The organism is Pseudomonas solani, assembly GCF_026072635.1.
GTDB lineage: Bacteria > Pseudomonadota > Gammaproteobacteria > Pseudomonadales > Pseudomonadaceae > Metapseudomonas > Metapseudomonas solani.
The window spans coordinates 2,058,122-2,288,807 of sequence record NZ_AP023081.1 but is presented as its reverse complement, the minus strand read 5'-3'; the positions used below and the strand labels follow the sequence as shown (position 1 = coordinate 2,288,807).

General features: G+C 66.5%; 167 protein-coding genes, 2 tRNA genes, 3 rRNA genes and 3 pseudogenes (2 of these 175 cut by a window edge). 100 read left to right on the top strand and 75 right to left on the bottom strand.

Annotation, left to right across the window (positions count from 1 at the left end):
- Positions 1-1,238 carry the 5' portion of a TonB-dependent siderophore receptor gene (locus PSm6_RS10225; RefSeq protein WP_265170179.1) on the bottom strand. Its footprint begins 1,009 nt before the window's first position, so 1,238 of the gene's 2,247 nt are visible here — the first part of the coding sequence; the start codon lies at positions 1,236-1,238; its stop codon lies beyond the left edge, outside the window.
- A gap of 296 nt (positions 1,239-1,534) precedes the next feature.
- On the opposite strand from PSm6_RS10225, the gene PSm6_RS10220 reads away from it, so the two are divergent.
- From PSm6_RS10220 to PSm6_RS10195, 6 genes are all read left to right on the top strand, one after another.
- A complete protein-coding gene (locus tag PSm6_RS10220) occupies positions 1,535-2,035 on the top strand; it encodes a sigma-70 family RNA polymerase sigma factor (RefSeq protein ID WP_021219907.1) in 501 nt (166 codons plus the stop codon).
- Positions 2,032-2,994: a FecR domain-containing protein gene (locus PSm6_RS10215; protein ID WP_265170177.1), complete on the top strand. Its 963-nt coding sequence runs from the start codon at positions 2,032-2,034 to the stop codon at positions 2,992-2,994. Before PSm6_RS10220 ends, PSm6_RS10215 begins: the two co-directional genes overlap by 4 nt.
- A 126-nt stretch (positions 2,995-3,120) precedes the next feature.
- A complete protein-coding gene (locus tag PSm6_RS10210) occupies positions 3,121-5,538 on the top strand; it encodes a TonB-dependent siderophore receptor (protein ID WP_265170176.1) in 2,418 nt (805 codons plus the stop codon).
- Positions 5,539-5,690: 152 nt separating this feature from the next.
- A complete protein-coding gene (locus PSm6_RS10205; protein WP_265170175.1) occupies positions 5,691-6,209 on the top strand; it encodes a sigma-70 family RNA polymerase sigma factor in 519 nt (172 codons plus the stop codon).
- Complete coding sequence (locus PSm6_RS10200; protein WP_265170174.1) at positions 6,206-7,165, top strand: FecR domain-containing protein; 960 nt, start codon at positions 6,206-6,208, stop codon at positions 7,163-7,165. The genes PSm6_RS10205 and PSm6_RS10200 overlap by 4 nt, the downstream gene beginning before the upstream one ends.
- A gap of 100 nt (positions 7,166-7,265) precedes the next feature.
- A complete protein-coding gene (locus tag PSm6_RS10195) occupies positions 7,266-9,707 on the top strand; it encodes a TonB-dependent siderophore receptor (protein WP_265170173.1) in 2,442 nt (813 codons plus the stop codon).
- Between the two features lie 26 nt (positions 9,708-9,733).
- Here the strand turns inward: PSm6_RS10195 and PSm6_RS10190 are convergent, their stop codons facing one another.
- The gene (locus PSm6_RS10190; protein WP_021219913.1) at positions 9,734-10,627 is read right to left on the bottom strand and encodes a LysR family transcriptional regulator; all 894 of its coding nucleotides are present in this window, start codon (positions 10,625-10,627) and stop codon (positions 9,734-9,736) included.
- Positions 10,628-10,734: 107 nt separating this feature from the next.
- Here PSm6_RS10190 and trpB point away from each other — a divergent pair, with 107 nt between their 5' ends.
- Together trpB and trpA are read left to right on the top strand one after the other, a co-directional pair.
- Complete coding sequence (gene trpB, locus PSm6_RS10185; RefSeq protein WP_021219914.1) at positions 10,735-11,943, top strand: tryptophan synthase subunit beta; 1,209 nt, start codon at positions 10,735-10,737, stop codon at positions 11,941-11,943.
- Positions 11,940-12,749: a tryptophan synthase subunit alpha gene (gene trpA, locus PSm6_RS10180; protein WP_021219915.1), complete on the top strand. Its 810-nt coding sequence runs from the start codon at positions 11,940-11,942 to the stop codon at positions 12,747-12,749. Before trpB ends, trpA begins: the two co-directional genes overlap by 4 nt.
- Positions 12,750-12,909: 160 nt before the next feature.
- Here trpA and PSm6_RS10175 read toward each other — a convergent pair whose 3' ends face one another.
- On the bottom strand, positions 12,910-13,773 hold the full coding sequence (locus tag PSm6_RS10175; protein ID WP_043241880.1) for a carboxylate/amino acid/amine transporter: 864 nt from the start codon (positions 13,771-13,773) through the stop codon (positions 12,910-12,912).
- 105 nt (positions 13,774-13,878) lie between these two features.
- Between PSm6_RS10175 and PSm6_RS10170 the strand changes: the two genes are divergently transcribed.
- Both PSm6_RS10170 and PSm6_RS10165 read left to right on the top strand, forming a co-directional pair.
- The gene (locus PSm6_RS10170; RefSeq protein WP_265170172.1) at positions 13,879-14,559 is read left to right on the top strand and encodes a FadR/GntR family transcriptional regulator; all 681 of its coding nucleotides are present in this window, start codon (positions 13,879-13,881) and stop codon (positions 14,557-14,559) included.
- Positions 14,560-14,626: 67 nt separating this feature from the next.
- A complete protein-coding gene (locus tag PSm6_RS10165; protein ID WP_265170171.1) occupies positions 14,627-16,066 on the top strand; it encodes a flavin monoamine oxidase family protein in 1,440 nt (479 codons plus the stop codon).
- A 4-nt stretch (positions 16,067-16,070) separates the two neighbouring features.
- On the opposite strand, the gene PSm6_RS10160 is transcribed toward PSm6_RS10165, so the two are convergent.
- The 5 genes from PSm6_RS10160 to PSm6_RS10140 all read right to left on the bottom strand — a co-directional run bounded on the left by PSm6_RS10160 (position 16,071) and on the right by PSm6_RS10140 (position 20,418).
- Positions 16,071-16,439, bottom strand: a complete 369-nt coding sequence (locus tag PSm6_RS10160) for a DOPA 4,5-dioxygenase family protein (RefSeq protein ID WP_021219919.1) — start codon at positions 16,437-16,439, stop codon at positions 16,071-16,073.
- 56 nt (positions 16,440-16,495) lie between these two features.
- The gene (locus PSm6_RS10155) at positions 16,496-17,101 is read right to left on the bottom strand and encodes a hypothetical protein (RefSeq protein ID WP_265170169.1); all 606 of its coding nucleotides are present in this window, start codon (positions 17,099-17,101) and stop codon (positions 16,496-16,498) included.
- Positions 17,098-18,378 (bottom strand): peptidylprolyl isomerase, encoded by a 1,281-nt coding sequence (locus tag PSm6_RS10150; protein ID WP_265170168.1) that lies wholly within the window; start codon positions 18,376-18,378, stop codon positions 17,098-17,100. The genes PSm6_RS10155 and PSm6_RS10150 overlap by 4 nt, the downstream gene beginning before the upstream one ends.
- Positions 18,359-19,345, bottom strand: a complete 987-nt coding sequence (locus PSm6_RS10145; RefSeq protein WP_043241872.1) for a phospholipase C/P1 nuclease family protein — start codon at positions 19,343-19,345, stop codon at positions 18,359-18,361. Before PSm6_RS10145 ends, PSm6_RS10150 begins: the two co-directional genes overlap by 20 nt.
- A 122-nt stretch (positions 19,346-19,467) precedes the next feature.
- Positions 19,468-20,418, bottom strand: coding sequence for a choline sulfate utilization transcriptional regulator (locus PSm6_RS10140; RefSeq protein WP_021219922.1), 951 nt, complete (start codon positions 20,416-20,418; stop codon positions 19,468-19,470).
- Between the two features lie 111 nt (positions 20,419-20,529).
- On the opposite strand from PSm6_RS10140, the gene betC reads away from it, so the two are divergent.
- From betC to PSm6_RS10125, 3 genes are all read left to right on the top strand, one after another.
- Positions 20,530-22,035, top strand: a complete 1,506-nt coding sequence (gene betC, locus PSm6_RS10135) for a choline-sulfatase (RefSeq protein WP_265170167.1) — start codon at positions 20,530-20,532, stop codon at positions 22,033-22,035.
- 52 nt (positions 22,036-22,087) lie between these two features.
- Positions 22,088-23,014, top strand: coding sequence for a choline ABC transporter substrate-binding protein (gene choX / locus PSm6_RS10130; RefSeq protein ID WP_265170166.1), 927 nt, complete (start codon positions 22,088-22,090; stop codon positions 23,012-23,014).
- A gap of 120 nt (positions 23,015-23,134) precedes the next feature.
- The gene (locus PSm6_RS10125; RefSeq protein WP_265170165.1) at positions 23,135-24,694 is read left to right on the top strand and encodes a SulP family inorganic anion transporter; all 1,560 of its coding nucleotides are present in this window, start codon (positions 23,135-23,137) and stop codon (positions 24,692-24,694) included.
- A 15-nt stretch (positions 24,695-24,709) separates the two neighbouring features.
- Here the strand turns inward: PSm6_RS10125 and aroE are convergent, their stop codons facing one another.
- Both aroE and hemF read right to left on the bottom strand, forming a co-directional pair.
- The gene (gene aroE / locus PSm6_RS10120) at positions 24,710-25,534 is read right to left on the bottom strand and encodes a shikimate dehydrogenase (RefSeq protein WP_043241861.1); all 825 of its coding nucleotides are present in this window, start codon (positions 25,532-25,534) and stop codon (positions 24,710-24,712) included.
- Complete coding sequence (gene hemF / locus PSm6_RS10115) at positions 25,534-26,454, bottom strand: oxygen-dependent coproporphyrinogen oxidase (RefSeq protein ID WP_031287872.1); 921 nt, start codon at positions 26,452-26,454, stop codon at positions 25,534-25,536. Before hemF ends, aroE begins: the two co-directional genes overlap by 1 nt.
- A gap of 159 nt (positions 26,455-26,613) precedes the next feature.
- Here hemF and PSm6_RS10110 point away from each other — a divergent pair, with 159 nt between their 5' ends.
- Positions 26,614-27,591: a quinone oxidoreductase family protein gene (locus PSm6_RS10110; RefSeq protein WP_265170164.1), complete on the top strand. Its 978-nt coding sequence runs from the start codon at positions 26,614-26,616 to the stop codon at positions 27,589-27,591.
- Between the two features lies 1 nt (position 27,592).
- On the opposite strand, the gene tsaC is transcribed toward PSm6_RS10110, so the two are convergent.
- The 3 genes from tsaC to PSm6_RS10095 all read right to left on the bottom strand — a co-directional run bounded on the left by tsaC (position 27,593) and on the right by PSm6_RS10095 (position 30,386).
- Positions 27,593-28,150 (bottom strand): L-threonylcarbamoyladenylate synthase type 1 TsaC, encoded by a 558-nt coding sequence (gene tsaC, locus PSm6_RS10105; protein ID WP_265170162.1) that lies wholly within the window; start codon positions 28,148-28,150, stop codon positions 27,593-27,595.
- 40 nt (positions 28,151-28,190) lie between these two features.
- Positions 28,191-29,276, bottom strand: coding sequence for a DNA-processing protein DprA (gene dprA / locus PSm6_RS10100; protein WP_265170161.1), 1,086 nt, complete (start codon positions 29,274-29,276; stop codon positions 28,191-28,193).
- A gap of 84 nt (positions 29,277-29,360) precedes the next feature.
- On the bottom strand, positions 29,361-30,386 hold the full coding sequence (locus PSm6_RS10095; protein ID WP_265170160.1) for a LysM peptidoglycan-binding domain-containing protein: 1,026 nt from the start codon (positions 30,384-30,386) through the stop codon (positions 29,361-29,363).
- A 141-nt stretch (positions 30,387-30,527) separates the two neighbouring features.
- Here PSm6_RS10095 and def point away from each other — a divergent pair, with 141 nt between their 5' ends.
- From def to PSm6_RS10065, 6 genes are all read left to right on the top strand, one after another.
- The gene (gene def, locus PSm6_RS10090) at positions 30,528-31,034 is read left to right on the top strand and encodes a peptide deformylase (protein ID WP_043241851.1); all 507 of its coding nucleotides are present in this window, start codon (positions 30,528-30,530) and stop codon (positions 31,032-31,034) included.
- Positions 31,035-31,101: 67 nt separating this feature from the next.
- Entirely contained in the window at positions 31,102-32,046 is a 945-nt protein-coding gene (gene fmt, locus PSm6_RS10085; RefSeq protein WP_265170159.1) for a methionyl-tRNA formyltransferase, read from the top strand.
- The gene (gene rsmB, locus PSm6_RS10080; RefSeq protein ID WP_265170158.1) at positions 32,043-33,356 is read left to right on the top strand and encodes a 16S rRNA (cytosine(967)-C(5))-methyltransferase RsmB; all 1,314 of its coding nucleotides are present in this window, start codon (positions 32,043-32,045) and stop codon (positions 33,354-33,356) included. Before fmt ends, rsmB begins: the two co-directional genes overlap by 4 nt.
- Positions 33,357-33,367: 11 nt before the next feature.
- Positions 33,368-34,741 carry a Trk system potassium transporter TrkA gene (gene trkA / locus PSm6_RS10075; protein ID WP_043241845.1) on the top strand — a complete coding sequence of 458 codons (1,374 nt, stop codon included), beginning with the start codon at positions 33,368-33,370 and terminating at the stop codon, positions 34,739-34,741.
- 41 nt (positions 34,742-34,782) lie between these two features.
- Positions 34,783-35,103 carry a tetratricopeptide repeat protein gene (locus PSm6_RS10070; RefSeq protein WP_031287874.1) on the top strand — a complete coding sequence of 107 codons (321 nt, stop codon included), beginning with the start codon at positions 34,783-34,785 and terminating at the stop codon, positions 35,101-35,103.
- An 8-nt stretch (positions 35,104-35,111) separates the two neighbouring features.
- The gene (locus PSm6_RS10065; RefSeq protein WP_052351279.1) at positions 35,112-35,540 is read left to right on the top strand and encodes a hypothetical protein; all 429 of its coding nucleotides are present in this window, start codon (positions 35,112-35,114) and stop codon (positions 35,538-35,540) included.
- Between the two features lies 1 nt (position 35,541).
- Here the strand turns inward: PSm6_RS10065 and PSm6_RS10060 are convergent, their stop codons facing one another.
- The 3 genes from PSm6_RS10060 to PSm6_RS10050 form a co-directional block, all read right to left on the bottom strand.
- On the bottom strand, positions 35,542-35,805 hold the full coding sequence (locus PSm6_RS10060; protein WP_021219938.1) for a PilZ domain-containing protein: 264 nt from the start codon (positions 35,803-35,805) through the stop codon (positions 35,542-35,544).
- 83 nt (positions 35,806-35,888) lie between these two features.
- On the bottom strand, positions 35,889-36,776 hold the full coding sequence (locus tag PSm6_RS10055) for a lysophospholipid acyltransferase (protein WP_265170157.1): 888 nt from the start codon (positions 36,774-36,776) through the stop codon (positions 35,889-35,891).
- Positions 36,777-36,858: 82 nt separating this feature from the next.
- Positions 36,859-37,410, bottom strand: coding sequence for a DNA-3-methyladenine glycosylase I (locus tag PSm6_RS10050; protein WP_021219940.1), 552 nt, complete (start codon positions 37,408-37,410; stop codon positions 36,859-36,861).
- A gap of 208 nt (positions 37,411-37,618) precedes the next feature.
- Here PSm6_RS10050 and glyQ point away from each other — a divergent pair, with 208 nt between their 5' ends.
- The 4 genes from glyQ to PSm6_RS10030 all read left to right on the top strand — a co-directional run bounded on the left by glyQ (position 37,619) and on the right by PSm6_RS10030 (position 42,016).
- Positions 37,619-38,566 carry a glycine--tRNA ligase subunit alpha gene (gene glyQ / locus PSm6_RS10045; RefSeq protein ID WP_031287876.1) on the top strand — a complete coding sequence of 316 codons (948 nt, stop codon included), beginning with the start codon at positions 37,619-37,621 and terminating at the stop codon, positions 38,564-38,566.
- Positions 38,563-40,617: a glycine--tRNA ligase subunit beta gene (glyS, locus tag PSm6_RS10040; protein ID WP_265170156.1), complete on the top strand. Its 2,055-nt coding sequence runs from the start codon at positions 38,563-38,565 to the stop codon at positions 40,615-40,617. Before glyQ ends, glyS begins: the two co-directional genes overlap by 4 nt.
- Before the next feature lie 78 nt (positions 40,618-40,695).
- Positions 40,696-41,232 (top strand): D-glycero-beta-D-manno-heptose 1,7-bisphosphate 7-phosphatase, encoded by a 537-nt coding sequence (gene gmhB / locus PSm6_RS10035; RefSeq protein WP_265170154.1) that lies wholly within the window; start codon positions 40,696-40,698, stop codon positions 41,230-41,232.
- 13 nt (positions 41,233-41,245) lie between these two features.
- A complete protein-coding gene (locus PSm6_RS10030) occupies positions 41,246-42,016 on the top strand; it encodes a lysophospholipid acyltransferase family protein (protein ID WP_031287880.1) in 771 nt (256 codons plus the stop codon).
- A 129-nt stretch (positions 42,017-42,145) separates the two neighbouring features.
- On the opposite strand, the gene PSm6_RS10025 is transcribed toward PSm6_RS10030, so the two are convergent.
- The 5 genes from PSm6_RS10025 to dnaA form a co-directional block, all read right to left on the bottom strand.
- On the bottom strand, positions 42,146-42,334 hold the full coding sequence (locus tag PSm6_RS10025) for a hypothetical protein (protein WP_031287881.1): 189 nt from the start codon (positions 42,332-42,334) through the stop codon (positions 42,146-42,148).
- 65 nt (positions 42,335-42,399) lie between these two features.
- A complete protein-coding gene (gene gyrB / locus PSm6_RS10020; protein WP_265170153.1) occupies positions 42,400-44,820 on the bottom strand; it encodes a DNA topoisomerase (ATP-hydrolyzing) subunit B in 2,421 nt (806 codons plus the stop codon).
- The gene (gene recF, locus PSm6_RS10015) at positions 44,817-45,926 is read right to left on the bottom strand and encodes a DNA replication/repair protein RecF (protein ID WP_021217133.1); all 1,110 of its coding nucleotides are present in this window, start codon (positions 45,924-45,926) and stop codon (positions 44,817-44,819) included. Before recF ends, gyrB begins: the two co-directional genes overlap by 4 nt.
- Positions 45,927-45,933: 7 nt before the next feature.
- Positions 45,934-47,037, bottom strand: a complete 1,104-nt coding sequence (gene dnaN, locus PSm6_RS10010) for a DNA polymerase III subunit beta (protein ID WP_021217134.1) — start codon at positions 47,035-47,037, stop codon at positions 45,934-45,936.
- Positions 47,038-47,075: 38 nt separating this feature from the next.
- A complete protein-coding gene (dnaA, locus tag PSm6_RS10005; RefSeq protein ID WP_031286948.1) occupies positions 47,076-48,539 on the bottom strand; it encodes a chromosomal replication initiator protein DnaA in 1,464 nt (487 codons plus the stop codon).
- Between the two features lie 524 nt (positions 48,540-49,063).
- Between dnaA and rpmH the strand changes: the two genes are divergently transcribed.
- From rpmH to glmS, 21 genes are all read left to right on the top strand, one after another.
- Positions 49,064-49,198 carry a 50S ribosomal protein L34 gene (gene rpmH, locus PSm6_RS10000; RefSeq protein WP_021217136.1) on the top strand — a complete coding sequence of 45 codons (135 nt, stop codon included), beginning with the start codon at positions 49,064-49,066 and terminating at the stop codon, positions 49,196-49,198.
- A 14-nt stretch (positions 49,199-49,212) separates the two neighbouring features.
- Entirely contained in the window at positions 49,213-49,617 is a 405-nt protein-coding gene (gene rnpA / locus PSm6_RS09995; protein WP_043241807.1) for a ribonuclease P protein component, read from the top strand.
- Positions 49,610-49,855, top strand: coding sequence for a membrane protein insertion efficiency factor YidD (yidD, locus tag PSm6_RS09990; RefSeq protein ID WP_021217138.1), 246 nt, complete (start codon positions 49,610-49,612; stop codon positions 49,853-49,855). The genes rnpA and yidD overlap by 8 nt, the downstream gene beginning before the upstream one ends.
- A 2-nt stretch (positions 49,856-49,857) precedes the next feature.
- Positions 49,858-51,573: a membrane protein insertase YidC gene (gene yidC, locus PSm6_RS09985; RefSeq protein ID WP_021217139.1), complete on the top strand. Its 1,716-nt coding sequence runs from the start codon at positions 49,858-49,860 to the stop codon at positions 51,571-51,573.
- An 86-nt stretch (positions 51,574-51,659) separates the two neighbouring features.
- The gene (mnmE, locus tag PSm6_RS09980) at positions 51,660-53,027 is read left to right on the top strand and encodes a tRNA uridine-5-carboxymethylaminomethyl(34) synthesis GTPase MnmE (protein ID WP_265170152.1); all 1,368 of its coding nucleotides are present in this window, start codon (positions 51,660-51,662) and stop codon (positions 53,025-53,027) included.
- Positions 53,028-53,537: 510 nt separating this feature from the next.
- Complete coding sequence (mnmG, locus tag PSm6_RS09975) at positions 53,538-55,430, top strand: tRNA uridine-5-carboxymethylaminomethyl(34) synthesis enzyme MnmG (protein WP_031286950.1); 1,893 nt, start codon at positions 53,538-53,540, stop codon at positions 55,428-55,430.
- A complete protein-coding gene (gene rsmG / locus PSm6_RS09970) occupies positions 55,430-56,077 on the top strand; it encodes a 16S rRNA (guanine(527)-N(7))-methyltransferase RsmG (protein WP_021217142.1) in 648 nt (215 codons plus the stop codon). Before mnmG ends, rsmG begins: the two co-directional genes overlap by 1 nt.
- 14 nt (positions 56,078-56,091) lie before the next feature.
- Positions 56,092-56,880: a ParA family protein gene (locus PSm6_RS09965; protein WP_021217143.1), complete on the top strand. Its 789-nt coding sequence runs from the start codon at positions 56,092-56,094 to the stop codon at positions 56,878-56,880.
- Positions 56,881-56,889: 9 nt separating this feature from the next.
- Entirely contained in the window at positions 56,890-57,762 is an 873-nt protein-coding gene (locus PSm6_RS09960; RefSeq protein WP_265170151.1) for a ParB/RepB/Spo0J family partition protein, read from the top strand.
- A gap of 147 nt (positions 57,763-57,909) precedes the next feature.
- Positions 57,910-58,317: a F0F1 ATP synthase subunit I gene (locus PSm6_RS09955; RefSeq protein ID WP_043241800.1), complete on the top strand. Its 408-nt coding sequence runs from the start codon at positions 57,910-57,912 to the stop codon at positions 58,315-58,317.
- A 16-nt stretch (positions 58,318-58,333) separates the two neighbouring features.
- The gene (gene atpB, locus PSm6_RS09950; RefSeq protein ID WP_021217146.1) at positions 58,334-59,203 is read left to right on the top strand and encodes a F0F1 ATP synthase subunit A; all 870 of its coding nucleotides are present in this window, start codon (positions 58,334-58,336) and stop codon (positions 59,201-59,203) included.
- A 190-nt stretch (positions 59,204-59,393) separates the two neighbouring features.
- Positions 59,394-59,651, top strand: a complete 258-nt coding sequence (atpE, locus tag PSm6_RS09945; RefSeq protein ID WP_003457994.1) for a F0F1 ATP synthase subunit C — start codon at positions 59,394-59,396, stop codon at positions 59,649-59,651.
- Positions 59,652-59,699: 48 nt separating this feature from the next.
- Positions 59,700-60,170 carry a F0F1 ATP synthase subunit B gene (locus PSm6_RS09940; protein ID WP_021217147.1) on the top strand — a complete coding sequence of 157 codons (471 nt, stop codon included), beginning with the start codon at positions 59,700-59,702 and terminating at the stop codon, positions 60,168-60,170.
- A 12-nt stretch (positions 60,171-60,182) separates the two neighbouring features.
- Complete coding sequence (locus tag PSm6_RS09935; protein WP_021217148.1) at positions 60,183-60,719, top strand: F0F1 ATP synthase subunit delta; 537 nt, start codon at positions 60,183-60,185, stop codon at positions 60,717-60,719.
- Between the two features lie 21 nt (positions 60,720-60,740).
- Positions 60,741-62,285, top strand: coding sequence for a F0F1 ATP synthase subunit alpha (gene atpA, locus PSm6_RS09930; protein WP_021217149.1), 1,545 nt, complete (start codon positions 60,741-60,743; stop codon positions 62,283-62,285).
- A 50-nt stretch (positions 62,286-62,335) separates the two neighbouring features.
- Positions 62,336-63,196, top strand: a complete 861-nt coding sequence (gene atpG, locus PSm6_RS09925) for a F0F1 ATP synthase subunit gamma (protein WP_021217150.1) — start codon at positions 62,336-62,338, stop codon at positions 63,194-63,196.
- Between the two features lie 30 nt (positions 63,197-63,226).
- A complete protein-coding gene (gene atpD, locus PSm6_RS09920) occupies positions 63,227-64,603 on the top strand; it encodes a F0F1 ATP synthase subunit beta (protein ID WP_021217151.1) in 1,377 nt (458 codons plus the stop codon).
- A 43-nt stretch (positions 64,604-64,646) separates the two neighbouring features.
- Complete coding sequence (locus PSm6_RS09915) at positions 64,647-65,072, top strand: F0F1 ATP synthase subunit epsilon (protein ID WP_021217152.1); 426 nt, start codon at positions 64,647-64,649, stop codon at positions 65,070-65,072.
- Positions 65,073-65,171: 99 nt separating this feature from the next.
- Positions 65,172-66,536 carry a bifunctional UDP-N-acetylglucosamine diphosphorylase/glucosamine-1-phosphate N-acetyltransferase GlmU gene (glmU, locus tag PSm6_RS09910; RefSeq protein WP_265170148.1) on the top strand — a complete coding sequence of 455 codons (1,365 nt, stop codon included), beginning with the start codon at positions 65,172-65,174 and terminating at the stop codon, positions 66,534-66,536.
- 116 nt (positions 66,537-66,652) lie between these two features.
- A complete protein-coding gene (locus tag PSm6_RS09905) occupies positions 66,653-67,423 on the top strand; it encodes a DeoR/GlpR family DNA-binding transcription regulator (RefSeq protein ID WP_021217154.1) in 771 nt (256 codons plus the stop codon).
- A gap of 11 nt (positions 67,424-67,434) precedes the next feature.
- Positions 67,435-69,267, top strand: a complete 1,833-nt coding sequence (gene glmS / locus PSm6_RS09900; protein ID WP_265170147.1) for a glutamine--fructose-6-phosphate transaminase (isomerizing) — start codon at positions 67,435-67,437, stop codon at positions 69,265-69,267.
- A gap of 73 nt (positions 69,268-69,340) precedes the next feature.
- Here the strand turns inward: glmS and folE2 are convergent, their stop codons facing one another.
- The gene (gene folE2 / locus PSm6_RS09895; protein ID WP_265170146.1) at positions 69,341-70,261 is read right to left on the bottom strand and encodes a GTP cyclohydrolase FolE2; all 921 of its coding nucleotides are present in this window, start codon (positions 70,259-70,261) and stop codon (positions 69,341-69,343) included.
- A 69-nt stretch (positions 70,262-70,330) separates the two neighbouring features.
- On the opposite strand from folE2, the gene dksA reads away from it, so the two are divergent.
- The 3 genes from dksA to PSm6_RS09880 are packed head-to-tail and all read left to right on the top strand — an operon-like array spanning position 70,331 to position 72,650.
- On the top strand, positions 70,331-70,750 hold the full coding sequence (gene dksA, locus PSm6_RS09890; protein ID WP_265170145.1) for an RNA polymerase-binding protein DksA: 420 nt from the start codon (positions 70,331-70,333) through the stop codon (positions 70,748-70,750).
- Between the two features lie 50 nt (positions 70,751-70,800).
- Positions 70,801-72,006: a zinc metallochaperone GTPase ZigA gene (gene zigA / locus PSm6_RS09885; protein ID WP_265170144.1), complete on the top strand. Its 1,206-nt coding sequence runs from the start codon at positions 70,801-70,803 to the stop codon at positions 72,004-72,006.
- On the top strand, positions 72,006-72,650 hold the full coding sequence (locus PSm6_RS09880; protein WP_021217159.1) for a DUF1826 domain-containing protein: 645 nt from the start codon (positions 72,006-72,008) through the stop codon (positions 72,648-72,650). The genes zigA and PSm6_RS09880 overlap by 1 nt, the downstream gene beginning before the upstream one ends.
- A 97-nt stretch (positions 72,651-72,747) precedes the next feature.
- Here the strand turns inward: PSm6_RS09880 and PSm6_RS09875 are convergent, their stop codons facing one another.
- Complete coding sequence (locus PSm6_RS09875; RefSeq protein ID WP_265170143.1) at positions 72,748-73,134, bottom strand: NADH:ubiquinone oxidoreductase; 387 nt, start codon at positions 73,132-73,134, stop codon at positions 72,748-72,750.
- Between the two features lie 82 nt (positions 73,135-73,216).
- Between PSm6_RS09875 and PSm6_RS09870 the strand changes: the two genes are divergently transcribed.
- On the top strand, positions 73,217-74,182 hold the full coding sequence (locus tag PSm6_RS09870) for a CobW family GTP-binding protein (protein WP_265170142.1): 966 nt from the start codon (positions 73,217-73,219) through the stop codon (positions 74,180-74,182).
- 452 nt (positions 74,183-74,634) lie between these two features.
- On the opposite strand, the gene PSm6_RS09865 is transcribed toward PSm6_RS09870, so the two are convergent.
- From PSm6_RS09865 to PSm6_RS09850, 4 genes are all read right to left on the bottom strand, one after another.
- Positions 74,635-75,942 carry an MFS transporter gene (locus PSm6_RS09865; RefSeq protein ID WP_021217435.1) on the bottom strand — a complete coding sequence of 436 codons (1,308 nt, stop codon included), beginning with the start codon at positions 75,940-75,942 and terminating at the stop codon, positions 74,635-74,637.
- Positions 75,943-77,973: 2,031 nt separating this feature from the next.
- On the bottom strand, positions 77,974-79,314 hold the full coding sequence (mifR, locus tag PSm6_RS09860) for a two-component system response regulator MifR (RefSeq protein WP_265170141.1): 1,341 nt from the start codon (positions 79,312-79,314) through the stop codon (positions 77,974-77,976).
- Positions 79,311-81,071 (bottom strand): sensor histidine kinase, encoded by a 1,761-nt coding sequence (locus PSm6_RS09855; RefSeq protein WP_265170140.1) that lies wholly within the window; start codon positions 81,069-81,071, stop codon positions 79,311-79,313. Before PSm6_RS09855 ends, mifR begins: the two co-directional genes overlap by 4 nt.
- A gap of 71 nt (positions 81,072-81,142) precedes the next feature.
- Positions 81,143-81,979, bottom strand: a complete 837-nt coding sequence (locus PSm6_RS09850; protein WP_265170139.1) for an extracellular medium-chain-length polyhydroxyalkanoate depolymerase — start codon at positions 81,977-81,979, stop codon at positions 81,143-81,145.
- Between the two features lie 328 nt (positions 81,980-82,307).
- On the opposite strand from PSm6_RS09850, the gene PSm6_RS09845 reads away from it, so the two are divergent.
- Together PSm6_RS09845 and PSm6_RS09840 are read left to right on the top strand one after the other, a co-directional pair.
- Complete coding sequence (locus tag PSm6_RS09845) at positions 82,308-84,062, top strand: DUF1302 domain-containing protein (protein WP_184488130.1); 1,755 nt, start codon at positions 82,308-82,310, stop codon at positions 84,060-84,062.
- A 16-nt stretch (positions 84,063-84,078) separates the two neighbouring features.
- Positions 84,079-85,440 carry a DUF1329 domain-containing protein gene (locus PSm6_RS09840; protein ID WP_265170138.1) on the top strand — a complete coding sequence of 454 codons (1,362 nt, stop codon included), beginning with the start codon at positions 84,079-84,081 and terminating at the stop codon, positions 85,438-85,440.
- Here the strand turns inward: PSm6_RS09840 and PSm6_RS09835 are convergent.
- On the bottom strand, positions 85,403-86,050 hold the full coding sequence (locus tag PSm6_RS09835) for a TetR/AcrR family transcriptional regulator (RefSeq protein WP_265170137.1): 648 nt from the start codon (positions 86,048-86,050) through the stop codon (positions 85,403-85,405). The genes PSm6_RS09840 and PSm6_RS09835 overlap by 38 nt on opposite strands.
- Positions 86,051-86,234: 184 nt before the next feature.
- Here PSm6_RS09835 and PSm6_RS09830 point away from each other — a divergent pair, with 184 nt between their 5' ends.
- The 3 genes from PSm6_RS09830 to PSm6_RS09820 all read left to right on the top strand — a co-directional run bounded on the left by PSm6_RS09830 (position 86,235) and on the right by PSm6_RS09820 (position 88,331).
- On the top strand, positions 86,235-87,026 hold the full coding sequence (locus PSm6_RS09830; protein ID WP_021217442.1) for an alpha/beta fold hydrolase: 792 nt from the start codon (positions 86,235-86,237) through the stop codon (positions 87,024-87,026).
- Positions 87,027-87,093: 67 nt separating this feature from the next.
- Positions 87,094-87,969, top strand: coding sequence for an alpha/beta fold hydrolase (locus tag PSm6_RS09825; protein ID WP_265170136.1), 876 nt, complete (start codon positions 87,094-87,096; stop codon positions 87,967-87,969).
- On the top strand, positions 87,966-88,331 hold the full coding sequence (locus tag PSm6_RS09820) for a DUF7079 family protein (protein ID WP_265170135.1): 366 nt from the start codon (positions 87,966-87,968) through the stop codon (positions 88,329-88,331). The genes PSm6_RS09825 and PSm6_RS09820 overlap by 4 nt, the downstream gene beginning before the upstream one ends.
- 566 nt (positions 88,332-88,897) lie before the next feature.
- Here the strand turns inward: PSm6_RS09820 and PSm6_RS09815 are convergent.
- Together PSm6_RS09815 and PSm6_RS09810 are read right to left on the bottom strand one after the other, a co-directional pair.
- Positions 88,898-89,302 (bottom strand): DUF3301 domain-containing protein, encoded by a 405-nt coding sequence (locus tag PSm6_RS09815; RefSeq protein WP_021220995.1) that lies wholly within the window; start codon positions 89,300-89,302, stop codon positions 88,898-88,900.
- 47 nt (positions 89,303-89,349) lie between these two features.
- The gene (locus tag PSm6_RS09810) at positions 89,350-90,888 is read right to left on the bottom strand and encodes a sensor domain-containing diguanylate cyclase (protein ID WP_265170134.1); all 1,539 of its coding nucleotides are present in this window, start codon (positions 90,886-90,888) and stop codon (positions 89,350-89,352) included.
- Positions 90,889-90,992: 104 nt separating this feature from the next.
- Between PSm6_RS09810 and pdxY the strand changes: the two genes are divergently transcribed.
- From pdxY to PSm6_RS09790, 4 genes and pseudogenes are all read left to right on the top strand, one after another.
- The gene (pdxY, locus tag PSm6_RS09805) at positions 90,993-91,862 is read left to right on the top strand and encodes a pyridoxal kinase PdxY (RefSeq protein ID WP_043243084.1); all 870 of its coding nucleotides are present in this window, start codon (positions 90,993-90,995) and stop codon (positions 91,860-91,862) included.
- Between the two features lie 122 nt (positions 91,863-91,984).
- Complete coding sequence (locus PSm6_RS09800) at positions 91,985-92,368, top strand: DUF2946 domain-containing protein (protein ID WP_265170133.1); 384 nt, start codon at positions 91,985-91,987, stop codon at positions 92,366-92,368.
- 121 nt (positions 92,369-92,489) lie between these two features.
- Positions 92,490-93,868: pseudogene (locus tag PSm6_RS09795) on the top strand (PepSY-associated TM helix domain-containing protein).
- A gap of 71 nt (positions 93,869-93,939) precedes the next feature.
- Positions 93,940-94,452, top strand: a complete 513-nt coding sequence (locus PSm6_RS09790) for a copper chaperone PCu(A)C (protein ID WP_263403850.1) — start codon at positions 93,940-93,942, stop codon at positions 94,450-94,452.
- A gap of 18 nt (positions 94,453-94,470) precedes the next feature.
- Here PSm6_RS09790 and ybaL read toward each other — a convergent pair whose 3' ends face one another.
- From ybaL to PSm6_RS09770, 4 genes are all read right to left on the bottom strand, one after another.
- Complete coding sequence (gene ybaL, locus PSm6_RS09785; RefSeq protein WP_265170132.1) at positions 94,471-96,162, bottom strand: YbaL family putative K(+) efflux transporter; 1,692 nt, start codon at positions 96,160-96,162, stop codon at positions 94,471-94,473.
- 176 nt (positions 96,163-96,338) lie between these two features.
- Entirely contained in the window at positions 96,339-96,842 is a 504-nt protein-coding gene (locus PSm6_RS09780) for an acyl-CoA thioesterase (protein ID WP_021220988.1), read from the bottom strand.
- 288 nt (positions 96,843-97,130) lie between these two features.
- Positions 97,131-98,498, bottom strand: a complete 1,368-nt coding sequence (locus tag PSm6_RS09775) for a glutamine synthetase family protein (protein WP_265170131.1) — start codon at positions 98,496-98,498, stop codon at positions 97,131-97,133.
- Between the two features lie 14 nt (positions 98,499-98,512).
- Complete coding sequence (locus tag PSm6_RS09770) at positions 98,513-99,904, bottom strand: aspartate aminotransferase family protein (protein WP_043243078.1); 1,392 nt, start codon at positions 99,902-99,904, stop codon at positions 98,513-98,515.
- 282 nt (positions 99,905-100,186) lie between these two features.
- Here PSm6_RS09770 and PSm6_RS09765 point away from each other — a divergent pair, with 282 nt between their 5' ends.
- Positions 100,187-100,852, top strand: coding sequence for a GntR family transcriptional regulator (locus PSm6_RS09765; RefSeq protein WP_021220985.1), 666 nt, complete (start codon positions 100,187-100,189; stop codon positions 100,850-100,852).
- 180 nt (positions 100,853-101,032) lie between these two features.
- Positions 101,033-102,793: a cation:proton antiporter gene (locus PSm6_RS09760; protein WP_043243077.1), complete on the top strand. Its 1,761-nt coding sequence runs from the start codon at positions 101,033-101,035 to the stop codon at positions 102,791-102,793.
- A gap of 4 nt (positions 102,794-102,797) precedes the next feature.
- On the opposite strand, the gene PSm6_RS09755 is transcribed toward PSm6_RS09760, so the two are convergent.
- The gene (locus PSm6_RS09755; RefSeq protein ID WP_021220983.1) at positions 102,798-103,205 is read right to left on the bottom strand and encodes an SMI1/KNR4 family protein; all 408 of its coding nucleotides are present in this window, start codon (positions 103,203-103,205) and stop codon (positions 102,798-102,800) included.
- Between the two features lie 138 nt (positions 103,206-103,343).
- On the opposite strand from PSm6_RS09755, the gene PSm6_RS09750 reads away from it, so the two are divergent.
- The gene (locus tag PSm6_RS09750) at positions 103,344-103,802 is read left to right on the top strand and encodes a GNAT family N-acetyltransferase (protein ID WP_021220982.1); all 459 of its coding nucleotides are present in this window, start codon (positions 103,344-103,346) and stop codon (positions 103,800-103,802) included.
- A gap of 212 nt (positions 103,803-104,014) precedes the next feature.
- On the opposite strand, the gene PSm6_RS09745 is transcribed toward PSm6_RS09750, so the two are convergent.
- The 3 genes from PSm6_RS09745 to uvrD form a co-directional block, all read right to left on the bottom strand.
- Entirely contained in the window at positions 104,015-104,863 is an 849-nt protein-coding gene (locus PSm6_RS09745; protein ID WP_021220981.1) for a Tim44 domain-containing protein, read from the bottom strand.
- 238 nt (positions 104,864-105,101) lie between these two features.
- Positions 105,102-106,889, bottom strand: a complete 1,788-nt coding sequence (locus PSm6_RS09740) for a hypothetical protein (RefSeq protein WP_021220980.1) — start codon at positions 106,887-106,889, stop codon at positions 105,102-105,104.
- 109 nt (positions 106,890-106,998) lie between these two features.
- Entirely contained in the window at positions 106,999-109,182 is a 2,184-nt protein-coding gene (uvrD, locus tag PSm6_RS09735; RefSeq protein ID WP_021220979.1) for a DNA helicase II, read from the bottom strand.
- A gap of 199 nt (positions 109,183-109,381) precedes the next feature.
- On the opposite strand from uvrD, the gene PSm6_RS09730 reads away from it, so the two are divergent.
- Entirely contained in the window at positions 109,382-112,267 is a 2,886-nt protein-coding gene (locus tag PSm6_RS09730) for a putative bifunctional diguanylate cyclase/phosphodiesterase (protein ID WP_265170130.1), read from the top strand.
- Here the strand turns inward: PSm6_RS09730 and trhP are convergent.
- The gene (gene trhP / locus PSm6_RS09725) at positions 112,236-113,594 is read right to left on the bottom strand and encodes a prephenate-dependent tRNA uridine(34) hydroxylase TrhP (RefSeq protein ID WP_265170128.1); all 1,359 of its coding nucleotides are present in this window, start codon (positions 113,592-113,594) and stop codon (positions 112,236-112,238) included. The genes PSm6_RS09730 and trhP overlap by 32 nt on opposite strands.
- A 309-nt stretch (positions 113,595-113,903) precedes the next feature.
- Positions 113,904-115,325, bottom strand: coding sequence for a glucose-6-phosphate dehydrogenase (gene zwf / locus PSm6_RS09720; protein ID WP_021220976.1), 1,422 nt, complete (start codon positions 115,323-115,325; stop codon positions 113,904-113,906).
- Between the two features lie 173 nt (positions 115,326-115,498).
- Here zwf and hexR point away from each other — a divergent pair, with 173 nt between their 5' ends.
- The gene (gene hexR, locus PSm6_RS09715; RefSeq protein WP_021220975.1) at positions 115,499-116,365 is read left to right on the top strand and encodes a transcriptional regulator HexR; all 867 of its coding nucleotides are present in this window, start codon (positions 115,499-115,501) and stop codon (positions 116,363-116,365) included.
- Positions 116,366-116,398: 33 nt separating this feature from the next.
- On the opposite strand, the gene PSm6_RS09710 is transcribed toward hexR, so the two are convergent.
- Positions 116,399-117,175 carry an IclR family transcriptional regulator gene (locus tag PSm6_RS09710; protein WP_263403863.1) on the bottom strand — a complete coding sequence of 259 codons (777 nt, stop codon included), beginning with the start codon at positions 117,173-117,175 and terminating at the stop codon, positions 116,399-116,401.
- 173 nt (positions 117,176-117,348) lie between these two features.
- Between PSm6_RS09710 and PSm6_RS09705 the strand changes: the two genes are divergently transcribed.
- The 5 genes and pseudogenes from PSm6_RS09705 to PSm6_RS09685 all read left to right on the top strand — a co-directional run bounded on the left by PSm6_RS09705 (position 117,349) and on the right by PSm6_RS09685 (position 121,187).
- Positions 117,349-118,107, top strand: coding sequence for an ABC transporter substrate-binding protein (locus PSm6_RS09705; protein ID WP_265170126.1), 759 nt, complete (start codon positions 117,349-117,351; stop codon positions 118,105-118,107).
- 61 nt (positions 118,108-118,168) lie between these two features.
- Positions 118,169-118,825: an amino acid ABC transporter permease gene (locus tag PSm6_RS09700; protein WP_265170124.1), complete on the top strand. Its 657-nt coding sequence runs from the start codon at positions 118,169-118,171 to the stop codon at positions 118,823-118,825.
- The gene (locus tag PSm6_RS09695; RefSeq protein ID WP_265170123.1) at positions 118,822-119,565 is read left to right on the top strand and encodes an amino acid ABC transporter ATP-binding protein; all 744 of its coding nucleotides are present in this window, start codon (positions 118,822-118,824) and stop codon (positions 119,563-119,565) included. Before PSm6_RS09700 ends, PSm6_RS09695 begins: the two co-directional genes overlap by 4 nt.
- A pseudogene (locus tag PSm6_RS09690) lies at positions 119,562-120,850 on the top strand (NAD(P)/FAD-dependent oxidoreductase). The gene PSm6_RS09695 and the pseudogene PSm6_RS09690 overlap by 4 nt, the downstream one beginning before the upstream one ends.
- A gap of 112 nt (positions 120,851-120,962) precedes the next feature.
- Positions 120,963-121,187, top strand: coding sequence for a PA3496 family putative envelope integrity protein (locus PSm6_RS09685; protein ID WP_081672315.1), 225 nt, complete (start codon positions 120,963-120,965; stop codon positions 121,185-121,187).
- On the opposite strand, the gene PSm6_RS09680 is transcribed toward PSm6_RS09685, so the two are convergent.
- Positions 121,129-122,076: a LysR family transcriptional regulator gene (locus tag PSm6_RS09680; protein WP_031288296.1), complete on the bottom strand. Its 948-nt coding sequence runs from the start codon at positions 122,074-122,076 to the stop codon at positions 121,129-121,131. The two genes, PSm6_RS09685 and PSm6_RS09680, sit on opposite strands and share 59 nt — an antisense overlap.
- Positions 122,077-122,277: 201 nt before the next feature.
- On the opposite strand from PSm6_RS09680, the gene PSm6_RS09675 reads away from it, so the two are divergent.
- The 3 genes from PSm6_RS09675 (at position 122,278) to PSm6_RS09665 (ending at position 126,140) form a co-directional block, all read left to right on the top strand.
- Entirely contained in the window at positions 122,278-123,693 is a 1,416-nt protein-coding gene (locus tag PSm6_RS09675) for an acetyl-CoA carboxylase biotin carboxylase subunit (RefSeq protein ID WP_021220968.1), read from the top strand.
- Positions 123,694-123,709: 16 nt separating this feature from the next.
- Positions 123,710-125,530, top strand: a complete 1,821-nt coding sequence (gene oadA, locus PSm6_RS09670; protein ID WP_021220967.1) for a sodium-extruding oxaloacetate decarboxylase subunit alpha — start codon at positions 123,710-123,712, stop codon at positions 125,528-125,530.
- A 169-nt stretch (positions 125,531-125,699) separates the two neighbouring features.
- The gene (locus PSm6_RS09665; protein ID WP_265170122.1) at positions 125,700-126,140 is read left to right on the top strand and encodes a CBS domain-containing protein; all 441 of its coding nucleotides are present in this window, start codon (positions 125,700-125,702) and stop codon (positions 126,138-126,140) included.
- 24 nt (positions 126,141-126,164) lie between these two features.
- Here PSm6_RS09665 and PSm6_RS09660 read toward each other — a convergent pair whose 3' ends face one another.
- From PSm6_RS09660 to PSm6_RS09650, 3 genes are all read right to left on the bottom strand, one after another.
- Positions 126,165-126,365, bottom strand: a complete 201-nt coding sequence (locus tag PSm6_RS09660) for a DUF2191 domain-containing protein (RefSeq protein ID WP_021220965.1) — start codon at positions 126,363-126,365, stop codon at positions 126,165-126,167.
- Positions 126,366-126,531: 166 nt separating this feature from the next.
- The gene (locus PSm6_RS09655) at positions 126,532-127,521 is read right to left on the bottom strand and encodes an asparaginase (RefSeq protein ID WP_265170121.1); all 990 of its coding nucleotides are present in this window, start codon (positions 127,519-127,521) and stop codon (positions 126,532-126,534) included.
- Between the two features lie 159 nt (positions 127,522-127,680).
- Complete coding sequence (locus tag PSm6_RS09650) at positions 127,681-129,129, bottom strand: alanine/glycine:cation symporter family protein (RefSeq protein ID WP_021220963.1); 1,449 nt, start codon at positions 129,127-129,129, stop codon at positions 127,681-127,683.
- Between the two features lie 168 nt (positions 129,130-129,297).
- On the opposite strand from PSm6_RS09650, the gene PSm6_RS09645 reads away from it, so the two are divergent.
- Positions 129,298-130,116 carry a helix-turn-helix domain-containing protein gene (locus PSm6_RS09645; protein WP_043243067.1) on the top strand — a complete coding sequence of 273 codons (819 nt, stop codon included), beginning with the start codon at positions 129,298-129,300 and terminating at the stop codon, positions 130,114-130,116.
- Between the two features lie 58 nt (positions 130,117-130,174).
- Complete coding sequence (locus PSm6_RS09640) at positions 130,175-130,891, top strand: hypothetical protein (RefSeq protein WP_043243066.1); 717 nt, start codon at positions 130,175-130,177, stop codon at positions 130,889-130,891.
- A 383-nt stretch (positions 130,892-131,274) separates the two neighbouring features.
- Here the strand turns inward: PSm6_RS09640 and PSm6_RS09635 are convergent, their stop codons facing one another.
- The 4 genes from PSm6_RS09635 to PSm6_RS09620 all read right to left on the bottom strand — a co-directional run bounded on the left by PSm6_RS09635 (position 131,275) and on the right by PSm6_RS09620 (position 136,259).
- Complete coding sequence (locus PSm6_RS09635; RefSeq protein WP_265170119.1) at positions 131,275-134,178, bottom strand: autotransporter family protein; 2,904 nt, start codon at positions 134,176-134,178, stop codon at positions 131,275-131,277.
- 286 nt (positions 134,179-134,464) lie between these two features.
- Positions 134,465-135,148 carry a GNAT family N-acetyltransferase gene (locus PSm6_RS09630; RefSeq protein WP_265170117.1) on the bottom strand — a complete coding sequence of 228 codons (684 nt, stop codon included), beginning with the start codon at positions 135,146-135,148 and terminating at the stop codon, positions 134,465-134,467.
- 13 nt (positions 135,149-135,161) lie between these two features.
- The gene (locus PSm6_RS09625; protein ID WP_021220958.1) at positions 135,162-135,605 is read right to left on the bottom strand and encodes a GNAT family N-acetyltransferase; all 444 of its coding nucleotides are present in this window, start codon (positions 135,603-135,605) and stop codon (positions 135,162-135,164) included.
- A gap of 21 nt (positions 135,606-135,626) precedes the next feature.
- Positions 135,627-136,259 (bottom strand): FMN-binding negative transcriptional regulator, encoded by a 633-nt coding sequence (locus tag PSm6_RS09620; protein WP_021220957.1) that lies wholly within the window; start codon positions 136,257-136,259, stop codon positions 135,627-135,629.
- Positions 136,260-136,348: 89 nt separating this feature from the next.
- Here PSm6_RS09620 and pdxR point away from each other — a divergent pair, with 89 nt between their 5' ends.
- Positions 136,349-137,815: a MocR-like pyridoxine biosynthesis transcription factor PdxR gene (gene pdxR / locus PSm6_RS09615; protein ID WP_021220956.1), complete on the top strand. Its 1,467-nt coding sequence runs from the start codon at positions 136,349-136,351 to the stop codon at positions 137,813-137,815.
- 679 nt (positions 137,816-138,494) lie between these two features.
- Complete coding sequence (locus PSm6_RS09610) at positions 138,495-139,466, top strand: IS110 family RNA-guided transposase (RefSeq protein WP_043247430.1); 972 nt, start codon at positions 138,495-138,497, stop codon at positions 139,464-139,466.
- 148 nt (positions 139,467-139,614) lie between these two features.
- Here PSm6_RS09610 and PSm6_RS09605 read toward each other — a convergent pair whose 3' ends face one another.
- Entirely contained in the window at positions 139,615-141,039 is a 1,425-nt protein-coding gene (locus PSm6_RS09605) for an aspartate ammonia-lyase (protein ID WP_031288292.1), read from the bottom strand.
- A 175-nt stretch (positions 141,040-141,214) separates the two neighbouring features.
- On the opposite strand from PSm6_RS09605, the gene PSm6_RS09600 reads away from it, so the two are divergent.
- Entirely contained in the window at positions 141,215-142,135 is a 921-nt protein-coding gene (locus PSm6_RS09600; RefSeq protein ID WP_021220954.1) for a LysR substrate-binding domain-containing protein, read from the top strand.
- A gap of 20 nt (positions 142,136-142,155) precedes the next feature.
- On the opposite strand, the gene adhP is transcribed toward PSm6_RS09600, so the two are convergent.
- Entirely contained in the window at positions 142,156-143,178 is a 1,023-nt protein-coding gene (gene adhP, locus PSm6_RS09595; protein WP_021220953.1) for an alcohol dehydrogenase AdhP, read from the bottom strand.
- 233 nt (positions 143,179-143,411) lie between these two features.
- Between adhP and purE the strand changes: the two genes are divergently transcribed.
- From purE to PSm6_RS09575, 4 genes are all read left to right on the top strand, one after another.
- Positions 143,412-143,903: a 5-(carboxyamino)imidazole ribonucleotide mutase gene (gene purE, locus PSm6_RS09590; RefSeq protein WP_021220952.1), complete on the top strand. Its 492-nt coding sequence runs from the start codon at positions 143,412-143,414 to the stop codon at positions 143,901-143,903.
- Between the two features lie 3 nt (positions 143,904-143,906).
- Positions 143,907-144,989, top strand: coding sequence for a 5-(carboxyamino)imidazole ribonucleotide synthase (locus tag PSm6_RS09585; RefSeq protein WP_021220951.1), 1,083 nt, complete (start codon positions 143,907-143,909; stop codon positions 144,987-144,989).
- Positions 144,990-145,064: 75 nt separating this feature from the next.
- Positions 145,065-145,313: a GlsB/YeaQ/YmgE family stress response membrane protein gene (locus PSm6_RS09580; RefSeq protein WP_021220950.1), complete on the top strand. Its 249-nt coding sequence runs from the start codon at positions 145,065-145,067 to the stop codon at positions 145,311-145,313.
- A 224-nt stretch (positions 145,314-145,537) separates the two neighbouring features.
- Positions 145,538-146,083, top strand: a complete 546-nt coding sequence (locus PSm6_RS09575; protein WP_263403880.1) for a DUF3299 domain-containing protein — start codon at positions 145,538-145,540, stop codon at positions 146,081-146,083.
- A 158-nt stretch (positions 146,084-146,241) separates the two neighbouring features.
- Here the strand turns inward: PSm6_RS09575 and PSm6_RS09570 are convergent, their stop codons facing one another.
- A complete protein-coding gene (locus tag PSm6_RS09570) occupies positions 146,242-147,156 on the bottom strand; it encodes a D-hexose-6-phosphate mutarotase (RefSeq protein ID WP_265170116.1) in 915 nt (304 codons plus the stop codon).
- A 144-nt stretch (positions 147,157-147,300) separates the two neighbouring features.
- Positions 147,301-147,708, bottom strand: coding sequence for an acyl-CoA thioesterase (locus PSm6_RS09565; RefSeq protein WP_021222325.1), 408 nt, complete (start codon positions 147,706-147,708; stop codon positions 147,301-147,303).
- A gap of 289 nt (positions 147,709-147,997) precedes the next feature.
- On the opposite strand from PSm6_RS09565, the gene PSm6_RS09560 reads away from it, so the two are divergent.
- The gene (locus PSm6_RS09560; protein WP_021222324.1) at positions 147,998-149,284 is read left to right on the top strand and encodes an MFS transporter; all 1,287 of its coding nucleotides are present in this window, start codon (positions 147,998-148,000) and stop codon (positions 149,282-149,284) included.
- 73 nt (positions 149,285-149,357) lie between these two features.
- Here the strand turns inward: PSm6_RS09560 and PSm6_RS09555 are convergent, their stop codons facing one another.
- Positions 149,358-150,665: a PQQ-dependent sugar dehydrogenase gene (locus tag PSm6_RS09555; protein ID WP_265170115.1), complete on the bottom strand. Its 1,308-nt coding sequence runs from the start codon at positions 150,663-150,665 to the stop codon at positions 149,358-149,360.
- Between the two features lie 156 nt (positions 150,666-150,821).
- Between PSm6_RS09555 and PSm6_RS09550 the strand changes: the two genes are divergently transcribed.
- The 7 genes from PSm6_RS09550 (at position 150,822) to PSm6_RS09520 (ending at position 160,245) form a co-directional block, all read left to right on the top strand.
- Positions 150,822-151,793: a phosphate ABC transporter substrate-binding protein PstS gene (locus tag PSm6_RS09550; protein ID WP_021222322.1), complete on the top strand. Its 972-nt coding sequence runs from the start codon at positions 150,822-150,824 to the stop codon at positions 151,791-151,793.
- 169 nt (positions 151,794-151,962) lie between these two features.
- Positions 151,963-154,251, top strand: a complete 2,289-nt coding sequence (locus tag PSm6_RS09545) for an ABC transporter permease subunit (protein ID WP_031288860.1) — start codon at positions 151,963-151,965, stop codon at positions 154,249-154,251.
- A gap of 67 nt (positions 154,252-154,318) precedes the next feature.
- Positions 154,319-155,935 (top strand): phosphate ABC transporter permease PstA, encoded by a 1,617-nt coding sequence (gene pstA / locus PSm6_RS09540; protein ID WP_021222320.1) that lies wholly within the window; start codon positions 154,319-154,321, stop codon positions 155,933-155,935.
- An 81-nt stretch (positions 155,936-156,016) separates the two neighbouring features.
- On the top strand, positions 156,017-156,850 hold the full coding sequence (pstB, locus tag PSm6_RS09535; RefSeq protein WP_021222319.1) for a phosphate ABC transporter ATP-binding protein PstB: 834 nt from the start codon (positions 156,017-156,019) through the stop codon (positions 156,848-156,850).
- 113 nt (positions 156,851-156,963) lie between these two features.
- Entirely contained in the window at positions 156,964-157,713 is a 750-nt protein-coding gene (gene phoU, locus PSm6_RS09530; protein WP_021222318.1) for a phosphate signaling complex protein PhoU, read from the top strand.
- Positions 157,714-158,339: 626 nt separating this feature from the next.
- On the top strand, positions 158,340-159,242 hold the full coding sequence (locus PSm6_RS09525) for a response regulator (protein ID WP_021222317.1): 903 nt from the start codon (positions 158,340-158,342) through the stop codon (positions 159,240-159,242).
- 103 nt (positions 159,243-159,345) lie between these two features.
- Complete coding sequence (locus PSm6_RS09520) at positions 159,346-160,245, top strand: peptidoglycan DD-metalloendopeptidase family protein (protein ID WP_021222316.1); 900 nt, start codon at positions 159,346-159,348, stop codon at positions 160,243-160,245.
- Here PSm6_RS09520 and PSm6_RS09515 read toward each other — a convergent pair.
- Positions 160,242-161,015, bottom strand: coding sequence for an AraC family transcriptional regulator (locus PSm6_RS09515; protein WP_021222315.1), 774 nt, complete (start codon positions 161,013-161,015; stop codon positions 160,242-160,244). The genes PSm6_RS09520 and PSm6_RS09515 overlap by 4 nt on opposite strands.
- 92 nt (positions 161,016-161,107) lie before the next feature.
- Between PSm6_RS09515 and PSm6_RS09510 the strand changes: the two genes are divergently transcribed.
- The 3 genes from PSm6_RS09510 to prfH all read left to right on the top strand — a co-directional run bounded on the left by PSm6_RS09510 (position 161,108) and on the right by prfH (position 163,339).
- The gene (locus tag PSm6_RS09510) at positions 161,108-161,359 is read left to right on the top strand and encodes a hypothetical protein (RefSeq protein WP_021222314.1); all 252 of its coding nucleotides are present in this window, start codon (positions 161,108-161,110) and stop codon (positions 161,357-161,359) included.
- A 229-nt stretch (positions 161,360-161,588) separates the two neighbouring features.
- On the top strand, positions 161,589-162,725 hold the full coding sequence (locus PSm6_RS09505; protein WP_043243051.1) for an RNA ligase RtcB family protein: 1,137 nt from the start codon (positions 161,589-161,591) through the stop codon (positions 162,723-162,725).
- Complete coding sequence (gene prfH / locus PSm6_RS09500) at positions 162,725-163,339, top strand: peptide chain release factor H (RefSeq protein WP_021222312.1); 615 nt, start codon at positions 162,725-162,727, stop codon at positions 163,337-163,339. The genes PSm6_RS09505 and prfH overlap by 1 nt, the downstream gene beginning before the upstream one ends.
- A 76-nt stretch (positions 163,340-163,415) precedes the next feature.
- Here prfH and PSm6_RS09495 read toward each other — a convergent pair whose 3' ends face one another.
- The 4 genes from PSm6_RS09495 to PSm6_RS09480 form a co-directional block, all read right to left on the bottom strand.
- Positions 163,416-164,177 (bottom strand): TerC family protein, encoded by a 762-nt coding sequence (locus PSm6_RS09495; protein ID WP_021222311.1) that lies wholly within the window; start codon positions 164,175-164,177, stop codon positions 163,416-163,418.
- Positions 164,178-164,283: 106 nt separating this feature from the next.
- Positions 164,284-165,591 carry a CitMHS family transporter gene (locus tag PSm6_RS09490; RefSeq protein WP_265170114.1) on the bottom strand — a complete coding sequence of 436 codons (1,308 nt, stop codon included), beginning with the start codon at positions 165,589-165,591 and terminating at the stop codon, positions 164,284-164,286.
- Between the two features lie 269 nt (positions 165,592-165,860).
- Complete coding sequence (locus PSm6_RS09485) at positions 165,861-166,202, bottom strand: DUF2388 domain-containing protein (protein ID WP_265170113.1); 342 nt, start codon at positions 166,200-166,202, stop codon at positions 165,861-165,863.
- The gene (locus tag PSm6_RS09480; RefSeq protein ID WP_265170517.1) at positions 166,199-167,149 is read right to left on the bottom strand and encodes an AEC family transporter; all 951 of its coding nucleotides are present in this window, start codon (positions 167,147-167,149) and stop codon (positions 166,199-166,201) included. Before PSm6_RS09480 ends, PSm6_RS09485 begins: the two co-directional genes overlap by 4 nt.
- A gap of 90 nt (positions 167,150-167,239) precedes the next feature.
- Between PSm6_RS09480 and PSm6_RS09475 the strand changes: the two genes are divergently transcribed.
- Positions 167,240-167,641, top strand: a complete 402-nt coding sequence (locus PSm6_RS09475; RefSeq protein ID WP_021222307.1) for a GFA family protein — start codon at positions 167,240-167,242, stop codon at positions 167,639-167,641.
- 401 nt (positions 167,642-168,042) lie between these two features.
- Here the strand turns inward: PSm6_RS09475 and PSm6_RS09470 are convergent, their stop codons facing one another.
- The 13 genes from PSm6_RS09470 to PSm6_RS09410 form a co-directional block, all read right to left on the bottom strand.
- Positions 168,043-170,001, bottom strand: coding sequence for a DUF7844 domain-containing protein (locus PSm6_RS09470; RefSeq protein WP_031288853.1), 1,959 nt, complete (start codon positions 169,999-170,001; stop codon positions 168,043-168,045).
- A gap of 20 nt (positions 170,002-170,021) precedes the next feature.
- Positions 170,022-170,342: a DUF2388 domain-containing protein gene (locus PSm6_RS09465; RefSeq protein WP_021222305.1), complete on the bottom strand. Its 321-nt coding sequence runs from the start codon at positions 170,340-170,342 to the stop codon at positions 170,022-170,024.
- Between the two features lie 182 nt (positions 170,343-170,524).
- Complete coding sequence (locus PSm6_RS09460) at positions 170,525-170,842, bottom strand: DUF2388 domain-containing protein (protein ID WP_021222304.1); 318 nt, start codon at positions 170,840-170,842, stop codon at positions 170,525-170,527.
- Between the two features lie 125 nt (positions 170,843-170,967).
- Positions 170,968-171,177 (bottom strand): DUF1127 domain-containing protein, encoded by a 210-nt coding sequence (locus tag PSm6_RS09455; RefSeq protein ID WP_021222303.1) that lies wholly within the window; start codon positions 171,175-171,177, stop codon positions 170,968-170,970.
- Positions 171,178-171,429: 252 nt separating this feature from the next.
- Positions 171,430-171,642 (bottom strand): DUF1127 domain-containing protein, encoded by a 213-nt coding sequence (locus PSm6_RS09450; RefSeq protein WP_021222302.1) that lies wholly within the window; start codon positions 171,640-171,642, stop codon positions 171,430-171,432.
- 313 nt (positions 171,643-171,955) lie between these two features.
- On the bottom strand, positions 171,956-173,449 hold the full coding sequence (scpC, locus tag PSm6_RS09445) for a succinyl-CoA:acetate CoA-transferase ScpC (protein WP_265170111.1): 1,494 nt from the start codon (positions 173,447-173,449) through the stop codon (positions 171,956-171,958).
- A 265-nt stretch (positions 173,450-173,714) separates the two neighbouring features.
- The gene (locus PSm6_RS09440; protein ID WP_043243046.1) at positions 173,715-175,151 is read right to left on the bottom strand and encodes an NAD(P)(+) transhydrogenase (Re/Si-specific) subunit beta; all 1,437 of its coding nucleotides are present in this window, start codon (positions 175,149-175,151) and stop codon (positions 173,715-173,717) included.
- A gap of 2 nt (positions 175,152-175,153) precedes the next feature.
- Entirely contained in the window at positions 175,154-175,468 is a 315-nt protein-coding gene (locus tag PSm6_RS09435) for an NAD(P) transhydrogenase subunit alpha part 2 (protein ID WP_021217425.1), read from the bottom strand.
- A gap of 12 nt (positions 175,469-175,480) precedes the next feature.
- The gene (locus PSm6_RS09430; protein ID WP_021217424.1) at positions 175,481-176,602 is read right to left on the bottom strand and encodes a Re/Si-specific NAD(P)(+) transhydrogenase subunit alpha; all 1,122 of its coding nucleotides are present in this window, start codon (positions 176,600-176,602) and stop codon (positions 175,481-175,483) included.
- A 520-nt stretch (positions 176,603-177,122) separates the two neighbouring features.
- Positions 177,123-179,678, bottom strand: a complete 2,556-nt coding sequence (locus PSm6_RS09425) for a LuxR C-terminal-related transcriptional regulator (RefSeq protein ID WP_265170110.1) — start codon at positions 179,676-179,678, stop codon at positions 177,123-177,125.
- A 177-nt stretch (positions 179,679-179,855) separates the two neighbouring features.
- On the bottom strand, positions 179,856-181,226 hold the full coding sequence (locus PSm6_RS09420) for a DUF1329 domain-containing protein (protein ID WP_031287008.1): 1,371 nt from the start codon (positions 181,224-181,226) through the stop codon (positions 179,856-179,858).
- A 25-nt stretch (positions 181,227-181,251) separates the two neighbouring features.
- The gene (locus PSm6_RS09415; protein WP_265170109.1) at positions 181,252-183,018 is read right to left on the bottom strand and encodes a DUF1302 domain-containing protein; all 1,767 of its coding nucleotides are present in this window, start codon (positions 183,016-183,018) and stop codon (positions 181,252-181,254) included.
- 212 nt (positions 183,019-183,230) lie between these two features.
- Positions 183,231-184,139 (bottom strand): LysR family transcriptional regulator, encoded by a 909-nt coding sequence (locus PSm6_RS09410; RefSeq protein ID WP_021217420.1) that lies wholly within the window; start codon positions 184,137-184,139, stop codon positions 183,231-183,233.
- Positions 184,140-184,323: 184 nt separating this feature from the next.
- On the opposite strand from PSm6_RS09410, the gene PSm6_RS09405 reads away from it, so the two are divergent.
- From PSm6_RS09405 to rrf, 7 genes are all read left to right on the top strand, one after another.
- Positions 184,324-185,505: an acyl-CoA dehydrogenase gene (locus tag PSm6_RS09405; RefSeq protein ID WP_021217419.1), complete on the top strand. Its 1,182-nt coding sequence runs from the start codon at positions 184,324-184,326 to the stop codon at positions 185,503-185,505.
- A gap of 72 nt (positions 185,506-185,577) precedes the next feature.
- Positions 185,578-186,801, top strand: a complete 1,224-nt coding sequence (locus PSm6_RS09400) for a CaiB/BaiF CoA transferase family protein (RefSeq protein WP_265170108.1) — start codon at positions 185,578-185,580, stop codon at positions 186,799-186,801.
- 511 nt (positions 186,802-187,312) lie between these two features.
- Positions 187,313-188,849, top strand: a 16S ribosomal RNA gene (locus tag PSm6_RS09395).
- A gap of 95 nt (positions 188,850-188,944) precedes the next feature.
- A tRNA-Ile gene (locus PSm6_RS09390) sits at positions 188,945-189,021 on the top strand.
- Between the two features lie 27 nt (positions 189,022-189,048).
- Positions 189,049-189,124: transfer RNA gene (locus PSm6_RS09385), tRNA-Ala, on the top strand.
- Positions 189,125-189,359: 235 nt separating this feature from the next.
- Positions 189,360-192,251: ribosomal RNA gene (locus PSm6_RS09380) — 23S ribosomal RNA — on the top strand.
- 131 nt (positions 192,252-192,382) lie between these two features.
- Positions 192,383-192,498 (top strand): 5S ribosomal RNA (rrf, locus tag PSm6_RS09375).
- The 16S, 23S and 5S rRNA genes sit together here with 2 tRNA genes alongside, the layout of an rRNA operon.
- A 319-nt stretch (positions 192,499-192,817) precedes the next feature.
- On the opposite strand, the pseudogene PSm6_RS09370 reads toward rrf, so the two are convergent.
- The 3 genes and pseudogenes from PSm6_RS09370 to PSm6_RS09360 all read right to left on the bottom strand — a co-directional run.
- A pseudogene (locus tag PSm6_RS09370) lies at positions 192,818-192,961 on the bottom strand (6-pyruvoyl trahydropterin synthase family protein); the annotation flags it as partial.
- Positions 192,962-193,114: 153 nt separating this feature from the next.
- On the bottom strand, positions 193,115-195,052 hold the full coding sequence (gspD, locus tag PSm6_RS09365) for a type II secretion system secretin GspD (protein WP_158480972.1): 1,938 nt from the start codon (positions 195,050-195,052) through the stop codon (positions 193,115-193,117).
- 13 nt (positions 195,053-195,065) lie between these two features.
- Positions 195,066-195,737, bottom strand: a complete 672-nt coding sequence (locus PSm6_RS09360; protein WP_265170107.1) for a type II secretion system protein N — start codon at positions 195,735-195,737, stop codon at positions 195,066-195,068.
- Positions 195,738-196,022: 285 nt separating this feature from the next.
- Between PSm6_RS09360 and PSm6_RS09355 the strand changes: the two genes are divergently transcribed.
- Positions 196,023-230,686, top strand: partial view of an Ig-like domain-containing protein gene (locus PSm6_RS09355; RefSeq protein WP_265170106.1) — the 5' portion only. It continues 8,227 nt past the right edge of the window; the window shows 34,664 of its 42,891 coding nt (coding positions 1-34,664); it begins with the start codon at positions 196,023-196,025; its stop codon lies beyond the right edge, outside the window.

The following is a 230,686-nucleotide window of genomic DNA, read 5'->3' as shown; positions in this document are numbered from 1 at the left end:
ATGTCGGTGTAACCCGGGGGTGTCGGGCCGGGAATGGTGTAGGGCGACCAGTCGCGGCGCTCGGCTTCGCCATAGCCCAGCATCAGTTCGTGATCGCGCCCCAGCAGGCTGTAGGAGCCCGCCAGGTTGACGTCATACACGCGCATTTTCTGCGTGCCGATCATGTGGCTGGTCCAGGCGCTCATGCCCGAGCGGTCGGCCTCCGGGATACCACCACCGCCGTAGTAGACCTTGCCGTCGCTCTCGCTGTCGCGGTGGGTGTAGGCCGCCTTGAGGTGCCAGTCGCCACCCAGCTGCTGGTCGAGGGTCGCGAAGCTTGTCTTGTCCTGAAGCGGCCAGGAACTCCAGTGCGCCGCCATGTTGGTGGAGCGCGGCAGGTTGGCCTTGTCACCCGAGGCATTCCAGTAGGGCAACGTGCCCCAGGAGGTGCCCTGGACCTGCTTGTCCTGGTAGTCGAAGCCCAGGGCCAGGGTGGTGCTTTCGGTCAGGTCGGCCTCGAGGATGCCGTAGCCCACCTCCCGTTGCTGCGCGTAGTGATCACGGAACGACTGGCTGTCGCGATAGGCCAGCACCGCGCGCCCGCGCAGGCGCCCCTCGAACGCCAGGGGGCCGCCGACATCCACATAGCTGTAGTAGTTGTCGTAGCTGCCACCGCTGGCGCCGGCCCTGGCCGCCCATTCGCGGGTGGGGCGCTTGCGCACCATGTTGACGGTGGCCGAGGGATCACCCGCGCCCGTGGTCAGGCCGGTGGCGCCGCGCACCACCTCGATGCGGTCATAGATGATGGTGTCCGAGTCGGACTTCATGCGGCTGAAGGTGTTGAGCATGCCGTCGACCTGGAAGTTGTCGATGCCATAGCCCCGTGACGAATAGATCGCCCGGTCGGAGTCCAGGTGCTGCACCACCACCCCGGTGGTTTGCCCCAGTACCTCGGTCAGGGTGTCGAGCTTGAAGTCATCCATCTGCTGGCGGGTCACCACCGACACCGACTGCGGGGTTTCCTTGATCGACAGGTTCAAGCGCGTGGCGGTGTTCATGCTGCCGGTGGTGTACGACCCGGTGTTCTCGGTGGTCGCCCCGAGGCCCTCGGCGGTGACGCTGGTGGCCTCCAGCTCCAGGGGCGTAGCGTGCGGATCGGGGCTCCGGGCAGGCTCGGTTTCGGCCAGCAGGGCGGGGCTGAGCGCCGCGCCACAGAGGCCCAATGTGATCGTCATGAAACGGGTGAATGGCACGAACATCGCTGCCGACTCCTTGTCGTCGAGTGAAAAATTCCGTTGCACTGGAGACGAAGAGGGGGCGGCTTATTTAGCCTTTACGAGAATAATTATCATCTGAAAGGTCAGGAAAATGCCCTTGATGAGGCGCCGAGGGCAGGCATGACGAGGGCTGCGGCAGCCCTGCAGAAGGCGGCGTATCGGTGCGCCGGACGCTTGGCCCCCGGCCCGCTGCATCGGGCCCGCAACGGTTCAGGTGGACCTGCACGGGCATTTGTATAAGATACGACGCATTCTCATTTGTATCCGGTTCCCCTCCCGTGTCCGCGTCCAGCAAACTGGGTTTCTTCTTCAGCGACCACCACCGCTGGCTGCTGCAGCATGTGCAGCGGCAGCTGCGCAACCGCGCGGACGCCGAAGACACGGCGGCCGAAACCTTCTGCCAGCTGCTGGTCGCCCAGGTCGACCCGGCCACCATCGAGCAGCCCCGCGCCTACCTCTCCACCATCGCCCGGCGGCTGATCTTCGACCGCCACCGGCGTCGGCGCCTGGAGCAGGCCTACCTGGAGCGGCTGATGCTGCTGCCGGAGGAGCTGGCCCCCTCGCCGGAAGAGATCCACCTGCTGCTGGAGGCCCTGCACGCCGTCGACCGCAGCCTCGCCGGCCTGCCCCAAGCGGTGAAGAAGGCCTTCCTCATGAGCCAGCTCGACGGCCTCGGCTACGCCGAGATCGGCCGGCGCCTGGACGTCTCCGAGCGCACCGTCGGCCGCTACATGACCCAGGCCCTGCGCCAGTGCTACCTCACCGGGGTGCAGCCATGAGCCAGGCCCCTATCGACCGCGCCGGCGAAGAAGCCATCGCCTGGATGGTGCGGCTGCGCGCCGGCACGCCCGACGCCCGCCAGCAGGCCCGTTTCGAAACCTGGCTGAACAGCGACAGCAGCCACCAGGACGCCTGGGCCCGCCTGCAAGGCGGCCTCGGCGGCCACTACGACACCCTGCGCAGCTTCGAGCGGCGCGCCCCGGGCCTGGCCCGCGAAGCCCTGCTGCAACCGGAACTGTCGCGACGCAACCTGCTGCGTGGCCTGGCCGGCCTCGGCCTGCTGGGTGGCGGCCTCTGGCTCGGCGCCAGCAGCCAGGCCGGGCAGGCGTTGATGGCCGACCTGCGCACCGGCACCGGCGAGCGACGCCGCTTCACCCTGGCCGATGGCAGCCTGCTGGAGCTCAACGCCGACAGCGCCGTCGACCTCGACGTCTCCACCAACGCCCACTTGTTGCACCTGCGCCAGGGCGCGCTGGTGATCCGTGCGGCCCAGGGCAGCACCCAGCCCCTGGTGGTGCGTACCCGCCAGGGCGACGTGCGCACCCTGGGCGGGCGCCTGCTGGTGGAACAGCTCGCGGAAAGCACCCGCGCGGTGGCGCTGGAGCGCGGCGCCCAGGCGTCGCAGTTGCTGGGCGGCTCCCTCGGCCTCGGCGAAGGGCAGGCGGCGCTGCTGCATGCCCGCCACATCGAACTGCTCAGCGGCGACCAGCGCAACCGCGCGGGCTGGCTGCAAGGCCGCCTCAATGTGCTGGACGAGCCCCTGGAGGCGGTGATCGACGCCCTGCGCCCCTACCGACGCGGGCTGATCCGGGTCAGCCCCGAGGTCCGCCAGATCAAGGTCCAGGGCGTGTTCCCCCTGGACGACCCCGACCGCGCGCTCACCGCCCTGGGCGAAACCCTGCCGATCCGCGTCGACACCTACGGCCCCTGGCTGACCTTGATCAGCGCGGCCGTTTGAATGCCGCGAAGCCCATGGATAGCGGCCTGCACAGGCAGCGAATGAAAATTCATCTCATTCGTGTCCGGTTTTTTGCGTTCGTCCCACCTATCTCCTGACAACGCCCACACATTCAGGAGAATCTCCGTGCGCAAACCCTGGCCCCGCGCCATTGCCATCGCCGTCGCGCTCGCCGCCACCGGCCCGCTCGGCTACGTCTACAGCCAGCCCGCCAGCCAGCAACAGGTGCTGGCCTTCGACCTGCCCGCCGCCAGCCTGGCGGAAACGCTCAATGCCATCGCCAGCCAGAGCGGCCAGGTGGTGTCCCTGGAGCCGGTACTGGTCAAGGGCAAGCTGGCGCCGGCCGTCAGGGGCTCGATGACCGCCACCCAGGCCATGCAGCGCGCCCTCGAAGGCAGCGGCCTGGAACTGCGGGTCACCGAAAGCGGCAACTACAGCGTGCAGCCCAAGGCCGACAGCACCGGCGCCATGGAGCTGGGCGCCACCACCGTCAACGCCGCCGGCCTCAGCGCCACCAGCGAAGGCAGCGGCTCCTATGCCGCCCGCGCCATCAGCATCGGCAAGGGTGACCGGACGCTGAAGGAAATCCCCCAGTCGGTCACCGTCATCACCCGCAAGCAGCTCGACGACCAGGGCATCACCGACCTGCGCGAAGCGGTCAACCGCACCACCGGCCTGGTGGGCGCCCAGGGCATCGGCCCAGGCATGGTCATCTCCTCGCGCGGCTTCCAGATCGACGACTGGCAGTACGACGGCGTGCCGGTGCCGCGCAACTTCTACGTGCTGGGCAACTGGGCGACCCAGGACCTGGTGTTCTTCGACCGCGTGGAAATCCTCCGTGGCGCCGCCGCCCTGCTGCAAGGCGCCGGCAGCCCAGGCGGCGCGGTGAACCTGGTGCGCAAGCGCGGCCAGTACGCCCCCACCCTCGCCATCACCGGCAAGGCCGGCACTTGGGACCACTACGGCCTGCAGCTCGACGCCGGCGGCCCGCTCAACCCGGAAGGCACCCTGCGCGGCCGCGTGGTGGTGGACGAAGACCGCAGCCACTCCTTCACCGACTACGTCTGGGACGAGACCCGCTCGTTCTACGCCGCCCTCGACTACGACTTCACCCCCGACACCACCGTCGGCTTCGGCGTCAGCAACACCGACGGCGAATCGCGGCCGATGATGCGCGGCCTGCCGCGCTACCCGGACGGCAGCGACATCGGCTTCTCGCGCTCCACCTACAGCGGTGCCACCTGGAACCACCTCGACACCGACCAGACCACCGTCTACCTCGATCTCGAACACCGCTTCGACGACAACTGGAGGTTCAAGTCCTCGCTGCTGCGCATGCAGGAACACAGCGACTCGATCCACCAGCGCATGCACGGCGATGTCGCCGCCGACGGCAGCGGCCTGAACTTCGCCGACTGGATCACCAACTTCCAGTCCACCAAGATCGGCATGGACAACTACCTCACCGGGCGCTTCAACGCGCTGTCGCTGGAACACGAAGTCACCCTGGGCGGCAACTACTCCAAGTACACCTCGGACGACTTCTACGCCCGGCGCTTCGTCCCCGGCGGCAACATCTTCGCCATCGACCACCACCGCCCGAAACCCTCCGTCGCCGACATCCTCGCCTCGCCGGGCGGCCGCGCCTACAACGCCGGCTACGACGTCCGCCAGAAGGGCCTCTACGGTAGCTGGCGGGTCAAGCTGGCCGAGCCGCTGACCCTGGTGATGGGGTCCCGCGTGAGCTGGTACGACTACGAGTACAACGTCACCGGCGGCACCCCGAGCCGCACCACCGCCACCGGCGAAGTCACCCCCTACCTGGGGCTGATCTACGACCTCAGCGAGCAGTGGGCGGTCTATGCCAGCTACACCGACGTGTTCGAGCCGCAGACCGAGCGCTCCGCCGATCAGAAGATCCTCGAGCCGATCGTCGGCACCAACTACGAGGTCGGCCTCAAGGGCGAACTGCTCGACGGCCGCCTCAACACCTCCCTGGCGGTGTTCCGCTACAACCAGAAGAACCGCGCCACCCAGGACCTCGACTCCGGCTTCGAATGCGACGGCTGGTACTGCTCCCGGGCATCGGGCCAGGTGCGCAGCCAGGGCATCGAGGCGGAGATCAGCGGCGAGCTGCTGACCGACCTGCAGGTGTTCGCCGGCTACACCTACAACACCACCAAGTTCCTCGAAGACCCGGACAACAAAGGCAGCATCTACAGCCAGTGGACGCCCAAGCACATGCTGCGCGTGTGGACCGACTACCGCCTGCCGGGCAACCTGCGTCGCTTCAGCGTCGGTGGCGGCTTCAACACCCAGAGCCACACCGTCAGCTTCGCCCGTGATTTCGAAGTACCCGGCTTCACCGTGTGGAACGCGCGGTTGGGCTACGAGCTGAGCTCGGAGGTCGACCTGGCGCTCAACGCCAACAACCTCTTCGACAAGCGCTACTACCAGCCCGGCTTCGCCGCCGGCGACGGCGCCAACAACTTCGGCGACCCGCGCAACCTCATGCTCACGGTCAAGTACACCCCGGAGTTCTGATCCCGCGTCATCACTGCAGGATGGGTGCCGCCACAAGGCCGCCCATCCTGCGGCCCCGCCCCCGCGCCAAATGGCGTATTCCCAAGCGCTATCCGCTCCACTTAGAATTGCGATCAATTCTTATCCGCACTTAGGCATCACGGGAGCATCGGGTGTCCACTGTCATCCCCGAGCCATCGCTGCAACAGGATGTGCACCGTCTCTACAAGGACCATCACGGCTGGCTGCAAGGCTGGCTGCGGCGGCGCCTGGGCGACCGTGAGCGGGCGGCCGACATCGCCCAGGACACCTTTCTCCGCCTGCTGGTGACCCGGCGCCTACCCGGTAGCGGCGAGGGCCGCAGCTACCTGGCGCAGATCGCCCGCAACCTGGTCATCGACCAATGGCGGCGCCAGCGCATCGAACAGGCCTACCTCGACAGCCTGGCCATGCTGCCGGAGCCGGAAACCCCCTCCCTGGAGACCCGCGCCATGGTCATCGAGACCCTGCTGCAGATCGACGCCATGCTCGACTCGATGCCGGCTAAGGTGCGCGAAGCCTTCATGCTCTCGCAGTTCGAGGGCCTGACTTATCCACAGATCGCCGAGCGCCTGCGGGTCAGCGTCAGCTCGGTGCAGAAGTACATGATCCGCGCCATCCAGGCCTGCTACCAGGTGCTCTACGCCGAATGACAGCCCATCGCGACGCCCCCATCGCCCCCGCCATCGTCGAGCAGGCCAGTCACTGGCTGATGCTGCAATGGGGTGGCGAACTGGACGGTGAGCAACAGCGCCGCTTCGTCGCCTGGCAGGACGCCGACCCCGAGCACCAGCGCGCCTGGCAGCGCCTGCAACAGCTGCAGGGCACCCTCGCCGGCGTACCCGGCGACACCGCCCGCGCGGTGCTGCGCGACATGCCCGACGCCCGTCGCCGGCAGACCCTCAAGCTGCTCGGCCTGCTGCTGGTGGCCGGCGGCAGCGGCTACGCGGCCCAGTCGCACCTGCCCTGGCGCGAAGCCATGGCCGACCTGCGCAGCGGCACCGGCGAACGCCTCGAACGCACCCTGGAGGACGGCAGCCAGCTGCTGCTCAACAGCGGCAGCGCGGTGGACATTCTCTTCAACGACGCCGAGCGGCGCATCCGCCTGCTGGCCGGCGAACTGCTGCTGGACAGCGGCCAGGACCCGGCCGGGCGACCGCTGATCGTGGAAACCGCCGCCGGGGAGATCCAGGCCCTGGGCACGCGCTTCTCGGTCTACGAGCAGGACGGCGGCAGCCGCGTCCAGCTCTACGAAGGCCAGTTGGAACTGCGCCCGCGCCACGCAGCCGCTACGCGCCTGCAGGCCGGCCAGAGCCTGTGGTTCTCCGCCGGGCGGCTCGGCGAGCTCGGCAGCGCCGATGCCAATGCCATCGCCTGGAGCCAGGGCCGCCTGGTCGCCGAGCGCATGGCCCTGGGCGAGTTCATCGGCCAGCTGTCGCGCCACCGCCCCGGCGTGCTGCGCTGCGACCCCGAGGTGGCGGGCCTGGTCCTCACCGGCGTCTTCCCCCTGGCCGACACCGACCGCGTGCTGGCCGCCCTGCAGCAATCGCTGCCCGTAGAGGTGCACAGCCTGACCCGCTACTGGGTCACCGTCCGCGCCCGCGTCTGAGCCCTGAAAAAAAACTTCACCCGGCGTTGTCGGTTTCCCCGGCTCGCTCGGGATACCTCTTGAAATCAATCAAGAAGCATTCTCAAGAGGACGTTCCAGAATGCCGTATCTGCCCGCTTCCCATCGCTCCCGCCTCAGCGCCGCCATCCGCCATGCCCTGTTCGCCAGCCTGCTGGTCGCCGGCCCGGCACTGGTCGCCACCGCCCCCCTGGCGCAGGCCGCCAGCGAACAGACCCGCGCCTACGCCATCCCCGCCGGCAACCTCGACCAGGCGCTGAACCGCTTCGCCAGCGAAGCCGGCATCCTCCTCTCGGTGGACGCGAAGCTCACCGCCGGCAAGCGCAGCCCCGGGCTGAACGGCAACTATGGGGTGAACGAAGGGCTGGCCCGGCTGCTGGCCGGCACCGGCCTGCGCGCGCTCAATAGCGGCGGCAACTACGCCCTGGAAGTGGCGACGGGCAGCGGCGACGCCCTCGAACTGGGTGCAACCAACATCAACAGCACTCTGCTGGGTGAAACCACCGAAGGCAGCGGCTCCTACACCACCGGCGCCGTGACCATCGGCAAGAGCGCCCAATCGCTGCGGCGCACGCCGCAGTCGGTGACCGTGGTCACCCGCAAGCTGATGGACGACAAGAACCTCGTCTCCCTCGACCAGGTGATGGCCCAGACCCCGGGCATCACCCGCGCCAACCGTGGCTACGGCAACCACCACTTCAGCTCCCGCGGCTTCGACCTCACCGACGAGAGCTACATGGTCGACGGCGTGCCCGGGCAGGCCTTCGCCTACACCGGCTGGATGACCCCGGACATGGCCATGTTCGACCGCGTCGAAGTGCTGCGCGGCGCCTCCGGGCTGCTGGTGGGCGCGGGCAATCCGGGTGGCGCGGCGAACCTGGTGCGCAAGCGCCCCACGGTGGACCCGCGCTTCTCCATCACCACCCGCGCCGGCTCCTGGGACAACTACCGCCTCGACCTGGACGCTAGCGGCAAGCTCAACGACGAAGGCACCCTGCGCGGCCGCATGGTCGCCTCCTATGAGGATCGCGGGTACTTCATCGACGTCACCGAATCCAAGCGCCCGCTGCTCTACGGCATCGTCGAAGCCGACCTCAACGACGCCACCACGGTCGCCCTCGGCCTGCGCCGGCAGACCTCGCGCATCGACGGCTACAGCGTGCTGGGCCTGCCGATAAACCCCGACGGCAGCAACCCGCACCTCAAGCGCTCGACCTTCCTCGGCCAGGACTGGGCCAAGCTGCAGAGCCGCACCGACGAAGTGTTCGCCGACCTCAGCCACCGCTTCGACGACAACTGGACCGGCAAGCTGGCGCTGTCCCACTCCGAGAGCAGCTACAACCGCAGCGCCATCGAATGGGGCGCAGGCGACACCCTGGACTACGGCAGCCCCACCGGCCCCATGGTCAACGACATCAGCTACCACAAGTTCGACGCCACCTCGAACGCCGTGGACGGCCACCTGGACGGCGAGTTCGAGGCCTTCGGCCTGTCCCACCAGGTGACCCTCGGCGCCAACTGGTCCAGGCGCAAGATGAACGACAAGGACGCCACCGTCGCGCTGCCCAGCCCCATTCCCCTCGACGTGTTCAACCCCAACCACGGCAACGTGCCCCAGCTGGCGCGCCAGGGCTGGGACGCCAAGGACGACACCATCGAAACCCGCTACGGCACCTACCTCAGCACCCGCCTGCACATGACCGAGGACCTGAGCCTGGTCCTCGGCGGCCGCCTGAGCTGGTACAAGACCGACTCCTGGAGCGGCGACCTGCTGTCGACCAACGAGCAGAAGCACGAATTCACGCCCTTCGCCGGCGCCATCTACGACCTCGACGACGCCTGGTCGCTGTACGCCAGCTACGCCGACATCTTCATGCCCCAGGCCGGCTACCGCACCGCGGGCGGCAGCATGCTCGACCCGGCCATCGGCTCCAACTACGAGACCGGCATCAAGGGCGAGCTGTTCGACAAGCGCCTGAACCTGTCCTTCGCGCTGTTCTACATCGAGCAGGAAGACGTCGCCGCCCGCGACTACGCCAACGACGGCAACTGCCCGCAGGACGTCGCCAACCGCTGCTACGTGAACAGCGACGGCATCAGCCGCAGCAAGGGCTTCGAGGCGGAAGCCAGCGGCGAGGTGCTGCCGGGGCTGCAGGTGGCGGCCGGCTACACCTTCAACACCACCCGCTCGGAAAACGGCGGCCCCATCTCCGCGCAGACCCCCAAGCACCTGCTGCGCCTCAACACCCACTACAGCCTGCCGGGGGAGTGGAACCGCCTCAGCATCGGCGCCGGCGTATCGGCGCAGTCGGGCTACGAGGATGCCTACAACGAGACCGCCAACAGCGGCCGGGCGATCTACGACGCGCGCGCCGCCTACAAGCTCGACCCGAACTGGACCGTCGGCGTGGACGTCGAAAACCTCTTCGACCGCACCTACTTCGACTCCACCGGCTACTGGACCCGTGGCACCACCTACGGCACTCCACGTAGCTACATGCTCACCCTGCGCGGCGACTTCTAGCGCAGGCAGGCGGGTTCCGCCCCGCCTCAGCCAGGCTGGGAAAAAGCCTGGCGCAGCCATTGCGCCAGGCGTTCGGCGCGCGAGCCCTGGCGCCCGGCCGGCACCCACAGGGCCAGCCGCGCCGGGGTCTCGACGAAGCCCCAGGGCGCCACCAGACGGCCGGCGGCCAGGTCATCGGCCACCAGCTGCTGCGGGGCGATGGCCACGCCAAGGCCGGCCACCGCCGCCTCCAGCAGGTAGTACAGGTGCTCGAAGCCCTGGCCCAGCTGCAACCCTTCCGCGTCCAGTCCCTCCGCCCGGGCCCATTGCGGCCAGGCCTGGGGGCGCGACGCCGTGTGCAGCAGCGGGCGCCGCAACAGGCGCTCGGGCGGCGCCTGCTCCAGCTCGGTGAAACCGGCGTAGCGCGGGCTCAACACCGGGCCGATGCGTTCCTCGGCCAGCTCGAACACCTGCATGTCCGCCGGCCAGGGCGGCGCGGCGAACAGCAGGGTGGCGTCCAGCTGCGGGCTGCGCGGGTCCAGCTCGCCCTGGCTGCTGGAGAGCTGCAGGCGCAGCTCCGGCAGCTCACGGTTGAGGCGGTCCAGGCGCGGGATAAACCAGCGCGCCAGCAGGCTGCCGGGGCAGCCGAGGACGAAGGGGCGGTCCTCCTCCTGGCGACGCAGGTCCGCGCAGACGCCACGCAGGCGCTCGAAGGCATCCCCAGCCGCCTCAGCCAGACGCTGGCCGGCATCCGTGAGTTTTATGCCGCGCCCATCCTTGGCCAGCAGCGCCACGCCCAGCTGTTCCTCCAGCGCCCGCACCTGGCGGCTCACCGCGCCGTGGGTGACGTGCAGCTCTTCTGCCGCTCGGCTTACGCTGAGCAGGCGGGCGGCGCTTTCGAAGGCCTTCAGGGCATTGAGGGGAGGGAGGTCGCGGCTCATGGTTATCTGTGAGTTTTACTGACATGTCAGCGCAATCTAATCGCTTTTCCCGGCACCGGCCAGCGGTAGAATGGCTGCCATCGGATACCACTCCCAGGAGTTCCACCATGACTTCACTGCGCACCGGCCCAGACGCCAAGGGCCTGTTCGGTTCCTTCGGCGGCCAATACGTCGCCGAAACCCTGATGCCGCTGATCCACGACCTGGCCCGCGAGTACGAAGCCGCCAAGGAAGACCCGGAATTCATCAAGGAGCTGGCCTACTTCCAGCGTGACTACATCGGCCGCCCGAGCCCGCTGTACTTCGCCGAGCGCCTGACCGAGCACTGTGGCGGCGCGAAGATCTACCTCAAGCGCGAAGAGCTGAACCACACCGGCGCGCACAAGATCAACAACTGCATCGGCCAGATCCTCCTGGCCAAGCGCATGGGCAAGAAACGCATCATCGCCGAGACCGGCGCCGGCATGCACGGCGTGGCCACCGCCACCGTAGCCGCGCGTTTCGGCATGGAATGCGTGATCTTCATGGGCACCACCGACATCGACCGCCAGCAGGCCAACGTCTTCCGCATGAAGCTGCTGGGCGCCACCGTGATCCCGGTCACCGCCGGCACCGGCACCCTCAAGGACGCGATGAACGAAGCCCTGCGCGACTGGGTGACCAATGTCCACAACACCTTCTACCTGATCGGCACCGTGGCCGGCCCGCACCCGTACCCGGCCATGGTCCGCGACTTCCAGGCCGTCATCGGCAAGGAGACCCGCGAGCAGCTGGCCGAGAAGGAAGGGCGCCTGCCCGACTCGCTGGTCGCCTGCATCGGCGGCGGCTCCAACGCCATGGGCCTGTTCCACCCCTTCCTCGATGACACCGGCGTGGCGATCATCGGCGTCGAGGCGGCCGGCCACGGCATCGAGACCGGCAAGCATGCCGCCAGCCTCAACGGTGGCGTACCCGGTGTACTGCACGGCAACCGCACCTTCCTGCTGCAGGACGAAGACGGCCAGATCATCGACGCCCACTCCATCTCCGCCGGCCTCGACTACCCCGGCATCGGCCCGGAACACGCGTGGCTGCATGACATCGGTCGCGTCGAATACACCTCCATCACCGACGACGAAGCCCTGGACGCCTTCCACCAGTGCTGCCGCCTCGAAGGCATCATCCCGGCCCTGGAGAGCTCCCACGCCCTGGCCGAAGTGTTCAAGCGCGCACCCGGCCTGCCGAAGGACCACATCATGGTGGTCAACCTCTCCGGCCGTGGCGACAAGGACATGCAGACCGTGATGCACCACATGCAACAGGAGCCCAAGGCATGAGCCGCTTGCAGACCCGCTTTGCCGAACTGAAACAGCAGAACCGCGCCGCCCTGGTGACCTTCCTCACCGCCGGCGACCCGGGCTACGACGCCTCCCTGGCGATCCTCAAGGGCCTGCCGGAAGCCGGCGCCGACGTGATCGAACTGGGCATGCCCTTCACCGACCCGATGGCCGACGGCCCGTCGATCCAGCTGGCCAACATCCGTGCCCTGGCGGCCAAGCAGAACCTGGCCAAGACCCTGCAGCTGGTTCGCGAGTTCCGTGAAGGCAACCAGAACACCCCGGTGGTGCTGATGGGCTACTTCAACCCCATCCACTACTACGGCGTCGAGCGCTTCATCGGTGACGCCAAGGAAGCCGGCGTGGACGGCCTGATCGTCGTCGACCTTCCGCCGGAACATAACGAAGACCTGTGCCACCCGGCCCAGGCCGCCGGCATCGACTTCATCCGCCTGACCACCCCGACCACCGACGACAAGCGCCTGCCCGTGGTGCTCGATGGCAGCTCCGGCTTCGTCTATTACGTCTCGGTGGCCGGCGTCACCGGTGCCGGCTCCGCCACCCTGGAGCACGTGCAGGAAGCCGTGGCCCGCCTGCGCCGCCACACCGACCTGCCGGTGGCCATCGGCTTCGGCATCCGCACCGCCGAACACGCCGCCAACATCGCCCGCCTCGCCGACGGCGTGGTGGTGGGCTCCGCCCTGGTGGACCAGATCGCCAAGGCCGAAACCGCCGAACAGGCCATCGACGGCGTCCTCACCCTCTGCAAATCCCTGGCCGAAGGCGTGCGCAGCGCCCGCGCCTGACCGCCACACGGCCATAAAAAAGCCGCTGCCCCTTTCGGGACAGCGGCTTTTTTCATTTCAGGGAACGAGCCGCACTATCGGATGGGCGGCGTTCCGCGAGCCCATGAACGCCATCGACTCCGGAGCCCTCCAGCATGGGTTTCGCTGTGCTCTACCCATCCTACGCAAGAGCGGCCCTGCGACGGCCCAGGCGACTTATCCACAGGGAAGCGAGGATGACCGCGCCGCCCAGGGCGAGGCGGGGGAGGTCGGCGTCGCGGTTCCAGATAAGCAGGTTGACCACCAGGCCGGCGGGGACGTGAAGCTCGTTCATCACCGCCAGGGTGCCGGCGCTGACGGCGGTGCTGCCCTTGACCCACCAGAACATGCCCAGGGCCGTGGCGAACAGGCCCATCCACACCAGCACGCCCCATTGCACCGACGTTTGCGGCAAGCGCTCGGGGTTGCCGAAGAGCAGGAAGGAGGGCAGCGCCAGCAGCAATGCGCCGAGGAAGAAGTGGCCGAAGAAGCGGTGCAGCGGCTGCTCCACCGGGTAGCGCACCAGCAGGCGACGGCAGAGCACCTGGCCGGCGGCGAAGGTGGCGTTGGCCACCTGCAGCAGGATGAAGCCCAGCAGGTAGTCGCCCTCCAGGCGGTCGAAGCGGATGATCACCCCGCCGCCCACCGCCACCAGGGCCGCCAGCAGCGCCCAGGGGCTGAAGCGGCGGGACAGGGCGTCGTCCAGCAGGGTCACGTAGATGGGCGTGAGCACGGTGAACAGCAGCACCTCCGGCACCGTGAGCACGGCGAAGCTGCGGTACAGGCACAGGTAGGTGATGCCGAACTGCAGCGCCCCGGCCAGCCAGAACCCCGCCAGCAGCCTTGTCGGCAGCCCACGCCAGCGGGTGAAGGGCAGGAACACCAGCGCCGCGATCAGCACCCGCGCCAGCACGGCGAAATCGCTGTCCACCCGCCCGGCCAGGTACTCGCCTATGAGGCTGAAGGAAAAAGCCCAGAGCAGGGTGACGACGAGCAGGTAGCGCATGGCGGGTCTCCGAAAACAGGCGGCGGATCATAGGCCGTGGCTCAGCGCGCGTCGATTCGCCACGGGGCCTTGACTTAACTTGGTAACCAAGTAAATTTTCCCGCCATGGACGAATCGATCACACCCGCCCCCAGGGGGCATGCCGCCGACGCCGCGCTGGAAGGCCTGTTCATCGAGATACTCGATGGCCAGCTGGCGCCCGGCGAATCGCTGCCAGCCGAGCGCCTGCTGGCCGAGCGCTACGGCGTCTCGCGCATCACCGTGCGCCAGGCCGTGCACAAGTTGAAGGACGTCGGCCTGGTGGAGGTCCGCCAGGGCGGTGCCAGCCGCGTGCTGGACCCGGCCCGAGCCGATGCACGGGTCTTCGAGCTGCTGCTGCGCTGTGCCGATCGGCTGCAATCCGACGCCGCCACCCGCCTGCTGCGGGACCTGGCCGAGTACCAGCAGCTCTATGCCATCGGCCTGCTGGAGGCGGCCTCGCGCCATGCCACGGATGCCGAGCGGGAACACCTGCTGCAACAGGTGGACACCTGCCCGGCCACGCTCGATGCCGCCGACGCGCAGCGCCTGGAAGACGCCTTCTGGCGACGCATCACCGCCATCGGCCGCAACCGCATCCTGCAGATGGAAATGGCCCTCTGGCAGCGCTGGACCGACGACCAGGACGCCATCGACGGCGATCCCGCCGAGCTGCGCTGGTTCTACCTGACCCTGGCCCGCCAGCTCCTGGCCCGCCAGGACCCCGTGCCCTTCTACCTGGCCTCGGTGCGCACCACCTCGGCCTGAACCCGACGACCGCGGGAAGCGGTCGATTTTTTGCCTCCGACAACTTGGTTACCAAGTGGAGAACACCATGCGCTACCGACTGCTCGAACCCCTCTCACTCACCCGTCGGCACCTGCTGTGCTTCAGCGGCGCCGCCCTGCTCGCCGCGATCACCCGCAGCGGGCGCGCGGCGGACTCCGAACCCGCAGCGCTGGAACTGGATGTCGCGATCATCGGTGCCGGCCTCTCCGGCCTGGTGGCGGCGCGGCGCCTGGCCGGCAGCGGCCTGCGCGTGGCGGTGCTGGAGGCCCGCGAGCGGGTGGGCGGGCGCACCGTCAACCAGCCCATGGGCAACGGCCTGGAAGTGGACGGCGGTGGCCAGTGGGTGGGCGGCGACCAGCCGATGGTGATGGAACTGGCCAGCGACCTGGGCATTCCCCTGGTGCCGCAGTACCGCGGCGGGCAGATGGCCTCCCTGCTGGGTGGCGAGCGCTACACCTTCGATGCCGACGAGCCGCCAGGGGACGCCGTGCGCGCACTGCAGGCACGGCTGGAGGCCATGGCCGGGCAGGTGCCCCTGGACGCGCCCTGGAGCGCGGCCCGCGCCGATGAGTGGGACCGCTGGAGCCTCGCCGCGTGGCTGAAGGCCGAGCACGCCGATGCCGAGGCCGTCGAGGCGGTGTCCACCACGGTCGCCACCACCCTGAACAGCGCGCCGGACCGGGTCTCGCTGCTGTGGTTTCTCTTCTACCTGCACTCTGCCGGCGGCTTCGCCGCGCTGGACGACCAGGCCCAGCAGTTCCGCCTGCAGGGCGGCGCGCAGCGGCTGTCCCTGAACCTGGCGCAGCAGCTCGGCCCTTCGGTGCTGCTGGGCGCGCCGGTGCGACGCATCGAGGGCTGGGACCAGGAGGCGGTCACCCTGGATTGCGCCCTGGGCCGCCTGCGTGCCCGCCGGGTGATCGTGGCGATGATGCCCGCCGACATGGCCCGCATCGGCTTCTCACCGGCACTGCCCAAGGGGCGCGCCGCCCTGCAGAAGGGCTGGACCGGCGGCAGCGGTATGAAGGTGCACTTGAGCTATGCGCGGCCGTTCTGGAAAGAATCGGGGCTCTCCGGTGCCGGCTTCATCGACAGCGCTCTGGTGCAGATGACCTTCGACAGCAGCCCCGCTCATCAGGGCCTGGGCGTGTTGCTGGCCTTCCTTGATCCCGCACGGGCAGGGAACGATGCCCGCAAGCGCCAGGCACGGGTGCTGAAAGAGCTGGTGCGGCTGTTCGGCGAGGAAGCGGGCCGACCGCTGGCCTACGTGGAGCAGGACTGGAACCACGAGCCCTGGACCGCCGGCTGCGTATCGCCGCTGCCGCCGGGCCTGCTAAGCCGCCACGGCCGCCACCTGCGCGCGCCCCTGGGCAACCTGCACTGGGCCGGCAGCGAAACGTCGTCTGTCTGGTGCGGCTACCTGGAAGGCGCGGTCCGCGCCGGCCGGCGCGCGGCGGACGAAGTCCTGGCAGCCCTGCGCCCGGCCTGAGTCGCTAGAGGTCGTACTCGATGGCGCCGTCGCTGAGGTCGGAGAGGTCCAGCGGCCGCACGGCGCCCATCCACATCGGGTAGTCGCGGTGGTCGCGCAGGTCGCTGCCGGTGATGGGGTGGACCAGCACATTGAGGCCGGCGCGGTTGAGGGCGAGCCAGGGGATGAGTTCACCGAACAGCTCGGGGCGGAAGGCCAGCTGGCAGCTCCAGTCCGGATGGGGGCCGACGGGCTGGCGGTGCAGGCGGCCCATCTTCAGGGGGAAGCGGCGCGCGGCCTCTTCGCAGAGTTCGCGGGCCTGCTCGAAGCTGTCCGCGTCGTAGTAGATGTGGGCGTGGAAGCCCTTGATGCGGGGTAGGGGGGCAGCCTGCATGTTCACCTCTCTCGGGTACCGACGCGCCATGGTACCCGCAACCCGCCCAGCCTGGCTCAGGGTTTGGGCGGTGTCGGCACAGTGCCGCCGGGCAGCAGCTGCGGCGCCTGGCGTTCCAGCTTGCTCTGCAGGGCTTCCAGTTGCTGCAGGGCGGCGCGGGCTTCGTCCAGCTCGGCGGCCGTGCGCTCGCCGCTCTGGGCTGCCGCCTCGATACGCGCGCGGATCTCGGGGATCTGCTGCACGCCGCTGGTGTAGGCCTGCACCAGTTCGCGGGCCTGCCGGTCTTCCAGCGCGGCATACTGGCGCGGGTCGGCGAGCTCGGCGGCAGTGGCACCCTGCCGAGGCTTGAGGCCGCCCAGCTCGGGGCGGCGCGGGTCGCCTTCCTGCTCCATCATCTGCATGAAGAGAATGGCGTCCTGCTGGTCCAGGGGGCGTTCCTCCGGCACCGCGGCGGCCACCTGGGCCACGGCAGGGCGGGGCGCAGGTGTCGGAACGGGGCTGAGCACCGGCTCACGGGGCGCCGGTACGACCGCCACCTTGGGGCGTACCACCGGCGCCGCTTTGGCGGCGGCCATGGGCGTCGGCTCCAGGGTCACCATGATTCCTGCCACAGCCACGGCACCCGCGCTGCAGACCAGGGCGGCGGCGATCCAGTCCTTCACAGGCCTTCCACCTTGGCGCTGGCCAGCAGGGCACCGAGCTGCGCGTCCACCTGGGCGGCGAGCTTTTCCCGCGCCACGGCCTGGTTCACTTCGAAGCGCACGCTGCGGTCGTCCAGGGGCAGTTGGCGGTCCTCGCGGCTGCGCACCCGGACGATCTCGAAAGCGCCGTCGATGTGCATGGGCTGGGACAGGCTGTCGGCCTTCTGGATCAGCGCGGTCTTGCGCAGCAAGTCAAGGTCCGCGTCAGCGGGGCGGATCAAGCCCAGGTCGCCTGGCGGCGTACGCGTCTTGTCCTCGGCCTGGGAGTAGCGACGCACCGCTTCGTCGAAATCCAGGCCCTTCTGCAGTTCCTCGTAGACGCGGTCGGCACCGGCCTGGTCGGCCAGGCGGATGTGCGCGGCCTGCACCTGGGCGACGTTGCGGTACTGCGCCAGGTTGCGCTGGTAGTAGGCCTGGGCCTCGGCATCGGTGACCTGGGCGGCGAGGGCGCGCAGGGCGTCGGACTCGTGGTGGAAGTCGCTGTAGAGGCCGATCTGGTGCAGGTAGCGGTGGCGCACCAGGCGGTCCCGCACCAGGGCTTTGACGCCCGCGCGCTCGGCCGGGGTGAAGCCGTCGCGGCCCAGGCGATACCAAAGGTGATCACGCTGCACCCGGCCCTGCACCTGGCGCGCCAGGTATTCGAGGTTGCCCTTCTGCAGCTCCACCTGGCCCTGGACGTTGTCGCCACGGTAGAGGTCCAGCAGGTCGAGGCTGTGCTCGGGCTCGCCGGGGAACTGCCAGCGGATCAGCTCCACCTTGGCCGCCGCCTGTTCCTGGACCGGGCCGAGCACCAGGCTGTTGGCCACCAGCACGCTGCTGGACGGTGCCAGTACCTCGCGCAGGCGCCGCGAATCCAGGGGCTGCGGCTGGCGCAGGAAGGGGCGCATGTCCTGGCGGGCGTCGCGGCCGTAGTACTGCTCCAGCAAGTTGCCGGCCTCGATCTCCACCGTGGCGTCCAGGTCGGCGCGGCTCTGGGCATTGAGCTGGCCCTCCACGTCGCGGGCCAGCAGGTGGTTCTCCACCAGGCCCCGGCGCAGCTGCGCCGGGTCGGTGTTGAACTTCACCCGCGACAGCACCTGCTGCAACAGGGCGATGCTGCGCCCAGGCAGCAGCTCGCCGTCGATGCGCAGGTCCTTGGCGGTGGGCATGGCCTGGGCCGCGCCCAGGTACAGCCCCAGCACCAGGCCGGCCAGCAGCCGGACCCGGCGCCGGGTTCCTTCAGAGTGCCTTGGGTGCATTGAAGCTGTTGGCTCCCTTGGTCAGGACGCTGACGGTGAGCGCGATGGATTCGGGGATCAGCTCCTTGGCCACGCGCAGGCGGGTTGCATAGCTGGTGTCGTAGAGCGGCTCGGGGTGCGCGTAGGCGACGCGGCCGGTCTGCAGCATCAGGTCGCTGACGCTGCGGCTGGCGTCGTAGCGGCCGATGAGGTTGGCCACCGCGGCCTGGTCGTTGAGGCGCTCGCTAGCGTAGTGGTCGTCGACCCAGCCTTCCCAGCTGGAGTGGCCGTTGGCCGAGGTGATCCACACGTGGTGGGGCTGGGCCACGTCGCCCGTGGCGTGCAGCGCGTAGCCGATGGTCTGCAATGAGGGCGCAGCGCGGAACTGATCGAACCAGTAGCTGGCGAGGTTATCCACAGGCTGGAAGGCGGCGTTCTGGAAGTCGCCGTAGTGCTCCTGCCAGTCGGAGCGGCTGCCACGCCGGTAGTGGGCTTCGGTGGTGTCGAAGTCGGCCCGCTTCAGCTCGCGGTTGTAGAGGTAGACCATGGCGTACCAGTCGACATCGGAGATGCCGCCGTCGACCTTGTGGTAGCGGTAGTCGTAGCCGCCGTGACGGTTGCCGTGGGCGTCGCCCTCGCGGGTGAGGTTGAGGAAGTGCCAGTAGGAGGTGTAGTTGACGATGCCGGACGCGGCGCCCCACAGCGGCGCGTGCTCGTAGCCGACCCACCAGCCACCCAGGCGCGTGTCCTTGAAATCATCCACGTCATAGGCGGCCTGGCCGAGGGTTTCGCCTGCCTTGGCTTCGCTGCCGGCCGCGCTGACGTAGAAGCTGTAGGCCCGGCGCATCTCCTCCGTGGCGTAGGGGGAGTTCATGTAGGCCAGTGCATCCTTGACGATGTTCTTGTGGGTGGGCTGGGACCAGGCGTTGGCCTGGCCGGCCATGGCGCAGATGCAGAGACCTGCAGCCAGGTGGACGAGGGGTTTCATCGGCAGCGCTCGGGGAAGTGAATGACCCCAGAAGTGATAGCCGCGCTTTGTGCAACCCGAATGACAGCTCGCGCCCTTTATGGGACTGGCGTCTCAAAATCCTGCAAACCCAACTCCGCCCGTCAGACGGCGATGCCCTCGCGGTTGCGGATACGCTGCACCGGGTCTTCGTCCGCCAGCTCGCGCTGCAGCCAGTCGACGAAGCAGGCCACCACCCGCGCCCGGCGCTTGCGCTCGGGCAGCACCACGTAATAGCCGAAGTCGGAGGTGAGGCTGCCTTCGATCACCCGTGCCAGCAGGCCCTGCTCGATGAGGTCGTCCACCAGGTAGCGCCAGCCGATGGCCACGCCCTGCCCGGCGATGGCGGCCTGCACCAGCAGCGTGTAGTTGTCGAAACGCAGGGAGCCGGAGCCCGGCGGGCGGTCGATACCCAGCTCGCGGAACAGCGCCTCCCAGTCGAACCAGCGGGTGCGCACCTCGGGCTTGAGGTGCAACAGCGGCAACTGGGCGAGGGCGGCGGCGGGCAGGGGGGCGGCCTGGTCCTTGAGCAGGCGCGGGCTGCAGATGGGGAACACCTCCTCGCGGAACAGCAGCAGCGCGTCACCGTGCTTGAAGCGGCCGTCACCGAAGGCGATGGCGACGTCGATCTCCGAGCGCAGCATGTTCATGGTGCGGTCGCTGGTCACCAGGCTGACGTCGATTTCCGGGTGGGCTTCGTGGAAGCGGTGCAGGCGCGGCATCAGCCAGTAGGCGGCGAAGGCGAAGTCGGTGGCCACCTGCAGCACCTCGTGCTGGGCTCGCGCGCCCACCGCCTCCAGGCCGAGGTTGATGGCGCGCAGGCCGTCCTGCACATGAACGAAGAGCAGGCGCCCGCTGTCAGTCAGTTCGATGCCGCGGTAGACGCGGTCGAACAGCCGCGTCGCCAACTGCTTCTCCAGGCGCTGGATCTGCTGGCTCACCGCCGGCTGGGTGGTGCCCAGCTCCACCGCCGCGGCGGTGAAGCTCAGGTGGCGCGCCGCCGCTTCGAATACGCGCAGCAGGTCGAGGGAGAGTTCGGGTTGCAGGTCTGCCATAACGATTACTTATCCGAGGCATGTCCGCCCATGCGGTTTACCGAAAGGTGTGGCGATTCCATGATCGACGCCAGCACTCTCGCATAAACCGATCATATGGATGAAGGCCCCATGAACCGCCCCAACATCCTCTTCATCATGGCCGACCAGATGGCCGCGCCGCTGATGCCCTTCCACGGTGGCCTGCCCCTGCACATGCCCAATCTTTCGCGCTTGGCGGAACGTGCCGTGGTGTTCGACTCGGCCTACTGCAACAGCCCGCTCTGCGCGCCCTCGCGCTTCACCCTGGTGAGCGGCCAGCTGCCGTCGAAGATCGGCGCCTACGACAACGCCGCCGACTTCCCCGCCGACGTGCCCACCTACGCCCATCACCTGCGCCGCCTGGGCTACCGCACCGCGCTGTCCGGCAAGATGCACTTCTGCGGTCCGGACCAGCTGCACGGCTACGAGGAACGCCTGACCAGCGACATCTACCCCGCCGACTACGGCTGGGCGGTGAACTGGGACGAGCCGGACGTGCGCCCGAGCTGGTACCACAACATGTCCTCGGTGCTGCAGGCCGGGCCTTGCGTGCGCACCAACCAGCTGGATTTCGACGACGAGGTGGTGTTCAAGGCGCGCCAGTACCTCTACGACCACGTGCGCGAACAGGCCGGGCGGCCCTTCTGCCTGACGGTGTCGATGACCCACCCCCACGACCCCTACACCATTCCCCGCGAGTACTGGGACCTGTACCGCGAGGAGGACATCCCGCTGCCCTCGGTGCAGCTGGCCCAGCATGAGCAGGACCCGCACGCCCAGCGCCTGCTCAAGGTCATCGACCTGTGGGACAAGCCGCTGCCCGAGCAGAAGATCATCGACGCCCGCCGCGCCTACTTCGGCGCCTGCAGCTACGTCGACGCGCAGATCGGCACCCTGCTCAAGACCCTGGAGGACTGTGGCCTGGCCGAGGACACCATCCTGGTGTTCTCTGGCGACCACGGCGACATGCTTGGCGAGCGCGGCCTCTGGTACAAGATGCACTGGTTCGAAATGGCCGCGCGGGTGCCGATGCTGGTGCATGCACCGCAGCGTTTCGCGCCGCGCCGGGTCAAGGCCTCGGTCTCGACCATGGACCTGCTGCCGACCCTGGTGGAACTGGCCGGCGGCAACCTGGACCCACAGTTGCCGCTGGACGGCCGCTCGCTGCTGCCGCACCTGGCGGGCGAGGGCGGACATGACGAGGTGTTCGGCGAATACATGGCCGAAGGCACCACCAGCCCGTTGATGATGATCCGCCGTGGCCCGTGGAAGTTCGTCTATTCGGAGCAGGACCCGCTGCTGCTCTTCAACCTGGAAGGCGACCCTCGCGAACTGGAGAACCTGGCCGCATCCGCGAGCCACCGCGAGGTGCTCGAGGCCTTCCTCGCCGAAGCCCGGGCGCGCTGGGACATCCCCGCGATCCACCAGGCGACGCTCGCCAGCCAGCGCCGCCGCCGCTTCGTCGCCGGCGCGCTGGAGCAGGGCCGGCTCACCAGCTGGGACCACCAGCCCTGGGTGGACGCCAGCCAGCAATACATGCGCAACCACATCGATCTCGACGACCTGGAGCGCCGCGCACGTTATCCACAGCCCTGACCAGAGGGGACGAACCCACGGCCGGCCACACCTTCACTCACAAGGAAAAGGCATGAAGACCATCACCACCCTGTTCGCCGGCGCGCTGCTTTCCAGCGCCCTGATCACCACCGCCCAGGCCGAGGACGCCCGTTGCGCCACCGTGAAGCTGGGCGACCCGGGCTGGAGCGACATCGCCGTCACCAACGGCGTCGCCCGCCTGCTGCTGGACGGCCTGGGCTACAAGGCCGAGACCCAGACCCTGGCAGTGCCGATCATCTTCGCCGGACTGCAGAAGGGCCAGGTGGACGTCTTCCTCGGCAACTGGATGCCGGCCCAGCAGAGCAACTACGACAAGTTCGTCGCCGCCGGCGAGGTGGACAAGGTGGCGCAGAACCTCGGCGGCACCGAGTACACCTTGGCGGTGCCCACCTACGCCTATGACGCGGGGGTGAAGACCTTCGCCGACCTGGACAAGCACGCCGACAGGTTCAAGCACACCCTCTACGGCATCGCCGCCGGCTCGCCGGCCAACATCTCCATCCAGGACATGATCAAGGGCGATGAATTCGGCCTGGGCGACTGGAAGCTGGTGGAGTCCAGCGAGCAGGCGATGCTGGTGCAGGTGGGCCGCGCGGTGAAGCGCAAGGACTTCGTGGTGTTCCTCGGCTGGACCCCGCACCCGATGAACGTGCAGTACGACATGAAGTACCTCAAGGGCGGCGAGAAGTACTTCGGCGCGAGCGGCACGGTGAACACCCTGGCGCGCAAGGGCTACGCCCAGCAGTGCCCCAACGTCGGCAAGCTGCTGGCCAACCTGGCGTTCACCCAGGAGATGGAGAACGCGGTGATGAACGAGGTATTGAGCAAGAACGCCAGCAACGACGAGGCGGTGAAGGCCTGGCTCAAGGCCAACCCGCAGGTGGTCGAGGGCTGGCTGCAGGGCGTGACCACCCGCGAGGGCGGCGATGCACTGGCGGCGGTGAAGGCGAAGCTGTGATTCGCGGGGGCCGTGAAACGGCCCCAATTCGCCCGAGGTGGCGTATGGTCGCTGCCCATCGCGAGTGAAAGTTCGCACCACGTTTCCCACGCCTGCCGATGAGGCCCTGCCCGTCACACGATGAAGCCTTCCACCCTCTTCCCCTTCCTCGACTGGCTGCCCCGGACCACCGGGCGCAGCCTCGGGCGTGACGCGCTGGTGGGCCTCACCGGCGCCATCCTCGCCCTGCCGCAATCCATCGCCTATGCGCTGATCGCCGGCCTGCCGGCCGAATACGGCCTCTATGCCGCCGTGGTGCCGGTGATCATCGCCTGCCTCTGGGGCTCGTCCTGGCACCTGATCGGCGGCCCGACGGCGGCCATCTCCGTGGTGCTGTTCGCCAGCGTCAGCCCCCTGGCTTTGCCGGGCAGCGGCGACTACATCGCCCTGGTGCTGCTGCTGACCTTCCTCGCCGGGCTGTTCCAGTGGCTGCTCGGTGTCTTGCGCTTCGGCGCCCTGGCCAATTTCGTCTCGCAGTCGGTGGTGATCGGCTTCACCTGCGGCGCGGCGCTGGTCATCGCCTTAGGGCAGATCCCCAACCTGCTCGGCCTGCCCAGCCTGGAAGGCCGCGCGACGGCATTGCAGGGCGCGCTGGAACTGGCGGGGCACGTGCGCGAGGTGCACCTGCCTTCGGTGCTGGTGGCGCTGACGACCCTGGTGGTGACGCTGCTGCTGCGGCTCTTCGCCCCGCGCCTGCCGGCCCTGTTGCTGGGCCTGGTGGCCGGCAGCCTGCTGGTAATGGCGTTCCCCGCCAGCATGGCCGGCGTGCCACGGGTGCCACCTTTCGAGGGCCGCCTGCCGCCGTTCACGGCCTTGCGCTTCGACCTCGACGACATCCTGCGCCTGCTGCCGTCGGCCGTGGCCTGCGGCCTGCTCGGCCTGGTCATGAGCCTGTCCATCGCCCGTGCCCTGGCCGCGCAGTCGCAGCAGGTGCTGGACGCCAACCGCGAGACCCGCGGCCAGGGCCTGTCCAACCTGATCGGGGCCTGGTTCTCCGGCTACCTCTCCAGCGGCTCCTTCACCCGCTCGGCGCTGAACCTGCAGGCCGGCGCCCGCTCGCCCCTGGCAGGGGTGTGCTCGGCGCTATGGGTGGCGCTGTTCGCCCTGGTGGGCGCGCGGCTGATCGCGCATATCCCGTTGCCGGCGATGGCGGCGAGCATCCTGCTGATCTGCTGGAACCTGATCGACCTGCCGGGCATGCGCCAGCTATGGCGGGTGAGCCGGGCGGAGTTCGTGGTGATGGCCCTGACGGCCTTGGCCACCCTGGTGCTGGAACTGCAGACGGCGATCTACGCGGGGGTGCTGGCGTCGCTGTTCTTCTACCTCAAGCGCACCTCGCAGCCGCGCGTGCTGCATTCCGGCGACGCCGAGGAGGAGGTGCTGCGCATCGAGGGCTCGATCTTCTTTGGTGCCTGCCCCTATGTGCAGCGGCTGATCCAGCGCAGCCGGGGCAAGCGCCTGGTGCTGGACGGGCACCACATCAACTTCATCGATTTCGCCGGGGTGAGCCTGCTGCACAACGAGGCCCGTCGGCTGCACGGGCAGGGCCGCACCCTGGTGCTGCGTCGCGCCCGGCCCCATGTGGAGCGCGAGCTGCGCAAGCTGGAAGACGAGCACAGCCGGCTGGTGATCGAGCCGTAGCCCGGGGCGACCGAATCAGCCCTGGGCGAGCAGCCGACGCAGTTCGGCGAGGACCGGCGCCGTTTCCGGGCGCACGCCGCGCCAGAGCAGGAAGGCCTCGGCCGCCTGCTCCACCAGCATGCCCAGGCCGTCGAGGGTGCGCGCGGCGCCCTGCTCCTGGGCCCAGCGGTTGAAGGCAGTGATCTGCGCGCCGTACATCATGTCGTAGCAGACGGTGTGGCCGGCCTCGATCAGGCTCGGCGAGATGGGCGGCAGCTCGCCGGCAAGGCTGGCGGAGGTGCCGTTGACGATCAGGTCCACCGGCTCTTCCAGCCAATCGAAACCACTGGCCAGCACCGGGCCCAGGTCGGCGAACTCACGGGCCAGCTGCTCGGCCTTCTCCACCGTGCGGTTGGCGATCACCACCGCAGCCGGGCGCTGGGCCAGCAGGGGTTCGAGCACACCGCGCACGGCACCACCGGCACCGAGCAGGAGGATGCGCTTGCCGGCGAGTTCGAGCCCGGCATTGCGCATCAGGTCGCCCACCAGGCCGGCGCCGTCGGTGTTGTCGCCCAGCAGGCTGCCGTCATCCAGGCGCTTGAGGGTGTTCACCGCACCGGCGCGGCGGGCGCGCTCGCTGAGGCTGTCGGCCATCTGGAAGGCCTGTTCCTTGAAGGGCACGGTGACGTTGCCACCCAGGCCCTGCGCAAAGAAGGCGCGGGCGAAGCCGGTGAAGTCGTCCAGGGGCGCCAGCAACGCCTCGTACTCCAGGGCCTGGCCGGTCTGCGCGGCGAACAGGCGGTGGATCAGCGGCGACTTGCTGTGGCCGATGGGGTTGCCGAAGACGGCGTAGCGATCCATCAGAGCCCCGCCTCCTCGAGCCAGTTACGGTCCTGGAGGAAGTATTCCGTCAGGCGCGCTTCCTCGCTGCCCGGCTCGGGCTTCCAGTCGTAGCCCCAGCGCACCTGGGGCGGCAGGGACATGAGGATGGATTCGGTGCGCCCACCCGATTGCAGGCCGAACAGGGTGCCGCGGTCGAACACCAGGTTGAACTCCACGTAGCGACCACGGCGGAAGGCCTGGAACTCGCGCTGCTGCTCGGTGAAGGGGGTGTGGCGGCGCTTGCGCACGATGGGCAGGTAGGCCTGGATGTAGGCGTCGCCGATGGCACGCATGAAGGCGAAGCTGGTGTCGAAGTCCCACTGGTTCAGGTCGTCGAAGAACAGGCCGCCGATGCCACGCGGTTCGTTGCGGTGCTTGAGGTGGAAGTAGCGGTCGCACCATTCCTTGTAGCGCGGGTAGACGTCCGCGCCGAAGGGTGCGCAGGCGTCACGGGCCACCTGGTGCCAGAGCACGCAGTCTTCCTCGTGGGCGTAGTAGGGGGTGAGGTCGAAGCCGCCGCCGAACCACCAGACCGGCTCTTCACCTTCCTTTTCGGCGATGAAGAAGCGCACGTTGGCGTGGGAGGTGGGGATGTGCGGGTTCTCCGGGTGGATCACCAGGGACACACCCAGGGCCTGGAAGCCACGGCCGGCCAGTTCCGGGCGATGGGCGCTGGCCGACGGCGGCAGGCTGCTGCCGAACACATGGGAGAAGTTGACCCCGCCCTTTTCGATCAGCTTGCCGTTCTCCAGCACGCGGGTGCGGCCGCCACCGCCGGCAGGGCGCTCCCAGGCCTCTTCGAAGAAGCCGGCGCCGCCGTCCTCGGTTGCCAGTTCGGCACAGATACGGTCTTGCAGATCGAGCAGGTAGGCCTTCACGGCCTCAATGTGTTTACTCACGTCGAATGCACCTTGAATCGGCTTGCGAGCGCCAGCTGGCGGGGCTTGCAGGGGAAAAAGAGGGCGCAAGCATACCACCGCAGGGGCCGTGCAGTGGCTTGACGCCGATCAAGCGGAAGGCTTGGATTGGGGCTTTCCCCAGATGAAGGAGAGTCGGCCATGGCCAGACGCGTGCAGTTTTCCCAGTACGGCGGTCCCGAGGTGCTCGAACTGGTGGAGGCGCCCATCGCCGAACCGGGACCGGGCCAGGTGCGGGTGCGCAACCACGCCATCGGCCTCAACTTCATCGAGACCTATTTCCGCAGCGGCCTGTACCCGGCTGCGTCCCTGCCTTCCGGGCTGGGCAACGAGGGTGCCGGCGAGGTGGATGCCGTGGGCACGGGCGTCGAGCACCTGAAGGGGGGCGACCGGGTCGGCTACGGTACCGGGCCCCTGGGCGCCTATGGCGAGTACCACGTGCTGCCGGCGGCCAACCTGGTGAAGCTGCCGGACGCCATCAGCTACGAGCAGGCGGCAGCGGTGATGCTCAAGGGCCTGACGGTGCAGTACCTGTTGCGCCAGACCCACGCGCTGAAAGCCGGCGAGACGGTGCTGTTCCATGCCGCCGCCGGCGGGGTCGGCTCCATCGCCTGCCAGTGGGCCAAGGCCCTCGGTGCACGCCTGATCGGGGTTGCGGGTTCGGCCGAGAAGGCCGAGCGAGCCAAGGCCCTGGGTGCCTGGGCGTGCATCGACAGCAGCCGCGAGAACGTGGTGCAACGGGTGCTGGAGCTGACCGAGGGGCGCAAATGCCCGGTGGTCTACGACTCGGTGGGCAAGGACACCTGGGAAACCTCGCTGGATTGCGTGGCCCCGCGCGGCCTGCTGGTGAGCTTCGGCAACGCCTCGGGCGCGGTGAGCGGGGTCAACCTTGGGGTGCTGGCGCAGAAGGGTTCGATCTACGTCACCCGGCCGACGCTGGGCAGCTATGCCGACACGCCGGCGAACCTGCAGGCCATGGCCGACGAGCTGTTCGGGATGATCGCCAGCGGCGCGCTGAAGGTGGAGATCGGCCAGCGCTATGCCCTGGCCGACATCGCCCGCGCCCATGCCGACCTGGCAGGCCGGCGCACCAGCGGTTCGAGTGTGCTGCTGCCCTGATTCAGGACGCGCGCACGACCTGCCCGGTGACCAGGTCGCGGATGGTGCTCGGGTTGCGGCGCCCACCCAGGGCGCCCACCAGCACGGCATCCAGCTCGCCGGGGAAGTACTGCTGCACACGCAGGCGCGATACGGCGGAAGGCCGTCCAGCGGGGTTGGCGGAGGTGGAGACCAGCGGCCCGACCTGGGCGCACAGGGCGCGCACCACCGGGTGGTCGCTGACGCGCAGGGCGACGCTGTCGTGCTGCCCGGTGATCCATTCCGGCAGCAGGTTCTGGTGCGGCACCAGCCAGGTGTTGGGGCCGGGCCAGGAGGCGGCCAGCGTGTCTTTCCATTCATCGGGCAGGTCGTCGAGGAGGAAGTCGAACTGCTCGATCGCATCGGCCACCAGGATCAGCCCCTTCTCCACCGGCCGCGCCTTGAGCGCCAGCAGGCGGTAGACGGCCTCCTCGTTCCAGGGGTCGCAGCCGAGCCCCCAGACGGCCTCCGTCGGATAGGCGATCACACCGCCGCCCCGTACCACCCGCGCCACTTGCCGAACCTGCCAGTTGCTGACCATTGCCCACTCCCGGAAAAACGATGGCGCGAGTGTACAGGCCTCAACCGCGCCGATGAACCCAGAGCCCGGCGTCACGGGCGATGCAGCCATCGAGCTCCAGGTCGGTGAGCGCGGCCAGTACGCGGGGCAGCTCCCAGCCACTGGCGCTGGCCAGGGCCTCGCTGCTGTAGGGCGCGGCGCGCAGCAGGTCGAGCAGCGGGTGGTCCAGCAGCGCAGCACGGGGTTCCGGCGCGACCACCTGCCAGCCACGCAGGGCTTCGAGCACATGCCCGACCGTCTCCACCAGCACGGCGCCGTCGCGGATCAACTGGTGGCAACCGCGCGCACCGGGATGGTGGATGGAGCCGGGGATGGCGTAGACCTCACGGCCCTGCTCGACAGCCAGGCGCGCGGTGATCAGCGAGCCGCTGGACGGGCTCGCCTCCACCACCAGCACACCCAGCGAGAGCCCGCTGATGATGCGGTTGCGCCGGGGGAAGTTGCTGGCCTGGGGCGCGCAGTCCAGCGGCAGCTCGGAAACCAGGGCCCCGCCGCTTTCGACTATCGCCGTCGCGAGCGCCTGGTGCCGGCTCGGGTAGATGCGCTCCAGCCCGGTGCCGAGCACGGCGACCGTGTGCCCGCCGGCATCCAGCGCGCCCCGGTGGGCGGCACCGTCGATGCCCAGGGCCAGGCCGCTGGTGATGCAGAAGCCCCCGGCGGCCAGGCTGCGGGCAAAGGCGTGGGCGGTATCCAGCCCGGCACGGGAGGCACGGCGGCTGCCGACCATGGCCAGTTGCGGGCGTTCGAGCAGGGCCGGGGCACCGCGCACGAACAGCAGCGGCGGGGCATCGTTGAGCTGGGCGAGCAGGGCGGGGTAGCGGGGGTCGTCCCACATCAGCAGGTGGTTGCCTTCCTGTTCCAGCCAGGCCAGTGACCGGGCGGCGCAGTTGCGCACCTCTTCACTGCGACGGGGGCCGGCGCAGGCCTCGGGCAGGCGCAGCGAGCGCCAGGCGGCGGCCGGGGCACTGAGGGCAGCAGAGGCGCTGCCAAAGGCGTCGATCAATACGCGGAAACGCTGGGGACCGAGTTCGGGAAGACTGTGAAGACGCAGGCGGGCTTCGATTTCAGCGGGAGAGGCGGGCGGCACGGGGATCGTCCTTGACCATCGCCGCGCAGGGCGGCTGGCCACCCTGTATACAACAAGCCCCCGTAGGACGGGGGCTTGGTTTGCTTAGGGATTGTGCACCTTGTCCATCACCGCCAGCTGTCGGCTGGCCGCCAGGATCAGGCCGTAGCTGAGCTTGTCGTAGGTGCGGAACACCATCAGCAGGCCGGCACGCTCGTCGGGGATCTTCACCGATTCACCGGTGACGCGGTCACGCACGATCTCGCCGGTCTTGTAGACCGCCAGTACGTTGCCTTCCACCAGGCCGTCGCGCTTGCCCTTGTTGATGGTCACCACATCGAACTGGCCGATCTGGTTCACGCCACGGGGCACGTCGAGGATCACACCCTTGATGTCGGTGCTCGGAGCACTGGGCATGAAGGTGGAGTTCACCGAGCGCTGTTCGGTCGGGAACAGGCGATCACCCAGACGGACTTCCTGGGTCGAACGGGTGAGGGTCATGGTCGCCACGTCGCCTTCCTGGGCCACCAGGTCACCGCCACCGATGTCGTCGGCGTTGATGCCGAGGAATTCCTTGGTCTCGGGGTCGATGTAGGTCTTGCCCTGACGGAAGATGCCGTAGGTGGGGTTCTGCTCGTCGAAGCTGCCGCGTGCATAGACGCGATCACCGGCGCCGCTGACCACGCGCTCGGCGTTGCCGGCGACGATATAGGGCGCGCCGTTGAACTGGTCGGGCGTGTCGACGATGCGGTTGCTCAGCAGGAAGCTGTTGATGGCTTCCAGCGGGATGGTCGGAATGGCTTCGGCCATCGGCGTGCTGCGCACCTGGGGCGACAGCTTGATGGTGCCACGGGATGCGCCGCGATCCAGCATCAGGCGAGGCTGGCCATCGACATAGACGAGGCTCAGGCTGTCGCCCGGGTAGATCAGGTGCGGGTTCTCGATCTGCGGGTTGGCGTGCCAGATTTCCGGCCACTTCCAGGGTTCGCGCAGGAACTTGCCCGAGATATCCCAGAGGGTATCCCCACGCACTACCGTGTAGTGCTCCGGGTGGCCTTCCTTGAGTTCCACCGCAGCCTGTGCCAGCCCACTGGCAGCAAGGAGCAGCAGGGCGAGTAGTGATTTCCTCATGCGGTGAATCCCTTTATTATGTGCGTTCACGCGAAACGGCCTGAAAGCCGCCCCAACCGGGCTTTGCAGGCGTTTTTCAATGCTGCTCATCATCTTAGCAGCGGATTTTGACTTTATTCTACAAGTGCATCACAAACGCATATGGCGATCCTGAACATCCTCGAATTTCCCGATCCACGCCTGCGTACCATCGCCAAACCGGTGGACGTGGTGGACGACGCTGTGCGCCAGTTGATCGACGACATGTTCGAAACCATGTACGACGCACCGGGTATCGGCCTCGCCGCGACCCAGGTCAACGTGCACAAGCGCGTGGTGGTGATGGACCTGTCCGAAGACAAGTCCGAGCCCATGGTCTTCATCAACCCCGAGTTCGAATCCCTGACCGACGAGATGGACCAGTACCAGGAAGGCTGCCTGTCAGTCCCGGGCTTCTACGAGAACGTCGACCGTCCGCAGAAGGTGCGCATCAAGGCCCTGGACCGCGACGGCAAGCCCTACGAACTGATCGCCGAGGGGCTGCTCGCGGTGTGCATCCAGCACGAGTGCGACCACCTCAACGGCAAGCTGTTCGTCGATTACCTGTCGACGCTCAAGCGTGACCGGATCAAGAAGAAGCTGGAAAAGCAGCACCGCCAGCAGGCTTGATCGCCGAACCCCAAAGGCTTGCTCCGGCAAGCCTTTTTCTTTTTCAGAGTGACCAAGTGAGCCCCGCATGACCCAAGCACTGCGCCTCGTCTTCGCCGGCACCCCGGAGTTCGCCGCCGAGCACCTCAAGGCCCTGCTCGACACGCCGCACAGTATCGTCGCCGTCTACACCCAGCCGGATCGCCCGGCAGGCCGTGGCCAGAAGCTGATGCCGAGCCCGGTCAAGCAACTCGCCCTGCAGCACGGCATCCCCGTGATGCAGCCGCCGACCCTGCGTGACGCCGATGCCCAGGCCGAGCTCAAGGCCCTCGGTGCCGACCTGATGGTGGTGGTCGCCTACGGCCTGATCCTGCCCCAGGTGGTGCTCGACACCCCGCGCCTCGGCTGCATCAACAGCCATGCCTCGCTGCTGCCGCGCTGGCGTGGCGCCGCGCCGATCCAGCGTGCGGTGCAGGCCGGCGATGCCGAGAGCGGCGTCACCGTGATGCAGATGGAAGCGGGCCTGGACACCGGGCCGATGCTGCTCAAGGTGGTCACCCCGATCACCGCCGACGACACCGGCGGCAGCCTCCACGACCGCCTCGCCGCCCTCGGCCCGCAAGCCGTGGTGCAGGCCATCGGGCAACTCGCCGCCGGCACCCTGGTGGGCGAGGTGCAGGACGATGCCCTGGCCACCTACGCACACAAGCTCAACAAGGACGAAGCCCGCATCGACTGGAGCCGCCCGGCCGATGAGCTGGAGCGCCTGGTGCGCGCCTTCAACCCCTGGCCGATCTGCCACAGCACCCTCGGCGGCGAGCCGCTGAAGGTACTGGCGGCCCAGCTCGGCGAAGGCCAGGGCCAGCCGGGGCAGATCCTCGCCGCCAGCAAGGACGGCCTGACCGTGGCCTGCGGCAGTGGTGCCCTGCGCTTGACCCGCCTGCAACTGCCCGGCGGCAAGCCACTGAGTTTCGCCGACCTGTTCAACAGCCGCCGCGAGCAGTTCGCCGCCGGCCTGGTGCTCGGCGCATGAATCCGCGTCTCGCCGCCGCCCGCGCGCTGACCGCCGTCCTCTCCGGCAAGGCCTCGCTGGGCGGCAGCCTGCCCGCACAGCTGGACAAGGTCGACCCGCGCGACCGTGGCCTTGCCCAGGACCTCGCCTTCGGCGCCGCCCGTTGGCAGCCCCGCCTCTCGGCCCTGGCCGAGCGCCTGCTGCAGAAGCCGTTCAAGAGCGCCGACAAGGATGTGGAGGCGTTGCTGCTGGTCGGCCTCTACCAGCTGTTCTACAGCCGCATCCCCGCCCACGCCGCCATCGGTGAAACCGTGGGTGCCGCCGAGAAGTTGAAGAAGCCCTGGGCCAAGGGCCTGCTCAATGCCGTGCTGCGTAATGCCCAACGTGACGGCGAGGCGATCTTCGCCGAGCTGGAGCGCGACCCCATGGTGCGCACCGCCCACCCACGCTGGCTGCAGAAGGCGCTCAAGGCGGCCTGGCCCGAACACTGGGAAGCGATCTGCGCCGCCAACAACGCGCACCCGCCGCTGATCCTGCGGGTCAACCGCCGTCACGGCGAGCGCGACGCCTACCTCGCCGAACTGCGCCAGGCCGGCATCGAGGCCGAGCCCTGCGCGTTCAGCCGCGACGGCATCCGCCTGCTCGAAGCCCGTGACGTGAAGACCCTGCCCGGCTTCGCCGACGGCCGCGTCAGCGTGCAGGACGAAGCCGCGCAGCTGGCCGCCGACCTGCTCGAACTCGCCCCCGGCCAGCGCGTGCTCGACGCCTGCTGCGCCCCTGGCGGCAAGACCTGTCACCTGCTGGAGGCCGAGCCCGGCCTGGCCGACGTGGTGGCCGTGGACCTGGAAGAGAGCCGCCTGGTGCGGGTGCGCGAAAACCTCCAGCGCCTCGGCCTGCACGCCACGCTGATCGCTGCCGATGGTCGCGATATCGCTGCCTGGTGGGACGGCAAGCCGTTCCAGCGCATCCTCCTGGACGCGCCCTGCTCGGCCACCGGCGTGATCCGCCGCCACCCAGACATCAAGCTGACCCGCCAGGCCGAGGACATCCCCGCCCTGGCGCAGCTGCAGGGCGAGTTGCTCGACGCCCTGTGGCCCACACTCGAAGTGGGCGGCGTGCTCGTGTACGCCACCTGCTCCACGCTGCCGATGGAAAACAGCGATAACATCGCCACCTTCCTCGCCCGCACCCCTGGCGCGCGCGAACTGGACATCGCCGGCAGCTTCGGCCTCAAGCAGCCCCACGGGCGCCAACTGCTGGCCCAGGAAGACGGCCACGACGGCTTCTACTATGCCAAGCTGATAAAGATCGCCGCCTCACCGCGCGGCTAACGGAGCGATCAGTGAAGATCATCATCCTCGGTGCGGGACAGGTCGGCGGCACCCTCGCCGAGCACCTCTCCGGCGAAGCCAACGACATCACGGTGGTGGACACCGACGCTGAGCGCCTGCGCGACCTCGGCGACCGCCTCGACATCCGCACCGTGCAGGGGCGCGGCTCCTTCCCCACCGTGCTGCGCCAGGCCGGTGCCGACGACGCCGACATGCTGGTGGCAGTGACCAACAGCGACGAGGTCAACATGGTGGCCTGCCAGGTCGCCTACACCCTGTTCCATACCCCGACCAAGATCGCCCGCGTGCGCGAAGCGGCCTACCTGACCCGCGCCGGCCTGTTCGACAACGAAGCCATTCCGGTGGACGTGCTGATCAGCCCCGAGCAGGTGGTGACCAACTACATCAAGCGCCTGATCGAATACCCCGGCGCGCTGCAGGTGATCGACTTCGCCGAGGGCAAGGCCCAACTGGTGGGCGTCAAGGCCTACTACGGCGGCCCGCTGGTAGGCCAGGAGCTGCGCCAGCTGCGCCAGCACATGCCCAACGTCGACACCCGCGTTGCCGCGATCTTCCGCCGCAACCGGCCGATCACGCCCCAGGGCGATACGGTGATCGAGGCCGACGACGAGGTCTTCTTCATCGCCGCCAAGGCGCACATCCGCGCCGTGATGAGCGAGATGCGCCGCCTCGAGGACAGCTACAAGCGGGTGGTCATCGCCGGTGGCGGCCACATCGGCGAGCGCCTGGCGGAGGCCATCGAGAGCCGCTACCAGGTGAAGATCATCGAGATGAACCCGGCCCGCTGCCGCTACCTCTCCGACACCCTCGACAGCACCGTGGTGCTGCAGGGCAGCGCCTCCGACCGCGACCTGCTGGTGGAAGAGAACATTAACGATGCCGACATCTTCCTGGCGCTGACCAACGACGACGAGGCCAACATCATGTCCTCGCTGCTGGCCAAGCGCCTGGGCGCGCGCAAGGTGATGACCATCATCAACAACCCCGCCTACGTCGACCTGGTGCAGGGCGGCGATATCGACATCGCCATCAGCCCGCAGCTGGCCACCATCGGCACCCTGCTGACCCACGTGCGCCGCGGCGACATCGTCAGCGTGCACTCCCTGCGCCGGGGCGCGGCGGAAGCCATCGAGGCCATCGCCCACGGCGACGCCAAGTCGAGCAAGGTGGTGGGCCGCATGATCGAGGACATCGCCCTGCCGCCGGGCACCACCATCGGCGCCATCATCCGCAACGACGAGGTGCTGATCGCCCACGACGACACGGTGATCGAGTCCGGCGACCACGTGATCCTGTTCCTCGTCGACAAGAAGTACATCCGTGATGCCGAGCGCCTGTTCCAGGTCGGGCTGACGTTCTTCTAAAGGCGCACAGAAAAAGCCGCACGAACAAGGGAGGAGGCGCAATGCTCGAAGGACTGGAGAGGATGCTCGCCAAGGGCAACGACAATTCGCTGCTGCGCTTCGGCCTCGGCAAGGGCTACCTCGACCAGGGCGACGCTGCCCGGGCCGCCGAGCACCTGAAGGCCTGCGTGGCCTTCGACGCCAAGTACTCGGCGGCCTGGAAGCTGCTCGGCAAGGCCCTGCAACAGGCAGGGGACGACGAGGGGGCACGTCAGGCCTGGACCCAGGGACTGCAAGCGGCCCAGGCCCAGGGCGACAAGCAGGCGGAGAAGGAGATGACGGTGTTCCTCAAGCGTCTCGACCGCCAGGCAGCGCCCCGTTGAGCGCCGCCATGAGCCGCCTCGTGCCCTTCGCGCTGGCCACGACCCTGGCGCTGCCGGCCGGCGCCGCCGAGCCCAATGGGCCCTATACCCTGCTCGAAGCCTCGCGCCCGCTGTTCGAAGGCGTGACCAACACCGACAGGGCCACGGCCGAAGCCTGCGCGGGCTGGTCGATGTCGAAGGCCCAGGTCGAGCGTTTCTTCACCCTTGGCGAGCTGCTCGATGGCGTGGTCCTGCATCACCAGTTCGCCTGGCTGCCCTGCAGCATCGAGGGCCGGGTGCATGACGGGCGTGGCCAGGTGTGGAACTTCCGCATCAACGCGGCGGCCACGGCCACCACCTGGCGCGGTGACGGGCCGACCCGGGAGGAATACCGCTGGGGTTGTCGCCGTGAAGGCTGCGAATCCCTGGTGCTGATGGGCGCCGAGGGCGACGGCTGAGTCAGCGATCGATGAAGCGCAGGCCGACGCCTTCGACATCCGCGCGCATGATCTCCATCTGCAAGACCGGCGCCTCGAAGGGCAGGTCCTGGACCTGGCCGGTGACGATGGTGCCCAGGGGCAGGGCGACGAGATCGGGGTGGCGCACGTAGACACCACCATCGGAGAGGTCGCGGGTCTGGGCGAGTATTTCGCCGAAGCTTTCGTGACTGATCTTGATCCGGCACTTCATCGGAGTGCGCGGGTACTGCCGCTGGTTCGACATCGTCTGTTCGCCATCCTCAGCCTTGGTGTGCCGTTAATAGCCTAAATCACAGCGGCGACGGAAAAAAGGCGCCATAAGGCGCCTCAATACCAGCGTTTCTCCCCTTCGGGGCGCTTCTTGAAGCGCTTCATGCTCCACATGTACTGGGTCGGGTAGGTGCGCACGTAGCGCTCGACCACAGCGCTCATCGCGGCGACCGAGGTCTCGACGTCCTCGCTGTACATGGCCTCGGGCGCGGCCTCGAGGATCACCTTGAAGCCGGAGCCATCGGGCAGGCGCAGCGCATGCAGGAACACCCCGCGGGCCTTGCCGCCGGAAAGCATGCCGTGGACGAACTTGCTGGTCAGCGCGGTGGTGCCCAGGAAGGGAACGAACAGGCCGCTGGAAAGGCTCGGCTCGGGGTCGGCCGGAATGCCCACGGCACCGCCCTTGCGCACTTCCTTGATGACACTGAGGATGCCTTCACGGGTGGAAGGGGCCACACGGTTGCCCAGCTGCACGCGCTGCTTGCGCAGCAGCTCGTCCACCGCCTTCAGCTTCGGCGGGCGGTAGAAGATGATCGGTTTGCACTGGTCGCAATAGAAGTGGTTGAGCACTTCCCAGTTGCCAAGGTGGCTGGTGATGCCCACCACGCCCTTGCCGCTGGCCAGCGCCTCCTGCAGCACGTCCAGGCCCTCCACCTCGCGCACCAGGCCGATGGATTTCTGCGCCGGCCAGATCCAGGCGCAGGCGCTCTCGGTCAGGGTGCGGCCGATGTCCATCAGGCTCAGGCGGGTGCGCTCGTTCAGCTCGGCCGCGTTCAACTCGGGGAAGCACTTGGACAGGTTGATGCGCACCACCTCGCGCGAGCGGTTGGGCAGGCGCCACATCAGCCAGCCGATGGCGGCGCCCAGGCGCTGGACCACGCCCCAGGGCAGGAGAGCGAAGAGCCGCAGGAATCCCACGACCAGCGCGCCTTTGAACTTCTCCACGGGCAACTCCAGCAATCGACGAGGCGCGTATTCTAACCAGCCGCGCGCCAGCGTCGATGACCAATTGGTCTCGACGGAGACTTCAGCCCTTCAGCGCCGAGTAGCGATCGCAGTCGGTGGTGTGGTCCATGACCATGCCGCAGGCCTGCATGAAGGCATAGCAGATGGTCGGGCCGACGAAGGTGAAGCCGGCCTTCTTGAGCGCCTTGCTCATGGCTTCGGCCTCGGGCGTGACCGCCGGCACCTCGCCACGCCCGACGAAGTGATTGATGCGCGGCACCCCGCCGACGAAGGACCAGAGCAGCTTCACCGGGTCTTCCAGGCGCAGCCAGGCCTGGGCGTTCTGCCGCGCGGCCTTTAGCTTGGCGAGGTTGCGGATGATGCCCGGGTCCTGCATGCGTTCCTCGATCTCCTCGTCGCTCATGCGCGCCAGGCGCTGGGCGTCGAAGCCGAACATCACCTCGCGGTAGCGCTCGCGCTTCCTCAGCACGGTGATCCACGACAGCCCGGCCTGGAAGCCTTCCAGCAGCAGCATCTCGAAGAGCCCCTGCGGGTCACGCTGGGGCACGCCCCATTCGGTGTCGTGGTAGTCGATGTAGAGCGGGTCGTCGTTGCACCAGAAGCAGCGGGGCATGGGGGGTCCTTCCTGGAACGGGAAAAGACGCACTATACGCATCGAGCTGTATAAAAAACCAGTAACGGGATGGCCGTAAACCGACCGCCGGAAGGAGAGGCGGGCCGCCTCTGGGGAAATCAGCGAGACGCCTGTGGCTGCTGGGTTCGGCGGGATTCGATCGGGTATACTCCCCGGCTTTGTCGCAGCCTCAGCACAGGTAAATTTCGTGAGCCAGACTACGCCTGCCGTGCGCACCTTCCAAGACCTGATCCTCGTCCTCCAGCAGTACTGGGCGGAGCAGGGTTGCGTGGTGCTGCAGCCCTACGATATGGAAGTTGGCGCCGGCACCTTCCACACCGCTACCTTCCTGCGGGCCATCGGCCCGGAAACCTGGAACGCTGCCTATGTGCAGCCCAGCCGTCGCCCCACTGACGGTCGCTACGGCGAGAACCCCAACCGCCTGCAGCACTACTACCAGTTCCAGGTGGTCCTCAAGCCCAACCCGGAGAACTTCCAGGAGCTGTACCTGGGTTCGCTCAAGCGCATCGGCATCGATCCGCTGGTTCACGACATCCGCTTCGTCGAGGACAACTGGGAATCCCCAACGCTCGGCGCCTGGGGCCTGGGCTGGGAAATCTGGCTGAACGGCATGGAAGTGACTCAGTTCACCTACTTCCAGCAGGTCGGCGGCATCGAGTGCTACCCGGTGACCGGCGAGATCACCTACGGCCTGGAACGCCTGGCCATGTACCTGCAGGGCGTGGACTCGGTCTATGACCTGGTGTGGACCGACGGCCCCTTCGGCGTGGTCACCTATGGCGATGTGTTCCACCAGAACGAGGTGGAGCAGTCGACCTTCAACTTCGAGCACGCCAACGTGCCGAAGCTGTTCGAGCTGTTCGACTTCTACGAGAGCGAGGCCAACCGCCTGATCGAGCTGCAGCTGCCGCTGCCGACCTACGAGATGGTCCTCAAGGCCTCCCACACCTTCAACCTGCTGGATGCCCGCCGCGCCATCTCGGTGACCGAGCGCCAGCGTTACATCCTGCGTGTGCGCACCCTGGCCCGCGCCGTGGCCCAGAGCTACCTGCAGGCGCGCGCGCGCCTGGGCTTCCCCATGGCCACCCCCGAACTGCGTGACGAAGTACTGGCCAAGCTGGAGGCGGCAGAATGAGTGCACAAGATTTCCTCGTCGAACTGGGCACCGAAGAGCTGCCACCCAAGGCCCTCAAAACCCTCGGTGACGCCTTCCTCGCCGGCATCCTCGGCGGCCTCAAGAACGCCGGCCTGAGCCACGGCGCCGCCCGCGTCTACGCCGCCCCGCGTCGCCTGGCGGTGCAGATCGAGCAGCTGGCCACCCAGCAGCCCGACCGCAGCGTCAACCTCGACGGCCCGCCGCTGCAGGCCGCCTTCGATGCCGCCGGCAACCCGACCCAGGCCGCCCTCGGCTTCGCCAAGAAGTGCGGCGTCGACCTCGAGCAGATCGACAAGAGCGGCCCCAAGCTGAAGTTCAGCCAGACCATCCCCGGCCAGGCCGCCGCCGGCCTGCTGGCCGGCATCGTCGAAGCCTCCCTGGCCGCCCTGCCGATTCCCAAGCGCATGCGCTGGGCGGCACGTCGTGAAGAGTTCGTGCGCCCCACCCAGTGGCTGGTGATGCTCTTCGGCGACGAGGTGGTCGACTGCGAGATCCTCGCCCAGAAGTCCGGCCGCGAAACCCGTGGCCATCGCTTCCACCACCCTGAACACGTCCGCATCGGCAGCCCCGCCAGCTACCTGGACGACCTGCGCGCCGCCCACGTGCTGGCCGACTTCGCCGAGCGCCGCGAGATCATCTCCCGCCGCGTCGCCGAGCTGGCCGCCGAGCAGAAGGGCAGTGCCGTGGTGCCTGCCGACCTGCTGGACGAAGTCACCGCGCTGGTGGAGTGGCCGGTACCCCTGGTGTGCTCCTTCGAGGAACGCTTCCTCGAGGTGCCGCAGGAAGCGCTGATCACCACCATGCAGGACAACCAGAAGTACTTCTGCCTGCTGGATGCCAACGGCAAGCTGCTGCCGCGCTTCATCACCGTGGCCAACGTCGAGAGCAAGGACCCGGTGCAGATCGTCTCGGGCAACGAGAAAGTGGTACGCCCGCGCCTCACCGACGCCGAATTCTTCTTCAAGCAGGACAAGAAGCAGAAGCTGGAAACCTTCAACGAGCGCCTGAAGAACGTGGTGTTCCAGGCCCAGCTCGGCACCGTGTTCGAGAAGGCCGAGCGCATTTCCGCCCTGGCCGCCTACGTCGCCGAGCAGGTTGGCGCCGACCCGGTGAAAGCCGCCCGCGCCGGCATCCTCGCCAAGTGCGACCTGGCCACCGAGATGGTCGGCGAGTTCCCGGAGATGCAAGGCATCGCCGGCTACTACTACGCCAAGAACGACGGTGAAGCGGAAGACGTCGCCCAGGCCCTGAACGAGCAGTACATGCCGCGCGGTGCCGGCGCCGAACTGCCGCAGACCCTGACCGGTGCAGCCGTGGCAGTGGCTGACAAGCTGGATACCCTCGTGGGGATCTTCGGCATCGGCATGCTGCCCACCGGCAGCAAGGACCCCTTCGCCCTGCGTCGCCAGGCACTGGGCGTGCTGCGCATCCTCATCGAGAAGCAACTCGACCTGGACCTCGCCGGTGCCGTGGACTTCGCCATCGCCCAGTACGGCGCCAAGGTGAAGGCCGAAGGCCTGTCCGCACAGGTGCAGGACTTCATCTTCGACCGCCTGCGCGCGCGCTATGAAGACGAAGGCGTGGACGTTGCCGTGTACCTCTCGGTGCGTGCACTGCAGCCCACCTCGGCCCTGGACTTCGACCAGCGTGTGCAGGCTGTGCAGGCCTTCCGCAAGCTGCCGGAAGCCGCCGCCCTGGCCGCTGCCAACAAGCGGGTTTCCAACCTGCTGGGCAAGGCCGAAAGCGCCGTGCCGGAGAGCGTCGATGCGACCCTGCTGCAGGAAGCCGCCGAGAAGGCCCTTGCCGAGGCCGTAGCGGCCGCCGAGCGCGCGGTACAGCCCATGGCCGCCGCACGCTGCTACAGCGAAGCCCTGGCCCATCTGGCAAGCCTGCGCGAGCCGGTCGACGCCTTCTTCGAAGCGGTGCTGGTCAACGCCGAAGACGCTGCCGTCCGCGCCAACCGCTACGCCCTGCTGGCGAAGCTGCGCGGCCTGTTCCTTGGCGTCGCCGATATCTCGGTATTGGGCTAAGCAGTTGCAAGCCACAAGCAGCAAGCGGCAAGACCTGGTCTTGAGCACGCTTGCAGCTTGTGGCTTGGCGCTTGAGACTTGTTAATGAAACTACTCATCCTCGATCGCGACGGTGTCATCAACCAAGACTCCGACGCGTACATCAAGTCCGTTGACGAATGGATCCCCATCCCGGGCTCGATCGAAGCCATCGCGCAGCTGTCCCGCGCAGGCTGGACCGTGGCCGTGGCCACCAACCAGTCCGGCGTCGCCCGCGGCTACTACCCCCTGGAAACCCTCGATGCCATGCATGCGCGCCTGCGCGAGCTGGTGGCGGAGCAGGGCGGGGAAGTGGGGCTGATCGTGCATTGCCCCCACGGCCCGAATGACGGCTGCGATTGCCGCAAACCGAAGCCCGGCATGCTGAAGCAGATCGCCGCGCACTACGGCGTACCTCTGGTCGGCGTGTGGTTCGTTGGCGACAGCAGTGGTGACCTGGAAGCGGCTCAGGCCGTCGATTGTCAGCCCGTTCTGGTTAGGACCGGCAAGGGCGAGATCACCCTGGCGAAGGGTTTGCCCGGGAATACGCTTTTATTCGACGATCTGGCGGCCATCGCCGCGCACCTTCTCAACTAAGGCCAAGGACACCATGACGACAGTGCAGGCAATCAGAACCTTCTTCTTCTACCTGCTGCTGTCGTCCAGCGCCTTCGTCTGGGGCACGCTGAGCTTCTTCATCGCCCCCTTCCTGCCGTTCCGCGCCCGCTACCGCTTCGTCGTCTGGCGTTGGTGCCGCTTCGCCACCTGGCTGGCGAAGACGGTGGCCGGTGTGCGCTATGAAGTGCACGGGCTGGATAACATCCCTGCAGAGCCCTGCGTGATCCTGGCCAAGCACCAGAGCACCTGGGAGACCTTCTTCCTCTCCGGCTTCTTCGAGCCCCTGAGCCAGGTGGTGAAGCGCGAGCTGCTGTTCGTACCCTTCTTCGGCTGGGCCATGGCGCTGCTCAAGCCCATCGCCATCGACCGCAACAACCCCAAGGCGGCCCTCAAGCAGCTGGCCAAGCAGGGCGACGAGCGCCTCAAGCAGGGCGCCTGGGTGCTGGTCTTCCCCGAGGGCACCCGCGTGCCGGTGGGGCAGATGGGCAAGTTCTCCCGGGGTGGCACGGCGCTGGCGGTGAACGCCGGGATGCCGGTGCTGCCCATCGCCCACAACGCGGGGAGCTTCTGGCCCAAGGAAGGCTGGAGCAAGCGCCCCGGCACCATCCAGGTGGTCATCGGCCCGCTGATGTTCGCCGAGGGCAGCGGCCCCCGCGCCATCGCCGAACTCAACGACCGCGCCCACGCCTGGGTCGAGCAAACCCAGCGCGAAATCGAAGGCCTGCAGCAGCCGCTGCAAGAGCCCATTTCCAGCCAAGCCTGAATCTGTGGATAAGCTGTGCATGAAATGCCGGCTTTGTGCCATTGGAAGCGCTGGAGACCTTGATCTGAGAGGCTTTCAGCCAGGCTGGGGAAAACTGGAAAAAAGTGCATAAGCTTCTTTCCGTTGGTGCTATCCCTTGAGGTATTTGGAGTCCAGGGCATTGAAGCAGCGGATGATCCTGTCCCTGCCCGCCGTGGGAAATTCCTTCTCCGTCTGCACCACCAGCACCGTCGCCTTGACCCTTCCGGAGCGCACCAGGCGCATCATGTAGGCGGAGATTTCCTCGTCGCTCGGCGCTCGTTTTTCTTCGTCACTCATCACGTTCTCCATTCCAATAAAAAGCCCCGGCATGCCGGGGCTTTTCCTTGCGATCCGTCCTCGACTCAAACGTCGAGGTTGGATACCGCCAGGGCATTGCTTTCGATGAAGTCACGGCGGGGTTCGACCGCATCACCCATCAGGGTGTTGAAGATCTGGTCGGCGCCGATGGCGTCCTCGATGGTGACCTTGAGCATGCGGCGCACGTTCGGGTCCATGGTGGTTTCCCACAGCTGCTCCGGGTTCATCTCACCCAGCCCTTTGTATCGCTGGATGGTGTGGCGCTTGGTGCTTTCGGTCATCAGCCAGCTCAGGGCTTCCTTGAAGCTGGTGATGGCCTTGCGGCGCTCGCCACGCTGCACGAAGGCATCTTCTTCCAGCAGGTTGTTCAGCTGGTCGCCCAGGGCGGTTACCAGCTTGTAGTCGTTGCTGGCGAAGAAGTCGCGGTTGAAGGTGATGTAGTGGGACAGGCCATGGGCGACCTGCTCCACCTCGGGCAGCCAGAGGTGACGCTCGCGGTCTTCACGCAGGCTGGCGGAGTAGGTCAGCCCGGACTTCTCGGACGCGCTCAGGCGCGCCTGGAAGCCTTCCAGCCAGCTCTGCATGGCGGCCTGGTCGGCCAGCTGCTCCACGCTGACGCGGGGCAGGTAGACCATGTGCTCGGTGAGCTCCTGCGGGTACAGGCGCGACAGACGCTTGAGGGTGCGCATCACTGCACGGTACTCGTTGACCAGGCGCTCCAGGGCCTCGCCAGAGAGGCCAGGGGCGCTCTCGTTGACGTGCACACTGGCGTCTTCCAGGGCCGACTGGGTCATGTATTCATCCATGGCCTCATCGTCCTTGATGTACTGCTCCTGCTTGCCACGCTTCACCTTGTAGAGCGGCGGCTGGGCGATGTAGATGTAGCCGCGCTCGATCAGCTCGGGCATCTGGCGGAAGAAGAAGGTCAGCAGCAGGGTACGGATGTGCGAGCCGTCGACGTCGGCGTCGGTCATGATGATGATGTTGTGATAACGCAGTTTGTCGATGTTGTATTCCTCACGCCCGATACCGCAACCGAGCGCGGTGATCAGGGTGCCGACTTCCTGCGACGACAGCATCTTGTCGAAGCGAGCCTTCTCAACGTTGAGGATCTTGCCCTTGAGCGGCAGGATCGCCTGGGTCCTGCGGTTACGGCCCTGCTTGGCAGAACCGCCCGCGGAGTCACCCTCCACTATGTAGAGTTCGGAGAGGGCAGGGTCCTTCTCCTGGCAGTCGGCAAGCTTGCCGGGCAGGCCGGCGATGTCCAGGGCGCCTTTACGGCGGGTCATCTCACGGGCCTTGCGCGCGGCTTCACGGGCACGGGCGGCGTCGATCATCTTGCCAACGACGGCCTTGGCTTCGTTGGGGTTCTCCAGCAGGAAGTCGGCGAAGTACTTGCCCATCTCCTGCTCGACCGCGGTTTTGACTTCGCTGGAGACCAGCTTGTCCTTGGTCTGGGAGCTGAATTTCGGGTCCGGAACCTTGACCGAGATGATGGCGGTGAGGCCTTCACGGGCATCGTCACCGGTGGTGGCGATTTTGAATTTCTTCGCCAGGCCTTCCTGCTCGATGTAGTTGTTCAGGTTACGCGTCAGCGCCGAGCGGAAGCCGGCAAGGTGGGTGCCGCCGTCGCGCTGGGGAATGTTGTTGGTGAAGCAGAGGATGTGCTCGTTGAAGCTGTCGTTCCACTGCAGGGCCACTTCCACGCCCACGCCGTCTTCTTCGCGCTGCATGTTGAAGTGGAAAATCTGGTTCACCACGGTCTTGTTGGTGTTCAGATAATCGACGAACGCCTTCAGGCCACCCTCGTACTTGAACAGCTCTTCCTTGCCGGAGCGCTCGTCACGCAGGACGATGCCCACGCCGGAGTTGAGGAAGGAGAGCTCACGCAGGCGCTTGGCCAGGATGTCCCAGCTGAAATGGATGTTGTTGAAGGTCTGGCCGGAAGCCTTGAAGTGCACTTCGGTGCCGGTGCCATCGGTCTCGCCGACCGGGCGCAGGGGGAACTGCGGCACGCCGTGGTGGTAGATCTGTTCCCAGACCTGGCCCGCGCGGCGAATGGTAAGGCGCAGTTCCTCGGAGAGGGCGTTGACCACCGACACACCCACACCGTGCAGACCGCCGGAAACCTTGTAGGTGTTGTCGTCGAACTTACCGCCGGCGTGAAGCACAGTCATGATGACTTCGGCAGCGGAGACGCCTTCTTCCTTGTGGATGTCCACCGGAATGCCACGGCCGTTGTCGCGAACGGTGATGGACTCATCGGTGTGGATGGTGATGCTGATCTCGGAGCAATAGCCCGCCAGCGCTTCGTCGATGGAGTTATCGACGACCTCGAACACCATGTGGTGCAGACCGGTACCATCATCGGTATCGCCGATGTACATGCCGGGGCGCTTGCGTACGGCGTCCAGTCCCTTCAGCACCTTAATGCTGGAAGAGTCGTACGTATTGTTCTCGCTCATGCTTCACTCCGATGATCAAAGGTCTGGGTGATACCACCATGTTCCACGTGGAACATGGCTACCGGCGTATCCGTTCGCCAGCCGTCCCTCATTAGTTCGTGATCGACACAGGTGATGAACACCTGGCAATCCAAATCGTCCAGCAAGCGGCACAGTGCGCGCCGATGCTGCTCATCCAGTTCAGACGGTAGGTCGTCCACCAGATAGATACATTGGCCGTGCTTGGCCTGGTTCAACAGGTGCCCCTGCGCAATTCGTAGCGCACAGACGACCAGCTTCTGCTGACCACGCGAAAGGATATCGGCCGCGTTATGCGCTCCAAGGCGCAGTCGCAAATCGGCTCGTTGGGGGCCAGCTTGGGTGTGTCCCATTTGCTGGTCCCGGAGGAGGGAAGAGGCGAGTACTTCGGAAAGCTGGCGATCTTTATCCCAGCCTCGGTAGTAGCTCAGGCTGAGCGCATCGAGTTCGACCAACTCACCCAGGGTGCGTTCGAAAACAGGCTTCAGGGCCTGAATATAGGCCCGTCGATAACCGTCGATTTCATCGCTGGCCAAGCACAGTTCCCGGTCCCAAGCCGCTTGCGAAACGGCGTCAAGTGTACCATGCCGGAGCCACGAGTTCCGCTGTCTCAGGGCCTTCTGCAGGCGCTGCCAAGCAGGCAGGAATCGAGGTTCCACGTGGAACACTCCCCAATCGAGGAACTGTCTCCTTATCTTCGGGGCGCCTTCGAGCAAACGGAAACTGTCCGGGTTGATTACCTGCAGCGGCAGCGTTTCGGCGAGCTGCGCAGCACTGCGTGCGTTCTGCCCATCGATACGGATCTGGAACTCGCCTTGGCGATCGCGTGAAATCCCCAGGCTGCTGCTACGCCCTTCGAGCAACTCGACCTGACCGAATACCGTGCAGGCAGGCTGCTCGTACTGAATGACCGGTTGCAGCTTGGCACTGCGGAAGGAGCGGGCGAGGCCGAGGAGATAGATGGCCTCTAGCACGCTGGTTTTACCGCTGCCGTTGGCGCCGTGGATGATGTTGATGCGGGGGGAGGGGGAGAGTGTCACCGGGTGCAGATTTCGCACCGCGGTGACAGTGACGCGGCTGAGGGACATCGAGTGGTTACAGGCGCATCGGCATAACGACGTAGGCAGAGTCGTCGTTGTCCGCTTCCTGGAGCAGGGCGCTGCTGTTGGAATCGGAAAGGATCAGGCGCACTTGATCAGTGGTCATCACGCCCAGCACGTCCAGCAGATAGCTGACGTTGAAACCGATTTCCAGGTTGCTGCCGTTGTACTCGACGGCCACTTCTTCCTCGGCTTCTTCCTGCTCCGGGTTGTTGGCCTGGATTTTCAGCAGGCTGGCAGCCAGTTGCAGACGGATACCACGGTACTTCTCGTTGGAAAGAATCGCGGTGCGGCTGAAGGCTTCACGCAAGGCCTGACGATCACCGACCACCAGCTTGTCGCCACCACGGGGCAGAACGCGCTCGTAATCCGGGAACTTGCCGTCCACCAGCTTGGAGGTGAAGGTGAATTCGCCGGTGGTGGCACGGATGTGGTGCTGGCCGAGGACAATGCTCACTTCGCCGTCCTGCTCGGTGAGCAGACGGGCCAACTCGAGAATGCCTTTGCGCGGCACGATCACCTGGTGACGATCGGCCTGCTCGATACCGGATTCCATGGAGCACATGGCCAGGCGGTGGCCATCGGTAGCGACGGCACGCAGCAGGTTGGCGCTGACTTCCAGCAGCATGCCGTTCAGGTAATAGCGGACATCCTGCTGGGCCATGGCGAAGCTGGTGCGCTCGATGAGACGACGCAGCTTGCTCTGCACCAGGCTGAAGGTCAGCGAACCCGGGCCTTCCTCGACGGTGGGGAAGTCATTGGCAGGCAGCGTCGACAGGGTGAACTTGCTGCGGCCGGCCTTGATCAGCAGCTTCTGCTCATCCACGCGGATGTCGATCAGCGCATCGCTCGGCAGGCTCTTGCAGATGTCCATCAGCTTGCGTGCCGGAACGGTGATCTCGCCAGGCTCGGCGGTCTCTTCCAGGGCCACGCGGCCAACCAGTTCGACCTCGAGGTCGGTGCCGGTCAGCGACAGCTGCTGGCCTTCGACGACCAGGAGCACGTTGGACAGAACCGGCAAGGTCTGGCGGCGCTCGACGACGCCGGCGACCAGTTGCAGGGGTTTCAACAGGGCTTCGCGTTGAATGGTGAAATGCATGGTCTAGTCCCTTGCCTCAATGGGCTGCGCTTGAGCTATCAAGTGGTGAGCGTACGCAGCAGGTTCTTGTAGTCCTCGCGGATATCCGCGTCGGATTCCCTGAGTTCCGCAATCTTACGACAGGCGTGCAGAACTGTGGTGTGGTCTCGTCCGCCAAAGGCGTCGCCGATCTCCGGAAGGCTGTGGTTGGTCAGCTCCTTGGACAGAGCCATGGCCACCTGGCGCGGACGCGCTACCGAGCGCGAGCGGCGCTTGGAGAGCATGTCGGAGATCTTGATCTTGTAGTACTCGACCACGGTGCGCTGAATATTATCGATGCTGACCAGCTTGTCCTGCAGGGCCAGCAGGTCCTTCAGCGACTCACGGATAAGCTCGATGGTGATATCGCGCCCCATGAAGTGGGCGTGGGCAATCACCCGCTTCAGCGCGCCTTCCAGCTCACGCACGTTGGAGCGAATGCGCTGGGCGATGAAGAACGCGGCATCGTGGGGCAGGTCGACCTTCGCCTGCTCGGCCTTCTTCATCAGAATGGCGACACGGGTCTCCAGCTCGGGCGGTTCCACGGCAACGGTCAGGCCCCAGCCGAAGCGGGACTTGAGGCGCTCTTCCAGGCCCTCGATCTCTTTCGGGTAACGGTCGCTGGTGAGGATCACCTGCTGGCCGCCTTCAAGAAGGGCGTTGAAGGTGTGGAAGAACTCTTCCTGGGAGCGTTCCTTGCGCGCGAAGAACTGGATGTCGTCGATGAGCAGGGCGTCCACCGAGCGATAGAAGCGCTTGAACTCGTTGATCGCGTTCAGCTGCAACGCCTTGACCATGTCTGCCACGAAACGCTCGGAGTGGAGGTAGACGATCTTGGCGTTGGGGTTCTTCTTCAGCAGGTGGTTGCCCACCGCATGCATCAGGTGGGTTTTACCCAGGCCCACACCGCCATAGAGAAACAGCGGGTTATAGCCATGCTTGGGGTTGTCCGCCACCTGCCAGGCAGCCGCGCGGGCCAGCTGGTTGGACTTGCCCTCGACGAAGTTCTCGAAGGTGAAGGTGCGGTTCAGGTAACTGGTGTGTTTGAGCGCACCTTCGACCTGGACCGAACGCTCGGTGCGCACAGCCTGTGGCGCCGACACCGACGCGAGGGGATCGAAGCCGCCCCGGGAGTCCTGCACCGTTTCCACGCGCTGCGCAGCGACGGGTGCAACCGGAGGGGCCGTCATCACAGGCGGAGCCGTAATGGGCAGCGGCGCGACACGCGGCGGCATGCTGCGTTTGCTGCCTATTAATAAGGAAAGGGCTGGGGCGAGTCCGTTGCCACGCTCGCCGAGCAGTTCGAGAAGGCGGCCCATGTACTTTTCATTGACCCAATCCAGCACGAAACGGTTGGGCGCGTAGACACGGAGCTCGTCTCCCTCGGCCTCGACCTGCAGCGGGCGGATCCAGGTGTTGAATTGCTGGGCGGGCAGCTCGTCACGCAATAGCTCGACGCACTGCTGCCAAAGTTCCACTGACACGGATATCCCCCAAACGGAAAGGAGTACGACGCGAAAAAACAGGCGTCATTGTAGCTGCCGTGGACAAAGTTATCCACATGAAGAACGGCGTTTCACCAAGGAAAATCAAGATGTTATTGGATATCTCCAATCCAGGAGCAACGCGCCGGAAGTTTGTGGATAACCACACAATAACCCTCTGGACAACCCCACCCGGAACACGGTGGACAACCGCCCTGTGGGCAACTCGTACTTTAATCCCCAGCTTGCCCCCAGACCGCGCACAGCCAGGGCACCGCTTTCGGACAGGCTTATCCTTTGGTCAAGCCTTCGCCTACCGCAGCTCAGAGGCAGTTTTCCACAGGACTGGGTGCCACCAAGAGTTATAAACAAAACAAGCCTTTCTTAAGTACTTCTTCCTTTCTTATTCTTTTGATCGGAACAGGTTGGTTGGAAATTGACCTGCACGCGCCATTTCTCTAGAATCGCCGGTCTCTTTAAACGGGGGCCACGTCGGCCCGTTGTGATCACCCAGGTAAAGCATCATGAAACGCACTTTCCAACCCAGCACCATCAAGCGCGCTCGTGTTCACGGTTTCCGTGCCCGCATGGCTACCAAGAACGGCCGTGCAGTCCTGTCGCGTCGTCGCGCCAAGGGCCGCAAGCGTCTGACTGTCTGATTCACCCGGAACAGGTGGTGAGTCGAGGCTTCGGCCGGGAGAAGCGTCTGCTGGTCCCCCGGCAATTCAAGGCAGTCTTCGACTCCCCAACCGGCAAGGTTCCCGGCAAGAACGTCCTGCTGCTCGCGCGCGACAACGCTCTGGATCATCCCCGCCTCGGCTTGGTGATCGGCAAGAAGAGCGTCAAGCTTTCAGTCGAACGCAACCGCCTCAAACGCCAGATCAGAGAAACCTTCCGCCACAACCTCGAGTTGCTGGCCGGCTGGGACATTGTGATCGTGGCGAAAAAAGGCCTGGGTGATCTGGAGAACGCAGAACTGAAGCATCAGTTCGAAAAGCTCTGGAAGCGTCTAGCCCGCAGCCGGCCTCGCCCTGAATCCCCGACCGAATCAGGGGTGGCCGACAGTCCCCATGCGTAAACTGGCCCTCGTACCGATCCAGTTCTACCGCTATGCCATCAGCCCGCTGATGGCCAGTCACTGTCGCTTCTATCCCAGCTGTTCCTGCTACGCGCTGGAGGCCATCGAAAACCATGGTCTCCTGCGCGGTGGCTGGCTGACTGCGCGTCGGCTCGGCCGCTGTCATCCCTGGAATCCCGGCGGCTACGACCCGGTTCCGCCCGTAAAAACCTCCCAATCCTCTTCGATGGCCGAGTAATCATGGATATTCAACGCTCGATCCTGATCGTCGCCCTGGCAATCGTGTCCTACCTGATGGTTCTCCAATGGAACCAGGACTACGGCCAGGCCGCCTTGCCGACCGCCAGTGCACCCGCCGCCAACACCGCGACGCTGCCTGACTCCGCGACTCCGACTCAGCAAGCCGCCAATGACGACGTCCCGACCGCCGACAATACCGAGCACAGCGCACCTGCCGCTGCTCAGGTAGCGCCGAGCAACGAGCTGATCCGCGTCGAAACCGACGTGCTCAACCTGGCCATCGACCCCAACGGCGGTGACATCGTTCAGCTGACCCTGCCGAAGTACCCCCGTCGCCAGGATCGCCCGGATGTCCCCTTCCAGCTGTTCGACAACGGTAACGAGCGTCTGTACCAGGCCCAGAGCGGCCTGATCGGCACCAACGGTCCCGATGCGCGCCCCACCGGCCGCCCGCTCTACAGTGCCACTCAGCGCCAGTACAAGCTGGAAGACGGCCAGGACCAGCTGGTGGTCGAGCTGACCTTCAGCGAAAACGGCGTCAACTACATCAAGCGCTTCACCCTGACCCGCGGCAAGTACGACCTGCAGGTCGCCTACCGCATCGATAACCAGAGCGCCCAGGCCTGGAACGGCAGCATGTACGCGCAGCTCAAGCGCGACGGCAGCGCCGACCCGTCCTCCAGCACCGCGACTGGCGTTTCGACCTACCTCGGCGCCGCTGTCTGGACCCCCAGCGAGCCCTACAAAAAGATTTCCACCAAGGACATCGACAAGCAGGACGAGAAGCGCCGCGAAGGCAATCCTGACGCCTGGTTCAAGGAAAGCGTGAGCGGTGGCTGGGTAGCCTGGCTGCAGCACTACTTCGTCACCGCCTGGGTCGCCGACAAGGGCCAGACCAACGTCATTCAGACCCGCAAGGATCCGAAAGGCAACTACATCGTCGGCTTCGTCGGCTCCAGCCTGGCAGTACCTGCCGGTGCCCAGGCGGAAACCTCGGCAACCCTGTATGCCGGTCCGAAGGTCCAGGATCACCTGAAGGAACTCTCCCCGGGCCTGGAACTGACCGTCGACTACGGCTTCCTGTGGTTCATCGCCCAGCCGATCTTCTGGCTGCTGCAACATATCCACAGCATCCTCGGCAACTGGGGCTGGTCGATCATCGCCCTGACCGTGCTGATCAAGCTCGCCTTCTTCCCCCTCTCGGCCGCCAGCTACAAGTCCATGGCCCGCATGCGCGCCGTGTCGCCGAAACTGCAGGCGCTGAAGGAACAGTTCGGTGACGATCGCCAGAAGATGTCCCAGGCGATGATGGAGCTGTACAAGAAGGAGAAGATCAACCCGCTCGGTGGCTGCCTGCCGATCCTGGTGCAGATGCCGGTCTTCCTCGCCCTCTACTGGGTACTCCTGGAAAGCGTCGAGATGCGCCAGGCCCCGTGGATGTTCTGGATCACCGACCTGTCGATCAAGGATCCGTTCTTCATCCTGCCGATCATCATGGGCGCCACCATGTTCATCCAGCAGCAGCTGAACCCGACGCCGCCGGATCCCATGCAGGCCAAGGTGCTGAAGCTGATGCCGATCATCTTCACCTTCTTCTTCCTCTGGTTCCCTGCCGGCCTGGTGGTTTACTGGGTGGTCAACAACTGCTTGTCCATCGCCCAGCAGTGGTACATTACCCGCAAGATCGAAGCAGCGACGAAGAAAGCAGCGGCCTGATAATCACGCTGTAATCCGTTGAACAAGACGCCCCCTCAGTGGGGCGTCTTGCTATCCGCCATTCAGTGACCTTCCGGGAGCCAGCCATGAACGCTGTGCGTGAAACCATCGCCGCCGTCGCCACCGCCCAGGGCCGTGGTGGCGTCGGCATCGTCCGGGTCTCCGGCCCCCAGGCAGCGCGTATTGCCCAGGCCATCGCCGGTCGCCAGCTCAAACCCCGCCATGCCCATTACGGCCCCTTCCGAGATGCTGCCGGCGACACCCTGGACGAAGGCCTGGCGCTTTACTTCCCCGGCCCCAACTCATTCACAGGCGAGGACGTGCTCGAGCTGCAAGGCCATGGCGGCCCCGTGGTCCTCGACCTGCTGCTGCGCCGCTGCCTGGAGCTGGGCGCGCGCCAGGCCCGCCCGGGCGAGTTCAGCGAACGTGCCTTCCTCAACGACAAGCTCGACCTGGCCCAGGCGGAAGCCATCGCCGACCTGATCGAGGCCAGCTCCGAGCAGGCCGCGCGCAACGCCCTGCGCTCCCTGCAGGGTGAATTCTCCCGCCGCGTACAAGGGCTCACGGAAAAACTCATCCAGCTGCGCATCTATGTAGAAGCCGCCATCGACTTCCCGGAAGAGGAAATCGACTTCCTCGCCGATGGCCATGTCCTCGGGCTGCTGGATGGGGTTCGGGAAAACTTATCCACAGTCTTGCGTGAGGCCGGCCAGGGCGCGCTGCTGCGTGAAGGCATGACGGTGGTCATCGCCGGGCGGCCCAATGCCGGCAAATCCAGCCTGCTCAACGCCCTGGCAGGCCGTGAAGCCGCCATCGTCACCGAGATCGCGGGCACCACACGGGACGTACTGCGCGAACATATCCACATCGACGGCATGCCGCTGCACGTTGTGGATACTGCTGGCCTGCGGGATACCGATGACCATGTGGAAAAGATCGGCGTGGAGCGCGCCCTCAAGGCCATCGAGGAAGCGGACCGCGTCCTCCTGGTGGTCGACGCCACGGCAGCGGAAAGCGCCGACCCCTTCGCCCTCTGGCCCGAATTCCTCGACAGCCGTCCCGACCCGGCCAAGGTCACCCTGATCCGCAACAAGGCGGACCTGTCAGGCGACGCCGTCGACCTGCAGACCAGCGCCGATGGCCACGTCACGCTCAATCTCTCCGCCCGTTCGGGAGAGGGCCTCGAACTGCTGCGCGAGCACCTCAAGGCCTGCATGGGCTACGAGCAGACCGCCGAGAGCAGCTTCAGCGCGCGCCGGCGCCACCTGGAAGCCCTGCGCCAGGCCAGTAGCCATCTGGAACACGGCCGCTCGCAGCTCACCCTGGCTGGAGCCGGTGAACTGCTGGCGGAGGACCTGCGCCATGCTCAACAGGCGCTGGGGGAGATAACCGGTGCCTTCAGTTCGGACGACCTGCTGGGTCGTATCTTCTCCAGCTTCTGCATCGGCAAGTAGCGGCTTTCCGCTGATGAAACGAGCCACCTTCGGGTGGCTTTTTTATGCCCGCAGACTTATCCAGAGGCAAATAAACCCTGTTGATAACTAGCCCTGAACCCCGTCCATAAGCCTGAGGATAACCGGGGGCATAACCGTCCTGTGTATAACTACCTATTCCATCCACAGGGGGTGCACGGCTTACCCGGAGGAAACCGCCAGGTTCAGCACAGGCTTATCATTCCCCGCAGCCAGCGGCCTTTATGGTCTTGAGGCACTTATCCACAAAAAAGCCGCTCACCATTCATATAAACAATGAACAAGCTCTATAAGAATTCTTTCTCTCTTCTTATCTATTAGCCCCGAAGCCCGGGAAGCCAAAGCCGGTCGAACAGGATGTGAACAGGCGAAAGGGGAGTACACCGAACGGTTGGCTATTTTTTGTGCAAAAGGCTTCATTCACAGGGGGGAAGTCCCTATACTTGCCGCCTTCCCTATTTCCCCATTTACAGAACAGGCACGAGGTGCGTGGTGGATTTCCCTTCCCGTTTTGACGTGATCGTTATCGGCGGCGGCCATGCCGGCACCGAGGCGGCATTGGCAGCTGCGCGCATGGGGGTGAAAACCCTGCTGCTGACGCACAACGTCGAAACGCTCGGCCAAATGAGCTGCAACCCCGCTATCGGCGGCATCGGCAAAAGCCACCTGGTCAAGGAAATCGACGCCCTCGGCGGCGCGATGGCGACTGCCACCGACCTCGGCGGCATTCAGTTCCGCGTGCTCAACAGCCGCAAGGGCCCGGCCGTGCGCGCCACCCGCGCCCAGGCCGACCGCGTGCTGTACAAGGCAGCCATCCGCGAGATCCTCGAGAACCAACCCAACCTGTGGATATTCCAGCAGGCCTGCGATGACCTGATTGTGGAAAACGATCAGGTGAAAGGCGTTGTGACCCAGATGGGCCTTCGCTTCCACGCGGATTCCGTGGTGCTGACCACCGGTACCTTCCTCGGCGGACTTATCCACATCGGGCTGCAGAATTATTCAGGTGGCCGTGCCGGCGACCCGCCGTCCAACGCCCTGGCCAAGCGCATGCGCGAACTGCCCCTGCGTGTCGGCCGACTGAAGACCGGTACCCCGCCGCGCATCGATGGTCGTTCGGTGGACTTTTCGGTGATGACCGAACAGCCCGGTGATACGCCGATCCCGGTGATGTCCTTCCTTGGCAACAAGGAACAGCACCCGCGCCAGGTCAGCTGCTGGATCACCCACACCAATGCGCGCACCCACGAGATCATCGCCAGCAACCTCGATCGCTCGCCGATGTACTCCGGTGTGATCGAAGGCGTCGGCCCGCGCTACTGCCCGTCCATCGAAGACAAGATCCACCGCTTCGCCGACAAGGACAGTCACCAGGTGTTCCTCGAGCCGGAAGGCCTGACCACCCACGAGCTGTACCCCAACGGCATCTCCACCTCGCTGCCCTTCGATGTGCAGCTGGACATCGTCCGCTCCATCCGCGGCATGGAGAACGCCCACATCGTGCGTCCGGGCTACGCCATCGAGTACGACTACTTCGACCCGCGCGACCTCAAGTACAGCCTGGAGACCAAGGTCATCGGCGGGCTGTTCTTCGCCGGCCAGATCAACGGCACCACCGGTTATGAAGAAGCCGGTGCCCAGGGCCTGCTCGCCGGCGCCAACGCTGCGCTGCGCGCCCAGGGCAAGGAAGCCTGGTGTCCGCGTCGCGATGAGGCCTATATCGGCGTACTGGTCGACGACCTGATCACCCTGGGCACCCAGGAGCCGTACCGCATGTTCACCTCGCGTGCCGAGTACCGCCTGATCCTGCGGGAAGACAACGCCGATCTGCGCCTGACTGAGAAAGGCCGCGAGCTCGGCCTGGTGGATGATCGCCGCTGGGCGGCGTTCGAAGCCAAGCGCGAAGGCATCGCCCTGGAAGAACAACGCCTGAAAAGCACCTGGGTGCGTCCCGGTACGCCCCAGGGCGATGCCATCGCCGAGCGCTTCGGCACGCCGCTGACCCATGAATACAACCTGCTCAACCTGCTCAGCCGCCCGGAGATCGACTATGTCGGCCTGGTGGAAGTGACCGGCCACGGCGCCGAAGACCCGCAGGTCGCCGAACAGGTGGAGATCAAAACCAAGTACGCCGGCTACATCGACCGCCAGCAGGATGAGATCGCTCGCCTGCGCGCCAGCGAAGACACGCGCCTGCCGGCCGACCTCGACTACGCGACCATCTCCGGCTTGTCCAAGGAGATCCAGCACAAGCTCGGCCAGAGCCGCCCGGAAACCCTCGGTCAGGCTTCGCGCATCCCTGGCGTTACGCCGGCGGCCATTTCGCTGCTGCTGATCCACCTGAAGAAACGCGGCGCCGGTCGCCAGCTGGAGCAGAGCGCCTGATGTCGCACGTCACCTCCCGCCACGCCGACGAACTGTCCCGTGGCGCCCAGCAGCTCGCCGTCGAACTTTCCCCCCGGCAGCACGAGCTACTGCTCGGCTACCTGGCATTGCTGATCAAGTGGAACAAGGCCTATAACCTGACCGCGGTGCGTGACCCAGACGAAATGGTTTCGCGCCACCTGCTCGACAGCCTCAGCGTGGTGCCATATGTGGCCGCACTGGGCGACAGCTGGCTCGATGTCGGCAGCGGTGGCGGCATGCCCGGCATTCCCCTGGCGATCCTGTTCCCCGAACGCCGTTTCACCCTGCTCGACTCCAACGGCAAGAAGACCCGCTTCCTCACCCAGGTGAAGCTGGAGCTCAAGCTGGACAACCTCGAAGTTATCCACAGCCGGGTCGAAGCCGTGCAGCCCGAGCGCCCGTTCGCCGGCATCATTTCCCGTGCCTTCAGCTCGCTGGAGGATTTCGCCAACTGGACCCGTCACCTGGGCGATGGCGAAACCCACTGGCTGGCGATGAAGGGCCTGCACCCCACCGATGAGCTGGTTGCACTGCCTGCGGACTTCCGCCTTGACGCGGAGCACGCCCTGGCGGTTCCCGGTTGCCAAGGTCAACGCCATCTGCTGATACTGCGCCGCACGGAATAAGGGGAAAGGCAGCCATGGCTAAGGTATTCGCGATCGCCAACCAGAAAGGTGGAGTGGGCAAGACCACCACCTGCATCAACCTGGCGGCATCGCTGGTTGCGACCAAGCGCCGCGTGCTGCTGATCGACCTCGATCCCCAGGGCAACGCCACCATGGGCAGCGGCATAGACAAGCACGCCCTGGAAAACTCCATCTACGACGTACTGATCGGTGAATGCGACCTGGCCGAGGCCATGCAATTCTCCGAGCACGGCGGCTACCAGCTGCTGCCGGCCAACCGCGACCTCACCGCCGCGGAAGTCGCCCTGCTGGAAATGAAGATGAAGGAAAGCCGCCTGCGCTATGCGCTGGCGCCGATCCGCGAGAACTACGACTACATCCTCATCGACTGCCCGCCGTCGCTGAACATGCTGACCATCAACGCCCTGGTCGCCGCCGATGGCGTGATCATCCCCATGCAGTGCGAGTACTACGCGCTGGAGGGGTTGTCTGACCTGGTCAACAGCATCCAGCGCATTGGCCAACTGCTCAATCCGAGCCTGAAGATCGAAGGCCTGCTGCGCACCATGTACGACCCGCGCATCAGCCTCACCAACGACGTCACCGCGCAGCTCAAGGAGCATTTCGGCGACAAGCTCTACGACGCCGTCATCCCGCGTAACGTCCGTCTCGCCGAGGCTCCCAGCTTCGGCATGCCGGCACTCGTCTACGACAAGCAATCCCGTGGCGCTCTCGCTTACCTGGCGCTGGCTGGCGAGCTGGTTCGCCGCCAGCGTGCGAACGCCAAAACCGCTACTGCATAAGGAAACCGCATGGCAGCGAAGAAAAGAGGTCTGGGCCGTGGCCTGGACGCCCTGCTGGGCGGAAACACCGCGACCGTACTGCAGGAGGAGGCCGCCAAGGCCGGCACCCGCGAACTGCAGAACCTGCCCCTGGAGCTGATCCAGCGCGGTAAATACCAACCCCGCCGTGACATGGACCCGACCGCCCTCGAAGAGCTGGCGCAGTCGATCCGTGCCCAGGGCGTCATGCAACCCATCGTGGTGCGCCCCATCGACGGTGGCCGCTTCGAGATCATCGCCGGTGAACGTCGCTGGCGTGCCAGCCACCAGGCCGGCCTGGATCGGATCCCAGCCTTGGTGCGCGAAGTGCCGGATGAAGCCGCCATCGCCATGGCGCTGATCGAGAACATCCAGCGCGAAGACCTCAATCCCATCGAGGAAGCCGTCGCCCTGCAGCGCTTGCAGCAGGAGTTCCAGCTGACCCAGCAGCAGGTCGCCGAGGCCGTTGGCAAATCGCGGGTGACCATCACCAACCTGCTGCGCCTGATCGCCCTCCCCGAGGAGATCAAGACCCTGCTTTCCCACGGGGATCTGGAGATGGGCCATGCCCGTGCCCTGCTCGGTCTGCCGGCCGAACAGCAGGTGGAAGGGGCGCGACATGTTGTCGCACGAGGCCTGACCGTGCGCCAAACCGAGGCACTGGTGCGGCAATGGCTGAGCGGCAAGGACAAAGCTGTCGAACCGGTCAAGGCCGATCCGGACATCAGTCGCCTCGAACAGCGCCTCGCTGAGCGGCTGGGCGCTCCGGTGCAGATAAAACACGGGCAGAAAGGCAAAGGTCAGCTGGTCATCCGCTACAACTCCCTCGACGAGTTGCAAGGCGTTCTGGCCCACATTCGCTGAAACATTTGACCATGTAGCGTGCGGTCGGAATTCACTACCCGGCAGTTGAATAGGGGGTATTCCACCCCTATACTCTGCGCGCAATTTTGTCGGCACAAACTATGCCAAGTTATTGATTCGAGGCGCCGACTCAGAGGACCCGCTGCGATGGATCTACGCATGCAAAACCGCCTGCCCTTCCATCGCCTTCCGGTATTCCCGGTGCTGCTGGCCCAACTGGTCGTGTTGCTGATCGCCGCTGTCGTTCTTTGGCTATGGCGCGATGGTGTAGCTGGTTACTCTGGTTTGTGCGGCGGCCTGATCGCGTGGGTGCCGAACCTGTATTTCGCCCACAAGGCGTTCCGTTTCAGTGGAGCGCGGGCGGCTCAGGCGATAGTCCGGTCTTTTTATGCCGGCGAGATGGGCAAGATGATTCTGACGGCGGTGCTCTTCGCACTGACGTTCGCAGGCGTGAAACCCCTGGAAGCACTGGCGGTATTCGGTGTCTTCCTGCTGACCCAGGCGGTCAGCTGGTTCGCTCCCCTGTTAATGAGAACAAGATTTTCGAAACCTTAGGGCGTTTGAGGCAAACATGGCAGAGCAAACCGCTTCGGGCTATATCCAGCACCACCTGCAAAACCTGACTTTCGGTAAACTGCCGTCCGGCGAATGGGGCTTCGCCCACACCGCCGAGCAAGCCAAGGAAATGGGCTTCTGGGCTTTCCACGTGGACACCCTGGGCTGGTCCATCGCGGTAGGCCTATTGTTCGTGATCCTGTTCCGCATGGCGGCCCGCAAAGCCACCTCCGGCATCCCCGGTGGCCTGCAGAACCTGGTCGAAGTCATGGTCGACTTCGTCGACGGCAGCGTGAAGGACACCTTCCACGGCCGTAATCCGCTGATCGCCCCCCTGGCACTGACCATCTTCGTCTGGATCTTCCTGATGAACGCCATCGACCTGGTTCCGGTCGACTGGATTCCGGTCCTGGCGGCGAAGATCACCGGTAACGAGCACCTGTTCTTCCGTGCCGTACCGACCACCGACCCGAACGCCACCCTGGGCATGGCCCTGTCGGTGTTCGCGCTGATCATCTTCTACAGCATCAAGGTCAAGGGCATCGGCGGCTTCGTCGGCGAGCTGACCCTGCACCCCTTCGGCAGCAAGAACATCTTCGTTCAGATCCTGCTGATCCCGGTGAACTTCCTGCTCGAGTTCGTGACCCTGGTGGCCAAGCCGATCTCCCTGGCCCTGCGTCTGTTCGGCAACATGTACGCCGGCGAGCTGGTGTTCATCCTGATCGCCGTGATGTTCGGCGCCGGCATGATCCTGCTCAGCGGCCTGGGTATCGCACTGCAGTGGGCGTGGGCTGTGTTCCACATCCTGATCATCACCCTGCAGGCCTTCATCTTCATGATGCTGACCATCGTCTACCTGTCGATGGCGCACGAAGACAACCATTAAGAACGCAGCTCGTCCCTGATGTCCTTCTCCCTCGGGAGAAGGCGCCCGAAGGGCGGATGAGGGATGAGGTTCGAGATGGTCCCGCGCCAACCAGCGCGGGAACGCCCGAAAGGGCAGCTGGAAAGAAGACGATTTCGTTTTACCGCTTCACTTAAACCTTAACCAACACGACATAAAGTCGGGAGGAAAAATGGAAACTGTAGTAGGTCTCACTGCGATCGCCGTAGCTCTGCTGATTGGCCTGGGTGCCCTGGGTACCGCTATCGGCTTCGGTCTGCTGGGTGGCAAGTTCCTGGAAGGCGCTGCTCGCCAGCCGGAAATGGTCCCGATGCTGCAGGTCAAAATGTTCATCGTCGCCGGCCTGCTGGACGCCGTGACCATGATCGGCGTTGGTATCGCTCTGTTCTTCACCTTCGCTAACCCGTTCATTGCTCAGGTAGCCCAATAATCCTCTTTCTAGAGGATTGGACTGACAACGAACGAGCGAGGTGTTGGCGTGAACATTAATGCAACCCTGATCGGCCAGTCCGTCGCGTTCTTCATTTTTGTACTGTTCTGCATGAAGTTCGTGTGGCCTCCGGTCATCACGGCACTGCGCGACCGTCAGAAGAAGATTGCCGACGGCCTGGACGCTGCCAACCGCGCGGCTCGTGACCTGGAGCTGGCCCACGAAAAAGTGGCCCAGCAACTGCGCGAAGCCAAGACTCAGGCAGCTGAAATCATCGAGCAAGCCAAGAAACGCGGTACCCAGATCGTCGACGAAGCTCGCGATCAGGCCCGTGTAGAAGGCGAGCGCCTCAAGGCGCAGGCTCAGGCCGAGATCGAACAGGAACTGAACAGCGTCAAAGACGCGCTGCGCGCCCAACTGGGTAGCCTGGCCGTCGGCGGTGCCGAGAAGATCCTGGGTGCCACTATCGATCAAAACGCGCACGCGGAGCTGGTTAACAAACTGGCCGCCGAAATCTAAGCGAGGGCGATCATGGCAGAACTGACCACGCTGGCCCGACCTTACGCCAAGGCTGCTTTCGAGTACGCCCAGGCCCATCAGCAGCTGGCCGCCTGGTCGGCCATGCTAGGCCTGGCCGCTGCGGTGTCCCAGGACACCACCATGCAGCAGGTGCTCAAAGCCCCGCGTCTGACGAGCGAAGAAAAAGCCAACACCTTTGTCGAGGTGGTTGGTGAGAAGTTCGATGCATCGGTAAGCAATTTCATCCACGTGCTCTCCGAGAACAGCCGCCTCGTGCTGCTGCCGGAAATCGCCGAACTGTTCGAGCTGTACAAGGCCGAGCAGGAGAAGTCGATCGACGTGGAAGTCACCAGTGCCTTTGCATTGAACACAGAACAGCAAGACAAACTCGCCAAGGTTCTCAGCGCACGGCTCAGCCGGGAAGTGCGCCTGCACGCCGCGGAGGATGCCAGCCTGATAGGCGGCGTCGTCATCCGTGCCGGCGACCTGGTTATCGATGGCTCGGTTCGCGGCAAGCTCGCGAAACTGGCCGAAGCGTTGAAATCCTGAGTTTGAAGGGGCAGCAGAGCAATGCAGCAACTCAATCCGTCCGAAATTAGTGAAATCATCAAGGGGCGCATCGAGAAACTCGACGTGTCCTCCCAAGCCCGTAACGAAGGCACCATCGTCAGCGTATCCGACGGTATCGTGCGTATTCACGGTCTGGCCGACGCGATGTACGGCGAGATGATCGAGTTCCCCGGTGGCGTCTATGGTATGGCGCTGAACCTGGAACAAGACTCCGTGGGTGCCGTGGTACTGGGTAGCTACCTGACCCTCGCCGAAGGCATGAGCGCCAAGTGCACCGGCCGCATCCTGGAAGTACCGGTTGGTCCGGAACTGCTGGGTCGCGTGGTCGATGCCCTGGGCAACCCGATCGACGGCAAAGGCCCTCTGAACAACGTCGCTACCGACGCTGTCGAGAAGGTTGCGCCGGGCGTGATCTGGCGTAAGTCGGTCGACCAGCCGGTACAGACCGGCTACAAGTCCGTCGACGCCATGATCCCGGTAGGCCGTGGCCAGCGCGAGCTGATCATCGGTGACCGTCAGATCGGCAAGACCGCCCTCGCGGTCGACGCCATCATCAACCAGAAGAACAGCGGCATCCGCTGCGTCTACGTTGCCATCGGTCAGAAGCAATCGACCATCGCCAACGTCGTGCGCAAGCTGGAAGAGAACGGCGCCCTGGCCAACACCATCGTGGTGGCTGCCTCGGCTTCCGAATCTGCTGCGCTGCAGTTCATCGCACCGTACGCCGGCTGCACCATGGGCGAGTACTTCCGCGACCGCGGCGAAGACGCGCTGATCGTTTATGACGATCTGTCCAAGCAAGCCGTTGCCTACCGCCAGATCTCCCTGCTGCTGCGCCGCCCGCCGGGCCGCGAAGCCTACCCGGGCGACGTGTTCTATCTCCACAGCCGTCTGCTGGAGCGCGCTTCCCGCGTTTCCGAAGAGTACGTCGAGAAGTTCACCAATGGCGCCGTGACTGGCAAGACCGGTTCCCTGACCGCTCTGCCGATCATCGAAACCCAGGCCGGTGACGTTTCCGCGTTCGTTCCGACCAACGTGATCTCCATCACCGACGGTCAGATCTTCCTGGAATCCGCCATGTTCAACTCGGGTATCCGTCCGGCCGTCAACGCCGGTATCTCGGTATCCCGCGTAGGTGGTGCAGCCCAGACCAAGATCGTCAAGAAGCTGTCCGGTGGCATCCGTACCGCCCTGGCCCAGTACCGTGAACTGGCGGCTTTCGCCCAGTTCGCCTCTGACCTGGACGAAGCGACCCGCAAGCAGCTGGAACACGGTCAACGCGTTACCGAGCTGATGAAGCAGAAGCAGTACGCGCCCATGTCGATCGCTGACATGTCGCTGAGCCTGTACGCGGCCGAACGTGGCTTCCTGCAGGACGTCGAAGTCGCCAAAGTCGGCGCCTTCGAGCAGGCCCTGATTGCCTACTTCAACCGGGATCACGCCGCTCTGCTGGCGAAGATCAACGAGAAGGGTGACTTCAACGACGAAATCGACGCTGGCCTCAAAGCCGGTATCGAGAAGTTCAAAGCCACCCAAACCTGGTAAGCCGCAGCGGGCGTCGCAAGACGCCCGCTTGCTAACCCGATAGGTGTCAAATGGCAGGCGCAAAAGAGATTCGCAGCAAGATTGCGAGCATCAAAAGCACGCAAAAGATCACCAGCGCCATGGAAAAGGTGGCCGTCAGCAAGATGCGCAGGGCTCAAATGCGCATGGCTGCCAGCCGTCCCTATGCGGAGCGTATCCGTCAGGTGATTGGTCATCTGGCCAACGCCAACCCGGAATACCGCCACCCGTTCATGATCGAGCGCGAAATCAAGCGTGTCGGTTATGTCGTGGTGAGCAGTGACCGTGGTCTGTGCGGTGGCTTGAACACCAACCTGTTCAAGGCCCTGGTCAAGGACATGTCGGCGAACCGCGAGAAGGGCGTGGAGATCGATCTCTGCGTGATCGGCAGCAAGGGTGCGGCATTCTTCCGCAACTTCGGCGGCAACGTCGTCGCAGCCATCAGCCAACTCGGCGAAGAGCCTTCGATCAACGACCTGATCGGCAGCGTCAAGGTGATGCTGGATGCCTACCTGGAAGGTCGTATCGACCGTCTCTCGGTAGTCTCCAACAAGTTCATCAACACCATGACCCAGAAGCCCACCGTGGAGCAGTTGGTTCCGCTGGTGGCAGATGCCGACCAGGATCTCAAGCACCACTGGGACTATCTCTACGAACCCGACGCCAAAGAGCTGCTGGACGGCCTGATGGTGCGCTACGTGGAGTCGCAGGTGTACCAGGCGGTCGTCGAGAACAACGCAGCCGAACAAGCGGCGCGGATGATCGCGATGAAGAACGCCACTGACAACGCCGGTGACCTGATCAGCGAACTTCAGCTGGTCTACAACAAGGCCCGTCAGGCTGCGATCACCCAAGAGATCTCGGAAATCGTCGGCGGCGCTGCCGCGGTTTAAGAACGGTTCAAATATTCAGAGGACCAAATGATGAGTAGCGGACGTATCGTTCAAATCATCGGCGCCGTCATCGACGTGGAATTCCCGCGTGACCAGGTGCCGAACGTCTACGAGGCGCTGAAAGTTCAAGGCGCTGAAACCACCCTCGAAGTTCAGCAGCAGCTGGGCGACGGCGTGGTACGTACCATTGCGATGGGTTCGACCGAAGGCCTGAAACGTGGCCTGGACGTCGCCAGCACTGGCAAGGCCATTTCCGTACCGGTGGGCAAAGCGACCCTCGGCCGGATCATGGACGTGCTGGGCAACCCGATCGACGAAGCCGGCCCCATTGGCGAAGAAGAGCAGTGGGAAATCCACCGCGCTGCTCCGTCCTATGCCGAGCAGGCTGGCTCCAACGAGCTGCTGGAAACCGGTATCAAGGTAATTGACCTGGTTTGCCCGTTCGCCAAGGGCGGCAAGGTCGGTCTGTTCGGTGGCGCCGGTGTCGGCAAGACCGTAAACATGATGGAACTGATCCGTAACATCGCCATCGAGCACAGCGGTTATTCCGTGTTCGCCGGTGTGGGTGAGCGTACCCGTGAGGGCAACGACTTCTACCACGAGATGAAGGACTCCAACGTTCTGGACAAAGTGGCCCTGGTATACGGCCAGATGAACGAGCCGCCGGGCAACCGTCTGCGCGTTGCACTGACCGGCCTGACCATGGCCGAGAAGTTCCGTGACGAAGGCCGTGACGTTCTGCTGTTCGTGGACAACATCTACCGCTACACCCTGGCCGGTACCGAAGTGTCCGCGCTGCTGGGTCGTATGCCGTCCGCGGTGGGTTACCAGCCGACCCTGGCTGAGGAAATGGGCGTTCTGCAAGAGCGCATCACCTCTACCAAGACCGGTTCGATCACCTCGATCCAGGCCGTATACGTTCCTGCGGACGACCTGACCGACCCGTCCCCGGCGACCACCTTCGCCCACCTGGACGCCACCGTCGTTCTGTCCCGTGACATCGCGTCCCTGGGTATCTACCCGGCCGTGGACCCGCTGGACTCCACCTCTCGCCAGCTCGACCCGCTGGTGATCGGTCAGGACCACTACGACACCGCGCGCGGCGTCCAGTACGTTCTGCAGCGTTACAAGGAACTGAAGGACATCATCGCGATCCTGGGTATGGACGAACTGTCCGAAGCGGACAAGCAGCTCGTATCCCGCGCTCGTAAGATCCAGCGCTTCCTGTCCCAGCCGTTCTTCGTGGCTGAAGTATTCACCGGTTCGCCCGGCAAGTACGTCTCCCTGAAGGACACCATCGCTGGCTTCAAAGGCATCCTCAACGGCGACTACGATCACCTGCCCGAGCAGGCGTTCTACATGGTCGGCGGCATCGAAGAAGCCATCGAGAAAGCGAAGAAACTGTAACCCCCTGGGCGCCCGGCGACGGGCGCTTACGTGAGGCAAGCGTATGGCTATTACTGTCCATTGCGATATCGTCAGCGCCGAAGCGGAGATCTTCTCCGGTCTGGTGGAGATGGTGATTGCGCACGGCAACCTCGGCGATCTGGGTATCGCGCCGGGTCACGCCCCGCTGATCACCGACCTCAAGCCGGGCCCGATCCGCTTGGTGAAGCAGGGTGGCGAGGAGGAGGTGTACTACATCTCCGGTGGTTTCCTCGAGGTGCAGCCGAACATGGTGAAGGTCCTGGCCGACACCGTTCTGCGCGCCGGCGACCTGGACGAAGCTGCTGCTCAGGAGTCCCTGCGGGCTGCTGAAAAGGCTCTGAACGAGAAGGGCGCGGAGTTCGATTACTCCTCCGCCGCTGCTCGCCTGGCCGAGGCTGCTGCCCAGCTGCGCACCGTCCAGCAGATCCGCAAGAAGTTCGGCGGCTAACCCCGCGCTCTTCATCGCAAGCGAGTAAAAGGGTAGCCTTGGCTACCCTTTTTCTTTTCCGGCAGTGCCGGTTATCCACAGGCTCGGAAGCTCCCCTCCATGTCACTCGATATCGTCATCCTCGCCGCTGGCCAGGGCACCCGCATGCGTTCGGCCCTGCCCAAGGTCCTCCACCCCATCGCTGGCAAGGCCATGCTCGGCCACGTCATCGACAGCGCGCGCAAGCTGCAGCCCCAGGGCATCCACGTGGTGATTGGCCATGGCGCCGACACGGTGAAGGAACGACTGGCAGCGGATGACCTCGGTTTCGTGATCCAGGCCGAGCAGCTGGGGACCGGCCACGCCGTCGCCCAGGCCCTGCCGCAGCTCAGCGCCGAACGCGTGCTGATCCTCTACGGCGACGTGCCGCTGATCGAAGTGGAGACCCTGGAGCGCCTGCTGCAGAAGGTCGGCCCCGAGCAACTGGCGCTGCTCACCGTCGAGCTGGACGACCCCACCGGCTACGGCCGCATCGTGCGTGACCAGCAAGGCGTGGTGAAGGCCATCGTCGAGCACAAGGACGCCAGCCCCGAGCAGCGTCTCATCCGTGAAGGCAACACCGGCATCCTCGCCGTGCCGGGCAAGTGCCTGGCCGACTGGCTGGGCCGCCTCTCCAACAACAACGCCCAGGGCGAGTACTACCTCACCGACGTCATCGCCATGGCCGTGGCCGATGGCCTGGTGGTCGCCACCGAGCAGCCCCAGGACGCCATGGAAGTGCAGGGCGCCAACGACCGCATCCAGCTTTCCGAGCTCGAGCGCCACTACCAGAAGCGCGCCGCCCGCCGTCTCATGGCCCAGGGCGTCACCCTGCTGGACCCGGCGCGCTTCGACCTGCGCGGCGAGGCCTCCGTCGGCCGCGACGTGCTCGTCGACGTCAACGTGATCCTCGAAGGTCGTGTGGTCATCGAAGACAACGTGCAGATCGGCCCCAACTGCGTGATCAAGGACAGCACCCTGCGCCGTGGCGCCATCGTCAAGGCCAACAGCCACCTGGATGGCGCCGAAGTGGGTGAGGGCGCCGATTGCGGCCCGTTCGCCCGCTTGCGTCCGGGCGCTGTACTGGGCGCCAAGGCCCATGTGGGTAACTTCGTCGAGATCAAGAACGCCGTCCTCGGCGAGGGCGCCAAGGCCGGCCACCTCAGCTACCTGGGGGATGCCGAGATCGGTGCGCGCACCAACATCGGTGCCGGCACCATCACCTGCAACTACGACGGCGCCAACAAATTCCGCACCGTCATGGGCGAAGACGTCTTCATCGGCTCCAACAGCGCCCTGGTCGCCCCGGTGACCCTGGGCGACGGCGCCACCACCGGTGCCGGCTCTACCATCACCCAGGACGTACCGGCCCACGCCCTGGCGGTCGGCCGTGCCAAGCAGCGCAACATCGAAGGCTGGAAACGCCCGGTGAAGCTGAAGAAATAGGCCTGTGGATAACTGCAAAAGGCGGCCTGTGCCGCCTTTTGTCGTTTTCGGTCTTGACGCAAAAGCTTCGTTGAGTTTTGATTCGCACACTTTTTCTTTCGAATCGAAACTTAAGCATGTCGAAGCGCAATACGCCGCAACGTCGCCACGCCATCCTCGCCCTGCTGGCCGAGCAGGGCGAAGTCAGTGTCGACGCGCTCGCCAAGGGTTTCGCCACTTCGGAAGTCACCATCCGCAAGGACCTCGCCGCCCTCGAGGCCAACGGCCTGCTGCTGCGCCGCTACGGCGGCGCCGTGCCGGTGCCCCAGGAGTTCATGGTCGAGGCCAGCCAGCCGGTCTCCCGCTACAAGCAGGCCATCGCCCGGGCCGCCGCTGATCGCATCCGCGAACATGCGCGGATCATCGTCGACAGCGGCAGCACCACCGCCGCGCTGATCCCCGAGCTGGGCCACCGCCCCGGCCTGGTGGTGATGACCAACTCGCTGAACGTCGCCACCGCCCTGCGCGACCTGGAACAGGAACCCGTGCTGCTGATGACCGGCGGCACCTGGGACCCGCACTCCGAGTCCTTCCAGGGCCAGGTGGCCGAGCAGGTCCTGCGCTCCTACGACTTCGACCAGCTGTTCATCGGTGCCGACGGCATCGACCTGGCCCGTGGCACCACCACCTTCAACGAACTGCTGGGCCTGTCGCGGGTCATGGCTGAGGTCGCCCGCGAGGTGATCGTCATGGTCGAGGCCGACAAGGTCGGGCGGCGCATCCCCAACCTGGAGCTGCCCTGGAGCAGCGTCCATACCCTGATCACCGACGAGCGCCTGCCCCAGGACGCTCGCCAACAGATAGAGGCGCGGGGCATCACCCTGGTCTGCGCGCCTGTGGATAACTGAGGAGAAAACTTATGTGTGGCATCGTCGGCGCAGTGGCTGAACGGAATATCACCGCCATCCTCGTGGAAGGCCTCAAGCGTCTCGAATACCGCGGTTACGACAGCGCCGGCGTCGCCGTGCTGGACAACGAAGGCGTGCTCCAGCGCCGCCGCCGCGTCGGCAAGGTCAGCGAGCTGGAACAGGCCCTGGCCGAGCAGCCCCTGGCCGGCCGCCTGGGCATCGCGCACACCCGCTGGGCCACCCACGGTGCGCCCACCGAGCACAACGCCCACCCGCACTTCTCCGGCGACCTGGCCCTGGTGCACAACGGCATCATCGAGAACCACGAAGCGCTGCGCGCCCAGCTCAAGGGCCAGGGCTACGTGTTCACCTCCGACACCGACACCGAAGTCATCGTCCACCTGCTGCACCACACCCTGGGCGAGGCCGGTGATCTTGCCGTCGCCCTCAAGGCCGTGGTCCCGCAACTCCACGGCGCCTACGGCTTGGCGGTGATCAACCGCGCCCAGCCCGACCGCCTGCTCGCCGCCCGCAGCGGCAGCCCCCTTGTGATCGGCCTCGGCCTGGGCGAGAACTTCCTCGCCTCCGACCAACTGGCCCTGCGCCAGGTCACCGACCGCTTCATGTACCTGGAGGAGGGCGACATCGCCGAAATCCGCCGCGACAGCGTGCAGGTCTGGGACCAGCAGGGCAACCCGGTGCAACGTGAGTCCGTGCAGTACCACGAAGGCGCCGAAGCCGCCGACAAGGGCGAGTACCGCCACTTCATGCTCAAGGAAATCCACGAGCAGCCCAAGGTCGTGCAGCGCACCCTGGAAGGCCGCCTGGGCTCCGACCACGTGTTGGTCCAGGCCTTTGGCCCGCAGGCCGCCGAGCTATTCGCCAAGGTGCGCAACGTGCAGATCGTGGCCTGCGGCACCAGCTACCACGCCGGCATGGTCGCTCGTTATTGGCTCGAAGAGCTGGCCGGCATCCCCTGCCAGGTGGAAGTGGCCAGCGAGTTCCGCTACCGCAAGGTGGTGGTCCAGCCCGACACCCTGTTCGTCACCATCTCCCAGTCCGGCGAGACCGCCGACACCCTGGCCGCCCTGCGCAACGCCCGCGCCGGTGGCTACCTGGCTAGCCTGGCCATCTGCAACGTCGGTACCAGCTCCCTGGTGCGTGAGTCCGACCTCACCTTGCTGACCCTCGCCGGCCCCGAGATCGGCGTCGCCTCCACCAAGGCCTTCACCACCCAACTGGTAGCCCTGCTGCTGCTCACCCTCAGCCTCGGCCAGGTGCGCGGCACCCTGGACAAGGCCGAGGAAGCGCGCCTGGTGGAAGCCCTGCGCCGCCTGCCGACCCACCTGGGCGAAGCCCTGGCCATGGACAAGACCGTGGAAAAGGTCGCCGAGCTGTTCGCCGAGAAGCACCACACCCTGTTCCTCGGCCGTGGCGCCCAGTACCCGGTGGCCATGGAAGGGGCGCTCAAGCTCAAGGAGATCTCTTACATCCACGCCGAGGCCTACCCGGCCGGCGAGCTCAAGCACGGCCCCCTGGCCCTGGTGGATGCGGACATGCCGGTGGTCACCGTCGCGCCCAACAACGAGCTGGTGGAAAAGCTCAAATCCAACCTGCAGGAAGTGCGCGCCCGTGGCGGCCAACTGGTGGTCTTCGCCGACCGCGAAGCCGGCATCGACAACGGCGAGGGCACCCACGTGGTGGCCATGCCGCACATCCTCGACGCCCTGGCACCGATCCTCTACACCCTGCCGTTGCAGTTGCTGTCCTACTACGTCGCCGTGCTCAAGGGCACCGACGTCGACCAGCCGCGCAACCTGGCCAAGTCCGTCACCGTGGAGTGATTCCCGGTCGATGAAGAAGGGCCTCCGCAAGGGGGCCTTTTCGTTTCCGCCGTGCGCTATCCGTGCTGGCTCTTCACGGAGCGCCACTCATGAGCGCCTGACCGCCAAGCGCCCATCCCCAGCTGGCGCAGGCCACCGCATCGTGGGCATGCAGGCTCTCCGCGTGGACCACGCGTAGCCTGTGCGCCTCCACCCAGGGCAGGGCCTTCAGGGCCTGGTCCAGGCGCCGGGCGGCGTCTTCGCAGAACAGCAGATTGTGGCCATTGGCTATTGCGAAGGCCTGCTCGTCGGCACGTTTGACCGCCGTCTGCAGGGCGGTACCCAGGGCTGCTTCGGCGCTGTCCAGCAGCTCCACCAGGGGCAGCTCATCGCCAGTAAGACGGACACGCAGGTGCGCCTGGCTGCGCTGGCTGTGGGGCGTCGCCGGCATGCCCGCCTGGCTGCCCAGCCACTCATGCACCTCCTCGAAGGACGCCAGGCGCTTGGCGAAGTGCTGGGCGAAGGCATTCTGTGTCGCCTGGCGTGACAGTGCCGCGGAGCAGGGGCAGGTGGATGAATAGCCCACCTCGGCCTGCAGTTCCACGTGAAACCCCCATGGATCCAAGCGTACAGCGATCTCGAAAGGATAAGCCTTGTAGCCGGACAGCGCGCTTACCAGCGCCGTGCGCTCCAGCAACAGCTCGCCACGCAGCACCAGGGAAGCGCTGCGGGAAAGGCCTTCGTGGCTGTCCAGGCAGCGCTGCAGCAGCTGGCGCAGCGCGGGCAGGGTCGCCGGCCTGTTGCCCAGCTCCTCACCCAGCGCCAGGTACAGCCGTGACATATGGATGCCCCGCGTATTGGCATCGTCGAGGCTGACGCCTATATCCACCCGCGCCTGTACCGGTTGGCCGCAGAGGATAAGGGGCAGGGCGATATCCCCCATGCCCACCCAGTCGAGGGCGCCGTGGCAGGGGGCGTTCTGGATGGCCATGTCGGGCAGGGTCTGGATGTTCATCGTTGATCCGGGCTTGGATTCGACTGAATATGTTATGTTATAACACTTGAAAATCAAGCGAACACCATCATGCCCGATCTTCCCTTCAGCGAGCAGGAACTGCTCGACCAGCCCGCCGACCGCTACATGGACGACGCCCAGCAGACCTACTTCCGCCTGCTGCTGCTGACGGAACGCGATGACCTGCGTGCCCGCATCGACGAAGAAATCGACGAGCTGCGCGAAGCGCAACCGGCCAGCGACGACGTCGACATCGCCAGCCGCGAGGAGCAGCGCCAATGGCAGCTGCGCCGCCTGGAGCGGGAAAAGAAGCTGCTCGACAAGATCGACGGCGCCCTCGATCGCCTGGCCCGTGGCGAATACGGCTGGTGCCTGGAGACCGGCGAGCCCATCGGCCTGCGCCGCCTGCTGCTGCGCCCGACCGCCGAACTGTGCATCGAAGCCAAGGAACGCCAGGAACAACGCGAGCGCCACCGGCGCGAAGCCTGAGAACCCACAGAGCGGCCACCCGAGCCGCCCAGCCTGAACCGGAGAACCCCATGACCGCCCGACTCCCCGTCACCCTGCTTTCCGGCTTCCTCGGCGCTGGCAAGAGCACCCTGCTCAACCACGTGCTGAAGAACCGCGAAAACCTGCGCGTCGCCGTGATCGTCAACGACATGAGCGAAATCAACATCGACGGCAGCGAGGTGCAGCGCGACGTCAGCCTCAACCGCGCCGAGGAGCGCCTGGTGGAGATGAGCAACGGCTGCATCTGCTGCACCCTGCGCGAAGACCTGCTGGAAGAGGTCAGCCGCCTCGCCGGCGAAGGGCGCTTCGACTACCTGCTGATCGAATCCACCGGCATCTCCGAACCGTTGCCGGTGGCGGAGACTTTCACCTTCCGCGACGAGCAGGGCCAGAGCCTGTCCGACCTGGCGCGGCTGGACACCCTGGTCACCGTAGTCGACGGCGTGAACTTCCTGCGTGACTTCCACGAAGCGCAAAGCCTCGCCAGCCGTGGCGAAACCCTGGGTGAGGAAGACGAGCGCTCCATCACCGACCTGCTGATCGAGCAGGTGGAGTTCGCCGACGTCATCCTCATCAGCAAGATCGACCTCATCAGCCAGGCCGAGCGCGAGGAGCTGACCGCCATCCTCAGCCGCCTCAACACCCACGCCGAGATCCTGCCCATGAGCATGGGCCAGGTGCCCCTGGAGAAGATTCTCGACACTGGCCGCTTCGACTTCGATCGTGCCGCCGAAGCCCCCGGCTGGCTCAAGGAACTGCGCGGCGAGCACGTGCCGGAAACCGAGGCCTATGGCATCGCCTCCACCGCCTACCGGGCGCGCCGGCCCTTCCACCCCGAGCGCTTCCACGCATTCCTCAATCGTGAATGGAGCAACGGCCGGCTGCTGCGCTCCAAGGGCTTCTTCTGGCTGGCCAGCGCCTGGCGCGAGGCGGGCAGCTGGTCCCAGGCCGGCGGGCTGATGCGCTACGGGCATGCCGGGCGCTGGTGGCGCTTCGTGCCGCGCGAGCAGTGGCCGACGGACGAAGACGGCTTGGGCGCGGTGATGAAGCACTGGGATGCGGAGGTGGGCGATTGCCGCCAGGAGCTGGTGTTCATCGGCCAGGGCATCGACTTCGAGCGGCTGCACGCCGAGCTGGACGCCTGCCTGCTGGATGCCACCGAGATGGCCCAGGGCGTGGAGGGCTGGGCGCGCCTGCCCGACCCCTTCGGCGGCCTGGTCGGGGAGGCCGCCTGATGCAAGCCCTGGCCTTGCGCCCCCAACCCCGGGTGGCGACCAGCGACAACCTGGCAGTGTTGAGCGAAGCGCTGCGCGACGAGGTCAACCTCGCCGTGTGGGAGCGCCGCCTGCCCCTGCACATCAGCGACTACGCCCAGTGCCTGCTGGGGCTCGGGGAGCCGCTGAGCGAGTCCCTGACCCTGGAGCTGCCAGACCCTGAAGCCACCCTCGACCTGGACAGCCTGGCCCGGCGCTTCGCCGACATCGACGGACATGCCGCCTTCCTCGCCGACGTCGCCTGGCTGGTGCGCGCCTTCGCCTGCCTGCTGGATGCGCGGCGCATCGGCCTGCGCCTGCGCCGCCTGGACCGCGCCATGTGCCCGCGCTACCACGTCGACCATGTACCGCTGCGGCTGATCACCACCTATGCCGGTGTGGGCAGCCACTGGCTGCAGGAAGGGCAGATGCCACGCAGCCGCCTGGGTGACCCCGCCGCCGAGCCGAAGGCCGTGCCGGCCGGGCAGACCCTGGCGCCGGGTCATGTGGCGTTGTTCAAGGGCGAAAAGTGGCTGGGCAACGAGGGGCGAGGGGTTATCCACAGGTCGCCCGACGTCATGCCGGGTGATGCGCGCCTGCTGCTGACCCTGGACTGGCTGGCCTGACGAGGCGCTCCGCAGCGCGAAAAAAAGGGCCACCCGAAGGCGGCCCTGTATCACCGAGGCCCTACCGGCTGGGCCGGTACGGGCGAGGTACCCAAGGCTATTGCACATCAGGGCTGTTACCGGCTGATGACGATGGGCTTTCCCAGGTTCCCTTGCTCTGCCCCTCGCAGAAGGGCTTGAGGTAGCGCGCGTCGGTGACCACGCCGTAGTAGTGGATGTCCTGGCGGTAGGCGATGTTGCTCACCTGGGCGTTGCTGCACACGCCGAAGGCACCGCTCGGGCACTGGTCGGCGTAGCTCACCTCCACCTTCTGCCCGGGCATCTGCGGCTTGCAGAAGCCGTCGCGGAACAGCTGCGGCGGGATGCTGCGGTTCTGCTGGCAGACCTTCACATCGAGCTGGTCGCTCTGGCTGTGGACGATGCAGGCCTCGGCCAGCGCATCGGCGCACAGGACCAGCAGCAGGGGCAGTAGGCAGAGACGCATGAACGCAGGACCTCGGGAAATTAATGGGCGCGACTCTAGCACGAGGCTTTATTCCGAACCCGTGACGCAGCACCATAGCGCGATGCTTGCCCATATCCCCACCCACCTGGTGGCCGGCCCCCTGGGCGCCGGCAAGACCAGTCTCATCCGCCACCTCCTGGCGCAGCGCCCCAGCGACGAGCGCTGGGCGGTGCTGATCAACGAATTCGGCCTGGTCGGCCTGGACGCCGCGCTGCTGGAAACCGGCGACGACGGCATCGCCCTGGCCGAGGTGGCCGGTGGCTGCCTGTGCTGCGTCAACGGCGCGCCCTTCCAGGTCGGGCTCGGTCGCCTGCTGCGCAAGGCCCGGCCGGACCGACTGTTCATCGAACCGTCTGGCCTCGGCCACCCCGCCGAGCTGATGCGCCAGCTGCGCGAGCCGCCTTGGGAAGGCGTGCTGGCCCTGCAGCCGAGCCTGCTGGTGCTGGATGCCGCCGCCCTGGCCCGTGGCGATGCCCTGCCCGACAGCCAGCGCGATGCCCTCGAAGGCGCCGGCCTGCTGGTGCTGAACAAGGCCGAGAACCTCGATGCCGATACCCGCGAGCAGGTGGCCGAGCAACTACCTCGCTTGCCACTGAGCTGGACGGTGCAGGGCCGCCTGCCCCTGGCCGACCTGCCGGGGCTCGAGGCCAGGGCCGGTGCCGCTGTGGATAACCCGGCCCTGCCCACTGGCCAGGCGGCTCCGCCCGCGCTGTGGATAAACCCCGGGCAGCCCATCATCCAGGCACAAGGTGCGGCGGATGGCTGGACCATCGGCTGGCGCTGGCACCCCTCCCAGACCTTCGAGCTGATGCGCGTGCAGCTGTGGCTGGCGAGCCTCGGCTGGCGCCGCGCCAAGCTGGTTATCCACAGCAACGCCGGCTGGCTGTCCGGCAATGCCCTGGACGGCGCGCCGCTTCACTGGCAGGCCAGCGAATGGCGCAAGGACTCGCGGCTGGAGCTGATCTTCTCCACGCCCCAGGACGAGGAAGCGCTCAAGGCTGGATTCGAAGCCTGTCGGCTGACTTGAGCCGTACCGTCGCTCCGACGGAAGCCCTCAAGCGCACCGCAATATGTAAACCTGGCGAAGGAGTTGGAGCAGCCGCCAACGCCCCTCCAGGAGGCCGAACGCAGTCGTTGCGCCGGGGGACGAGCGGCATGGATGCCGCGAGAGGCGCGCCAGGCCATGGATGGCCCATCGCGCCGGCCCCTAGAGCAGCGATGGAGTGAGGGAACCCCGGCGAAGCCGGGGCCGGATGATGGGGCAAGCCTCTTTGGTTTCTTTCTTGGCGACTGAAGAAAGAGACTCGCCCGGGTGGGCGAAACCAAAAGCGTCAGTAAAGCTCGGTAATCAGCTGGGCTCAAGATTCTCCAGCAACACTTAACCCAGACCGCACAAACGAAAACGGGCCCTCACGGGCCCGTCTTCGGGAATAAAACGGCTACGGATTAGCGCAGCCAGAGCCACGGGGGCTCAAGGGATCAATCGTCGTTCATCCGCGAGTGGGTGCGGGTGTCCTTCATGAACACGTACACCAGCAGCGAGCAGGCGATGCAGGCGGTCACGTACCAGTAGAAGCCGCTCTCCATGCCGATGCTCTTGAACCACAGCGCCACGTACTCGGCGGTGCCGCCGAAGATGGACACGGTCAGCGCGTAGGGCAGGCCCACGCCCAGGGCACGGATCTCGGTGGGGAACAGCTCGGCCTTCACCACGGCGTTGATCGAGGTGTAGCCGCTGACGATGATCAGCGCCGCCATGATCAGGAAGAACGCGCCCCACCAGGTATCGATGGTGTGCAGGGTGCTGAGGATCGGGTAGGTGAACAGGGTGCCCAGCACGCCAAAGGCGATCAGGATCGGACGGCGGCCGACCTTGTCCGAGAGCGCGCCCACCAGGGGCTGCAGCAGCATGAACAGGAACAGGGTGGCGGCCGAGATCATGGTCGAGTCGTTCTTGCTCATGCCGACCGTGTTGACCAGGTATTTCTGCATGTAGGTGGTGTAGGTGTAGAAGGCCAGGGTGCCGCCCATGGTCAGGCCGATCACGGTGAACACTTCCTTGGGGTGGCGCATCAGGGTGCGCAGCAGGCTTTCCTTCGGCTTGTCCTTCTTCTTGGTGAAGGACTCGGTCTCTTCCATGCCGCGACGCAGGAACATCGCCACCACCGCGCACAGGGCGCCGATGAAGAAGGGCACGCGCCAGCCCCAGCTTTCCAGCTGCTCGGTGGTGAGGGTCTGCTGGAGGATGATCAGCACCGCCAGGGCGATGAGCTGGCCGGAGATCAGGGTCACGTACTGGAAGCTGGAGAAGAAGCCGCGACGCTCCTTGGTCGCCATCTCCGACAGGTAGGTGGCCGAGGTGCCGTATTCGCCACCGACCGACAGGCCCTGCAGCAGGCGGGCGACCACCAGCAGGATGGGCGCGGCGATGCCGATGGTTTCATAGCTGGGGGTCAGCGCGATGATCAGCGAGCCGAAGCACATCAGCAGGACCGAGGCCAGCAGCGCGGCTTTGCGGCCCTTGCGGTCGGCGTAGATGCCCATCAGCCAGCCGCCGATCGGGCGCATCAGGAAGCCCACGGCGAAGATCGCGGCGGTGTTCAGGAGCTGGGCGGTCAGGTCGCCCTGAGGGAAGAAGGCCTTGGCGAAATACAGCGAGAAGGCGGCGTAGACGTACCAGTCGTACCACTCGACCAGGTTGCCCACCGAGCCGCTGAAAATGGATTTGATGCGTTGCGAGGTGGTGCGGGGTGCTGCTGAGGCAGTCAGGGTGCTGGTGCTTTCCATCGTGTTTCCTCGAGTCATAGTTGTTGTTGTAGGCACGGCTCTCGCCGCGCTTGGGGTGCGGGCACATAGCAGGAGCTGTGCCAGCGCCGCAAAGCGCCGGAATAGAAGGCTCGGAGGGATTTCACAGGGCATTTGTGCGCGGATTGGCGCTTATCGCGAAGGGGTCATAAGCGGGATTCCGCCTATCCATTGATGGCCAGGTAGGGGCGAATTGATTCGCCAAGCGGTGCGCAGCGCCGCCGCCCCAACCGAGCTATCCACAATGACTTTTCTGGGCGAATGAAATCGCCCCTGCATTGCCCACAATTACTGTGGAGCCAATTGTTGGCGGCCTGTGGATAGATTGCTGCACGCCAGTGGATACGGCACTTTCAGGGCGATGCTCATATATTGAGCAGTGCCACCTATTCGCGGTTGAAACCGCTCCTACAGTCAGACGAGCCCCCGTGGGAGCGAATTCATTCGCGAAGAAATCCCCAGGCGAGCGGCTTCATCCCCAGTTGCCCACAATTGCTGTGGAGCCAACTGTTGGCTGGCTGTGGATAGATTGCTTGGAGCCAGTCATAAAGGGGCTTTCAAGCTTGTGCTCAGACTTTGACCAGTGCCGCCTATTCGCGGTTGAAACCGCTCCCACGGGCAGGCGAGCACCGTGGGAGTGAATTTATTCGCGAAGAAATCCCCAGGCGAAGGGATTAATCCCCAGTTGCCCACAATGTCTGTGGAGCCAACTGTTGGTTGGCTGTGGATAGATTGCTTAGGGCCAGTCATAGCGCTGCTTTCAAGCTTGTGCCCAGATTTCGACCAGTGCCACCCGTTCACGGTTGAAACCGTTCCCACAGGCAGACGAGCCCCCGTGGGAGTGAATTCACTCGCGAAGAAATCCCCAGGCGAACGGATTCATCCCCAGTTGCCCACAATAGATGTGGAGCCAACTGTTGGTTGTCTGTGGATAAATCGCTTGGCGCCAGTAAAAGCAGTGCTTTCAGGGTTGTGCTCAGACTTTGACCAGTGCCGCCTATTCGCGGTTGAAACCGCTCCCACAGGCAGGCGAGCACCCGTGGGAGTGAATTTATTCGCGAAGAAATCCCCAGGCGAACGGATTCATCCTCAGTTGCCCACAATAGCTGTGGAGCCAACTGTTGGCGGGCTGTGGATAGATTGCTTGGTGCCAGTCAAATCAGTGCTTTCAAGCTTGTGCTCATATTTCGACCAGTGCCACCCATTCACGGTTGAAACCGTTCCCACAGGCAGACGAGCCCCCGTGGGAGCGAATTCACTCGCGAAGAAATCCCCAGGCGAGCTAGTTCATCCCCAGTTGCTCACAATTACTGTGGAGCCAACTGTGAGTGGACTGTGGATATATTTCTGTATGCCAGCAACAGCGCTGCTTTCAAGCTTGTGCTCAGATATTGAGCAGTGCCACCTATTCGCGGTTGAAACCGCTCCCACAGGGAGACAAGCACCCGTGGGAGCGAATTTATTCGCGAAGAAATCCCCAGGCGAACAGATTTATCCCCAGTTTCCCACAATGTCTGTGGAGCCAACTGTTAACTGTCTGTGGATAAATCGCTTGGCGCCAGTAACAGCGGTGCTTTCAGGGTTGTGATCAGAATTTGACCAGTGCCGCCTATTCGCAGTTGAAACCGCTCCCACAGGCAGGCGAGCACCCGTGGGAGCGAATTCATTGGCGAAGAAATCCCCAGGCAAACGGATTCATCCCCAGTTGCCCACAATAGCTGTGGAGCCAACTGTTGGCGGGCTGTGGATAGATTGCTTGGTGCCAGTCAAATCAGTGCTTTCAAGCTTGTGCTCATATTTCGATCAGTACCGCCCATTCACGGTTGAAACCGTTCCCACAGGCAGACGAGCCCCCGTGGGAGCGAATTCACTCGCGAAGAAATCCCCAGGCGAACGCATTCATTCCCAGTTGCCCACAATGTCTGTGGAGCCAACTGTGAGCGGCCTGTGGATAGTTTTCTGTATGCCAGTCGCTACGGTGCTTTCAGGGCTGTGCTCAGCTTTTGACCGCTTTCAGTCTTCATCACCCGGCAGGAACTCGCCCCGGGCCAGGCCGTGGCGTTGCATCTTTTCGTTGAGGGTGCGGCGGGGCAGTTGCAGCAGTTCCATCACTGCCTTGATGTCGCCCTTGCTGCGGGCCAGGGCCTGGCGCAGGCATTGGGCCTCGTAGGTTTCCATCAGCTCGGCCAGGGAGGGCGCGGCGTTGTCGGCTACTTGCCCGCCTGTGGATAACCCCAGCACATGGCGCTCGGCGGCGTTGACCAGCTCGCGCACGTTGCCCGGCCAGTCATGGGCCAGTAGTTGCGCCAGCTCGGCGGGGGTGAGGCTCGGGACCGGGCGGCCGAGGCGTTCGCTGGCCAGGGCGGCGAAGTGCTCGAACAGCAGCGGCACGTCTTCGCGGCGCTCGCGCAGGGCGGGCAGCTGCAGCTCGGCGACGTTGAGGCGGTAAAGCAGGTCTTCGCGGAAGCGCCCGGCGCGCACTTCCTCCTTGAGGTCCGGTTTGGTGGCGGCGATCACCCGCAGGTCGACGCGGATGCTCTGGTTCGAGCCCAGGCGCTCCAGCTGCTGCTCCTGCAATACGCGCAGCAGCTTCACCTGCTGGGCCAGGGGCATGCTCTCGATCTCGTCGAGAAACAGGGTGCCGCCGTCGGCATGTTCCAGCTTGCCGATGCGTTTGCCCTGGGCACCGGTGAAGGCGCCGCTCTCATGGCCGAACAGCTCGCTCTCGAACAGGTTCTCCGGGATGGCCGCGCAGTTCAGCGCCACGAAGGGCTTGCCGGCGCGTGGGCCGAACTCGTGCAGGCAGCGGGCGACCAGTTCCTTGCCGCTGCCGGTGTCGCCGCGCAGGAGGATGTTCACCGGCGTCTGGGCCAGGTCCAGCACCTGGCGGCGCAGCTGTTCCATGGGGCGGGAGAAACCCATCAGTTGCCCATCGAGGCGGGTGCGGTCGTCCACCTGGCGACGCAGGCGGCGGTTCTCCTGGGTCAGGCGGCGCTTTTCCAGGGCCCGGCGCAGGCTGCCCAGCAGGCGCTCGGGGGTGAAGGGTTTTTCGATGAAGTCGTAGGCGCCCAGGCGCATGGCCTCCACCGCCTGGGGCACGTCGCCGTGGCCGGTGACCAGCAGGAAGGGCAGCTCGCGGTCCAGCGCCTGCACCGCTTCCAGCAGGGCCATGCCGTCCATGCCGGGCATGCGCAGGTCGCTGATCACCACGCCCTCGAAGTCGGCGTCGAGCCCGTCCAGGCATTCGGCGGCGCTGGCGCACAGGCGCACGGTGAAGCCCGAGAGCTCCAGCCACTCGCGCACCGCTTCGCGGATCGCGGCCTCGTCGTCGACGAAGATCAGGTTCGGGGTCATGGCTGCTCCTCGGCAGGATCAAAGATGGGCAGGCACAGGCGGAACACCGCGCCGGCGTCACGGTTACCGGCGCTCAGCCGGCCCCCCAGTTCATGGACGATGGCATAGGAAACCGCCAGGCCGAGGCCGAGCCCTTCGCCCACCGGCTTGGTGGTGAAGAAGGGGTCGAACACCTGGGCCAGGGTGGCCTCGGGGATGCCGCCGCCGTTGTCGGCGACCTCCAGGCACCAGTGGGCATCGTCCCGTTGCAGGCGGATGTCGATGCGCGGCTCGGCCTGGCCGGCGACCGCGTCGAGGGCGTTGCGCAGCAGGTTGACCAGCACCTGCTCCAGGCGGATGGCATCGCCCTGCACCCAGGCCAATGGGCGCGGGTGCTGTTCGATGTGCACGGCACTGTCACGCAGGCGCGGCGCCAGCAGCTGCAGGGCCTTGTCCACCACGCTGCCCAGCTCCAGCTTCTCGCGCAGGCCGCCGGGGCTCTGCCGGGCATAGGTCTTCAGGTGGCCGGTGAGGGCGGCCATGCGTTGCAGCAGTTCGTCGTGGCGGCCGAGGGCGTTACGCGCCTGCTCCAGCTGGCCGTTGTCGAGCATCAGGCGCAGGCTGCCCAGGTGCATGTGCAGAGCGGTGAGCGGCTGGTTGATCTCGTGGGCGAGGGCGGCGGACATCTGCCCCAGAGCCGCCAGCTTGGCCGCCTGCACCAGGCCGTCCTGGGCGGTGCGCAGGGCGGCGGTGCGCTGTTCCACCAGGCGTTCGAGTTCGTCGTGGCTCTGCCGGCGCAGCCGCGCCAGGCGCCAGCGCTGGTGCAGGAACAGGGCGAGGAAGAACAGCGCCAGCCACAGCCCGCCAGCGGCCAGGCTGGCGTCGCGGGCGTTGCCGGCGGCGTTCTGCGGGCGGTGCAGCAGGTGCAGGGTCCAGCCTTCGCTGGGCAGCGCCAGGGATTCCCACAGGTAGTCGGCCTCGCCATCGGGGCCCTGCACGCGCACCAGGCGGCTGTCGTCGCCGAAGTCATCGAGGGTGCGGTGCACCAGGGGCGTCAGCGGCTTCTTGTCGTACTGGCGGGTGGCGGCCAGTTCGGCACGTTGCGCGGCGTCGATCGGCGCCAGTTCGCGGTAGCGCCACTGCGGCTGGTTGGCGATGAAGACGATGCCCTTGGCGTCGCTGACCAGGATGGTGTCCGGGCGCTCGCGCCACTGCTGTTCGATCTCGGGGAACTCCAGCTTCACCACGATGGCGCCGAGGAAGTGGCCGGTTTCGTCGTGGATGGCGTGGGAAAGGAAGTAGCCGGGGATGCCGCTGACCACGCCCACCGCGTAGAAGCGCCCGGTGCCGTGGGTGCGGGTCTGCAGGAAGTAGGGGCGGAAGCCGTAGTTGTGGCCCACGTAGCTGGTGGGCAGGCGCCAGTTGCTGGCGGCGATGGCCAGGCCGTCGCTGCGCATCAGCTCGAGGGTGGAGGAGTGGGCGGCGCCGTTGATGCGTTCCAGCTTGAGATTGAGGCGCTGCTGCAGCTCGGGTGACAGCGGTTGCTGCAGGGCTTCGCGCAGTTCCGGGTCGAGGGCGAGCACGGCGGGCAGGGCGCGGTAGCGGTCGATCAGGGTGCTCAGCGCGTCGGCGTAGAGGCCCAGCTGGGCGCCGGCCTGCTGGCCCTCCTCACGCAGGGCCTGGCGCTCGGCGTGGCGGCCGGCCAGGTGCATCGTCAGCAGCAGGCCGGCGAACAGCAGCAGGGTCAGCAGGGCGATGCGCAGGGAACGGGGCAGCACGGGCGGGGTCCGGGTGTCGCGACAGGCGGCGACGATAGCATGGACCCGGCCCGGGCTGCGTCCGCGGTGGATCAGGGGTGGGCGTTGAACCAGGCGAGCACCTTGCCCGGCGAGGCGGCGAACCACTCGTGGCCGCCCAACGGCTCGGTGTAGCGCGCGGTCTCGATGCCCTGGTGGAGCAGGCGGTCGTAGTAGAGGTCCATGCTCCACCAGGGCACCACGGCGTCGACGAAACCGTGCAGGAACAGCGTCGGCGGGTGGTCGGCGGGGAGCTGGTCGGGCACCACGCAGAGAGGCCCGCTGCAGGTGGCGTAGGAGCCGGATTGCACCGCCAGGGCGCGGAACTTGCCGGGGAAGGACACGGCCATGCGGCTGGTGTTGTAGCCGCCGCTGGAGATGCCGGTGGCGTACTGGCGCTGGGCGTTGAGCGGGCCGAAGTGACCGCTGGCGATGGCGGCGAGCACGTTGCCGAGGAAGTCGTAGTCGGTGCTCAGCTCATAGGCCTGGGCGAGGCCGGGGATGTTGGTCTGCCAGAACAGGTCCGCCGGGGCGCTGGGGGCGATCACCGCGTAGCCGTGGTCCAGAAGGTTCTGCACCAGCTTGCCTTCGTAATAGCCGCCGAAGGGCAGGTTGCTGTGGTAGCTGAAGTCGTTGAGGGGGAAGAACGAGCCCTGGTAGATCAGCACCACCGGCCAGCCGCCGGCCGGCGGGGTGCCCAGGGGCGTCTGGTAGATGATCTTGCGCTGGCCCACCAGGCCCGAATCCAGCCAGGTGCTCTGGTAGGAACAGCTGACTTCGGCAGGGCGCAGCAGGGTACGGGGGCGTTCGCTGCAGCGGGAAGCGGCCAGGGCGTGCTGGCCGAGGCAGACGGCCAGCAGCAGGCCGCAGAGCAGGGTACGAAGGGGCATGACGGGTCTCCTATTTGTTGTTGTTTGACCGCCTTTAAATCGAAACAGAAATTCCGATTCCGTCAATAGGGTTGATCGAAATTCGTTCAGTGTGGCGGGGGAGAGCAGCGTTCCAGAGCCTGTGGACAGGTGCGCCAAGGCGACGGACGGCGGGGCCTAAGGGTGCCTACCCACAGCTCACGAGCCGCCGCTATGCGATGGCCAGCCCGGTGCCGCACCTGTGGATAAAAAATAATTCGAGCGGCGTCTTGTCAGCGGCAATGGGCAGGATTAGATTATTTCGGAACCGATGTTCCGATTCCGATAAAAACAACAGCTGGAGACCATCGTGGCAAATCAAGGAAGAGGCCTGGCAGCAGCCGGCCTGGCGTTGCTCGGCGCGTTGCCCCTGGGTGGCGCACAGGCGTTTCAGGTGCGCTCCGGAGACGGAGACTGGACCACCTCGCTCGATACCACCCTGTCCTACGGGCTCAGCTACCGCGTGGAGGGGCAGGACAGCAAGCTGATCGCCCGCGCCAACGGCGGCACCGGCGACAACGCCGGGCTGATCAACTCCGACGACGGTGACCTCAACTTCCGCCGTGGCGACCTCTTCTCCGAGGTGGTCAAGGCGGTGTCCGAACTCGACCTGCGCTACCAGGACCGCTTCGGTGTGTTCGTCCGGGGCCGCGCCTTCTATGACTTCGAGCTGAAGGACGACGAGCGCCGCCACCGTCAGATCAGCCACGCCGGCCTCGACGAAGCGGGCTCCAGCGCCGACCTGCTGGACGCCTTCGTCTACGGCAGCTGGACGGTCAACGACCGCGCCCTCAACGCGCGGCTGGGGCGCCAGGTGATCAACTGGGGCGAGGGGCTGTTCTACCAGAACGGCATCGGCGCCACGAACCCGGTGGACATCAACGCCCTGCGCGCGCCGGGCTCCGAAGTGAAGGAGGCGTACATGCCCACCTTCATGGCCTACGCCTCCTTCGAGCTGCGCGACAACCTCAGCGTCGAGGGCTACTGGCAACCGGGCAAGGCCTGGGAAGCCTCGAAGATCGACCCCTGCGGCACCTACTACTCGACCCTCGACGTGATCGGCGAAGGCTGCAACTACCTGTCCGTCTCGCCGCTGCAGGAAGCCGTCGCCGGTGGCCGCGCCTTCGACAACCCGGCCATGGCCCAGGCCTATGCCGATGCCCTGGCACCGGGCGGCCTGAACAACCTGCTCAAGGCCTACCTGCCCACCACCTTCATCCCCCGCGCCCAGGACATCGATGCCGACGGCGCCGCCCAGTACGGCCTCGCGCTGCGCTGGTACGTGCCGGAGCTGAACGACACCGAGCTGGGCTTCTACTACCTGCGCTACAACATGCAGGTGCCCATGCTCGGGCTCACCGTCGGCCGCCAGGTCACGCTGCCTGTCGTCGGCACCGTGCCCGACGCCAGCAGCTCGCGCTACTACGCCGAGTACCTGGAGAAGCGCGACCTGTTCGGCATCAGCTTCAACACCTCCATCGGCGGCGACAGCATCTTCAACGGCCTGTCGCTGGCCGGCGAGCTGAGCTACCGCCCGGACACGCCCATCGCCCTCGGCCTCAACGAGTACCTGCCCGACGCGCTGTTCAACCCCAATGGGCTGCCCGTGGGCACCCACCTGGACGGCTACCGCGAGAAGGACATGTACCAGGCGTCGCTGGCCGCCATCTACAACTTCACCGGGGTGCTCGGCGCCGACTCGGCGACCCTGTTCACCGAGCTGGTGGCCAGCCGCGTGCAGGGCCTGGAATCCGACGTCGACTACTACGAGGCCACCAGCACTGCCACCGGCGCCCAGGCCAGCCTGCAGCTGACCTACACCAACGTGCTCAACCTGGTGAACCTGGTGCCGTCCTTCGGCTACCAGTACAGCATCAACGGCGTCGCGCCCCAGCTCACCAATGGCCTGGACGAAGAGGCGCAGAGCTGGTCCGCCGGCATCGACGCCATCTACAAGGAGTCCCTCACCGTCGGCACCCGCTACGTGGGCTACAGCGGCGGCGGTGTCTCCAACAAGCGCAGCGACCGTGACTTCGTCAGCTTCAACATCAAGTACAGCTTCTGAGAAGGGATTCGACGCCATGCACAGACCAGGACTTATCCACAGCAGCCTGCTCGCCGCCCTGCTGCTGGCCGCGCCGCTCGCCCAGGCCCAGGTGAGTGCCGACCAGGCCGCGCGCCTGGGGGCCGACCTGACCCCGCTGGGCGCGGAGAAGGCCGGCAACGCCGCCGGCACCATCCCCGCCTGGACCGGCGGCCTGGCCCGCGATGCCGCGGCCTACGACAAGGCGACCGGCTACAAGGACCCCTTCGCCGCCGACCAGCCGCTGTTCAGCATCGATGCGAAGAACGCCGAGCAGTACCGTGCCCACCTCAGCCCCGGCCAGTTGGCCATGCTCAAGCGCTACCCGGACAGCTGGAAGCTGGTGGTCTACCCGACCCGCCGCTCGGCCTCCTATCCCGAGGCGGTGTACGCCGCGATCAAGGACAACGCCACCCACGCGAAGCTGATCGAGAACGGCAACGGCATCGCCGACTTCAAGGTCGCCACGCCGTTCCCGATTCCGCAGTCGGGGCTGGAGGTGCTGTGGAACCACCTGGTGCGCTTCCGCGGCAACAGCGTCAAGCGCTACTACGCCCAGGCCGTGCCCCACGCCAGCGGCGACTACTTCATGACCCGCATCGAAGACCTGTTCCTGTTCAACCAGAACGCTGGCGACTACAGCAAGGACAACGGCAACGTGCTGTTCTACTTCCGCCAGTCGGTGCTGGCGCCGGCGCGCCTGGCAGGCACCGAGCTGCTGGTGCACGAGACCGTCAACCAGGTGAAGGAACCGCGCCTGGCCTGGCTCTACGCCGCCGGCCAGCGCCGCGTGCGGCGCACGCCGAACGTCGCCTACGACTCCCCCGGCACCGCCTCCGAGGGGCTGCGCACCACCGACAACTTCGACATGTTCTCCGGCGCGCCGGACAAGTACGACTGGAAGCTGGTGGGCAAGGAAGAGCTCTACGTGCCCTACAACAGCTACCGTTTCGCTTCGCGCACCAGCAAGTACGCCGACATCGTCAAGGCCGGCCACGTGAACCCCGACCTGCTGCGCTACGAGCTGCACCGCGTCTGGCACGTGCGCGCCACCCTCAAGGACGGGCAGCGCCACCAGTACAAGCAGCGCGACTTCTATTTCGACGAGGACAGTTACCAGGTGCTGCTGGTGGACCACTACGACAACCGCGACCAGCTGTGGCGGGTGGGCGAGTCCTACACCATCAACCTCTACGACCAGCCGCTGGTATGGACCAAGGGCGACGCCGTATATGACCTGATCGGCGGCCGCTATGTAATCGGCATATTGTCCAACGAAGAGCCGGCGGATGAATTCGATATAGCGCTGAAGGCGTCCGACTTCACCCCGGCACAACTAAGGCGGGACAGCCGGCGTTAAACCCGGCGAACTTCCAGGTAATTGCAAACGAGGCGGGAAAGTTCCCCCGGCACAACTTCCCGGGGGTGACGCCGAGGGTGCCGACCATGGTCAGGTAATTCAGGCTGGCGAGCAGCATGTGAGCGGTCAGGTCGGCCGCCTGCTGCGGCTGCGGATGGCCGAGTTCCTGCGCATGGGCGAGGACGATGCGGCAGAAGGACTGGCCGATGTAGGCATTGAGCTGGTGGAAGCGCTCGCGGAACTGGACGTCCATCGAGCTGCGCCGGATCAGGGCGCGGAGCAGGCCTTCGCTGCCATCGAACAGACGTGTCACGCCCTCGATGAAGCCCTCGATCTGCGCGGGCAGCGGCAGGTTCTCCAGGCTGGCGATGACCCCGTCCACCGCCTCGCGGCTCTGTTCGACGAAGCGCTCGTGGACGGTATAGAGCAGCACGTCCTTGTCGCCGAGCAGGCGATAGAAGGTGCCCACCGAGGACTCGGCGAGCTGGGCGATCTGGGAAATGCCGGTTTCTTCGAAGCTGTCGTTGGCGAGCAGTTCGGCGGCGACGTTGAGGTAGCGCTCCAGGGCTTTCTTGCTGCGTGCCTGGGTCGGACTGGCGATGCTGTACATGGTGGTTTCTCGAGTCGGCGCTGGGCGATTCTAGGAGGTTTGGGCGGGCAAAGGCAAACACCGGAAACTTGTTTTACAGGCGCTTCGGAAGTTATCCGATCCACCAACTTTTCATCGGTCCTTTTAATAAGGAACGGCGCCTTTTTATTGGCCATCGAATATTCAAAAGGGAATTAACTCGACCATGGAACAGATCAACTTGTCGGGCGGACGTTTCAACTATATCTGCCAGGGAGAGGGCGCCTCGGTGCTGCTGGTGCACGGCCTGGGTTCCTCCCTGGAGGACTGGCAGCCCCAGGTCGAGGCGCTGTCCCGGCACTTCCGCGTCTACGCCCTGGACCTGCGCGGCCATGGCGCCAGCGAACCGCTGCGCGCGCCGGTGAGCATGGCCGAGCTGGCCGCCGACGTGGCCGAGTTCATCGTCGCCATGGACCTGGAGCCCTGCATCCTGGTGGGCATCTCCATGGGCGGCATGATCACCTTCCAGCTGCTCGCCGAGCACCCGCACCTGGTGCGCGCGGCGGCGGTTATCAACAGCTCGCCGAACTTCCCCGTGGACAGCTGGCAGGTGCGCTGGCAGGTGGCGCTGCGTTTCACCCTGGTGCGCCTGTTCGGCCCCGCCGGCATGGCGCGGCTGCTGGCCGGCAAGCTGTTTCCCAAGCCGGAGCAGGCCGGCTTGCGCCAGCGGGTGATGGCGCGCATCGCCGGTAACGACCGGCGCTCCTACCTGCATGCCATGGGCGCTATCCCCGGCTGGTCGGCGCTGGCGGGCGCCTGCCGGGTCAACACCCCGCTGCTGGTGATCAGCGGTGACCGCGACTACACCCCGGTGGCGGCCAAGGCCGCCTACGTCAGCCAGTTGCGCAATGCACGCCTGGAGGTGATCGCCGACTCCGGGCACGCCACCCCCCTGGACCAGCCCGAGGCGCTGAACCGCCTGCTGGACGCCTTCATCCGCCAACACGCCGCCATCTGAACGCAACGGCTGCGCCGGAGGCGGCTCGGCGGATAAACTGCGCGCAGTTCATTTCGAGTGCGTTGCGATGCAGTTGTCCGCCTGGTCCCACCCGAGTTCCGCCGGCTTCACCTTGCGCGGCTGGCACAGCCAGCCCAGCGGCAAGCCCCTGCTGCACTTCCTCCATGGCAACGGCTTCTGCGGCCGCGCCTACTCGCCGATGCTGGAAGCCCTCAGCGAGCACTTCGACCTCTGGCTCTGCGACGTACAGGGCCATGGCGACAGCGACCACGGCGGGCGCTTCCTCGGCTGGAACCGCAACGCCGAACTGGCGGTGGAAGCCTTCGAGGCCGGGCGCGGCATCTTCGGCGACGTCCCCCGTTTCGCCCTCGGCCACAGCTTTGGTGGCGTGCTCACCAGCCTGGTGCTGGCGCGCCACCCCGAGCTGTTCCAGCGTGCGGTACTGCTCGACCCGGTGCTCTTCACCCCGGCGATGATCGGCGTCATGGCCTTCTCCGAAGTGCTCGGCCTGCACCGCCGCACCACCATGGCCAAGCGCGCGCGGGCCCGACGCAACCACTGGGTGGATCGCCCCGCCGCCTTCGCCGCCCTGCATGGGCGCGGCATCTTCAAGGGCTGGACGGACGACGCCCTGGGCGCCTACGTGGAGCACGCGCTGAAGGCGGTGGACGGCGGCGTCGAGCTGAAATGCCGGCCCAGCCGCGAGGCGGAGATCTTCAGTTCCTGCCCCAAGCGCCTGTGGCCCTCGCTTGCACGCATCGTCACGCCGACGCAGATCTTCCACGGCCAGCACAGCTACCCCTTCGTCGCCCGTTCGGTGGCGCGCATCAGCGCGCTGAACCCCCATGTCGGCGCCCAGGTGGTGGAGGGCGGGCACTGCTTCATGCAGGAATTCCCCGAAGCCGCCGCCGAGCGTGCCGCCGGCTTCCTCCTGCAGCGATGAGCGACGCGGCGCGGGAGCGGGTCTGGCTGGCGCTGTCCGAGCTGTGGCTGGACACCCAACGGGATGAGGCCAACCTGCGCGTGATCGCCGACACGCTGCGCGCCAGCGCCCTGCCCCCGGCCGAGCTGGAGGCCATCTACCTTTACGAGGTGGCACCGGTGGTCTGGTTGAACGCCTGGAGCGTGGCGGGGGAGTGGATCGGCTTCGATCCCGAATGGCTCTTCGAGCATTGCCGGGTTAACCGGGCGCGACGTGCCAGCCGCTGGTTCCGCTGGCGCTGCCGGCTACTGCGCTGGCCGATGACCTACACCAACCGCGAGCAGTGGCAGCAGGTTATCCACAGGGTGACGTTAGAGAGTTGAAGCGAGTTTTCCACAGCGGCCGTGCTGTGGAAAACAGCGTCTTCATTGGCTATGTCTGCGTTAAGTGTCGCTAGAGGATGTGAGTCCAGCTGATTGCCGAGTTTTGCTGATGCGTCTGGTTTCGCCCACCCGGGCGAGTCCCTTTTTTCAATCGTCGGGATGCCGAACCACAAAAAAGGAACCAAAAACGCTTGCCCCTCCATACGGGTCTGGCTGAAGCCAGACTTCCCTCGCTCCATCATCGTTCCAGGGGCACGCCGCGAAGGGCCATCCCTGGCCCATCGCGGCTCTCGCGACATCCATGTCGCTCAACCCCTTACACGACGATTCGCTCGGCCTACTGGGAAGGGGCGTTTGGCGGCTGCTCCAGCTTTATTCACCCAGATATCTATTGATGTGCGCATCACATTCGGTACGCGCTGCGTTGCAGCGGCCGCGCTCGTAGGATGGCGTAGAGCGGAGCGAAACCCATGCTGTGGAGGTGGCATAGGTCCATAAATGCCCGAAAACCAACGTGCTTAAGCGGTTGCTTAAAGACTGCAACACACAACGCAAACAGAGCGTCTTTATTCGACGTGGCGTTGCTCATCCGGGCGCGGGTGGCTGCGGCGCCAGTCGCTGATCTGGATGACGTTGCCTTCCGAGGCCGCTGGCGGCTCGAAGGGGTGGGCATCCAGTTCGATACGGCCGCCGTGGCTGCCGAACATCTGGATGGTGCCGGTGAGGCGCTGCTCGCCGGTGACGGTGAACTCGAAGCCGTAGATGCGCGCCAGGCGGCGGTTGCCCCGGGCATCGCGGACCACGGTGAGGCGCTGCAGGGCGACGTTGCCGTCCAGCAGTTCGATGTCGAAACGCGAGCAGTGCTGCTTGACCAGCGCCAGTGCGCGCTCGCGAATGCCGTGGCCACGCCAGAGCCAGGCGGCACCGGCGGCGAAGAGCATAAACAGGAATACATCGCCCAGACTGATCATGATCACTCCCCTGGAATACCCAGAAGCTTAACCCATCCGCAGCGATTTCAGAGGGCCAGTTCGACGCGGTTGCGGCCATGTTGCTTGGCGCGATAAAGCGCCGTATCGGCAGCCTCCTGCAGCAGGTGCAGGTCCGCGTTCGGCGGGCTGGCGGCCAGGCCGATGCTGACGCTCACGCGCAGGGAAATGCCATTGGCATCCACTCGCAATTGCTCCACCGATTCGCGCAGGCGCTCGAGAAAATTGCGGGCGGCGTCGGGGGTGGTATCGGGCAGCAGGAAGACGAACTCCTCACCGCCGAAGCGGGCGAACAGGTCGGTACTGCGGGCTTCGTGTTGGCATAGCCTGCTGAATTCGCAGAGCACCTGGTCGCCGCTGCCGTGGCCGTGGGCATCGTTGATGCGCTTGAAATGGTCGAGGTCGAGCATCGCCAGGCACAAGGTCTGGCCCTGGCGCCGCGCGCGCTGCAACTCGTGCTCGGCGCGGGCGTAGAAGGCCCGGCGGTTAAGGGCACCGGTCAGCGGGTCGGTGGTGGCCTGCAGGCGCAGGCGTTCTTCCAGGGCCTTGCGGTGGCTGACATCACGGACTTCCAGCAACTGCTGGCCGGCGCCATCGAGGTGGGTGACCGAGAGCTCGGCCGGGAAGGTCGAACCATCGCGGCGCAGGGCGGTGACGTCGGCGGGGGTGCCGTCGGCCTGGGTGAGCAACGGGCCGATGCGCGCGCGCTCGGCATCGACGAACAGCTGCTCGGGCGTCTGCTGCAGCAGGCCTTCGCGGGGCTGGCCGAAGAGCGCGTCGAGCGTCGGGTTGCTGTCCTGGATGCGCCCGTCCTGCAGCACCAGCATGCCGCAGCTGGTGACGTTCATCAGGCGTTCGAAGCGCTGGGCACTGGCCTCCGCCTGGCGGGCGTTGCGTTGGCTGTCGAGGAGGATGCGGCGCATGGTCATCAGCGCCAGGCCGACCAGGGCGATGACCCAGAGCGGAATGGCGAAGTTGTACGGAAGCAGGTACGCCATGGAGCGGGTGACGTCGGGATGCTCGATGGCGTTGAGCCAATCGTGCACGGCGATGCCGCCGCGCAGCAGGGTGACCAGGGCATAGCCGAGCAGGACGATGCCGACGCAACGGCAGACGACGCGCAGTTCCGCGTCGCGTGGGTGGCGCAACAGGGCGCTGGCGGCCTGCAGCGGCAGCAACCCGCCGATGCCGGCGTAGATGGCGATCAGCAGCTCGCTGTTCAGCGGCGCCACCCACCAGTGCCAGCTGTTGGCCGCAGCCATCAGGCCGGCGCTCACTGGCACCGTCCACCAGGGCAGCGGGCGATCGAGGAAACGGAACACGCCGAGCATCAGCACCGCCTCGCCTGCCAGCTGGGTGGCGTTGCCGAAGACGTTGAGCGGGCGGTTGCCGGTGGCGACGAAGACGAAGAAGGAGAAGATGCCGAGAATCAGCAGCCAGGCGCCGGCCATCCAGAAGCCCGGGCCACGGTAGGGGCGGGAGAAATACCACAGGCCGGTACAGGCCACGGCACTGGCGAGCATCAGGTTGAGTCCCAGCAGCATCGGCGAAAAATACAGGGATTCCATGATGGCTCTGACGGCGGAGGATGGGAGAATCTTGCCATTATGGTAGTGAACCTGTCGTTGCACGTCAGGCCGCCTTTCTTCCCGTCGAGACCAGGGTTTATTCAATGTCACGAACGCCCCACCTTCTCAGCATCCAGTCCCATGTGGTGTTCGGCCATGCCGGCAACCGCGCCGCGGTGTTTCCCGTGGAGCGTCTCGGGGTCAATGTCTGGCCGCTGAACACCGTGCAGTTCTCCAACCACACCCAGTACGGGCAGTGGACGGGCGAGGTGCTGTCGCCGAACCAGGTGCCGGTGCTGGTGGAGGGCATCGCCGCCATCGGCGAGCTTGGCAATTGCGACGCCGTGCTTTCGGGCTACCTCGGCAGCGCCGCCCAGGGCCGCGAGATCCTCGAGGTGGTGGCGCGCATCAAGCAGGCCAACCCACGGGCGCTGTACCTCTGCGACCCAGTGATGGGCCACCCGGAGAAGGGCTGCATCGTGGCGCCGGAAGTCAGCACCTTCCTCCTCGAGGAAGCCGCCGCCGTGGCCGATCTGCTGTGCCCCAACCAGCTGGAGCTGAACAGCTTCGCCTGCCGCCGCCCCACCTCCCTGGAGGATTGCGTGGGCATGGCCCGGGCCCTGCTGGAGCGTGGGCCGAAGGCGATCCTGGTCAAGCACCTGGATTACCCCGGCCGCGCCGCCGAAGACTTCGAAATGCTGCTGGTCAGCGCCGAAGGTACCTGGCACCTGCGCCGCCCATTGCTGGCCTTCCCGCGCCAACCGGTGGGCGTGGGCGACCTCACCTCCGGGGTGTTCCTGGCGCGCCTGCTACTGGGCAACGACCTGATCGAGGCCTTCGAATTCAGCGCCGCCGCCGTGCATGAAGTGCTGCTGGAGACCCAGGCCTGTGGCAGCTACGAACTGGAGCTGGTGCGCGCCCAGGACCGCCTCGTTCACCCCCGGGTGAAGTTCGAGGCGCGGCGCCTGGGCTGACCGGGCCCCACGGGAATTTGCCGCCGCGCACTGCGGCCTTGTGACTCAGCCGCTATGCTTCAACCCATGGAGGTGCGCGGCTAGCATTGCACCCGTTCCAATCCCCTGTTCCGGACGGCACCTTGGCTCGACACACGACAAACCGCAGCGGCGCCTGGCTTGGCCTTCTGGCCATGCTGCTGGTGTTCGCCGGTCCGTTGCTGTCCCAGGCGCGCAGCCTGGACCGCCAGGGCGTGCCGGACTGGATGGGCGAGCTGGCCTGTTCCGCCGAGCAAGGCACCGCGCAAAAGGCGCCGGGCCAGCCCGGCCACGAGGCGGCCTGGGCCAAGTGCGGCTACTGCACCCTGCTGCTCAATTGCCCGGCGCTGAGCTCCACCCCGCTGATCGCTTCCACCCTGCTGGATGCCGTCCGCGCGCCGCGCCTGGTGCCAGTCGCCTCGGGCCACGCCGGCTCGGCCATCTTCCCCGGCTCCCGTTCCCGCGCACCGCCCGCATCCTTCGCCTGATCCACCCCTCGCGTCATCCCTCCGTGCCCCAATGGGCGAGGAGGCTGACGACAAGCCTCCATTGCGCCAGCCACCGCGCTGCACGTGAGCCCAGAGAGGCGCTTTCCAGGCGAGCATGACCATGAGCAAACCTGCTGTCTCGTTCTACAACCTGGCGTGGCGCTGGCATTTCTATGCCGGCCTCTTCGTCATTCCCTTCATGATCCTGCTGTCCATCACCGGCAGCATCTACCTGTTCAAGCCGCAGCTCGATGAGCTGATGTACGCCGACCTGCTGCGGGTCGCCCCGGGCACCATGCGCTGGACGCCGACGCCCAGCTGCAGCGGGTGCGCGAGGCTTATCCACAGGCCAGCGTCAGCCAGTACCTGCCGCCGGTGGATGCCGGGCACAGTGCCCAGTTCGTCATCGCTGACGGTGGCCGCACCCTCAACCTGTTCCTCGACCCATACAGCGGCAAGGTGCTGGGCACCCAGGACGCCTTCTGGAACCTGCAGGCGGCGACCCGCGCCCTGCACGGCGAGCTGATGATCGGCACGGTCGGCGATCGGCTGATCGAGCTGGCCGCCGGCTGGGGCATCGTCCTGGTGGTGTCCGGGCTCTACCTCTGGTGGCCGCGCGGGCGCTCCGGCGCCGGGGTGTTGTGGCCGCGCCTGTCCGCACGCGGGCGCCTGTTCTGGCGCGACCTGCACGGCGTCACCGGCTTTTGGGGCAGCCTGCTGCTGCTGTTCATGCTGCTCACCGGCATGACCTGGACCGGCTTCTGGGGCGCGAGCTTCGCCGATGTGTGGAACCGCTTCCCCGCTGCCATGTGGAACGAGGTGCCGAAGTCCGGCGAGCTGGCGCGCAGCCTCAACAGCGCCAGCGACCAGACCGTGCCCTGGGCGGCGGAAACCACGCCGCTGCCGGAGTCCGACGCCCACGCCGCCCACCGCGCCCATGCCGGGCATGACAGGGCACCGGCCAGCGAGGTGCCGAGCATCCCGCTGCAGCAGGTGGTGGACACCGCCCGCGAGCGCGGCGTGGTACCCGGCTATGGCATCACCCTGCCGACCACGCCCACGGGCGTCTTCAGCATCGCCGTGTTCGCCGCCGATCCGCGCCAGGACGCGACCTTGCACCTCGACCGCTACAGCGGCAAGGTGCTGGCCGATGTGCGCTGGAAGGACTATGGCCTGGTGGCCAAGAGCGTGGAGATGGGGGTGATGCTGCACGAGGGCCGCTTCTTCGGCCTGGCCAACCAGCTGCTGATGTTCGCCGTGTGCCTGATGATCCTGCTCAGCGCGGTCAGCGGCCTGGTGCTGTGGTGGAAGCGTCGGCCCAGCGGCCGCCTCGGCGTGCCGCCGCTGCCCCATGGCCTGCCCCTGTGGCGCGGCGCGGTGGTGATCATGCTGGTGCTGGGGGTGGCATTTCCCTTGGTGGGCCTGTCGCTGGTGCTGGTCTGGGTCCTGGACCGGCTGGTGCTGTCGCGCTTCGGCGGCGACCGGGTGATGGCGGGCTGAACCTGCCACGGTTTTTTATCGGCGCTCGCCTGGTGGGCGCCCAATCTGCTTATCGATGGATGGAGTTGAACATGCGCAAGACACTGCTGACCCTGATCGCCCTGGTGGGCTTCGTTCCCTTCGCCCAGGCCCATGAGTACGAACTGGGCAAGCTGCACATCGAACACCCCTGGGCCCTGGAAGTGCCGCCGGTTTCGCCCAACGGCGCGGCCTACCTGGTGGTGCACAACGGCGGCGACACGCCTGACCGCCTGCTGGGCGCCGACACCCCGCGCGCGGCCAAGGCCGAGATCCACGAGCACGCCCACGTCAACGGCATGATGAAGATGCAGCAGGTGCAGGGCGGCCTGGCCATCCCCGCCGGCGGCGAGGCGCGCCTGGAGCAGGGGGGCTACCACCTGATGCTGTTCGGCCTGAAGCAGCCGCTGAAGGATGGCGAGCGCTTCCCGCTGACCCTGCACTTCGAGAAGGCCGGCGACCTGCAGGTGGAGATCGCCGTACAGAAGGAGGCGCCCGCCAAGGCCGACGGGCAGATGCAGCACATGGAGCACATGGACCACGGCGCGCACCAGGGCGCCGAGTGACGGCTCGCGCCGCCGTCGTCAGGCCGCTGCCGGTGCGTCCGGTGCGGCCTGGTCGTCGGCGACGCGATTGATCATGGCGCGGGCGATCTCGCGCTCGCCCATGATCACCAGGTCTGCCCCGTTCTGCTCCAGGTGCTCCACCTCGGCGTCGAAGTGGGCGCGGGCGATGATGGTCAGCTGCGGGTTCACCGCGCGGGCCTGCTGGGCGATCTGCCCGGCCTCGAAGCCATTGGGGATCGCCAGCAGCAGCCAGCGCGCCCGCGCCAGCTGCGCCAGTTCCAGCACCTCGGGCCGTGCCGCGTTGCCCAGCACCGCGCTGATGCCCGACTCGCGCAGTTCATCCAGCCCCGCACGGCTGTCCTCGATCACCACCAGCGGCGTGCCCGCCTCGCGCAGGCGCAGGGCGATCTTGCGACCTACACGGCCGTAGCCGATGAGGATGGCGTGGTCGTGTTCCTCGATGGCGGGTGGCACGTCCTCGGCGGGCGCCTGCTCCGGCGGCAGCTCCGCCGCCTTGCGGTCCTGGCGCGCCTGCCAGCGGCCGATGGCGATGAACAGCAGCGGGTTGACCAGGATCGACAGGATGGCGCCAGCCAGCAACAGGTCGCGGCCGGTCTGCGGCATCAGCTCCAGGTCCAGCCCCAGGCCGATGAGGATGAAACTGAATTCGCCGATCTGCGCCAGGCTGGCGGAGATGGTCAGGGCGGTGCTCTTGGGGTGGCCGAAGGCGCGCACGATCACATAGGCCGCCACCGATTTGCCGAGCACGATCACCAGGAAGGTGGCCAGCACCGGCAGCGGTTCGTGGATCAGTATCAGCGGGTTGAAGAGCATGCCCACCGAGACGAAGAACAGCACCGCGAAGGCATCGCGCAGGGGCAGGGTCTTCTCGGCGGCGTCATGGCTCAGCTCCGATTCGTTGAGCACCATGCCGGCGAAGAAGGCGCCCAGGGCGAAGGACACGTCGAAGAGGATCGCCGAGCCGTAGGCGATGCCCATGGCGATGGCCAGCACGGCGAGGGTGAACAGCTCCCGCGAGCCGGTGCCGGCGACCTTGGCCAGCACCCAGGGAATCAGGCGGCGGCCCACTACCAGCATCAGTACGACGAAGGCGGTGACCTTGCCCAGGGTCAGCAGCAGCTCGACGCCGAGGCTGAGCTCGCCGCCGCCGTGGGCCTTGCCGCCGAGCATGCCGGAGAGCGCCGGCAGCAGCACCAGGGTCAGCACCATCACCAGGTCTTCGACGATCAGCCAGCCCACGGCGATGCGGCCGCGCTGGGTGTCCAGCAACTGGCGCTCCTCCAGGGCCCGCAGCAGCACCACGGTGCTGGCCACCGACAGCGCCAGACCGAACACCAAGCCGCCGCCCAGGGGCCAGCCGAGGCCCCAGGCCAGGCCCATGCCCAGCAGGGTGGCGACGGCGATCTGCACCACGGCACCGGGGATGGCGATGTTCTTCACCGACATCAGGTCTTTGAGGGAGAAGTGCAGGCCCACGCCGAACATCAGCAGGATCACCCCCAGCTCGGCGATCTCTTGGGACAGCGCCTGGTCGGCAACGAAGCCCGGGGTGAAGGGGCCGGCCAGCACGCCGGCCAGCAGGTAGCCCACCAGCGGCGAGATGCGCAGGCGGTTGGCCAGGCTGCCGAGCAGGAAGGCCAGCACCAGGCCGGCGGAGAGGGTGGTGATCAGCGGTGTGTGGTGGGGCATGCGGCGGCTCCTTGCACGCAGGGAACGACCCGACCGCAACGGCGACTCGCGGCGCTGCGGGGAGAGGTTCGAAGGTGTTCACGGGGCCTGGCCCGTGGCGAACGCGGCTGCCGCCGCGTGCGCCAGGTTACCCGTTGGCTGACGTTGTTTGTATGAAAAGTCCGTCAGATTATTTTTCAGGATGTAGCGGCGGGCTCGCTGCCGTTCTCCCGCAGTTCGCGGTAGCGGCGCTCCATTTCCTGGCGGATCTGCCGGCGTTGCTGGCCCTGGACGAAACGGCGCTTCTCCTCGGCGGTCTGCGGCTGGCGGGGCGGCACCGGGGCCGCCTTGCGGTCGTCGTCCAGCGCCACCATGGTGAAGAAGCAGCTGTTGGTGTGGCGCACCGAGCGTTCGCGGATGTTCTCGGTGACCACCTTGATGCCGATCTCCATGGAGGTGGTGCCGGTGTAGTTCACCGAGGCAAGGAAGGTCACCAGCTCGCCCACGTGCACCGGCTCGCGGAACACCACCTGGTCCACGGAGAGGGTCACCACGTAGCGCCCGGCATAGCGGCTGGCGCAGGCGTAGGCGACTTCGTCGAGGTACTTGAGCAGGGTGCCGCCGTGGACGTTGCCGGAGAAGTTGGCCATGTCCGGGGTCATGAGGACGGTCATCGTCAGTTGCGCGTTGCCGGGTTCCATGGAGGGACTCTGTCTCGGGGCTGGGAAGTGAAACTGTAGACGCAGCGAGACAGGGACGGAGCACAGCGACAGCGCCTGTGGATAAACACCCGGCCGCACTCCGCCCCGTAGGATGGGTAGAGCTCCGCGAAACCCATGCTGCCCGCCCGACGCCGAAGCCATGCCGGTACTCGGAATTGATGGGTTTCGCTTCGCTCTACCCATCCTACGAATGACGAATGACGAATGACGGATTGCGGTTGGTGGAGGCGGGGCTGTGGACAAGTCGCTTATCCACAGCCCCTCGGCTCAGGCGTGGGTCAGGTACCAGCGCCAGTCCTGCTCGCCCACCTCGCTGACGAACTGGCGGAATTCCTCCCATTTGATGGCGAGGAAGATGTCGAGGAAGTCCTCGCCCAGGGCCTCCTTCGCCCAGGCCGAGCGCTCCAGGGTGCGCAGGGCGGTGAGCCAGTCGGTGGCCAGGGTCTCGCGGGCCTGTTCGTAGCCGTTGCCGGTGATGGCTTCGCCCGGGTCGATCTGTTCGCGGATGCCTTTATGGATGCCCGCCAGCAGTGCGGCAGCGGCCAGGTAGGGGTTGGCGTCGGCGCCGCAGATGCGGTGCTCGACGTGGCGGCTCTGCGCCGGGCCGCCGGGCACGCGGAAGGACACGGTGCGGTTGTTCACCCCCCAGCTCTTGGCCAGCGGCGCGTAGCTGTTGGCCTGGAAGCGCCGGTAGGAGTTGGCGTTGGGGCAGAAGATCGCCAGGGCGTCGTCGAGGGTCGCCATCATCCCGCCGATGGCATGGCGCAGCAGCGGGGTGCCGTGGGGGTCTTCGCTGGCCATCAGGTTGTTACCCGCCTCATCCGCCAGGCTGACGTGCAGGTGCATGCCGCTGCCGGCCAGGTCGCCGAAGGGCTTGGCCATGAAGCAGGCCACCAGCCCGTGCTTGTTGGCCACGCCCTTGACCAGGCGCTTGTAGCGCACGCCTTCGTCGATGGCCTGCAACGCATCGAAGCGGTGCTCCAGGGTCAGTTCCAGCTGGCCCGGCGCGTATTCGGAGATGGCGGTGCGCAGCGGCAGGCCCTGGGCCTCGCAGGCGGCGTAGAGGTCGTCGAGGAAGGGCTGCAGCTGCTCCAGCTCGTACACGCCATAGACCTGCGGCGCCTGCGGGCGCACGCCATTGGCTTGCAGCGCCGGCTGCGGGCGGCCGTTGGCGTCGCGGGCCTTGTCCAGCAGGTAGAACTCCAGCTCCACCGCCATCACCGGTTGGTAGCCGTCGGCCTTGAGCCGGTCGATGGCGCGGGCCAGCACGTGGCGCGGGTCGCCGGGGGTGGCCGGCAGGCCCTGGGTCGGGTGCATGCTGACCTGCACCTGGGCGGTGGGGGTGGTGCGCCAGGTCTGCAGGGCCAGGGAGCCGGGCACCGGGTAGGTCCAGCAGTCGGCGTCGGCCACTTCCCAGACCAGGCCGCTGGCTTCCACATCCTCGCCCTGGATGGTCAGCGAGAGGATGGAGCTGGGCAGCGGGCGGCCGTTCTCGTAGATGGCCAGCAGCTCGTCGCGGTGCAGCAGCTTGCCGCGCGGGATGCCGTTGGCGTCGATCAGCATCAGCTCGATGCTGCGCACCTCGGGGTGGCGTGCGAGGAAGTCACGGGCTTCCTGGGGTTCGGCGAATCGCATGGGGGTTCTCGCGTTCAGAGTCGGGCGCCGGGAATGGCCAGGAGTTCGGCCAGGGCCTGGTCGAGGGTGGCGATCAGGCGGTCGACATCGGCTTCGGTGGTGGCCGGGCAGCACAGGGTCATGTTGTGGAACGGGGTGATGAGGATGCCGCGGTTGATCAGGTAGAGGTGCAGGGCCATCTGCAGGCTGTCGTGGAAGGCCGCTTCGGCCTCGGCACCGGTGCGCGGCGAGGTGGCGCAGAACTGGAACTCGCAGCGGGCGCCCAGCTCGGTCACCGACCAGGCCAGGCCGTGCTTGTGGATAAGTACACGGAAGCCTTTGGCCAGGCGCGCCGCCAGGGGCAACATGTGGGCGTAGGCGGCCGGGGTCATCACCTGTTCCAGGTTGGCGCGCATGCAGTGCATGGCCAGGGCATTGGCCGAAAGGGTGGTGCCCATGCCGCTGTGGCCGTGGCCGCCGGATTGCTCGCTGGCGTGCTTGCGGGCCAGCTTCATGGCCTGGGCCATTTCGGCGGTGCAGCCGTAGACGGAGCAGGGCACGCCGCCGGCGATGGGCTTGCCGAGGGTGATGAAGTCCGGCTGCAGGTTCCAGGCGCGGGTGCAGCCGCCGGGGCCGGTGGAGATGGTGTGGGTCTCGTCGATGATCAGCAGGGTGCCGTGGCGGCGGGTCAGCTCGCGGAGCTTCTCCAGGTAGCCGGCATCGGGCAGGACCATGCCGATGTTGGTCATCGCCGGTTCGCAGAGCACGGCGGCGACGTCGTTCTGCGCCAGGGCCTTTTCCAGCGCCTCGAGATCGTTGAAGGGCACGGCGCGGCTGGTCTTGGCCAGGTTGCGTGCCTGGCCGATCAGGCCGCTGCGGTGCACGGTGCGGCCGTCGCGGTGGCGCACCATGACGTCGTCGACGGTGCCGTGGTAGCAGCCGTCGAACACCAGCAGCACCTTGCGCCCGGTGATGGCGCGCACCCAGCGGATGACGAAGCGGTTGGCGTCGGTGGCGGTGGTCGCCACCTGCCAGTAGGGCAGGCCGAAGCGCTCGGCCAGCAGCTCGCCGGCGACCACGGCGTCTTCGCCCGGGAGCATGGTGGTCAGGCCGCGCGCGCCCTGTTCGGCGATGGCGCGGGCGATGGGTTCGGGGGAGTGGCCGAACATGCTGCCGGTGTCGCCCAGGCAGAAGTCCACGTACTCGTGGCCGTCGACGTCGTGGAAACGCGCGCCCTGGGCACGCTCGACGAACAGCGGGCAGGGGGTCGACCAGTCGCTCATCCAGTGCATCGGCACGCCGCCGAACAGCGATTGGCGGGCGCGCTCGGCGAGCGCCAGGGATTTGGGGTTGTGGGCGATGAAACGGGCACGCTCGGCGGCGGCGAAGGTTTCAACGGCGGATTCTGCGATGCCACTGGCGGTCATGCTTGAACACCTCGTTCGAATTTCCGCACATCCTGTTTTGTGATCACAGATATGTCAATAGCTGGACTGTTTCCAGCAAAAGCTTATGATCGAACTGCTTTTGTGATCACATAAAGCAGAGGCCATCCGGCCTCGTCCGGCGCTGCCTGGCACCGCCACGAGCGACTTATCCACAAGCGGGCGCTTATCCCGAGCCGCCCGCGCCACGAGGTTCTACCCATGCGCAATTGCAGCCTTACCCTCGCCCAGCTGCCGGCTCCACCGGCCATCCAGGAGTGACCCATGGCCGATAACCTGCAGGAACAGCTTTATCTACGAATACGTGAAGGCTTGCTGGCGGGGCGTTTCCAGCCCGGCGAGCGCCTCAAGATCCGCGACCTCGCCGCCGAATGGGGCACCAGTCCGATGCCGGTGCGTGCGGCGCTGCAACGCCTGGTGGCCGAAGGCGCCCTGGAAGGCGAGCCGCAGCGCTCCCTGCGGGTGCCGATCATGACCCGCGAGCGCTTCCAGCAGATCTTCCTGGTGCGCCTGTCCCTCGAGGGGCTGGCCGTGGAGACCGCCACGCCGCGGCTCACCGCGGAGGACATCGAGCAGTTGCGACGCTGCGTCGAGAACATGGAGCGCGCCCTGGAACAGCGTGACGTGCAGGGTTACCTGGACGACAACAGCCTGTTCCACATGACCCTCTACCGCGCCTGCGCCAACCCCACGCTGCTGCGCATGATCGAGTCGCTGTGGCTGCAGGTGGGCCCCTTCTTCAACCAGCTGTTCACCGAGGCCGACCTGTCCCTGCGCCTCAACGATTTCCACGAGGACGCCTTCAAGGCGGTGCTCGCCGGCGACGCCAAGGGCGCCCGGGCGGCCATCGAGCAGGACATGACCTACTTCGGCAATTTCCTCATGAACCTGCTGGAGCTGGAGACCGCCCAGGCGAAGAACGGCAGCTGACGAGCAAAGCTGTTTCGGTTTGTTTCGCCGAAAAAGACGCTGCAATGCCCGGTGTTACTCTGCCGAAAGTTCTGACTAGGAACTTCCCTAATTCATACAGGGGCTCCCAAGGAGCCAAGCGAGCAACCCCGGGCGCGGCATTGTCCAGCGCACTGACCAGCGAAAAGGAGCCGGTGCGCCATGCATGCCATCAGTTTCATCCAGGACATGGCGGTGATCATGCTGGTGGCCGGCCTGGTCACCATCCTCTGCCACCGCTTCAAGCAACCGGTGGTGCTGGGCTACATCATCGCCGGCTTCCTCATCGGCCCGCACACGCCGCCCTTCGCCCTTATCCACGAAGAAGAGACCATCAAGATCCTCGCCGAGCTGGGGGTGATCTTCCTGATGTTCTGCCTGGGTCTGGAGTTCAGCCTGCGCAAGCTGTTCAAGGTGGGCGCCACGGCCTTCATCGCCGCCTTCCTGGAAATCGTGCTGATGATCTGGATCGGCTACGAGATCGGCGCCTTCTTCGGCTGGAGCACCATGGATTCGCTGTTCCTCGGCGCCATCCTGGCCATCTCCTCCACCACCATCATCATCAAGGCGCTCAGCGACCTGAAGATGAAGAACGAGCGCTTCGCCCAACTGATCTTCGGCGTGCTGATAGTCGAGGACATCCTCGGCATCGGCATCATCGCGCTGCTGTCGGGCATCGCCCTGTCCGGCTCGGTAGAGACCGGCCAGGTGTTCGCCACGGTGGGCAAGCTCAGCCTGTTCATGGTCGTCGCGCTGGTCATCGGCATCCTGCTGGTGCCGCGCCTGCTGGCCTACGTGGCGAAGTTCGAGAGCAACGAGATGCTGCTGGTGACGGTGCTGGGGCTGTGCTTCGGCTTCTGCCTGCTGGTGGTGAAGCTGGAATACAGCATGGTGCTGGGCGCCTTCCTGATCGGCGCGATCATCGCCGAGTCGCGCCAGCTGGCGCAGATCGAGCGGCTGGTGGAGCCGGTGCGCGACATGTTCAGCGCCATCTTCTTCGTCGCCATCGGCCTGATGATCGACCCGGCGATCCTGGTGGAATACGCCTGGCCCATCGCGGTCATCACCGTCGCCGTGGTGCTGGGCAAGATGGTCTCCTGCGGCATCGGCGCCTTCATCGCCGGCAATGACGGGCGCACCTCGCTGCGGGTCGGCATGGGCCTTTCGCAGATCGGCGAGTTCTCCTTCATCATTGCCGCGCTGGGCATGACCCTGCAGGTCACCAGCGACTTCCTCTACCCCGTGGCGGTGGCGGTCTCGGCCATCACCACGCTGCTCACGCCCTACCTGATCCGCTCCGCCGACCCGCTATCGCAGAAGCTCGCCGGCATCGTGCCTTCGCGAATCGCCCGGGTGTTCAACCTCTACGGCGACTGGCTGCGCAGCATCCAGCCCCAGGGCCAGGGCGCGGTGCTGGCGGGGATGATCCGCAAGATCCTCCTGCAGGTGGGGGTGAACATCGCGCTGGTGGTGGCGATCTTCCTTTCCGGCGCCTATTTCGCCGGCACCCTGGCCGGCTACCTGAGCGACTGGGTGGGCCAGGCGAACCTGCAGAAGGGCCTGGTCTGGGGCGCCGCGCTGCTGCTGTCGCTGCCCTTCCTGATCGCCGCGTACCGCAAGCTCAAGGCGCTGTCGATGCTGCTGGCGGAAATGGGCGTGACCCCGGAGAAGGCCGGGCGCCATACCGCGCGGGTGCGCAAGGTGATCGCCGAGGTGATCCCGGCGCTGTCGCTGGGGGTGATCATGCTGCTGCTCATGGCGCTGTCGGCGAGCATCCTGCCGACCCTGGAGCTGCTGGTGCTGATCGCGCTGCTGGCGGCCGGGGTGATCGCGCTGCTGTGGCGCTGGCTGATCCGCGTGCATTCACGCATGCAGATCGCGCTGATGGAGACCCTGGAGCAGAGCCAGGATCACCACCGCTAGCGGTTCAGCTCGCCAGCCACACGTCGCGGGCCCAATGCCAGACGGAGTCCCAGCTCTCGTCGGTCATGTCGCCCTCGTCGCCGGACCAGAGCAGCACTTCGCCCTCCAGGTCGACCACGTAGTAGTCGCGGCCGTCCTGGCAGATCGGCACCAGGTCGCGGGGCACGCCCAGGTCCCAGGCCACCGAGGCCACTTCCGGCAGGTAGGTGTGGGATTGCGGGTCGGTCGCGGTCACCGGCTCCAGGCGGCCGTAGACCACATCGCTGACCTTGAGCAGGAACTCGCGCAGCTCGAAAGGCAGGTTGATCAGCAATTGCTCTTCGATCTCCACCAGCAGCTCGTCGTCCGGCAGCTCCAGCGGGACGGGGACGGGTTCGTTGAGTTCACGCAGCTGTTCGATGACTTCTTCCACGGCGACAGGCCCTCGTGCATTGGGATGCGCTTTATACAGTAGCTGGCACCCGGAAGAAAAAAACCGCAGGCGAACCGCTCGTCCGGTAGTGGTGCATTGCATACTGCCGCCTTCGCATTCACCACCACGGAGCCCCCAATGCCGATCGTCTGGAGCAGCAGCCATCACACCGAACTCGACAAGCAGGCGCTCTACGACATCCTCGCCCTGCGCACCCAGGTCTTCGTCGTCGAGCAGAAGTGCCCCTACCTGGAAGTGGACGGTCTGGACCTGGTAGGCGACAGCTGCCACCTCATGGCCCGCGACGGCGATGCGCTGGTGGCCTACCTGCGCCTGCTGGACCCGCAGCGCAACCAGGGCGACGTGGTGATCGGCCGCGTGGTGATCGCCGAAGCGGCGCGCGGCACCGGGCTGGGCCACCAGTTGATGGAGCGCGCCCTGGAAGACTGCCAGCGGCGCTGGCCGGGGTTGCCGGTGTACCTCTCGGCCCAGGCGCACCTGCAGAAGTACTACGGGCGCTACGGCTTCGTGCCGGTGACCGAGGTCTACCTGGAGGACGACATCCCCCATATCGGCATGCGCAAGGCGGCGGTCTGACGGCGGTGGCTATTACCCTGTAGGGGCGAGTTCATTCGCCAAGGACCGCATGGCAGTCCCTGCTGTGGCCCATTCAGGGTGTTTCCTGTGGCATCGCCTGGTGGATGAGAAGAGCGTCATCCACCCTACATGTCGATCAGCCCAGCGGCTGGTCGAACACACAAAAGAAAACCCCGGGCATGCCCGGGGTTTCTTCATTGCGCGAACGCTGATCAGTTCTGGCGGATGCCCGCCACCAGCCAGGGCTGGTCGTCGCCGTTGGCACGCTCCATGCGCCAGCTTTCGCTGAACACTTCGCCCTGGTCGAAGCGCGAGGTCTTCGACACGCCGTTGAAGGTCAGGGTGGCGACGGTCTTGTCGGCCAGTTCGTCGATGCCGTCCAGCTGCACCTGTAGGTTGTCGATGTAGGTGGACTGGAAGCCATCGCCCAGGCTGGCGCGCTCTTCCTTGAGGAAGCTGAGCATCTGCGGGGTGACGAACTCGGCGATCTTGTCCATCTCGGCCGCGTCCCAATGCTGCTGCAGGGACAGGAAGTGCTCACGGCCGGCTTCGATGAAGCGCTCTTCGTTGAACCAGCTCGGGGCGTTGAACGCACGCTGGGCCACCGCTGCCGGCGCGGCGCTGCCACCGAAGATCGGCGACGGCTGCTGCTGCGGCATTTCGCGCTGGAACGGGCCGCCGGCCATGGCGGGCTGATGGCCCTGCTGCTGGCGCTTGCGGGCGGCGATGAAGCGGAAGATGACGAAGGCGATCAGGGCGATGATCAGGAAGTCGAAGATCTGCATGCCCTGGAAGCCGTCACCCATGAACATGGAGGCGAGCAGGCCACCGGCGGCGAGGCCGGCCAGCGGGCCGAGCCAGCGCGAAGCACCACTGGCGGCAGCGGGCTGACGGCCGGGGGCGGTCGGGGTGGCGGCAGGGGTGTTGGGCTGCGCCTGGCGGGTCTGGTGGGTCGGCGCGGAGCCGAAGGTCTTGCCGCCGCCCATTCGCTTGGCGTTGGCATCCAGGCTGAGCGTCAGGCCGACGCATAGGGCCAGGGCAATACTGAGAAATCGGCGCATCACAGGCATCTCTTGGTTAAGGGTCCACGCGCGCCATGCTGCACAGTCGCGTTCGTGATGGCTAGCGGCAGAATGTATCGGGATTTTTTACGGCTGCGCTGCGGGCGTATGCCGCCGGGGCCGGCGTCCTTCCCGTGGGAGCGAATTCATTCGCGATGGTGCTACCGGCCCCCCTGAAGGCTATTCGGCGAGCGCTTCGCGGCTGAAGCCGCTCCCACGGTGAACCCCGGCCAACAACTTACCGTGCAGCACAGCCCGGACGGGCGCGCAGTTGGTGGTCGGCGCGCAGACGGATGGCGCCCTGGGCGCCGGGCTGATAGTCGAAGTGGCGGGCGAACCAGGCGGCGGATTGCTCCAGCGTCGCGTTGACCGGTGGCAGGGTGAACTCCCAGTAGGGGTCGTCCTCCCGGCGGCATTTGGCGTTCAGTACCAGGCCCGGCAGGGGCGAGTCGTCGGCGTGGTCGCTGCCGAAGGTTCGCTGGCCAAGGGTGAGGCGGTCTGTCTCGCTGTCGCCATAGGCGTACAGCAGGGTTTCGCCGCGGATATCCAGCAGGCTCTCGCCGGCCTGCTCATAGGCGAAGGGAGCGAGGCGCACCAGCAGCCCTGGCTTGCGCAGGTAGACCCAGCCCGCGCGGCTGGCGTCGAAGGGGCTGGCGGGGTAGGGCAGGGTGTCCAGGTACTCCAGGCGCAGCTTGCCGCCGGCGTCGGTCGAGGCCCGCAGCAATTCATAGGCGCCGTCGCCACGGGTCTTCAGCAGGGCCTCGCCCTTGCCAGTGGGCAGTACTTCGCGGATCGCCAGGGCCTCGTCAAAGCCCCGGCTGCCGGCGATGTAGCGGTTCACCGTCGTGCCCTGGCGCAGTTGGTAGACCGTCTGCTCGATGGCCGTACCCTTGCCGCCCGGGCGATAGCCGTAGCGCACCTCTTCCAGCGCCCACTGCGTGTTGCCGGCCAGGGTGCGGGTGCGTGCCGGCAGCACGCAGCGTTGCTCGCGCAGGGTGGCGGGCACGCCCTTCAGCGGCTCGCCCAGGCACAGGTCATCGGCCGCCACGCTGGTGCTGGGGTAGGGCTCCTGGCCGGCGCGCAGCGGCGGGTTGGGGTTGCTGGCCTGGCATTGCTCGGGGACCAGGTCGAGGGTGTCGGCGAATTCTTCGATTTCCGGGCTGGAGGCGTCGCCCAGGGACTCCGGGGTACGCGGCTGCGGGCCGGCGTCCACCTCGCGCAGGGTCACGCCCCAGCGCACCGGGTCGGGTTGTGGCAGCTGCTGGGTCGGGCGCAGGCGCAAGGCCGGCTTGGGGGCGGTGAGCAGTTCCAGGTTGTGCTCGAGCCAGGCGGGGCCGTCCTGGAAGCGCAGGCGCTCGGGGGTGGAGGAGCCCAGCCCGGAATAGATCAGCGGGTGGCTGAACTCGAAGTCGGGCAGCACGAAGCAGGCGGGGTCCAGCTCCAGGCGGGCGACCTCGCGGCCACGCTGCATGTCCACCGCGCGGAAGGCCGGCGGGCGCTTGTTCCAGCCCGGGTCGGCGAGCACGGCCAGGTCGCCGCGCACATCCAGCAGCGCGCCGGGGCCTGCATCGACGATGCGCAGCGGTTGCAGTTGCACCAGGTACAGGCGGTCCGCGCCGCCCACGCTCACCCAGCCTTTGCGGCGGGCGTCGTTGAACCAGTTGTAGGGCAGGTCGCGCAGCAACACCTCGGCCTGCGGCTTGCCGCCGTTCTTGCGGTACAGGCGGGCCAGCTCGAAGTCCTGGCCGCTGCCACGGTTGAAGAGGATCAGCGCCTGGTCGGGGCCGCTCACGCGGGCGTCCCAGAGGGTCGGGTAGATGGGCTTGCCGTCGGTCGCCAGCAGCTGTGCGAGCGCCTTCATCGACAGGGTGCCGCCGTCCAGGCGCAGGGAGGTTTCGGTGCGCTCGCGGCGCTGCCCGGTGTTCCAGTCGCGGTAGCTGTCGGTGTCGCGCTTCACCTCGAAGCCGGGGGCGGCCTCGATGCTGGTGGCGATGATCAGGCTGAGCAGCAGCAGGGGAAGGCGCACGTCCGTGTTTCCGCAAGGAGGATGGGAGCGGCCATCCTGCCGTGCCTGTGGATAACTGCCAAGGGGCGCTACGCCGGGCCCCACCATGACGACGGGGCCCGGGAAGGCATCAGAGGGGTTCGAGCTTGGCGTAGGCGAGCATCAGCCATTTGCTGCCTTCGCTCTCGAACACCACCTGGACCCGGGCCTGGGCGCCGGAGCCTTCGAAGTTGAGGATGGTGCCCTCGCCGAACAGCGAATGTTGCACGCGCTGGCCGAGGTTGAAGCCGGTCTGCGGCACTTCCGCGCCGGCGAACATCGAGCCGCTGCTGCGGTTGCTGCCTGCCACCGGACGGCTGACGCTGTTGCTCAGGCGCACTTCGCGGATCAGCTGCGGGGGGATTTCGCGGACGAAGCGCGAGACCTTGTTGTAGGTCTCGCTGCCGTACAGGCGGCGGGTTTCCGCGTAGGTCAGCACCAGGCGCTGCATGGCGCGGGTGACGCCGACATAGGCCAGGCGGCGCTCCTCTTCCAGGCGGCCGGATTCCTCCAGGCTCATCTTGTGGGGGAACAGGCCTTCTTCCATGCCCACCAGGAACACCAGCGGGAATTCCAGGCCCTTGGCGCTGTGCAGGGTCATCAGTTGCACGCTGTCTTCGAAGGCGTCGGCCTGGGTATCACCGGCCTCCAGCGACGCGTGGCTGAGGAAGGCCTGCAGCGGGGTGAGTTCCTCGTCGTCTTCGTTGTTCTCGAAGGCGCGGGCGGCGCTGACCAGTTCCTCCAGGTTTTCCACCCGGGCCTGGCCTTTCTCGCCTTTCTCTTCCTTGTGGTAGGTGATCAGCCCGGTCTGCTCGATGACTGTCTGGGTCATCAGGTGCAGGGGCATCTCCAGGACCTTGGCGGCGAGGTTCTCGATCAGCTCGATGAACACCGCCAGGGCGCCGGATGCGCGGCCCGGCAGGCCCTTGTTGGCCACCAGCAGGCGGATCGCCTCCCACATGGAGACGTCCTGGCCGCGGGCGAATTCGCGGATGCTTTCCACGGTCTTCTCGCCGATGCCGCGGGCGGGGACGTTGATCACCCGCTCCAGGGCGGCGTCGTTGCCACGGCCGTCGAGCAGGCGCAGGTAGGCCATGGCGTTCTTGATCTCGGCGCGTTCGAAGAAGCGCTGGCCGCCGTAGATGCGGTAGGGGATCTTCTCCCGCAGCAGGGCCTCTTCCAGCACCCGCGACTGGGCGTTGGAGCGGTAGAGGATGGCGATCTCGCTGCGCGCCATGCCGTCCTTCAGCGCGCTTTCGATGCTTTCCACCACGTAGCGGGCTTCGTCGTGCTCGTTGAAGGCGGCGTACAGGCCCAGGGGCTCGCCGTCCTCGCCGTCGGTCCACAGCTCCTTGCCCAGGCGCCCCTGGTTGTTGGCGATCAGGGCGTTGGCGGCCTTGAGGATGCCGGCGGTGGAGCGGTAGTTCTGCTCCAGGCGGATGGTTTCGGCGTCGGCGAAGTCGCTGGAGAATTGCTGGATGTTCTCGATGCGGGCGCCGCGCCAGCCGTAGATGGACTGGTCGTCGTCGCCCACCACCATGAGGCTGTCGCCACCCTGGGCGAGCAGGCGCAGCCAGGCGTACTGCACGGCGTTGGTGTCCTGGAACTCGTCCACCAGGATGTGGCGGAAGCGGCGCTGGTAGTGGGCCAGCAGGCCCGGCTTGTCGCGCCACAGGTCCAGGGCGCGCAGCAGCAGCTCGGAGAAGTCGATGACCCCGGCGCGGGCGCAGGCGGCTTCGTAGGCTTCGTAGATCTTCAGCATGGTGCCGAGGAACAGGTCGCCGCCGGCCTGGATGTGCTGCGGGCGCAGGCCCTCGTCCTTCTGCCCGTTGATGAACCATTGCGCCTGTCGTGCCGGCCAGCGCTGCTCGTCCAGGCCCAGCTCGCGGATCACCCGCTTGACCAGGCGCTGCTGGTCATCGCTGTCGAGGATCTGGAAGTTCTCGGCCAGGCCGGCTTCCTGCCAGTGGGCGCGCAGCAGGCGATGGGCGAGGCCGTGGAAGGTGCCGACCCACATGCCCGCCGGGTTGATGCCCAGCAGCTGCTCGATGCGGTGGCGCATCTCGGCGGCGGCCTTGTTGGTGAAGGTCACCGAGAGGATCGAGTGGGGCGAGGCGTGCTCCACCTGGATCAGCCAGGCGATGCGGTGCACGAGCACGCGGGTCTTGCCCGAGCCGGCGCCGGCGAGGACCAATTGACGCCCCAGCGAGGCCGCTACGGCCTGGCGTTGAGCGTCGTTCAGGGAGTTCAGGAGTAGAGAGAGATCGTCATGCATCGCGGCATTCTATTGACCGGCCCAGACGAGGGCAAACCGATGACCGGATGGTCAGCCAGACGGTGCGGGCGCTGCATCCCGAAGGCCCGCCGAAAGTTAGGCGGCGCGCTGTCAAAACCGGGCACATAAAGCTTTGGCAGCTCGTTCTGCTCGGGTAAGCTCCGCCGACGCCTAGGCAACCATTACAAGAAAATCGCCTATGACCGCGACACCCAACGAAGCCCCAATCGACCTGCACGGCGACGACAGCCGCGCCATCAGCCAGCATTTCGCGACGGATCTGGCCGTGGAGCGCACGCGTCTGCTCTATCAGGGCTCGCAAACCCCCACGCTCTTCATGCTGCTCAACGGCCTGGTCTGCGCCTACCTGCTGTGGGAGCCCGCCAACGGCTTGCTGCTGGGTGGCTGGCTGGTCTGGCTGGTGCTGCTGGCGGTGCTGCGCCTGACCCAGGTGGCCGCCTTCAAGGCCGCGCTGCCCTCGCGCCAGGCCCAGCCCCAGTGGCGCCGCACCTTCCTCCTCGGCGCCGCCGCCTCCGGCCTGACCCTGGCCCTGCCGGTGATCTTCCTGGTGCCGGGCGACGCCTTTCTGCAGCAGGCGCTGGTCTATGGCCTGATCGCCGCTGCGATCCTCTCCGCGAGCGTCGCCTATGCCGTCAGCCTGCAGGCCTTCCTCACCTTCGCCTTGCCGTGCCTGGTGCCCACCGTGTCCTGGCTGCTGGCCAGCGGCGAGCCGCTGCAGCGGGGCTGGGGGCTGCTCAGCCTGATCCTCCTGGCGGCGCTGATGGTGGTGGCCTGGCAGGTCAACCGCCTGGTGCAGCGCAGCCTGCTGCAGCGCTTCCACAACCAGGCGCTGATCGACAACCTGGAACACGCCAAGGTCCGCGCCGAAGGGCTCAACAGCGAGCTGGCGCGGGAAGTGGAGCAGCGCCGGCGCGCCGAGCGCGAGCTGCGCGCGGCCCATAACGACCTGGAAATCCGCGTTGCCCAGCGCACCCTGGAGCTGGCCGACGCCAGCCACGCCCTGGTCAAGAGCGAGGCGCGCCTGGCCATGGCCCTGGAGGCCAGCGAGCTGGGGATGTGGGACTGGAACCTGGAGACCGACGAAGTCCATCACTCGCACCTCAAGGAAATCTTCGGCATCGAGATGGACGACGTCACCCGCGTGCTCAGCGACCTCAAGCCGCGCCTGCACCCCGACGACCTGCCGCTGCTGCGCCGTGCCCTGGTGGAGCACCTCAAGGGCCGCAGCGACGGCTATGCCATCGACTACCGGGTGCGCCACAGCGACGGCCGCTGGCTCTGGGTCGAGGACCGTGGCCGGGTGGTGGAGCGCAACGAGCAGGGCAAGGTGCTGCGCATGCTCGGCACCCGCCGCGACGTCACCGAGCGCAAGCAGGCCGAGGAGCAGCAGCGCCTCTCGGCCATGGTCTTCGAGGCGGCCAGCGAGGGCATCGTCATCCTCGACCCGCAATACCGCCTGCTGGCGGTCAACCAGGCCTTCAGCGACGTTACCGGCTACCGCCGCGACGAGGTGCTTGGCCACACGGTGGTGGAGATCAACAGCACCCGCGAGAGCCGCCGCCAGTACCACCTGATCCGCCAGGAGCTGGAGCAGAGCGGCAGCTGGCAGGGCGAACTGGTGGACACCCGCAAGAACGGCGAGCTCTACCCGCAGTGGCTGCAGCTCAACGTGGTGCGTGATGCCCGGGGCAACGCCAGCCACATCGTCGGCTTTTTCGCCGACCTCTCCGCACGCCGCGATGCCGAGGAGCGCCTGCGCTACCTCTCGCACTACGACGAGCTCACCGGCCTGGCCAACCGCACCCTGTTCAAGGACCGCCTGCACGAGGCCAGCCAGCGCGCGCGCCAGAGCGGCCGCAGCCTGGCCCTGCTGCACATCGACCTGGACCGCTTCAAGGTGCTCAACGACAGCCTCGGCCATGAAGTGGCCGACCAGCTGTTGCGGCAGATGAGCCGGCGCCTGGCCCAGGCCGCGCCCGAGGCGGACACCATCGCCCGGCTGTCCGGCGACGAATTCGCGGTGATCCTCGACGCCTACGGCAGCCTCTCCAGCCTGGCACGCACCGCCAGTCGCCTGCTGGCCAAGCTGCGCACGCCGATGACCGTGGGCGGCGAGGAACTGGTGGTCAGCGCCTCCCTGGGCATCAGCCTGCTGCCGGACAACGCCCGCGAGATCTCCACGCTGATCAGCCAGGCCAACATGGCCATGCAGCATGCCAAGCACCTGGGCGGCAACACCTTCCAGTTCTTCACCGACAACCTCCAGGCCTGCACCCTGGAGCGCCTGCAGATGGAAACCCAGCTGCGCAAGGCCATCGAGGAAGGCCAGCTGGAGGTCTTCTACCAACCCAAGCTGTGCCTGGCCGACGACAGCCTCAACGCCGCCGAGGCGCTGGTTCGCTGGCGCCATCCGCAACTGGGGCTGGTGCCGCCGGGGGACTTCATCGGCCTGGCCGAAGAGACCGGGCTCATCGCCCCCCTGGGCGAGTTCGTGCTGCGCCAGGCCTGCCTGCAGGCCCGCGAGTGGCAGCGCCAGGGGCTGGCGGACATCCGCGTCTCGGTGAACCTCTCCGGCCACCAGCTGCGCCAGGGCAACCTCACCAGCCTGGTGCGCCAGGTGCTGGACGAGACCGGCCTGTCACCGCGCCTGCTGGAGCTGGAGCTGACCGAGAGCCACCTGCTGGAGAACGTCGAGCACGTCATCGCCACCTTCCGCCAGCTGCGCGACCTGGGGGTGAAGCTGGCCATCGACGATTTCGGCACCGGCTACTCGTCCCTGAGCTACCTCAAGCGCTTCCCGGTGGACTACGTGAAGATCGACCAGACCTTCATCCGCGACCTCTCCTCCGGGGGCGAGGACGCCGCCATCACCCGCGCGATCATCGCCATGGCCCACGGCCTGGAGCTCAAGGTGGTGGCCGAGGGCGTGGAAACCCAGGGGCAGATGGACTTCCTCAAGAGCCAGGGCTGCGACGAGATCCAGGGCTACCTGATCAGCCCGCCGGTGGAGGCGCCGGTGTTCGCCGCGCTGCTCAAGGAGCAGGCGACGGCGCTGTGGCGCTGACCGCCTCGGGCAGGTCGCGCAGCAGCAGGGCGTATTCCAGATCGAGGTCCGCCGGCAGCGGGATATAGAGCAGGTGGCCGTCGCCGGGTGCCACCTGGCGGCTCTCGCCGTTGGCGCCTTCCAGGGCGTGGAGGATGAAGCCCAGGTTGCCCGTCGGGGTCATCAGCTCCAGGCGGTCGCCCACCTCGAAGCGGTTCTTCACCCGTACTTCCGCCATCTCGCCCCGGCGCACGCCGGTCAGCTCGCCGACGAACTGCTGGCGCGAGGGCCGCGAGCTGCCGTGCGCGTAGTTCTGATAGTGGTCGTGGGTGTGGCGGCGCAGGAAGCCTTCGGTGTAGCCACGGTTGGCCAGTGAATCCAGGCGCTCCAGCAGGCGCGGCTCGAAGGGCCGGCCGGCGAGGGCGTCGTCGATGGCCTGGCGGTAGGCCTGGGTGGTGCGCGCGACGTAGAAGTGCGACTTGGTGCGGCCCTCGATCTTCAGCGAGTGCACGCCCATCTCCAGCAGGCGCCCCACGTGCTGCACGGCGCGCAGGTCCTTGGAATTCATGATGTAGGTGCCGTGCTCGTCCTCGAAGGCGGGCATGTACTCGCCCGGGCGGCTGCCGTCCTCCAGCAGGAACAGGCGCTCGCTGGGCGCGCCTTCGCCCAGGGTCGGCTGCGGCGTGCAGGCGTGCACCACATCGCCCAGCGCGTCCTCGCGGGCTTCTCCGGCCTTGTACTGCCAGCGGCAGGCGTTGGTGCAGGTGCCCTGGTTGGGGTCGCGGTGGTTGATGTAGCCGGAGAGCAGGCAGCGGCCGGAGTAGGCCATGCACAGGGCGCCGTGGACGAACACCTCCAGCTCCATCTCCGGCACTTCGCGGCGGATCTCGCCGATCTCCTCCAGCGACAGCTCGCGGGAGAGGATCGCCCGGGTCAGCCCCTGGGCCTGCCAGAACTTCACGCTGGCCCAGTTCACCGCGTTGGCCTGCACCGAGAGGTGCACCGCCATCTGCGGGAAGTGCTCGCGCACCAGCATGATCAGCCCCGGGTCGGACATGATCAGCGCGTCCGGCGCCATCGCCACCACCGGCGCCAGGTCCTTGAGGAAGGTCTTCAGCTTGGCATTGTGCGGGGCGATGTTGACCACCACGTAGAAGCGCTTGCCCTGGGCGTGGGCCTCGGCGATGCCTTCGGCCAGGGTGGCGTGGTCGAACTCGTTGTTGCGCACCCGCAGGCTGTAGCGCGGCTGGCCGGCGTACACCGCATCGGCACCGTAGGCGAAGGCATGGCGCATGGCCTTGAGGGTGCCGGCGGGGCAGAGCAGTTCGGGGGCTTGGCGGCTGGACATGGGCGGGGCTCGTTGCGCGAAAAGCCGCGGATTCTAGGCAAGCCGCGCGGAACGGGTATTGCGCTGGAGCAATGACGGCGCGGGGAATTCATTCGCCAAGGGACGGGCGTCGCTGCGTTGGGCCTCGCTGCGCTCGGCGCCAACCTACGGGGCTTAGTTGATGCGGATGTGTAGGGTGGACCCCGCTTCACCGGTCCACCGTTGCGGAGTACCAGGCGACACCGCCGGTGGACGTAAAGAGCGACGTCCATCCACGCAGCGGTTCGGCTTTTTTGTGGAATTCATTCGCGATCGGCGGGGCAGGGCGCTTCAGTCATTCCACTCCCGCCCCTGCAGCTCCAGCAGGCTGTGGGCCTGCTCGGGGCCGGTGGAGCCGGCGGGGTAGTTGCGCGGGCTCTGGTAGTACTCGTGCCAGCCTTCGAGGATGGGGTCGACCCAGCGCCAGGCGGCTTCCACTTCGTCGCGGCGCATGAACAGGGTCGAGTCGCCTTCGATCACGTCCAGCAGCAGGCGCTCGTAGGCATCCCAGCGGCGCTGGGTGAAGGCCTGGGCGAGGTTGAGGTCCAGCTCCACCGGTTCCAGGCGCATGCCCTTGCCGGGGTTCTTGGCCATCAATTGCAGGCTGATGCGCTCTTCCGGCTGCAGGCGGATCAGCAGGCGGTTGGCCTCGCCGCCGTTGAACAGGCGGTGCGGCACCGGCTTGAACTGGATGACGATTTCCGAGTACTTGCGCGCCAGGCGCTTGCCGGTGCGCAGGTAGAAGGGCACGCCGGCCCAGCGCCAGTTGTCGATCTCGGCCTGCACGGCGACGAAGGTTTCGGTGTCGCTGTCGTTGTCGACGTTCTTCTCGAAGTAGTAGGCGGGCACTTCCTGGCCGCCGATCTTGCCGGCGCCGTATTGGCCGCGCACGGTCTTGTCCTGCACGTCGAGCCCGGAGATGGGCTTGAGGGCTTCGAGGATCTTCACCTTTTCGTTACGCACCGCGTCCGCGTCGAAGCGCACCGGCGCTTCCATGGCCACCAGGCAGAGCAGCTGCAGCAGGTGGTTCTGCACCATGTCGCGCATGGCCCCGGCGTGGTCGTAGTAGCTGCCGCGGTTCTCCACGCCCAGGGTCTCGCAGACGCTGATCTGCACGTGGTCGATGTGCCCGGCGCGCCACACCGGTTCGAACAGGGCGTTGGCGAAGCGCAGGGCCATGAGGTTCTGCACCGTCTCCTTGCCCAGGTAGTGGTCGATGCGGAACACCTGGCGCTCGTCGAACACCGCGCCGATGGCGGCGTTGATCGCCAGGGCCGATTCCAGCGAATGGCCGATGGGCTTCTCCAGCACGATGCGCGCCTGGGGCCCGGCGAGGCCGGCGATCTGCAGGTGGCGGGCGATGTCCTCGAACAGGCGCGGGGCGATGGCCAGGTAGTAGACCCGGCCACGGTCATCGGCCGGGCCCAGGTGGCGGGCCAGGCGGCCGAAGTCGGCGCTCTGGGAAACGTCCATGACGAAGTAGTCGAGGCGTGCGGCGAACCCCGTCCAGGCCTCGTTGGTGAAATCGGCGCGGGCCACCTGGGCGCGGCAATGGCGTTCGGCGAGGGCGCGGTACTGCTGTGCGTCCAGCGGATTGCGGGCGATGGCGAGGATGCGCAACTGCGGATGCAGGCGCCCGTCGCGATGCAGGTGGTAGAGCGCCGGAAGCAATTTGTGCAGGGCGAGGTCGCCGGTGCCGCCGAAGACCAACATGTCACAAGGCTGGGTCAAGGGCGCACTCCTGCGTGGTTTAGCTGAGCGGAAAAGCGGGTCATGTAGTATAACTACAAGGTCACTACAGCCCGACGGCCGTCGATCATAACCGAGTTGCCACCCCGAGTTGATCGAGCCTTTGGGCGTATCCCCCACTTCGAAGAGCCTGCCCAGTGAATCTGCTGCAACACATCGCCCAGTCGCGCCACCTGCTGCGCAAGTCGGAACTGAAAGTCGCCGACCACGTCCTGCTCGATCCCGCCGCAGTCATGCACAGCTCCATGGCCGACCTGGCGCAGAGCGTCGGGGTCAGCGAGCCCACCATCGTGCGCTTCTGTCGCGCCATCGGTTGCGGCGGCTTCCAGGATCTCAAGCTCAAGCTGGCGCAGAGCCTGGCCGCCGGTGCCAGCTTCGGCCAGTTCGCGATCCACGAGGATGATTCGGTCGCCGACTTCAGCCTGAAGATCTTCGACACCACGCTGCACACCCTGATGGACGTGCGCGAGAAGCTCGACCCCCAGGCCCTGCAGCGCGCCATCGCCGCCTGCGCCCAGGCCCAGCGCGTGGAGTTCTACGGCTTCGGTGCCTCCGGCGCGGTGGCCGCCGATGCCCAGCACAAGTTCTTCCGCCTGCTGCTCACCGCCGCCGCCTATTCCGACCCGCACATGCAGGCGATGTCGGCGGTGACGCTGAAGCCGTCGGACGTGGCCATCTGCATTTCCCAGTCCGGCCGCTCCAAGGACCTGCTGATCACCGCCAACCTGGTGCGCGAGGCCGGTGCCACGCTGATCACCCTGTGCCCGAGCCAGACGCCGCTGGCGGACCTGGCCACGGTGAACCTGGCCATCGACGTGCAGGAAGACACCGAGATCTACACCCCGCTGACCTCGCGCATCGCCCACCTGGTGGTGATCGACGTGTTGGCGATGGGCGTGGCCATGGCCCGTGGCCCGACCCTGGTCAACCACCTCAAGAGCGTGAAGCGCAGCTTGCGCAGCCTGCGTCTGTCGCCCAAGTCGATCAAGGTGATGGAAGACTGATCGACCTCCCCCGCCCCGAGCGCCAGGCGGCGCTCAGAGGGTCCTGATCGAGGTGCGGATCGCCCGCGCGCACTCGATCACCGCAGGCGCCAGCTTGCGTTCCGCTTCCTCCAGGCTCCAGCGGCTGGTCGGTGCCACCACGTGCACGGCAGCCACCGGCTGCCCCTGGCTGCCGACGATGGGCGCGGCGATGGTCATGTCGCCGAGGAACAGCTCCTCGTTGTTGATCGCATAGCCCTTGCGCCGGGTCGCCTCGATCTGCGCGAAGATTTCCTCCGGGCCGGTCAGGGTCTGCTGGGTGTGGCGCTTCAGTTCGCTCGCCGCCAGCGCCGCATGCACTTCGTCGTCGCCCAGGGCGCTCAGGTAGGCGCGGCCGGAGCCGGTGCAGTACATGGGGATGCGGCTGCCGATGGGCATGTGGATGGGGATGAACTTGGGCGCCACGAAGCGCGCCACGTAGACCATCTCCAGGCCGTCGGGCTCGGTGAGGTTGGTGGTTTCCCCGGTGATCTGCGCCAGTTCGGCGAGGAAGGGGTTGGCCACGTCCACCAGGGTGTCGGCGGCCAGGTAGTTGTAGCCGATCTCCATCACTCGCGGTGTGAGCTGGAAGCGCTTGGTCTGCGGGTGCTTGCGCACGTAGCCCAGCTCTTCGAGGGTGTGGATCATGCGCTGCGCCGAGCTCTTGTTGATGCCCGCCGCCTCGGCCACTTCGGCCAGGTTCATGGTGCGCTGCCTGGCGTTGAAGGCACGCAGCACGGCCAGGCCTTTCTCCAGCGACTGGTTGAACAGTGAGTTGTTGTTATCGCTCATGTCGCGTCCTTTCAGCGGGTTTTCTGCTGCTTTGAATATCGATATTCGATATTTATAAATCACTTTACGATTCTTGTAAATTGTTTATATTCGGGAAAACGCCCCCTGCCGATTCAGAAGGGGCTATCCATAGCGCACAACGACAATAAACAGCGTCCAATGGGAGACTTGCCATGCATCCTCGCCTTCGTGCCCTCACCTGCGCCTGCGCCCTCGTCGCCGGCCTCGCCACGTCCTTCGCCGCCAGTGCCGAGAGCTACCGGGTCGGCGCCACCGCCACCGGCGTGCCTTTCACCTTCCTCGACGTCAAGAGCCAGAGCATCCAGGGGATGATGGTCGATGCCGCCCAGGCGGTGGCCAAGGCCGGCGGCTTCGAGGTGGAGATCCAGCAGACCACCTTCGCCGCGCTGATCCCTTCGCTGACCGCGAACAAGATCGACGTCATCTCCGCCGCCATGCTGCGCACCCCCGCGCGGGAGAAAGTGGTGCAGTACTCCGACCCGGTGTTCAGCTACGGCGAAGGGCTGATCGTCCGCGCCGACGACGCCACCGCCTATACCCGCATGGAAGACCTCGAGGGCGAGGTGGTCGGCGCCCAGGTCGGCACCGTGTTCATCGACGAGCTGAACAAGCGCGGCATCTTCAAGGAGGTGCGCGGCTACGACTCCATCGCCGACCTGATGCGCGACCTGGCCCTGGGGCGGATCAAGGCCGGCTTCGCCGACCGCCCGATCCTCGCCTACCAACTGGCCCAGGGCACCCAGGACAAGGTGCGCCTGGTGCAGGGCTACCAGCCGGTGATCATGGGCGATGTCTGCCTGATCGTGCGCAAGGGCGATGCCGCGACCCTGGAACGGGTCAACACCGGCATCGCCGCGATCAAGGCCGATGGCTCGCTGGACCGCATCATCGCGAAGTGGAAGCTCGACTGACTGCGCTCGCGGCCCGCCGGCGTGGCGGGCCTTTCCCTGAACCCATCCACGGGTAGCCTCCATGTTTCTCCAGAACGCTCTGGACTTCCTCCCCATTCTGCTGAAAGGGGCGGTGGTCACCGTGCAGGTCACGGCCGGGTCCTTCCTGCTCAGCTCCGTGATCGGCTTGGTCTTCGCCCTGATGATGGTGTCGAAGGTCCGCGCCATCTCGCTGTTCGCCATCGGCGTGGTCAACGTCATCCGCGGCCTGCCGATCATCGTGCAGCTCTTCTACATCTACTTCGTGCTGCCGGACTTCGGCATCCAGCTCAGCGCCTTCCAGGCCGGCGTCATCGGCCTCGGCATCGCCTACTCGGCCTACCAGGCGGAGAACTTCCGCGCCGGCATCCAGGCCATCCACCAGGGGCAGATCGAGGCGGCCGAATCCCTCGGCATGCGCGGCGCCATGGTGATGCGCCGGGTGGTGCTGCCCCAGGCCTTCCGCATCGCCCTGCCGCCCTATGGCAACACCCTGGTGATGATGCTCAAGGACTCCTCGCTGGTCTCCACCATCACGGTGGCCGAGATGACCCGCGCCGGCCAGCTGATCGCCTCCTCGACCTTCGAGAACATGACCGTCTACACCCTGGTGGCGCTGCTCTACCTGGCGCTGAGCCTGCCGCTGTCCTACGGCCTGCGTCGGCTGGAAGCGCGAATCGGTAAGAGGAGCAAGCCATGATCGAGATCAAGCAGCTGCACAAGAGCTTCGGCAGCCTGGCGGTGCTCGAAGGCATCGACCTGAACATCGAAAGCGGCGAGGTGGTCTGCCTGATCGGCCCCTCGGGCTCGGGCAAATCCACCCTGCTGCGCTGCATCAACGGCCTGGAGACCCACGACCGGGGCGAGATCCTGGTCAGCGGCCAGGCGGTGGACCGGCACCATGACAGCATCCACGAGATCCGCACCCAGGTGGCCATGGTGTTCCAGCGCTTCAACCTGTTCCCCCATCGCACCGCTGTGGAAAACGTGATGGAGGGGCCGATCTACGTGAAGAAGGAAGACCCCCGCGAAGCCCGGCGCCAGGCCGAGGTGCTGCTGGAGAAGGTCGGCCTCGCCCACCGCATGAACGCCTACCCGGACGAGCTTTCCGGCGGCCAGCAGCAGCGCGTGGCCATCGCCCGCGCCCTGGCGATGAAGCCCAGGGCGATCCTCTTCGACGAGCCCACCTCGGCCCTGGACCCCGAGCTGGTGGGCGAGGTGCTGGCGGTGATGCGGCGCCTCGCCGACGAGGGCATGACCATGATCGTGGTCACCCACGAGATGGGCTTCGCCCGCGATGTGGCGGACAAGGTCTGCTTCCTCCACAGCGGTCGCATCGTCGAACAGGGCCCGGCCCGCGAGGTGCTGAGCGCACCGAGCCACCCGCGTACCCAGGACTTCCTCAAGCGCCTGCTGAACAGCGGCGAGGTGCCGGCATGAATGCGCCCCTGGTGCCCACCCTGCCGTCCTCGCTCTGGGCGGCCACCGCCAAACCCGCTGTCGCCACCCCGCCCTTGAGCGAGAGCACCCAGGCCGATGTCGCCATCGTCGGCGCCGGCTACACCGGGCTGGTCACCGCCCTGCACCTGGCCGAAGCGGGCGTACGCGTCTGCGTGCTGGATGCCGGCGAACCCGGCTGGGGCGCTTCCGGGCGCAACGGCGGGCAGGTGATCCCCGGGCTCAAGTTCGACCCCGAGCAACTGATCGCCAAGTTCGGCGCGGCCCGTGGCGAGGCGATGATCGCCGCCGCCGGTGGCGCCGCTGACGAGGTGTTCGCGCTGATCGAGCGGCTCGGCATCGACTGCGACGCCACCCGCAAGGGCTGGATCCAACCGGCCGCGTCTCCTGTGGCCATGCGTGGCCTGGAGCAGCGCGCCGGGCAATGGCGTGCGCGCGGCGTCGAGGTGGAGCTGCTGGACAAGCCGGCCGTGGCCCGGCGCATCGGCAGCGTCAATTACCTCGGCGGCTGGGTCGACCCGCGCGCCGGCAGCGTCCAGCCCATGAGCTACGCCCGTGGGCTGGCGCGTGCGGCTGTCGAGCGCGGTGCGAAGGTCCATGGTCACAGCCGGGTCACCGGCCTGCGCCGCGAGGAGGGCGGCTGGGTGTTATCCACAGCCGGCGGTGCCCAGGTGCGGGCCGAGCGTGTGCTGCTGGCCGGCAACGGCTACACCGATGATCTCTGGCCCGGCCTGCGCCAGACGCTGATCGCCGCCAACAGCTTCATCGTCGCCACCCAGCCGCTGCCCGCGCACCTGCGCCATAGCGTGCTGCCGGGGGCGAGGTCTGCTCGGATGCGCGGCGCCTGTTGCTGTACTTCAAGCAGGACGCCCAGGGCCGCCTGCTGCTGGGTGGGCGCGGTCCCTTCCCCGAGCCGCGCCAGGCCAGCGACTGGGCGCACCTGGAGCGCTCGCTCACCGGGCTGTTCCCGCAGCTCGCCGGGGTGCCCATCGAATACCGCTGGAGCGGGCGCGTGGCGCTGACCCAGGACTTCCTGCCCCATGTCCACGAGCCGGCGCCGGGGCTGTCCATGCTGCTGGGCTACAACGGTCGCGGCATCGCCCTGGCCACCAGCCTGGGGCGACACATGGCGGCGCGCCTGGCGGGGCAGGGCGGGGATTTCCCCTTCCCGATCACGCCGTTGCGGCGCATCCCGCTGCACGGCCTGCAGCGTCTCTACCTGGGCGCGGGGATCGCCTGGTACCGCCTGCTCGACGCGTTGTTTTGAAGGTGCCAGTGGCTGTCGCAAGACGGTCACCGCAGCGTCACCCGCCTGCCGTCAAAGCGTCATGCCGCTGGCCGATGCTGGTGCTCCCGCACTTCGTCCTGGGAGACCTGACATGCCTCGACACCATGCACAGCGTTTTGACGAGCCGGCCATCGACAGTAAGACCCGGCGCAAACTCGAAGACCAGCGCCGGATGCAGTTCCGCCGGGCCATCGAGGACCGCGCCGAACAGCGCCGCTTGCTGGCAGAGCTGAACGACTATCCCGACCTGATCGCGATCAACTACCTGTTGTCGTCAACGGCAGAGCGCCGTCGAACCGCTGGGAAAGCGTGCTGATCTGGGCGCGTTCTTCGCGGATAAAGGCCATCAGCGCCTGGGCGACCGGTGACAGCCGCTTGCCCTTGGCGTGGACCACGCACCAGCTGCGGTAGAGCGGCAGCTCCTCCACCGGCAGCTCGCGCAATACGCCGGTGGCCAGCTCCAGGCTGACCGCATGGCGGGGCAGCAGCCCCAGGCCGAGGCCGGCCACCACGCATTCGCGCAGGGCATCCAGGGAGGCGACTTCCTGGGTCTGGGCGAAGTGCGCGCGCTTCTGCTGGAAATATTCCTCGCAGGCCTTGCGGGTGCCCGAGCCCGCCTCGCGGATCAGCAACGGGAAGGGCTCCAGGTCCTTCAGCGTCAGGCTGCGCGCGTGGCACAGCGGGTGGTCCGGTGGCGCCACGGCGATGATCGGGTTGTTGAGGAAGGGCAGGAATTCCAGGGCCATGTCCTGGGGCACCAGGGACATGATCACCAGGTCGTCGCGGTTGTCCGCCAGGCGCTTGATCACCTGGGCGCGGTTGACCACCGCCAGGTGCAGGCTCACGTCCGGATGCTGCTGCTTGAAGGCGGCGAACAGGTGCGGCACGAAGTACTTGGCGCTGGATTCCACCGCCAGGTTGAGCTGGCCCTGCAGCGAGCCCTGCAGATCCGAAAGCTGCATGTCGAGGCTGGCCAGGCGCTGGAAGATGTCGCTGCTGGCCACGTACAGCGCCTCGGCGGCGTCGGTCTGGTAGAGCTTCTTGCCCACGTACTCGAACAGCGGCTGGCCTACCAGTTCTTCGAGCTGGCGGATCTGCAGACTGACGGCCGGTTGGGTCAATGCCATCTCCTCCGCCGCTCGGCTGTAGGAGCGGGTCTCGAACACGGCACGGAACACCTGGAGCTGGCGCAGTGTCATGCGCAGCAGGGTCTTGCGCATAGGGTAGGGCCTCGAAAACGTGGGGTCGCGGCGGCGACTATAAGGCTTTCCTAATGGATACCCCAATAATTATTGATTTGGGTTATCCCAGGGCTGGGCGTAGGTTAATCACGCACCGCTACAGCACCGGCGGTCACTCGCCGAACGGCTCGCCGTTCGCCTGCTCACTTGGTCGAGGGAACGCTCGTGATCAAGAAAATCCTCATCGCCAACCGGGGTGAGATCGCCGTCCGAATCGTGCGTGCCTGCGCCGAGATGGGCATCCGCTCGGTGGCCGTCTACTCCGACGCCGACCGCCACGCCCTGCACGTCAAGCGTGCCGACGAGGCCCACAGCATCGGCGAGGACCCGCTGGCCGGTTACCTCAACCCGCGCAAGCTGGTGAACCTGGCCGTGGAAACCGGTTGCGACGCCTTGCACCCCGGCTACGGCTTCCTCTCCGAAAACGCCGAGCTGGCGGACATCTGCGCCGAGCGCGGCATCCGCTTCATCGGCCCGTCGGCGGAAGTGATCCGCCGCATGGGTGACAAGACCGAAGCCCGCCGCAGCATGATCAAGGCCGGCGTACCGGTCACCCCGGGCACCGAAGGCAACGTGGCGGACCTCGAAGAGGCCCTGCGCGAGGGCGAGCGCATCGGCTACCCGGTGATGCTCAAGGCCACTTCCGGCGGTGGCGGCCGTGGCATTCGCCGCTGCAACTCGCGCGCCGAGCTGGAGCAGGCCTACCCGCGGGTCATCTCCGAGGCGACCAAGGCCTTCGGCTCGGCCGAGGTGTTCCTGGAGAAATGCATCGTCAACCCGAAGCACATCGAGGCCCAGGTCCTGGCCGACAGCTTCGGCAACACCGTGCACCTGTTCGAGCGCGACTGCTCGATCCAGCGCCGCAACCAGAAGCTCATCGAGATCGCCCCCAGCCCACAGCTCACCCCCGAGCAGCGTGCCTACATCGGCGACCTCTCCGTGCGCGCCGCCAAGGCGGTGGGCTACGAGAACGCCGGCACCGTGGAGTTCCTGCTCGCCGAGGGCGAGGTGTACTTCATGGAGATGAACACCCGGGTGCAGGTGGAGCACACCATCACCGAGGAAATCACCGGCATCGACATCGTCCGCGAGCAGATCCGTATCGCCTCGGGCCTGCCGCTCTCGGTGAAGCAGGAGGACATCATCCACCGCGGCTTCGCCCTGCAGTTCCGCATCAACGCCGAGGATCCGAAGAACAACTTCCTGCCCTCGTTCGGCAAGATCACCCGCTACTACGCCCCCGGCGGCCCCGGCGTGCGCACCGACACGGCGATCTACACCGGCTACACCATCCCGCCCTTCTACGACTCCATGTGCCTGAAGCTGATCGTCTGGGCGCTGACCTGGGAAGAGGCACTGGACCGCGGCCTGCGCGCGCTGGATGACATGCGCGTGCAAGGGGTCAAGACCACCGCGGCCTACTACCAGGAGATCCTCCGCGATCCCGAATTCCGCAGCGGCCAGTTCAACACCAGCTTCGTCGAAAGCCACCCGGAGCTGACCCAGTATTCGATCAAGCGCAACCCGTCGCACCTGGCCATCGCCATCGCGACCGCCATTGCCGCCCACGCGGGCCTGTAAGGGAAGGATGCAGAACATGAGCAAGACCCTCGAAACCAAGAAGATCAGCGTCACCGACACCATCCTGCGTGACGCGCACCAGTCCCTGCTGGCCACCCGCATGCGCCTGGAAGACATGCTTCCCATCTGCGACAAGCTGGACAAGGTCGGCTACTGGTCGCTGGAAGTCTGGGGCGGCGCCACCTTCGACGCCTGCGTGCGCTTCCTCAAGGAAGACCCGTGGGAGCGCCTGCGCAAGCTCAAGGCCGCGCTGCCCAACACCCGCCTGCAGATGCTCCTGCGCGGGCAGAACCTGCTGGGCTACCGCCACTACAGCGACGACGTGGTCAAGGCCTTCGTGGCCAAGGCGGCGGTCAACGGCATCGACGTGTTCCGCATCTTCGACGCCATGAACGACGTGCGTAACCTGCGCGTCTCCATCGAGGCGGTGAAGGCCGCCGGCAAGCATGCCCAGGGCACCATCGCCTACACCACCAGCCCGGTGCACACCATCGATGCCTTCGTGGCCCAGGGCAAGGCCATGGCCGCCATGGGCGTCGACTCCATCGCCATCAAGGACATGGCCGGCCTGCTGACCCCCTACGCCACCGGCGAGCTGGTCAAGGCGCTGAAGGATGCCCTGCCGCTGGACGTGGTGATCCACTCCCACGACACCGCCGGCGTTGCCAGCATGTGCCAGCTCAAGGCCATCGAGAACGGCGCCGACCGCATCGACACCGCCATCTCCAGCATGGCCTGGGGCACCAGCCACCCGGGCACCGAGTCCATGGTCGCGGCCCTGCGCAACACGCCCTATGACACCGGCCTGGACCTGGAGCTGATCCAGGAAATCGGCATGTACTTCCACGCCGTGCGCAAGAAGTACCACCAGTTCGAAAGCGAGTTCACCGGCGTCGACACCCGCGTGCAGGTCAACCAGGTGCCGGGCGGGATGATTTCCAACCTCGCCAACCAGCTCAAGGAGCAGGGCGCCCTCAACCGCATGGGCGAGGTGCTGGAAGAGATCCCGCGCGTGCGCGCCGACCTCGGCTTCCCGCCCCTGGTCACCCCGACCTCGCAGATCGTCGGCACCCAGGCGTTCTTCAACGTCCTCGCCGGCGAGCGCTACAAGACCATCACCAACGAGGTGAAGCTCTACCTTCAGGGCCGCTACGGCAAGGCCCCGGGCCAGATCAACGAAGAGCTGCGCCGCCAGGCCATTGGCAACGAAGACGTCATCGACGTGCGCCCGGCCGACCTGCTCAAGCCCGAGCTGGACAAGCTGCGCAAGGAAATCGGCGCCCTGGCCAAGAGCGAGGAAGACGTCCTCACCTTCGCCATGTTCCCCGACATCGGGCGCAAGTTCCTCGAGGAGCGTGAAGCCGGCACCCTCAAGCCCGAGGAGCTGCTGCCCATCCCCAACGGCCAGGGTGCGGCCCCGGTCGGCGGCGAAGGCGTGCCCACCGAGTTCGTGGTCGACGTGCACGGCGAGAGCTACCGCGTGGACATCACCGGCGTCGGCGTGAAGACCGACGGCAAGCGCCACTTCTACCTGTCCATCGACGGCATGCCGGAAGAGGTGGTGTTCGAGCCGCTCAACGACTTCGTCGCCGGCAGCAGCAGCAAGCGCAAGCACGCCAGCGCACCGGGCGATGTCAGCACCACCATGCCGGGCAACATCGTCGATGTACTGGTCAAGGAAGGCGACAGCGTCAAGGCCGGCCAGGCCGTGCTGATCACCGAAGCCATGAAGATGGAGACCGAAGTGCAGGCGCCCATCGCCGGCACCGTCAAGGCCATCCACATCGCCAAGGGCGACCGGGTCAACCCGGGCGAGGTCCTGATCGAGATCGAGTGATCCCGAGCAAGCAGTCCCCTGGGGAGCCCACGGGCTCCCCTTTTTTTGCGCTTTTTCCAGGTCTCGGCCACAAAACTTTCAATGGCCGCCATGCAAATCACCGTTTGGCCGGGCACCGGCCGGCGACGGCATGCTGGGCGCCAATCACGATCACTGAAGGGGTTCACCGATGAAGACCGTTGCCCAGATGCTCCACGCCAAGCCGCTCCAGCAGGTGCACACCGTCGGCGCCGAAGTGCCGATGCTCGATGCCCTGCGCCTGCTGGCCGAACACAATATCGGCGCCTTGCCGGTGGTCGAGGAGGGCCGCCTGGTGGGCATCGTCAGCGAGCGTGACTACGCCCGTCGGGGTGTGCTGCAAGGGCGTTCGTCGGTGGTCACGCCGGTGCGCGAATTCATGACCGAAGCGGTGCTGACGGTGAATGGCCGGCAAAGCATCCGCGAGTGCATGGCGCTGATGACCGACCGCCACCTGCGCCACCTGCCGGTGGTGGAAGACGGCCAACTGGTCGGCCTGCTGTCCATCGGCGACCTGGTCAAGGAAGCCATCGCCGAACAGGACGCGCTGATCCAGCACCTGGAGCAGTACATCCGGGGTGAGGTGACCTGAGTCGTGTCGCCGGAACGTTAATGGTCACGCCCCGTCTTCACGGTGACGTGGCACGTCCTGCATTTCGGGTGCCTTGGACCCCAGGGCGGCGAGGCGCTTCCCTGCCTGGACGCGTACGAAGGTCCTGAAGACTTCGTGGAAGATATCGGCCTCGTCCATATCCGGATCGGCCATTTCCAATGCCTGCTGGTAGAGCGTGTCGTCGAGGGTGACGGTGATCCGCATGTCTCGGTCTCCCATCCGTGTGTAGGGTGGATGACGCCTTTTTCATCCACCGGCGGTGTCGCCTGGAGCTCCGCAACGGTGGACCGGTGAAGCGGGGTCCACCCTACGCACGCCGGTTAGGTCGTGCGGGCGGTGGTTGGGGCCGCGGCGCGGCCCTTGCGGTTCGTCAGGCTACCCGTTCGCCGCACAGGTCCAGGGCGAACCAGCGTTCGACATCGGCGGGGGCGAGGCCGGCGCCGATGAGGGCGAAGAGCTTGGCCAGGGCGGCTTCGCGGGTCATGCCGCCGGCCGAGACCAGGCCGCTGGCCGCCAGTTGGCTGCCGGCGGCGTAGACGCCGAATTCCACGTGCCCGGCCGGGCACTGGCTGATGGCGGCCAGTACCACGCCGCGCTGGTGCGCGGCCTTGAGCACAGCCAGCAGCTCGGCGTTGTCGGACGGGCCGGTGCCGCTGCCGTAGCACTCCAGCAACAGACCCTGCACGCCGGAATCCAGCAGCGCCTGCACATGGCTCTCCTGCAGGCCGGGGAACAGCGGCAGCACCGCCAGGTTCACCGGTGCGCGACGGGTGTTGAAGCCGAGCAGGGCGGGCAGCACGTCGGCACGTTCGCCGTTGCGTTGGCGTGGCAGCACGGTGAAGGCGTCGAAGGCGTCGCTGCGCAGCTTGCTCACCCGCGCGCCATGCATCAGCTCGCCGTTGAAATACAGGTGCACGCCCGGCTCCACGCCGGTTTGCAGGGCCGCGAGCGCGCCGCACAGGTTGGGCCAGGCATCGCTGCCTTCGGCGCCCGCCGGGAGCATGGCGCCGGTGAGCACCACCGGCACGCCGAGGCCCAGCAGCAGGAAGCTCAGGGCAGCGGCGCTGTAGGCCAGGGTGTCGGTGCCGTGCAGCAGCAGCACGGCGTCGTGGCCGCCTTCGACCACTGCGTCGACGATGCGGTCGCGCATGGCCAGCCACTGGGCCTGGGTCATGTTGGCGCTGTCCAGCAGCGGCAGCATTTCGTGGAAGGCGAACTGCGGTGCCGGCGCGCCGGTGCTGGCCAGGTGCTCGCGCATGCGCGCCTCGAAGCCACCGGCCGGGGCCAGGCCCTGGGCCGTCTGCAGCATGCCGATGGTGCCGCCGGTATAGAGGACGAAGAGGTTGTTGACTGCGCTCATGCCTTGTCCTGGTTCACTCGGGGAATAAAACGGTGGGCCAGCATAACGCCGAATCTGGCCGCTATCGCGAGCCGATCCCACCAGAAACTGTTGCCTGATACGACGATGCCGCTTCCCCGCAGGGCGGAGAAGCGGCATCCGGTGCAGCGCGGGGAGCGCTTAGCGGTGGCTTTCCGCCAGGCCGGCAGGGGCCTGTTGCGGCGCTGCCTCGACGGCCGGGTTGGCCGGCCAGGCGGCGCGGTCCAGGTCCAGGTCGGCGAACTTGGCGGAGTCGAACACCGGCTGATCGATACCGGCCTTGCGCTGTTCGTCGTAGTCGCGCATCACCCGCAGGCCGACCTTGATCAGCATGGCCAGGGCGATCAGGTTGACGAAGGCCAGGCAGGTCATGGTGATGTCGGCGAAGGCGAACACGGTGCCCAGGTTCTGCATCGAGCCCCAGCAGATCAGCGCCAGTACCAGGCCACGGTAGCTCAGCAGGGCCACACGGCTACGGCCGAGGAGGAACTGCAGGGCGTTCTCGCCGAGGTAGTAGTTGTAGAGGATGCAGGTGAAGACGAAGAGGCTCAGTGCCACGCTGACGAAGATGCGGCCCCAGTCACCGACCACGGCGGCCAGCGAGTTCTGGGTCAGGACGATGCCGTCGCCTTCGAAGCCCGGGGTGTAGAAGCCGGAGAGCAGGATCAGCAGCGCGGTGCAGGTGCAGATCACGAAGGTGTCGAGGAACACGCTGAACGCCTGGACCACGCCCTGGGCGGCCGGGTGTTTCACGGCGGCCACGGCGGCGACGTTGGGCGCACTGCCCAGGCCGGCTTCGTTGGCGAACACGCCGCGCTTCACGCCCATCACGATGGCGCTGCCCAGCAGGCCGGCGAAGGCCGGTTCCAGGCCGAAGGCGCTCTTGACGATGGTCACCAGCATGTCCGGGACCAGTTCGATCTGGGTGGCGATCACGTACAGGGTCACGCCGATGTAGGCCAGGGTTTTCACCGGGACCAGCAGGTCGGAGACCGAGGCGATGCGCTTGATGCCGCCAATGAACACCAGGCCCAGCAGCACGGCCAGGCCGATGCCGGTGTACTGCACCGGAAGGCCGAAGGCGTTTTCCAGCGAGTGGGTGACGGTGAAGGACTGCAGGCCGTTGAAGGCGAAGCCGTAGGTGACCAGCAGCAGGACCGCGAATACCATCGCCATCCAGCGCAGTTTCAGGCCGTGCTGGATGTAATAGGACGGGCCGCCGCGGTACAGGCCGTCGCCGTCGGCGCGCTTGTAGACCTGGGCCAGGGTGCACTCGAAGAAGCTGCTGGACATGCCGACCAGGGCGGTCACCCACATCCAGAACACGGCGCCCGGGCCGCCGAGGGTCACGGCGATGCCGACACCGGCGATGTTGCCCGCACCGACGCGGCCGGCGAGGCTCAGCATCAGGGCCTGGAAGGAGCTCAGCTGGCCAGCCTGGCCACGGATGGATTCCTTGAACACGCCGAACATATGGCCGAAGTGACGGAACTGAACGAAGCGGGAGCGCAGCGTGAAGTAGCTGCCCAAGCCGACGATCAGCACGATGAGCACTTTCCCGGACAGGAAATCGTTGAGCATTTCGAGCATGGAGAATTCCTCGATTCTTATTGTTCGGACGGTGAACGCCGCGAGCGGGTCGTGGCCAAGGCGCGCATGTTTGGCCAAGGGCCATTGGTCAGGCAATTTCGCAGGTTTATTCGAGGTGACGCGAGTTGATGCTATATTCGCGCCGCTCGCATCGGGGGAGTTCAGACCTTGTCGGACAATCTGGGGGAAAACCTCAAGCTGCTCTGCAGCCACTACCGCTCTATCGCGGAGGTTTGCCGCAAGCTGGCGATCAACCGTGCGCAGTTCAACAAGTACCTCAGCGGGCAGAGCCGTCCGACGGCCTACAACCTCAAGCGCATCGGTGATTTCTTCGGTGTCGAGGATTACGAGCTGAGCCTGCCGGCCGAACAGTTCGCCCGCCTGATCGGCGCGCGCCGTCCGGAAAGCGGCGCGACCCCGGCCAGCGACCCGTTGCTGGACCTGCTGCGCCCGCTGCGGGAGGAGTCCGGCAACCTGTCGCGTTATTGCGGCTACTACTTCGAATACTCCAACTGCATGTCGGTGCCCGGCACCATCCTGCTGTCCCTGGTGCACCTGTGGGAGGAGCGCGGCACCTTCCTCTTCGAGCGCCAGGAACGCCAGGAGCGCTCCAGCAGCACCGACGTGCAGGCCGAGGACTGGGTGCGCTGCCGCTACCTGGGCGCCGCCTTCCAGTTGCAGGACCGGGTGTTCCTGATGGACTACGAGTCGCTCACCGTCAACGAGATGAGCCAGACCATCCTCATCCCCAGCTTCAAGAGCCGCATCACCCGCCTCAACGGCCTGAAGACCGGCGTCTCCAGCGGCGACCGCCGCAACCCCGCCTGCACCCGTGTGGTGTGGGAATACCTGGGCCCGGAGATCAACCGCGTCAGCGCCTACCGCCAGGTGATGCTCTACCGCCCCGACGACCCGCGCATCGACGCCGACATCCGCCAGCGCCTGGACGTCGCGCCGTTGAAGAACGGGCTGTTCGAGATCGAGTGAGCGGCCTAGCCGCTACCTCGACCACGGACTGCAATCTTCTGATCAAGGAATGAACGCCATGCTTCCTGTTCCACCGGCCCGCACTCGACGCGCGCTGCCGACCTCCCTGCTCATGGGCCTGCTGGGCCTTTCCCTGGCCGGCTGCAGCGGCCTCAACAACCTCAGCAGCCAGGGCTACCTCTACACCCGCGACAGCCAGCCCCTGCAATTGAGCGACGAGGTGCAACTGCGCCAGGGCCATATGGGGCTGGAGTTCAACCCGAAGCCCATGTGGTCCGCCGACATGCGCCTGCACAACGAGCGCAGCGACTTCAGCGTCAGCGTGCCGTCGGAAGCCTATTCCGGCCGCTCCTTCTTCCTCGCCAGCCGGGAGAGTGGGCTGCGCTACGACATCCGCGCCTACTGGCGCGAGTCCAAGGAAGACCGGACGGAGCGCGACAGCAGCGAGAGCTGCACGGCGCCGGGGTTCTGCAGCAAGTCGGTGCGCCGGCTCAAATGCGCCGGCAAGACCTACCGCAGCGGCACCGACCGCTATGAAAAGCACCTGGACGATGAAAACTGCCAGGAAGTGCTGGTGACCGAGAGCGGCAACTTCCCCGACTGCCCCGGCACCCGCCCGGTGCGCAACCGCTACCAGACCTACAAGCTGATGGTTAGCCTCGCCTTCACCAACCCCGCCAGCCACCAACCCCCGATCGCCGAGTTCGACGGCGAAAGCCAGCGCAAGGAACGCCTGCTGGAAACCGTGGCCCTGGGGGCCTGCCGCGCCTATTGAAGGAAGCGCTTCGCGGGTTGTAGGGGCTCGAGCCGCATTCCGAGGCACGCCGCACCCGGCGACCGTAGGGTGGACCCCGCTTCACCGGTCCACCGTCGCGGTACTTCAGGATGCCTCCCTGCTCGGCCAGTGCGCAGTGCCCCCCTGTGGGAGCGGCTTCAGCCGCGAAGAATCTGCCACCCGAACAGCGTGGCAGGTGGCGAGTGACTCCATCGCGAATGAATTCCACGGGGTTAGCAGTGGTGCTGGGATGGGCTCCGCTCGGTGGATAAAAGAGCGTTATCCACCCTACCCAGCGGGATGCTCCACAGTGCGGGCGACGCTCGGCGCCACCCGTGGGAGCGGCTTCAGCCGCGAAGGGCCGCGTAGCGGCCCCTTTGCGTTTAGAACCCCATCTGCCACTGGGCGACGATGGCGTGGTTCTGCGCGTTGCCGCCCAGCTCGCCGCTGTAGCCCAGGCCCACGCTCTGGGTGCTGCTCAGGCCGATGTCGAAGCCGGCGTCCAGCAGCAGGCTGTTGCGGTCCAGGGCGCTGCCTTCGACGCTGAAGGCGCTGCCGCCGCTGAGGAAGGACTGACGGGTGCTGCTGTCGACGTTGCCGTAGACGTGGCGCCAGGCCACCGAGAGGCGCGGGGTGAAGGCCATGCCGTTGTCCAGGGTGTCGAGGCGGGCGATGCGCACGCCGAAGGTGCTGGTGAGGTTGCCCTGGTCCTGGTCGTCCACGTGCAGGGCGGCGGCGCCGCCTTTCTCGTCGTAGCTGTCGCGGGCGTAGTACTGGTAGCCGATGCCGGCGAAGGGTTCGGCCTGGATGTTGCCGCTGCCCATGGCGTAACCCACCTCGGTGAAGGCCTGGAAGCTTTCGGCGTCATAGCTGCCGCGCAGGTGGTCGGTGAAGCCGCCGAAGGCCACGTCGCGCTTGCTGTCGCCGTCGTGGCGGCTGTAGGCAGCACCCAGGCGCAGGGCCACCGGGCCGTCCTGGCGCAGGCCGTAGACGCCCAGGTGCAGGCTGTCGACATCGCCTTCGAAGCCGCTGCCGGCCTCCAGGTCGGTGCGCGAATAACCGCCGAGCACGCCCAGGCGCCAGTCGCTGCCCATGGCCCAGTCGGCGCCGACCACGGCGCCACGGGTGTCGCTGTCCAGGTCGTGGCCGCCCTGGCTGCCGTCGAGGTTGCCGTGGCTGCCCAGGGCCTGGACCCAGAGGCGGCCGAGAGCGGACGGGTCGTTGAGGTTGCGGGCATCCGCCGGCACGCCGGTGGCGGCCAGCAGCGGGCCGTCTTCGACGTTCAGCGAACTCTGCAGGTTGCCGCCGAGGCCGCCGCTGAAGGACTGCAGGGCGCCGAGCATGGCGCCGCTGACCTGGCTGGTGCTGCCCAGGGTGCTGCCGGCGAGGCTGGCGTTGTTCGGTGCAGCCAGCTGGTTGAGCGCGTCGCGGGCTTCGCTGGTGCTGCTGGTGACCAGGGCGTTGTACAGCTGCGGGCTGCCCTGGGCGCTGATGCTGTTGGCGACATTGGCGCCGTTGCCGTTGGTGGCCACGTCGGCGAAGGCAACGTCGTTGCGGGTCAGGTCCAGCTCCACGCTGTCGGCTTCGTAGCGCAGGGTCGGGGTGAGGAAGGCGAAGTTGCTGGTGACGCTGGCGAAGCGGCCGCTGACGCCGTCGGCGGCCTGGATCACCTGGTAGTGGCTGGTGTTCGGGTAGGTGCCGGCGCTGGCGCGCACGTCCAGGCGGGCGCCGTCGAGGGCAATATGCCCGTCGGCCAGCAGCGGGCTGTGGCTGCCATCGGCGGCTACGGCGAAGGCCAGGGTGGAACCGGCGGCCAGGTTGAGGTTATCCACATGGCCGCCGCCGGCGTAGGTGGCGCCCGAGGCGACGCCCAGGGTGCCGCCGATGCGACCGAGGTTGACCAGCTCGGCGCTGGCCAGCACTTCGCCGCCTTCGCTGAAGTCTTGCGTATCCAGGGTCCAGCGTCCGGCGCTGACCTTCAGCCATTCGAAGTTGGCGCTGTTGCCGAAGCTGCCGCCGCCGACATCATCCAGGGTCAGCGCGTCGCGGCCGGCGCCGCCGTCCACCAGGCCGACGAACTGGCTGCCGCTGCGCAGAGTCAGGCTGTCGGCACCGCCGCCCAGGTCCAGGGCCACGCCGCCGGTGCTGCTGATCAGGCCACCGTTGATCACGGTGTCGTTCTTGTCGCCGATGATGCGCACGGCATCGCCGCCCAGGCCGAGGATCTGCCCGAAGTTCTCCAGGTAGGTGGCATAGGGCGCGCCGCCGGTGGCGCTGTCGTCGATGAGGATGGCGTTGGCCGCGCCGCTGATGGTGGCGCCGGCGCGGTTATAAATGGTGCCGCCGCCCATGGCGATGCCTTCGCTGGTGTTGGCCGAGCCGTCCTTGAAACCGCCGGCACCGGTGCCTTCGATGATGCCGTGATTGTCGATCCAGCCCTCGCCGTCGATGTCCACGCCATCGCCGTCACCGTCCGGCACCAGGCCGTTGTAGGCGCCGGTGATGCGCCCGTAGTTGGTGACGCGACCGTTGCCGTCGGAGCCGAAGCCCGAGCCGTTGCGGCCGATGATCACGCCGCCCGCGTAGTTGATCAGTTCGGCGCCGACATCGGTGGTGATGCCGTGGCGGCCGCCGGAGAGGGTGCCGTGGTTCTCCACCTTGCCGCCGGTGGAGGCGTCGAAGTCGATGCCGTCGAACTTGGCGTCGGCGTTGGTCATGTCGCCGCTGCTGATCTCGCCGTAGTTGGTGATGGTGGCGTTGTTGCCGACGCGCATGGCGTCTTCGCGCACACCGCGGATCAGGCCGGTGGCGCGGTTGGTGATGTCGATCTGCACATTGGTCTTGAGGTCCTTGAGCATGATCGCGCGGTCGGTCTGGGAAATGAGGGTGCCGGCGTTGTCGATGGTCACGTGGGTGCCGGCCAGGTCGCCGCTGATGCGGATACCCTGCTTGGAGGCGTCGATGGTGGCGCCTTCGCGGTTGATGATCTGGTAGGTGCGCGAGGCGTTGCTGCCCGAGCTGTCGAGGCCGCGATCGCCGGTGGACTTGATCAGGCCGCTGTTGTCGACGATCACCCCGGCGCCGCTGGTGGCGTTCTTCAGCTCCACGCTCTTGCCGCTGGTGGTTATGCTGCCGGAGCTGCCTACCTGCAGGGTGGTTTCCCCGGTGAGCACCTGGCCGGTGGTGGTGGCGGTGTTCACGGTGACGGTGGCGGCACCGGCGAAGGTGGAGAAGCCGGTCAGGGCGAGGGCGACGCAGCGGGCGAGCGGGGACAGCGTGCGGTTCATGGCGGCAACCTTTGTAATGATCTTGTTGGCTGGCCGCTGTTTATAAGGAAGAAGTCTTACGGTTTCGTAACAGAAGGGTTACCGGAATAAGGGAGCTTTTTCTTGATGGGCTCCCGTTTACGTGGGGGCTGATTCGAATGGGCTGGGGCGGTGTCCCCGAGCGAAGCGAAACCCTTATGCATCAGTCCGTAGGATGGGTAGAGCGAAGCGAAACCCATGCGGTCATGGGGCGCTCCGCAATGATGGGTTTCGTACCTCTACCCATCCTACGAGGCGTGGGCCGCCTTCAGGTTTTCCTGAAGTCCTCCAGGCGGCGCTTCTGCTGGCCTTGGCCATCGAAGTTATCCACAGCCAGCCAGCCCTCGAAGGCGTCGCGCACCGCTGGCCATTCGCTGTCGATGATGGAGAACCAGGCGGTGTCGCGGTTACGGCCCTTGACCACCATGTGCTGGCGGAACAGCCCTTCATAGGTGAAGCCCAGGCGCTCGGCGGCGCGCATGGAGCGGGCGTTGAGGGCGTTGCACTTCCATTCCAGGCGGCGGTAGCCGAGCTCGCTCATGGCCAGGCGCGCCAGCAGGTAGACCGCCTCGGTGGAGGCGGGCGAGCGCTGCATGGGGGCGCCGAAGGCGATGTGGCCGATCTCGATGCAGCCGTCGTTGGGGGCGATGCGCAGGTAGCTGAGCAGGCCCACGGCGCGGCCGCTGGCGCGGTCGATCACGGTGAAGAACTGCGGGTCGATGCTGGCCTGGTTGCCCTTCAGCCAGGCATCGAAGGCCGCGCGATCGGCGAAGGGGCCGTAGCCGAGGTAGTCCCACAGGCGGGGGTCGCCGTCCGGGCTTTGCAGCGCAGGCCAGAGGTCGTCGCCGTGGCGGCTGGCGTCCACCGGCTCCAGGCGCACGAAGCGACCGTCGAGGGGCGCACGGGCCGGGGTGGGTACGGGTTGCCAGTCGAGTTGTGTTTCGTCGTTCATGGAAGATTCCTGGTCAGAGCAGCTTGCGGTACTGGAGGAAGCCGGAGCGATCGGCGATGCGGTCATACAGGTGCATGGCGTCGGTGTTGGTTTCGTGGGTCAGCCAGTGCACCCGCGAGGCGCCGGCGGCCCGGGCCTGGGCGTAGACGTGCTCGATCAGCGCGCGGCCGACGCCGGCACCGCGCAGGCCGTCCTGCACATAGAGGTCCTGCAGGTAGCAGTAATCGCCCACGGTCCAGCAGGAGCGGTGATAGATGAAGTGCACCAGGCCGACGGCGCGGTCGCCCTGCCAGGCGAGGGCGGCGTGCACGGGCTCGGCTGCATCGAGGAAGCGCTGCCAGGTCTGCTCGGTGGTCTCGGCGGCGATCTCGGTCTTGTAGAAACGCTGGTAGCCCTGCCACAGCGGCAACCAGACGGCGTGGTCGGCGGCGCTGACCGGGCGGATTTCGAGGGACATGCTGCTTCCTTACAGGGGGGGTCAGAGAGTGGGGGCCATGCGCTGGGCCAGTTCGCGGTCGCGCCCGTCGGCGCTGCCGGCCAGGCCTTCGCGTACGCCGGCCTGGTCGGCCTGGCTGCGGTTCTGGCCGAGCTTCCATTTGCCTTCGATACGGCGGATGGGCAGGGCGAAGCCGACGATGGCGCGCAGCATGGCGTCGATGTAGTCGCGGGGTGCGTCGCTCAGCGCCCAGGGCTGCGGGCGCCCGGCTTCGTGCTGGTCGCTGAGGCGGCCGACCAGTTGCAGCAGGCGCTCGGCGTCGTCGAACACCTCGGCCTGGCCGTAGGCGTGCACGGCGATGTAGTTCCAGGTCGGCACCACCTTGCCGTGTTCGGCCTTGGCGGCGTACCAGGCGGGGCTGACGTAGGCGTCGGGGCCGTTGAACACCACCAGCGCCTCGGCGCCGTCGGCCAGCGCGCGCCACTGCGGGTTGGCCTTGGCGAAGTGACCATAGAGGGTGCCGTACTCGCCTTCGCCGGCTTCCAGCAGCAGCGGCAGGTGGCTGGCCACCAGCCCGTCGGCGCCCTGGCAGACCAGTGTGGCCAGGCGGCTCTGGCGCATCTGCAGGTGCAGTTCGGCGAGGTCTTCCTGGCGGAAGGAGGCGGGCAGGTACATGGCGAATCTCCTGGCGTGATGGAAACATCCTAGGCAGGATATTGGCCCGTTGTAAGAGCCATTTCCTGCGACTTCCATGGGGCCAATCCATGCCGATTGCCGTGCCGCTCCCCGTAGATCTTTCCGGCATCCGCCTCGATGCGCGCCAGGGTCTGGCCCGCCAGCTCTACGAGGGGCTGCGCGAACGCATTCTCGATGGCCGCCTGCAAAGCGGCACGCGGCTGCCGGCGAGCCGGGACCTGGCGGCCTTGCTGGGCATCTCGCGCAATACCGTGACCCGCGCCTTCGACCAGCTCTACGCCGAGGGTTACGTGGAGGGCCGCATCGGCGATGGCACCTATGTGGCGGAGTTATCCACAGCCTCGAGGCCGGCGCCCGCCGTGCAGGCCAAGGCCGCGACGAGCGAGGCGCTGCAGCGCCTGCAAGCCCATCACCTGAGTCGGCCGCTGATCGGGCCACCCCGTGCCTTCCGCGTGGGCGTGCCGGCCTTCGACCTGTTCCCCTTCGAGACCTGGGCGCGGCTCTCGGCGCGCTTCTGGCGCAAGCCTTCGCCAGCGCGCCTGGGCTATGGCGACCCGGCCGGCGACTGGCAGCTGCGCGAGCTGATCGCCGCCTACCTGCGCAACGGCCGGGGGCTGCACTGCGACCCGGCGCAGGTGATCGTCACCTGTGGCGCCCAGCAGGCCATCAGCCTCTGCGCGCAACTGCTGGTGGAGCCGGGGGACCGGGTGGCCATCGAGAACCCCGGCTACCGCGCCGCCGGCCATGCCTTCTCCGTGGCCGGTGCGCAGCTCGCCGGCATCCCGGTGGACGCGGATGGGCTGGATACCGCCGCCCTGGAGCGAGCCGGGGATTGCCGCCTCACCTATGTCACGCCGTCCCACCAGTACCCCACCGGGGTGACCCTGAGCCTGGCGCGGCGCCTGGAGCTGCTGGACTGGGCCGAGCGCCACGACGGCTGGATAGTCGAGGACGACTACGACGGCGAGTACCGCTACAGCGGCACGCCCCTGGCCCCCCTGGCAGCGCTGGACCGGCAGGGCCGGGTGCTCTACGTCGGCACCTTCTGCAAGATCGCCTTCCCGGCGCTGCGCCTGGGCTACCTGGTGCTGCCGCCGGCCCTGGTGGAGCCCTTCGCCCGGCGCCGCGCCCTGGACATGCGCCATTCGGAGATCGGCACCCAGGCGGTGATGGCCGAGTTCATCGCCGCCGGGCACTTCCAGCGGCACATCCGCCGCATGCGCACCGCCGCCCGCAGCCGCCGCGATGCGTTGCTGGCCGGCTGGCCTGTGGATATCCCCGGCTGCGCGCCGATGCCGGCAGTGGAAGCCGGGCTGCACCTGTGCGTGCGGGTCGACAGCCTCGCCCGCGAGCGCGAGTTGATCGCGGCGGCCGAAGGAGCCGGCGTGGAGTTGAACGGCCTGAGCAGCTACTGGCTGCCGGGGGAGGAGCCGCCTGTGGATAACCGCGCCGGGCTGGTGCTGGGCTTCGCCGCCGTGCCCGAGGCGGAGATCGCCAAGGCCCTGGCGGCGTTGCGCAAGGCGTGGAGGCTGTAACCGGCAGGTGTTGGGAGGCACTTGTGGGAGCGGCTTCAGCCGCGAAAAGGCTTGCAGCCCGCTGGATAGCCCCAGGTGGCTGCGGCTCCATCGCGAATGAATTCGCTCCCACGGGGTGAGCAGAGGTGCTGGGATCGGCCCCGCTTGGTGGATAAGAAGAGCGTTATCCACCCTACCCAGCGGGAGGGTCCGTGCGGGCACGGTGCGTCGGTCGATGTAGGGTGGACCCCGCTCCATCGGTCCACCGTTTCGGCGTTGGGGTTGGCTCCGATTCACCGGCGCTTGCGGTGCTTGTCGTGGGAGCGGCTTCAGCCGCGAAAAGGCTTGTCGCCCGCTGGATAGCCCCGGGTGGCTGCGGCTCCATCGCGAATGAATTCGCTCCTACCGGGCAGTGGGCATCGTTGCTGGGATCGGCTCCGCTCGGTGGATAAAAAGAGCGTTATCCACCCTTGTATCTCGACTAACTACCCCTTCAGGGGTAATAGTTCCCGACTGATCATCGGGGGAGGGGCTGGAAGTCGTGTCCACCCTTAGGCCCTGAGCCTGCGACGTAGATAGTGCTCCGCCCCTCCACACTCACTCGAACAGCCCGAACGGTATCTTGAGCCCAGAGCTCGCATTCACAAGGTTGGGCCGGGTGCAGTGATGATCGCATTTGGAACGATCAGGAGGAGCACACATGCCCAGTGTCATTGGTGTCGACATTGCGAAGCACACGTTTGATATCGCCACCCTGCAGGCGAACGGCAAGTACCGCACCAAGGCCAAGTTGGCCAACAGCGAGGCGGGCTTTCGCACGCTGCAGGAGTGGCTGAACAAGCACAGCGAGGCGGGTGCCTGGGTCGTGATGGAAGCCACCGGCATCCACCATGAAGCCCTGGCCGAATGGCTGCTGGAGCAGAACTATCGGGTCTGCGTCCTCAACCCTGCGCAGATCGCCCACTACGCCCGCAGTCAGCTGCAGCGCGTGAAAACTGACAAGGTCGACGCCAAGCTGATCGCCGAATACGGCGAGCGCCACCAAGACGAGCTACGGCCCTGGCAGCCTGAACCTCGCGCCATACGGCGCCTGAAAGCACTGATGCGGCGCCTGGCGGATCTGCAGGAAATCCAGCAGATGGAGAGCAATCGCCTGGAGGTGGCCGATACCAGCGTGCAGGAGTCGATCCGCTCAGTGTTGCGGCACATCGAGCAACAGATCGAGGAAACCCTCAAGGCCATCAACGACCACATCGACAATGACCCGGATCTGCGTGGCAAACGTGATCTGTTGACCAGCATCGATGGCATCGCGGACAAGACAGCCGCCCTGATCCTGGCGGAGCTGGGCGACCCTCATCGCTTCACCAGCAGCCGCGCGATTACCGCCTTTGCCGGACTCAACCCGCGTTTGCAGGAGTCTGGTAAGTACCGGGGGCAGACCCGCATTTCCAAGATGGGCTCATCGCGGCTGCGTGCTGGGCTGTACATGCCTGCCGTTTGCGCCCTGCAGCACAACGGGGCGATCAAAGCGATGAGAGAACGCCTCAGAGCCAAGGGCAAGACCGGCATGCAGATCATCTGTGCAGCGATGCGTAAGCTGCTGAACATCGCTTATGGCGTCTTGAAATCGGGCCAGCCGTACGACGTAAAACTGGCCCTTGCTCACTAGGGATCAAGACGGTATCTACGTCCCGGGAGGCTCCGTGCCAGTGAAGGGCTTGTGGATAACCCCTTTTCCACAGGCGAAAAAAAGGATGGCTGGCGCCATCCTTGAAGGATGAAGGGGCAGGGCCCCTCCTGGTGAGTCAGGTGTCGCGTCAGGCCTTCAGGGGCACCAGGCGCGGGGCGATCATGTTTTCCGGGCGGAGGATGTCGGCGAGCATGGACTCGTCCAGCAGCTTCTCCTCGCGCACCAGCTCCAGCACGCCGCGGCCGCTGACCAGCGCTTCCTTGGCGATGCGGGTGGAGTTCTCGTAGCCGATGTAGGGGTTCAGCGCGGTGATCAGGCCGATGGAGTTCTCCATCAGTGCGCGGCAGTGGGCTTCGTTGGCGGTGATGCCGACGATGCAGTGCTCGCGCAGCATGTCCATGGCGCGTTGCAGCAGGCGGATCGAGTCGAAGATCTTGTAGGCGATCAGCGGCTCCATCACGTTCAGCTGCAGCTGGCCGCCTTCGGCTGCCAGGGTCAGGGCGAGGTCGTTGCCGATCACTTCGAAGGCGACTTGGTTGACCGCTTCCGGGATCACCGGGTTGACCTTGCCGGGCATGATCGAGCTGCCCGGCTGTCGTGCCGGCAGGTTGATCTCGTTGATGCCGGTGCGCGGGCCGCTGGAGAGCAGGCGCAGGTCGTTGCAGATCTTCGACAGCTTGACCGCGGTGCGCTTGAGCATCCCGGAGAAGAGCACGAAGGCGCCCATGTCCGAGGTGGCTTCGATCAGGTCGGCGGCGGGCTTGAGCGGTTGGCCGCTGATGGTGGCGAGGCGCTCGACGGCCAGGTGCTGGTAGCCCGGGTCGGCGTTGATGCCGGTGCCGATGGCGGTGCCGCCGAGGTTCACTTCGGTGAGCAGTTCCGGCGCCAGGCTGCGCAGGCGGCCGAGGTCTTCGCCCAGGGTGGTGGCGAAGGCGTGGAATTCCTGGCCCAGGGTCATGGGCACGGCGTCCTGCAGCTGGGTACGGCCCATCTTGAGGATGTGTGAGAACTCCTCGCCCTTGGCGGCGACGGCCTGGATCAGGCTGTCGAGGCTGGCCAGCAGCGCGTCGTGGCCGAGCAGCAGGCCCAGGCGGATGGCGGTGGGGTAGGCGTCGTTGGTGGACTGCGCCATGTTCACGTCGTTGTTCGGGTGCAGGTAGGCGTACTCGCCCTTGTTGCGGCCCATGGCCTCGAGGGCGATGTTGGCGATCACCTCGTTGGCGTTCATGTTGGTGGAGGTGCCGGCGCCGCCCTGGATCATGTCGACCACGAACTGGTCGTGGAAATCACCGCGGATCAGGCGGGCACAGGCCTCGCTGATGGCGGCGTGCTTTTCCGCGTTGAGGTGCCCCAGCTGCTTGTTGGCATCGGCGGCGGCCTGCTTGACCATCGCCAGGGCGATCACCAGCTTCGGGTAGTGCGACAGGGGCACGCCCGACAGGCGGAAGTTCTGCACGGCGCGCAGGGTCTGGATGCCGTAGTAGGCATCAGCGGGGACTTCGAGGGTGCCGAGCAGGTCTTTTTCTACACGAAAGGATGCAGCGGAGGACATGATGTAATACATCTCAGGGAAGACACGGCCAGTGCCGCGATGCCCAATAGACTAAGCTTCCAGCCGTTCGTCGACCAATGCTGTTATCCGCTGGGTCATGCATAAACGGCATAATGCGGCCGTGACCCGCTTCGTTCGGGAAGCGTGTGCACCAAAATCGGGCAAGGGGATCGAGATGAACCTGGAAACCAAATGGCTGGAGGACTTCGTCGCCCTGGCCGCCACCCGCAGCTTTTCCCAGGCGGCGGAGAAGCGCTTCGTCACCCAGCCGGCCTTCAGCCGGCGCATCCGCAGCCTGGAGTCGGCCCTGGGGCTGACCCTGGTGAACCGCTCGCGCACGCCCATCGAACTGACCGAGTCGGGCCAGCTGTTCCTGGTCACGGCGCGCAGCATGGTCGAGCAGATGGGCGAGGTGGTGCGCCACCTGCACCACCTGGAAGGCCAGCAGGGCGAGGTGCTGCAGTTCGCCGCCGCCCACTCCCTGGCGCTGGGCTTCTTCCCGCAGTGGATCGCGCGGCTGCGCGGCGAGGGCTTGAACATCGCTAGCCGCCTGATCGCCACCAACGTCGGCGATGCCGTGCATTCCCTGCGCGAGGGCAGCTGCGACCTGATCCTGGCCTTCTACGATCCGGACGCCTCCCTGCAGATGGACCCGGAAATCTTCCCCTCCATGCACCTGGGCAGCACCGAGATGCTGCCGGTGTGCGCGGTGGATGCGAATGGCGAACCGCTCTACAGCCTGGAGAACGGGCAGAGCGTGCCGCTGCTGGCCTACACCGCCGGGGCCTTCCTCGGGCGTTCGGTGAACCTGCTGCTGCGCCAGCGGGCGCTGCGCTCCACCACCGTCTATGAGACGGCCATGGCCGACAGCCTCAAGAGCATGGCGTTGCAGGGCATGGGCGTGGCCTGGGTGCCGCGCTTCAGTGCCCAGGCGGAGCTGGCGCGGGGTGAGCTGGCGGTGTGTGGCGGGTCGCAGTGGCATGTGCCGCTGGAAATCCGCCTGTACCGCTGCGCGCTGGTGCGCAAGGCGGCGATCCGCCTGCTATGGCGCAAGCTGGAAGGCGGGGCGGGCAGCGAGGGGACGACCCCGGCCTGAGCCGGGGCCGGTTGGCGGGGCTACATCTGCAGGACCACGCGGCCTTCGATCTGCCCGGCGCGCATGCGGTCGAGGATGGCGTTGATGTTGTCCAGGCTGTCGGTGCTGAAGGTGGAGTGCACCAGGCCTTCGCCGGCGAAATCCAGGGCTTCCTGCAGGTCCGCACGGGTGCCGACGATGGAGCCGGTGATGCTGATGGCCTTGAGTACCACGTCGAAGATCGGCGTGGGGAAGTCGCCCGGCGGCAGGCCCACCAGGGCCACGGTGCCGCCGCGACGGGCCATGCCGATGGCCTGGCCGAAGGCGCTGTTGGACACCGCGGTGACCAGCACGCCGTGGGCGCCGCCGATGTCGCGCTGGATCACCTCGGCCGGGTTCTCGTTGCGGGCGTTGACCGTGAGGCTGGCGCCCAGCTTGCGGGCCAGTTCCAGCTTGGCGTCGTCGACGTCGATGGCCGCCACGTGCAGGCCCATGGCGCGGGCGTACTGTACGGCCACATGGCCCAGGCCGCCGATACCGGAGATGGCCACCCACTGGCCGGGGCGCGCGCCGGTGACCTTGAGGCCTTTATAGACCGTGACACCCGCGCAGAGGATCGGCGCGATCTCGGCGAAGCCGACGTTCTTCGGCAGCACGCCCACGTAGTTGGGGTCGGCGAGCACGTACTCGGCATAGCCGCCGTTCACCGAGTAGCCGGTGTTCTGCTGGCCCTCGCAGAGGGTTTCCCAGCCGGTCAGGCAGTGTTCGCAGCAGCCGCAGGCGGTGTACAGCCAGGGCACGCCGACGCGGTCGCCTTCCTTGACCCGGGTGACCCCGGCGCCCACCGCCGCCACGTAGCCGACGCCTTCGTGGCCGGGGATGAAGGGCAGGGCGGGCTTCACCGGCCAGTCGCCCTCGGCGGCGTGCAGGTCGGTGTGGCAGACGCCCGAGGCTTCGATCTTCACCAGGATCTGGCCGGGGCCGGGCAGCGGCACCTTCACCTCTTCGATCCGCAGCGGTTCGCCGAAGGCGTGGACGACGGCGGCTTTCATGGTCTGGTTCATGGCATGCACCTCCTGAAAAAGGAGCCTGGAGTGTGCACCCTTACGCCCGCCCGACCCTTGCTCCAGGGCAATTTCCGGGCGCCTTGGCAAGCCGCTGGACGGACGGTAGGCAAGGCCGGGCTTTGCGTTATACTGCGCGGCCTTCGGCCGGCAGCGCACGCCGGCCCACATCGCAGACAAGCCACGCCATATGCGTGGCTTGTTGGTTTTTCGACTCTTGATGAGGCACGACGATGAGCGCACTGGTAGGCGTGATCATGGGCTCCAAATCCGATTGGAGCACCCTCAGCCACACCGCCGAGATGCTGGAAAAGCTGGGCATCCCCTTCGAGGTGAAGGTGGTTTCCGCGCACCGCACTCCGGACCTGCTGTTCCAGTACGCCGATGAGGCCGAGGCCCGTGGCATCCAGGTGATCATCGCCGGTGCCGGCGGCGCCGCCCACCTGCCGGGCATGTGCGCGGCCAAGACCCACCTGCCGGTGCTCGGCGTGCCGGTGCAGTCGTCCATGCTCTCGGGCGTCGACTCGCTGCTTTCCATCGTGCAGATGCCGGCGGGCATCCCGGTTGCCACCCTGGCCATCGGCAAGGCCGGTGCGGTGAATGCCGCCCTGCTGGCCGCCAGCATCCTCGGCCACCAGCACCCGCAGTACCACGCGGCGCTGAAGGCCTTCCGCGACGAGCAGACCCGCTCGGTGCTCGACAACCCGGACCCGCGTGAGGCCTGACAGATGAAGATCGGCGTGATCGGCGGCGGCCAGCTCGGCCGCATGATGGCCCTGGCGGGCACCCCGCTGGGCATGGACTTCGCCTTCCTCGACCCGGCCCCGGACGCATGCGCCCAGGCCCTTGGTGAACACATCCGCGCCGACTACGGCGACCAGGACCACCTGCGCCAGCTGGCGGACGAAGTGGACCTGGTGACCTTCGAGTTCGAGAGCGTGCCGGCCGAGACCGTGGCCTTCCTCTCCCAGTTCGTGCCGGTCTATCCCTCGGCCAATGCCCTGCGCATCGCCCGTGACCGCTGGTTCGAGAAGTCGATGTTCAAGGACCTGGGCATCCCGACGCCCGCGTTCGCCGACATCCAGTCCCAGGCGGACCTGCACGCCGCCGTGGCCGCCATCGGCCTGCCGGCGGTGATGAAGACCCGCACCCTGGGCTACGACGGCAAGGGCCAGAAGGTCCTGCGCAAGCCCGAGGACGTGACCGGCGCCTTCGCCGAGCTGGGCAGCGTGCCCTGCATCCTCGAAGGCTTCGTGCCCTTCACCGGCGAAGTGTCCCTGGTGGCGGTGCGTGCCCGTGACGGCGAGACGCGCTTCTACCCGCTGGTGCACAACACCCACGACAACGGCATCCTGCGCCTGTCCATCGCCAGCACCGACCATCCGCTGCAGGCCCTGGCCGAGGATTACGTCGGTCGCGTGCTGCAGAAGCTGGACTACGTCGGCGTGCTGGCCTTCGAGTTCTTCGAGGTGGACGGCGGCCTGAAGGCCAACGAAATCGCCCCGCGCGTGCACAACTCCGGGCACTGGACCATCGAAGGCGCCGAGTGCAGCCAGTTCGAGAACCACCTGCGTGCCGTCGCCGGCCTGCCCCTGGGCTCCACCGCCAAGCTGGGGGAGAGCGCCATGCTCAACTTCATCGGCGAAGTGCCGGCCGTGGACCAGGTGATCGCCGTCGCCGACTGTCACCTGCACCATTACGGCAAGGCGTTCAAGGCCGGGCGCAAGGTCGGCCATGCCACCCTGCGCTGCGCTGATCGCGCCACCCTCGATCGGCAGATCGCCGCGGTCGAGGCACTGATCGCCGGCTGAACCCCTGCCGCTGCGCTCAGTCTGAAAAAGGGCGTGTCCACGGACACGCCCTTTTTTCATTCAGGAGTAAATGCCATGGGGCTCATCGGAACCATCTTCATCGGCCTGATCGTCGGTCTGGTCGCGCGCTTCCTCAAACCCGGCGACGACAGCATGGGCTGGATCTGGACCATCCTGCTGGGCATCGGCGGCTCCGTCGCCGCGACCTATGGCGGTCAGGCCCTGGGCATCTACCAGGCTGGCGAAGGCGCGGGCTTCATCGGTGCGGTGGTGGGTGCCATCGTGCTGCTGGTGATCTACGGCCTGATCAAGAAGAGCGACTGAGGGCTGGGAACCGGAAACGGGCGCCGCTGGGAGGCCGTTGAAAAACGTAGACGAGGCAGCCGATGCAAGGCGAAAACGGCCGAGAAAGCGCAGTTTACTTGGGTAAATGAGCATTTTGATCGGACTCGCGCACGAGGGCGTTTTCAACGCCGCAGCGGCAACGCAGTTAGTTTTTCAACAGCCTGCTAGTCTTGGCGCCTGTTTCTTTACGTGAGTCCTGTTCGATGCGCCGTGCCCTGCTTCTCTCCCTGCTGCTGTGCAGCACCCTGGCCCATGCCCGGCTGGACATGCCGGAAACCGATTGGCTGGAACTGATGCCCGCCGAGGACCGCAAGGCCCTGGAGGAGATGCCGGAAATCAGCCACGACACCCCGGAGGCGGACGGCACCTTCAACAACAAGGGCGGCCTCAAGCAGCAGGACAAGGACCTGCCGGCGGTGATGTATTCGGCGAAGACGGTGGCCAAGCTCAATGGCCAGAAGATCCGCATCGGCGGCTACCCGGTACCGCTGGAGACCGACGCCAAGGGGCGCGGCACGCTGTTCTTCCTGGTGCCCTACCCGGGCGCCTGCATCCACGTACCGCCGCCGCCGCCGAACCAGATCGTGCTGGTGCGCTACCCCAAGGGCATCGCCCTCGACGATATCTACACCCCGCTCTGGGTCACCGGCACCCTCAAGGTGGAGCAGGTCAGCAACGACCTGGCCGATGCCGCCTACGCGCTGGATGCGGGCGAGGTGCGGGTCGTGGAGGATGAGGATATCCAGTAAGGCGAGCGTTTGGGTGGCCTGCCCAGAGTAGGGCGGGTGAAACCCGCCAAGGCGGAGCTGAGGCATCACAACGTGCCGTGACCGACTCCGCTTGGTGGAGGTAAAAAGCGACCTCCACCCTACACAGCGGTCATGTCCGAGCCTGGGTAGGGGCGACTTTAGTCGCCAAGCGCTTCGCTCCACAGGCTGACGCCCATGCTGTGGCGGGCGCCCGGTTGCAGCAGCAGGCTGTCGTCGAGCACCCGGGCGGTTTCGATGCAGAGCATGCGCTGCCAGGCGTCGTCGGCGAACTGGGAGAGGCGGGCGGCCTTGTCGATCCAGGGGTTCCACACCACCGCCGAGGCCGAGTCGCTGGCTTCGATCAGCACCCGGCGGCGCCAGGCGTCATCGCGGATGGCCAGGCGTGCCGGGGTGCCGAGGTAGATGCGGTCGGTCTCGCCGCCGAAGCTCACCTCGCCCACCTGCTGGCGGCGTTCCCAGCCTTCCAGGGTTTCGATGTAGTCGCAGCCGTCCAGGCCTTCCACCCGCACCTGGCGGATGTCGCTGACGGCGAAGTAGCTGTGCAGCGCCTGGCTCAGGGCCAGGGGCGCGTCACCGCGGTTGCGGGTTTCCAGGGTCAGTTGCAGGCGCTGGCCCAGGCGGATCTCCAGGCGCAGCTCGGCGTCGCCCTTCCAGCCTGGCAGCGGTGTGCGACGGCTGTCCCAGGACAGCACCAGGCGCGCTACGCCATCCAGGGCTTCCACCCCTTCCAGTTCCCAGTCGAGGCTGCGTACGCCGCCATGGGCCGGCGCTGCGTCGCCCTGGTAATGGGCCTGGATCGCCTGGGGGTTGCGTTGCAGGTCACCGAACCAGGGCCAGCACACCGGCACGCCACCGCGCACCGATTGGCCGCGCTGGAAGGCCACCTGCTCGCTGAGCCAGATCAGCGGCTCCTCGCCATTGCGCTGGTAGCTGAGCACCTGGGCGCCCTGCTGGGCTACCAGCAGTTCCGCATCGGCGGTGCGCAGGCGCCAGCAGGGCAGTTGATCCATGTCGATCCGCTCGATCTGCGGAACCTTGCTTTCGCTGTTCATCCGGGTGCTCCTGGGCCTTTGGCTGTTTGCCGTCTGCATTGGGCAGGGGCGGGCCGGCGGGGTTCCCCCGAAACCGGCGAATGCATGAAGGGTATCAACGGGGGAGGGGGCGTTCGCGCGTGCGCTCGCCCCTCGGGACGGGGCTCAGCCGCGGCGCGGCGGAACCGGGCGGGTGCGACCGCTGCCGTCGATGGCGACGAAGACGAAGACCGCCTCGGTGACCTTGCGCCATTCGCTGGAGAGCGGGTCGTCGCTCCATACCTCGACCAGCATCTGGATCGAGCTGCGGCCGATTTCCAGTGCCTGGGTATAGAAGGAGAGCTGGGCGCCCACGGCGACCGGGACGAGGAACGCCATGCGGTCGATGGCGACGGTAGCAACGCGGCCCCCGGCGACCTTGTTGGCCATGGCGGTGCCGGCGAGGTCCATCTGCGAGACCAGCCAGCCGCCGTAGATGTCGCCGAAGCCGTTGGTTTCGCGGGGAAGTGCGGTGATCTGCAAGGCCAGGTCGCCTTGGGGAGTCAGGTTTTCTTCTTCTTCGATCTCGATCATGCCTGGGGTGCCTCTGCCCCTGTGCTGCTTTGGATGGCGTCTATGGACGGGGAAGGGCAAGGTGCCCTGCAAAATTCCCCCTGCGCCCGCCGACCCACTGCATGTCGCCCGCGCGCAACAGCGCGCAGTATATAGCTCGCCGCGACGGGCGACGACCGCCGGGTTTCGCTTTTGACCACCCATACGTCAGAGATTGTGTGCGCTCGGCGGCTTTTTGCTATTTTGCGGACCGACCCGCCGCCAACGCAGCAGCGGGGCATGCCCTGCCTGCACTGACAAGAGATCACCCATGTCCACCGTTCTCGCCTCCGAGGCTCCCGCGCGGCCACTGACCCGCAGCGACTACAAGACCCTGTCCCTGTCCGCCCTGGGCGGCGCCCTCGAGTTCTACGACTTCATCATCTTCGTGTTCTTCGCGGCGGTGGTGGGCAAGCTGTTCTTCCCCGCCGAGATGCCCGAATGGCTGCGCCAGATGCAGACCTTCGGCATCTTCGCCGCCGGCTACCTGGCGCGGCCCCTGGGCGGCATCGTCATGGCGCACTTCGGCGACCTGCTGGGGCGCAAGCGCATGTTCACCCTGAGCATCTTCCTGATGGCGGTTCCGACGCTGATCATGGGCCTGCTGCCCACCTACGAGCAGATCGGCATCCTGGCGCCCCTGGCCCTGCTGCTGCTGCGGGTGATCCAGGGCGCGGCCATCGGTGGCGAGGTGCCCGGCGCCTGGGTGTTCGTCGCCGAGCACGTGCCGGAGCGGCACATCGGCTACGCCTGCGGCACCCTGACCTCGGGCCTGACCTTCGGCATCCTGCTGGGTTCGCTGATGGCGACCCTGATCAACAGCATCTATACCCCGGTCGAAGTGCAGGACTGGGCCTGGCGCATTCCCTTCCTGGTGGGCGGCGTGTTTGGCCTGTTCTCCGTCTACCTGCGCCGCTGGCTGCACGAGACGCCGGTGTTCGCCGAGCTGCAGCAGCGCAAGGCACTGGCCGAGGAGGTGCCGCTCAAGGCGGTGCTGCGCGAGCACCGGGGCGCCATCGCCATCAGCATGCTGCTGACCTGGGTGCTGTCGGCCGGCATCGTGGTCGTCATCCTGATGACCCCCACCGTGCTGCAGACCGTGTACGGCTTCGCGGCGGCCACGGCGCTCAAGGCCAACAGCCTGGCCATCGTCTGCCTGACGGTTGGCTGCATCGCCTCGGGCGCCATCGCCGACCGCTTCGGCGCGGGCCGTACCTTCCTGGTGGGTGGGCTGCTGCTGGCAGCCAGCTCCTGGACCTTCTACACCAGCCTCCAGGCGCACCCGGACTGGCTGTTCCCGCTCTACGCGCTGACCGGTCTGTTCGTCGGCACCATCGGTGCCGTGCCCTATGTGATGGTCAAGGCCTTCCCGCCGGTGGTGCGTTTCTCCGGCCTGTCGTTCTCCTACAACCTGGCCTACGCCATCTTCGGCGGCCTGACGCCGATGATCGTCTCGCTGCTGATGAAGTGGGACCCTCTGGGCCCGGCTTACTACGTGGCGGCCCTGTGCGGGTTGGCGGTGTTCATTGGTCTGTACCTGATCGGCAAGAAGCGCTGATCGGCTCCATCCCAGTGGGGAGCTCCGCAGTGATGGGTTTCGCGGAGCTCTACCCATCCTACGGTGCTTTTGCTCACTTGATGGTCGAGGTCACGCGCCAGACCTTGTTGCCGACGTCGTCGGTCACCAGCAGGGCGCCGCGGGCGTCGAGCAGCACGTCCACCGGGCGGCCCAGGGCGTTGCCGTCCTCGTCGAGGAAGCCGGTGAGCACGTCCACCGGTTCACCATTGGGCTTGCCGCCCTTGAAGGGCACGAAGATCACCTTGTAGCCGCTGTGTGGCTTGCGGTTCCACGAGCCGTGCTGGCCGACGAACAGGCCGTTCTGGAAGTCCGGCAGGGCGCCGCCCTTGCCGAAGGCGATGCCGAGGGAGGCGGTGTGCGGGCCCAGGGCGTAGTCGGGCACCAGGGCCTTGGCGACCATGTCCGGGTTGGCCGGCTGCACGCGCTCGTCGACGTGCTGGCCGTAGTAGCTCCAGGGCCAGCCGTAGAAGCCGCCGTCCTTCACCGAGGTGATGTAGTCGGGCACCAGGTCGCTGCCGATCTCGTCGCGTTCGTTCACCGCCGTCCACAGCGTGCCGGTCTCGGGTTCCCAGGCCAGGCCGTTGGGGTTGCGCAGGCCGCTGGCGAACAGGCGCTTGCTGCCGCTGGCGCGGTCCACTTCCCAGATCGCCGCGCGGCCTTCTTCCATCTCCAGGCCGTTCTCGCCGACGTTGCTGTTGGAGCCGACGGTGACATACAGCTTGCTACCGTCGCGGCTGGCGATGACGTTCTTGGTCCAGTGGTGGTTGATGCCTGCCGGCAGGTCGGTGACCTTCTGCGGCGTGGCCTCGATGCGCGTCTGGCCTTCCTCGTAGGGCACGCGCACCAGGGCGTCGGCGTTGGCGATATAGAAGTCGCCACCCACCAGGGCCATGCCGAAGGGCGAGTGGAGGTTCTCCAGGAAGGGCGTCTTCAGGTCGGCCACGCCGTCGCCGTCGGTGTCGCGCAGCAGGGTGATGCGGTCGGCGCTGGGGGTGCGGGCGCCGGCCTTCTCCATCACCTTGCCGGCGATCCAGCCCTTGAGGCTGAAGCCTTCACCGGAAGCCGGGGCGTTGCTCTCGGCCACCAGCACATCGCCATTGGGCAGCAGGTAGAGCCAGCGCGGGTGGTCCAGGCCAGCGGCAAAGGCCTTCACCTCGGTGCCGGCGGTGGCGCTGGGCTGGCCACCTTCGGCCCAGCCCTTGGCCGGGGCCACGTTCACCGTGGGCAGCAGGGTCTTGTTCGGCGGCGGCAGCGTCGGGTTGGCGCCGGTGCCGTCGCTCACCTCCAGGCTGGCCTTGTCGCCGCAGGCCGAGCAGGCGGCGACGAGGACCGCCAGGGGCATCAGTCGTAGGGGGTGCATGGGCGTTCTCCTGAGGGGTGCGGGCTCATTCAAGCAGAGTTGGACAGCCATGATGGCCATTCATCCAATTGTCATATTCGGTTCATAGAGTGTTCATACGGCCTGCAGATACTGGCCCCCGATTCATCCAACCCGATCCTTTGCTAGGAGCAAGGCATGAAACTGAAGCGTTTGATGGCGGCCCTGACTTTCGTCGCCGCCGGCGTTGCGACCGCCAGCGCGGTTGCCGCTGTCGACCCGTCCATCCCGTCCTACACCAAGACCACTGGCGTATCCGGCAACCTCTCCAGCGTTGGTTCGGACACCCTGGCCAACCTGATGACTCTGTGGGCTGAAGCCTACAAGCGTGAATACCCGAACGTGAACATCCAGATCCAGGCCGCCGGTTCTTCCACCGCGCCGCCGGCTCTGACCGAAGGCACCGCCAACCTGGGCCCGATGAGCCGCAAGATGAAGGACGTCGAGCTGCAGGCCTTCGAACAGAAGTACGGCTACAAGCCGACCGCTGTTCCGGTTGCCGTCGACGCCCTGGCGATCTTCGTGCACAAGGACAACCCCATCAAAGGCCTGACCATGCAGCAGGTTGACGCCATCTTCTCCGCCAACCGCCTGTGCGGTGGCAAGAGCGACGTCAAGACCTGGGGCGACCTGGGCGTGACCGGTGACCTGGCTGCCAAGCCGGTTCAGCTGTTCGGCCGTAACTCGGTATCCGGCACCTACGGCTACTTCAAGGAAGAAGCCCTGTGCAAAGGCGACTTCAAGGCCAACGTCAACGAGCAGCCGGGTTCGGCTTCCGTCGTCCAGTCCATCAGCCAGTCCCTCAACGGCATCGGCTACTCGGGCATCGGCTACAAGACTTCCAGCGTGAAGACCGTGGCCCTGGCCAAGAAAGAAGGCGGCGAGTTCGTTGAAGACAACGAGCAGAACGCCCTGAACGGCACCTACCCGCTGTCCCGCTTCCTCTACGTTTACGTCAACAAGGCCCCGAACAAGCCTCTGGCCCCGCTGGAAGCCGAGTTCGTGAAGCTGGTCCTGTCGCAACAAGGCCAGCAGGTCGTGGTGAAGGATGGCTACATCCCGCTGCCGGCCAAGGTCGCTGAAAAAGCACTGAAGGATCTGGGCCTGTAATCCAGGACAGATGAAGGGGGCGGTCGCTTAGCAGACCGCCCCGCAAGGACGCGACGATGGCGGGAGACCCCCGCCATGGAGGCCCGCCCCCGGCACCATGCCCAGGGTGGGCCTCGTTGCGTCACCTCGCTGTAATCTTTCTGTCATACGAAGGCTTTAGGGTGTGCCCATGAATGATCTGGCCAGTTCCCCCATGACCTCGACGAATCCCCCCGCGCGCATCGATTTCAACACGCCGGCGCTGCAGCGCAAGCGCCGCATCCGTGCGTTGAAAGACAACCTGACCCGCTGGTACGTACTGGTGGGCGGCCTGGCCGTTCTCGCGGCCATTACCCTGATCTTCTTCTACCTCGCCTACGTGGTGCTGCCCCTGTTCCAGGGTGCCGAGCTGACCGCGAAGAAGGTGCAGAGCCCTGCCTGGCTCCAGCAGGACGCCGGCAAGCCGCTGCTGCTGACCATCGAGGAGCAGAACCAGGTCGGCATGCGTGTTTCCGACAAGGGTGAAGCGGTCTTCTTCTCCACCAAGGACGGCGCCGAACTCAAGCGTAGCCAACTGCCCCTGCCGGCTGGCGTCAGCGTTGCCTCCATCGGCCAGGACCAGCCCGGCAGCCCGCTGGTGGCCCTGGGCCTGAGCAACGGCCAGGCGCTGCTGTTCAAGCACAGCTACGTGGTGACCTACCCGGACAACAAACGGGTGATCACCCCGCAGATCGACTTCCCCTACGGCGACAAGCCCCTGGTACTGAACCAGGCCGGCGGCGCCCTGGAGCATGTGGCGGTCAGCCACAACGACGAGACCCTTTTGCTGGCCGGTTCCACCGGTAACCAGCTGCACGTGCAGGAGCTGGTCAGCGAAGAGAACATGATGACCGGCGAGACCACCGTCGAGCAGAACGCCATCGACCTGCCGCAGATGACCGAGCCGATCAAGGCGATCTACGTCGACCCGCGCCTGCAATGGCTTTACGTGGTCAACGGCCGCGCCCAGGTAGACGTCTTCAGCCTGCACGAGAAGAGCCTCAACGGCCGTTACAAGCTGTTCGAGGAAGGCGATCGCGAAGTCTCCGCCAGCGGCCTGCTGCTGGGCGGCATCTCGCTGATGATCGGTGACTCCAAGGGCGACGTGAGCCAGTGGTTCATGGTCCGTGGCGCCGACGGCGAAGCCCGCCTGACCCACATCCGCAGCTTCCAGCTGGGCAAGGCACCGGTGGTGCAGATCGCCCCCGAAGAGCGCCGCAAGGGCTTCCTGGCTCTGGATGCCAGCGGCAAGCTCGGCGTCTTCCACAGCACCGCCGAGCGCACCCTGCTGATCGAACAGGTCACCGACGGCGCCGGCCTGATGGCCTTCTCGCCCCGCGCCAACCGCGTGATAGTCGAGGAGGGCGGCCAGCTGCTGCCCTTCAGCCTGCGCAACCCGCACCCGGAAGTCTCCTGGAGCGCGCTGTGGGGCAAGGTCTGGTACGAAAGCTACGACGCACCCAAGTACGTCTGGCAATCCACCGCCGCCAACACTGATTTCGAACCCAAGCTGAGCCTGGCACCGCTGACCTTCGGCACCCTCAAGGCCGCCTTCTACGCCATGCTGCTGGCCGCTCCGCTGGCCATCGCCGCCGCCATCTACACCGCGTACTTCATGGCCCCGACCATGCGTCGCAAGGTGAAGCCGGTGATCGAGCTGATGGAAGCGCTGCCGACGGTGATCCTCGGCTTCTTCGCCGGCCTGTTCCTGGCGCCCTACGTCGAAGGCCACCTGCCGGGCATCTTCAGCCTGCTGTTGCTGACGCCGATCGGCATCCTGCTCGCCGGCTTCCTCTGGAGCCGCCTGCCGGAGTCGATCCGCCTGCGCGTGCCGGACGGTTTCGAGGCGGCGATCCTGATCCCCGTGGTGCTGCTGGTGGGCTGGTTCGCCCTGGGTATGAGCCCGCTGCTGGAAGCCTGGTTCTTCGGTGGCGACATGCGCCTGTGGATCAGCAATGACCTGGGCATCACCTACGACCAGCGCAACGCCCTGATCGTCGGCCTGGCCATGGGCTTCGCGGTGATCCCGAACATCTTCTCCATCGCCGAAGACGCCATCTTCAGCGTGCCGCGCAGCCTCACCTACGGTTCCCTGGCCCTGGGCGCCACGCCCTGGCAGACCCTGACCCGCGTAGTGATCCTCACCGCCAGCCCGGGCATCTTCTCGGCACTGATGATCGGCCTCGGCCGTGCAGTGGGCGAGACCATGATCGTGCTGATGGCCACCGGCAACACCCCGGTGATGGAAGTGAACATCTTCGAAGGCATGCGCACCCTGGCAGCCAACGTCGCGGTGGAAATGCCGGAGTCCGAAGTGGGTGGCTCGCACTACCGCGTGCTGTTCCTCGCGGCCCTGGTGCTGCTGATGTTCACCTTCGTGATGAACACCCTGGCAGAGCTGATCCGTCAGCGCCTGCGCAAGAAATACGCCTCGCTTTAAGGTGGAGAATTCCGTGAAACAGGTTTCCCTCAAATACTGGTTCAAGAGCGGCGCGCCAGGTGTGTGGATGAGCGGTGGCGCCGTGTCCATCGCCGTCATCATGACCATCGGCCTGCTGTCGGTGATCGCCGTACGCGGTCTTGGCCACTTCTGGCCGGCCGACCTGATCGAAGCCCAGTACAGCGTGCCGGGCCAGGCGCCCAAGGCGCTGATCGGCGAAGCGGTGCAGATCGAAGAAGTGTCCCGTGCGCGCCTCAAGGGTGCTGGCCTGCCGGTGCCCGAAGAAGGCCCCGAGTTCATGACCCGCGAGCTGCTCAAGGTGGGCAACCGCGAGGTCTACGGCAGCGACTTCACCTGGGTGGTGGGCGAATGGTTGCAAGACCAGAAGAAGCCCGCCGAGCTGATCGCCATGGAGCGCCGCGAGTGGGGCAACTTCTACGGCCGCCTGGTGAGCGTCAAGGAGAACGGCCAGGTCGTCGCCGAGGGCGAGGCCGCCATGGCCGAGCTGCAGAAGCGCCTGAAGCGTGTCGATGACCTCTACGCCCAGCTCTACAAGCTGGAGAAGAAGGACATCGGCGCCATCAACCATGGCCTCGAACGCCTGCGCCTGGATGGCCGCAAGCTGGAGCTGGACGGCAAGCTGGACGCCGCCGCCCAGGCCGACCTGGCTGCTGCGCGTGCCGAGCTGGATGCCCGCTACAAGGGCCTCGAAGCCCAGCTGGGCGGCTTGCACGAAGCCTTCAACCGCGACAGCGTGGTGGTTCGCGAAGCCGGTGGCCAGGAGCAGGAAATCACCCTGGGCAAGATCGTGCATGCCTACCAGCCCAACGCCATGGGTGTGTTCCAGAAGATCGGCTTCTACTTCGCCAAGCTGTGGGAGTTCCTGGCGGACGACCCCCGTGAGGCCAACACCGAAGGCGGTATCTTCCCGGCCATCTTCGGCACCGTGATGATGACCCTGATCATGGCCGTGATCGTCACCCCCTTCGGCGTGGTGGCGGCCATCTACCTGCGCGAATACGCCAAGCAGGGCGTGCTCACCCGCATCATCCGCATCGCCGTGAACAACCTGGCCGGTGTCCCGGCCATCGTCTACGGCGTGTTCGGCCTGGGCTTCTTCGTCTACGTACTGGGTGGTTCCATCGACCGCCTGTTCTTCCCCGAAGCCGCCCCGGCGCCGACCTTCGGCACCCCGGGCCTGCTCTGGGCCTCGCTGACCCTGGCCATCCTCGCGGTGCCGGTGGTGATCGTGGCCACCGAGGAAGGCCTGGCGCGGATTCCCCGTGCGGTGCGTGAGGGCTCCCTGGCCCTGGGCGCGACCAAGGCCGAGACCCTGTGGAAGATTGTCCTGCCGATGGCCAGCCCGGCCATGATGACCGGCCTGATCCTCGCCGTGGCCCGCGCCGCCGGTGAAGTGGCGCCGCTGATGCTGGTGGGCGTGGTCAAGCTGGCCCCGAGCCTGCCGGTGGATGGCAACTACCCCTACCTGCACCTCGACCAGAAGATCATGCACCTGGGCTTCCACATCTACGACGTCGGCTTCCAGAGCCCCAACGTAGAGGCCGCCCGCCCGCTGGTGTACGCCACCGCGCTGCTGCTGGTGCTGGTGATCGCGCTGCTGAACCTCTCGGCCGTCGCCATCCGCAACCACCTGCGCGAGAAGTACAAGGCGCTGGACAACTGAGTTAGCCCCGAGCGGCGTGCCACACGCCGCTCCGCTTGAAACTTGAAGCTTGTAGCCAGGCGCTACGAACGGAGTGAAATCATGCAACACGAAAGCCATAGCCACGGCGTCAACATTTCCGCCCTCGGCCGCAGCAAGCAGAGCCTGAGCCTGGCCGAGGAAACCGTTGCCCTCGAAGTGCCCGGCCTCAACCTGTACTACGGCGAGAAGCAGGCCCTGTACGACGTGCAGATGAACATCCCGAAACAGCGCGTGACCGCCTTCATCGGTCCGTCCGGCTGCGGCAAGTCCACGCTGCTGCGCTGCTTCAACCGCATGAACGACCTGGTGGATGGCTGCCGCGTCGATGGCGAGATCCGCCTCGACGGCAACAACATCTACCGCAAGGGCGAGGAAGTGGCCGAGCTGCGCCGCCGCGTCGGCATGGTGTTCCAGAAGCCGAACCCCTTCCCCAAGAGCATCTACGAGAACGTCGTCTACGGCCTGCGCATCCAGGGCATCAACAAGAAGCGCGTGCTCGACGAAGCCGTTGAATGGGCCCTCAAGGGCGCGGCGCTGTGGGAAGAGGTCAAGGACCGCCTGCACGAATCCGCCCTCGGCCTCTCCGGCGGCCAGCAACAGCGTCTGGTCATCGCCCGCACCATCGCGGTCGAACCCGAAGTGCTGCTGCTCGACGAACCCTGCTCGGCCCTGGACCCGATCTCCACCCTCAAGGTGGAAGAGCTGATCTACGAGCTGAAGAGCAAGTACACCATCGTCATCGTCACCCACAACATGCAGCAGGCCGCGCGCGTCTCCGACTACACGGCGTTCATGTACATGGGCAAGCTGATCGAATTCGGCGATACCGATACCCTGTTCACCAACCCGGCCAAGAAGCAGACCGAGGACTACATCACCGGTCGCTATGGCTAGTCGCATGAACGCCAGCTTGAAGCGGGAAGCTTGAAGCTGGAGGTTGGACGACGGGCACCGATAAACAGGCTTCAAGCTTCTGGCTTCAAGCTTCCAGCTTTCGCGGAGCGAACATGATCGACAAAGACAGCCTCACCCATCACATCTCCCAGCAGTTCAACGCCGAACTGGAGGACGTGCGCAGCCACCTCCTGGCGATGGGCGGCCTGGTGGAGAAACAGGTCAACGACGCCGTCACCGCGCTGATCGACGCCGACTCGGGCCTGGCCCAGCAGGTGCGCGAGATCGACGACCAGATCAACCAGATGGAGCGCAACATCGACGAGGAGTGCGTACGCATCCTCGCCCGTCGCCAGCCGGCGGCCTCCGACCTGCGCCTGATCATCAGCATCTCCAAGTCGGTGATCGACCTGGAGCGCATCGGCGACGAGTCCTCGAAGATCGCCCGCCGCGCCATCCAGCTCTGCGAGGAAGGCGTGTCGCCGCGCGGCTACGTCGAAGTCCGCCACATCGGCGACCAGGTGCGTCGCATGGTGCAGGAGTCGCTGGACGCCTTCGCTCGCTTCGATGCCGACCTGGCCCTGTCCGTGGCCCAGTACGACAAGACCATCGACCGCGAGTACAAGACCGCCCTGCGCGAGCTGGTCACCTACATGATGGAAGACCCGCGCGCCATCAGCCGCGTGCTCAACATCATCTGGGCCCTGCGTTCCCTGGAGCGCATCGGCGACCACGCACGCAACATCGCCGAACTGGTGATCTACCTGGTGCGCGGTACCGACGTCCGCCACATGGGCCTGGCGCGCATGCAGGAAGAAGTGAAGGGCACTGCCAACAAGGGTGGCGACACCCCCGCCAACTGACCCGCCCCGCTTCAGGAAAACGCCCGGCCATGCCGGGCGTTTTCGTGGGTGGCTCCAACCACCTTCCCCACCTGCTCCATCCCCACCGTAGGAGCGAGCTCTGCTCGCGAAGCGTCGCCCGCTCGGTGGCGCCCCATGCCTCACCTTTGTGGGCGCGGATTCATTTGAACGTGGGAAGCCAAGTCCTTGGGACGGTGGTCATGAATCATCGACTCTGCCTGTGGCGATTCGAACTGAGCACTCGACAGGATGAATGCGTGTCGTAGGGTGCATCACCGACGGGGGCCCAACCACAGCTCATTGGCACGGCCTCGCGTAGGGTGGATGACGCTTCTCCCATCCACCAATCGGCGTGACCGGCGTGCACCGGACGTGCCCCACGCGCCGCCAACGCAATGTGCTTTCCGGCGGCATCGTTTGGTGGATGAAAAGAGCGTCATCCACCCTACGTCCGGAGTGCGCGACGTCTTCGTGCTCCGCGAGCCTCACGAAACCCGTGCCTTTCAATGCCCCGGCACCATCCCGGAAACCACCTTTCACCCGAAAGGGTGCGCGATGTCGCATTCAGTTTGGCAAAGCGCTATCAGCCGAGGCTATGCTTACGCCCGTTCTCTGAGGAGTGGTCGATGAGCAAGGTGACAGTGCTGGTAGTGGACGATGCGTCCTTCATTCGCGATCTGGTGAAGAAGGGGCTGCGCGATCACTTCCCCGGCATCCAGATCGAAGAAGCGATCAACGGGCGCAAGGCCCAGCAGATGCTGGCGCGTTCGGCCGTCGACCTGATCCTCTGCGATTGGGAGATGCCGGAGATGTCCGGCCTCGAGCTGCTCACCTGGTGCCGCTCCCAGGACACGCTGAAGACCACGCCCTTCGTCATGGTCACCAGCCGTGGCGACAAGGAGAACGTGGTGCAGGCCATCCAGGCCGGCGTCTCCGACTACATCGGCAAGCCCTTCTCCAACGACCAGCTGGTGACCAAGGTGAAGAAGCAGCTGGCCCGCGCCGGCAAGCTCGAAGCCCTGGCCGCCGGCGCGCCGCCGAAGATGCTCAGCAGCGGCGGCTTCGCCAATGATTCCCTGGCCGCCCTCACCGGCGGCAAGGCCGAGGTGGTCAAGCCCGCCGCGGCACCCAAGGCTGCTGCCAAGCCGGCTGCACCGACCCCGTCGGCCAAGGCCGCCGGCCAGGCACCGGGCGGTCGTGGCCAGGCGCAGCTGCGCCTGCCCAGCGGCGTGCTCTCCTGCGTGATCAAGACCATCAGCCTCAAGGACGCCCACCTGGTGGTGAAGCGTGGCGAGCCGCTGCCCCAGGTGCTGGAAAGCGCCGTGCTCGACCTGGAGCAGGGCGAAGGCGGCGAGGTGGCGCGCCTCAACGGCTACCTGCACTCGGTGGCGGCCCTGGAGCCCAAGCCCGACAGCGAATGGCTGCAGCTGACCTTCCGCTTCGTCGACCGCGACCCGCAGAAGCTCGACTACCTTTCTCGCCTGATCGCCCGTGGCTCGGCGCAGAAACATTTCGTACCCGGCGCCTGAGCCAACCCCGTCACAGCCCGACGGCCGGCGCCTCGCGTGGTGTCGGCGGCGCTGCTAGGCTTGCCAGCTCCGGGATACCCATAACCACTAGATCCATGCAGTCATGCTAGGGCGCATTCTTCTTCTCTGCGGTTCGCTGGCGGCAGCCCTGCCGGCGTGCGCGCTGACCATCTACAAGTACACCGATGCCAACGGCGTGGTCACCTACACCGACAAGGCCGTCGCGGGCGCGCAGGTGTTCGTCTTCCGTGATCGCATGGTCGAGCGCCTGGACCTCTCGGTGAAGCTGGAAACCCAGAAGCACGATGCCGGCGAAACCCTGCTGGTGCGCAACGACCTCTACGCGCCGGTGGAAGTGGAGCTGAGCCTGAGCAACGTCAGCAACGCCGTGGGCGCGCCGGACAAGCCCATCCGCTGGGTGCTGCCGCCGCGCAGCAAGATCCGCCTCGCCACCCTGGCCCCGGCCGACTCCAGCAAGGCCATGCGCTACAAGCCGCGCCTGCGCTACGCCCTGGGCGACCCGCGGCAGCAGCCTTCGCTCTACAACTACCCGCTGCCCTGGCTCGGTGGCCCGTTCCGCCTCACCCAGGGTGCCAACGGCCAGTACAGCCACTTCACCCCCAAGGGCCGCTACGCCCAGGACGTGGCCATGCCCGAAGGCACGCCCATCGTCGCCGCCCGCCCGGGCATGGTGGTGAAGATCGAAAACCAGCAGAGCGGCCGGGGCAACAACCCCTCCGGCAACTTCGTGCGCATCCTCCACAACGACGGCACCATGGGCGTCTACCTGCACCTGATGCGTGGCTCGGTGAGGGTCCAGGAGGGCCAGCGCGTGGCCATCGGCGAGCAGATCGGCCGTTCCGGCAACACCGGCAACAGTACCGGCCCGCACCTGCATTTCGTCATCCAGCGCAACGTCGGCCTGGCGCTGGAATCCATCCCCTTCAAGTTCGCCCAGCCGGTGGACTCCCTGCCCAACTTCGCCGTGGGCGGCGACGACTAGCGCGCGAAGTAGCGACCCGGCGTCACCCCGAAGTGGCGCCGGAACATGGCGATGAACGCACTGACGTTGTCATAGCCCAGCTCCAGCGCCACCCGTGTCACCGCATCGCCCGCCGCCAGGCGCTCCAGGGCCCGCAGCAGGCGTGCGCGCTGGCGCCACTGGCCGAAGGCGAAGCCCGTCTCCTCGACGAAGCGCCGGGCCAGGGTCCGGGACGACATCCCCGCCCATTGCGCCCAGGCCTCCAGGCTGCGGTTGTCCGCCAGCTCATCGGCCAGTGCCTGGCAGATGCGCCGCAGGCGCGGGTCCGTCGGCAGCGGCAGGCCGAAGGGTTCTTCCGGCAGGCCCAGCAGCTCGTCGAGGATCACCCCGGCGATGCGCAGCTGCCGTGCATCCAGCGGCCCCTCGCCCCAGTCCGTCGCACGCCGCACCGCCTCCCGCAGCAGGCCCGAGGTGGCGATGATCCGGGGCGCCTGCGGCAATTCCCGGCACGCCTGCGGCGCCACATAGACGCTCCAGCCATCGAAGGGCCCGTGGGAACGCAGGGCATGCTCGCAACCCGGCGGCACCCACACCGCATGGGTGGCCGGGACCACCCAGTGGCTGTCGGCCGCCGTCACCGACAGCAGGCCCTGCCCAGCGCCGAGCAGCTGGCCACGGGCGTGGCAATGGAGGGCGGTCTGGCGCTCGAGGGGGCTGTGCTGCCACGCCGCGACCAGCAGCGGGCCGCCGCCTGCCTGGGCGAGGGTGGGTGAAACCAGGGGCTGCGACATTGGCAATTTCACGTTATCGAACGGCATGGATAAGGCAGTTTAGCCAAGTCCCCGGCCGCAGAGTGGGCCCTCATCCACAGGAGGACACCGCCATGCGTGCCGAAGACCTGCTCCCCGATCATCTCGACCACCGTGACTTCAACGGCACCCGCGTGCGCAAGGGCACGGTGGGCGCCTTCCTGATCAACGCCCGGTGCTGGTGCGACCCGGCCACCCCGGCGCAGCAGCGCGCCGCTGCCGAACGGGAGGTGCTGGCCGCCCTGCCGGCGCTGCAGGCGCTGGGGCTGTTCGAGCTGCTGCAGGTGCGCGACCCGGCCCTGCGGGCTTTGTGCGGTCAATCATGAGTCGTGCATGACGGGGATTGCGCAGCGGCGCGGATCGGCCTAGGATTCGCGCCTTCTTCTCCCCTCAACCGACAGCAAAAGGAGGTCCATCATGCAAACACTGATCACCCTTTGCAGGTCGCGCCTGGCTTAATCGCTTCTTCCGTCCTTCTTCGCGACGGTTCCGCACTGCCCGACCCAGACCTGCCAAATCCAAGCATTTTTCGTTTCAACCCATTTGGATTGGACTATGGGCACTTGCATTCGCAATTTGTCCGACGGCATCACCCTGATCGCCGCGGACGACACCTGGATCGAAGGAAAGGCGATCCAGCAACTTGAAACCACCGCCCGCCTGCCGGGCATGCAACGGGTGGCCGGCATGCCGGACCTGCACCCGGGACGTGGCTACCCGGTGGGCGCCGCGTTCTTCTCCAGCGGCCGCTTCTACCCGGCGCTGGTGGGCAACGACATCGGCTGCGGCATGGCCTTCTGGCGCACCGACATTCCGGTCGCCAAGCTGCACCTGGACAAGCTGGAGAAGCGCCTGGGCTCCCTCGACGCACCGCTGGACGACAGCTGGCAGGAGGCGATCGCCGCCTTCGGCCTGCCGCCCTGCGGGCACGAGCGTTCCCTGGGCACCATCGGCGGTGGCAACCACTTCGCCGAGCTGCAGCAGCTCGACGAAGCCTATGACGACGCGGCCCTGGCGGCCCTGGGCGTCGACCGCAAGCACCTGCTCCTGCTGGTGCACAGCGGCTCCCGTGGCCTGGGCGAAGCCATCCTGCGCGAGCAGGTGGACCGCTTCAGCCACGCCGGCCTGGAAGCCGGCAGCGCAGACGCCGAGCACTACCTGGCCCGCCACGACGGCGCTTTGCGCTTCGCCGAGGCCAACCGGCAACTGATCGCCCGACGCATGCTGGAACGCCTGCGTGCCGACGGCGAGCAACTGCTGGACGTGAACCACAACCTCGTCTCCGCCGCGACCATCGGCGGCGTCGACGGCTGGCTGCACCGCAAGGGCGCCACGCCGGCGGACCAGGGCGTGATGGTCATCCCCGGCTCCCGGGGCGACTACAGCTACCTGGTGGCACCGGTGGCCGACGAGCGCAGCCTGCTCTCGCTGGCCCACGGCGCTGGGCGCAAGTGGATGCGCAGCGAGTGCAAGGACCGCCTCGCCAAGCGCTACAGCGTCGAGCAACTGGAACGCACCGCCCTGGGCAGCCGGGTGATCTGCGCCGACCGTGCGCTGATCTACGAGGAAGCGCCGGAAGCCTACAAGGCCATCGATTCGGTGGTCGGCGCCCTGCGCGAGGCCGGCCTGGTGCGGGTACTGGCGCGGCTCAAGCCGGTGCTCACCTACAAGACCAAGGGAGGCTGCTGCTGATGATCCTTCTGCAACTCTCGGCGGCCCAGGGGCCGGACGAATGCGCCCTGGCGGTGGCCAAGGCGCTGCACCGGCTGCTGGACGAAGCCGCCACGCTGGATGTGCAGGCCCAGGTGCTGGAGCGGGAGGAGGGCGCCCGTCGCGGCACGCTCGACTCCGTGCTCCTGGCCCTGGACGGCGCGCGTGCGGACGAGCTGGCCGGGCACTGGGAAGGCTCCCTGCAATGGACCTGCCCCAGCCCCTACCGGCCCAACCACGGGCGCAAGAACTGGTTCTTCGGCGGTGCGCGGTTCGCCGCGCCACCGGCCAGCCTGGAAGGTGAGATCCGCTTCGAAGCCCTGCGCTCCTCGGGCCCGGGCGGCCAGCACGTCAACACCACCGACTCGGCGGTGCGCGCCACCCACCTGGCCAGCGGCATCAGCGTCAAGGTGCAGAGCGAACGCAGCCAGCACGCCAACAAGCGCCTGGCCACGCTGCTCATCGGCCAGCGCCTGGCACAACGCGCCGAACAGGCCGACGACGCCCTGCGCGCCGAGCGACGCCTGTTCCACCACCGGGTGGAACGGGGCAACCCGGTGCGCTGCTTTCGAGGCGAACGCTTCGAACCGGTGTGAGCCGGCTTCTACCCACCCACAAAAAACGGGGCCATTCGGCCCCGTTCTTCATTTCAGCTGGCGATGACGCCCGGGCTTATTCCCCGGGGATGTCCTTGCGCAGCTTGACCGGGTCTTCCTTGCGCTTGCGCGCGGTGCGCATGCGGATGTTCAGGGCTTCCACGGCCAGGGAGAAGGCCATGGCGAAGTAGACGTAGCCCTTCGGCACGTGGACTTCGAACGACTCGGCGATGAGCACGGTACCGACCACCACGAGGAACGACAGGGCCAGCATCTTCAGGCTCGGGTGCTTGTCGATGAAGTCGCTGATGGTGCCGGCGGCGGCCATCATCACCAGCACGGCGACGACGATGGCGGCGACCATCACCGGCACGTGGGAAACCATGCCCACGGCGGTGATCACCGAGTCCAGGGAGAACACGATGTCGATGATGGCGATCTGGATGATGGTGCCGATGAAGTTGCGCGCGGCGCCACCGGCCTGCGGCTGCTCGGTTTCATCCTCGCCTTCGAGGCTGTGGTACATCTCGGTGCTGCTCTTCCACAGCAGGAACAGGCCGCCGAAGAACAGGATCAGGTCGCGCCCCGAGATGCCCTGGTCGAAGACGTGGAACAGGTCGGCGGTGAGCCGCATGATCCAGGTGATCGACAGCAGCAGCAGGATGCGGGTGACCATCGCCAGCGCCAGGCCGAAGAAGCGGGTGCGTGCCTGCATGTGCGGCGGCATGCGGCCCACGAGGATGGCGATCATGATGATGTTGTCGATGCCCAGGACGATCTCCAGGGCGGTCAGGGTGAAGAAGGCGACCCAGATTTCCGGGCTGGTCAGCCATTCCATGATGCGGTTTCCTCGTGCGTTGCTGCGTTCAGGGGGTTGGAGCACGACGAAGCCGGAAAGTGCGCGGGGGCATTTCCGGCTTCGGCGAGGGCGCGTCGCCTGCGGTTCAGTGTGTACCGAACAGCGGGAACACGCCGAGTAACAGTGCGGCGAGCAGGATACACAGACAGATCATCACCGCCCACTTCAATGTGAAGCGCTGGTGGTCGCCGAATTCGATCTTCGCCAGGCCCACCAGCAGGTAGGTGGAGGGCACCAGCGGACTGAGCAGGTGCACCGGCTGGCCTACGATGGAGGCCCGCGCCATCTCCACCGGGCTGATGCCGTAATGGCCCGCCGCTTCGGTGAGAACCGGCAACACGCCGTAATAAAAAGCGTCGTTGGACATGAAGAAGGTGAAGGGCATGCTCACCAGCGCCGTGATCACCGCCATGTACGGCCCGAGGGATGGCGGGATCACCGCCAGCAGGCTCTTGGACATCGCCTCCACCATGCCGGTGCCGGAGAGGATGCCGGTGAAGATGCCCGCGGCGAAGATCAGCCCCACCACCGCCAGCACGTTGCCGGCATGGGCCGCGACGCGCTCCTTCTGCTGCTGCAGACAGGGGTAGTTGATGATCATGGCGATGCTGAAGGCGATCATGAACAGCACCGGCAGCGGCAGCAGGCCGGCGATCAGCGTCACCATCAGCGTGGCCGTCAGCGCCGCATTCACCCACAGCAGTTTCGGCCGGCGCGCTTCCGGGTACTGGGAAACGCTGATCTCGTCGTGGCTGATCTGTTCGTCCGGCAGTTGCAGCACGCCGAGGCGGGCCCGCTCACGCTTGCCATAGACCCAGGCCAGGGCGAACAGCGCTACGGCGCCGGCGACCATGGCCGGGATCATCGGCACGAAGATGTCCGACGGGTCCACGTGCAGGGCGCTGGCGGCGCGGGCGGTGGGGCCACCCCAGGGGGTCATGTTCATGATGCCGCCGGCGAGGATGATCAGCCCCGCCATGATCAGCGGGCTCATGCCCAGGCGGCTGTAGAGCGGCAGCAGGGCGGCCACGCAGATCATGTAGGTGGTGGCGCCGTCACCGTCGAGGGAGACGATCAGCGCCAGGGCGGCGGTGCCCACCGAGACCTTCAGCGGGTCGCCCTTGACCACCCGCAGGATGGCGCGCACGGCGGGGTCGAACAGCCCGGAGTCGATCATCAGGGCGAAGTAGAGGATGGCGAACATCAGCATCACGCCGGTGGGCGCGAGCTTGCCGATGCCCTCCAGCATCATCGGGCCGATGCCGGCCGCGAAGCCGCCGAGCAGGGCGAAGGCGATGGGGACGATGATCAGTGCGATCAGCGCGGACAGGCGCTTGGTCATGATCAGGTACATGAAGGTCATGACCATGGCGAAGCCAAGGAAGGTCAGCATGGGAATCTCCGGACGAGGGGCGACGAGGGCGGGGCGGGTTCAGCGCGCGGGTCGGGTACGGAGAGGGGGCGGAACGAGGCCGTGAAGGCGGCAGGAGCGGAACATGGCAATCACCCATTTTGTTGTTGTCGGGGTTGCCGGGCGGAGCGGATGCAGCGCCCGGCGGCCGGTCTTTGCCGGCAGTGGGGCGATGCTAAGGGGCGAAGCTTTCAGCCAGCTTTCGCAGCGAACGGGCGGTGAACGTGCGGCGAATTCCGGACGGGCGGCGCTCAGAGCGGTTGGGCGAGTATCGCCTCGGCCAATTCCTGGTCGCTGTACCGGGCCAGCTCCTCGCGCTGGCGCAGCACTTGCAGCGCACCTTCCAGCTGGGCGCCACGGATGGCCCCGTCACTGGCGAGAAAGCTCGCCGCATCGTCGCGCACCAGCACCAACCGGGGCTCGCCGCCGCCCATGGAGCGCAGGCTGAAGGTGAGGGTGAAAAACGGCGACAGGGTGATGACCCCGGCGTATACGGCGCCCTGGACGAACGGGTTCTGTTCCTCAATTGGCGCAGCCAGGGCCGGCTGAAGCGCCAGGCAGGGCAGCAGCCCGTAAAGCCAGCGGGCGTTCATGCAACCCCCTGCAACAAGGCCAGCACCAGCAGCAGGGTCGCCCCGGAAAGCAGCGTCTGCAGGGTGATGATGCCCGCCATCAGATGGCCGTCGCCGCCCAGCTGGCGGGTCAGCACGTAGGCGGTGGGGGCGGTGGGCAGGGCGAAGAACAGCACCAGGATGCTGCTCTCCATCGCCGGCAGGCCGAGCAGGCGCGCCACGGCGAAGGCCAGGGCGGGCATGGCCAGCAGGCGCACTGCGCAGTTCCAGCCCAGGGCCGGCAGCTCGCCGCTCAGCTCGCGGGGTTGCAGGGCCGCGCCGACGCAGAGCAGGCCCAGGGGCAGGCTGGCCACGGCGAACAGGTTGAGCAGGCGGTCGATGCCGCCACCCAGGCCGAAGCCGGCGAGGTTGTAAGCGGCGCCGGCGAGGCAGGCGAGGATCAGCGGGTTCCTGGCGATCGGCAGCAGCAGGCCCTTGGCGCTGACCCCGCGCTCGGCGGTGAGCGACCATACCGACAGCAGGTTCACCGTGGGCACCATCAACGCCAGCATCAGCGCGGCGATGGCCAGGCCCTCCTTGCCGAACAGGCTGCCGATGGCCGCCAGCCCCAGGTAGGTGTTGAAGCGCAGCACGCCCTGGGTGATGGCACCGAAGCGCGCCGCCGGCCAGCCCAGCACCCGCTTGGTCACCAGCAAGGCCACCCAGGCAATGCCCAGGCCCAGCAGTACCGCCAGGGCCAGGCGCGGCAGCGCGGGGTTGTCCAGCGGCGCCGTGGCCAGGCTGCTGAACAGCAGCGCGGGGAAGAGGATGAAGTAATTGAGGCGTTCGGCGGCAGGCCAGAAGGCATCGCCGGGGAAGCCCTTCAGGCGCAGCACGTAGCCGCCGACTATCAAGGCGAACAGGGGCCAGAGGGCCTCTAGCAATGGGATCACAGCGACGTCCGGTGGTCCGGTTGGAGAGGCGGTCATCTTGTGCAAGGCTGCGCTCGCGCGCAAGCCGACCATGGCCGAGGTGGATTTCAGCGTCTAGGTTTTCTCACTGCACAGGAGGATGTACCCATGACCCAGGTCCATATGGGCGGCTGCCATTGCGGGCGGCTGCGCTACCGCTTCGACGCCCCGCTCACCGATATCGCCCACTGCCACTGTTCGGACTGCCGGCGCACCAGCGGCGGCATCGTCACCACCTGGATCACCGTGCCCCTGGCGTCCTTCACCTGGACCCGTGGCGAGCCGGCGGAATACCACTCCTCCCCCGGCTGCTCGCGGTACTTCTGCAGCGGCTGCGGTTGCCTGCTCGGCCTCTTTACCCAGCACAGCCCGGGCACCATGGACGTGACCACCGCGACGATGGACGACGTGGCCCAGGCCCTGCCGGACCGGCACATCTGGGTGCGCAGCCGCCTGCCCTGGCTGCACCTGGACCCGGGCCTGCCGGAGGAGCAGGAGGAGACGCTGTAGCCGGCCCATGCCGCCCCTGTGGCTAAACAATGGGATCACAGAACAGTCGGGCTGAGCGGATACAAAGCCGCCGTAGACACTTAGCGCTCGGTGGGAAGTCCCTCATCGCACTCACCATCGCGGTGATGGGTATCGCTTCGCTCAACCCATCCTACGGTGCTGCCATCCGTCACGGCAGCGCCTGCGTAGGGCGGGTGAAACCCGCGAAGGTTCTGTGTACGGGACGCCGGGTTGCACCCGACCTACGGGGCTCATGCCACGGCGTGGCGGCAATACGTAGGGTGGGTAGAGCGCAGCGAAACCCACGCAGATGGTTTCCGGCAGGAGTCATTCCTTATCGGCCTGCGCCTTGATCGGGTGGGCTTCAGCCCACCGCTGGGGCTATCCGTAGGGCGAGGCCGTCAGGGCAATTCGATGCCGCCGGCGTCCTTGTGCAGCTGGCGCAGGTGGGCGCTGAGCTGGTCGAGGTTGAGCTGCACGGCGTCCAGCTCGGCGAGGATGCGCGGGTCGATGAGCTGGTGCAGCTCGCGGTCGAGATCATCGGTGAGGCCACGCAGTTTCAGCTGGCGGCTGCTGCTCTCGGCTTCCAGGCGCTGCCATTCGCTGGTCTGGGGCAGGCCGTAGCCGCCTTCGAGCATGTCCGCCGGGCGGCTGAGGAAGCCGCTGTTGGCGAGGATCTGCTCCAGGGTGCCGCCGGCCTTGGAGAACTCGGCGTTGCCGAGCGTCTCGCGGCTGTCGAGGTAGCGCCGCTTGAGCTCGTCCTGGGCCAGGAGCATCTGCTTGCGCATGGCGGCCTGCTCCAGCAGCAGCAGGGCGGCGCTGGCGCGCAGGTCGGCGTTGGCGATCCAGGGGCGGCGCTGGTCGCCGGGCAGGTCGAGCCAGGTTTCCACGTCGGCTTGCGGCAGCTTCAGGCGTTCACGGGCGATGCTGAACATGGCCTGGTAGCGGTCGCGGAAGGAGTCGAAGCGGTAGCCCAGACGCAGGGCTTCCCTGGGGTCGCGCAGCGGTTCCGGGTCGGCCACGCCGCGCCCTTCCAGCAGGGCCAGCAGGCCGTTGGGCATGATGCTGTCGAGGTCGTTCAGGCGCGGGTCGCCGGTGCCGCTGCGCAGCAGCTTGAGGGTTTCCACCGCGCAGTTGTTGGAGAGGAACCAGTAGTTGCCGTCGTAGCTCCAGTGCATCTCGGCGGCGCGCTCCACCAGTTGCTGCACCTGCTCGCGGTCGAGCTTGAGCGGCACCGAGGCGAGGCTGCGCATTTCCACCTTGGTGTATTCGTCGATCACCTGGGACAGCGGCAGCACGAAGAGGCGCGAGGGGTAGGCGCCGGTGAGACCGTCCCAGCTGGAGAGCTGCACGTCGCCGACGAAGGCGCGGTAGGACAGCACCAGGTGCTGGTCGAGGTCGAGGCGGCAGTCGGGGCCACGGGGCCGGCCGGGGGCGCAGATGACCAGGCGCAGCATGCTGTGGCCCCAGCGGCTGACCCAGTTGTCGTTGGCCTCGGCGAACAGGTAATCCACCTCATAGACCCGCTCGGGGTCGAGGCGGCCCAGGGGCTGGCGGCCGAAGTCGCGCCCGGCGTTGAGGTAGGCCAGGTCCTTGCCGCACTCGGCCTGCTGCGCCGGGGCCCAGCCGAAGTGCTGGCGCAGGTAGCGGTACAGCGCCGGGCGGCGGCAGGCGAAGGCGGGGGCGAGGAGGAAGTACTCCATGTTCACCGCGACGAATTCGCGCGGGTTGCTCAGTTCGTAGAGATCCGGGCTGCGCGCGGCCTGGTGGTTCTCCGCTTCACGTGCGCCCCGGCGACCGACCTGTTGCGGCCAGCCGGCGAGGTCGAGCAGGCGCGGGTCGTCGCTGAGGCTGAAGCGGCGCGCCACCTGTCCCCGGCATTCGCCACGCTGGCCCACCAGGCCGGTGCTGCTGGCCGCCAGGCCGCAGCGGAACTGCTGGCTGCGCTCGGCCGCGGTGCGCCAGCGGGCGCGGTCATAGAGGTGGGTGAGTTCGTGGAGAACGGTGGCCAGCAGTTCGCGGCGCACGGTGCCGTGGGGGCGGTTGGTTTTCTCGGTGGCGGCGCTGCCATCGGCCAGGGCCGGCAGCAGGGCGCGGTTGAGGTCGAGGGCGTCGATACGGGTGGCGCGGCCGTAGGCGTTGTCGGGCAGGTCATCGGCCCAGGTGACCTCGACGCGGCGGTCGAGGCGCTGGATGAAGCTCGGCGGCAGGGCGGTGAGGGCTTCATCCAGCAACTGCTGGCTGGCCTGGCGCTGGGGCGCGCTCAGGCCATCACTGTTCAGGTCCAGTTGCAGGTCGGCCCGAACTGTTGCGCTCGCCACTATCCCCGCGAGGCAAAGCCAGCGCAGGACAGTGGGCAGGCGCGGGTTCAAGGCGCTGATCAGAGGGCGAGGATGGCCTGGGCCAGGGCTTCGTCGCTGGCGTCGCGGGCCTCCGGCAGGCGCTCGCGCAGGGTGCTGAAGGCGGCTTCCAGCTGCACGCCACGGATGTTGCCGGAGCTGGCGACGAAGCTGGCGGCGTCGTCACGGGCCTCGCGGACCACCTTCATGTCGCGGACCGAGGTGGTGGTGTCGGAGGTGAAGTCGATGCTGCGGCCGAAGGCGCGGACGATGATATTGCTGGTGGCAACCAGGGTCTGTGCCTGGACGGCGCCGGCAACGAGGGTGAGGGCGGTGGCGGCGGCAATCAGCGTGCGACGCATGGGGTCTCTCCGAAGGTGAAAACTGTACGGGTCATTGGACGAAAAACCCCGGGCGCAGTTCCAACCGAGCGAAGCGGCGCAAAGGGCTGCCGGGCCAGGGGCGCGGCGGGCGCCAAGGCTAGCGGAATGCGGGGTTCAGGGCCAGGGCCGGCAGGCGCGGGGCGCGCCTGCCGGGAGGGGCGTCACAGGGCGAGGATGGCTTCGGCCAGTTGCAGGTCGCTGGCCAGCAGCTGCGGCTGGGCGCTGCGGATGTGCACGAGGGCGGCTTCGAGGCGTGCGCCACGGATGTCGCCGGAGCTGGCGACGAAGCTGGCGGCGTCGTCGCGGGCGGCCAGCACGAGCTTGTCGTCACGCAGGGAGGACGTGACATCCGAGGTGGCATCCATGGTGGCGCCGACGGCACCGACGACGGCATCAGTGGTGACCACGAAGCTGGTGGCCGAGGCGCTGGTGGCCAGGGCCAGCAGGGTGGCCGCGCCAAGCAGGCGGGAAAGGGACATGGGGATAACTCCTGTACGGGACGAAGGGCACCGCACGCGCGGCGCCCCATGGCGTGAAGCCTAGCGAAGCGGCAGGGGCCCTTCCAGTACTGGCGAAAAGCCCCCGTGCCCGACGGCTTGCTTGCCTAGCGCCAGAAGGGCTTGTCCAGTTCCTGGCTGCGGTCGCACTCGCTGAGCCCGATATCCGCCAACTGTTGTGCGTTCAACTGTGCCAGTTGATGGCGGGTGCGCAGGTTGCGCTGCCACTCGGCGATGCGGGCGAACAGGCGGATGGCCAGCGGGGTGCGTTGCCGGGGGGAGTCGGCGGGGGCAGGGGAAACGAAGCTGCGTTCCATGGCGGTCTTCCTTCCCGCTCCAGGGCGGGTTCGGGTTATGGGAGACCATATTGGCGTGCGGGTGCGCCGCGTGGCAGAGACAGCAAGGCGTAATTGTATTGGGTCAGTGGTTGCGGGGCGGCAACTGTATCGGCCTTATTGCGTCGGGCTGTTCCGTTCGCTTTTCGCGGCCCTGAAAAAACGAAACCCGCCGGCAATACCTCTGCGGCGGGTTCTGTCAGGTGTTGCAGTGCGGCTGGCGCCGCTTCGGGCTTAGCGCCAGAAGGGCTTGTTCAGCTCCAGTTCGCGCTGCGCCTCGCTGATGCCGGCGTCGGCCAGCAGGCGGGAGTCGAGCATCGCGAGCTGATGGCGGCTGGAGATACGACGTTGCCACATCAGCAGGGTGGAGATGACGCGCAGCGGCCAGGCGGCTTTGACGGTCGATTCGGTGTTGAAGATCAGGTCGGAACTGAGGGTACGTTCCATGGTGGCGCTTCCTTCCCGCTTGTGGCGGGGCTAGAGGGGTTTGTCTGGTGCCTATTTTCTGTCCAGAACAAACAACCCTGTAGTCACAGCTGATTGAAATTGTACGGGTAGTACTGAGCAAGCTAACTAACTGTGCTGGCAATATTTCGGTCAGCTGTAATGGTGTCCCGTTGAAACCCTCGGCAAAAGACTAGAAACCGCAGTTTTAACTGCCGAAGTGAACTTCGGCAGGGTTTGTCAGCAGTACAGTTGGCTTTTCACCGCAAGCTGTTTTTTGACCTGTATGTCAGTAAAAAGCCTGCTGTACCGGTGCTCAGCTGGCGAGCATGCGCCCGGTTTCTTCCAGGTTGATGTGCCAGCCCATGGCTTCGCGCAGCAGGTGGGGGGTGTGGCCGCCCTTGGCGCAGGCGCGCTCGAAGTAGTCCCCCAGCGCGGCGCGGAAATCAGGGTGCACACAGTTGTCGATGATCACCCGGGCGCGCTCGCGGGGCGCCAGGCCGCGCAGGTCGGCCAGGCCCTGTTCGGTGACGAGGATGTCGACGTCGTGCTCGGTGTGGTCCACGTGGCTGACCATGGGCACCACGCTGGAGATGGCGCCGCCCTTGGCGATGGACTTGGTGACGAAGATCGCCAGGTGGGCGTTGCGGGCGAAGTCCCCCGAGCCGCCGATCCCGTTCATCATCTTCGTGCCGCCGACGTGGGTGGAGTTGACGTTGCCGTAGAGGTCGAACTCCAGGGCAGTGTTGATGCCGATGATGCCCAGGCGGCGCACCACTTCGGGGTGGTTGGATATCTCCTGCGGGCGCAGCACGAGCTTGTCCTTGTAGCGCTCGAGGTTGCCGAAGACGTCGGCGTTGCGGCGCGCGGAGAGGGTGATGGAGCTGCCGGAGGCGAAGCTGAGCTTGCCGGCGTCGATCAGGTCGAAGGTGGAGTCCTGCAGCACCTCGGAGTACATGCTGAGGTCCTGGAAGGGTGAGTCGATCAGCCCGCACATCACGGCGTTGGCGATGCTGCCGATGCCGGCCTGCAGGGGCGCCAGGCTGTTGGACAGGCGCCCGGCCTCGACCTCGCGTCCGAAGAAGGCGATCAGGTGGTCGGCGATGGCCTGGGTTTCGGCATCCGGCGGCAGCACGGTGGAGAGCGAGTCGGGCTGCTCGGTGAAGACGATGGCGGCGATCTTCTCCGGCGGGATTGGGATGGCCGTGGCGCCGATGCGGTCGTCCACGCGGGTCAGCGGGATCGGCGTGCGGGTCGGCCGGTAGGTGGGGATATAGATGTCGTGCAGGCCTTCGAGGTTGGTGTCGTGGGCCAGGTTGATTTCGACGATCACCCGCTTGGCGAAGATGGCGAAGCTGGCCGAGTTGCCCACCGAGGTGGTGGGCACGATGTGGCCTTCCTCGGTGATGGCCACGGCTTCGATCACGGCGATGTCGGGCAGCTTGAGCTGGTGGTTGCGCAACTGCTCGACGGTTTCCGACAGGTGCTGGTCGATGAACATGACGCTGCCGTCGTTGATCGCCTTGCGCAGGGTGCTGTCCACCTGGAAGGGCATGCGCCGGGCCAGCACCCCGGCTTCGGTGAGCTGCTTGTCGAGGTCGTTGCCCAGGCTCGCCCCGGTCATCAGGGTGATCTGCAGCGGCTGCTGCTTGGCGCGCTCGGCCAGCGCCCGGGGCACGGCCTTGGCTTCGCCGGCGCGGGTGAAGCCGCTCATGCCGATGGTCATGCCGTCTTCGATCAGGGACGCAGCTTCAGCCGCACTCATTACCTTGCCCAGCAACGAGGGCAGGCGTACGCGATCAGGGTACATGGGGTGGAACCTCGGACAACGGGGGAGACGAGCCGCGCAGTCTAGGGGCTCCGGGGGCCGGCGCCTTCTATACCAAGGTCGAAGAGCGGGTGCATGAGTGGAGGGTACGAAAGGAGGTAGGAGCGAATTCATTCGCGATTCGGCACGGCTTGGCGATGGGTTTCGCTTCGCTCTACCCATCCTACGGTGTGGTCTCTTGCTCCTTGGGGCTCATAAAAGAAAACCCCGGCGCGTGGCCGGGGTTTTCGGTGGTGCGGGGCAGGGGTCAGTCGACCGCCTTGACCATGTCTTCGATGACTTTCTTGGCGTCGCCGAAGACCATCATGGTCTTGTCGAGGTAGAACAGTTCGTTGTCCAGGCCGGCGTAGCCGCTGGCCATCGAGCGCTTGTTGACGATCACGGTCTTGGCTTTGTAGGCCTCGAGGATCGGCATGCCGGCGATCGGCGACTTCGGATCGTTCTTCGCAGCCGGGTTGACCACGTCGTTGGCGCCGAGCACCAGGACCACGTCGGCCTGGCCGAACTCGGAGTTGATGTCTTCCATCTCGAACACCTGCTCGTAAGGCACTTCGGCCTCGGCCAGCAGGACGTTCATGTGGCCCGGCATACGGCCGGCAACCGGGTGGATCGCGTACTTCACGGTCACGCCGCGGTGGGTCAGCTTCTCGGCCAGTTCCATCAGCGCGTGCTGGGCACGGGCCACCGCCAGGCCGTAGCCGGGGACGATGATGACGGTGTCGGCGTTGGTCAGCAGGAAGGCGGCGTCGTCGCTCGAACCCGATTTCACCGGGCGGGCTTCCTGGGCGCCAGCCGGGCCGGCCGCTTCTGCCGCACCGCCGAAACCACCGAGGATGACGTTGAAGAACGAGCGGTTCATCGCCTTGCACATGATGTACGAGAGGATTGCACCGGACGAACCCACCAGCGAGCCGGCGATGATCAGCATCGAGTTGTTCAGCGAGAAGCCGATACCGGCCGCCGCCCAGCCCGAGTAGCTGTTGAGCATCGACACCACGACCGGCATGTCGGCACCGCCGATCGGGATGATGATCAGCACGCCGATGACGAAGGACAGGGCCACCAGCAGGGCGAAGGCACGGATGTCACCGGTGAGGGTGAAGTACAGGCCCAGGCCGATGATGGCCAGGCCGACCACCAGGTTGACCAGGTGCTGGCCCTTGAACTGGACCGGTGCGCCTTGGAACAGACGGAACTTGTACTTGCCCGAGAGCTTGCCGAAGGCGATCACCGAGCCGGAGAAGGTGATGGCGCCGATGGCTGCACCGAGGAACAGCTCCAGGCGGTTACCGGCCGGGATCGCATCACCCAGGGCGGCAACGATGCCCAGGGATTGCGGCTCGATGACGGCGGCGATGGCGATGAACACGGCGGCCAGGCCGATCATGCTGTGCATGAAGGCGACCAGCTCCGGCATCTTGGTCATTTCAACGCGCTTGGCCATGATCGAGCCGGCGGTGCCGCCGACCAGCAGGCCGACGATGACGTAGCCGATGCCCTGGGTGGCCAGCTCGGCGCCCAGCTTCCAGATCAGGCCGATGGTGGTGAGCACGGCGATGGCCATGCCGATCATGCCGAACAGGTTGCCGCGACGGGACGTGGTCGGGTGCGACAGGCCTTTGAGTGCCTGGATGAAGCACACCGAGGCGACGAGGTAGAGAACAGTGATCAGGTTCATGCTCATGGTCAGTGCTTCTCCGCCGACGCCTTGGGCGCTTTCTTCTTGAACATTTCCAGCATGCGTCGGGTGACCAGGAAGCCACCGAAGACGTTGACCGCGGCCAGCGCCACGGCCAGGGTGCCCATTGCCTTGCCCAGCGGGGTGACGGTGAGGGCGGCAGCCAGCATGGCGCCGACGATCACGATCGCCGAGATGGCGTTGGTCACGGCCATCAGCGGGGTGTGCAGGGCGGGGGTGACGTTCCAGACCACGTGGTAGCCGACGTAGATCGCCAGCACGAAGATGATCAGGTTGTAGATGCCGTCAGAAATCATATCCATGTCCGCTGCCCCTTAGCCGTTGGTGCGGACGACTTGCCCGTCGCGGCACATCAGGCACGCGGCGACGATGTCGTCTTCGAGGTTGACGTGGAACTGGCCGTCCTTGTCGAGGACCAGCTTGAGGAAGTCCAGCAGGTTGCGCGCATAGAGGGCCGAAGCGTCCGCCGGCACCAGGGCCGCGAGGTTGCTGTAGCCGACGATGGTGACGCCGTGCTTGACCACGACCTGCTCGGCCTCGGTCAGCGGGCAGTTGCCGCCTTGTGCCGCTGCCAGGTCGATGACCACGGAGCCCGGCTTCATTTCGGCGACGGTCGCTTCGTGCAGCAGGGTCGGTGCCTTGCGGCCCGGGATCAGTGCGGTGGTGATGACGATGTCGGCCTGCTTGGCGCGCTCGTGCACCGCCTTGGCCTGGCGCTCCATCCACGAAGCCGGCATCGGGCGGGCGTAACCGCCAACACCCTGGGCGCATTCGCGCTCTTCGTCGGTCTCGAAGGGAACGTCGACGAACTTGGCGCCGAGGGATTCGATCTGCTCTTTCACTGCGGGGCGTACGTCGGACGCCTCGATCACCGCACCCAGGCGCTTGGCCGTGGCGATGGCCTGCAGGCCGGCGACGCCGGCACCGAGGATGAGGATGCGCGCGGCCTTAACGGTACCGGCAGCGGTCATCAGCATCGGCATGAAGCGCGGGTAATGGTGCGCGGCCAGCAGCACGGACTTGTAGCCGGCGATGTTGGCCTGGGACGACAGCACGTCGAGGCTCTGGGCGCGGGAGGTGCGCGGCGCCGCTTCGAGGGCGAAGGCGGTGATGCCGCGGGCATTCATGCGCGCGATGGTCTCGTTGCTGAACGGGTTGAGCATGCCGACCAGCACGGTGCCGGCCTTCATGAGGGCCAGTTCGGCGTCGGACGGGGCCACGACCTTCAGCACCAGGTCGGCGCCGAAGGCGGCGGCGTCGCTGCCAATGGTGGCGCCGACGGCTTCATAGGCCGCGTCGGTGATGCTGGCGCTGACGCCGGCACCGCTCTGGACGGTGACCTGATGGCCTTGGCCGATCAGTTTCTTGATGGTCTCGGGAGTCGCGGCTACCCGCGTTTCACCGGCCAGGGTTTCGAGAGGAACACCGATGTGCACGTAAATTCTCCTGCGTGATCGTTGTGATTGACCAGCGCACTACGTTGGCGCTCTGGCGGGGGCGGATCAGCACAAAACCGCTGGTGCACGGGGTGTGAACCGGCGGGCGCGGCATTTTGCAGGCGAACCGCGAGTGCTTCAAGGAGTTCTGAAGCTAAACGCAGCAGTAACTACAAGTCACCAATTGACCGGTAAAACGGCCATTTGATTCAAAGCACCGCCCGGGCTGGCTGCGAAGCCTATCCGGAGGCCCTGTGGGCGGGAAATGACATCCCTGACATGAATGGCTGTCCATCAGGCCATGCCGGACCCACTGGGGAGGCCGCGACATCCTGCCGTTATTGGCGGCGCGACTGTTAGTCAGCGTTTTTTATAGTTGCCATAAGTGTCTGGAAAACGGGGCTTCTGTAGCTTTGATGAATATTTGACTACAGGGTCAAATATTCTCGAAAGGCCCATTCCAGAGGGGTATGTACAGGCAGGGCGGGTGCGCCCTGTGGTGGATTGTCGCGGGTGGGCCTCAAACCAGCAGGCCGAGGCTCTTGGCGCGCATCACCGCCTGAGTGCGGCGCTTCACGCCGAGCTTGCTGTTGATCTTCTTGGTGTGGGTTTTCACCGTGTTCACCGAGATGAACAGGTAGCTGCCGATCTCCTGGTTGGAGAAGCCTTCGGCGAGCAGTTGCAGCACCGAGCGTTCGCGCTGGCTGAGCAGGTTGCTGTTGTCGGTCTCGCCTGCCACGCCGGGGCGCCCGGTGGGGCTGCTGGCGGCCGGCCATTCCTGCAGCAGGCCCTGCATGCCGAGGCTCGCGGCCTGTTGCCGGGCATCGCGCTCCAGGTTGGCGGCGTCTTCGAGACCGAGCCAGCGCGCCGCTTCGGCCAGGGCCAGGCCCACTTCACAGGCCAGCGGCCGGAACTGGAGGAATTCGCAGCGCTGCAGCAGCGGGCGCAGCATGGCCTCGGCCTGTTCGGCGCGACCTTCCGCGAGGTGCACGCGGGCCAGCAGGAGCAGGTTGCGCAGCGGCAGGGTGGGGTAGTCCAGCGGTGGCATCCAGGGGCTTTCGCCTTCGAAGTAGCGCTGGATGCGCAGGCCCACGGGTTCGACGCGATCCCAGCGTTGCTGGCGGCCGAGCACGCGCATGCTCTGCAGGCTGAGCACGCCGTTGAAGGACAGCCGCCAGACCTGGCGGCAATGCATCTCCCGCTCGGCATCGCGCAGGTGGACGAAGGCCTGGTCGAACTCGCCGCGCCGCGAGCAGAGCTCGGCCAGCCCGAGGTAGCCGTGCAGGGCGAAGGGATCGGCGCATTCCAGGGCTTGTGCCAGGCCGATGCGCAGCTCGGCTTCGCCTTCGTCGAGGCGGCCGTGGATGAGGTGCAGCTCGCCCTGGATCAGGTGCAGGCGGCCGAGCAGCAGCCCGTCCACCGCCTTGCGCTGGCCGATCAGGGCGAAGCTCTGGGTCACCAGCCCCTGGGCGCGGGCGAATTCGCCGCGCAGCAGCAACAGGCGGGTGCGATCGAGGTTGATCAGGGTTTCGAACAGCAGGCTGCCCTGGCGGCGGGCGATTTCCAGGGCGTCGTGCAGGCACACCGGGGCGAGGTCGGGTTGGCCGCTGGCCATGGCGATGCGGGCGAGGGCGGAGTGGCACAGCAGGATGGGCATCCAGTCCCGTTCGGGCAGGTGCTCCAGGGCTTGCTGGCAGTGCAGGGTGGCGTCCTGCCCGGGGCGGCCGCGCAGGGCGCCGAGCACGCCGTGCAGCGCCTGCCAGTTGGCCAGCAGCTTGCGATTGCGGCGGCCGTCGGCCTGGGGCAGGAAGCGGCCGAGCTTGTGGATGCAGTCCTCGGCTTCGTCCAGGCGCCAAGCCAGGAGCAGGGCCCAGGCGTTGAGGGTGAGCAGGCGCGGCGTGCTTTCCAGCAGCAGGGCGGGGAGGCGGCCGCGCCAGGCCAGCAGGTGGGCGAGGTGCTGTTCGCCGGTGAGCCATTCCTGGCCCAGGTGCTCCAGGTAGTTGGCGGCGACTTCCGGTTGCCCGGCGCAGAGCGCTTGCTCGATGGCGTCTTCCACCTGGCCGGCGGCGATGAATACCCGGCAGGCGGCCAGGTGCAGGTGCGCGGCGGCGGTGGCGGAAATGCGGTTGCGTAGGACCTTGGCCACGGCGGGGAGTACCCGGTACCAGTGGCCGTCGTCGTCCAGCGGCATGAAGAAGGCCTGGCGGGCGAGCAGGCGCGAGAACAGGTCGGCGCCGTCGCTTTCTTCCCACAGCTGGCGGCACAGGTCGGCGGAGACCTTGGGCAGGTGGACCAGGGCGAACAGGCAGCGGGCTTCTTCCTCACCCAGGCGGGCGAGGAGTTCGTGGTCGAGGTATTCCTTGAGCCAGCAGTGGGTGGTGGCTGCCGCGTTGCCGGCGTGGGGGTGGTTGCGGCTGGACAGTTGCAGGCGGGTGCCGGCGCACCAGCCTTCGCTTTCTTCCCAGAGCTCCTGGCGCTGGGCTTCGCTGGCTTGGGGGGCGAGCTGGTCGACCAGGCGCTCCAGTTCGTCACGGGTGAGGGCGAGCTGGGTGGCGTCGAGCTCCTGCAGCTCGCCGGCCAGCAACAGGCGCGGCAGGTTCCAGTCCGGCCGCTGGCGGGCGCTGACCAGCAGCTGCAGATTGGGCAGGGCACGGGCGAGGAGCTGGTCGATGCAGGCGTCGAGTTCGGCGGGCGGCTGGCTGGGGTAGTCGTCGAGCACCAGCCAGAGGAGCTGGTTGCCGCCGTCCAGCAGTTGCAGCAGGGCCAGTGGCGCAGGCAGGTCGGGCACCGGGCGCTGCAGGGCGGTGGCGATCTGCGCGACCAGTTGCTGGGGTTGCAGCGCCTGGCCGGCGAGGTTGAGCCAGAGCACCTGGCCCGGGTCACGCAGGCCCAGCAGCAGTTCGCTGAACAGCACACTTTTACCGAAGCCGGCGGGGGCGCAGAGCAGGCGCAGGCGGCTCTGTTCGGCGAGCAGGCGTTCGGTGAGCCGGGGGCGCGGCACGTGGGCCGGCGGCAGGCGCGGGATGCTCGGGTGGGGGGCGCGAACGGACGGAACGCCGGAGCTGCTGCGGGGCATGGCGGTTCTCGCGGATGTTGTTGTTATGGGATGAACCGTGGTCATTGAGACTAGACCCAAGGCGGCCACAGTTGAAGCGCTATGGCCGCGAATGATTGTGCGCCATAACGCAACCCCGGAACGCACGCGCCCCGGACAGGCCGGGGCGCGTTTGCAGCGGTTGGAGCGTTGGTTGGATCAGCGGATGCCGGCGTTGCGCAGGGCGGCCGGGGTGTAGTCGGCGCCGCTGGCCTTGAAGCCGAACTCGGTGCCGTGCTTCTCCTCGTTCTTCAGGCCCAGGGCGATGTAGCGGCCGGCGATGATGTCGTACAGGGCTTCCAGGGTGTAGCCGGAAACCTGCTGGCCATAGTGGTACTCGGCATGGCCTTCGCCGACGCGCCAGAGCTGGCCGCGACCGTCGTAGTGGTCCACCAGGGCCACCTGCCAGCTGTCTTCGTCGATGTACATGTGGCGCTTGGCGTAGATGTGCCGCTCGCCGGACTTGAGGGTGGCTTCGACTTCCCAGACGCGGTGCAGCTCGTAGCGGGTCAGGTCCTGGTTGATGTGGCCGGCCTGGACGATGTCCTTGTACTTGAGCGAGGTGGAGTCGAGCTTGTAGCTGTTATAGGGGATGTACATCTCCTTCTTGCCGATGAGCTTCCAGTCGTAGCGGTCGGGCGCGCCGGAGAACATGTCGAAGTTGTCGGCGGTGCGCATGCCGTCGGCGGCGGTGCCGGGGCCGTCATAGGCGACCTGGGGCGCGCGGCGCACGCGGCGCTGGCCGGCGTTGTAGATCCACGCCAGGCGCGGCTCCTTGACCTGGTCGATGGTCTCGTGGACGAGCAGCACGTTGCCCGCCAGGCGCGAGGGCGCGAGGACCCGTTGCTTGAAGTAGAGGAGGATGTTGGCGGCCTTGTCCTGGTCGAGGTCGGTCATGTCGCCGGGGAAGGCGACTTCGTCCTGGAACTGCACCGGGGAGAAGGAGCCGTTGGTTTGCGGGGTGACCTGCACCACGAGGCGCCGGGCGTTGCCGCCGCGGTAGCGGGTGATGTGGTTCCACAGCACCTGGACGCCGTCCTTGGGAATGGGGAAGGCGTAGTAGTGGCTGGCGGCGAAGTTGGAGAGGCCGTTGCCGCCATCCACCGGCTGGGTGTTGACCGCGCTCTGCTTGGCGGCGGCGTAGATGGCCTCTGGCGCGGCGGCGGTGCGGTGGGTGGTGTAGACCGGGATCTTGTAGGTCTCGGGGTAGCGCTTGAACATCGCCAGCTGGCCTTCGGAGAGCTTGTCCTTGTACTGCGCGGCGTTGGCGGCGGTGATGGTGAACAGCGGCTTCTCGCTGGCGAAGGGGTCGGCGAGGAAGCCATTGGCGTCGATCGGCGCGGCGTTCCTGGGCAGGCCACCGGTCCACTCGGGGATGCTGCCGTCAGCGTTGCCGGCCTTCTCGGCGCCCAGCGGGGTGAGGCTGGTGCCGAGCTTGGCCGCTTCGTCGGGCGATACCGCGGCCATCACGGTGGCGGCCAGCAGGCTGAGGGCCAGCACACCGCCTTGCAGGATTCTTGTGGTTCTCATTGTGCGAGTCCTATGCGGTCGTTGATCAGAAGTTCAGGCCGAAACTGAGGGCGATGAAGTCGCGGTCAGTGGTGGTGTTGTAGTGGCCGCCGAAGAAGTCGGTGTAGCTGAGGCTGGCGGTGTAGGTGTTCTGGTATTCGGCGTTGAGGCCGAGGCTGATGGCCTTGCTGCCTTCGTTGAAGTTGGGGCCGTAGCCGTCGACGTCATGGGACCAGGCGACGCTGGGGGTGAGGTTGATGCCGGCGAAGACGTTGCTGTAGTCCAGGGCGGCGCGGGCGCGGTAGCCCCAGGAGCTGCTGGTGTAGAAGCCCTTGTCGTTGCACTCGCGTTGCGCCGGGCTGGTGGCGGTGAGCGCCAGGCAGGTGGCTGCCGAGGAGAGCTGGCCGGGGCCGTAGATGGGGTCGCGGCCGTAGCGCAGTTCGCCCATGTCGTCGTCGAGGCCGCCGATGTGGTTGTAGCCGACCTCGGCCACCAGGGTGAGGCGGCTGGCGCCCATAACCTGGTCGACGAACTGGGTGGCTGTGACCTGGGCCTGGGTGACGGGCTTGCGCTCGTAGCCGTGGAGGATGGCGCCGGCGGTGTTGCTGCCGTGGCCGCTTTCGAAGATCGGCGAGGAGGGCACGGCCAGGGCGGCGAAGGACAGGTCGGTGCTGTTGAGCTGCAGCGGCATGTTGGGGCGGAAGCTCAGCTCACCGGCGACCGAGGTGCCTTCGATGTTGGTCTGGAAGCTGACGCCGTAGAGGCGGATGTCCTCGGGGTATTCGATGAAGTAGCGGGCGCCCGGGGCGCCGGGGATCACCGCACCGCTCGGCGTGGTGGTGCGGATGGTGCTGAAGATCGGGCCACGGCTGTGATAGTTCATCGCATAGGCGCCGAACTCGGTGTCGTTGAACTCCGGGACGAACCAGCGCATGGCGACGCCGAACTGGCCGCTGTCGCGGGCGTCCTTGTCGCCGGCGCGGGGGATGTAGAGGGTGGCGCCGGTGTTGGGCGAGACGCCGGGCGGCAGGTCCGGGCCGTTGACGATCAGGCGGTCGGTGCAGCCATCGGCGACCACGTCGGCGGTGGAGAAGAAGGTGCCGCAGTTGTCGGCCACCGTCTGGTCCCATTCCAACTGGTAGAAGGCTTCCAGCGAGAGGCTGTCGGTCAGGCTCTGGGACAGGTAGATCATGTTGACCGGGATGAGGCCTTCCTTGATCTCGGCGCCGGGACGGCGGAAGGCGGCGGCGTCGATGGGGTTGATGCTGTTGATCGAGTTGCCGATGAAGGTGCTCTCGCCCCAGCTGACCACCTGCTTGCCCACGCGCACGCTGCCGGGCAGGTCGCCCAGGTTGTAGTTGTGGTAGATGAAGGCGTCGAGGATCTGCGCGCCGGAGGATTTGGCGCCCTCTTTGCGGTTGTGGTCGTCGATGTCGTAGAACTCGCGGTGCTCGTCCTTCAGCTCGAAGTCGTACCAGTACTTGCCGCGGATGAAGACGCCGGTGTCGCCGTACTTCAGCTCGAGGTCGTGGATGCCCTTGAAGATCTTCGAGAAGGTTTCGCCCTTCTTGAAGTTCAGGCGGCCGTCATCGGAGGTGCGCGACAGCGCTTCGCCCCCGCTGGCGACGGAGATGAATTCCGGGTCCGGCGCGCGGGTGCCCCAGCTCGCGCCGACGGACAGCGACGAGTCGAACTGCGCTTCTATTTCCCCGATGTTGAAGGTGATGGCGAAGGCGGGGGCGGTGCACCCCAGTGCCACGGCGGCGGCCAGCGCGTGCGGCCGGAAGATTCCGCGCATTGTTCTTGTTGTCATGCGGCTCTCCAGTGAAGGATGAAGGAGGCCTCATGCTAATCAGCCGAAAGTCTGCCCATAACTGCCTGAACGGGCGATTTCGCCTATCACCCGGGTGGGTGATGCCATCGCCCGGGCGGGGCTTTGCGGGGCTTTTCAGGGTGCGGGCGCCGGCGTGGGATGACCTGGCGGGGTGCGCTGCTACTTTGCGTGACAGTGCCGGGGGTGGCGTCTCAGTCCTGCCCGGCCTGCTGGCGATAGAGGCGCGCGGCTTCCACCAGCCAGTCGCGGAAGGCGCCGAGGGCGGCGGACTCGACCTTGCGCTCGGGGATGATCAAGTAATAGGCCTTGTCGCTGCGGAAGCTGTGGTCCAGGGCGGTGACCAGGCTGCCGTCGGCCAGCTCGCGCTGGATCAGGAAGGGCGGGATGAGGGCGATGCCCATCTCGTGGGTGGCCGCCTGGGCGAGCATGGAGAACAGCTCGTAGCGCGGGCCGCTCATGTCGCGGGCGACGTTGAGGCCGAGGGAGCCGAACCATTGGCGCCACGCATAGGGGCGGGTGGTTTGCTGCAGCAGCGGCAGTCGGGCGATCTCGCTGGCGCTGAGCCGCTCGCGGCCCTCCAGCAGGCGCGGGCTGCACACCGGCACCGAGAGTTCGTGCATGAGGAAGTGGGATTCGGTGCCGGACCAGTCGGCGTCGCCGAAGTAGAGCGCGGCGTCGAAGGCGGTGTCGGCGAAGAGGAAGGGGCGGGTGCGGTTGGTGAGGTTGACCGTCACTTCCGGGTGCAGGCGCTGGAAGTCGGCCAGCCGGGGGACCAGCCACTGGGTGCCGAAGGTGGGCACCACGGCCAGTTCGATGGCCATGGCGCCCTGCTGGCCCATCACGGCGAGGGTGTCGCGTTCCACGGCATCCAGCTGGGTGGCGATGCGCCGGGAGTAGGCGAGGCCGGCTTCGGTGAGCTTCACGCCACGGCGCGAGCGGCGGAACAGCTCCAGGCCGAGGAATTCTTCCAGCCCGCCGATCTGCCGGCAGACCGCGCTCTGGGTGAGGGCCAGTTCTTCGGCGGCCTTGGTGAAGCTTTGGTGCCGCGCGGCGGACTCGAAGGCGATCAGGGCGCTGGTGCTGGGGATCTTGCGACGCATGCTGTACCTCTGCCTCACAATTGAGCGGCTTAAATGGCGGTCATGGCGGTTTCGGAGTGAGAAATTAGCACAAGAGGGTGCGAAATCCTCGTTTGCCCCTCTCGCCCAGCACTGTCTAGGATGAATGCATACGACAAGACGGGCGCGACCCGTTCCGCATCCACCGCTTACCGAGGATTCCTCCATGGCTGCCAAAGCTGCTTTCAACTGGATCGACCCGCTGATGCTGGACCAGCAACTGACGGAAGAAGAGCGCATGGTGCGCGACAGCGCCGAGCAGTTCGCCCAGGACAAGCTGGCCCCCCGTGTGCTGGAAGCCTTCCGCCATGAGAAGACCGACGCGGCGATCTTCCGCGAGATGGGTGATGTCGGCCTGCTGGGCGCGACCATCCCGGAGGCGTACGGCGGTAGCGGCCTGAACTACGTGTGCTACGGCCTGATCGCCCGCGAGGTGGAGCGTGTCGATTCCGGCTACCGCTCGATGATGAGCGTGCAGTCGTCCCTGGTGATGGTGCCGATCAACGAGTTCGGCAGCGAAGCACAGAAGCAGAAGTACCTGCCCAAGCTGGCCAGCGGCGAGTGGATCGGCTGCTTCGGCCTGACCGAGCCGAACCACGGTTCCGACCCGGGCTCGATGATCACCCGCGCGCGCAAGGTGGACGGTGGTTATCGCCTCAGCGGCAGCAAGATGTGGATCACCAACAGCCCGATCGCCGATGTCTTCGTGGTCTGGGGCAAGGACGATGCCGGCGATATCCGTGGCTTCGTGCTGGAGAAGGGCTGGGAAGGCCTGAGCGCACCGGCCATCCACGGCAAGGTGGGACTGCGTGCGTCCATCACCGGCGAGATCGTGATGGATAACGTGTTCGTACCGGAAGAGAACATCTTCCCCGAGGTGCGTGGCCTGAAGGGGCCGTTCACCTGCCTGAACTCCGCTCGCTACGGCATCTCCTGGGGCGCCCTGGGCGCGGCTGAGTTCTGCTGGCACACCGCGCGCCAATATGTGCTGGACCGCCACCAGTTCGGCCGCCCGCTGGCTGCCAACCAGCTGATCCAGAAGAAGCTGGCCGACATGCAGACCGAGATCACCCTGGCCCTGCAAGGTTGCCTGCGCCTGGGTCGCATGAAGGACGAGGGCACCGCCGCCGTGGAGATCACCTCCATCATGAAGCGCAACAGCTGCGGCAAGGCGCTGGACATCGCCCGCCTGGCCCGCGACATGCTGGGCGGCAACGGCATCTCCGACGAGTTCGGCATCGCCCGTCACCTGGTGAACCTGGAAGTGGTGAACACCTACGAGGGCACCCATGACGTGCACGCGCTGATCCTCGGCCGCGCGCAGACCGGCATCCAGGCGTTCTTCTGATCCATGGCCTGCCACTCCTTCTATATATAGAGGGAGTGGTGCCTGCCTTTACTTCTTCCTTCAGGTGATTCCATGGCCGGTGCTCTTTCGCATATCCGCGTGCTCGATCTCTCCCGCGTGCTGGCTGGCCCCTGGGCTGGGCAGATACTCGCCGACCTGGGCGCCGAGGTGATCAAAGTGGAGCGCCCGGGCGCGGGGGATGACACCCGTTCCTGGGGGCCGCCCTACCTGAAGGACGCCGATGGCCGGGACACCAGCGAGGCGGCGTACTTCCTCTCCGCCAACCGCAACAAGCAGTCGGTGACCATCGACTTCACCCAGGCCGAAGGGCAGGCGCTGGTGCGCAAGCTGGCAGCGGAGTCGGACATCCTCATCGAGAACTTCAAGGTGGGTGGGCTGGCCGCTTATGGGCTGGACTATGAATCCCTGAGGGCGATCAACCCGCGCCTCATCTATTGCTCCATCACTGGCTTCGGCCAGTTCGGGCCTTACGCCAAGCGTGCGGGCTACGACTTCATGATCCAGGGGCTGGGCGGGCTGATGAGCCTAACCGGGCGCTCGGATGTGGAGGAGGGCGCCGGGCCGGTGAAAGTGGGGGTGGCGCTGACCGATATCCTCACCGGGCTGTATTCCTCCGTTGCCATCCTCGCTGCATTGACCGCACGGGAGACGACCGGGCGTGGCCAGCACATCGACATGGCGTTGCTGGACGTGCAGGTAGCCTGCCTGGCCAACCAGGCGATGAACTTCCTCACCACGGGCAACCCACCGCGTCGGCTGGGGAATGCGCATCCCAATATCGTCCCGTATCAGGACTTCCCCACCGCAGACGGGGATTTCATCCTTACCGTCGGCAACGATGGGCAGTTCCGCAAGTTCTGCGAGGTAGCCGGCCACCGGGAGTGGGCTGACGACTCGCGTTTTTCTTCCAATAAGGCGCGGGTGGCGAACCGGGCCGAGCTGATCCCGCTGATCCGCCAGGCCACTGTGTTCAAGACCACGGCCGAATGGGTGGCGGCGCTGGAGGAGGTTGGTGTGCCCTGTGGGCCGATCAACGACTTGGCGGCAGTGTTCGAGGATCCCCAGGTGCTGGCCCGTGGCTTGAAGGTGGAGCTGCCGCACGCACTGTCGGGGCTGGTTGCCCAGGTGGCGAGCCCGCTGCGCTTGTCTGACACCCCTGTGGAATACCGTCTCGCGCCGCCGCGCTTGGGCGAACACACCGATGAGGTGCTCGCGCGGGTACTGGGGCTGGACGGCGGTGCTATCGCCACGCTGCGCGACAAGCAGGTTATCTGACCCTTCCTATATAGAGAGGGAAAGGGTGATTCCTGACCGTTTGAACAAAAGATTCAGCTTTTTTCAAAATGGGGGTTTACACCCATCCTCGCTCATGTAGAATGCGCGCCTCGCTGAAGCGGAACGCTCCGCTGAAGCGAGTAAGTTGTTGAAACGAAAAGAAATTTTCAAAAAACAACTTGACGCGGTACCGGGGTGATGTAGAATGCGCCCCTCGCTGAAGAAGACGAAGTCAACTGAAGCGCTAAGTTGTTGAGTAGAAAGAAAAAATTCTTCGAAAAACAGCTTGACAGATAGAAAGGCTGCTGTAGAATGCGCGGCCTCGGTTGAGACGAAAGACTTAATCGAAATTGCTCTTTAACAACTTGAATCAAGCAATTCGTGTGGGTGCTTGTGATGTAAGACTGGTAGTCGACTGATTATCAGCAACACAAGTAACACTCGTGAATTCGAGAGTTTATTTGCGATTGCTGAGCCAAGTTTAGGGTTTTCTCAAAACCCAAGCAGTATTGAACTGAAGAGTTTGATCATGGCTCAGATTGAACGCTGGCGGCAGGCCTAACACATGCAAGTCGAGCGGATGAGTGGAGCTTGCTCCATGATTCAGCGGCGGACGGGTGAGTAATGCCTAGGAATCTGCCTGGTAGTGGGGGACAACGTTTCGAAAGGAACGCTAATACCGCATACGTCCTACGGGAGAAAGCAGGGGACCTTCGGGCCTTGCGCTATCAGATGAGCCTAGGTCGGATTAGCTAGTTGGTGAGGTAAAGGCTCACCAAGGCGACGATCCGTAACTGGTCTGAGAGGATGATCAGTCACACTGGAACTGAGACACGGTCCAGACTCCTACGGGAGGCAGCAGTGGGGAATATTGGACAATGGGCGAAAGCCTGATCCAGCCATGCCGCGTGTGTGAAGAAGGTCTTCGGATTGTAAAGCACTTTAAGTTGGGAGGAAGGGCAGTAAGTTAATACCTTGCTGTTTTGACGTTACCGACAGAATAAGCACCGGCTAACTTCGTGCCAGCAGCCGCGGTAATACGAAGGGTGCAAGCGTTAATCGGAATTACTGGGCGTAAAGCGCGCGTAGGTGGTTCAGCAAGTTGGATGTGAAAGCCCCGGGCTCAACCTGGGAACTGCATCCAAAACTACTGAGCTAGAGTACGGTAGAGGGTGGTGGAATTTCCTGTGTAGCGGTGAAATGCGTAGATATAGGAAGGAACACCAGTGGCGAAGGCGACCACCTGGACTGATACTGACACTGAGGTGCGAAAGCGTGGGGAGCAAACAGGATTAGATACCCTGGTAGTCCACGCCGTAAACGATGTCGACTAGCCGTTGGGATCCTTGAGATCTTAGTGGCGAAGCTAACGCGATAAGTCGACCGCCTGGGGAGTACGGCCGCAAGGTTAAAACTCAAATGAATTGACGGGGGCCCGCACAAGCGGTGGAGCATGTGGTTTAATTCGAAGCAACGCGAAGAACCTTACCTGGCCTTGACATGCTGAGAACTTTCCAGAGATGGATTGGTGCCTTCGGGAACTCAGACACAGGTGCTGCATGGCTGTCGTCAGCTCGTGTCGTGAGATGTTGGGTTAAGTCCCGTAACGAGCGCAACCCTTGTCCTTAGTTACCAGCACGTTATGGTGGGCACTCTAAGGAGACTGCCGGTGACAAACCGGAGGAAGGTGGGGATGACGTCAAGTCATCATGGCCCTTACGGCCAGGGCTACACACGTGCTACAATGGTCGGTACAAAGGGTTGCCAAGCCGCGAGGTGGAGCTAATCCCATAAAACCGATCGTAGTCCGGATCGCAGTCTGCAACTCGACTGCGTGAAGTCGGAATCGCTAGTAATCGTGAATCAGAATGTCACGGTGAATACGTTCCCGGGCCTTGTACACACCGCCCGTCACACCATGGGAGTGGGTTGCTCCAGAAGTAGCTAGTCTAACCGCAAGGGGGACGGTTACCACGGAGTGATTCATGACTGGGGTGAAGTCGTAACAAGGTAGCCGTAGGGGAACCTGCGGCTGGATCACCTCCTTAATCGAAGACATCAGCTTCTTCATAAGCTCCCACACGAATTGCTTGATTCACTTGCGAAAAGCGATTGGGTTGTTAGACCCGAGAGTAAGACGATTGGGTCTGTAGCTCAGTTGGTTAGAGCGCACCCCTGATAAGGGTGAGGTCGGCAGTTCGAATCTGCCCAGACCCACCAATTGTCATGGGCGTGGCAGGTCTTCGAGGGGCCATAGCTCAGCTGGGAGAGCGCCTGCTTTGCACGCAGGAGGTCAGGAGTTCGATCCTCCTTGGCTCCACCATCCACTCTAATAATCGCTGAAAGCTCAGAAATGAGTGCCTTGAAAATGGCATTGATTTCTGGTCTTTGCGCCAGAACTGTTCTTTAAAAATTTGGGTATGTGATAGAAGTAGACTGAATAATCTCTTTCACTGGTGATTATTCAAGTCAAGGTAAAATTTGCGAGTTCAAGCGCGAATTTTCGGCGAATGTCGTCTTCACGTTAGAGACAATAACCAGATTGCTTGGGGTTATATGGTCAAGTGAAGAAGCGCATACGGTGGATGCCTTGGCAGTCAGAGGCGATGAAAGACGTGGTAGCCTGCGATAAGCTTCGGGGAGTCGGCAAACAGACTTTGATCCGGAGATCTCTGAATGGGGGAACCCAGCCATCATAAGATGGTTATCTTGTACTGAATACATAGGTGCAAGAGGCGAACCAGGGGAACTGAAACATCTAAGTACCCTGAGGAAAAGAAATCAACCGAGATTCCCTTAGTAGTGGCGAGCGAACGGGGACTAGCCCTTAAGTGGCTTTGAGATTAGCGGAACGCTCTGGAAAGTGCGGCCATAGTGGGTGATAGCCCTGTACGCGAAAATCTCTTAGTCATGAAATCGAGTAGGACGGGGCACGAGAAACCTTGTCTGAATATGGGGGGACCATCCTCCAAGGCTAAATACTACTGACTGACCGATAGTGAACCAGTACCGTGAGGGAAAGGCGAAAAGAACCCCGGAGAGGGGAGTGAAATAGAACCTGAAACCGTATGCGTACAAGCAGTGGGAGCCCACTTTGTTGGGTGACTGCGTACCTTTTGTATAATGGGTCAGCGACTTATTTTCAGTGGCGAGCTTAACCGAATAGGGGAGGCGTAGCGAAAGCGAGTCTTAATAGGGCGTCTAGTCGCTGGGAATAGACCCGAAACCGGGCGATCTATCCATGGGCAGGTTGAAGGTTAGGTAACACTGACTGGAGGACCGAACCGACTACCGTTGAAAAGTTAGCGGATGACCTGTGGATCGGAGTGAAAGGCTAATCAAGCTCGGAGATAGCTGGTTCTCCTCGAAAGCTATTTAGGTAGCGCCTCATGTATCACTGTAGGGGGTAGAGCACTGTTTCGGCTAGGGGGTCATCCCGACTTACCAAACCGATGCAAACTCCGAATACCTACAAGTGCCGAGCATGGGAGACACACGGCGGGTGCTAACGTCCGTCGTGAAAAGGGAAACAACCCAGACCGTCAGCTAAGGTCCCAAAGTTATGGTTAAGTGGGAAACGATGTGGGAAGGCTTAGACAGCTAGGAGGTTGGCTTAGAAGCAGCCACCCTTTAAAGAAAGCGTAATAGCTCACTAGTCGAGTCGGCCTGCGCGGAAGATGTAACGGGGCTCAAACCATACACCGAAGCTACGGGTATCACGTAAGTGATGCGGTAGAGGAGCGTTCTGTAAGCCTGTGAAGGTGAGTTGAGAAGCTTGCTGGAGGTATCAGAAGTGCGAATGCTGACATGAGTAACGACAATGCGAGTGAAAAACTCGCACGCCGAAAGACCAAGGGTTCCTGCGCAACGTTAATCGACGCAGGGTTAGTCGGTCCCTAAGGCGAGGCTGAAGAGCGTAGTCGATGGGAAACAGGTTAATATTCCTGTACTTCTAGTTACTGCGATGGAGGGACGGAGAAGGCTAGGCCAGCTTGGCGTTGGTTGTCCAAGTTTAAGGTGGTAGGCAGAGTGCTTAGGTAAATCCGGGCGCTTAATGCCGAGAACTGATGACGAGTCGTCTTTTAGACGATGAAGTGGTTGATGCCATGCTTCCAGGAAAAGCTTCTAAGCTTCAGGTAACTAGGAACCGTACCCCAAACCGACACAGGTGGTTGGGTAGAGAATACCAAGGCGCTTGAGAGAACTCGGGTGAAGGAACTAGGCAAAATGGCACCGTAACTTCGGGAGAAGGTGCGCCGGTGAGGGTGAAGGACTTGCTCCGTAAGCCCATGCCGGTCGAAGATACCAGGCCGCTGCGACTGTTTATTAAAAACACAGCACTCTGCAAACACGAAAGTGGACGTATAGGGTGTGACGCCTGCCCGGTGCCGGAAGGTTAATTGATGGGGTTAGCGCAAGCGAAGCTCTTGATCGAAGCCCCGGTAAACGGCGGCCGTAACTATAACGGTCCTAAGGTAGCGAAATTCCTTGTCGGGTAAGTTCCGACCTGCACGAATGGCGTAACGATGGCGGCGCTGTCTCCACCCGAGACTCAGTGAAATTGAAATCGCTGTGAAGATGCAGTGTATCCGCGGCTAGACGGAAAGACCCCGTGAACCTTTACTGTAGCTTTGCACTGGACTTTGAGCCTGCTTGTGTAGGATAGGTGGGAGGCTTTGAAGCGTGGACGCCAGTCTGCGTGGAGCCATCCTTGAAATACCACCCTGGCATGCTTGAGGTTCTAACTCTGGTCCGTTATCCGGATCGAGGACAGTGTATGGTGGGCAGTTTGACTGGGGCGGTCTCCTCCTAAAGAGTAACGGAGGAGTACGAAGGTGCGCTCAGACCGGTCGGAAATCGGTCGTAGAGTATAAAGGCAAAAGCGCGCTTGACTGCGAGACAGACACGTCGAGCAGGTACGAAAGTAGGTCTTAGTGATCCGGTGGTTCTGTATGGAAGGGCCATCGCTCAACGGATAAAAGGTACTCCGGGGATAACAGGCTGATACCGCCCAAGAGTTCATATCGACGGCGGTGTTTGGCACCTCGATGTCGGCTCATCACATCCTGGGGCTGAAGCCGGTCCCAAGGGTATGGCTGTTCGCCATTTAAAGTGGTACGCGAGCTGGGTTTAGAACGTCGTGAGACAGTTCGGTCCCTATCTGCCGTGGACGTTTGAGATTTGAGAGGGGCTGCTCCTAGTACGAGAGGACCGGAGTGGACGAACCTCTGGTGTTCCGGTTGTCACGCCAGTGGCATTGCCGGGTAGCTACGTTCGGAAGAGATAACCGCTGAAAGCATCTAAGCGGGAAACTCGCCTCAAGATGAGATCTCACTGGAGCCTTGAGCTCCCTGAAGGGCCGTCGAAGACTACGACGTTGATAGGTTGGGTGTGTAAGCGCTGTGAGGCGTTGAGCTAACCAATACTAATTGCCCGTGAGGCTTGACCATATAACACCCAAACAATCTGACGATTGTTGTTATAAGGTGAAGTCGACTTAGCCGAAAATTGGCCAGAACTTGCAAAGCCTTATCACATACCCATTCGGGGTCGCGTCCTGGACGATACCCCAACCGAAATGCTTGACGACCATAGAGCGTTGGAACCACCTGATCCCATCCCGAACTCAGTAGTGAAACGATGCATCGCCGATGGTAGTGTGGAGTTTCTCCATGTGAGAGTAGGTCATCGTCAAGCACCTATACCAAACCCCCGATCTTCGACAGAAGGTCGGGGGTTTGACTTTGCGCGGCAGAAAAGTTGGCGAGCGGCTTGTGGCCGTGGCAGTAGGGGCGACTTGTAGGGGCGACTTCAGTCGCCAAGCAGGCCGAAGGGCTGCTAATCCCACGACCCTCATGTGACTCCTCCTTTCCTGGCTAACCCTGGAAAAGCCCCGGACTGAAGTCCGGGCTACATCCGGTCTACGCCCGACTACACAGGCGATGCAATCGACAGGATCTGCACACAACAAAAAGGCCACCCAAGGGTGGCCTTTTGTATTTGCGCAGGAGAAGAGTCAGTCGCCGCGATACTCGCAGCCACTGGTGCAGGTCTCGTGGATGCGTATGCGGCTGAGCTCGGGAAGCAATGGCTTGAGCTGCTGCCAGATCCACTTGGCGAGCACTTCGCTGGTGGGGTTCTCCAGGCCGGGGATGTCATGCCTTGGCTGCCGGCGCGCCCAGGTCCAGGCTCGGTTCCCATGCGCTTGCGCGAAGCCCTTATACCCCTGCCGGCACCCCGGCATGCCGAAGAGCCTCAACGGCTGCCCAACAAAAAGCCACCCGCAGGTGGCTTTATGAACCGTCAATCCCTGCTACTGCGGCGGTAGTGGTACGGATTTGATCTTCAGCTCCTTCTCCGCGCTGTTGACGCGTTCCGGCAGCGTGGGCACACCCTTGGCGATGTCCTGGTCGGCGTAGCGCAGTTGGCGTTCCCGGATGAAGTTGTACTTGCCTTCAGTCAGTTGGTCAGCGTGTTCGAAGTCGTTGATGATGGTGGGCTTGATGAACACCATCAGGTTCTTCTTGCTCACTTCCTTGCGGTCACTGCGGAACAGCTGGCCAATGATGGGGATCTTGCCGAGGAAGGGCACCTTGTCGCCCGAGTCCCGTACCTCATCCGAGATGAGCCCGCCCAACACCAGGGTCATGTTGTCCTTGATCAGTACCCGCGTTTCCACCGAGCGCTTGTTGGTCACGATGTCGGCCGCGCTGGTGTCGTTGGTGACGCTGGAGATCTCCTGGTAGACGTTCAGGGTCACCGAGTCCCCTTCGTTGATCTGCGGCTTGATCTTCAGGGTGATACCCACGTCCTGGCGCTCGATGGTCTGGAACGGGTTGGTGGACGGGTTCGACGCGCTGGTCGAGCTGCCAGTCACGAAGGGCACGTTCTGGCCGACCACGATCTTGCCCTCCTCGTTGTCGAGGGTGACCAGGTTCGGGGTGGACAGGATGTTCATCGAGTCATCGGTGGACAGCGTGCGAATCAGCGCCCTCAGCGAACCGTTGCTGTAGAAGCCCAGGCTCAGCCCGGCATCCAGCTTGGGAGGCGTGCCACCGGGGAAGGTATCGACCGTATTGCCCTTGAGCGAAGACTTGAAGCCGCCGTAGAAACCGTCACCGCCGATGGCGCCATCCGAGGTCTTCCACTGCACGCCCAGTTCGTTGACCTTGCTGTCCGAGACCTCGACTATCACCGCCTCCACCAGCACCTGCGCGCGGCGTATATCCAGGCGCTGCACCACGCCTTCCACTGTCTTCATGATCGCCGGCGGCGCGCTGATCACCAGGGCATTGGTGGTGTCGTTGGCCTGGATGGAAATCTCCGCCCCGCTGATGCCCACATCCTTGTCCTGCTTCTGCAGGCTGGTGGCTACGTTCTGCAGGATCTGCGCGACTTCCGAAGCCTTCAGGTAATGCAGGTAGATCACCTGGGTGTCGCGGATGATGTTCCCCGGGCGATCCAGGTTGGCGAGCACATCGCGCAACTGCTGGCGTTTGCTCGGGTCACCGGAGATCAGGATGCTGTTGGTGCGCTCGTCCACCGAGACGCTCATCTTGCTCGAACCCTCGGCGCCGCCACCCTGGGGTACCAAGGTACCGAGCATGCTGGACAGCTCCTTGGCATTGGCGAACTTCAGCGGGATCACATCGATCTCGAACTGCCCGGCGCGGTCGATCTCCGAGATCAGCTTCAGCAGTTGGCTGATGTTCGACGCCCGGTCGGAAATGATCAGCGCATTGCTATCGGGGTACGCCGCCAGGTGCCCCACCTGCGGCACCATCGGCCGCAGGATGTTCACCAACTGCGTCGCCGGCACGTGCTGCGTGCGGATCACCCGCACCACCTGCTGGTCATCGTTCAGCTTGTCGTCGTCCACCAGCGGCACGCCGCTCTGCTTGGCGTTCGCGTCGGGAATCACCTTCACCGCGCTGTCCGACTCGATGGCCGAGAAACCGTGCACCTGCAGCACCGAGAGGAACACCCGGTAGGCCTCTTCCGGCTTCATCGACTCGTTGGAAATGACCGTCACCTTGCCGGTCACCCGTGGGTCGATGATGAAGTTCTTGCCGGTCGTCTTGGCGATCCACTCGATGAAGGAGCGGATGTTGGTGTCCTGCATGTTGATCTTCACATCGCTGGACGCCGCAGGCGCCTCGGCCGCTACCGGTTTTTCATCGGCGTGGGCAAGGGTGAAGGGGAAGAGCAGGCACAGGCTGAGCAATAGGCACGACGGGGCTCTGGTGGACACTTCCATTACTCGACTACTTGTTCTGCGCGAGTTTGCGCTGAATGTATTGCTGATAAGCGGTGGGCACACCCTGGCTCGCAGGTACCGGCTTCGCCACGGCGGGCAGCGAGCTGGCCAGGGTGTCGGTCACCGGTTCGATGTTCTGGGCAACGGGCATGGGCATCGGGCTGTCCGGCGCGGGGCTGGCCCCCGGTATATCGCCATAGCCGCGGAAGGTGATCTGTTCCAGCTTGCCGTTGCGCTTCAGCGTGATCCGGTGGCTCTCGATGCGCTGCACGGCAATGCCCGGGCGGACTTCTTCCCCGGGCTTGAGAATGAGGGTGCGATCGCCGTCTTCCAGGATCGCCGTGCTCTGTTCGGCCGGGATCACGAAGAAAATCGCCGAAACCTGCAGATCCAGGTTGCTTTCAGGCAGCTTCTCCAGCGCCTCGGCGGCCACGGATTCGGCATCGGCGCTGGAACCGAACAAACCGAGCAGGCCTTTGCCGAGTTGCGTCGGGCCATCCTGCGGGCCGGGCTCGCTCGCCTCGGTGGGCGCGAGTACAGGCGGTTGCAGGGCAGCTCGAAGCTGCAGGCCTTGCCACACGAGGGCGGCGAGCACGAGGAGGAAACACAGGGAGAGCGCCGACAGCTTGACTGAGCGAATGCCCGCGAGCCGGGTCAGCGTGTGGAGGATGGTGGCCATGGACTCTTCCCTGTAATGGCGCGGCAATACTATCGGTTGCTCAAACAGGTGCAAAGCCGGGTCAGGACGGGTGGTGGCACATGATGGCGTTCTTTGACGTCGATCACGTTCCCCACCGTTTATGCCCGTTCGGCATTTGTATCTGTCTTGAAATAAGATTTTTCCGTGTATAGCATTCTGCCATTGGAAAGGCTAAGGCTATCGACGTCCTACGCCTTTATAAGCAAAGTAAATGGAACTTTCCCCAAGATGCTGCAAGGATGCCGCCATACAGGGTTTCGCCGGGTGCTCGCTGCGCTTATCGCGCTAGCAGCCCCTGAAGCCTTTGCATCCGAAATAGACATCCGCACCGCCTCCGCCCTCGGTTCCTCCGGCAACGCCGCCGACTACGTTCTCTCCATCGACGACTGCCGCGACCTCGCTGAAGTCAGCGTGCCCGCCACCGGCAAGCGCTTCCTGCCTACCGACGCCGCCCGCGACATCGATTCCAGCGTCGCCTGCTCGTTCAGCTTCCGCCTCGAAGGCACCGACGTCCTGCAGCCCGCCGTCAAGGTGGTCTTCGCCGATGGCCGCATCCAGGACTACAGCGAAACCTTCCAGCAGGAAAACGTCGCCCCGCAGCTGGAACTCGCCCAGCTGGCCATCGAAAACCAGGACGGCAACCAATACCTGGTCGCCAGCTTCGACGCCCAGGACGACATCGACCTCAGCTACCTCAGCCTATCCCTCACCGGCCTGCGCGCGTCCGATCTGCGCGCCGCCGGCGGCGTGGTCAGCCAGGCCGAGCGCCGGGCCTTCCTGCGCATGCCCGAAGCGCTCCGCGTCTTCCCCAAGGTGGATGGCCAGCAGCGCTACACCCTGCGCCAGCGCCTGGATGCTCCCCTCAGCGCCGAGGAAGTGGCGCGTAACGCCCTGGTCATGGTCCAGGCCGTCGCCGTCGATGCCTCCGGCAACCAGAGCAGCTTCTCCGACATCCGCTTCATCGGCGACAGCGTCGAAGAAGCCGCCCGCTCCATCGCCGTGCACCCCGACCGCCTGGTGTTCAGCGATGCCCTGCAGTCGGCCCGCCTGATTCCCGAGGTCGATTTCGAATTCCGCGGGCCGACCCCCCTGGCTGGCCTGGGCAACGGCATCAGCTACCGCTCTTCCAATCCGGACGCGGTCTGGGTCAGCGCCGAAGGCGTTGTCTATCCATTACAAGAGACCGCCGCCGAGGCGGTCTTTGTTTATGTGAGCTACCCCGGCCTGCCGGAAGTCAGCCTGCCGGTGAAGGTCGACTACAGCCGCCGCCTCACCGCCTTGCGCTTCGAAGGCCAGGCCGCCGGCCAGCCGCTGATCCTGCCGCGCCTCAACGACTACCAATCGCTGCCGGCGCTGCTGGCGGTCTTCGACGATGGCAGTGAATCGCCCCTGGCCGACAGCCTCGTCGTAGAGCTGCAACTGCCCAACGGCAGCGAAGGCATCCTCGACAGCAACGACCAGCTGCAACTGCGCGCCCGGGCCCAGGTGCCCGAGCAGAGCCCCATGCAGCTGCATGCCCGCCTGCAGCGTTACCCGGATATCGGTGTCGACCTGCCGGTCGCCGCCCAGGACGCCGCGCCCACGGTGGACCTGCAACCCGAAGCCAGCATCGCCGTCGGCTCGGTACTGGAGCTGCAGGCCAGCGCCAGCGACGACGTCGGGGTGAAGAGCGTGGAATTCTGGCTCGACGGCAGCATGGTCGGCCGTCGGCTGTCCCCGCCCTACGCCCTCAGCCTGCCCATCGAGCAGGAACTGGAAGGCCGCACCCTGCGCGTACGCGCCGTCGCCTTCGATGAAACCGGCAAGAGCCAGAGCAGCCCCGAGCGCGCGGTGCAGGTCGTGGCCAAGAGCAATCCCAAGGCCCCCGACTTCATCTTCGAATCCCCGGTGGATGCCCAGCGCGTGGTGGAGAACAGCCCGCTGCGCGCCGCCATCAGCGTCAACCTGGGCGTGCTCCCGGACGTGGAATACCAGAGCGGCATCAGCCAGGTCGAATACTTCCTCGACGGCCGCAAGGTCGGCGAAACCCGCTTCCCCATCTTCGAGCAGCGCCCGCTGGAGAGTGACCCGAAGCAGAAGCAGCTGTTCGAGGTCTGGCAGGTCACGCTGCAGGTTCCCGAGATCGCCCTGCGGGAAACCAGCATGGCGCTCTCCGCCCGCGTGCACGCCCAGAACGGCGCCGTGGTCGACGCCCCGGCCCGCCTGCTGCGGGTTCTGGAAAACCAGCGGCCCACCTCCCGCATCACCCAGCCCGCGGCCGGCAGCATCGCCACCGTGGGCCAGACCATCAGCGTCACGGTCGAAGCCACCGACGACACCCTCGAAGGCGGCACCGACATCTTCCTGCTGGTGAACGGCGAAGAAGTGCAGTCCTACCGTCACCAGGACCGCGACTACGACGGCTCCAAGCTCGGCCTGCGCAGCACCAGCCACAGCTTCCAGCTGCCGATCAAGCAGGACTGGCTCGGCCGCACCCTCGAACTGCGCGCCCGCGTGGTCGACCTGCACCAGCAATCCAACCTGTCCGAGCCCCTGATCCTCCCGGTCAAGGGCGACCAGGCCCCCACCGTCGCCCTCAGCCACCCGGTGGAAGGCGCACACCTGGTCTCCGGCCAGCCGGTCGAGCTGCGCGCCAACGCCACCGACGACCTCGGCCTGCGCCAGGTCGACTTCTACGTCAACGGCAAGCTGGTGGGCACCGACCTCAAGGCGCCCTTCGCGGTGATCTACCAGGCACCGGCCGGCGTCGACAAGGAAACCCCGCTGACCATTCATGCGGAGGTCACCGACAGCGCCGGCCAACTGGCCCGCAGCGCCCCGGTCAATGTCACCCTGGGCAAGGACGAGGAAGACCCGGTCATCAACCTGGCGTCCCCCTCCATCACCGTCAGCGATGCTGGTGACGACCTCGCGCCGGTGGTGGAAGACAGCACCTTCGTGCTCAAGGTCACCGGCTACGACAACGTCGGTGTCGAGCGCCTGGACCTCTACGGCGTCGCCAAGAAGGAAGGCGTCGGCTTCTACCTCACCGGCAACCCCAGCGACCACCTGAGCAGCGCCGACGGCAGCCTCTCGGTGCAAGCCATTCCCGGTGCCCTCAAGGCCTTCTCCACCCTCAAGGTGGTGGCCGCACCCAAGTTCAAGCACCTCGACGGCGTGCGCTACGACCGCTACCCGATTCGCGCCGTGGCCACCGACGGTGCCGGCAACGACAGCGAAGTGAAGGTGCTGATCGGCATCGCCGACGACACCAAACCCGAAGTCCGCGCCCTCAACCCGGTGCAGAGCCGGGTCTACAGCAAGGACAGCCTGCAGGTGGACGTGGTCGCCCACGACGACCGCGCCGTGCACGCCCTCGAAGCCAGCCTCTGGGCCGAAGGCGGCAGCGCCCCGCTCTGGCACAAGCGCCTCGACCAGCAGGCCGGCCTCAACATCGGCCCGGACACCGTCAACCGCCTGGTGGTGGACCTCAAGCCCCTCAACCTGGGCAACCAGGACCGCGCCCTGCGCCTGAAGGTCGCCGCCATCGACGACGGCGGCCAGCAGGGTGACGACCGCGAACTGCCCGTGCAGGTCATGGCCGACACCCTCGGGCCGCGCCTGGCCGTGGTCTCCCCGATCCAGGGCGCGCCGCTCTATGCCGGCAACCGCATCCAGGTCCGCCTGCGTGGCGTCGACGACACCCGCCTGGTGACCTTCAGCGCTCACAGCGGCACCAAGGAGCTGTACGCCAAGACCTTCGGCGAGAAACAACAGGTCGCCAGCTTCGAAGACAGCTTCCAGATGGACGTGCCCTCGGACCAGCAAGAGCTGGTGATCGAGCTGCGTGGTACCGACCAGTACGACAACGCCGCCCAGCCCACCCTCTGGCGCTTCCCCATCAGCAAGGACCTGCCGCCGACGATCAGCGTCCGCGCCCCGGCTCCCGGTTCGCGCCTCTACGAAGGTGAAGCCTTCACCGCCCAGGCCTTGGTCACCGACGACCGCGAAGTGAACCGCGTCGAATTCATCCTGCGCCAGGGCGGCCAGGTGCAGGTGCTCAAGACCGTCAGCGGCGCTGACATAGCCAAATCCAAGGAAGGCTACGTCGGTGCTGCCCTGCGCGTGCCCAACAAGGCCGGTGCCGATACCGATATCGCGGTGCGCGCCTACGACAGCGCCAACCAGGTCAGCGAAGCCTCGCTGGAACTGGAAATCATCGACGACACCGAGCCCCCGACCCTGCAGCTGAGCAAGCCGGAAGGCGACTTCAGCCTGCCCCCGGGCACCAGCTTCCAGATCCAGGGCAGTGCCGGCGACAACCAGTACGTCGACAGCCTCGACCCGGTGCTGATTGACCCGGACACCCGCGAAGAACACGCCATCGCCTGGGAACTGTTCAGCCGCAAGGACCGCGTCGAAACCGTCAAGGTGCCCAACCCCGGCACCCTCGGCGCCATCCTCGTGGGCCAGCGCTTCTACGCCGATTTCGACGGCCGCCTGCGCCTCACCCCCGAGCTCGCCCGCCGTTACGCCGGCAAGGTGTTGCAGCTGGTGCTGCGTGCCCGTGACCGGGGCATCAACGAAACCCGTTCCCCGGCCATCAACATCAAGGTCCTCGGCGACGAGACCGGCCCGCAGATCAACATCCAGTCGCCCATCGAGCGCCTCTTCGAGCGGCAGAAGACCAAGCTGAAGATCAGCCTGCAGGACGACACCGCCGTCGCCTCCTACGAAGTGCGCCTGCTGGACGACCAGGGCCGCGACGATCTGCTGACCAAGGCCGAAGGCCTCAGCCTGCCGCAGGTCGAGGTGCCCGCGAACGGCGCCACCGTCGAGCTCGACATCGAACGCTACCGTCCCCAGGCCGAGCCCATCGGCCTCACCCTGGTGGTCAAGGCCAAGGACCTGCTCGGCAACGAAAGCCAGGTCACCCGCCGCCTGCTGGTCCAGCGCGACATGGCGCCGCTGCTCAGCTGGAAGGACAGCACCCCCTCCGCCCAGCAGCAGCGCGGCATGCCCCTGCGCGGCAGCCTGCTGGTGCAGGACGACTTCAATGATGGCGTGCCGGAAAGCACCGCCCGCTACCTGTTGCTGGCCAGCTCCCTGCGTGACCTCGGCGGCGCCCGTGATGTGCGCGGCCTGACCCAGGTCGAGCCCATCAACAAGCAGAACAGCCCGCTGATCAGCATCGCCTACCCCGAAGCCCAGGGCTGGCAGGGCAACCTGCTGCTCAACGAAAAACCCTTCCTGCAGGTCAAGGACGGTCGCCTGATCGTCGCCGGCAGCGACCAGTTCTACCAGCCGCGCCTGCTCAAGGTGGGCGACCAGACCAGCACCTGGCAGCTGGAAACCTACTCCCGCAGCCTCTGCCAGGTACGCCCGGCCCTGCGTGACGTACAGGCCACCAACGGCCTGCTCGACCTCACCGCCCTGGGCGGCCCCGACGCCACCCGCCTGGTGCTGCGCCCCCGTAGCGGCGCGCCGGCCTTCATCCGCGAGCTGCAGTTCACCCAACTGGAAACCGCCCTGGCGGATGTCAGCACCGACGGCGGCACCCGTGTACCGGGTCGCTACGCCCTCAACCTGCTGCTCCAGGACGGCCTCGACGGCAACGCCCAGACCGCCTTCCTGCAACTGGGTGGCAGCGCCTCCCAGAACCATGCGGAAGACCGCTACAACCTGCTCCTGCCGGTGCCCGCCGAGGTGCAAAGCAACAGCCTCAGCCTGATCGGCCACGCCACCGACCGTCTCTCCCACGAGCGTGGCGACCTGGTGCTCGGCACCCTGCTGCAACAGCCCCTGCGGGTCGACGAGCAAGCGCCCCAGTCGCGCATCGTCAGCCCGGTGGCCGGCAGCGTCGTGGTGCCCATGCAGCAGCTGGACCTGAAGACCACCTTCGGTGACGACAGCTTGGGCCTGAAGAGCCTGCGCCTGCTGGAAAACCGTGGCCGTACCGTCCACGACCTCGGCGTCATCCTCGGCCAGACCGGCCTGCAACTGCCCTACCAGGTGCCCCGCGAGTTCTCCAGCGGCGAGCTCGAGCTCACCCTGGTGGCCGAGGACTGGAGCGGCCGCACCACCGAGCACAGCCTGCGCTACCCCCTGGCGGCCAACGAAAAGCCCCAGCTCAGCCTCACCGGCTTCAACTCCTACTGGGTCGACGGCAAGTACGAAAAAGCCCTCACCGACCCGGCGCGCATCAACTACGGCGAGTTCTGGGTGCGCACCCAGGAACGCTTCCGCCTCGACACCGACCTGCGCGACGACGCCGGCCTCGCCGCCTACCGCGTGCTGCGTCTGAAGCGCGACGGCAGCATCGCCGCCGTGGTCTACGAACGCGGCTTCCAGGTCAACTGCCCCACCGCACCGCCGCTGCAGGCGCTCGACCAGGCCGAGATCCTCTTCGACCAGACCGAACCCACCGAATACCGCATCGAACTGACCGACACCTACGGTCATGTCAGTGACCGCACCATCCTGGTCCACCCGCTGACCAACATGGTCCCCGAGGTGCGCATCACCGCCCCGGGTGACACCCAGGAAATCGCCGCCGGCACCTTCCGCATCCGCGTGGGCCTGGTGGCCGCCGACGACCGCAAGATCACCGCCGACCGCCTCAAGGTCTTCGCCAACGGCGTACCGCTGCCGGTGATCGCCGCCGCCGACGGCGCAGCCGGTGGTGACAAGGTGGTGACCGCCGCCTTCGCCAGCATCCACGACAGCATCCACGCCCGTTACAGCGCCTCCATGGCCGACGACTTCGGGCGCCAGACCAGCCCCTATGCGATGCAGCGCACCTTCGTGCTGGAAGTGCCGCAGGGCCTGGTCCGCTACAACGAAGACCTCAAGCTGACTGCCCAGATCGAAGACTCCGATGGTGCGGTCGGGCTCTACGAACGCACGATCAAGGTGATGGCCGATACCATCAGCCCGAAACTGCTGTTCAAGCGTCCCACCCTCGGCTTCGGCGCCATCGAAGACAGCGACTTCACCCTGGTCTACCAGGCCTTCGACAACGTCAAGGTCAACCGCCTGGTGCTCTCGCGCGGCTACTCGGTGCGCGTGCGGGGCGAAGCCCAGGACCGCGAGCAACCCTTCACCGTGGTGCGCACCATCGACGGCATTCCTTCCGAGGACTACGAGCCGGTCACCACGGTCGACATCGACACCCCCGAATACAGCCAGCTGATCCACGTCGACCGCCTGGCCGAGATCGTCCGCGCCTTCGGCCTGACCAGCGACCAGATCGAGCGGGTCAGCGTGCGCGTGCGCCTGGAAGGCTTCGACGCCGCCAACAACGCGGTGCTCACCAACAGCTACCCGATCAACATCGACGCCCGCCCGGTGATCGACGTCGTCGAGCCGGTGCCCGGCGCCAAGGTGGTGGAAGGCAACCCGCTGTACGTCAACGCCAAGGCCTTCGACGATGTCGGCGTCGAGTACGTGCACCTGCGCGCGACCTACGGCAACGGCCAGGCGCCCTACGAGATCCGCCTGCGCCAGTCGCCCTACAACTTCTCCGTGCCGATGCCGGCCTTCGACCCGGACAACCCCCAGGCCAACCAGGTGCAGCTCAGCCTGGAAGCGGTGGACACCTACGGCGTCGCCCACGGCGACCTGGACGCCCACCGCGCCGAAGAACACCTGACGGTGGAAGTCACCCGTGACCAGCTGCCCAGCGTGGTAGTCGGCGCGCCGCTGAACAACAGCGAGACCACCGAAGGCCAGCTGCTGCTGGTGGAAATCAACGCCGTGGACGACGTCGGCATCGACCGCGTGGTGCTCAACATCGGCGGCCTCAAGGGCGGCGACCGCAGCCTCACCGACATGATCTTCCCCTACGAATTCCTCATCGAAGTGCCCTATGGCCAGGCCGGCACCGACCTCAGCCTCACCGCCAGCGCCCTGGAGCGCCGCGCCGACGGCAAGGGCCGCAACGTCACCACGCCGCAAGCCGTGCGGGTGCGCGTACTGAAGGACGACAAGGCACCGCAGCTGCTGGTCAAGCTGCCGGTGGCCAACGGCGCCAGCATCGCCGAGAAACGCAACCTGCCGTACCAGCTCGAAGTCAGCGACAACGTCAGGGTCGGCTCCGTGAGCCTGGGCCTCTATGTCGACCGCAATGGCGATGGCACCTTCGCCCCCGAAGAGCGCGTCTCCGACCGCCTGCTGCTCACCGGCCCCTTCATCGGCAGCCTGCCGGTGGCCAGCATCGCCGACTACCTCGGACGCACCGAAACGCTGCCCGAGTCCCTCGCCATGCAGCTGCAGATCACCGCCCGTGACCCTGCCGGCAACGAAGCCAAGGAACTCATCCCGGTCAACCTGCTGCGCAACCAGCCGCCGGAGATCAACGCCATCAAGCTGCTGGATGCCCGCGGCTTCGCCATGGGCGAGGTCACCGAGCTTACCGAAGGCCGCGGCGTGGTGGTCCAGGTCCAGGCCAGCGACCCCGAAGTCGGCGTCGACAGCGCCGCGCTCTACTACGCCATCGGCCCGGCCGGCTCGGCGCCCAAGTACCAGGCCCTGGGCGAAGACTCCGCCGCGCCCTACCAATTCCAGTTCAAGGTGCCCACCGGCCGCGTCGACCAGGTGCTGCGCTTCCGCGCCAAGGCCCGTGACCTCGATGGCTACGAATCCGCCATGGTCGATCTGCCCGGCAGCATCCTGATCAAGGCCGACAAGCCGCCGCAGGCGCGCATCGTCAAGCCCGACAACGACAACTCGGTGGTGATCGACGGCCAGGACCTGGAAGTCTTCGTCGAAGCCTTCGACGACCTCGGCCCCGAAGGCATCGACCACGTCACCTTCTATGTCAACGGCGTACCGGTCACCACCACCGAGCAGAGCTACGGCCAGCAGGTCGGCAGCCACGCCCAGGACCACGTCTACCGCGCGCGCCTCGCCGCACCGGCGGGCGTCCAGGGCTTCACCGTCCAGGCCATCGCCTACGACACGCTGGGCCAGGCGGGTGAGACTCAGGTGGTCCGCGTCGGCAAGCTGGATGACACCGTGGTGCCGCGCCTGGGCGTGCTCTACCCGATCGACAAGGACGTACTGACCATGGGCGAAAGCCTGCGGGCGGTGGTGTCCATCGAAGACATGGGTGGCGCCATCCAGAGCGTCAGCATGCTCTGGCGCCGCGAATACCAGAACGACGCCGGCGAATGGAAGGTGGCGGACGAATACCCGCTGTCGCTGTTCCGCGATGACCAGCGCCAGCCGGGCGACACCACGCCGGTCAGCGACCCCGACAAGCACTACTTCATCTACTGGGCCGACATCAGCCAGGGCAACGTGCTGCGCCGTACCGGCCTGCGCAACGAGCGCCTGCACGTGCTCACCAAGGTGGTCACGCCGAACCACACCGTCACCCGCGACACCTACCACGAAGTGGGCTGGCCGCTGAGCGAGCGCCGCTTCATCGCGCCCCAGGCCGGTGCCCAGGCGTCCGCCAAGGGTGTGCACTACACCGCCATCGACCAGTACCGTGCCCTCGACCGCACCGGCGCGATGATCGCCGCCTGGGCCAGCGTCGACCCGCTGCGCGTCGAACAGGGCCTCGGCCTGCTGAGCAAGGAAGACGCCCTGCGCGGCCTCGCCGAACCTCGCACCGGCATTTTCATCATGGACGCCGTGGACGAAACCCAGGGCAACCAGAAGGGCGACTACTTCGCCTACTCGCCGCTGCTCAACGGCGCCGCCGAGATCTTCACCGGCACCATCGGCGAGCTGGTCACCGACGAGAACATCGTCCTCGCCGGCAAGTCCGGCGTCACCGCCCCGGGCAGCTGCCAGTCGAACGCCCTGGGCTGTCAGTTCGTCAACCAGTTCAGCGAAGAGATCCGCAAGGACTGGCACGGCGGCGACACCCCGAGCGAAGGCACCGGCGCCCTCTACCTGGACAACAAGGCCGGCGAGCTGCTGCTGTTCGGCCAGCGCAACGGTGACGGCCAGTTCGGCCTGCCCTACCTGAAGATGGGCCGCGTCGACATGCCCTACCCGGATGTCTACGGCCTCACCCGCAGCGGCAACCTGGCCCTGGTGGCCAACGGCGCCGGCGGCGTGCAAGTCATCGACATCACCAACATGACCGCGCCCTACCACGTCGGCTACATCAAGCCCAACGGCTTCGCCCGTGACGTCAAGGTACGTGGCCACTACGCCTACATCGCCGCCTCCGAAGAAGGCGTGGTGGTGGCCGACCTCAGCACCCCGGCCATGCCCCAGGTGGCGCGCATCGACACCCTCGGCGTCGCCAACCGCCTGCACCTGGTGGGCAACCAGCTCTACGTCACCGACATGGCCGGCAGCGGCGACAGCGCCCGCCTGACCCGCATCGACATCAGCGAGCCCGACCAGCCGCGCCTGGTCCAGGTGGTGGAGATCAAGCCGCACCGTCCCGACCAGGCCGCCGACGGCCTCTACGACGTGCACGTCTCCGGCAACCTGGCCTACGTCACCGAGCTGCTCTCCGACCAGGAAGACAAGCCCACCCAGAGCCTGGTGCAGATCCTCGACCTGGCCCGCATCGGCGAAAGCGGCCTGGACGCCAGCGTCCCGGTCATGGTCCAGCGCAACGCCACCACCGACAACTTCGCCATCCGTGGCGTGACCCTCGCCCGTGGCGCCATCCAGGTCGCCGCCGGCAAGGGCGGCATCGGCCGCATCGACCTGCCGGCCCTCACCGTGCTGCAACACAACCCGCAGGTGGGCGAGAGCGACGTCAGCACCCAGCTGCCGGCCATGCTCATCGAGCTGTCGGCGGTGCTGCCGGAGCAGACCCGCCTGGCCGACTTCGTCCAGGTGCTCGAAGGCGATGCCCAGATCGGCCGCGACGTCACCGGCCTGTTCGACCTGTCCTTCGCCGCCCGTGGCACCGACACCACCAAGCGCCGCATCCAGCTCACCCGCAAGGACGGCCAGAGCCTGCAGCCGCGCCAGCGCTACTACGTGCGCATCAAGCAGGGCCTGGCGCCCATCACCGGCCAACCGCTGGCGTCCGACTACGTCTTCAGCTTCAGCACCGCGCCGGCCGACGCCGCCTACCCGGACATCCAGAGCATCTGCACCCGCGAAAGCGCCGAGCGCAGTGCCTGCGTCAACGTCGGCGACGTGCGCGGCGGTACCGAGCTCATCGTCCGTGGCCTCAACTTCGGCGACCAGCCGCGCCTGCTGGTGGGTGGCGAACCGCTGGTGATCGAGCGCCGCGTGGTAGATGCCGCCAGCGGCGTGATCAGCCTCTACGCCCGCACCGTGCCCAACTACCCGGGCCCGGCGGCGGTCAGCCTGTACACCGAAGCCGGCCTCTCCGACACCGTGCTCGGCGGCTTCGTGTTCGTCGACGAACTGTCCATCTCGCACCTGGCCCCGGCCGTGGTGCGCGTGGCCCAGAGCGGCAAGAACGACCGCGTCGACCTGGTCGGCAAGGGCTTCCACGCCGGCCTCCGGCTCACCGCCTATAAGAGCGGCGAGCCGAACCCCGAGAAGAAGGTCATCAAGGTCGGCTCCGACGACCTGCGCCTCTACAGTGCGGAACGCATGAGCCTGCTGGTGCCGGACTTCCGCGACGAAAACGGCAACGGCTACCGCGGCTTCGTCGACCTCGAACTGGACGACGAACTGGGCCGCCACTACGTCCAGCGCAACGCCCTGTTCTACGGTCGCCTGGAGCTGAACCGCAGCCTCGAGAGCGAGAAGCCGATGACCGCCGAGGACATCGACAAACGCCTGGAAACCCTGGAGAAGGGCGGCATCACCGACTACGTGCCGGACCCGCTCAAGCTGCCGCCGGGCCAGATCGTCGACCTCGCCGTCGACAGCCAGCTGCACCTGTTCTACGTGCTCGGCCGGGGCGAACTGGGCAAGGGCTCGCCTGGACCCAGCCAGGTGTTCAGCCGCGAGCAGCTCGAGCACTACTACGCCCCGGGCTGGATCAGCCTGGTGAAATACGACCCGGCCAAGGTCGGCGAAGCCTCGCCGCGCCACGGCCTGGGCTACTACAACCTGCCCCAGGACATGAAGCCCAGCGCCATGGCCCTGGCTGACAAGCAGCTGTATGTGGTGGGTCGCGGCTACGACTTCCCCTACATCGACACCGAATACGAAAGCCGCAGCGTGCTGCTGGTCTACGACCGCGAAATCCGCGACCCCGACGACCTCACCGAACAGCCCCCGGGCAAGGACCGCGGCATCCGCTACAGCCTGCCGCTGCCCTTCACCCAGGCCGTGCCGGAGAAGGTCGTCGCCCACCAGGGCCTGCTGCTGATCGCCACCACCGGCGAAGGCATCGCCGTGGTCAGCGTCGCCGACCCGCTGCGTCCCACCGTGGTCCGCCGCATCACCCAGGCCAGCATCGACGGTCGCGTGCAGACCCTGGGCAACGTCCAGGACATCGCCGTCATCGGCGACAGCCTGCACGTGGTCAACGGCACCAGCCGCGTGGTCTTCGACCTGTCGCGTCCGTCCCTGCCGCAGCTGGGCGAATCCCGCGTGGGCGGCTACATCGGCCTCACCGCCGACGGCAGCCGCTTCGTCACCGGCAACGGCCTCAACCTCTACGACGCCAGCCGCCCGGCCTTCATCCGCGAGCAGGGTCGCTACCTTTCCAGCGGCTTCAGCGTGCCGGGCGAAAGCCGTGGCATCGCCGCCCAGGCCACCGCCGGCCTCAACCTGACCTTCACCGGCAGCGACGACAGCAGCGCCTGCGAGAAGGGCCTGCAGGCCTACCTGGGCTTCTACGACTTCAGCCGCACCGCGGAAATCGGCCTGCTGGACGCCCTCAGCCTGCCTTATTGCGTACGCCCCGCCGATTATCAGTACGAATACGACGGCCTGCTGAAGAAGCCCTGGCGCACCCAGCCGCTGGTCATCACCGACCAGGGTATCGCCGGCTTCGCCCTGCGCGCCGACGCCAATGCAGGCAAAGTTTCCCACCTCGGCCTGGTGGACCTGCTGACCCTGGAGCTGGTGGGCTCCACGCCCCGCGACCAGGCCGACGGCGTGCCCCTGGACAGCCCCCTGGAGCTGCGCTTCACCCGCTCCCTCGCCGCCATGAGCGACGAGCAGCTGCGCCAGTTCCTGGTGCTGCAGCGTGACGCCCAGGGTGACCAGCCGGCCACCAGCCTGCCCTTCGCCCTGCAACGCAGCACCGACCAGCGCACCCTCACCCTGGTGCCCGAACAGGCGCTGCTGGCCAATGCCAGCCACCAGCTGATCCTCAAGGGTGACCTGGCCAGCCGCCGCAGTCGTGGCCTGATGGAACACGCCATCCACTTCCGCAGCGGCCTGGCCGGCGGTGCCCAGGTGGCTATCCTCGACAGCCGTCCCGCCATGCTCGACGTCGGCGGTGGCGAGATCACCGTGCACTTGTCCGGCGTCACCGGCCAGCCGCAGTTCACCGTCTCCGGCCAGACCGCCACCGGCACCCTTGCCGAATCCCTGCCCGACGGCAGCGCCCGTTACCGCATCCAGGCGCCGTCCAGCCTGCCCGGCCCGGCCAGCCTGCAAGTGGTCGCCGGCAACGGCAGCAAGGCCACCCGTGTCGGCGCCGTGCAATTCGTCGAACCGCTGTTGCTGCGCTCGCTGTCCCCGGCCCAGGGCTCCCTCAACGGCGGCACCCGTGTGCTGATCAAGGGCCAGGGCTTCCGCAGCGAACTGGGCGCCATGACCGTCAGCTTCGGCGACATCCTCGCCGAGCAGTTCAAGGTGCTCGACGGCGAAACCCTCGAAGTCATCACCCCGCCTGGCCCCATCGGCACGGTGGATGTGCGCATCCGCCTGGCCAACGGCCAACAGGGCACCCTGGCGCAGTCCTTCACCTTCCAGCAGCCGCCGCAGTCGCAGATCCGCGACAAGGGCCGGGTCTACGACCTGGCGCTGGACCCCAGCGGCAGCTACCTGTTCTCCGCCCAGGGCAGCAATGGCGTGCTGGTCTACGACCTCAACGCCGGCAACTACACCGCCGACCCGCAGAAACCGCTGAACCCGGACGACCTGCTGCGCCTGATCGACCGTAACCGTGATGGCCGCGACGACCGCGTCATCTCCTCCATCAGCCTGCCGTCCGGCTACATCGCCGTGGGCGTCGAACCCTACTTCGAGCGCGGCTCCGACCGCGTCTACGTCACCGCCGTGCACCTCAGTGGCGGCAAGCCCGACGCCGCGCAACTGTTCACCGTGGCCTTCGACAGCCTCGACCCGTCGCGCACCACCCTGATCGGCTCCCTGGAGCTGCCGTCCAGCGCCGTGCGCGGCCTGCGGGTACGCAATGCGCGGGTGCTGCTGGCCATGGGCGAAGAAGGCCTGGGTGTGGTCGATGCCTTCCTGCCGAACAAGACCTACCTGGTGGAAAGCCTGGCCACCGACCCGCGTGTGCCGATGCTCGACGTCGCCACCCGTGACGCTGCGGCCGGCGAAAGCGGCCTGCTGGTCACCGTCGGCGGCGCCTTCGACTTCCCCAACAACCGCCTGCTGACCAAGGAAGAAAACGGCAGCGGCGGCTTCCAGGTCTACGGCCAGAGCAGCGGCCAGGGCCTGCAGCGCCTCGGCCACCTCGACCTGCCGGGCACCCGCGTGGTGCTGCAGGGCCGCTATGCCTATGTGGCCGCCGGCGCCAGCGGCGTTGCCGTGGTCGACCTGCAGGACCCCAACCGTCCGCAGGTGGTCGCCCGCGTCAACGACATCGGCTACGTCTACGACCTCGACTACAACGGCAACACCCTCTACGTCGCCCGTGGCGACAAGGGCGTGCTCAGCATCGACGTCACCGACCCGCTGCGTCCGCAACCCAGCCGCAGCATGCAGGCCCCCGAGGGCGGCACCGTGGAAAGCGTCGTGGCCAGCGAATACGCCGCCCACGCCGGTGGTGTCGACGCCAAGGGCAGCGTGCTGCAAGTGGTGCCGGACGTGGTGCTCAAGCTGCACACCGTCGACCCGCGCAACGGCATCCTCGACCGCCAGGTGGACGGCAGCCTGCAGGTCATCGCCCGCTTCAACAAGGCCATCGACCTGTACCCGGCCAACGCCGCGCTGTTCAGCGTGCTCGGGCCCCAGGGCGAGACCCTGCCGGCCATCGTGCAGATCCTCAACAACGACGCCCGCCTGACCCTGGCCGCCAGCGTCGCCGACAGCCTCAAGGCCGGCGACCGCCTCACCCTGCTGGCCAAGGCCGGCATCGCCTCGGTCAAGCCGTTGTCCGCCACCGACACCGTGGTGCTCCAGCGCCTGGCCCAGGACCAGCGCGTCGGCCTCACCTACCGTGGCGCCCGCGACGACACCCTCAGCCTCGAGGCCGTGGTACCGCGTCGCATCGCCCAGAACGCCACCAGCCTGATCACCGTCAGCGCCCGCGGCATCCCGGCCAACCTGGCCCAGGTGCGCCTGTTCCTCGGCGACCGCGCCCTGCAGATCGAAGGCGTCACCCGTGACAGCGACACCGCCCCGGCGGTGCTCAAGGTCAGCGTCCCAGGCATGCCGCGCCCCGGCCAGTACAACCTGACCCTGACCGTGCTGCGCGACGGCGTCTGGCAGCAGGCGGTGCTGGAAGGCGCACTGCTGGTGGATGCACCGATCCGCTTCGACGCCCTGGCACCGCTCTGGGGCCCGATCACCGGCGACACCACCGTCACCATCAGCGGCGACGGCTTCGAGCCGGGCAACAGCGTCATGGACGGCCTCAAGGTGCGCTTCGGCGGCCTGCCGGTGGGCCGCGTCCAGGTGCTGTCCACCAACCGCATGCGCGTCACCACCCCCCGTGGCGCCCCGGGCAAGGTGGAAGTGCTGGGTGAAGACCGCTACGGCAACCAGGCCCGTCTGAATGGCGAGCGCAGCTTCGGTTATGGCCTGCGCAAGCTGGCGGAACTGCACCCCTCGCTGATCTTCCCGAGCGACCTGTGGATCGACCGCGACACCGGCGTCGCCATCAGCAACGGCGGCCTCATGGTCGAGGGCTACGGCGCGCAGAAACTCGTTTCCGGCGGTTGGCTGCCGGAGACCTACCGCGCCGCCACCTTCTCTGTGCAGGACGCCTCCAAGCCCCTGCTCGTGGGCGGCTCGCCGGCCCTGCCCAGCGACACCCAGCGCCTGTCCCTGAAGCTCCAGGCGATGGCCATCAACGAGCGTCTGTCGGACGACTTCGGCGCCAGTGGCGAAATGGAACCCACCGAGGAAGAGCAGCAGGTCCTCAATCGCCAGGCCGCCCAGGACTTCACCATCGGCCTCGATTCCCTGCAGATCGCCCCGACCCGTGAATGGGAAGAAAACACCTGGCGCAAACGCCTCTACGTGGCCAGCGGCAACGGCGGCGTGGCACGCCTCAACCTGGACGAGCAGAACGGCCTGCAGGTGATCCAGGAAGAGAAACTCGACGGCCTCGTCAGCCGCCTGGTCAAGCAGGGTGACGGCCTGTTCGCCGCCACCGCCTCGGTGGATGTCGACCCGCCGAACAGCGACACCTGCGCCTTCAAGATCGGCGGCTCCAGCGGCCTCGGTCTGGCGGCACTGAACTATCAGGATGGCGAAGACCCGGTACGGGTCGCCGCGCCGGACGGCCTGAAAGGCGCCGGCCTGCTCAAGCTCGACAACGGCTGGCTGCTCAGCGGCGGCCTGGTGCAGGGCGCCAAATGGGTCAACTGCCCGGGCTGGGACGAATCCCTGGCCAAGGCCGTCGACATGGACAAGGGCGAGATCCGCAGCCTCAACCTGTTCGACCCGAGCCAGACCCGCACCTACAGCTTCACCGCCAACCCGCAGGACGTGCTGGTCTACGGGCGCTACCTGGTGGTCGCCGTCGGCGGCCGCGGCATCGAAATCATCAACCGCGACGAGCCGGAAGAGCGCGTCCTGTTCAGCCTCGACAAGCAACTGCAAGCCGTCGCCGGCCGTGGCGTCTCGCTGCGCATGGCCGGCAACCTGCTGTTCGTCTCGGCGGAAAGCGGCGTGGTAGTGCTGGACCTGGCCCAGCCCCTGCAGCCCCGTGTGGTCTCCGCCGGTAACCAGGAGCGCATCGAAGCCCTGGACCTCTTCAACAACCGCCTGGTGGCCGGCTCCGGCAAGCAGGGCCTGACCGTGCTGGAACTGCCCGGCGCCCTGGTGCTCGATGCCAGCGTCGCCCAGGGTGGCGTGATCCCGGCCAGCGAACAGGCCCTGAGCCTCAGCTTCAACGAGCCGGTGACCCTGGAATCCCTGCGTGCCCCGGGCGCCCTTCGCCTGCTGGACATCAGCAACGGCGAGCAGGTGCTGGCAGCCCCGAGCATCGAGGCCGTGGGTGGCGATGGCCGCTCCGCGACCCGCGTCACCCTGCGCTTCACCCCCACTGCCGGCGCCACCCTGCGCCTGCAACTGAGCGACGCCCGCAACCTGCGTGGCAGCGGCCTGTGGGCGCCCTACCAGGTGGACTTCAAGGTCGCCGCCGCCGGTGCCACCCAGCCGCGCATCCGCAACCTGGAGAACGCCCGCTTCCACCGTGGCGCCCAGGACCGCGTGGTGATCAACGGCAGCGGCTTCTCCAGCACCGTCAAAGGTTACGTCAACCAATACCCGGTGGCCCTGCAATGGGTCAGCGCCGAGCGCCTGGAAATCGCCCCGAACGCCCTCGACATGCTGCCCCTCGGCCCGGGCCAGTGGCACCTGCGCCTGGACGACGGCGGCCTGCGCGAGGACTACCTGGGCGCCCTGGTGATCGGCGCCGAGCAGGCGCTGAACCAGGTCAAATACCGCGTCAGCCCGGATTCCGCGAGTAAGACCGGCGGCACCCTGGTCAGCATCGACGCCTCCGCCGACGTGCTGCTGCCGGGCACCCGCGTGGTCCTGCGTGCCCGCCACGGCGCCACCGAGATCTACACCGGCCGCAGCCCCATCGTCGAAGAGCCCGGCCGCGCCGCCATCGACCTGCAGGACAACGTCGAGACCCAGCGCGCCTTCAAATTCATCCTCCCGGGCGTCATCGACCCGGATATCTACGACGTCTTCCTGCGCATCCCCAGTGGCGCCAACACCCGCGAAATCAAGGTGGGCTCGCTGTCCTACACCCTGCCGCAGGGCCTGGGCATCGTGCTGCCGAACTACCCGCCGATGCAGATCGGTGCTGCCCAGGTGGTGGGCGACACCCTGTTCGTCGGCGTCAAGGCGGGCTCCGCGCCCACCAGTTCCAACCGCTTCCTGATGCCGGCCGGCCTGGAGATCTATGACATCGGGCTGTGGGAACGGCCGATCCGCCTGTCCCAGCTGCGCCTCGACCAACCGGTGCTGGGCCTGGAGACCCTGGGCAGCCTGGTGTACCTGGCCAACGACCGCGACGGCGTGCGCGTGGTGGACATCAACGACCTCGGCCGCCCGCTGCTGGTCTCCAGCCTGACCCTGCCCAACCACCGCGCCCTCGACCTGGCCGTGGACAGCGAGCGCGGCGCCCTGGCCGTGGCCGCCGCCAACGACCTGGGCACCGGCTATGTGCGCTTCCTGCCCCTGGGCCGCAACGAACTGGGCGCCCAGGCGCCGCTGCCGAGCATTCCCTTCGACGGCAGCCTGCGCGCCGACCTGCTGGGTGCGCCGGTGGACCTGCAATGGCTCAACGGCCAGCTGTACGTGCTGTTCCTGCGCGACAAGCAGCTGCACCTCGCCACCTTCAAGGACTTCGGCGACAAGCTCGACTACCGCGTCCAGGCCATCGAGCGCGGCACCGTCACCGGCGACTCCATCGGCGCCACCCTCAGCCGTCCTACCCTGCAGGTCCAGCAGGGCCTGATCAGCGTCGGCACCGGCGACACCTACCTGCTGCTGGAAGCCAACGCCCAGGGCCAGTACGAAACCATCTACTGGCAGAACCAGAAGACCGGTGGCGAACTGCTCGGCGTCGGCGGGCAGGTCATGCAGGGCAACGGCAAGGGCGTGCAGATCAACACCTCGCCCTACCTCGCCGTCGCCTCCGCCACCCCGGGCAACGGTGCCGTGCTGGGCAGCGGCGAATCGGTACTGATCGCCTTCAACAACCTGATCAACACCGACCCGGCGCACCTGGGCCAGGTCATCCGCGTGCTGGGCGAGGGCGGCCAGCCGCTGCCGGCCGGCGCCTTCGAGATGACCGGCACCAACACCCTGCGTGGCGGCCAGGTGCAGATCGCCTTCAAGGGCGACTACCAGGGCGCGCTGCGCATCGAAGTGAGCACCGCGCTCACCGACCTGGCCGGCCACGCCCTGCGTCAGGCCTTCGTGCTGCAACTGGAGCGCCTCACCGGCATCCGTCCGCAGATCACCCAGGTCCAGCGTGAAGTCGCCGGTGTCGCCGGCCTGCATTACTTCCACGCCGCCGGTGGCGAAGTCGCCGTGATCAAGGGCAGCGGTTTCGGCATCGCCGCCGACCAGCTCGCCGTGTGGCTGGGCGAAACCCGCCTGCAGCCCCAGCAAGTGCTGGAAGTCACTGACACCCAACTGCGCGTCGACGTACCGGACCTGCAACTGGCCGGCATCAGCGCCAGCCTGGCGGTCAAGGTCGAGCGCATCGACCAGCGCCTCTCCTACCTGCGCCAGGGCGCCATGACCGTGCTGCCGCAGATCGAGATCGACGACCTGCAACCGCAGACCGGCCCGCCCCAGGGCGGCAACCTGGTCACCCTGCACGGCCGTGGCTTCAACCACTACATGCAGGTGCGCTTCGCCGGCGCCCTGGCCGGCGACCTGAAGATCCTCAGCAGCAACCGCGCCGAAGTCCGTGCCCCCGCCGGCAGCTTCGGCAAGGCCAAGGTCAGCGCCATCAGCCAGCTGTTCCCGGGTGAGCAGAGCGACTCGCCGGTGGACTACTTCTACACCGGCATCCCCACCGGCTCGGTCAACCTGCCGGCCGAAATGGCCAGCCCGGTTTCCGCCATCGCCCGCCTCGACGGCGCCGAGAGCCAGTTGCTCTACGCCGTCACCGGCGGCAGCTTCGACAAGCTCGACAGCCAGGGCCGCGTCGCCACCCTGACCAGCAACGCCGCGCGCCTGCTGGTGGCCGACATCAGCGACCCGGTGCACCCGGTGATCGTCACCCGCGAATTCGCCGGCCAGACCAAGTCCTACCACTACGAAGCCGCCAACGGCCTGTCGCCCCGTGGCTTCGTCGACCTGACCATCAACGATCGCCAGCTGTTCGCCGCCGGCGGCCGCAAGCTGCTGCAATTCGACCTGACCCTGCCGGCCGCGCCGGAGAAGCTCGCCGAACTGGAAATGGCCGGCGAGATCAACGCCCTGGCCAGCCGCGACGACCTGCTCTACGTCGGCTACAAGGACGGCGTGCGCCAGTACCGCATCGGCCAGGACCTCAAGCTCACCGACCTCGGCCTGATCAGCGTGCAGCAACTGGGCGGCGTGCCCGGTCGTCTGCGCCTGGCCGGCTCCAGCCTCTGGGCCACCCTGCCGCAGCAGCGCCAGCTGGTGGAAGTGGAACTGGCCAGCGGCGAATTCCGCGTGGTGCGCCGCGTCGCCACCCGCGACCAGGCCGGCAACCCCTTCGTCCCCGAAGACCTGCTGGTCGCGCCCGAGCGCCTGCTGGTCTCCAGTGGCAAGAACGCCACCGTGCAGCTGTTCAACCTGGACCGCAGCGACGACGCCACCCCGGTGGCCGACCTCAAGCTCACCTACCTGGTCAGCCGTGGCGACCTGTTCGCCGGCCAACTGCAACTGGCCGGGCAGACCCTCTACGTGGCCGGCGGCCAGGGCGACGTGCAGCTGTTCGACATCTCGCCGTGGCTCAACGGCGACGCCCGCGCCAGCATCGGCCTGCGTGACTACTTCAGCGTGCTCGGCAACGTCAACAGCCTGTCCCTGGGCAGCCAGGCCCTGTATGCCGGCAGCGCCTTCGTCTACCTGGACGGCGTGCCCGCCGAGAACCCGCTGCCCAGCCTGGACTCCGCCAACTACCTGGGCGGCAGCCTCAACACCCTGGCCTACCAGAACCTCGCCATCCTGTCCCAGCAGCCGCTGCCCTCCGGCCGCCTGCCACGCGACGGCGCCATCGAAGTGCAATTCAACCGCCTGCTGGACAACGCCCAGCTCCGCGACCAGGGCACCCAGCTGGTGCAATTGCTGCTCAGCGGCACCCCGGTTCCGGCCCAGGTGGCCCAGGTCGGCGTCGGCCGCCTGGTGATCCGCCCGGCGGCGCTGCAGGCCGGCAAGCAATACCAGGTCCAGCTGGGCGCCGCCCTGCGTGACCAGCAAGGCCGCACCCTGGGCCACGACTACCGCTTCGGCTTCATCGCCGACGACCAGCAACAACCGGCGCTCGACAGCGTCTCGCCGCGCCAGGCCAGCTGGCGTGGCGGTGCCGAAGTCACCCTGCGCGGTCGCAACTTCGCCGAAGCCCTGGACATCGAAGTGGGTGGCCAGCGCGTGCCGGCGGCGGACGTGCTCTACCGCGACGACAACCAGCTGCGCTTCCGCGTCCCGGGCCTGGTGGCCTCGCCGGACCGCAACCTGCCGGTGGGCCTGCGCCTGAAGCAGGGCGGCCAGGAAGTCTTCCTGGGCGCCGCGCTGACCTATGTCGCCGACCCGCGCATCGACCAGACCGGCCTCTACGACCGCCTGACCGGCACCCTCAACGTCCAGGCCAAGCGCTTCATCTACAACGCCGGCGAGATCGTCGGCCTGCAAGGCCGTGGTTTCGGCGAGTCCACCGTGGTCCGGGTCAACGGTCGCCAGATCGCCAGCACCCGCCTCGAGCGCGCCGACCTCATCAGCTTCGCCGTGCCGGAGAACAGCCTCGGCCAACTGCTGGTGGAAGTGAGCAACCAGGGCTTCGCCGGTGACCTTTCCAGCGACGCCAGCCTGCGCATCGAACTGCCGGCCCGCCGCCAGCTGCAAAGCGTCCAGCAGTTCCGCCGCCAGGGGGACCTGCTGCTCACCGGCAGCAGCCGCGACGTCCAGCTCTACAGCCTGCGCGATGGCAGCACCCCGCAACTGCTGGCCAAGTGGCAGGCCGCCGCCAACGTGGTGGACCTGGCCCTGGGCGACCGCTACGCCGCCGTGCTGGGCGACAAGACCCGCCTGCAGGTCTACGACCTGGCCAACCTCTATTCGCCCCAGGCGCTGCCGGCCCTGGCCAACAGCCGCCAGGTCCAGTACGACAAGGTGCGCATTGCCGGTGACCTGCTGCTGGTCAAGGCCGGCAACCGGGTATTCCATGGCCAGGTCCAGGGTCCGGAGCTCAAGGAGCTGACCCTCGGCAGTGGCACGCTGGTGGACCTGGCGCTGGATGGCCGCGCCCTCTACCTGCTCTACGGCGACCGCCTGGAAGTGCGCAACGTCCGTGACCCGGCCCAGTTACTGGCCACCCAGGTGCACGGCCTGGCCGGCGCCAAGTCCCTGTGGCTCGACGACTCGCGTCTCTACCTGCAAGGCACCTCCGGGCTGCAGGTGCTGCAACGCGCCGCCCTGCTGCGTGGCCGTGGCGAGCCGGTGCTGGGCGAGCTGGAAATCCCCGCACGCATCACCAAGCTCGCCAGCCAGGGCGAACTGCTGGCCTGGCTGGACAACGGCCGCCTGCAGGTCCTCGACCTCGACCTGGACGACCAGCGCCGCCTGGTGGCCCGTGAAGTGGCGGCTATCACCGTCGCCAACGACACCGTGGGCTCCCTGGGGCAGCTGGAGCTGCACGGCGACCTGCTGGAATGGAGCAACGGCGGCAACTACTTCAACGCCAGCGTGCCGATGAACAACGCCTGGGGCCTGGCCCCGGAAAGCCTGGCCGCCGCCGACGAGCCGCTGGGCCTGCGTCTGGCCGGTGCCGAATACGCCTGGCGCGAGGCGCGCCTGGCGCTGTCCTCGGCCAGCGGCGACAGCATCGCCAGCGAATCCCAGCTGCTGGGCCGCGAACTGCGCGCCCTGGTGCAGCAGCCGAGCTTCCAGCCGGCCGGCCTCTACCGCCTGCAACTGAGCCAGGCGCCGCTGGACTGGCTGCAAGGCGCCGAGGTGCACATCGACCTGCCGTGGCTGGTGGATGCCGTGGACTTCTTCGGCGCCGCCCAGGTCCGCCTGGACAGCCTGCAACCCAACCGCAGCATCAGCGGCGTGCCGCGCGACTACGTGCTGCAGGGTCGCCAGCTGCAACTGATCGACGAACTCCAGGTCGGTGACCGCGTACTCGGCCGCAGCCAGCTGCGCGCCAACGCCGCCGGCGACCAGCTGAGCTTCCGCCTGCAGATGGACCAGGCCGGCCTCTACAGCCTGCAGGCCCGCTACGGCGACGAACGCGCCACCCTGCCCACCGCCCTGGCCGTGGTCACCCCGCTGGCCATCGACGCGGTGCAGTCCGCCCATGCCGCCGGCCAGGTGGTCAGCGACGCCGGTGGCACCCAGGTGCACATCGCCGCCCAGGGCCTGTCCGAAGGCCTCAGCCTGCATTGGTACCCGGCCGGCCAGGGCATCCAGCCCACCGCCAGCAACCGCGTGGCCTTCACCCTGGCCGACGACGGCCTGAACTTCGTCACCCCGGCCAGCCAGCCGGGCTGGCAGTACCAGGTTTCGGTCCTCCGCGAATCCAGTGGCGAGCGCGTCGACAGCGCCCCGGCCCAATGGCTCACCGCCGTGGACGACAGCGCCCCGAGCGTGCGCCTGATCGCCGCCCTCGGCGCGTCCCAGCCGCTGGTGCTGGAAGCCGATGAACCGCTGCAGGTGCAGGGCGTCAGCGTCACCAAGGTGTTCAAGGACTACGAGACCCACGCCCAGCCGAGTGAAGACGTCAGCGCCCGCTTCCAGCCGCTCATCACCCAGGGCAACCGCCTGGAGCTGCGCCTGCGCGCCGACGCCCAGCTGGAGGCCAACGCCCTCTACCAGGTCGTCCTGACCGGTATCCGCGACGCTGCCGGCAACCCCGCCCGCGACAACACGCTGATCAAGGCCGGCGCCTACAACGGCGTGTTCCAGGCCGAAGACCGCCTGGCCCCGCGCTACGACTCCCTGCAGATCAAGCTGCAGGACGGCCGCGCGCTGAGCCCGGCGGTACGCCTGAAAACCGGCAGCCGCTACGGCTTCCTGGTCAGCGCCCAGGACAACCTGCTGGCCGCCGACAAGATCGCCTTCGCCTATCGCCTGTCCGCCGATGGCGGCCAGACCTGGAAGACCGACTGGGTACCGGTGCAGAAGGGCGAGTTCAGCCTCGACCTCAACGGCGAGTACCAGGGCTTCAGCCTGCTGCTGCGCGCCAGTGACGGCCGCAACAGCATCGACCGCCGCTTCGACGCCGAGATCAGCGCCCCGGACCTGACCCTGGCTTCCTTCAGCACCGCGCCCACGCCGGTGGAAGAGAGCACCCCGGCCGAGCTGCGCTTCGCCATCAGCGGCGACCTGGACCTGGTACGCAGCACCGAAGTGCGCCTGCTGGACGGCCGCTACCAGGCCGCCAGCTTCGACCGCGCCAGCGGCCTGGCCAGCCTGAGCCTGCCGCACCCGCGTCTGCGTGACCTGCCGGGCGCGCCGACCACGGCCACCCCGATCACTGCCGAACTGCGCGTGGGCTTCGGCCTGGCCGGCCAGGAAAGCTACCGCTACTTCCCGGTGGGCTACGACCTGCAGCCGGATCGCACCCCGCCGCAGCTGTCCATCATCGCCCCGCTGGACGGCGAGTTCGTGCCCCGTGGCGAGATCACCGAGATCATCCTGCGCAGCTACGACCGCTACGGCATCGACCGTGTCGAAGCCTGCGTCGACAGCCACAGCGCCGATCCCTTCGCCGACGCCCAGGCCTGCCAGCGCCTGGCCGACCCGAGCCGCCTGCGCCTGCCGATCGCTGCCGAAGCGACCCAGCCGATCCGCGTGGTGGCCCGCGCCATCGACCTCAACGGCCTGGCCAGTGCGCCGGCCAGTGTCACCCTGCAGCCCTACGACAGCCGTGCCGGTGCGCCGGAGCTGAGCTTCCTGGTTCCGGCCGATGGTCTCGATGTCCAGGCCGGCGAAACCATCCCGGTGCGGGTGCGCATGCGCAAACTGGAACAGGCCACCCTGAACCTGGATATCGCCGGCAACCCGCAACATGCCGGCAACCCGGCAGCCCGTACCCTGACCCGCGCCGCCGACGGCGACGAGGTGGTGGAACTGGCCGTGCCCATGCCCCAGGTCGCCGCCGATGGCGTGCTGGTGCTGCGCCTCGAAGCCACCTGGCAGGGCCAGACCCTGCGCAGCCAGCGCATCCTCAACCTGCACGCCGACAACGGCATCGACCAGGACGTGGGCCTGCTGTTGCAACCGGCCAGCACCCTGCTGGCAGGCACCCAGTTGTGGATCGACGCACCGCCGCCGGCCGGCATGAACGACTTCAGCCGCGACTCGACCCTCGACCTGTTCGACCCGGCCGATGCCGGCAGCGCCGCCGCGCGCCTGGCCTTCAGCGACCAGCGCCAGGTCTGGAACAGCCTCACCCAGGGTGCCGGCCTGCGCCTGGCCGCCACCCTGCGTGACCGCTCCGGCCACGAGAAGGCACTGGAACGCAGCCTGACCAAGCTGGGCTACCTGCAAGCCGAAAGCCGTCGCGAAGCCATCGAGACCGGCTACCAGGCCAGCCACCTGACCCGCCTGCCGGGCCTGGCGGACGGCGCTGCCTGGGCCGAAAACGCCCAGCGCGACGGCTACCGCATCCGCACCCTCGTTGGCCAGGTGGAAAGCCGTGACAGCGGCCGCATCCGCCAACTGGCCTTCACCGGCACCGGCCTGGTGGCCCAGGTCCGCCGCGACGGCCAGGACTACCTGCGCTTCTGGCGCTGGCAGGGCGACGCCTGGCTGGCGGCCGTGGAACAACCCATCGCCGGCACCCTGCTGGGTGGCAGTGGCGACCTGCTGTTCGTCCGTCATGGCCAGCAACTGGGCGGCTACGCCGTCGACGGCGGCGCCATGGCCGAACTGGTGGGCCTGAGCCTCGCCGACGAAATCCGCCAGGTGCAGCTGGATGGCCAGCGCCTGCTGGTGCTGACCGACAAGGGCCTGGAATGGCTGCAGCTGGATGACAGCCGCCTGCCGCAACTGGTGCGCCGTGCCAGCCTGGCCCTGCCGGGCCGCCTGGGCTTCGCCCTCGATGGCGAGCGCCTGGTGACCTGGACCGCGACTGAAGCCACCCGCTTCAAACCGCTGCTGGATGCCGATGGCTGGCGCCTGGGCGATGCCACCGTGCTGGCCGTGGACGGCCAGGTGCAACGCGCCCGCTTCGACGGCGAGCTGGCCTGGCTGCGGGTCAGCAACGACCTGCACGGCGACAGCTGGCAGGCCTGGCGTGACGGCGAGCGCCTGGGCGCCCTGGCGGGCGAACGCCAGGACCTGGCCTTCACCGCTGGCCGCCTGGTGTCCCTGCAACTGCGCGACGGCGTGCAGCAACTGGTGGTCGAACCCCTGAAAGTGGCTGCCGCACCGGCCGTCACCCTGGCCGCCAAGGCCGTGCGCCTGCCCTTCGGCGTGCTGGTGGGCGGCCTGCCTGCCGCGGCTGAAACCGCCCTCGGCCAGGCCGATCTCAGCCTGCGCGATGGCGCCGACAAGCCCCTGGCCGCCCAGGCCTTCTGGTACCAGGGCGAACTGGACACCTACCTCGGCGAGGCCTTCCCCCAAGGCCGCGCCTGGCTGCTGGCCAACCCGCCGGCCACCCTGCGCCTGGTGCTGCAGGACCACGCCGGTGAGCAGAGCCTGGACCTGGCCGTACCCGCCGCCACCGTGGCCGCCGCCGACCTCGTGCCCGACCAGGGCGCGGTGCTCGTCGCCGGTGCCCGCCTGCCCCTGGCCGCCGCCTTCAACGCCGGCAGCGAAGGCGCGGGCGCCAGCCTGACCCGTGAAGGCCAGGCGCAACCCGCCGTCAACGGCCTGCGCCAGCGCTTCAGCTGGATCGGCCTGCCGGCCAGCGGCGAAGCCCGCTACGGCTGGCAGGACGCCGCCGGTGCCCGCGATATCGGCCTGTTCACCAAGGCCAACCAATCCACCAGCGCCATCACCCTGAGCGGCGCCGGCAACAACCAGGTGTTCGCCGAAGGCTCCAGCCTGTCCCTGGCCTACCAGGTGGGCGACGTCCCGGCCTGGGTGGAGCTCGAACTGCTGAGCTTCAACGGCCAGTCCGTGCAGCGCATCCTCGACGCCGGCCAGCAGGGCCGCTTCAGCCTGCGCCTGCCCCAGGTGGCCGTGCAGGAAAGCTATGTACTGCGCGCCCGTGCCTATTTCCCGGGCGACTTCCACTACAGCGAACAGCAACTGAACCTGCGCGTCGCGCCGGCCCAGCAACTGCCCCAGCCGCAACTCGCCGGCCTGCCGAGCCTGCTGTATGCCGGCAGCCGCGTGGACCTGAGCCTCAACGGCGTGGACGCCGCGCGCTTCCGCATGAGCCTGGAAGCCCTGGACCAGAACGACCGCCTGCTGGCCAGCGGCGCCGGCAGCCTCGGCCTGCGCCTGCCAGCGGGCATCCGCGAACTGCGGGTGCGCGCCCTGATCGACGACGAACTGGGCAACCGCCAGGAGCAGCGCTGGAGCGCGCCGGTGGTGGACGCCTGGAACCTGCAAAGCGAAAGCGCGCGCCTGCCCTTCGACCTGATGCTGCCCCAGGTGGGCGGCTACTGGCTGGCACGTGGCGCCGAACTGCATGACGCCCAGGGCCTGCGCCAGCGCCTCGACGGCCCCATCGCCGCCATGGACAACCTGCAGCGCTACCTGCTGCTGAGCATCAAGGGCTTCGGCCTGACCCTGCTGGACCCGCAGGACGGCCTGCGCAGCGCCGGCAGCCTGGCCGTGGCCGCGCCCCTCAACCACCTGGCGGTGCAGGGCGAGCGCGTCCTCGGCGCCAGCGGTCGCGACCTCTATTGGTTCGACGCCCTGGGCAGCCAGCTCAAGGCCAGCGGCACCCAGACCCTGGGCGCCGAGGTCCGCCAACTGCTGGCCCGCAACGACGGCTTCCTGGTGCTCACCGCCGGCCAGGTCCTGCGCCTGTCCAGCAGCGGCCAGGTCATCGCCAGCTTCAGCGGCGAGAACCTGCTGGCCATGGCCCGCAGCGGCGACCAGTTGCAGGTGTCGGACGCCGCCGGCCGCCTGTGGCGCCTGGATGCCGCCCTGAAAGGCACCTCCGTGCAGCTGGGTGCTGCCGCCAAGCGCCTGTTCGCCCTGCCGGGCCAACTGCTGGCGCTGGCCGACGGCCGCCTGCAACTGATCGACCTGGCCACCCGACAGAGCATCGCCGACTGGAGCCTGGGCAATGCGCCCGTGGCCGCGGCCCAATGGACCGGCGGCCGCCTCTGGCTGGGCGGCAGCGAAGGCCTGGTGCTGCGTCCGCAGGCCGGTAGCGCCGGCTTCCCTCTGTTGCACGACAGCCGCAGCCTGGCCACCCCGACCCGTGGCAGCGTGGAAGACCTGGGCCTGCGTGATGGCCAGGTGCTGGTCGCCGCCGACAACTTCGGTGCCCAGCTGCTGCGTCAGGACGACGCCGGCAGCTGGCAGTCCACCCTCTACCCGAGCCAGGCCTTCACCCAGGCCGCCAGCCAGGTGGCCAGCGCCGGTGACCTGTGGTTCCTCGCCCAGGATCAGCAACAGCAAGTGGTGGCGCTGTCGCGCTCCACCCTGGCGGCCCAGACCGTCTTCGCCCAGACCCCGGTGAACGACCTGGCCATCGCCCGTGGCCAACTGCTGGTGGCCAGCGGCGGCAGCCTGCAGATCGCCCCCCTGGACAACCTGACCAACCCGGCCAGCCGCCGCAGCCTGCTGGTCAACGCCCAGGAAAGCCTGCGCCAGCTGTCGGCCCATGGCAGCCGTGTCGTCGCCCTCAGCGAGAGCGGCCGCGTATTCCTGGTGGACCTGCGCAGCGACGCCCGCCAGCCGGTCAGCGAACTGAGCGCCCAGCTGGGTGGCGAAGTCCGTCAACTGGCCTTCACCGGCGACGCGCTGTTCTACATCTCCGCCGAGCGTGCCTGGCGTTACGACCTGCGCAGCGGCCAGCGCAGCGAACTGCTGGCCGGCGCCAGCGCCAGCCAGCTGTACCTGGGTGGCAACCTGCTGTGGATCGAACAACCCCAGGCCCAGGGCGTGCGCCTGCTGGCCCTGGACCCTGCCAGCGGCCAGGCCATGGCCAACGGCGAGTTGCTGCTCGCCCAGCGCATCAGTGCCCTGGCCGTGGAAAACAACCGCCTGGCCGTCGGCCTCGGCAGCCAGGGCGTGCTGGTCTACGAGCTGCCCTATGGCCTGGGCGCCAGCACCACCTCGCTGCTCGAGCCCCTGGCCGGCAGCCACCTGCAGGCGGCCCAGGCATTGGCCCTCGGCCTGGCCGAGGACGGCCTGCGCGGCGTCGAATTCAGCATCAACGGCCAACCGGCCGGCACCCTCGGCCAGGGCCTTGGCGCGACCCAGCTGCGCCTGCCCGCCAGCCTGCCGGGTGGCCAGTCCATGGAACTGGGCCTGCGCCTGGAAGACGCCTATGGCGTGATCCGCCAGGGCACTGCCCGCGACCTGTTCCTGGAGCCGGGCGACGGCGTGGCCAACCCCTTCAGCATCGCCCTGGTGGCCGACGAACATTCCTGGCTGCCCCTGCCGCTGACCGTCAGCGCCCAGGTGAGCGGTAGCCAGCAGCCCCTGGCCCAGGTGGAATTCCTGGTCGCCGCCGGCAGCAACGGACCCTGGCAGCGCGTCGCCCTGCGCAGCGCCCAGCCGTACCAGGCCAGCCTGGCCCTGGACAGCAGCTTCAGCGGCCAGTACCTCAAGGCCCGCGCGGTGGACGTGTTCGGCAACAGCGCCGAATCGGCGGCCAAGCGCTTCTACCGTCACCAGGACACCAAAGCCCCCACCGTGAGCCTCGGCTACCAGGGCAGCGCGGTGTTCAAGGACAACAACCGTGCCGTGCGCGGCTATCCCTTCACCGTCACCGCACAGATGGCGGACGAGGAGGGCGCCCTCGACAAGGCCACGCTGATGCGCAACGGCCAGGTGGTGGCGGTGGCCTTCGGCCAGAACCAGCTGAGCTACCAGGACGCCGCCACCAGCCTTGGCGAGCAGGTCTACAACGTCGAGGTGCGTGACCGCGCCGGCAACGTCAGCAGCGCCGATCTGCGCGTCACCGTCATCGACGACGCCTTCCCCGAGGTCACCACCCTGAACCTGCCGGCCGAGGTGATCGAACGCGGTCGCTTCGACGTCCAGCTGGCCGCTCGCGACGACGTCGGCCTGAAGGGCGTCGACCTGCTGTGGAACGGCTTCACCGATCACTACGATGTCAGCGGCACCACCCTGAACCGCAGCTTCAGCGTCCAGGACCGCCGCACCGAGCGCGTCGCCAGCAGCGTCAACCAGCCGTTCAAGGTGCGCCTGACCGACAGCCGCGGCCAGGTCAGCGAGTCCCCGGCGCAGAACCTGCGCGTGGTCCGCGACCGCGCGCCGGATGCCACCGCCCTGCAGCTGAGCCTGCCGGCCCGTGGCGTCTACGGTGGCCTGGTCACCCTGCAACTGAACAACCTCAACGCCCTGGACGACACCGGCGGTCTGGGCCTGCGCGTGCTGCAGTTGGTGGGCAGCGAGCGCAAGGAACTGTTCAGTTGCCTGCGCGAGGACAGCGGCAACTTCCGTTGCGGCAATGGCGCCTACTGGAACGGCCACAGCCGTGACCTGCGCATGCCCGAAGCTGTGCTGCCGGGCGATAGCTTCCGCGTGCAGGTGGAATTCACCGACCGCATCGGCCAGCAGACCCTCAGCCGCGAATACGCCGTGGCCCTGACCCAGTCGCCGAACCAGCTGCGCTTCAAGGCCGTGCAGGGCAGCGACAACCCCGACCAGGCGCGGGTGCAGGAACGTCCGATCTACCGCGTGCAGGTGCTCGACGCCGCCGCGCGCCCGGTGCCGGAGCAGCCGGTGCAATGGCGCCTGCGTCGCCTGGTCGACGGCTATGTGGAAAACCTCGGCACCAGCAACAGCGACAGCGGCGGCTACGCCAGCCTGACCTTCAACGCCGACCGCAGCCTGGGCGACTACCTGCTGTGGGCGGACCTGCCGCAATTCACCCAGGTGGCCCGCGCCGAGAAAGCCCTCGGCCTGCTCGCCGGCCCGACCCGCAACCTGCTGCTCAGCTACCTGCCGCCGGTGGCGGCGGGCGAGACCCTGACCCTGGACATCCAGTCCCAGGACCTGGTGCTCAACCCGGTCACCGACGACCAGAGCAGCCTGCTGGTGGTGACCCTGCCGGCCGCCGACTACCACGCCCAGCCCGGCGCCGGCATCCAGATCGGCAGCACCACCCTCAACGGCCAGACCGTGGAGCGGGTGCAGGTGACCGTGAAGGACGGCCGTGCGCGGCTGAACCTGCAGGTTGGCCAGAAAGCCGGCCAGTTCAGCCTGCCGCTGTCGAGCAATGGCAACAGCATCCGCTACACCTACGACGCCCGCGGCAACGTCAACTGCTGCTACAGCAACCTCGACCTCACCGTGCTGCCGGCCGTGGCCAGCCACCTGCGCCTGCTCAACGACCAGGGCCGGGTGCAGGACGACGGCGCGGTGCTCACCCGTGGCATCAAGCAGGACGTGCGCCTGCAACTGATGCTGCAGGACCGCTTCGGCAACCCCATCACCCAGGTCGACGGCAAGCCCGCCAACCTGGCGGTCAACGTCCAGGCCAGCGGCTCCGCCCTGGTGGATGGCAAGGCCGGTGGCACCACCGTGCAACTGAGCGCAGGCCAGGGCTGGATGGCCATCAGCGACGAGACCTTCGAGGAAGTCACCGTCAGCCTGGCCGGGCCGGTGCAGGCCCTGCCGAACCTGGACCTGACCAGCCGCTTCCGCATCAGCTTCACCGTGCAGCCGCCGGAAGTCGTCCGCGCCCTGATCGAGGCCCGCCAGGGCACTGCGCTGCGCGCCTACTTCGACTTCGACGAGCCGGTGCGCCTGGCCAGCGGCGATGCCCTGAAGTTCTTCGAAGGCAACGCGGCCCGTGGCGGCAGCGCCACCCTCAGCAGCGACGGCCGCACCCTGACCTTCGACGCGCAGCCCGCCCTGGCGCTGGGCCGCTGCTACCGCTACGACACCACCGGCTCCGGTCTGCGTGGCGTCGCCCGCGACGACCAGGTCCGCGAGCAGGGCGCCGAGCTGTGCGCGCCCCATGCGCTGTTCAGCGTCGCCGGGCCACTCAAGGTCCTGGCCGGCCAGAGCATCCAGATCCCGCTGACCCTGGCCGACAACATCAGCTGGTACAACGTCGCCAACGGCCGCGCCGAGCTGGCTGGCACCAGCCAGGGCTTCAATTGGTACTACAGTCCGACCCGCACCCTCACCGTTCCGGCTCTCTTCAGTGCGGCCAATGATCCGATCGCCGACGGCGCCCTGCTGCCCCTGACCCTGAGCGGCACCCTGCCGGGCACGCCGGTCAAGCCGGTGGTGCTGGGCAACGCCCTGAAACTGCAGGTCTTCGACCCGGTCGGCGACTTCGACGGTGACGGCCTGAGCAACAAGCTGGAAATGGAAACCCAGGGCCTCGACCCGGCGCTGCGCGACTCCGACGGCAACGGCATCGACGACGGCGCCGAGGACCTCGACGGCGACGGCCTGAGCAACCTGGAAGAAGCCGCCCTGGGCACCAAGCTGCGGGTGGCCGACACCGACGGCGACGGCCTCTCCGACGGCGCCGAAGTGCGCACCCACCACACCGACCCGCTGAAGGTCGACACCGACGAAGACGGCCTGTCCGACGGTGCCGAGGTCAGCAACATCCCGGCGTCCTCGCCGCTGAAGAAAGACACCGACGGCGACGGCATCCCCGACCCGCTCGAACTGCAGATGGGCCTGAACCCCAGCGACCCGGCCGACGGCCAGGCCGACAAGGACAACGACGGCCTGAGCAACGCCCGTGAGGCGCAGCTGGGCACCCTGATCAACAACCCGGACAGCGACGGTGACACCCTGCTGGACGGCGTCGAAGTGGACCAGAAGGGCACCGACCCGCTGAAGGCCGACACCGACGGCGACGGCCTGCGCGACGACGAAGACGCCGAGCCGCTGGTCAAGGACACCCAGGCGCCCCGCGTGGGCCTGGACAATCCGAAGGTCGGCCAGACCCTGATCAAGGGCCTGCGCATGACCCTGGTGCCGACCCTGCAGGACAACGGCCGGGTCACCAAGGTGGCGTTCCGCCTCAACGGTGCCCAGATCGCGCTGGTCAACGCCGCGCCCTTCACCTACAGCCTGAACCTGCCGAGCGACGCCGACAGCCTGCGCCTGGAAATCATCGCCACCGACACCAACAACAACGTCGGCAGCAGTGGCGAGCACAGCTTCGCCCTGGTGCAGGACCCACTGACCACCGTGATCGGCCGCGTGCTCGACAGCAACGGCCAGCCGGTGGTGGGCGCCCAGCTCGACGTCGGCGGCCAGACCGCAGTCAGCGGCGGCGACGGCAGCTTCGTCATCACCCGCGTGCCGGTGGCACCGGGCGTGGTCTCGGTCATCGCCAGCGGCCTGCTGGGCAACCAGGCGGTGACCGCCGTCTCCGCACCCACCGACCCGGTCTGGGGCGGCACCACGGACGTCGGCACCATCACTCTGCAGCAGCCGAAGGTGCGGGTGGGCTACTTCAACGCGCGCTTCAACGCCGGCCAGCCCTCGCAGCGGCTGATCATCGAGCGTGCCGGCTACGAGCCGGTGCAGGTGAGCAACCTGGCCAGCTTCGACCTGTCGCAAGTCGACATGCTGATGGTGGACAGCTCGCGGGACTACTACGGCAACGGCAACTACTCCAGCAACCGCGCCAAGGTCTTCGCCTTCGTCCAGAACGGCGGCACGCTGCTGTTCAGCGAGAACTACAACACCAGCTCCAATGCCGTGCTGGCGGACGTGCCCGGCCAGCCTGCGGAGTCGGTGTGGACGGGCAGCTCGATCCGCCTGACGCCGGTGCTGCGCTGGTCCGATGCCAGTGAAAGCCGCGTCGGTTCCTGGTGGCCCTATCGCAACACCAGCTATTCCGGCCACGCCTACATGCCGATGGACAAGCTGGCGCCCGGTACCGCACCGCTGATGTTCACCGGCACCCGTGCGGAAAAACGCGTGGTCGCCATCCGCTATGCCTATGGCGCCGGCCAGGTCTATTTCGGCTTCACCCCGACCGAGTCGGGCCGCCCGGGCGACAACGACCCGCTGTTCACCATCTACCACCCGGGCATCCTGGTGATGATGCACGAGCTGACCCTCAAGGACAGCGACAACGACGGCCTCAAGGACGTCTACGAATACGCCAATGGCACCAGCGCCTTCATCGCCGACCGCGATGGCGACGGCCTGCTGGACGGCTTCGAGGTCAAGTACGGCTTCAACCCGCTGGTGGCGGGCGAGCAGAACCTGGACAGCGACGGCGACGGCCTGAGCAACCTGCGCGAGCAGGAGCTGGGCACCCACCCGCGTCAGGTCGACAGCGACGAGGACGGGCTGACCGATGGCGCCGAGGTCAACCAGCACAACAGCGACCCGCTGAGCGAGGACGGCGACTACGACCGCGTGCTCGACGCCCAGGAAGTCCAGTACAAGGCCAACCCGCGCAAGGCCGACAGCGACGACGACGGCATCCCGGACTACGAAGAGATCAACAATTACGGCACCCGCCCGGACCTGGCGGACACCGATGGCGATGGCCTCTCCGACTTCATCGAGCTGAAGGGCCCCTACGCCGACATCCTCAACCCGCGCAACGCCCAGGACGCCGGCCAGGACTATGACAATGACGGCCTGAGCAACAAGCAGGAGCTGCTGGAGACCCTCACCAATCCGAAGGTGGCGGACACCGACGGCGATGGCCTGTCCGATGGCGTGGAAGTGGCCCGTGGCCTGAACCCGCTGGACGCGGACATGGACAAGGACGGCCTGCTCGACGGCGAAGACAGCGCGCCCACCGAGAAGGACACCCAGGCGCCGACCGTGAGCCTGGTCTCCCCGGCGGCCGGCGCCAGCCTGGCCCACGGCCAGCAACTGCGCCTGCGTGCCGACGCCAGCGACGACGGCCGCGTGGC

Bases quoted from the DNA above. Each gene is read 5' to 3' on its own strand.
- PSm6_RS10215 (WP_265170177.1), top strand. From the start codon at position 2,032: ATGAGCCAGGCCCCTATCGACCGCGCCGGCGAAGAAGCCATCGCCTGG.
- PSm6_RS10200 (WP_265170174.1), top strand. From the start codon at position 6,206: ATGACAGCCCATCGCGACGCCCCCATCGCCCCCGCCATCGTCGAGCAG.
- PSm6_RS10195 (WP_265170173.1), top strand. From the start codon at position 7,266: ATGCCGTATCTGCCCGCTTCCCATCGCTCCCGCCTCAGCGCCGCCATC.
- PSm6_RS10190 (WP_021219913.1), bottom strand. From the start codon at position 10,627: ATGAGCCGCGACCTCCCTCCCCTCAATGCCCTGAAGGCCTTCGAAAGC.
- trpB (WP_021219914.1), top strand. From the start codon at position 10,735: ATGACTTCACTGCGCACCGGCCCAGACGCCAAGGGCCTGTTCGGTTCC.
- trpA (WP_021219915.1), top strand. From the start codon at position 11,940: ATGAGCCGCTTGCAGACCCGCTTTGCCGAACTGAAACAGCAGAACCGC.
- PSm6_RS10175 (WP_043241880.1), bottom strand. From the start codon at position 13,773: ATGCGCTACCTGCTCGTCGTCACCCTGCTCTGGGCTTTTTCCTTCAGC.
- PSm6_RS10170 (WP_265170172.1), top strand. From the start codon at position 13,879: ATGGACGAATCGATCACACCCGCCCCCAGGGGGCATGCCGCCGACGCC.
- PSm6_RS10165 (WP_265170171.1), top strand. From the start codon at position 14,627: ATGCGCTACCGACTGCTCGAACCCCTCTCACTCACCCGTCGGCACCTG.
- PSm6_RS10160 (WP_021219919.1), bottom strand. From the start codon at position 16,439: ATGCAGGCTGCCCCCCTACCCCGCATCAAGGGCTTCCACGCCCACATC.
- PSm6_RS10150 (WP_265170168.1), bottom strand. From the start codon at position 18,378: ATGCACCCAAGGCACTCTGAAGGAACCCGGCGCCGGGTCCGGCTGCTG.
- PSm6_RS10145 (WP_043241872.1), bottom strand. From the start codon at position 19,345: ATGAAACCCCTCGTCCACCTGGCTGCAGGTCTCTGCATCTGCGCCATG.
- PSm6_RS10140 (WP_021219922.1), bottom strand. From the start codon at position 20,418: ATGGCAGACCTGCAACCCGAACTCTCCCTCGACCTGCTGCGCGTATTC.
- betC (WP_265170167.1), top strand. From the start codon at position 20,530: ATGAACCGCCCCAACATCCTCTTCATCATGGCCGACCAGATGGCCGCG.
- choX (WP_265170166.1), top strand. From the start codon at position 22,088: ATGAAGACCATCACCACCCTGTTCGCCGGCGCGCTGCTTTCCAGCGCC.
- PSm6_RS10125 (WP_265170165.1), top strand. From the start codon at position 23,135: ATGAAGCCTTCCACCCTCTTCCCCTTCCTCGACTGGCTGCCCCGGACC.
- aroE (WP_043241861.1), bottom strand. From the start codon at position 25,534: ATGGATCGCTACGCCGTCTTCGGCAACCCCATCGGCCACAGCAAGTCG.
- PSm6_RS10110 (WP_265170164.1), top strand. From the start codon at position 26,614: ATGGCCAGACGCGTGCAGTTTTCCCAGTACGGCGGTCCCGAGGTGCTC.
- tsaC (WP_265170162.1), bottom strand. From the start codon at position 28,150: ATGGTCAGCAACTGGCAGGTTCGGCAAGTGGCGCGGGTGGTACGGGGC.
- PSm6_RS10095 (WP_265170160.1), bottom strand. From the start codon at position 30,386: ATGAGGAAATCACTACTCGCCCTGCTGCTCCTTGCTGCCAGTGGGCTG.
- def (WP_043241851.1), top strand. From the start codon at position 30,528: ATGGCGATCCTGAACATCCTCGAATTTCCCGATCCACGCCTGCGTACC.
- fmt (WP_265170159.1), top strand. From the start codon at position 31,102: ATGACCCAAGCACTGCGCCTCGTCTTCGCCGGCACCCCGGAGTTCGCC.
- rsmB (WP_265170158.1), top strand. From the start codon at position 32,043: ATGAATCCGCGTCTCGCCGCCGCCCGCGCGCTGACCGCCGTCCTCTCC.
- PSm6_RS10070 (WP_031287874.1), top strand. From the start codon at position 34,783: ATGCTCGAAGGACTGGAGAGGATGCTCGCCAAGGGCAACGACAATTCG.
- PSm6_RS10065 (WP_052351279.1), top strand. From the start codon at position 35,112: ATGAGCCGCCTCGTGCCCTTCGCGCTGGCCACGACCCTGGCGCTGCCG.
- PSm6_RS10060 (WP_021219938.1), bottom strand. From the start codon at position 35,805: ATGTCGAACCAGCGGCAGTACCCGCGCACTCCGATGAAGTGCCGGATC.
- PSm6_RS10050 (WP_021219940.1), bottom strand. From the start codon at position 37,410: ATGCCCCGCTGCTTCTGGTGCAACGACGACCCGCTCTACATCGACTAC.
- glyS (WP_265170156.1), top strand. From the start codon at position 38,563: ATGAGTGCACAAGATTTCCTCGTCGAACTGGGCACCGAAGAGCTGCCA.
- PSm6_RS10030 (WP_031287880.1), top strand. From the start codon at position 41,246: ATGACGACAGTGCAGGCAATCAGAACCTTCTTCTTCTACCTGCTGCTG.
- PSm6_RS10025 (WP_031287881.1), bottom strand. From the start codon at position 42,334: ATGAGTGACGAAGAAAAACGAGCGCCGAGCGACGAGGAAATCTCCGCC.
- gyrB (WP_265170153.1), bottom strand. From the start codon at position 44,820: ATGAGCGAGAACAATACGTACGACTCTTCCAGCATTAAGGTGCTGAAG.
- recF (WP_021217133.1), bottom strand. From the start codon at position 45,926: ATGTCCCTCAGCCGCGTCACTGTCACCGCGGTGCGAAATCTGCACCCG.
- dnaN (WP_021217134.1), bottom strand. From the start codon at position 47,037: ATGCATTTCACCATTCAACGCGAAGCCCTGTTGAAACCCCTGCAACTG.
- rpmH (WP_021217136.1), top strand. From the start codon at position 49,064: ATGAAACGCACTTTCCAACCCAGCACCATCAAGCGCGCTCGTGTTCAC.
- yidD (WP_021217138.1), top strand. From the start codon at position 49,610: ATGCGTAAACTGGCCCTCGTACCGATCCAGTTCTACCGCTATGCCATC.
- yidC (WP_021217139.1), top strand. From the start codon at position 49,858: ATGGATATTCAACGCTCGATCCTGATCGTCGCCCTGGCAATCGTGTCC.
- mnmE (WP_265170152.1), top strand. From the start codon at position 51,660: ATGAACGCTGTGCGTGAAACCATCGCCGCCGTCGCCACCGCCCAGGGC.
- rsmG (WP_021217142.1), top strand. From the start codon at position 55,430: ATGTCGCACGTCACCTCCCGCCACGCCGACGAACTGTCCCGTGGCGCC.
- PSm6_RS09965 (WP_021217143.1), top strand. From the start codon at position 56,092: ATGGCTAAGGTATTCGCGATCGCCAACCAGAAAGGTGGAGTGGGCAAG.
- PSm6_RS09960 (WP_265170151.1), top strand. From the start codon at position 56,890: ATGGCAGCGAAGAAAAGAGGTCTGGGCCGTGGCCTGGACGCCCTGCTG.
- PSm6_RS09955 (WP_043241800.1), top strand. From the start codon at position 57,910: ATGGATCTACGCATGCAAAACCGCCTGCCCTTCCATCGCCTTCCGGTA.
- atpB (WP_021217146.1), top strand. From the start codon at position 58,334: ATGGCAGAGCAAACCGCTTCGGGCTATATCCAGCACCACCTGCAAAAC.
- atpE (WP_003457994.1), top strand. From the start codon at position 59,394: ATGGAAACTGTAGTAGGTCTCACTGCGATCGCCGTAGCTCTGCTGATT.
- PSm6_RS09935 (WP_021217148.1), top strand. From the start codon at position 60,183: ATGGCAGAACTGACCACGCTGGCCCGACCTTACGCCAAGGCTGCTTTC.
- atpA (WP_021217149.1), top strand. From the start codon at position 60,741: ATGCAGCAACTCAATCCGTCCGAAATTAGTGAAATCATCAAGGGGCGC.
- atpG (WP_021217150.1), top strand. From the start codon at position 62,336: ATGGCAGGCGCAAAAGAGATTCGCAGCAAGATTGCGAGCATCAAAAGC.
- atpD (WP_021217151.1), top strand. From the start codon at position 63,227: ATGAGTAGCGGACGTATCGTTCAAATCATCGGCGCCGTCATCGACGTG.
- PSm6_RS09915 (WP_021217152.1), top strand. From the start codon at position 64,647: ATGGCTATTACTGTCCATTGCGATATCGTCAGCGCCGAAGCGGAGATC.
- glmU (WP_265170148.1), top strand. From the start codon at position 65,172: ATGTCACTCGATATCGTCATCCTCGCCGCTGGCCAGGGCACCCGCATG.
- PSm6_RS09905 (WP_021217154.1), top strand. From the start codon at position 66,653: ATGTCGAAGCGCAATACGCCGCAACGTCGCCACGCCATCCTCGCCCTG.
- glmS (WP_265170147.1), top strand. From the start codon at position 67,435: ATGTGTGGCATCGTCGGCGCAGTGGCTGAACGGAATATCACCGCCATC.
- folE2 (WP_265170146.1), bottom strand. From the start codon at position 70,261: ATGAACATCCAGACCCTGCCCGACATGGCCATCCAGAACGCCCCCTGC.
- dksA (WP_265170145.1), top strand. From the start codon at position 70,331: ATGCCCGATCTTCCCTTCAGCGAGCAGGAACTGCTCGACCAGCCCGCC.
- zigA (WP_265170144.1), top strand. From the start codon at position 70,801: ATGACCGCCCGACTCCCCGTCACCCTGCTTTCCGGCTTCCTCGGCGCT.
- PSm6_RS09880 (WP_021217159.1), top strand. From the start codon at position 72,006: ATGCAAGCCCTGGCCTTGCGCCCCCAACCCCGGGTGGCGACCAGCGAC.
- PSm6_RS09875 (WP_265170143.1), bottom strand. From the start codon at position 73,134: ATGCGTCTCTGCCTACTGCCCCTGCTGCTGGTCCTGTGCGCCGATGCG.
- PSm6_RS09870 (WP_265170142.1), top strand. From the start codon at position 73,217: ATGCTTGCCCATATCCCCACCCACCTGGTGGCCGGCCCCCTGGGCGCC.
- PSm6_RS09865 (WP_021217435.1), bottom strand. From the start codon at position 75,942: ATGGAAAGCACCAGCACCCTGACTGCCTCAGCAGCACCCCGCACCACC.
- mifR (WP_265170141.1), bottom strand. From the start codon at position 79,314: ATGACCCCGAACCTGATCTTCGTCGACGACGAGGCCGCGATCCGCGAA.
- PSm6_RS09850 (WP_265170139.1), bottom strand. From the start codon at position 81,979: ATGCCCCTTCGTACCCTGCTCTGCGGCCTGCTGCTGGCCGTCTGCCTC.
- PSm6_RS09840 (WP_265170138.1), top strand. From the start codon at position 84,079: ATGCACAGACCAGGACTTATCCACAGCAGCCTGCTCGCCGCCCTGCTG.
- PSm6_RS09835 (WP_265170137.1), bottom strand. From the start codon at position 86,050: ATGTACAGCATCGCCAGTCCGACCCAGGCACGCAGCAAGAAAGCCCTG.
- PSm6_RS09830 (WP_021217442.1), top strand. From the start codon at position 86,235: ATGGAACAGATCAACTTGTCGGGCGGACGTTTCAACTATATCTGCCAG.
- PSm6_RS09825 (WP_265170136.1), top strand. From the start codon at position 87,094: ATGCAGTTGTCCGCCTGGTCCCACCCGAGTTCCGCCGGCTTCACCTTG.
- PSm6_RS09820 (WP_265170135.1), top strand. From the start codon at position 87,966: ATGAGCGACGCGGCGCGGGAGCGGGTCTGGCTGGCGCTGTCCGAGCTG.
- PSm6_RS09815 (WP_021220995.1), bottom strand. From the start codon at position 89,302: ATGATCAGTCTGGGCGATGTATTCCTGTTTATGCTCTTCGCCGCCGGT.
- PSm6_RS09810 (WP_265170134.1), bottom strand. From the start codon at position 90,888: ATGGAATCCCTGTATTTTTCGCCGATGCTGCTGGGACTCAACCTGATG.
- pdxY (WP_043243084.1), top strand. From the start codon at position 90,993: ATGTCACGAACGCCCCACCTTCTCAGCATCCAGTCCCATGTGGTGTTC.
- PSm6_RS09790 (WP_263403850.1), top strand. From the start codon at position 93,940: ATGCGCAAGACACTGCTGACCCTGATCGCCCTGGTGGGCTTCGTTCCC.
- ybaL (WP_265170132.1), bottom strand. From the start codon at position 96,162: ATGCCCCACCACACACCGCTGATCACCACCCTCTCCGCCGGCCTGGTG.
- PSm6_RS09780 (WP_021220988.1), bottom strand. From the start codon at position 96,842: ATGGAACCCGGCAACGCGCAACTGACGATGACCGTCCTCATGACCCCG.
- PSm6_RS09775 (WP_265170131.1), bottom strand. From the start codon at position 98,498: ATGCGATTCGCCGAACCCCAGGAAGCCCGTGACTTCCTCGCACGCCAC.
- PSm6_RS09770 (WP_043243078.1), bottom strand. From the start codon at position 99,904: ATGACCGCCAGTGGCATCGCAGAATCCGCCGTTGAAACCTTCGCCGCC.
- PSm6_RS09765 (WP_021220985.1), top strand. From the start codon at position 100,187: ATGGCCGATAACCTGCAGGAACAGCTTTATCTACGAATACGTGAAGGC.
- PSm6_RS09760 (WP_043243077.1), top strand. From the start codon at position 101,033: ATGCATGCCATCAGTTTCATCCAGGACATGGCGGTGATCATGCTGGTG.
- PSm6_RS09750 (WP_021220982.1), top strand. From the start codon at position 103,344: ATGCCGATCGTCTGGAGCAGCAGCCATCACACCGAACTCGACAAGCAG.
- PSm6_RS09745 (WP_021220981.1), bottom strand. From the start codon at position 104,863: ATGCGCCGATTTCTCAGTATTGCCCTGGCCCTATGCGTCGGCCTGACG.
- uvrD (WP_021220979.1), bottom strand. From the start codon at position 109,182: ATGCATGACGATCTCTCTCTACTCCTGAACTCCCTGAACGACGCTCAA.
- PSm6_RS09730 (WP_265170130.1), top strand. From the start codon at position 109,382: ATGACCGCGACACCCAACGAAGCCCCAATCGACCTGCACGGCGACGAC.
- trhP (WP_265170128.1), bottom strand. From the start codon at position 113,594: ATGTCCAGCCGCCAAGCCCCCGAACTGCTCTGCCCCGCCGGCACCCTC.
- zwf (WP_021220976.1), bottom strand. From the start codon at position 115,325: ATGTTGGTCTTCGGCGGCACCGGCGACCTCGCCCTGCACAAATTGCTT.
- PSm6_RS09710 (WP_263403863.1), bottom strand. From the start codon at position 117,175: ATGAGCGATAACAACAACTCACTGTTCAACCAGTCGCTGGAGAAAGGC.
- PSm6_RS09705 (WP_265170126.1), top strand. From the start codon at position 117,349: ATGCATCCTCGCCTTCGTGCCCTCACCTGCGCCTGCGCCCTCGTCGCC.
- PSm6_RS09700 (WP_265170124.1), top strand. From the start codon at position 118,169: ATGTTTCTCCAGAACGCTCTGGACTTCCTCCCCATTCTGCTGAAAGGG.
- PSm6_RS09695 (WP_265170123.1), top strand. From the start codon at position 118,822: ATGATCGAGATCAAGCAGCTGCACAAGAGCTTCGGCAGCCTGGCGGTG.
- PSm6_RS09685 (WP_081672315.1), top strand. From the start codon at position 120,963: ATGCCTCGACACCATGCACAGCGTTTTGACGAGCCGGCCATCGACAGT.
- oadA (WP_021220967.1), top strand. From the start codon at position 123,710: ATGAGCAAGACCCTCGAAACCAAGAAGATCAGCGTCACCGACACCATC.
- PSm6_RS09665 (WP_265170122.1), top strand. From the start codon at position 125,700: ATGAAGACCGTTGCCCAGATGCTCCACGCCAAGCCGCTCCAGCAGGTG.
- PSm6_RS09660 (WP_021220965.1), bottom strand. From the start codon at position 126,365: ATGCGGATCACCGTCACCCTCGACGACACGCTCTACCAGCAGGCATTG.
- PSm6_RS09655 (WP_265170121.1), bottom strand. From the start codon at position 127,521: ATGAGCGCAGTCAACAACCTCTTCGTCCTCTATACCGGCGGCACCATC.
- PSm6_RS09650 (WP_021220963.1), bottom strand. From the start codon at position 129,129: ATGCTCGAAATGCTCAACGATTTCCTGTCCGGGAAAGTGCTCATCGTG.
- PSm6_RS09640 (WP_043243066.1), top strand. From the start codon at position 130,175: ATGCTTCCTGTTCCACCGGCCCGCACTCGACGCGCGCTGCCGACCTCC.
- PSm6_RS09635 (WP_265170119.1), bottom strand. From the start codon at position 134,178: ATGAACCGCACGCTGTCCCCGCTCGCCCGCTGCGTCGCCCTCGCCCTG.
- PSm6_RS09630 (WP_265170117.1), bottom strand. From the start codon at position 135,148: ATGAACGACGAAACACAACTCGACTGGCAACCCGTACCCACCCCGGCC.
- PSm6_RS09625 (WP_021220958.1), bottom strand. From the start codon at position 135,605: ATGTCCCTCGAAATCCGCCCGGTCAGCGCCGCCGACCACGCCGTCTGG.
- PSm6_RS09620 (WP_021220957.1), bottom strand. From the start codon at position 136,259: ATGTACCTGCCCGCCTCCTTCCGCCAGGAAGACCTCGCCGAACTGCAC.
- pdxR (WP_021220956.1), top strand. From the start codon at position 136,349: ATGCCGATTGCCGTGCCGCTCCCCGTAGATCTTTCCGGCATCCGCCTC.
- PSm6_RS09610 (WP_043247430.1), top strand. From the start codon at position 138,495: ATGCCCAGTGTCATTGGTGTCGACATTGCGAAGCACACGTTTGATATC.
- PSm6_RS09605 (WP_031288292.1), bottom strand. From the start codon at position 141,039: ATGTCCTCCGCTGCATCCTTTCGTGTAGAAAAAGACCTGCTCGGCACC.
- PSm6_RS09600 (WP_021220954.1), top strand. From the start codon at position 141,215: ATGAACCTGGAAACCAAATGGCTGGAGGACTTCGTCGCCCTGGCCGCC.
- adhP (WP_021220953.1), bottom strand. From the start codon at position 143,178: ATGAACCAGACCATGAAAGCCGCCGTCGTCCACGCCTTCGGCGAACCG.
- purE (WP_021220952.1), top strand. From the start codon at position 143,412: ATGAGCGCACTGGTAGGCGTGATCATGGGCTCCAAATCCGATTGGAGC.
- PSm6_RS09585 (WP_021220951.1), top strand. From the start codon at position 143,907: ATGAAGATCGGCGTGATCGGCGGCGGCCAGCTCGGCCGCATGATGGCC.
- PSm6_RS09580 (WP_021220950.1), top strand. From the start codon at position 145,065: ATGGGGCTCATCGGAACCATCTTCATCGGCCTGATCGTCGGTCTGGTC.
- PSm6_RS09575 (WP_263403880.1), top strand. From the start codon at position 145,538: ATGCGCCGTGCCCTGCTTCTCTCCCTGCTGCTGTGCAGCACCCTGGCC.
- PSm6_RS09570 (WP_265170116.1), bottom strand. From the start codon at position 147,156: ATGAACAGCGAAAGCAAGGTTCCGCAGATCGAGCGGATCGACATGGAT.
- PSm6_RS09565 (WP_021222325.1), bottom strand. From the start codon at position 147,708: ATGATCGAGATCGAAGAAGAAGAAAACCTGACTCCCCAAGGCGACCTG.
- PSm6_RS09560 (WP_021222324.1), top strand. From the start codon at position 147,998: ATGTCCACCGTTCTCGCCTCCGAGGCTCCCGCGCGGCCACTGACCCGC.
- PSm6_RS09555 (WP_265170115.1), bottom strand. From the start codon at position 150,665: ATGCACCCCCTACGACTGATGCCCCTGGCGGTCCTCGTCGCCGCCTGC.
- PSm6_RS09550 (WP_021222322.1), top strand. From the start codon at position 150,822: ATGAAACTGAAGCGTTTGATGGCGGCCCTGACTTTCGTCGCCGCCGGC.
- PSm6_RS09545 (WP_031288860.1), top strand. From the start codon at position 151,963: ATGAATGATCTGGCCAGTTCCCCCATGACCTCGACGAATCCCCCCGCG.
- pstA (WP_021222320.1), top strand. From the start codon at position 154,319: ATGAGCGGTGGCGCCGTGTCCATCGCCGTCATCATGACCATCGGCCTG.
- pstB (WP_021222319.1), top strand. From the start codon at position 156,017: ATGCAACACGAAAGCCATAGCCACGGCGTCAACATTTCCGCCCTCGGC.
- phoU (WP_021222318.1), top strand. From the start codon at position 156,964: ATGATCGACAAAGACAGCCTCACCCATCACATCTCCCAGCAGTTCAAC.
- PSm6_RS09525 (WP_021222317.1), top strand. From the start codon at position 158,340: ATGAGCAAGGTGACAGTGCTGGTAGTGGACGATGCGTCCTTCATTCGC.
- PSm6_RS09520 (WP_021222316.1), top strand. From the start codon at position 159,346: ATGCTAGGGCGCATTCTTCTTCTCTGCGGTTCGCTGGCGGCAGCCCTG.
- PSm6_RS09515 (WP_021222315.1), bottom strand. From the start codon at position 161,015: ATGTCGCAGCCCCTGGTTTCACCCACCCTCGCCCAGGCAGGCGGCGGC.
- PSm6_RS09510 (WP_021222314.1), top strand. From the start codon at position 161,108: ATGCGTGCCGAAGACCTGCTCCCCGATCATCTCGACCACCGTGACTTC.
- PSm6_RS09505 (WP_043243051.1), top strand. From the start codon at position 161,589: ATGGGCACTTGCATTCGCAATTTGTCCGACGGCATCACCCTGATCGCC.
- prfH (WP_021222312.1), top strand. From the start codon at position 162,725: ATGATCCTTCTGCAACTCTCGGCGGCCCAGGGGCCGGACGAATGCGCC.
- PSm6_RS09495 (WP_021222311.1), bottom strand. From the start codon at position 164,177: ATGGAATGGCTGACCAGCCCGGAAATCTGGGTCGCCTTCTTCACCCTG.
- PSm6_RS09490 (WP_265170114.1), bottom strand. From the start codon at position 165,591: ATGCTGACCTTCCTTGGCTTCGCCATGGTCATGACCTTCATGTACCTG.
- PSm6_RS09485 (WP_265170113.1), bottom strand. From the start codon at position 166,202: ATGAACGCCCGCTGGCTTTACGGGCTGCTGCCCTGCCTGGCGCTTCAG.
- PSm6_RS09480 (WP_265170517.1), bottom strand. From the start codon at position 167,149: ATGACCGCCTCTCCAACCGGACCACCGGACGTCGCTGTGATCCCATTG.
- PSm6_RS09475 (WP_021222307.1), top strand. From the start codon at position 167,240: ATGACCCAGGTCCATATGGGCGGCTGCCATTGCGGGCGGCTGCGCTAC.
- PSm6_RS09465 (WP_021222305.1), bottom strand. From the start codon at position 170,342: ATGCGTCGCACGCTGATTGCCGCCGCCACCGCCCTCACCCTCGTTGCC.
- PSm6_RS09460 (WP_021222304.1), bottom strand. From the start codon at position 170,842: ATGTCCCTTTCCCGCCTGCTTGGCGCGGCCACCCTGCTGGCCCTGGCC.
- PSm6_RS09455 (WP_021222303.1), bottom strand. From the start codon at position 171,177: ATGGAACGCAGCTTCGTTTCCCCTGCCCCCGCCGACTCCCCCCGGCAA.
- PSm6_RS09450 (WP_021222302.1), bottom strand. From the start codon at position 171,642: ATGGAACGTACCCTCAGTTCCGACCTGATCTTCAACACCGAATCGACC.
- scpC (WP_265170111.1), bottom strand. From the start codon at position 173,449: ATGTACCCTGATCGCGTACGCCTGCCCTCGTTGCTGGGCAAGGTAATG.
- PSm6_RS09440 (WP_043243046.1), bottom strand. From the start codon at position 175,151: ATGAGCATGAACCTGATCACTGTTCTCTACCTCGTCGCCTCGGTGTGC.
- PSm6_RS09435 (WP_021217425.1), bottom strand. From the start codon at position 175,468: ATGGATATGATTTCTGACGGCATCTACAACCTGATCATCTTCGTGCTG.
- PSm6_RS09425 (WP_265170110.1), bottom strand. From the start codon at position 179,678: ATGCCCCGCAGCAGCTCCGGCGTTCCGTCCGTTCGCGCCCCCCACCCG.
- PSm6_RS09420 (WP_031287008.1), bottom strand. From the start codon at position 181,226: ATGAGAACCACAAGAATCCTGCAAGGCGGTGTGCTGGCCCTCAGCCTG.
- PSm6_RS09415 (WP_265170109.1), bottom strand. From the start codon at position 183,018: ATGACAACAAGAACAATGCGCGGAATCTTCCGGCCGCACGCGCTGGCC.
- PSm6_RS09410 (WP_021217420.1), bottom strand. From the start codon at position 184,139: ATGCGTCGCAAGATCCCCAGCACCAGCGCCCTGATCGCCTTCGAGTCC.
- PSm6_RS09405 (WP_021217419.1), top strand. From the start codon at position 184,324: ATGGCTGCCAAAGCTGCTTTCAACTGGATCGACCCGCTGATGCTGGAC.
- PSm6_RS09400 (WP_265170108.1), top strand. From the start codon at position 185,578: ATGGCCGGTGCTCTTTCGCATATCCGCGTGCTCGATCTCTCCCGCGTG.
- PSm6_RS09360 (WP_265170107.1), bottom strand. From the start codon at position 195,737: ATGGCCACCATCCTCCACACGCTGACCCGGCTCGCGGGCATTCGCTCA.